This window comes from Streptomyces sp. f51 (assembly GCF_037940415.1).
Lineage (GTDB): Bacteria > Actinomycetota > Actinomycetes > Streptomycetales > Streptomycetaceae > Streptomyces.
Genome location: NZ_CP149798.1, coordinates 458,367 through 684,460, shown reverse-complemented (window position 1 = coordinate 684,460; position 226,094 = coordinate 458,367). Strand labels below are relative to the sequence as shown.

Annotated in this window: 203 protein-coding genes and 2 pseudogenes (2 of these 205 cut by a window edge); 97 read left to right on the top strand and 108 right to left on the bottom strand. The window is 72.0% G+C overall.

Annotated features, from left to right (window positions below; all coding sequences use genetic code 11):
- Both xylA and WJM95_RS03030 read left to right on the top strand, forming a co-directional pair.
- Nucleotides 1–166, top strand: partial view of a xylose isomerase gene (gene xylA / locus WJM95_RS03035; protein WP_339127891.1) — the end only. 1,001 nt of this gene lie to the left of the window's left edge; the window shows 166 of its 1,167 coding nt (coding positions 1,002–1,167); the start codon falls outside the window, past its left edge; the stop codon is at nt 164–166.
- Between the two features lie 566 nt (nt 167–732).
- On the top strand, nt 733–1,335 hold the full coding sequence (locus tag WJM95_RS03030; RefSeq protein ID WP_339127890.1) for a hypothetical protein: 603 nt from the start codon (nt 733–735) through the stop codon (nt 1,333–1,335).
- Between the two features lie 67 nt (nt 1,336–1,402).
- Here WJM95_RS03030 and WJM95_RS03025 read toward each other — a convergent pair whose 3' ends face one another.
- Nucleotides 1,403–2,746 carry an esterase-like activity of phytase family protein gene (locus tag WJM95_RS03025; RefSeq protein WP_339127889.1) on the bottom strand — a complete coding sequence of 448 codons (1,344 nt, stop codon included), beginning with the start codon at nt 2,744–2,746 and terminating at the stop codon, nt 1,403–1,405.
- A gap of 268 nt (nt 2,747–3,014) precedes the next feature.
- Between WJM95_RS03025 and WJM95_RS03020 the strand changes: the two genes are divergently transcribed.
- Entirely contained in the window at nt 3,015–3,197 is a 183-nt protein-coding gene (locus WJM95_RS03020; protein ID WP_037616771.1) for a hypothetical protein, read from the top strand.
- A 165-nt stretch (nt 3,198–3,362) separates the two neighbouring features.
- On the opposite strand, the gene WJM95_RS03015 is transcribed toward WJM95_RS03020, so the two are convergent.
- The 3 genes from WJM95_RS03015 to WJM95_RS03005 form a co-directional block, all read right to left on the bottom strand.
- Nucleotides 3,363–4,238 (bottom strand): hypothetical protein, encoded by an 876-nt coding sequence (locus tag WJM95_RS03015; RefSeq protein ID WP_339127888.1) that lies wholly within the window; start codon nt 4,236–4,238, stop codon nt 3,363–3,365.
- A 133-nt stretch (nt 4,239–4,371) separates the two neighbouring features.
- Nucleotides 4,372–4,680, bottom strand: a complete 309-nt coding sequence (locus WJM95_RS03010) for a hypothetical protein (RefSeq protein ID WP_339135330.1) — start codon at nt 4,678–4,680, stop codon at nt 4,372–4,374.
- A 119-nt stretch (nt 4,681–4,799) separates the two neighbouring features.
- Nucleotides 4,800–5,333, bottom strand: a complete 534-nt coding sequence (locus WJM95_RS03005; RefSeq protein WP_339127887.1) for a PadR family transcriptional regulator — start codon at nt 5,331–5,333, stop codon at nt 4,800–4,802.
- Between the two features lie 111 nt (nt 5,334–5,444).
- Between WJM95_RS03005 and WJM95_RS03000 the strand changes: the two genes are divergently transcribed.
- Nucleotides 5,445–6,203, top strand: coding sequence for an alpha/beta hydrolase (locus WJM95_RS03000; RefSeq protein ID WP_339127886.1), 759 nt, complete (start codon nt 5,445–5,447; stop codon nt 6,201–6,203).
- Between the two features lie 27 nt (nt 6,204–6,230).
- On the opposite strand, the gene WJM95_RS02995 is transcribed toward WJM95_RS03000, so the two are convergent.
- The gene (locus tag WJM95_RS02995; RefSeq protein WP_339127885.1) at nt 6,231–6,830 is read right to left on the bottom strand and encodes a methyltransferase domain-containing protein; all 600 of its coding nucleotides are present in this window, start codon (nt 6,828–6,830) and stop codon (nt 6,231–6,233) included.
- Between the two features lie 152 nt (nt 6,831–6,982).
- Between WJM95_RS02995 and WJM95_RS02990 the strand changes: the two genes are divergently transcribed.
- The 7 genes from WJM95_RS02990 to WJM95_RS02960 all read left to right on the top strand — a co-directional run bounded on the left by WJM95_RS02990 (nt 6,983) and on the right by WJM95_RS02960 (nt 13,927).
- Complete coding sequence (locus WJM95_RS02990) at nt 6,983–7,756, top strand: MHYT domain-containing protein (RefSeq protein WP_339127884.1); 774 nt, start codon at nt 6,983–6,985, stop codon at nt 7,754–7,756.
- Nucleotides 7,757–7,818: 62 nt separating this feature from the next.
- Nucleotides 7,819–10,437, top strand: coding sequence for a nitrate- and nitrite sensing domain-containing protein (locus WJM95_RS02985; protein ID WP_339127883.1), 2,619 nt, complete (start codon nt 7,819–7,821; stop codon nt 10,435–10,437).
- Nucleotides 10,434–10,871, top strand: coding sequence for a roadblock/LC7 domain-containing protein (locus WJM95_RS02980; protein WP_339127882.1), 438 nt, complete (start codon nt 10,434–10,436; stop codon nt 10,869–10,871). The genes WJM95_RS02985 and WJM95_RS02980 overlap by 4 nt, the downstream gene beginning before the upstream one ends.
- Nucleotides 10,868–11,305: a DUF742 domain-containing protein gene (locus WJM95_RS02975; RefSeq protein ID WP_339127881.1), complete on the top strand. Its 438-nt coding sequence runs from the start codon at nt 10,868–10,870 to the stop codon at nt 11,303–11,305. The genes WJM95_RS02980 and WJM95_RS02975 overlap by 4 nt, the downstream gene beginning before the upstream one ends.
- A 209-nt stretch (nt 11,306–11,514) precedes the next feature.
- On the top strand, nt 11,515–12,120 hold the full coding sequence (locus tag WJM95_RS02970) for an ATP/GTP-binding protein (RefSeq protein ID WP_339127880.1): 606 nt from the start codon (nt 11,515–11,517) through the stop codon (nt 12,118–12,120).
- Nucleotides 12,121–12,288: 168 nt separating this feature from the next.
- The gene (locus WJM95_RS02965) at nt 12,289–12,702 is read left to right on the top strand and encodes a roadblock/LC7 domain-containing protein (RefSeq protein WP_339127879.1); all 414 of its coding nucleotides are present in this window, start codon (nt 12,289–12,291) and stop codon (nt 12,700–12,702) included.
- Between the two features lie 127 nt (nt 12,703–12,829).
- Nucleotides 12,830–13,927, top strand: a complete 1,098-nt coding sequence (locus WJM95_RS02960; RefSeq protein WP_339127878.1) for a DUF6397 family protein — start codon at nt 12,830–12,832, stop codon at nt 13,925–13,927.
- Here the strand turns inward: WJM95_RS02960 and WJM95_RS02955 are convergent.
- Nucleotides 13,864–14,730, bottom strand: coding sequence for an acyl-CoA thioesterase II (locus WJM95_RS02955; RefSeq protein ID WP_339127877.1), 867 nt, complete (start codon nt 14,728–14,730; stop codon nt 13,864–13,866). The genes WJM95_RS02960 and WJM95_RS02955 overlap by 64 nt on opposite strands.
- A 19-nt stretch (nt 14,731–14,749) precedes the next feature.
- Nucleotides 14,750–17,263, bottom strand: coding sequence for a DUF3516 domain-containing protein (locus tag WJM95_RS02950; RefSeq protein WP_339127876.1), 2,514 nt, complete (start codon nt 17,261–17,263; stop codon nt 14,750–14,752).
- A 145-nt stretch (nt 17,264–17,408) separates the two neighbouring features.
- Here WJM95_RS02950 and WJM95_RS02945 point away from each other — a divergent pair, with 145 nt between their 5' ends.
- Nucleotides 17,409–18,203, top strand: coding sequence for a metal-dependent hydrolase (locus tag WJM95_RS02945; RefSeq protein WP_037616798.1), 795 nt, complete (start codon nt 17,409–17,411; stop codon nt 18,201–18,203).
- A 71-nt stretch (nt 18,204–18,274) separates the two neighbouring features.
- Here the strand turns inward: WJM95_RS02945 and WJM95_RS02940 are convergent, their stop codons facing one another.
- The 4 genes from WJM95_RS02940 to WJM95_RS02925 all read right to left on the bottom strand — a co-directional run bounded on the left by WJM95_RS02940 (nt 18,275) and on the right by WJM95_RS02925 (nt 23,127).
- A complete protein-coding gene (locus WJM95_RS02940) occupies nt 18,275–18,550 on the bottom strand; it encodes a type B 50S ribosomal protein L31 (RefSeq protein WP_339127875.1) in 276 nt (91 codons plus the stop codon).
- 36 nt (nt 18,551–18,586) lie between these two features.
- Nucleotides 18,587–19,057 (bottom strand): DUF5709 domain-containing protein, encoded by a 471-nt coding sequence (locus tag WJM95_RS02935; protein ID WP_339127874.1) that lies wholly within the window; start codon nt 19,055–19,057, stop codon nt 18,587–18,589.
- A gap of 315 nt (nt 19,058–19,372) precedes the next feature.
- Entirely contained in the window at nt 19,373–21,265 is a 1,893-nt protein-coding gene (locus tag WJM95_RS02930; RefSeq protein WP_339127873.1) for an ABC transporter ATP-binding protein, read from the bottom strand.
- The gene (locus tag WJM95_RS02925) at nt 21,262–23,127 is read right to left on the bottom strand and encodes an ABC transporter ATP-binding protein (protein ID WP_339127872.1); all 1,866 of its coding nucleotides are present in this window, start codon (nt 23,125–23,127) and stop codon (nt 21,262–21,264) included. The genes WJM95_RS02930 and WJM95_RS02925 overlap by 4 nt, the downstream gene beginning before the upstream one ends.
- Before the next feature lie 216 nt (nt 23,128–23,343).
- On the opposite strand from WJM95_RS02925, the gene WJM95_RS02920 reads away from it, so the two are divergent.
- A complete protein-coding gene (locus WJM95_RS02920) occupies nt 23,344–24,090 on the top strand; it encodes a L,D-transpeptidase family protein (RefSeq protein ID WP_339127871.1) in 747 nt (248 codons plus the stop codon).
- Here the strand turns inward: WJM95_RS02920 and WJM95_RS02915 are convergent.
- Nucleotides 24,087–27,023 (bottom strand): FAD-binding and (Fe-S)-binding domain-containing protein, encoded by a 2,937-nt coding sequence (locus WJM95_RS02915; protein WP_339127870.1) that lies wholly within the window; start codon nt 27,021–27,023, stop codon nt 24,087–24,089. The two genes, WJM95_RS02920 and WJM95_RS02915, sit on opposite strands and share 4 nt — an antisense overlap.
- A 135-nt stretch (nt 27,024–27,158) precedes the next feature.
- Nucleotides 27,159–27,614, bottom strand: a complete 456-nt coding sequence (locus WJM95_RS02910) for a MarR family transcriptional regulator (protein ID WP_339127869.1) — start codon at nt 27,612–27,614, stop codon at nt 27,159–27,161.
- 157 nt (nt 27,615–27,771) lie between these two features.
- On the opposite strand from WJM95_RS02910, the gene WJM95_RS02905 reads away from it, so the two are divergent.
- Nucleotides 27,772–29,571, top strand: coding sequence for an ABC transporter ATP-binding protein (locus tag WJM95_RS02905; protein ID WP_339127868.1), 1,800 nt, complete (start codon nt 27,772–27,774; stop codon nt 29,569–29,571).
- A gap of 44 nt (nt 29,572–29,615) precedes the next feature.
- Nucleotides 29,616–30,422, top strand: a pseudogene (mltG, locus tag WJM95_RS02900) (endolytic transglycosylase MltG); the annotation flags it as partial.
- Nucleotides 30,423–30,686: 264 nt separating this feature from the next.
- Here mltG and WJM95_RS02895 read toward each other — a convergent pair.
- On the bottom strand, nt 30,687–31,775 hold the full coding sequence (locus WJM95_RS02895; RefSeq protein WP_339127867.1) for an NAD(P)-binding domain-containing protein: 1,089 nt from the start codon (nt 31,773–31,775) through the stop codon (nt 30,687–30,689).
- A 149-nt stretch (nt 31,776–31,924) separates the two neighbouring features.
- On the opposite strand from WJM95_RS02895, the gene WJM95_RS02890 reads away from it, so the two are divergent.
- Nucleotides 31,925–32,347, top strand: coding sequence for a secondary thiamine-phosphate synthase enzyme YjbQ (locus tag WJM95_RS02890; protein ID WP_339127866.1), 423 nt, complete (start codon nt 31,925–31,927; stop codon nt 32,345–32,347).
- Between the two features lie 250 nt (nt 32,348–32,597).
- Here WJM95_RS02890 and WJM95_RS02885 read toward each other — a convergent pair whose 3' ends face one another.
- The 3 genes from WJM95_RS02885 to WJM95_RS02875 all read right to left on the bottom strand — a co-directional run bounded on the left by WJM95_RS02885 (nt 32,598) and on the right by WJM95_RS02875 (nt 36,995).
- A complete protein-coding gene (locus WJM95_RS02885) occupies nt 32,598–34,169 on the bottom strand; it encodes a multicopper oxidase family protein (RefSeq protein WP_339127865.1) in 1,572 nt (523 codons plus the stop codon).
- 318 nt (nt 34,170–34,487) lie between these two features.
- Nucleotides 34,488–36,125, bottom strand: coding sequence for an ATP-binding SpoIIE family protein phosphatase (locus WJM95_RS02880; protein WP_339135328.1), 1,638 nt, complete (start codon nt 36,123–36,125; stop codon nt 34,488–34,490).
- A gap of 189 nt (nt 36,126–36,314) precedes the next feature.
- Complete coding sequence (locus WJM95_RS02875) at nt 36,315–36,995, bottom strand: class I SAM-dependent methyltransferase (protein WP_339127864.1); 681 nt, start codon at nt 36,993–36,995, stop codon at nt 36,315–36,317.
- 621 nt (nt 36,996–37,616) lie between these two features.
- Between WJM95_RS02875 and WJM95_RS02870 the strand changes: the two genes are divergently transcribed.
- Nucleotides 37,617–38,681 carry an NAD(+)/NADH kinase gene (locus WJM95_RS02870; protein ID WP_339127863.1) on the top strand — a complete coding sequence of 355 codons (1,065 nt, stop codon included), beginning with the start codon at nt 37,617–37,619 and terminating at the stop codon, nt 38,679–38,681.
- Nucleotides 38,682–38,782: 101 nt separating this feature from the next.
- On the opposite strand, the gene WJM95_RS02865 is transcribed toward WJM95_RS02870, so the two are convergent.
- The 3 genes from WJM95_RS02865 to WJM95_RS02855 all read right to left on the bottom strand — a co-directional run bounded on the left by WJM95_RS02865 (nt 38,783) and on the right by WJM95_RS02855 (nt 40,912).
- The gene (locus WJM95_RS02865; protein WP_339135326.1) at nt 38,783–39,361 is read right to left on the bottom strand and encodes a TetR/AcrR family transcriptional regulator; all 579 of its coding nucleotides are present in this window, start codon (nt 39,359–39,361) and stop codon (nt 38,783–38,785) included.
- Nucleotides 39,362–39,670: 309 nt separating this feature from the next.
- Nucleotides 39,671–40,366, bottom strand: a complete 696-nt coding sequence (locus tag WJM95_RS02860; protein ID WP_339127862.1) for an HAD family phosphatase — start codon at nt 40,364–40,366, stop codon at nt 39,671–39,673.
- Nucleotides 40,367–40,435: 69 nt separating this feature from the next.
- Complete coding sequence (locus WJM95_RS02855; protein ID WP_339127861.1) at nt 40,436–40,912, bottom strand: Lrp/AsnC family transcriptional regulator; 477 nt, start codon at nt 40,910–40,912, stop codon at nt 40,436–40,438.
- Nucleotides 40,913–41,152: 240 nt separating this feature from the next.
- Here WJM95_RS02855 and WJM95_RS02850 point away from each other — a divergent pair, with 240 nt between their 5' ends.
- Together WJM95_RS02850 and WJM95_RS02845 are read left to right on the top strand one after the other, a co-directional pair.
- Entirely contained in the window at nt 41,153–42,652 is a 1,500-nt protein-coding gene (locus WJM95_RS02850; RefSeq protein WP_339127860.1) for an FUSC family protein, read from the top strand.
- A 314-nt stretch (nt 42,653–42,966) separates the two neighbouring features.
- Nucleotides 42,967–44,013: a lactonase family protein gene (locus tag WJM95_RS02845; protein ID WP_339127859.1), complete on the top strand. Its 1,047-nt coding sequence runs from the start codon at nt 42,967–42,969 to the stop codon at nt 44,011–44,013.
- A gap of 132 nt (nt 44,014–44,145) precedes the next feature.
- Here the strand turns inward: WJM95_RS02845 and WJM95_RS02840 are convergent, their stop codons facing one another.
- The 4 genes from WJM95_RS02840 to WJM95_RS02825 form a co-directional block, all read right to left on the bottom strand.
- Nucleotides 44,146–45,066, bottom strand: coding sequence for a hypothetical protein (locus tag WJM95_RS02840; protein WP_339127858.1), 921 nt, complete (start codon nt 45,064–45,066; stop codon nt 44,146–44,148).
- A 145-nt stretch (nt 45,067–45,211) separates the two neighbouring features.
- The gene (locus WJM95_RS02835; RefSeq protein WP_339127857.1) at nt 45,212–46,243 is read right to left on the bottom strand and encodes a BadF/BadG/BcrA/BcrD ATPase family protein; all 1,032 of its coding nucleotides are present in this window, start codon (nt 46,241–46,243) and stop codon (nt 45,212–45,214) included.
- A 47-nt stretch (nt 46,244–46,290) separates the two neighbouring features.
- Nucleotides 46,291–46,968, bottom strand: coding sequence for a uracil-DNA glycosylase (locus tag WJM95_RS02830; protein WP_339127856.1), 678 nt, complete (start codon nt 46,966–46,968; stop codon nt 46,291–46,293).
- Nucleotides 46,969–47,201: 233 nt separating this feature from the next.
- The gene (locus tag WJM95_RS02825) at nt 47,202–48,287 is read right to left on the bottom strand and encodes an exo-alpha-sialidase (protein WP_339127855.1); all 1,086 of its coding nucleotides are present in this window, start codon (nt 48,285–48,287) and stop codon (nt 47,202–47,204) included.
- Between the two features lie 285 nt (nt 48,288–48,572).
- Between WJM95_RS02825 and WJM95_RS02820 the strand changes: the two genes are divergently transcribed.
- On the top strand, nt 48,573–49,151 hold the full coding sequence (locus WJM95_RS02820) for a hypothetical protein (protein WP_339127854.1): 579 nt from the start codon (nt 48,573–48,575) through the stop codon (nt 49,149–49,151).
- Between the two features lie 252 nt (nt 49,152–49,403).
- On the opposite strand, the gene WJM95_RS02815 is transcribed toward WJM95_RS02820, so the two are convergent.
- The 3 genes from WJM95_RS02815 to WJM95_RS02805 all read right to left on the bottom strand — a co-directional run bounded on the left by WJM95_RS02815 (nt 49,404) and on the right by WJM95_RS02805 (nt 54,164).
- On the bottom strand, nt 49,404–51,485 hold the full coding sequence (locus WJM95_RS02815; RefSeq protein ID WP_339127853.1) for a HEAT repeat domain-containing protein: 2,082 nt from the start codon (nt 51,483–51,485) through the stop codon (nt 49,404–49,406).
- A gap of 261 nt (nt 51,486–51,746) precedes the next feature.
- Entirely contained in the window at nt 51,747–53,615 is a 1,869-nt protein-coding gene (locus WJM95_RS02810) for a phosphatidylglycerol lysyltransferase domain-containing protein (RefSeq protein WP_339127852.1), read from the bottom strand.
- Nucleotides 53,616–53,813: 198 nt separating this feature from the next.
- Nucleotides 53,814–54,164 carry a hypothetical protein gene (locus tag WJM95_RS02805; protein WP_339127851.1) on the bottom strand — a complete coding sequence of 117 codons (351 nt, stop codon included), beginning with the start codon at nt 54,162–54,164 and terminating at the stop codon, nt 53,814–53,816.
- A gap of 205 nt (nt 54,165–54,369) precedes the next feature.
- On the opposite strand from WJM95_RS02805, the gene WJM95_RS02800 reads away from it, so the two are divergent.
- Entirely contained in the window at nt 54,370–55,206 is an 837-nt protein-coding gene (locus WJM95_RS02800; protein ID WP_339127850.1) for a hypothetical protein, read from the top strand.
- Between the two features lie 132 nt (nt 55,207–55,338).
- The gene (locus tag WJM95_RS02795; protein WP_339127849.1) at nt 55,339–56,034 is read left to right on the top strand and encodes a sigma-70 family RNA polymerase sigma factor; all 696 of its coding nucleotides are present in this window, start codon (nt 55,339–55,341) and stop codon (nt 56,032–56,034) included.
- 97 nt (nt 56,035–56,131) lie between these two features.
- Here the strand turns inward: WJM95_RS02795 and WJM95_RS02790 are convergent, their stop codons facing one another.
- Complete coding sequence (locus WJM95_RS02790; RefSeq protein ID WP_339127848.1) at nt 56,132–57,211, bottom strand: NADH:flavin oxidoreductase/NADH oxidase; 1,080 nt, start codon at nt 57,209–57,211, stop codon at nt 56,132–56,134.
- Nucleotides 57,212–57,384: 173 nt separating this feature from the next.
- Here WJM95_RS02790 and WJM95_RS02785 point away from each other — a divergent pair, with 173 nt between their 5' ends.
- On the top strand, nt 57,385–57,741 hold the full coding sequence (locus WJM95_RS02785) for a helix-turn-helix domain-containing protein (protein WP_339127847.1): 357 nt from the start codon (nt 57,385–57,387) through the stop codon (nt 57,739–57,741).
- 202 nt (nt 57,742–57,943) lie between these two features.
- On the opposite strand, the gene WJM95_RS02780 is transcribed toward WJM95_RS02785, so the two are convergent.
- The gene (locus tag WJM95_RS02780) at nt 57,944–59,293 is read right to left on the bottom strand and encodes an FAD-dependent oxidoreductase (RefSeq protein ID WP_339127846.1); all 1,350 of its coding nucleotides are present in this window, start codon (nt 59,291–59,293) and stop codon (nt 57,944–57,946) included.
- Nucleotides 59,294–59,522: 229 nt separating this feature from the next.
- Here WJM95_RS02780 and WJM95_RS02775 point away from each other — a divergent pair, with 229 nt between their 5' ends.
- Nucleotides 59,523–59,993 (top strand): DUF6214 family protein, encoded by a 471-nt coding sequence (locus WJM95_RS02775; RefSeq protein WP_339135324.1) that lies wholly within the window; start codon nt 59,523–59,525, stop codon nt 59,991–59,993.
- 54 nt (nt 59,994–60,047) lie between these two features.
- On the opposite strand, the gene WJM95_RS02770 is transcribed toward WJM95_RS02775, so the two are convergent.
- The 5 genes from WJM95_RS02770 to WJM95_RS02750 all read right to left on the bottom strand — a co-directional run bounded on the left by WJM95_RS02770 (nt 60,048) and on the right by WJM95_RS02750 (nt 63,877).
- Nucleotides 60,048–60,725 carry a helix-turn-helix domain-containing protein gene (locus tag WJM95_RS02770; RefSeq protein WP_339127845.1) on the bottom strand — a complete coding sequence of 226 codons (678 nt, stop codon included), beginning with the start codon at nt 60,723–60,725 and terminating at the stop codon, nt 60,048–60,050.
- A 177-nt stretch (nt 60,726–60,902) separates the two neighbouring features.
- Complete coding sequence (locus WJM95_RS02765) at nt 60,903–61,130, bottom strand: hypothetical protein (RefSeq protein ID WP_339127844.1); 228 nt, start codon at nt 61,128–61,130, stop codon at nt 60,903–60,905.
- Between the two features lie 187 nt (nt 61,131–61,317).
- Nucleotides 61,318–62,022, bottom strand: a complete 705-nt coding sequence (locus tag WJM95_RS02760; RefSeq protein ID WP_339127843.1) for an HAD-IA family hydrolase — start codon at nt 62,020–62,022, stop codon at nt 61,318–61,320.
- 113 nt (nt 62,023–62,135) lie between these two features.
- Nucleotides 62,136–63,071, bottom strand: coding sequence for a M56 family metallopeptidase (locus tag WJM95_RS02755; protein WP_339127842.1), 936 nt, complete (start codon nt 63,069–63,071; stop codon nt 62,136–62,138).
- A 191-nt stretch (nt 63,072–63,262) separates the two neighbouring features.
- The gene (locus WJM95_RS02750) at nt 63,263–63,877 is read right to left on the bottom strand and encodes a DUF5134 domain-containing protein (RefSeq protein ID WP_339127841.1); all 615 of its coding nucleotides are present in this window, start codon (nt 63,875–63,877) and stop codon (nt 63,263–63,265) included.
- Between the two features lie 233 nt (nt 63,878–64,110).
- Between WJM95_RS02750 and WJM95_RS02745 the strand changes: the two genes are divergently transcribed.
- Both WJM95_RS02745 and WJM95_RS02740 read left to right on the top strand, forming a co-directional pair.
- On the top strand, nt 64,111–65,754 hold the full coding sequence (locus WJM95_RS02745) for an FUSC family protein (RefSeq protein WP_339127840.1): 1,644 nt from the start codon (nt 64,111–64,113) through the stop codon (nt 65,752–65,754).
- Between the two features lie 302 nt (nt 65,755–66,056).
- Nucleotides 66,057–66,560: a MarR family transcriptional regulator gene (locus tag WJM95_RS02740; protein WP_339127839.1), complete on the top strand. Its 504-nt coding sequence runs from the start codon at nt 66,057–66,059 to the stop codon at nt 66,558–66,560.
- 31 nt (nt 66,561–66,591) lie between these two features.
- Here the strand turns inward: WJM95_RS02740 and WJM95_RS02735 are convergent, their stop codons facing one another.
- Both WJM95_RS02735 and WJM95_RS02730 read right to left on the bottom strand, forming a co-directional pair.
- On the bottom strand, nt 66,592–67,356 hold the full coding sequence (locus WJM95_RS02735; protein WP_339127838.1) for a VOC family protein: 765 nt from the start codon (nt 67,354–67,356) through the stop codon (nt 66,592–66,594).
- A 394-nt stretch (nt 67,357–67,750) separates the two neighbouring features.
- On the bottom strand, nt 67,751–68,137 hold the full coding sequence (locus tag WJM95_RS02730) for a VOC family protein (RefSeq protein WP_339127837.1): 387 nt from the start codon (nt 68,135–68,137) through the stop codon (nt 67,751–67,753).
- Nucleotides 68,138–68,332: 195 nt separating this feature from the next.
- On the opposite strand from WJM95_RS02730, the gene WJM95_RS02725 reads away from it, so the two are divergent.
- Nucleotides 68,333–68,884 (top strand): GNAT family N-acetyltransferase, encoded by a 552-nt coding sequence (locus WJM95_RS02725; protein ID WP_339127836.1) that lies wholly within the window; start codon nt 68,333–68,335, stop codon nt 68,882–68,884.
- A gap of 37 nt (nt 68,885–68,921) precedes the next feature.
- Here WJM95_RS02725 and WJM95_RS02720 read toward each other — a convergent pair whose 3' ends face one another.
- Entirely contained in the window at nt 68,922–69,605 is a 684-nt protein-coding gene (locus tag WJM95_RS02720) for a glycerophosphodiester phosphodiesterase family protein (RefSeq protein WP_339127835.1), read from the bottom strand.
- Nucleotides 69,606–70,128: 523 nt separating this feature from the next.
- Between WJM95_RS02720 and WJM95_RS02715 the strand changes: the two genes are divergently transcribed.
- The 4 genes from WJM95_RS02715 (at nt 70,129) to WJM95_RS02700 (ending at nt 74,041) form a co-directional block, all read left to right on the top strand.
- A complete protein-coding gene (locus WJM95_RS02715; RefSeq protein WP_339127834.1) occupies nt 70,129–71,526 on the top strand; it encodes a DUF6421 family protein in 1,398 nt (465 codons plus the stop codon).
- Between the two features lie 41 nt (nt 71,527–71,567).
- A complete protein-coding gene (locus WJM95_RS02710) occupies nt 71,568–72,323 on the top strand; it encodes an SDR family NAD(P)-dependent oxidoreductase (RefSeq protein ID WP_339127833.1) in 756 nt (251 codons plus the stop codon).
- Nucleotides 72,320–73,393: a low specificity L-threonine aldolase gene (locus WJM95_RS02705; protein WP_339127832.1), complete on the top strand. Its 1,074-nt coding sequence runs from the start codon at nt 72,320–72,322 to the stop codon at nt 73,391–73,393. The genes WJM95_RS02710 and WJM95_RS02705 overlap by 4 nt, the downstream gene beginning before the upstream one ends.
- A 75-nt stretch (nt 73,394–73,468) precedes the next feature.
- A complete protein-coding gene (locus tag WJM95_RS02700; RefSeq protein WP_339127831.1) occupies nt 73,469–74,041 on the top strand; it encodes a transglutaminase domain-containing protein in 573 nt (190 codons plus the stop codon).
- 40 nt (nt 74,042–74,081) lie between these two features.
- Here the strand turns inward: WJM95_RS02700 and WJM95_RS02695 are convergent, their stop codons facing one another.
- Nucleotides 74,082–74,810 (bottom strand): lysophospholipid acyltransferase family protein, encoded by a 729-nt coding sequence (locus WJM95_RS02695; RefSeq protein ID WP_339127830.1) that lies wholly within the window; start codon nt 74,808–74,810, stop codon nt 74,082–74,084.
- 186 nt (nt 74,811–74,996) lie between these two features.
- The gene (locus WJM95_RS02690) at nt 74,997–75,413 is read right to left on the bottom strand and encodes a DUF4395 domain-containing protein (protein ID WP_339127829.1); all 417 of its coding nucleotides are present in this window, start codon (nt 75,411–75,413) and stop codon (nt 74,997–74,999) included.
- Nucleotides 75,414–75,488: 75 nt separating this feature from the next.
- On the opposite strand from WJM95_RS02690, the gene WJM95_RS02685 reads away from it, so the two are divergent.
- The 4 genes from WJM95_RS02685 (at nt 75,489) to WJM95_RS02670 (ending at nt 78,733) form a co-directional block, all read left to right on the top strand.
- Nucleotides 75,489–75,902, top strand: a complete 414-nt coding sequence (locus WJM95_RS02685; protein WP_339135322.1) for a thioredoxin family protein — start codon at nt 75,489–75,491, stop codon at nt 75,900–75,902.
- Between the two features lie 242 nt (nt 75,903–76,144).
- Complete coding sequence (locus tag WJM95_RS02680) at nt 76,145–76,654, top strand: flavin reductase family protein (RefSeq protein WP_339127828.1); 510 nt, start codon at nt 76,145–76,147, stop codon at nt 76,652–76,654.
- 231 nt (nt 76,655–76,885) lie between these two features.
- Entirely contained in the window at nt 76,886–77,671 is a 786-nt protein-coding gene (locus WJM95_RS02675) for an electron transfer flavoprotein subunit beta/FixA family protein (RefSeq protein WP_339127827.1), read from the top strand.
- Between the two features lie 99 nt (nt 77,672–77,770).
- Nucleotides 77,771–78,733, top strand: coding sequence for an electron transfer flavoprotein subunit alpha/FixB family protein (locus WJM95_RS02670; RefSeq protein WP_339127826.1), 963 nt, complete (start codon nt 77,771–77,773; stop codon nt 78,731–78,733).
- Between the two features lie 56 nt (nt 78,734–78,789).
- Here the strand turns inward: WJM95_RS02670 and WJM95_RS02665 are convergent, their stop codons facing one another.
- Entirely contained in the window at nt 78,790–79,689 is a 900-nt protein-coding gene (locus tag WJM95_RS02665; RefSeq protein WP_339127825.1) for an endonuclease/exonuclease/phosphatase family protein, read from the bottom strand.
- A gap of 217 nt (nt 79,690–79,906) precedes the next feature.
- On the opposite strand from WJM95_RS02665, the gene WJM95_RS02660 reads away from it, so the two are divergent.
- Nucleotides 79,907–81,211: an aldolase/citrate lyase family protein gene (locus tag WJM95_RS02660; protein WP_339127824.1), complete on the top strand. Its 1,305-nt coding sequence runs from the start codon at nt 79,907–79,909 to the stop codon at nt 81,209–81,211.
- Nucleotides 81,212–81,265: 54 nt separating this feature from the next.
- Here WJM95_RS02660 and WJM95_RS02655 read toward each other — a convergent pair whose 3' ends face one another.
- The gene (locus WJM95_RS02655) at nt 81,266–82,330 is read right to left on the bottom strand and encodes a LacI family DNA-binding transcriptional regulator (protein ID WP_339127823.1); all 1,065 of its coding nucleotides are present in this window, start codon (nt 82,328–82,330) and stop codon (nt 81,266–81,268) included.
- A gap of 248 nt (nt 82,331–82,578) precedes the next feature.
- Between WJM95_RS02655 and WJM95_RS02650 the strand changes: the two genes are divergently transcribed.
- The 3 genes from WJM95_RS02650 (at nt 82,579) to WJM95_RS02640 (ending at nt 85,318) form a co-directional block, all read left to right on the top strand.
- Complete coding sequence (locus WJM95_RS02650; protein WP_339127822.1) at nt 82,579–83,532, top strand: ROK family protein; 954 nt, start codon at nt 82,579–82,581, stop codon at nt 83,530–83,532.
- Between the two features lie 394 nt (nt 83,533–83,926).
- Nucleotides 83,927–84,124, top strand: coding sequence for a hypothetical protein (locus WJM95_RS02645; RefSeq protein ID WP_339127821.1), 198 nt, complete (start codon nt 83,927–83,929; stop codon nt 84,122–84,124).
- A gap of 153 nt (nt 84,125–84,277) precedes the next feature.
- Nucleotides 84,278–85,318, top strand: coding sequence for an NUDIX domain-containing protein (locus WJM95_RS02640; RefSeq protein ID WP_339135320.1), 1,041 nt, complete (start codon nt 84,278–84,280; stop codon nt 85,316–85,318).
- A 304-nt stretch (nt 85,319–85,622) separates the two neighbouring features.
- Here WJM95_RS02640 and WJM95_RS02635 read toward each other — a convergent pair whose 3' ends face one another.
- A complete protein-coding gene (locus WJM95_RS02635) occupies nt 85,623–86,978 on the bottom strand; it encodes a dipeptidase (protein WP_339127820.1) in 1,356 nt (451 codons plus the stop codon).
- A gap of 176 nt (nt 86,979–87,154) precedes the next feature.
- On the opposite strand from WJM95_RS02635, the gene WJM95_RS02630 reads away from it, so the two are divergent.
- The gene (locus tag WJM95_RS02630) at nt 87,155–88,411 is read left to right on the top strand and encodes a geranylgeranyl reductase family protein (RefSeq protein WP_339127819.1); all 1,257 of its coding nucleotides are present in this window, start codon (nt 87,155–87,157) and stop codon (nt 88,409–88,411) included.
- Between the two features lie 37 nt (nt 88,412–88,448).
- Here the strand turns inward: WJM95_RS02630 and WJM95_RS02625 are convergent, their stop codons facing one another.
- Both WJM95_RS02625 and WJM95_RS02620 read right to left on the bottom strand, forming a co-directional pair.
- Nucleotides 88,449–88,898 (bottom strand): nitroreductase family deazaflavin-dependent oxidoreductase, encoded by a 450-nt coding sequence (locus WJM95_RS02625; protein WP_339127818.1) that lies wholly within the window; start codon nt 88,896–88,898, stop codon nt 88,449–88,451.
- Between the two features lie 2 nt (nt 88,899–88,900).
- The gene (locus WJM95_RS02620) at nt 88,901–89,113 is read right to left on the bottom strand and encodes a hypothetical protein (RefSeq protein WP_339127817.1); all 213 of its coding nucleotides are present in this window, start codon (nt 89,111–89,113) and stop codon (nt 88,901–88,903) included.
- A 280-nt stretch (nt 89,114–89,393) separates the two neighbouring features.
- Here WJM95_RS02620 and WJM95_RS02615 point away from each other — a divergent pair, with 280 nt between their 5' ends.
- From WJM95_RS02615 to WJM95_RS02605, 3 genes are all read left to right on the top strand, one after another.
- Nucleotides 89,394–90,110, top strand: coding sequence for a TetR/AcrR family transcriptional regulator (locus WJM95_RS02615; protein ID WP_339127816.1), 717 nt, complete (start codon nt 89,394–89,396; stop codon nt 90,108–90,110).
- 214 nt (nt 90,111–90,324) lie between these two features.
- Nucleotides 90,325–91,563 (top strand): sensor histidine kinase, encoded by a 1,239-nt coding sequence (locus WJM95_RS02610; protein ID WP_339127815.1) that lies wholly within the window; start codon nt 90,325–90,327, stop codon nt 91,561–91,563.
- A complete protein-coding gene (locus WJM95_RS02605) occupies nt 91,560–92,225 on the top strand; it encodes a response regulator transcription factor (RefSeq protein ID WP_339127814.1) in 666 nt (221 codons plus the stop codon). Before WJM95_RS02610 ends, WJM95_RS02605 begins: the two co-directional genes overlap by 4 nt.
- Here WJM95_RS02605 and WJM95_RS02600 read toward each other — a convergent pair.
- Entirely contained in the window at nt 92,186–92,521 is a 336-nt protein-coding gene (locus WJM95_RS02600; RefSeq protein ID WP_339127813.1) for a DUF6332 family protein, read from the bottom strand. The two genes, WJM95_RS02605 and WJM95_RS02600, sit on opposite strands and share 40 nt — an antisense overlap.
- A 79-nt stretch (nt 92,522–92,600) precedes the next feature.
- Here WJM95_RS02600 and WJM95_RS02595 point away from each other — a divergent pair, with 79 nt between their 5' ends.
- The gene (locus WJM95_RS02595) at nt 92,601–93,014 is read left to right on the top strand and encodes a MarR family transcriptional regulator (protein ID WP_339127812.1); all 414 of its coding nucleotides are present in this window, start codon (nt 92,601–92,603) and stop codon (nt 93,012–93,014) included.
- 175 nt (nt 93,015–93,189) lie between these two features.
- Here WJM95_RS02595 and WJM95_RS02590 read toward each other — a convergent pair whose 3' ends face one another.
- From WJM95_RS02590 to WJM95_RS02575, 4 genes are all read right to left on the bottom strand, one after another.
- Nucleotides 93,190–93,954: a maleylpyruvate isomerase family mycothiol-dependent enzyme gene (locus WJM95_RS02590; RefSeq protein WP_339127811.1), complete on the bottom strand. Its 765-nt coding sequence runs from the start codon at nt 93,952–93,954 to the stop codon at nt 93,190–93,192.
- A 25-nt stretch (nt 93,955–93,979) separates the two neighbouring features.
- The gene (locus tag WJM95_RS02585) at nt 93,980–95,146 is read right to left on the bottom strand and encodes an MFS transporter (protein ID WP_339135318.1); all 1,167 of its coding nucleotides are present in this window, start codon (nt 95,144–95,146) and stop codon (nt 93,980–93,982) included.
- A gap of 286 nt (nt 95,147–95,432) precedes the next feature.
- Nucleotides 95,433–96,878, bottom strand: a complete 1,446-nt coding sequence (locus tag WJM95_RS02580; RefSeq protein WP_339127810.1) for a glyceraldehyde-3-phosphate dehydrogenase — start codon at nt 96,876–96,878, stop codon at nt 95,433–95,435.
- Nucleotides 96,879–97,222: 344 nt separating this feature from the next.
- On the bottom strand, nt 97,223–98,002 hold the full coding sequence (locus WJM95_RS02575) for a DeoR/GlpR family DNA-binding transcription regulator (RefSeq protein ID WP_339127809.1): 780 nt from the start codon (nt 98,000–98,002) through the stop codon (nt 97,223–97,225).
- Between the two features lie 122 nt (nt 98,003–98,124).
- On the opposite strand from WJM95_RS02575, the gene WJM95_RS02570 reads away from it, so the two are divergent.
- The 3 genes from WJM95_RS02570 (at nt 98,125) to WJM95_RS02560 (ending at nt 101,749) form a co-directional block, all read left to right on the top strand.
- Nucleotides 98,125–99,006, top strand: coding sequence for a sugar isomerase (locus tag WJM95_RS02570; protein ID WP_339127808.1), 882 nt, complete (start codon nt 98,125–98,127; stop codon nt 99,004–99,006).
- A gap of 252 nt (nt 99,007–99,258) precedes the next feature.
- Nucleotides 99,259–100,095, top strand: a complete 837-nt coding sequence (locus WJM95_RS02565) for a class II fructose-bisphosphate aldolase (protein WP_339135316.1) — start codon at nt 99,259–99,261, stop codon at nt 100,093–100,095.
- 421 nt (nt 100,096–100,516) lie between these two features.
- Complete coding sequence (locus tag WJM95_RS02560; RefSeq protein ID WP_339127807.1) at nt 100,517–101,749, top strand: MAB_1171c family putative transporter; 1,233 nt, start codon at nt 100,517–100,519, stop codon at nt 101,747–101,749.
- A gap of 31 nt (nt 101,750–101,780) precedes the next feature.
- On the opposite strand, the gene WJM95_RS02555 is transcribed toward WJM95_RS02560, so the two are convergent.
- Nucleotides 101,781–103,178: a pyridine nucleotide-disulfide oxidoreductase gene (locus WJM95_RS02555; protein ID WP_339127806.1), complete on the bottom strand. Its 1,398-nt coding sequence runs from the start codon at nt 103,176–103,178 to the stop codon at nt 101,781–101,783.
- A 139-nt stretch (nt 103,179–103,317) separates the two neighbouring features.
- Nucleotides 103,318–104,472 carry a methyltransferase gene (locus WJM95_RS02550; RefSeq protein ID WP_339127805.1) on the bottom strand — a complete coding sequence of 385 codons (1,155 nt, stop codon included), beginning with the start codon at nt 104,470–104,472 and terminating at the stop codon, nt 103,318–103,320.
- Nucleotides 104,473–104,530: 58 nt separating this feature from the next.
- Between WJM95_RS02550 and WJM95_RS02545 the strand changes: the two genes are divergently transcribed.
- Together WJM95_RS02545 and WJM95_RS02540 are read left to right on the top strand one after the other, a co-directional pair.
- On the top strand, nt 104,531–105,208 hold the full coding sequence (locus tag WJM95_RS02545) for an alpha-ketoglutarate-dependent dioxygenase AlkB (protein WP_339135314.1): 678 nt from the start codon (nt 104,531–104,533) through the stop codon (nt 105,206–105,208).
- An 81-nt stretch (nt 105,209–105,289) separates the two neighbouring features.
- Entirely contained in the window at nt 105,290–106,528 is a 1,239-nt protein-coding gene (locus WJM95_RS02540) for an ROK family protein (protein WP_339127804.1), read from the top strand.
- A gap of 19 nt (nt 106,529–106,547) precedes the next feature.
- Here the strand turns inward: WJM95_RS02540 and WJM95_RS02535 are convergent, their stop codons facing one another.
- Both WJM95_RS02535 and WJM95_RS02530 read right to left on the bottom strand, forming a co-directional pair.
- On the bottom strand, nt 106,548–107,468 hold the full coding sequence (locus WJM95_RS02535; RefSeq protein ID WP_339127803.1) for a phosphotriesterase: 921 nt from the start codon (nt 107,466–107,468) through the stop codon (nt 106,548–106,550).
- Nucleotides 107,465–108,052: a TetR/AcrR family transcriptional regulator gene (locus WJM95_RS02530; protein WP_339127802.1), complete on the bottom strand. Its 588-nt coding sequence runs from the start codon at nt 108,050–108,052 to the stop codon at nt 107,465–107,467. The genes WJM95_RS02535 and WJM95_RS02530 overlap by 4 nt, the downstream gene beginning before the upstream one ends.
- 283 nt (nt 108,053–108,335) lie before the next feature.
- Here WJM95_RS02530 and WJM95_RS02525 point away from each other — a divergent pair, with 283 nt between their 5' ends.
- Nucleotides 108,336–108,641, top strand: a complete 306-nt coding sequence (locus WJM95_RS02525; RefSeq protein WP_339127801.1) for an SHOCT domain-containing protein — start codon at nt 108,336–108,338, stop codon at nt 108,639–108,641.
- A 120-nt stretch (nt 108,642–108,761) separates the two neighbouring features.
- Here WJM95_RS02525 and WJM95_RS02520 read toward each other — a convergent pair whose 3' ends face one another.
- Together WJM95_RS02520 and WJM95_RS02515 are read right to left on the bottom strand one after the other, a co-directional pair.
- Nucleotides 108,762–109,277: an ATP-binding protein gene (locus WJM95_RS02520; RefSeq protein ID WP_339127800.1), complete on the bottom strand. Its 516-nt coding sequence runs from the start codon at nt 109,275–109,277 to the stop codon at nt 108,762–108,764.
- A gap of 214 nt (nt 109,278–109,491) precedes the next feature.
- Entirely contained in the window at nt 109,492–109,815 is a 324-nt protein-coding gene (locus WJM95_RS02515) for a hypothetical protein (RefSeq protein WP_339127799.1), read from the bottom strand.
- A gap of 340 nt (nt 109,816–110,155) precedes the next feature.
- Here WJM95_RS02515 and WJM95_RS02510 point away from each other — a divergent pair, with 340 nt between their 5' ends.
- Nucleotides 110,156–111,280 (top strand): PLP-dependent cysteine synthase family protein, encoded by a 1,125-nt coding sequence (locus WJM95_RS02510; protein WP_339127798.1) that lies wholly within the window; start codon nt 110,156–110,158, stop codon nt 111,278–111,280.
- A gap of 203 nt (nt 111,281–111,483) precedes the next feature.
- Here WJM95_RS02510 and WJM95_RS02505 read toward each other — a convergent pair whose 3' ends face one another.
- Both WJM95_RS02505 and WJM95_RS02500 read right to left on the bottom strand, forming a co-directional pair.
- Entirely contained in the window at nt 111,484–111,963 is a 480-nt protein-coding gene (locus tag WJM95_RS02505; RefSeq protein WP_339127797.1) for an SRPBCC family protein, read from the bottom strand.
- Nucleotides 111,964–112,077: 114 nt separating this feature from the next.
- Nucleotides 112,078–112,908 (bottom strand): DeoR/GlpR family DNA-binding transcription regulator, encoded by an 831-nt coding sequence (locus WJM95_RS02500; RefSeq protein ID WP_339127796.1) that lies wholly within the window; start codon nt 112,906–112,908, stop codon nt 112,078–112,080.
- Nucleotides 112,909–113,313: 405 nt separating this feature from the next.
- On the opposite strand from WJM95_RS02500, the gene WJM95_RS02495 reads away from it, so the two are divergent.
- A complete protein-coding gene (locus tag WJM95_RS02495) occupies nt 113,314–115,584 on the top strand; it encodes a hypothetical protein (protein WP_339135312.1) in 2,271 nt (756 codons plus the stop codon).
- Here WJM95_RS02495 and WJM95_RS02490 read toward each other — a convergent pair.
- The 4 genes from WJM95_RS02490 to WJM95_RS02475 form a co-directional block, all read right to left on the bottom strand.
- Entirely contained in the window at nt 115,554–117,983 is a 2,430-nt protein-coding gene (locus WJM95_RS02490; RefSeq protein ID WP_339127795.1) for a right-handed parallel beta-helix repeat-containing protein, read from the bottom strand. The genes WJM95_RS02495 and WJM95_RS02490 overlap by 31 nt on opposite strands.
- 172 nt (nt 117,984–118,155) lie before the next feature.
- Nucleotides 118,156–118,761 carry a hypothetical protein gene (locus tag WJM95_RS02485; protein ID WP_339127794.1) on the bottom strand — a complete coding sequence of 202 codons (606 nt, stop codon included), beginning with the start codon at nt 118,759–118,761 and terminating at the stop codon, nt 118,156–118,158.
- A 187-nt stretch (nt 118,762–118,948) separates the two neighbouring features.
- Nucleotides 118,949–119,773: an MOSC N-terminal beta barrel domain-containing protein gene (locus tag WJM95_RS02480; protein WP_339127793.1), complete on the bottom strand. Its 825-nt coding sequence runs from the start codon at nt 119,771–119,773 to the stop codon at nt 118,949–118,951.
- 45 nt (nt 119,774–119,818) lie between these two features.
- Nucleotides 119,819–120,244: a DUF6643 family protein gene (locus WJM95_RS02475; protein ID WP_339127792.1), complete on the bottom strand. Its 426-nt coding sequence runs from the start codon at nt 120,242–120,244 to the stop codon at nt 119,819–119,821.
- A 292-nt stretch (nt 120,245–120,536) separates the two neighbouring features.
- Between WJM95_RS02475 and WJM95_RS02470 the strand changes: the two genes are divergently transcribed.
- Nucleotides 120,537–121,901, top strand: coding sequence for a TerD family protein (locus tag WJM95_RS02470; RefSeq protein ID WP_339127791.1), 1,365 nt, complete (start codon nt 120,537–120,539; stop codon nt 121,899–121,901).
- Between the two features lie 43 nt (nt 121,902–121,944).
- Here WJM95_RS02470 and WJM95_RS02465 read toward each other — a convergent pair whose 3' ends face one another.
- Nucleotides 121,945–123,120 (bottom strand): glycosyltransferase, encoded by a 1,176-nt coding sequence (locus WJM95_RS02465; protein ID WP_339127790.1) that lies wholly within the window; start codon nt 123,118–123,120, stop codon nt 121,945–121,947.
- A 58-nt stretch (nt 123,121–123,178) separates the two neighbouring features.
- On the opposite strand from WJM95_RS02465, the gene WJM95_RS02460 reads away from it, so the two are divergent.
- From WJM95_RS02460 to WJM95_RS02435, 6 genes are all read left to right on the top strand, one after another.
- Nucleotides 123,179–123,964 carry an aspartate/glutamate racemase family protein gene (locus WJM95_RS02460; protein WP_339127789.1) on the top strand — a complete coding sequence of 262 codons (786 nt, stop codon included), beginning with the start codon at nt 123,179–123,181 and terminating at the stop codon, nt 123,962–123,964.
- 92 nt (nt 123,965–124,056) lie between these two features.
- On the top strand, nt 124,057–124,602 hold the full coding sequence (locus WJM95_RS02455) for a hypothetical protein (RefSeq protein WP_339127788.1): 546 nt from the start codon (nt 124,057–124,059) through the stop codon (nt 124,600–124,602).
- A gap of 147 nt (nt 124,603–124,749) precedes the next feature.
- Nucleotides 124,750–126,363, top strand: a complete 1,614-nt coding sequence (gene lnt, locus WJM95_RS02450; protein ID WP_339127787.1) for an apolipoprotein N-acyltransferase — start codon at nt 124,750–124,752, stop codon at nt 126,361–126,363.
- Nucleotides 126,364–126,681: 318 nt separating this feature from the next.
- Nucleotides 126,682–127,155, top strand: coding sequence for an NUDIX domain-containing protein (locus WJM95_RS02445; protein ID WP_339127786.1), 474 nt, complete (start codon nt 126,682–126,684; stop codon nt 127,153–127,155).
- A 60-nt stretch (nt 127,156–127,215) separates the two neighbouring features.
- Nucleotides 127,216–128,016, top strand: coding sequence for a 3-hydroxybutyrate dehydrogenase (locus WJM95_RS02440; RefSeq protein ID WP_339127785.1), 801 nt, complete (start codon nt 127,216–127,218; stop codon nt 128,014–128,016).
- Between the two features lie 96 nt (nt 128,017–128,112).
- Nucleotides 128,113–130,038: a GAF domain-containing protein gene (locus WJM95_RS02435; protein ID WP_339127784.1), complete on the top strand. Its 1,926-nt coding sequence runs from the start codon at nt 128,113–128,115 to the stop codon at nt 130,036–130,038.
- Nucleotides 130,039–130,087: 49 nt separating this feature from the next.
- Here the strand turns inward: WJM95_RS02435 and WJM95_RS02430 are convergent, their stop codons facing one another.
- Together WJM95_RS02430 and WJM95_RS02425 are read right to left on the bottom strand one after the other, a co-directional pair.
- Nucleotides 130,088–131,482 carry an MFS transporter gene (locus tag WJM95_RS02430; protein ID WP_339127783.1) on the bottom strand — a complete coding sequence of 465 codons (1,395 nt, stop codon included), beginning with the start codon at nt 131,480–131,482 and terminating at the stop codon, nt 130,088–130,090.
- Nucleotides 131,483–131,690: 208 nt separating this feature from the next.
- Nucleotides 131,691–132,458 (bottom strand): helix-turn-helix transcriptional regulator, encoded by a 768-nt coding sequence (locus WJM95_RS02425; protein ID WP_339127782.1) that lies wholly within the window; start codon nt 132,456–132,458, stop codon nt 131,691–131,693.
- Nucleotides 132,459–132,579: 121 nt separating this feature from the next.
- Between WJM95_RS02425 and WJM95_RS02420 the strand changes: the two genes are divergently transcribed.
- Nucleotides 132,580–133,734: an MFS transporter gene (locus WJM95_RS02420; protein WP_339127781.1), complete on the top strand. Its 1,155-nt coding sequence runs from the start codon at nt 132,580–132,582 to the stop codon at nt 133,732–133,734.
- 97 nt (nt 133,735–133,831) lie between these two features.
- Here WJM95_RS02420 and WJM95_RS02415 read toward each other — a convergent pair whose 3' ends face one another.
- Nucleotides 133,832–135,967: a glycoside hydrolase family 6 protein gene (locus WJM95_RS02415; RefSeq protein ID WP_339127780.1), complete on the bottom strand. Its 2,136-nt coding sequence runs from the start codon at nt 135,965–135,967 to the stop codon at nt 133,832–133,834.
- Between the two features lie 845 nt (nt 135,968–136,812).
- Here WJM95_RS02415 and WJM95_RS02410 point away from each other — a divergent pair.
- The 3 genes from WJM95_RS02410 to WJM95_RS02400 all read left to right on the top strand — a co-directional run bounded on the left by WJM95_RS02410 (nt 136,813) and on the right by WJM95_RS02400 (nt 142,618).
- Nucleotides 136,813–138,639: a cellulase family glycosylhydrolase gene (locus WJM95_RS02410; protein WP_339127779.1), complete on the top strand. Its 1,827-nt coding sequence runs from the start codon at nt 136,813–136,815 to the stop codon at nt 138,637–138,639.
- Between the two features lie 232 nt (nt 138,640–138,871).
- The gene (locus WJM95_RS02405) at nt 138,872–141,751 is read left to right on the top strand and encodes a BTAD domain-containing putative transcriptional regulator (protein WP_339127778.1); all 2,880 of its coding nucleotides are present in this window, start codon (nt 138,872–138,874) and stop codon (nt 141,749–141,751) included.
- 159 nt (nt 141,752–141,910) lie between these two features.
- On the top strand, nt 141,911–142,618 hold the full coding sequence (locus tag WJM95_RS02400; protein ID WP_339127777.1) for a DUF4232 domain-containing protein: 708 nt from the start codon (nt 141,911–141,913) through the stop codon (nt 142,616–142,618).
- A gap of 62 nt (nt 142,619–142,680) precedes the next feature.
- Here WJM95_RS02400 and WJM95_RS02395 read toward each other — a convergent pair whose 3' ends face one another.
- The 14 genes from WJM95_RS02395 to WJM95_RS02330 all read right to left on the bottom strand — a co-directional run bounded on the left by WJM95_RS02395 (nt 142,681) and on the right by WJM95_RS02330 (nt 161,431).
- Nucleotides 142,681–144,378 carry a ricin-type beta-trefoil lectin domain protein gene (locus WJM95_RS02395; protein WP_339127776.1) on the bottom strand — a complete coding sequence of 566 codons (1,698 nt, stop codon included), beginning with the start codon at nt 144,376–144,378 and terminating at the stop codon, nt 142,681–142,683.
- Nucleotides 144,379–144,880: 502 nt separating this feature from the next.
- On the bottom strand, nt 144,881–146,701 hold the full coding sequence (locus WJM95_RS02390) for an adenylyl cyclase (protein ID WP_339127775.1): 1,821 nt from the start codon (nt 146,699–146,701) through the stop codon (nt 144,881–144,883).
- An 824-nt stretch (nt 146,702–147,525) separates the two neighbouring features.
- The gene (locus tag WJM95_RS02385; protein ID WP_339127774.1) at nt 147,526–148,455 is read right to left on the bottom strand and encodes an LD-carboxypeptidase; all 930 of its coding nucleotides are present in this window, start codon (nt 148,453–148,455) and stop codon (nt 147,526–147,528) included.
- 46 nt (nt 148,456–148,501) lie between these two features.
- Nucleotides 148,502–149,662 (bottom strand): M20/M25/M40 family metallo-hydrolase, encoded by a 1,161-nt coding sequence (locus WJM95_RS02380; protein ID WP_339127773.1) that lies wholly within the window; start codon nt 149,660–149,662, stop codon nt 148,502–148,504.
- Nucleotides 149,655–150,494, bottom strand: coding sequence for a M55 family metallopeptidase (locus tag WJM95_RS02375; protein ID WP_339127772.1), 840 nt, complete (start codon nt 150,492–150,494; stop codon nt 149,655–149,657). Before WJM95_RS02375 ends, WJM95_RS02380 begins: the two co-directional genes overlap by 8 nt.
- Nucleotides 150,491–151,645, bottom strand: coding sequence for an o-succinylbenzoate synthase (gene menC, locus WJM95_RS02370; protein WP_339127771.1), 1,155 nt, complete (start codon nt 151,643–151,645; stop codon nt 150,491–150,493). The genes WJM95_RS02375 and menC overlap by 4 nt, the downstream gene beginning before the upstream one ends.
- A gap of 30 nt (nt 151,646–151,675) precedes the next feature.
- On the bottom strand, nt 151,676–152,551 hold the full coding sequence (locus WJM95_RS02365) for a hypothetical protein (protein WP_339127770.1): 876 nt from the start codon (nt 152,549–152,551) through the stop codon (nt 151,676–151,678).
- On the bottom strand, nt 152,527–153,558 hold the full coding sequence (locus tag WJM95_RS02360) for an ABC transporter ATP-binding protein (protein WP_339127769.1): 1,032 nt from the start codon (nt 153,556–153,558) through the stop codon (nt 152,527–152,529). Before WJM95_RS02360 ends, WJM95_RS02365 begins: the two co-directional genes overlap by 25 nt.
- Nucleotides 153,555–154,736, bottom strand: coding sequence for an oligopeptide/dipeptide ABC transporter ATP-binding protein (locus WJM95_RS02355; RefSeq protein WP_339127768.1), 1,182 nt, complete (start codon nt 154,734–154,736; stop codon nt 153,555–153,557). The genes WJM95_RS02360 and WJM95_RS02355 overlap by 4 nt, the downstream gene beginning before the upstream one ends.
- 5 nt (nt 154,737–154,741) lie before the next feature.
- Complete coding sequence (locus WJM95_RS02350; protein WP_339127767.1) at nt 154,742–155,704, bottom strand: ABC transporter permease; 963 nt, start codon at nt 155,702–155,704, stop codon at nt 154,742–154,744.
- Nucleotides 155,701–156,756: an ABC transporter permease gene (locus WJM95_RS02345; RefSeq protein WP_339127766.1), complete on the bottom strand. Its 1,056-nt coding sequence runs from the start codon at nt 156,754–156,756 to the stop codon at nt 155,701–155,703. The genes WJM95_RS02350 and WJM95_RS02345 overlap by 4 nt, the downstream gene beginning before the upstream one ends.
- 3 nt (nt 156,757–156,759) lie before the next feature.
- Nucleotides 156,760–158,604: an ABC transporter substrate-binding protein gene (locus WJM95_RS02340; RefSeq protein WP_339127765.1), complete on the bottom strand. Its 1,845-nt coding sequence runs from the start codon at nt 158,602–158,604 to the stop codon at nt 156,760–156,762.
- Nucleotides 158,605–158,882: 278 nt separating this feature from the next.
- Nucleotides 158,883–160,292, bottom strand: a complete 1,410-nt coding sequence (locus tag WJM95_RS02335) for a M20/M25/M40 family metallo-hydrolase (RefSeq protein WP_339127764.1) — start codon at nt 160,290–160,292, stop codon at nt 158,883–158,885.
- Between the two features lie 122 nt (nt 160,293–160,414).
- Nucleotides 160,415–161,431, bottom strand: coding sequence for an SIS domain-containing protein (locus WJM95_RS02330; protein WP_339127763.1), 1,017 nt, complete (start codon nt 161,429–161,431; stop codon nt 160,415–160,417).
- Between the two features lie 128 nt (nt 161,432–161,559).
- On the opposite strand from WJM95_RS02330, the gene WJM95_RS02325 reads away from it, so the two are divergent.
- The 3 genes from WJM95_RS02325 to WJM95_RS02315 all read left to right on the top strand — a co-directional run bounded on the left by WJM95_RS02325 (nt 161,560) and on the right by WJM95_RS02315 (nt 166,347).
- Complete coding sequence (locus tag WJM95_RS02325) at nt 161,560–162,483, top strand: helix-turn-helix domain-containing protein (protein ID WP_339127762.1); 924 nt, start codon at nt 161,560–161,562, stop codon at nt 162,481–162,483.
- Nucleotides 162,484–162,487: 4 nt separating this feature from the next.
- The gene (gene lysA / locus WJM95_RS02320) at nt 162,488–163,873 is read left to right on the top strand and encodes a diaminopimelate decarboxylase (protein WP_339127761.1); all 1,386 of its coding nucleotides are present in this window, start codon (nt 162,488–162,490) and stop codon (nt 163,871–163,873) included.
- Between the two features lie 410 nt (nt 163,874–164,283).
- Nucleotides 164,284–166,347, top strand: a complete 2,064-nt coding sequence (locus WJM95_RS02315) for a prolyl oligopeptidase family serine peptidase (protein ID WP_339127760.1) — start codon at nt 164,284–164,286, stop codon at nt 166,345–166,347.
- 97 nt (nt 166,348–166,444) lie between these two features.
- On the opposite strand, the gene WJM95_RS02310 is transcribed toward WJM95_RS02315, so the two are convergent.
- A complete protein-coding gene (locus WJM95_RS02310; RefSeq protein ID WP_339127759.1) occupies nt 166,445–167,566 on the bottom strand; it encodes a PP2C family protein-serine/threonine phosphatase in 1,122 nt (373 codons plus the stop codon).
- A gap of 161 nt (nt 167,567–167,727) precedes the next feature.
- Here WJM95_RS02310 and WJM95_RS02305 point away from each other — a divergent pair, with 161 nt between their 5' ends.
- The 4 genes from WJM95_RS02305 (at nt 167,728) to WJM95_RS02290 (ending at nt 172,414) form a co-directional block, all read left to right on the top strand.
- On the top strand, nt 167,728–167,973 hold the full coding sequence (locus tag WJM95_RS02305; RefSeq protein WP_339127758.1) for a hypothetical protein: 246 nt from the start codon (nt 167,728–167,730) through the stop codon (nt 167,971–167,973).
- Nucleotides 167,974–167,987: 14 nt separating this feature from the next.
- Nucleotides 167,988–169,058 (top strand): hypothetical protein, encoded by a 1,071-nt coding sequence (locus WJM95_RS02300; protein WP_339127757.1) that lies wholly within the window; start codon nt 167,988–167,990, stop codon nt 169,056–169,058.
- Between the two features lie 294 nt (nt 169,059–169,352).
- On the top strand, nt 169,353–171,425 hold the full coding sequence (locus WJM95_RS02295; protein WP_339127756.1) for a hypothetical protein: 2,073 nt from the start codon (nt 169,353–169,355) through the stop codon (nt 171,423–171,425).
- Between the two features lie 206 nt (nt 171,426–171,631).
- Nucleotides 171,632–172,414: an endo alpha-1,4 polygalactosaminidase gene (locus WJM95_RS02290; RefSeq protein WP_339127755.1), complete on the top strand. Its 783-nt coding sequence runs from the start codon at nt 171,632–171,634 to the stop codon at nt 172,412–172,414.
- 82 nt (nt 172,415–172,496) lie between these two features.
- Here WJM95_RS02290 and WJM95_RS02285 read toward each other — a convergent pair whose 3' ends face one another.
- The 3 genes from WJM95_RS02285 to WJM95_RS02275 form a co-directional block, all read right to left on the bottom strand.
- Nucleotides 172,497–172,838 (bottom strand): thioredoxin domain-containing protein, encoded by a 342-nt coding sequence (locus tag WJM95_RS02285; protein WP_339127754.1) that lies wholly within the window; start codon nt 172,836–172,838, stop codon nt 172,497–172,499.
- 112 nt (nt 172,839–172,950) lie between these two features.
- Nucleotides 172,951–173,802 carry an aldo/keto reductase gene (locus tag WJM95_RS02280; protein WP_339127753.1) on the bottom strand — a complete coding sequence of 284 codons (852 nt, stop codon included), beginning with the start codon at nt 173,800–173,802 and terminating at the stop codon, nt 172,951–172,953.
- A 40-nt stretch (nt 173,803–173,842) separates the two neighbouring features.
- Nucleotides 173,843–174,820: an aldo/keto reductase gene (locus tag WJM95_RS02275; protein ID WP_339127752.1), complete on the bottom strand. Its 978-nt coding sequence runs from the start codon at nt 174,818–174,820 to the stop codon at nt 173,843–173,845.
- A 210-nt stretch (nt 174,821–175,030) separates the two neighbouring features.
- Here WJM95_RS02275 and WJM95_RS02270 point away from each other — a divergent pair, with 210 nt between their 5' ends.
- A complete protein-coding gene (locus tag WJM95_RS02270; RefSeq protein WP_339127751.1) occupies nt 175,031–175,939 on the top strand; it encodes a helix-turn-helix transcriptional regulator in 909 nt (302 codons plus the stop codon).
- Between the two features lie 71 nt (nt 175,940–176,010).
- Here the strand turns inward: WJM95_RS02270 and WJM95_RS02265 are convergent, their stop codons facing one another.
- Nucleotides 176,011–176,379, bottom strand: coding sequence for a VOC family protein (locus WJM95_RS02265; protein ID WP_339127750.1), 369 nt, complete (start codon nt 176,377–176,379; stop codon nt 176,011–176,013).
- A gap of 100 nt (nt 176,380–176,479) precedes the next feature.
- Complete coding sequence (locus WJM95_RS02260) at nt 176,480–176,902, bottom strand: tautomerase family protein (protein WP_339127749.1); 423 nt, start codon at nt 176,900–176,902, stop codon at nt 176,480–176,482.
- A gap of 119 nt (nt 176,903–177,021) precedes the next feature.
- Here WJM95_RS02260 and WJM95_RS02255 point away from each other — a divergent pair, with 119 nt between their 5' ends.
- Nucleotides 177,022–177,930, top strand: coding sequence for a LysR family transcriptional regulator (locus WJM95_RS02255; protein ID WP_339127748.1), 909 nt, complete (start codon nt 177,022–177,024; stop codon nt 177,928–177,930).
- Nucleotides 177,931–177,971: 41 nt separating this feature from the next.
- Here WJM95_RS02255 and WJM95_RS02250 read toward each other — a convergent pair whose 3' ends face one another.
- Both WJM95_RS02250 and WJM95_RS02245 read right to left on the bottom strand, forming a co-directional pair.
- Nucleotides 177,972–179,084 carry an aminotransferase class V-fold PLP-dependent enzyme gene (locus WJM95_RS02250; protein ID WP_339127747.1) on the bottom strand — a complete coding sequence of 371 codons (1,113 nt, stop codon included), beginning with the start codon at nt 179,082–179,084 and terminating at the stop codon, nt 177,972–177,974.
- 301 nt (nt 179,085–179,385) lie between these two features.
- Complete coding sequence (locus tag WJM95_RS02245) at nt 179,386–181,098, bottom strand: MFS transporter (protein ID WP_339127746.1); 1,713 nt, start codon at nt 181,096–181,098, stop codon at nt 179,386–179,388.
- Nucleotides 181,099–181,283: 185 nt separating this feature from the next.
- Here WJM95_RS02245 and WJM95_RS02240 point away from each other — a divergent pair, with 185 nt between their 5' ends.
- Entirely contained in the window at nt 181,284–182,054 is a 771-nt protein-coding gene (locus WJM95_RS02240) for a TetR/AcrR family transcriptional regulator (RefSeq protein WP_339127745.1), read from the top strand.
- Between the two features lie 51 nt (nt 182,055–182,105).
- On the opposite strand, the gene WJM95_RS02235 is transcribed toward WJM95_RS02240, so the two are convergent.
- The gene (locus WJM95_RS02235; RefSeq protein ID WP_339127744.1) at nt 182,106–182,924 is read right to left on the bottom strand and encodes a TIGR03943 family protein; all 819 of its coding nucleotides are present in this window, start codon (nt 182,922–182,924) and stop codon (nt 182,106–182,108) included.
- Complete coding sequence (locus WJM95_RS02230) at nt 182,921–183,940, bottom strand: permease (RefSeq protein WP_339127743.1); 1,020 nt, start codon at nt 183,938–183,940, stop codon at nt 182,921–182,923. Before WJM95_RS02230 ends, WJM95_RS02235 begins: the two co-directional genes overlap by 4 nt.
- Before the next feature lie 293 nt (nt 183,941–184,233).
- Here WJM95_RS02230 and WJM95_RS02225 point away from each other — a divergent pair, with 293 nt between their 5' ends.
- From WJM95_RS02225 to WJM95_RS02215, 3 genes are all read left to right on the top strand, one after another.
- Nucleotides 184,234–187,203, top strand: coding sequence for a carbohydrate binding domain-containing protein (locus WJM95_RS02225; RefSeq protein ID WP_339127742.1), 2,970 nt, complete (start codon nt 184,234–184,236; stop codon nt 187,201–187,203).
- A 209-nt stretch (nt 187,204–187,412) separates the two neighbouring features.
- Complete coding sequence (locus WJM95_RS02220; protein WP_339127741.1) at nt 187,413–187,826, top strand: SseB family protein; 414 nt, start codon at nt 187,413–187,415, stop codon at nt 187,824–187,826.
- A 152-nt stretch (nt 187,827–187,978) separates the two neighbouring features.
- On the top strand, nt 187,979–188,857 hold the full coding sequence (locus WJM95_RS02215; RefSeq protein WP_339127740.1) for an MBL fold metallo-hydrolase: 879 nt from the start codon (nt 187,979–187,981) through the stop codon (nt 188,855–188,857).
- Nucleotides 188,858–188,885: 28 nt separating this feature from the next.
- Here WJM95_RS02215 and WJM95_RS02210 read toward each other — a convergent pair whose 3' ends face one another.
- From WJM95_RS02210 to WJM95_RS02185, 6 genes are all read right to left on the bottom strand, one after another.
- Nucleotides 188,886–189,278 carry a MarR family transcriptional regulator gene (locus tag WJM95_RS02210; protein ID WP_339127739.1) on the bottom strand — a complete coding sequence of 131 codons (393 nt, stop codon included), beginning with the start codon at nt 189,276–189,278 and terminating at the stop codon, nt 188,886–188,888.
- A gap of 106 nt (nt 189,279–189,384) precedes the next feature.
- The gene (locus tag WJM95_RS02205) at nt 189,385–189,735 is read right to left on the bottom strand and encodes a VOC family protein (protein ID WP_339127738.1); all 351 of its coding nucleotides are present in this window, start codon (nt 189,733–189,735) and stop codon (nt 189,385–189,387) included.
- Nucleotides 189,736–189,887: 152 nt separating this feature from the next.
- Nucleotides 189,888–190,919: a LacI family DNA-binding transcriptional regulator gene (locus WJM95_RS02200; RefSeq protein WP_339127737.1), complete on the bottom strand. Its 1,032-nt coding sequence runs from the start codon at nt 190,917–190,919 to the stop codon at nt 189,888–189,890.
- Nucleotides 190,916–191,821, bottom strand: a complete 906-nt coding sequence (locus WJM95_RS02195; RefSeq protein ID WP_339127736.1) for a carbohydrate ABC transporter permease — start codon at nt 191,819–191,821, stop codon at nt 190,916–190,918. The genes WJM95_RS02200 and WJM95_RS02195 overlap by 4 nt, the downstream gene beginning before the upstream one ends.
- Nucleotides 191,818–192,741, bottom strand: a complete 924-nt coding sequence (locus WJM95_RS02190; RefSeq protein WP_339127735.1) for a sugar ABC transporter permease — start codon at nt 192,739–192,741, stop codon at nt 191,818–191,820. The genes WJM95_RS02195 and WJM95_RS02190 overlap by 4 nt, the downstream gene beginning before the upstream one ends.
- Nucleotides 192,738–194,060, bottom strand: a complete 1,323-nt coding sequence (locus WJM95_RS02185; protein WP_339127734.1) for an extracellular solute-binding protein — start codon at nt 194,058–194,060, stop codon at nt 192,738–192,740. Before WJM95_RS02185 ends, WJM95_RS02190 begins: the two co-directional genes overlap by 4 nt.
- A gap of 311 nt (nt 194,061–194,371) precedes the next feature.
- Between WJM95_RS02185 and WJM95_RS02180 the strand changes: the two genes are divergently transcribed.
- From WJM95_RS02180 to WJM95_RS02130, 11 genes are all read left to right on the top strand, one after another.
- On the top strand, nt 194,372–196,393 hold the full coding sequence (locus WJM95_RS02180; RefSeq protein WP_339127733.1) for a beta-galactosidase: 2,022 nt from the start codon (nt 194,372–194,374) through the stop codon (nt 196,391–196,393).
- Nucleotides 196,394–196,803: 410 nt separating this feature from the next.
- A complete protein-coding gene (locus WJM95_RS02175) occupies nt 196,804–198,363 on the top strand; it encodes an arabinogalactan endo-1,4-beta-galactosidase (protein ID WP_339135310.1) in 1,560 nt (519 codons plus the stop codon).
- Nucleotides 198,364–198,508: 145 nt separating this feature from the next.
- Nucleotides 198,509–198,796: a helix-turn-helix domain-containing protein gene (locus tag WJM95_RS02170; protein WP_339127732.1), complete on the top strand. Its 288-nt coding sequence runs from the start codon at nt 198,509–198,511 to the stop codon at nt 198,794–198,796.
- 4 nt (nt 198,797–198,800) lie between these two features.
- Nucleotides 198,801–199,781, top strand: a complete 981-nt coding sequence (locus tag WJM95_RS02165) for an SMP-30/gluconolactonase/LRE family protein (RefSeq protein ID WP_339127731.1) — start codon at nt 198,801–198,803, stop codon at nt 199,779–199,781.
- Nucleotides 199,782–199,980: 199 nt separating this feature from the next.
- Nucleotides 199,981–200,457, top strand: a complete 477-nt coding sequence (gene crcB, locus WJM95_RS02160) for a fluoride efflux transporter CrcB (protein WP_339127730.1) — start codon at nt 199,981–199,983, stop codon at nt 200,455–200,457.
- Entirely contained in the window at nt 200,454–200,846 is a 393-nt protein-coding gene (locus tag WJM95_RS02155; protein ID WP_339127729.1) for a DUF190 domain-containing protein, read from the top strand. Before crcB (WJM95_RS02160) ends, WJM95_RS02155 begins: the two co-directional genes overlap by 4 nt.
- Complete coding sequence (gene crcB / locus WJM95_RS02150) at nt 200,843–201,217, top strand: fluoride efflux transporter CrcB (protein ID WP_339127728.1); 375 nt, start codon at nt 200,843–200,845, stop codon at nt 201,215–201,217. Before WJM95_RS02155 ends, crcB (WJM95_RS02150) begins: the two co-directional genes overlap by 4 nt.
- An 83-nt stretch (nt 201,218–201,300) precedes the next feature.
- Nucleotides 201,301–202,137: an undecaprenyl-diphosphate phosphatase gene (locus tag WJM95_RS02145; RefSeq protein WP_339127727.1), complete on the top strand. Its 837-nt coding sequence runs from the start codon at nt 201,301–201,303 to the stop codon at nt 202,135–202,137.
- Nucleotides 202,138–202,258: 121 nt separating this feature from the next.
- The gene (locus WJM95_RS02140) at nt 202,259–203,209 is read left to right on the top strand and encodes a glutaminase (protein ID WP_339127726.1); all 951 of its coding nucleotides are present in this window, start codon (nt 202,259–202,261) and stop codon (nt 203,207–203,209) included.
- A 101-nt stretch (nt 203,210–203,310) separates the two neighbouring features.
- Nucleotides 203,311–204,717: a polyprenol phosphomannose-dependent alpha 1,6 mannosyltransferase MptB gene (mptB, locus tag WJM95_RS02135; protein ID WP_339127725.1), complete on the top strand. Its 1,407-nt coding sequence runs from the start codon at nt 203,311–203,313 to the stop codon at nt 204,715–204,717.
- 304 nt (nt 204,718–205,021) lie between these two features.
- The gene (locus WJM95_RS02130; RefSeq protein WP_339135308.1) at nt 205,022–206,512 is read left to right on the top strand and encodes a glycosyltransferase 87 family protein; all 1,491 of its coding nucleotides are present in this window, start codon (nt 205,022–205,024) and stop codon (nt 206,510–206,512) included.
- A gap of 14 nt (nt 206,513–206,526) precedes the next feature.
- Here the strand turns inward: WJM95_RS02130 and WJM95_RS02125 are convergent.
- The 3 genes and pseudogenes from WJM95_RS02125 to WJM95_RS02115 all read right to left on the bottom strand — a co-directional run.
- Nucleotides 206,527–207,429 (bottom strand): annotated as a pseudogene (locus tag WJM95_RS02125) (serine hydrolase); the annotation flags it as partial.
- Between the two features lie 89 nt (nt 207,430–207,518).
- Nucleotides 207,519–208,655 carry a transcription termination factor Rho gene (gene rho, locus WJM95_RS02120; RefSeq protein WP_339127724.1) on the bottom strand — a complete coding sequence of 379 codons (1,137 nt, stop codon included), beginning with the start codon at nt 208,653–208,655 and terminating at the stop codon, nt 207,519–207,521.
- Nucleotides 208,656–208,950: 295 nt separating this feature from the next.
- Nucleotides 208,951–209,760 carry a carbon-nitrogen family hydrolase gene (locus WJM95_RS02115; RefSeq protein ID WP_339127723.1) on the bottom strand — a complete coding sequence of 270 codons (810 nt, stop codon included), beginning with the start codon at nt 209,758–209,760 and terminating at the stop codon, nt 208,951–208,953.
- Between the two features lie 213 nt (nt 209,761–209,973).
- Between WJM95_RS02115 and WJM95_RS02110 the strand changes: the two genes are divergently transcribed.
- The 5 genes from WJM95_RS02110 to WJM95_RS02090 all read left to right on the top strand — a co-directional run bounded on the left by WJM95_RS02110 (nt 209,974) and on the right by WJM95_RS02090 (nt 213,957).
- The gene (locus WJM95_RS02110) at nt 209,974–211,227 is read left to right on the top strand and encodes a cytochrome P450 (RefSeq protein WP_339127722.1); all 1,254 of its coding nucleotides are present in this window, start codon (nt 209,974–209,976) and stop codon (nt 211,225–211,227) included.
- 115 nt (nt 211,228–211,342) lie between these two features.
- Nucleotides 211,343–212,089, top strand: a complete 747-nt coding sequence (locus WJM95_RS02105) for an SgcJ/EcaC family oxidoreductase (RefSeq protein WP_339127721.1) — start codon at nt 211,343–211,345, stop codon at nt 212,087–212,089.
- Nucleotides 212,086–212,427 (top strand): YciI family protein, encoded by a 342-nt coding sequence (locus WJM95_RS02100; RefSeq protein WP_339127720.1) that lies wholly within the window; start codon nt 212,086–212,088, stop codon nt 212,425–212,427. Before WJM95_RS02105 ends, WJM95_RS02100 begins: the two co-directional genes overlap by 4 nt.
- Nucleotides 212,418–213,701, top strand: coding sequence for an RNA polymerase sigma factor (locus WJM95_RS02095; protein WP_339135306.1), 1,284 nt, complete (start codon nt 212,418–212,420; stop codon nt 213,699–213,701). Before WJM95_RS02100 ends, WJM95_RS02095 begins: the two co-directional genes overlap by 10 nt.
- 91 nt (nt 213,702–213,792) lie before the next feature.
- The gene (locus WJM95_RS02090; RefSeq protein WP_339127719.1) at nt 213,793–213,957 is read left to right on the top strand and encodes a hypothetical protein; all 165 of its coding nucleotides are present in this window, start codon (nt 213,793–213,795) and stop codon (nt 213,955–213,957) included.
- Here WJM95_RS02090 and WJM95_RS02085 read toward each other — a convergent pair.
- A complete protein-coding gene (locus WJM95_RS02085) occupies nt 213,940–215,559 on the bottom strand; it encodes an alpha-amylase family glycosyl hydrolase (RefSeq protein ID WP_339127718.1) in 1,620 nt (539 codons plus the stop codon). The two genes, WJM95_RS02090 and WJM95_RS02085, sit on opposite strands and share 18 nt — an antisense overlap.
- A 121-nt stretch (nt 215,560–215,680) precedes the next feature.
- On the opposite strand from WJM95_RS02085, the gene WJM95_RS02080 reads away from it, so the two are divergent.
- On the top strand, nt 215,681–216,445 hold the full coding sequence (locus WJM95_RS02080) for a class I SAM-dependent methyltransferase (RefSeq protein WP_339127717.1): 765 nt from the start codon (nt 215,681–215,683) through the stop codon (nt 216,443–216,445).
- A 15-nt stretch (nt 216,446–216,460) separates the two neighbouring features.
- Here WJM95_RS02080 and WJM95_RS02075 read toward each other — a convergent pair whose 3' ends face one another.
- The gene (locus WJM95_RS02075) at nt 216,461–217,186 is read right to left on the bottom strand and encodes a GntR family transcriptional regulator (RefSeq protein ID WP_339127716.1); all 726 of its coding nucleotides are present in this window, start codon (nt 217,184–217,186) and stop codon (nt 216,461–216,463) included.
- A 434-nt stretch (nt 217,187–217,620) separates the two neighbouring features.
- Here WJM95_RS02075 and WJM95_RS02070 point away from each other — a divergent pair, with 434 nt between their 5' ends.
- Nucleotides 217,621–218,322: a hypothetical protein gene (locus WJM95_RS02070; protein ID WP_339127715.1), complete on the top strand. Its 702-nt coding sequence runs from the start codon at nt 217,621–217,623 to the stop codon at nt 218,320–218,322.
- A gap of 205 nt (nt 218,323–218,527) precedes the next feature.
- Here WJM95_RS02070 and WJM95_RS02065 read toward each other — a convergent pair whose 3' ends face one another.
- The 4 genes from WJM95_RS02065 to WJM95_RS02050 all read right to left on the bottom strand — a co-directional run bounded on the left by WJM95_RS02065 (nt 218,528) and on the right by WJM95_RS02050 (nt 221,300).
- Nucleotides 218,528–218,866 carry a beta/gamma crystallin domain-containing protein gene (locus tag WJM95_RS02065; protein WP_339135304.1) on the bottom strand — a complete coding sequence of 113 codons (339 nt, stop codon included), beginning with the start codon at nt 218,864–218,866 and terminating at the stop codon, nt 218,528–218,530.
- A 384-nt stretch (nt 218,867–219,250) separates the two neighbouring features.
- The gene (locus WJM95_RS02060) at nt 219,251–219,652 is read right to left on the bottom strand and encodes a nuclear transport factor 2 family protein (protein ID WP_339127714.1); all 402 of its coding nucleotides are present in this window, start codon (nt 219,650–219,652) and stop codon (nt 219,251–219,253) included.
- 8 nt (nt 219,653–219,660) lie between these two features.
- Entirely contained in the window at nt 219,661–220,626 is a 966-nt protein-coding gene (locus WJM95_RS02055; protein ID WP_339127713.1) for an acetylxylan esterase, read from the bottom strand.
- A 170-nt stretch (nt 220,627–220,796) separates the two neighbouring features.
- Nucleotides 220,797–221,300: a hypothetical protein gene (locus WJM95_RS02050; RefSeq protein ID WP_339127712.1), complete on the bottom strand. Its 504-nt coding sequence runs from the start codon at nt 221,298–221,300 to the stop codon at nt 220,797–220,799.
- A 430-nt stretch (nt 221,301–221,730) separates the two neighbouring features.
- Between WJM95_RS02050 and WJM95_RS02045 the strand changes: the two genes are divergently transcribed.
- On the top strand, nt 221,731–222,456 hold the full coding sequence (locus WJM95_RS02045; protein ID WP_339127711.1) for a DUF6348 family protein: 726 nt from the start codon (nt 221,731–221,733) through the stop codon (nt 222,454–222,456).
- A 40-nt stretch (nt 222,457–222,496) separates the two neighbouring features.
- Here WJM95_RS02045 and WJM95_RS02040 read toward each other — a convergent pair whose 3' ends face one another.
- Complete coding sequence (locus tag WJM95_RS02040) at nt 222,497–222,763, bottom strand: hypothetical protein (RefSeq protein WP_339127710.1); 267 nt, start codon at nt 222,761–222,763, stop codon at nt 222,497–222,499.
- A 94-nt stretch (nt 222,764–222,857) separates the two neighbouring features.
- On the opposite strand from WJM95_RS02040, the gene WJM95_RS02035 reads away from it, so the two are divergent.
- Nucleotides 222,858–223,088, top strand: a complete 231-nt coding sequence (locus WJM95_RS02035; protein ID WP_339127709.1) for a hypothetical protein — start codon at nt 222,858–222,860, stop codon at nt 223,086–223,088.
- A gap of 147 nt (nt 223,089–223,235) precedes the next feature.
- On the opposite strand, the gene WJM95_RS02030 is transcribed toward WJM95_RS02035, so the two are convergent.
- Nucleotides 223,236–223,997 (bottom strand): ferredoxin reductase, encoded by a 762-nt coding sequence (locus WJM95_RS02030; RefSeq protein WP_339127708.1) that lies wholly within the window; start codon nt 223,995–223,997, stop codon nt 223,236–223,238.
- Nucleotides 223,990–224,595, bottom strand: a complete 606-nt coding sequence (locus WJM95_RS02025) for a sulfite oxidase-like oxidoreductase (protein WP_339127707.1) — start codon at nt 224,593–224,595, stop codon at nt 223,990–223,992. Before WJM95_RS02025 ends, WJM95_RS02030 begins: the two co-directional genes overlap by 8 nt.
- 423 nt (nt 224,596–225,018) lie before the next feature.
- Here WJM95_RS02025 and WJM95_RS02020 point away from each other — a divergent pair, with 423 nt between their 5' ends.
- A complete protein-coding gene (locus WJM95_RS02020; protein WP_339127706.1) occupies nt 225,019–225,756 on the top strand; it encodes a GNAT family N-acetyltransferase in 738 nt (245 codons plus the stop codon).
- 82 nt (nt 225,757–225,838) lie between these two features.
- On the opposite strand, the gene WJM95_RS02015 is transcribed toward WJM95_RS02020, so the two are convergent.
- On the bottom strand, nt 225,839–226,094 hold the 3' portion of the coding sequence (locus WJM95_RS02015) for a MarR family winged helix-turn-helix transcriptional regulator (protein WP_339135302.1). The gene runs 221 nt beyond the window's last position; the window shows 256 of its 477 coding nt (coding positions 222–477); the start codon falls outside the window, past its right edge; it ends in the stop codon at nt 225,839–225,841.

Below are 226,094 nucleotides of genomic sequence, written 5' to 3'. Positions count from 1 at the left end.
CCTGCACGAGCTGTCGCAGCCCACGGCCGAGGACGGCCTCTCGGCACTGCTCGCGGACCGTACCGCCTTCGAGGACTTCGACGTCGAGGCCGCGGCCGTGCGTGGCATGGCCTTCGAGCAGCTGGACCAGCTCGCCATGGACCACCTCCTGGGCGTGCGCGGCTGACCGTGTCGCCACCTGGGAACGGACCCGCTCCCCGGCGGGTCCGACCCACGGTCCACGGTGGCTGATCCTCGTGCGGAATTGCCCGGAATCATGCGATCCATGGCATGAGTCCGTATCAACTTCCGTACAGGGGTCGCGCGATGGACGGATTCGAGGCGACTCTTGGCGGTATGGCCATGCCGCCGGAACCGCCTCGAACCCCAGGTCCGCAGGGAGACCAGCGCAGTCCTGGGGGTGATGTGCACAGCCCGGGCCCGGACGGCTACGGCCCTCCGTCGTCCGGGGGCTACGGTCCGCCTTCGTCCAGGGGTTACGGTCCCCCGTCATCGGGGGGCTATGGTCCTCCGCCTTCAGGCGGCTACGGTCCTCCGCCGGACGGTTACGGGGCCAATTCAGGAAGCGACGGCCCCTCCTACGGGGGCTACGGTCCGCCGTCGCAGGGGAGCGGGTGGCCGTCCGGAAGCAGCGGTGGTGGATGGCAGCCTCCCCCGCCGCCTCCTGGCCCCCCGCCGGGACCGCCGGACGGACCCGGCGGTCGCCAAGGGGGCCGCCGCACCTTGCTTCTTGTGATCGCTCTGATCGTCGGCATCGCCGTCGTCGTCGCCGTGGTCGTGGCCACCACGGGTGGCGGCGGCAAGAACAAGAAATCCCCCGCCGGGAGCACCGGACCGTCGCCGAGTCCCTCGTTGAGTCTCCCGTCCGAGCTGCCGTCGCTCCCCTCGGGCCTGCCCACCGTCGTGCCGTCCCTGCCGTCGAGCCTGCCCTCCGGACTGGTGCCCAGCGACCTTCGATCCCTCTTCCCGTCCCTCGCAAACGACGACGTGCCCTACTACATGCTCAGCAAGGGCGATTGTTTCGACACGGACGACACCCAGCCCGGGCAGGCCGTCAAACGCGAGTGCAGCCAGCCGCACGACGCCGAGGTCGTGAAGGTCTCCGAACTCAACGGCACCTACACGACGGACGCGGCCCTCAAGAAGGCGGCGTCAGCCCTCTGCGAGGCCTCCCTGGAACGAAAGGCCGCCCAGCAGTCCGCCGGGACGGTGCGCGCCACACTCGTGCAGTACCCGGACACCGGGACCTACGGGACCGGCATCGACAAGGTCGCGTGCAGCCTGGCCGCAGGCTCCGGCAAAGGTACGCAGAAGCTCACCGGACCGCTGAAATGAACGGCACGCGTGCGTGGCCGCTGTCCATCGTCCACGCACGCGTGCCGCGCCGAAAGGGCCGACGGGATCAGATACCGCGCGGCAGCCGCACGTAGGTGACCGTCGTCTTGACACCGCTGTCCACGAGCCGCCCCTGCGCGTCGAAGGCGCCCGCTCCGTCGGTCATCCCGAAGTCGTTGTCGTTGATGACGGCGAGAGTGTCGTGGTCCACGCGCGCGACGCCCTCGATCTTGCCGGGGACGCCCGCGACGGTGCCCAGATCGACCACGAGACGCTTCGCCGGCACCGGAACGCCGGCCGAAGCCGGGTCGTCCAGCTGCTCAAGCGAGGGCGATGTCGTGTCGTCGTCCCACGGACCGCCGAGGATGTTCGCGTCCCGGGTGAGCCGCACCGACTGGAGCCGGGCAGCCTTGTCGGTGCGTTCCTCGACGAGCAGCCGGTCACCGCCGACGGCCACCACTGAGGAGATCTTCAGCTCGGACGTGTCGTCCTCGCTGGGGTCGACCACGCCGACCGGGTCGAAGCGGTACGCGTACTCGGCGGTCACGGCGTGCTTCCTGGGGGAGAAGCGCAGCAGCCGCGTGTTGCGCGACGCGTCCCCGGCGACCGCGTCCGGGAGCGAGAGAGGGCTCTGAAGCGCCATCACCAGATCGCCGTCGGGAAGCTGGGCGAGCCCTTCGAGACCGCGGTTGGTCTTGCGGTGGAGCAGAACCGCCGGCAGCGCCTCGATGACCGGGTAGTCCGCGCCGGTCAGGTTGAGTCCCTTGGGAACGTAACGCGCGAGGACCTTCCCGCGCGCGGAGACATGGACCAGGGACGGGCTGTACTCGTCGACGAGCCAGAAGGAGCCGTCCTTCGCCCGCACGATGCCCTCGGTGTCCAGGCCGTTCGCGTTGTACTGGAGAGGGCTCTGGGCGTCGTAGGAGTACGGTGCCTCGTCGCGCCCCGCCTGGTTGGACAGCCCGGTGACCGCCTTCCCGGAGGAGGTCGTGATCGGGATGGCGCCGACGACCTTCACGGAGTCACCGCGCACCCGGATCTTCACGATCGCCGGGTCGAAGCCCGGAACCGGGAACGTCCGACGCTTCTTGCCGTCCACCTTGATCTGGCCGTTCGGGCCCCGGTCGGTGACCGTCCAGAACTCGCCCTTGCGCCCGGCCGGGTAGATGTCGCTGCCGATGCCGCCGAGATCGACTCCTCGGTCGTTGTCGACCGTGCCGGGCAGCAGCGCGTTGCTGAACGTGCCGAGCGGGATGTCCCCGAGCGTCGCGGTGTGCGTCACCCGCGGCTGCGCCGGGCCGGACGTCGCGTCCGCGGTGCCGGCCATCACGAAGGCGGCCACTACGGCGAGCGGCACGCCCAGGGCGACGGACCGGTGGATGTGCTGCTTGCCGGCGACATGCGGGGACATCAGGCCTCCTGAGTCACAAGTACGTTGACAGCGGCCAGAGTTGGCCCTGGCGTCGAACGGCTCACGACGTGAGGGTGAACGCCGCGCGTCGACCACTCGTCGGGCTTCCTCCGCCGGGACGGCTGTGCCTGGCGAGGCGCCCGGGGTGGGCTCAGGGTTGACTAGGGGGCGCGCCTCAGGGACGTATCAGGGTCGGGGTCCGGAACCGTGGGACGCGGGGACCCGTTCTCAGGACAGAGAGCGGCAGCAGCCGCGGAGGAGGCGACACATGTCGAAGAACGCGAAGATCGCCGCAGGAGGTGTGGCGGTCGGCCTGATTCTGTTGATCTGGCTGCCCTGGTGGGCCGCCTTCCTGATCGTGCTGGGAGTTCCGGCGGCCGCGTATCTGGCGCTGGACCCCTCGCAGCGGCGCAGGCTGCGCCGTGTCAGCCGCAAGGAGCTCGGCCGCTGAGGAGTCATCGCCCGACGGTGATCCTTCCGTCGGGCGATTCCTCGGCTCACCATGGGTGGTCATCTCCGGCTCAGGGTGACCGCTCGGGTCCGGGAGGGCCGGCCTGACCGGCACGCGACACCGGTCGAGGACCGCGTCACCCGGGATTCCGTGTGGCGCGGTCGTTCAGCTGGGGCGGACCGCCATCTTGTCCAAGGCCTCCAGCAGGCCGGGCAGCTCCGGCCCGCGGCCCACGGGCAGGACCTCTCCGGGCTCGTCGTCGAGCAGCACGAACGCGATGTCGTCGGTCCTGGCGACGAGGGACCAGCCGGGGCCGTCGGCGCGCAGCGTGCGCGCGTCGCCCGTGGCGAAGGACGAGCGGACGCGCCCCAGCGGGGGCGGTGTGTCCACGTACGACCGGGCCTCGTCGAGAACACGGCGGATGCCGGCACGGTTCACGGCCTTGCCGTCCGTCCCGTCCTCGCCCGCCTTCTCCTCCCCGCTCGGAGGGTCCTGAGCGTCGTCGGAGGCGCCCTCGGCACCCTCCGCGGGCGCGAACCCGCCGTCGTCGATCTGCTCGCGCCACGTCGCCCACTGGAGCGCGATCTCGTCCGCACCGAGGCGTCGCTGGGCCGGTCCCCACGAGGCGGTGTCCGGCGGGCTGAGCGGAGGCCGCTCGGTGAGCTCGGTCGACGGATCGTGCGGAGCCGGCACCCCGGGGGCCGACACGGCGACCTCGAGGGGCCAGCCGGGCAGCGCGGCGACGACCGTCCGCTCGTCCGGTGACAGTTCGTGCTCCATCCCGCAGTCCCAGGACGCGATGGCGACGGCGACCAGGGAGACGTCGTCGATGACGACGGTCCAGCGCGCGCCCTCCCCGTCCTGGCCGAGCACCAGCCCGTACCCCTCCGCGAGAGGTGCGAGGTCGAGCGTCGCGCAGGCCTCCGGGTAGTCGTCACCGAGCACACTGGGGAACTTCGCCGGCGTCAACAACACCGCCGTCAGTACGTACAGCGCGTCGTCGTCCCCGGTGGCGACGGCGTCTTCGTCCGTCCCGGCCATTTCCAGCCTCCCGATCGCTCCATCTGTCGGCGCACCCTAAGCGACGGGAAGGCGCTTGTCACGGGCCCGAAACCTGTGCGGAGCTGCAAGTATCCGGCTGGACAGGGGCGAAACGCCCTCGTCGGCCCCCCGGTCAGGCCGCGGGCAGTCCGAGCAGGCTGCGGGCGACCGCCTGCGGCGACTCGTCGCGTTCCCTGGCGAGAGCGACAACTGCCCGGCAGGCAAGCTCGTTCACCCCGAAGGACAGCGCCTCAGGCGACACCCAGGTGGCCGCCTCGTCGATCCGGTCCTCGTCGTCCTCCGCGCACGCGGCCACGTATACCGCGGCCGCTTCGAACAGGTTGTATGTGCGTTTTCTCTCGTCCCGGGCCGTCCGCTGCGGGGATCCCTCGGGCGCTTCGGTCGTGGTCCTGCGCCCGATCGTGCGGAGCCTGCCGAACATGCCGCTCATCCGGTCACCATCCCCTGTTCGATCGCCGATCGTGCCGTTGCTGCTACTCAACGTAGAGATGGAGTCGCGGCGACAGAAGAGGGGCGGCACGGTGAAGCGGAGCCTCCGTATCAGTGGCCGGCCGCGTCGAGTGCTGTGAGCGTGGTCCGCAGCCAGGCCAGTTCGGCCTGGCTGGTGGCCCGCGCGATGGTGAGGATGCCGGCCCGGAAGGGGTCGTCCAGCTCCTCTGCCCGCAGCGGCCGGTCACCGTCGTAGAAGAAGCTCGCGGGCTCCTCCAGGAAGGCCAGCCTTCGGCGCAGCACGACGGCCTGTGCCGCGGGGTCCTCGAGACGCTTGAGGAAGGCCAGCACCGTGAACCAGCGGTTCTCGTCCGTGATGTCCCGCCGCGACGGTTCCGCGAGCCTGTGGCGCAGTTCTCGCGCACCCTCCTCGGTGAGTGTCAGGACGTGGCGCGGGGCGGCCACGGAGCCGGGCTGCGTGGCCCGTTCCAGCAGTCGCGCGTTCTCCAGGCGCTTGATGGCGGGATACAGCGTGCTCTCCGCCACCGGCTTCACGTGTCCTGTCAGCGCGGTGATGCGCTTGCGCAGCTCATAGCCGTGCAGCGGGGCGTCGTACAGGAATCCGAGGATGGCCAGCTCCAGCATGCCCCTAGTCTCTCGCATCGACGCTGTACATCGGTTCATTGATACATCGGAACCGATGTATCCTCTTTGAGTCGAGAAACAGCGGACGAGCAGCAAGAGGGGGACGGCGACGTGCGGCAGACGGACTTCGACGCCAGGGGAAGCAAGATCCGCTGGACGGAGGCGACGGGCGGTGGACCCGCGCGCGTGTACGTGCACGGCCTGGGGTCGGCCTCGACGGTCTACAACGCCCATATCGCCGCGCGGCCCGAACTCGCGGGCCGGCGCACCCTGTTCGTCGACCTGCCCGGCCACGGCATCAGCGACCGGCCCGCCGACTTCGGCTACACCCTTGAGGACCACGCCACGGCCCTGGCGGCCGCCCTGGACGCGGCCCAGGTCACCGGGGCCGAGCTCGTCGCGCACAGCATGGGCGGCTCCGTCGCCATCGTGCTCGCCCATCGCCGCCCCGAACTCGTCTCGCGGCTCGTCCTCGTGGAGGCGAACCTCGACCCGCACCCTTCCCTCACCGCGGGCAGCAGCGGCATCGCCGCCTACGAGGAGGAGGACTATGCCGAGAACGGGGGACACGCGCGCGTGCTCGCAAAGGTCGGCCATCCCTGGGCCGCGACCATGCGCCTCGCCGATCCGCGTGCCCTGCACCGCTCGGCGACGGGACTCGTCCACGGCACCACCCCGACGATGCGGCACATGCTCGTCGGGCTGACGGTGGAGCGCGTCTACCTTCAGGGTGAGCTCAGCGGCGAACTGCCGGGCGTGGAAGGCCTGGAAGCGGCAGGAGTGCGTGTCGTGACCGTGCCGGGCGCCGGACACAACATCATGTTCGACAACCCCGCCGCGTTCGCACAGGCGGTGACCGGCACGGACTGACGGCCGGTCACCGGGTCCGCCGGGCGATCAGCCCCGACGGGCGGCCAGCGCGAGGAAACGGGCGTCCTCGTCCACGTACGAGGTCATGTCCCAGCCCGAACCGGCCAGCAGGGGGCCCAGGTTGTGCTCGGCGCGCAGGTCGTCCGGAGTGATGTGCCGACCCTGGCGGGCCGCGAGCGCCGCCCGCCCGATCGGGTGGAAGAGAGCCAGCGTGCCGCCGGGCCGTACCACCCGGGCCAACTCCCGCAGGTTCGCGGCCGGGTTCGGAAGATGCGCGACGAGCCCGGCCGCGAACACCGCGTCCAGTGACTCCGTGCGCAGCGGCAGCGCCGTGACATCGGCCAGCAGCAGCCGGCCATCACCGTCCCGTCCGGCCCGGACCGCCGCCACCAGCATCGCCGGGGTCAGATCGGCTCCGACGACCACCCCGTCGGCGCCCACGGCCGCCCGCAGCGGGGGCAGGGCGCGTCCGGTTCCGCAACCCGCGTCGAGCACGCGATCGCCCGCGCGCAACCGCATCCGCGCCACCGCCGCCGCGTACGCGGGGCCGTCGTCGGGGAAGCGGCTGTCCCAGTCAGCGGCGCGAGCCCCGAAGAACTCCTGGACGTGTGTGTGGTCGTCGCTCATGTGCCGCATGATCTCTCACCGACACGAAGGATGACGCGGTGCACACGTTCGAGCCCGACGCGATCGCACGGGTGCACCTCTTCGTCACTTTGCAACAGCTTTCGAAACGCGCCCCAGTTGTGCGCCCCAGCGCGCATTAGCGTCCCGGGGTCATGGGACATCTGGACCACGCCGCTTTCGGCTGGCTGACCCCCGTACTGTCGTACGCGATGGCCTGCACGGGTTCCGCGCTGGGGCTGCGCTGCACGGTCCGCGGACTCGACGCCTCCGGACGGTCGCGCCGCAACTGGCTGCTCACGGCGGCCTCGGCCATGGGCACGGGCATCTGGACGATGCACTTCGTGGCGATGCTCGGCTTCGGTGTCACCGGCACCGAGATCCGCTACGACGTGCCTCTGACGATCTTCAGCCTGCTCGTCGCCATGACCGTCGTCGGCGCGGGCCTCTTCGCCATCGGCTACGGCCGCGACCGGCGCCGCTCACTGGCCCTCGGCGGACTCACCGCCGGATTCGGCATCGCGAGCATGCACTACCTCGGCATGGCGGCGCTGCGGCTGCACGGCCAGGTGCGCTACGACCCGGCACTCGTCGCCCTCTCCGTCGTGATCGGCGTGATCGCGGCGACAGCCGCACTGTGGGCCGCGCTGTCCATCAGATCCGCGGTGACGGTCGCCGTCGCCTCCCTCGTCATGGGCGGCGCGGTGAGCAGCATGCACTACACCGGAATGATGGCCGTGAGCGTACGCGTCACCCCCTCGGGCGACGCGCTGTCCGGCGCCACGGCGATGCAGTTCATCTTCCCGCTCGCCGTCGGACTCGGGTCCTACCTCTTCCTGACCGCCGCGTTCGTCGCGCTGTCCCCGATGTCCGGCCGAACCGAAGCGTCCGTGCCCGCCCGGCGCCCGGCCGACGGCGTCGTCCGCTGACACCGGTCCCGGAGCCGCGCGGCCCCGGCGGCACGCCCCGAACCTCTCCGACCGAGGAGACCATGCGTACACCCCGCAGGACCACCACAGGCGGCCCGCAGCCGCCGCCCCCGCGTCGCGGCCGTCGGGCGCACGCGGGCCCGCCGGCCGACGAGGGCGCGGACATCGGGGACCTCCTCGCCGGACCCCCGCCCGAAGCGTCCACGCGCGCGGGACGATGGCGGATCCGGCCCCGCACCGTCCGGGCCAAGATCGTGAGCCTGCTGATGGTGCCCATCGTCTCCCTGCTCGCGCTGTGGGCCTACGCCACCGTGAGCACCGCGCAGGACGTCGCGCGGCTGCGGCAGTCGCAACGCGTGGACTCCACGGTCCGCGCCCCCGTCGACGCCGCGGTTGCCGCGCTCCAGGCCGAACGCACGGAAGCCGTCCGCTACGCGACCGACCCCGCCACGGTGTCGCCGAGCGACCTCAAGGACCTCTCACGGCTCACCGACAACGCCGTGGCCAAGCTCCGCCTCGGAGACCACAACACCGTCGCCGACGGCGCCGACCTGCCCTCCGGAGTCGCCGAACGCCTCGCCGCGTTCGTCGCGGACGCGGGGCGACTGAGGACACTGCGCGACGGGGTGCTGGAGCGCCGTACCGGATGGGAAGTGGCGTACGGCGAGTACACCAGGACCATTTCGACGGCCTTCGGCGTCGACGGAGCGCTCACCGGCATCTCCGGCGCGGCGATGGGCTCCGACGCGCGTGTGCTGCTGGAGCTCTCCCGGGCCGGTGAGGCACTCGCCCAGGAGGACGCCGTGCTCGGGGGCGCCCGGCTCGCCGGGACGCTCGACGGCGAACGGCTGCGGCTCTTCACGGGAGCCGTGGACACCCGCCGCACCCTGACGGACGCCTCGACCCCGGACCTCAGCGGGCTCCAGCTGAATGCCTGGAACGACCTCGCGGAAGGGAGCGCGTACGGCGACGTGCGCTCCATCGAGGACAGGGTCACGGCCTCGCGCCCCGGAGCCAAGGCACTCGACGCCGCTCCGGAGGCCGTCTGGAGCATCGCCCACGAGCGGGTGAGCGACGGCATGCGGACGGCCGAGGCCGACGCGAGCCGTGGCACGGCGGACGCGGCCGATCCGCTCGGACACGCCCTGCTCACCCCGGCGGGCGCCGCGGTCCACTTCGGCCTCGCCGCCGTCATCGCCTCCCTGATCATCTCCGTACGCATCGGACGCGACCTCGTCGTCGAACTCGTGGCACTGCGCGACGGCGCCCTGGACATCGCCCGCCGGAAACTCCCCGAGGCCATGCGCAGACTGCGCGCCGGCGAGGCGGTCGACGTGGACGAGGAGGCCCCGCCCGCACGGCCCTCGGAGGACGAGACCGGACAGGTCGCCCAGGCACTGAACACCGTCCACAGGGCCGCCCTGCGCGCCGCGGTCGAGCGCGCCGAGCTGGCAGGCGGCATCTCCGGAGTCTTCGTCAACCTCGCCCGCCGCAGCCAGGTACTCGTGCACCGCCAGCTGAATCTCCTGGATGCCATGGAGCGCCGGTCCGAGGACCCGGACGAGCTGAGCGACCTGTTCCGGCTCGACCACCTCACCACGCGGATGCGACGCCACGCGGAGAGCCTCATCATCCTCTCCGGAGCCGCGCCGGGACGGGCGTGGCGAAGGCCCGTCTCGCTCATGAACGTGGTCAGGGCGGCGGTCTCCGAAGTCGAGGACTACGCGCGCGTGGAGGTACGGCAACTCCCCGAGGCGGCAGTCGTCGGCGGAGCGATCGCCGACCTCACTCACCTGCTGGCGGAAGTCGTCGAGAACGCCGCCCAGTTCTCGCCCCCGCACACCCGTGTGCGCGTCACCGGAGAACCGGTCGCGAACGGGTACGCGATCGAGGTCGAGGACCGGGGGCTCGGCATGGGGAAGGAGCGGATCGCCGAGGCCAACCTGCGCATCGAGCGCTCCGAGGCGCTCGACCTGTACGACAGCGACCGGCTCGGCCTCTTCGTGGTCAGCAGGCTCTCGGCTCGGCACGGCATCAAGGTGCGCCTCCGGACCTCGCCCTACGGAGGCACCACCGCGGTCGTGCTGCTGCCCACGGCACTGCTGCACGAAGGCCCGGTGGAACGTTCCCTCCCCGAGGCCGACACGGAGGGGCCGCTGGAAAGGGGGTACGCGCGCGTACCGGTCCCGCCGGGAAACGACGCCGTACGGGCTGTCGACGAACGGCCCGCACTGGTCACGCCGCTGCCGAGGGCTTCCGAGGATCGTGCGAACGGATCACGGCGGACACCACCCCCGGCGTCCGGATCACGGATGACACCACACCTGGCCAGCGGATCACGGGAGACACCACGCTCGGCGAGCGGTACGACGGAGACCGCGTCCCAGGGCACCGCGCCACTGCGGCTGCACCGCCCGGAGGAGGACTCCGAGAGCTCCGGCGGGCTTCCGCGTCGGGTCCGCCAGACGAATCTCGTCCCCCAACTGCGCGGACAGCGTGCCGAGGAGCCGGTGGAACCCCCGGGTTCCCCGGTGGACGCCGAGCGCACGCCCGAAGTCGTGCGGGCGCGCATGGCCGCGTACCGGTCCGGCTGGGTACGTGGCGGCGGCCGGCCACCCGGCATCGACGCCACCTCTGGCCGCGAAGCGGGCAGCGACAGCAGCGAAGGAGACCTTTCATGATCCAGGACTCGGGCAAGGCCGGTGCCCAACGGGCCGGCGAACTCGACTGGCTGCTGGACGACATGGTGGTGCGGGTGACCGAAGTACGGCACGCCGTGGTCCTGTCGAACGACGGACTGGCGGTGGGCGCGTCCACCGGGCTGCGACGGGAGGACGCCGAACACCTCGCGGCCGTCGCCTCCGGATTCCACAGCCTGGCCAAGGGCGCGGGCCGCCACTTCGGCGCGGGCGGAGTGCGCCAGACCATGGTGGAGATGGACGATGGCTTCCTGTTCGTCGCCGCCGCGGGGGACGGCTCGTGCCTCGCCGTCCTGACGGCCGTCACCGCCGACATCGGCCTCGTGGCCTACGAGATGGCGCGCCTGGTCAAGCGGGTCGGTGAGCATCTCCACGCCCCGCCCAGGGGCGCCGCACAGCCGCCCGCGGCGGGATGACCGGGGACACGCCTGTGCGGACGACCGAGGACACGCCGGACATCCCGTCATGGCCGGACAGCCAGTGGTACGACCAGGAGGCGGGACCGCTCGTCCGCCCCTACGCCGTGACGGGCGGCCGGACCCAGGCCGGTCCGGCCGGGACACGTCTGGATCTGATCGCCCTGGTCGCGCTGGGCGGGGCAGCGGCGAGAGCGGACGAGGACACCTCGCTCGGTCCTGAGCACCGGAACCTGATCGAGCTGTGCCGGACGGAGACGCTGTCGGTCGCCGAACTGGCGGCGGGCACCGGCCTTCCCGTGGGGGTGGTCAGGGTGCTCCTGGGTGACCTCGTGGAACGCGGCTGTGTCACCGTCAGCCGGCCCGTGCCGCCCGCGGAACTGCCCGACGAGCGCATCCTCCGTGAGGTGATCGAGGGCCTGAGGGCGCTCTAGATGATCCACAACGGTCGGCATCGCGGCTGTTGCCGCTCACTTCCGGGCGCGGAACGGGTGCGTTCCGGTCGCAACAGGAATTATGCGGTCCAACTCCGCTCGGCAGAGCCATGGTTGTCATGATGCTGGCTTCGCAGGCCCGTACCGACGTCCGCCCGTAACGACGCACTGATGCCGGCCGTCGCCGGCACTCCCGAGAGAAGTGATCCATGGTCTCCGAGAACTCCGACGCCACGGGTGGCGACCCGGACGCCCTAGCGCTGAAGATACTGGTCGCCGGCGGGTTCGGCGTCGGGAAAACCACCCTGGTGGGCGCTGTCAGCGAGATCCGGCCGCTGCGCACCGAGGAACTGCTGAGCGAGGCCGGCCGGCCGGTCGACGACACCGACGGCGTGGGCCAGAAGACCACCACGACAGTGGCCATGGACTTCGGGCGCATCACCATCCGGTCCGGCCTCTCGCTCTACCTCTTCGGAACACCCGGCCAGGACCGCTTCTGGTTCCTGTGGGACGAGTTGTCGACAGGCGCTCTGGGTGCTGTCGTTCTCGCCGACACCCGACGCCTCGAGGACTGCTTCCCGGCGGTGGACTACTTCGAGAACCGCCGCATTCCCTTCGTGGTCGCCGTCAACTGCTTCCCGGACGCTCGGACATACGGTGCCCAGGACGTCTCGCACGCCCTCGACCTCGACCAGGGGACACCGGTCGTCCTCTGCGACGCACGCGAACGCGACTCGGGGAAGGAGGTGCTGATCCGGCTCGTCGAGTACGCGGGGAGAGTGCACACCGCCCGGCTGCTGGAATCGGTCGGCTGAGACCGGGCGCTCGCCGCGTCGTCCGTGCCCGGCACGACGGTTCGTACCTGCTCGTCGGCCATCTTCTCTGCCATGCCATCCGTGCGCCTTGCCCGGACGGCGGCAGTGGGGAAGGCTTGCTGGTCGAATCCTCCGGCCAGGGGGAGCGGCACACGGGGAGACCGGATCATGGATCAGAACACGGGACTCGGCTGGTTGCTCGACGACCTCACCGAGCGCGTCGAGCACGTTCGGCACGCGCTGGTGCTGTCCAACGACGGGCTGGTGACGGGCGCGAGCACAGGACTTCGACGCGAGGACGCGGAACACCTCGCCGCGGTGTCGTCGGGACTGCACAGCCTGGCCAAGGGCTCCGGCCGTCATTTCGGCGCCGGGCAGGTACGGCAGACGATGGTCGAGTTCGACGAGGCGGTGCTCTTCGTCACCACGGCCGGATCGGGGAGCTGTCTGTCCGTCCTCAGCGGAGCCGAGGCGGACATCGGGCAGGTCGCGTACGAGATGACGTTGCTGGTGAACCGCGTCGGAGAGCACCTTCGCGTGGACGCGCGACAGCCGGAAGGCAAGCCCGCTTCGGAGTTCTGACCTGCCGATACGTCGCTGCGGCCGAGGTTTTCCACAGGCTCGCCACGATGTCGGACAAGCCGGATACGGTTTTTCCCGAGGCGAGCGCAGACCGGCGCGAGCCTCCCACACCACAGGGGAGACCGTCATGTCCGGGACCACCATCACGCAGTCCGCCACCGTCTCGCTCAGCCGGGCCGCACGGGAACTGGAGCTCCGGCGAGGCGAGTTCGACCTCGCGCTGCACCTCGGCTGTGTCCGCTCGGTGCCCGACGAGGGAGGCGGGGGACGCCGGGTCACCCGTGCGGAGATCGACCGGGTGCGAGCCGAGACCGGCTTTCCGGACGTGCTCCGTGAGCGGGTGAAGGCCGTCGGCACCACGGAGGGCGCCGCTCTCCTGGGTGTCACGAACACCCGGTTCACACGTCTCGCACGCCTGGGACTGGTGGTGCCCGTCAAGGTCTATCTGAACCGCTACCGGGCGGTCGTCTGGCTCTACCTCGCCGAGGAACTGCGGCAGTTCGCCGCCGATCAGCAGAACGCGCCCTTGATGAGCGGCCGGACACCCGAAGCTCTCCGGGACCAGCTGGACGACGGCCTCGACCTCCGTCCCCGCAACTGGCGCGGCCGGCACATGGGGTTCCTGCTGAGGCAGACCGAGGATCCCTGGGCCCGCGCCGCGGTGGTGGCGTCCCTGCTCGACCCCGTCCAAGTGGCCGAGATCGTCACGGACCCCCATGAGCGCGCCCATCTCAACCGTCTTCGGCCCGCGCCCGTCTCACAGGCCGCGCCCGACTCGCCCGGAGCCCACATCGTCCAACGCATCACCACGGCGGACGACCCGGACGAGATCAGCTGGCTGAGGGCGGACCTGGGGCAGAGCGTTCTGGAGGCCAGGGAAGACCGCCCGGCTCCGCGCCCGGCAGCGGACGCCGCACGGGTCCCCGCACAGGTCCCCGCGCCGGACGCCGCACAGGTCCCCGCGCCGGCCTTCGCGCCTGTGCCGTCGGCCGGTCCGCCGACGGGCGCTCCATCGTCAACAGACCGGACCTCACCGCCCCGTGCCGCGCACACCATGCAAGGACGCCCGGCCGCCGCGGACTTCCCGATCACGCGGCGGGAGGCCGCGAGGTCACGAAGGCTGCTCACCTGGCTGCGTGGAAGGGGCCCGGACGACGCCACCTACAGCGCGCGGAACAGTCCTTCCTGCACGACCGAGACCAGCAGCCGCCCTTCGAGGTCGTAGATGCGGCCGCGGGCCAGCCCGCGCCCACCCGTCGCGATCGGCGACTCCTGGTCGTACAGGAACCACTCGTCCGCACGGAACGGCCGGTGGAACCACATGGCGTGGTCCAGCGACGCCATGTCGAAGCCGCGGGGTCCCCAGAGCGGCTCCACCGGGATGCGGACGGCGTCCAGGAGGGTCATGTCACTCGCGTAGGTGAGAGCGCAGGTGTGCACGAGCGGATCGTCGCCCAGCGGTCCGACGGCGCGCATCCACACAGCGCTGCGCGGCTCGGCGCCCTTGGTCTCCTCGGGCGTCCAGCGCAGCCGGTCCACATAGCGGATGTCGAACGGCTGGCGTCGCGCCATGCGCTCCAGCGTTTCCGGCAGAGCTCCCAGATGCTCCTTGATCTCCTGCGTCACCGTCGGCAGGGACTCGGGGTCCGGCACCTCGCGGGCCGGCGGCAGCTGGTGCTCGAAACTCCCTTCCTCGGGCTTGTGAAAGGAGGCGGTCAGATTGAAGATCGTGCGGCCCTGCTGCACGGCGGTGACCCGGCGCGTGGTGAACGACCGCCCGTCCCGCACCCGTTCGACCTGGTACACGATCGGCACCCCCGGCCGGCCAGGACGCAGGAAGTACGCGTGCAACGAGTGCACGGGCCGGTCGCCCTCCGTGGTGCGGCCGGCGGCGACCAGCGCCTGGCCCGCCACCTGGCCGCCGAAGACCCGCTGGAGCGACTCCTGCGGGCTGCGCCCGCGGAAGATGTTGACCTCGATCTGCTCCAGGTCGAGCAGGTCGACGAGCCTTTCGGCCGGGTTCGTCATCGGTGGGATTCTCCTGTGCTCACAGCTGTCCGACGTCGGTGACCTTGACGATGGCACGGCCCTCGGCGTCCGAGGCCGTGAGGTCGACCTCCGCGCTGATGCCCCAGTCGTGATCGCCGTTGGGGTCCGCGAAGGTCTGGCGGACGCGCCACAGACCGTTCTGCGGCTCCTCCACGATCGAGAGCAGCTTGGGACCACGGGCGTCGGGGCCGGTGCCGAGGTCCTCGTACTCGTCCCAGTACTTGTCCATCGCCTCGCCCCACGCGTCGGCGTCCCAGCCGGACTCGCCGTCCATCTCGCCGAGTTCGTCGACGTTGTCCAGCGCGGCCAGCTCGACCCTGCGGAACATCGCGTTGCGCACCAGGACCCGGAAGGCGCGTGCGTTCGAGGTGACGGGCTTGACCTGGTCGGCCTTCTCCTGGGCCTCCTCGGCCGTCATCACCTCGGGGTTGGCGAGCTGCTCCCACTCGTCGAGAAGGCTGGAGTCGACCTGTCGCACCATCTCGCCGAGCCAGGCGATCAGGTCCTCCAGATCCTCGGACTTGAGGTCGTCCGGGACGGTGTGCTCCAGCGCCTTGTAGGCGCTGGCCAGGTAGCGCAGGACGATGCCCTCGGTGCGGGCGAGCTCGTAGAAGGAGACGAACTCCGTGAAGGACATCGCCCGTTCGTACATGTCACGGATGACGGACTTCGGCGACAGCGGGTGGTCGCCGACCCACGGGTGGCTCTTGCGGTAGGTGTTGTACGCGTGGAAGAGCAGCTCCTCCAGCGGCTTGGGGTACGACACGTCCTGGAGGCGCTCCATGCGCTCCTCGTACTCGATGCCGTCGGACTTCATCGCGGCCACGGCCTCACCACGGGCCTTGTTCTGCTGGGCCGCGAGGATCTGCCGGGGTTCGTCCAGCGTGGACTCCACGACGGACACCATGTCCAGGGCGTACGACGGGGACTCCGGGTCCAGCAGGTCGAAGGCGGCGAGCGCGAACGTCGACAGGGGCTGGTTGAGCGCGAAGTCCTGCTGGAGGTCGACCGTCAGCCGTACGATGCGGCCGGTCGCGTCGGGCTCGTCGAGCTTCTCCACGATGCCGCCGTCGAGGAGCGAGCGGTAGATCGCGATGGCCCGGCGGATGTGCCGCAGCTGCTGCTTGCGCGGCTCGTGGTTGTCCTCCAGCAGATGCCTCATCGCGTCGAAGGCGTTGCCGGGCCGCGCGATCACCGAGAGCAGCATCGTGTGCGTCACGCGGAAGCGCGAGGTCAGCGGCTCGGGATCGGAGCCGATCAGCTTCTCGAAGGTGCTGTCCGTCCAGCCGACGAAGCCCTCGGGAGCCTTCTTGCGGACCACCTTGCGGCGCTTCTTGGGGTCGTCGCCCGCCTTGGCGAGCGACTTCTCGTTCTCGATGACGTGCTCGGGGGCCTGGGCGACGACGTAGCCCGCCGTGTCGAACCCCGCGCGCCCGGCCCGGCCGGCGATCTGGTGGAACTCGCGGGCGCGCAGCGTCCGCACCCGGGTCCCGTCGTACTTCGTCAGCGCGGTGAACAGCACCGTGCGGATGGGGACGTTGACGCCGACACCGAGGGTGTCGGTGCCGCAGATGACCTTCAGGAGACCGGCCTGGGCCAGTTTCTCCACGAGCCGCCGGTACTTGGGCAGCATGCCGGCGTGGTGCACCCCGATCCCATGGCGTACGTAACGGGACAGGTTGCGGCCGAACTTGGTGGTGAACCGGAAGTTGCCGATGAGCTCGGCGATCTGGTCCTTCTCCTCGCGCGTGCACATGTTGATGCTCATCAGCGCCTGCGCCCGCTCCACGGCCTGCGCCTGGGTGAAGTGCACGATGTAGACCGGGGCCTGCTTGGTGGCGAGCAGTTCGGTGAGCGTCTCCGTGAGCGGGGTGAGCACGTATTCGTAGGAGAGCGGGACCGGCCGGGTCGCCGAACGGACCACGGCCGTGGGGCGGCCGGTGCGGCGCGTGAGGTCCTTCTCGAACATGGAGACGTCACCGAGCGTCGCCGACATCAGGATGAACTGCGCCTGCGGAAGTTCCAGGATCGGGATCTGCCAGGCCCAGCCGCGGTCGCCCTCGGCGTAGAAGTGGAACTCGTCCATGACGACCTGGCCGACATCGGCGTGCTTGCCGTCCCGCAGCGCGATCGACGCCAGGACCTCGGCGGTGCAGCAGATCACCGGAGCGTCGGCGTTCACGGAGGCGTCGCCGGTGAGCATGCCCACGTTCTCGGTGCCGAACATCTTGCACAGCTCGAAGAACTTCTCCGAGACGAGCGCCTTGATCGGCGCGGTGTAGAAGGTGACCTCGTCCCGGGCGAGCGCGGCGAAGTGCGCGGCCGCGGCGATCATGCTCTTGCCCGAGCCGGTGGGCGTCGAGACGATCACGTTCGCTCCCGAGACCACCTCGATCAGCGCCTCCTCCTGATGGGGGTAGAGCGTGATGCCGCGCTCCCCGGCCCACGACTCGAAGGCTTCGTAGAGGGCGTCGGGGTCTGTGGTCTGCGGCAGCTGATCGATGAGGGTCACGCCCCCATCTTGCCTGTCGATACACGCGATGGGGGAATCGGATGTTCGGGGAAAGATCACGACCGCTACGCTGTGGCGCCGGTGACGCGTCGGCGTGCACGGGCAACTGGACAGCGTTACAAGAGAAATGGGGCGGGGAACGGCCATGATGGGACCAGCACACTCACTGTCGGGGGCCACGGCCTGGCTGGGCGTCGGAGCGGCTGCCGCCGCGACCGGCCACGCCATGCCCTGGCCGGTCCTGCTCGTCGGCGCCCTGATCTGCGCGGGCGCCGCTCTCGCCCCGGATCTGGACCACCACGCCGCCACCATCTCGAACGCCTTCGGCCCGGTGTCGCGAAGGCTGTGCGAGATCGTCGACAAGCTCTCCTACGCCGCCTACAAGAGCACCAGGAAGCCGGGCGACCCCCGGCGCAACGGCGGACACCGCACGCTGACGCACACCTGGGTGTGGGCGGTGGCGGTCGGATCGGGCACGGCGGTCCTGGCGATCACCTGCGGTCGCTGGGCGGTCCTCGGCATCCTCTTCGTGCACATGGTGCTCGCCATCGAGGGCCTGCTGTGGCGAGCCGCCCGCGGTTCGAGCAGCAACGTCCTGGTCTGGCTGCTCGCCGCGACGACCTCCTGGATCCTCGCGCAGACCCTGGACAAGCCGGGCAACGGCTCGGACTGGCTGTTCACCGCGCCGGGCCAGGAGTACCTCTGGCTCGGTCTGCCGGTCATCCTCGGCGCCCTGGTGCACGACATCGGGGACGCGCTCACGGTGTCGGGCTGCCCGATCCTGTGGCCCATCCCGATCGGCCGCAAGCGCTGGTACCCGATAGGTCCGCCCAAGGTGATGCGCTTCCGCGCGGGCAGCTGGGTCGAGCTCAAGGTGCTGACGCCGGTGTTCATGCTGCTGGGCGCCGTGGGCTGCGCGGCCGCGCTGAACTTCATCTGAGTCCGGCGGCTCCCAGGGGCCCGGCTCGGGCGGCGGGGCGCTCGGCGCTCGATGGGGAGCGGCTGTCGCGCTCAGCCGTTCCCACTCGTGCCGGGACCCTGGTCCCCGCCTCCGAACCGTCGTTCGAACTGGGCGATGCGGCCCTCGGAGTCCACCGTGCGGGCCTTGCCGGTGTAGAAGGGGTGGCTCTCCGAGGAGATCTCGACGTCCACGACGGGGTAGGTCTCGCCGTCGTCCCAGTCGATGGTCCGGTCGCTGGTCGCGGTGGAACGCGTCAGGAAGGCGTAGCCGGCGGCTCGGTCGCGGAACACCACGGGGCGGTAGTCGGGCTGCTTGTCCTGCTGCATGGCAACTCCTTGGGGCAGGCGCGGGACGTGTGCCGGTCAACCGGACACGGCGTCCTCGTCGACGATGTGCATCGCGGCTTCCTCCGCCGAGGCCGCGGCGCCGTCGATGCCGATGTCCGTGGCGATGAGCCCGCTCTCCTCGTCCTCGTGCGCGCCTTCGTTCGGTGCCACCAGACGGCCGGAGCGAAGCGCGCCCACCTCGTTGTCGAGCGGCTCTCCGTCGGTGCCCTCGCAGTCACCGATGCCGTCTCCGTCGGATCCGGCGATGTCGGGCAGCTCGTCGGCGAGGCGCTGGTCGAGGGTCTCGCCCGCCCGGCGTTCCGAGGCGGTCACTCCGCGGTGCTCCACCGCCCACGGCCGCTCGGGCGGGGACCAGCCGCGGTCCAGGGGGTCGCTCACGCCGTCCGTGACCAGTGTGTCCTCGGCGTCGAGCAGCCCCGCGTCGTCCTGTACCTCGGATCCGTCGGGCTGGTAGACGTCGTCTCCCCATCCGTCGGCGCTGTCCACAGGTACCTCCAGGGGGTGCGGACGGGACCGCAGCCGCCGTGTTCGACGGCGGGCGCGCGGGCCCGAGGACACAGGCGTCGCTTCCCGCGAACCGGTTGGTTCCCGGGAGTCCCCCGAGCGGGTGCCCACAACCAGCCTTCCACCCCCCTTCGGCACCGCGCAACGCCACAGGGGCCGACCAGCAGCGCAGCAAGGACCGATGTGCCGCCCGCCCGGCCCCTGGCGGGCCGGGTGGCAGGACACATCACGGGTGCGCCGGCCCGCCGGGCACCCGGTTCGGACACGGTGGCCGGTTCCCCTGGCCGGTCGGCCCGCTCACCCGTGCCAGGACCTCCAGAGCGCCGCGTACGCCCCGTCAGCGGCGACCAGTTGATCGTGGCTGCCGAGTTCGCTGATGCGGCCGTTCTCGACGACGGCGATGACGTCCGCGTCATGGGCGGTGTGGAGACGGTGCGCGATCGCGATGACGGTGCGGCCGTCCAGGACGCGGGCCAGCGAGCGTTCCAGATGGCGGGCCGCCCGTGGGTCCAGGAGGGAGGTCGCCTCGTCCAGGACCAGAGTGTGCGGATCGGCGAGGACCAGCCGGGCCAGTGCGATCTGCTGGGCCTGGGCCGGAGTCAGCGCGAACCCGCCCGAGCCGACCTCGGTGTCCAGGGCGTCGTCCAGTGCCCGTACCCATCCGGCCGCGTCGACCGCGCCCAGAGCGGCCCACAGGCGGGCGTCGACGGAGGCCGGGGCGGAGACGCCTTCGCCCACCTTCGGCGCCGGACCTGGGGCCGAAGCCTGTTCCGGCTGCTGCTCCTCGTGCTGCCCCTGCTCCTCGTCCTGGTGCTGCCGGGAGCGGGGAACGGCCAGCAGCAGGTTGTCGCGCAGGGAGCCCACGAACACGTGGTGCTCCTGGTTGACGAGGGCCACATGCGCCCGGACCTCCTCCGCGGGCATGCGGGACAGCTCGGCGCCGCCGAGGGTGATCCGGCCCTCCCGGGGGGCGTAGATTCCGGCGAGCAGCCTGCCCAGCGTGGACTTGCCCGCGCCGGACGGGCCCACCAGAGCGAGCCGGGTGCCGGGCGGAACCGCCAGGGAGACCTCCCGCAGCACGTCCACGCCCTCCCGGTAGCCGAAGTGCACCCGGTCGGCGTGGACGTCACGCCCCTCCGGGGCCACGGCGGGATCGCCCGCGTCCGGCTCGATGTCCCGGACGCCGACCAGGCGCGCCAGCGAGACCTGAGCCACCTGGAGCTCGTCGTACCAGCGCAGGATCAGCCCGACCGGGTCCACGAGCATCTGGGCGATCAGCGCGCCCGTCGTCAGCTGGCCCACCCCGATCCAGCCCTGGAGGGCGAGCCACCCGCCGATCATCAGGACCGAGCAGAGCACGGTCACATGCGTGATGTTGACGACCGGGAAGAGCACCGACCGCAGCCAGAGTGTGTAGCGCTCCCAAGCCGTCCACTCCCGGACCCGGCGGTCCGACAGCTCGATGCGGCTCGTGCCCAGACGGTGCGCCTCGACGGTGCGCCCGGCGTCGACCGTCTCGGCGAGAACGGCGGCGACGGCGGCGTAGCCGGCCGCCTCCGAGCGGTAGGCGGCGGGCGCCCGCTTGAAGTACCAGCGGCAGCCCATCACCAGCACCGGAACGGCGACCAGGACGGCGGGAGCGAGAACCGGGGCGGTCACGGCGAGACCGCCGAGCAGGAGCGCGGCCCACACCACACCGATGGCCAGTTGGGGCACGGCCTCGCGCATCGCGTTCCCGAGCCGGTCGATGTCGGTGGTGATGCGGGACAGCAGGTCGCCCGTCCCGGCCCGTTCGAGGACGCCGGGCGGCAGACCGACCGACCGCACGAGAAAGTCCTCGCGCAGATCCGCCAGCATCCGCTCGCCGAGCATCGCACCGCGCAGCCGCACCTGGCGGACGAACGCGGCCTGGACGAGGAGCGCGACGGCGAAGAGGGCGGCGGTGACCCCCAGATGGAGGTCGCGCGCGTGGTCCGAGACCCGTTCGACCACCGAGCCCAGCAGATAGGGCCCGGCCATCGAGGCCACGACGGCCACGGTGTTGACGGCCACCAGGAGCAGGAAGGCCCTGCGGTGCCGTCGGAACAGCTCGGTGACGTAGGCGCGTACGGTCGCGGGCGCGCCGACCGGCAGGGTGTTCGCCGTCGTCGGGGCGGCCGGGTCGTACGCCGGTGGCGCCACGCCGATCATGCCTTCTCCTCGATCTCTTCCAGTACGCCGTCAAGGACGGCCTCGTCGTCCGCGGTCACCTCGCCGAGAGGAGCCCGGCCCGTGAGTTCTCCGGCGGCCCCCTCCTCGGTCTCCCGGGTCACCACGGCCCGGTACCGCGGCTCGCTCTGCACCAGCTCGCGGTGCAGACCCACCGCGGCGACCTCGCCCTCATGGACCAGGACGACCCGGTCCGCGTGGTCCAGGAGCAGCGGGGACGAGGTGAAGACCACGGTCGTGCGCCCGGCGCGCAGGGAGCGCACCCCATCGGCGATCCGGGCCTCGGTGTGCGAGTCGACGGCGGACGTGGGCTCGTCCAGGACGAGTACCTCCGGGTCCGTGATCAGGGACCGGGCCAGCGCGAGACGCTGGCGCTGGCCACCGGACAGGGAGCGCCCGCGCTCGGTGACGCGCGCTTCCATCGCATCCTCCGCGCCGAGCGAGCCCTGGGCGAGAGCTTCCAGCACGTCGCCGCACTGCGCGGCGGACAGGGCCGCCTCGGCGCTCACGAGACCTGACGCGGGCACGTCGAGCAGTTCGCTCAGGGAGCCGGACAGCAGCACCGGGTCCTTGTCCTGGACGAGGACGGCGGTGCGGGCGCACTCCAGAGGCAGCTCGTCCAGCGGCACGCCCCCGAGGACCACCGACGCGGTCTTCGGCGCGCCGTCGGGCCTCTCCTCGGTCGGTTCGGAGGCATGGCCGCCGAGCCGTTCGGCCAGCAGGCCCGCCGCGTCCGGATCACCGCAGACCACGGCGGTGAACCTGCCCGAGGGAGCGAGCAGACCGGTCACCGGGTCGTACAGATCGCCGCTCGGCACCTGCCCGGCGAGTGAACCGCCGCTGTCCATGGCCCGTTCGAGGGACAGCACCCGTGCCGCTCGCCTGGCCGACGGGCGAGAGAAGGAGTAGGCCATGGCGATTTCCTCGAAATGGCGCAAGGGGTAGGTGAGCAGCATGACCGCGCTGTACACGGTGACGAGTTCGCCGACCTCGATCCGGCCGTCCCGGGCCAGCTGCACGCCCCGCCAGACGACGGCGATCATCAGCAGACCGGGCAGAAGCACCTGGATCGCCGAGATCAGCGCCCACATGCGCGCGCTGCGTACGGCGGCCCGGCGGACCTCCTGCGAGGCGCGGCGGTAGCGGTCGAGGAAGAGTTCCTCGCCGCCGATTCCGCGCAGCACCCGCAGGCCCGCCACGGTGTCGGAGGCCAGCTCGGTGGCCCGGCCCGCCTTCTCCCGCTGGAAGTCGGCGCGCCGGGTGGCACGGGGCAGCAGCGGCAGTACGGCCACCGCCAGCACCGGTACGCCCACGGCGACGATCACCCCCAGGGCCGGCTGGTAGACGGTCAGCGCCACACACACCACCACGACCGTCACCGCGGCCGCCGTGAAGCGGGACACGGCCTCCACGAACCAGCCGATCTTCTCGACGTCGCCGGTGGAGACCGCGACCACCTCGCCCGCCGCGACGCGCCGGGTGAGCGCGGAGCCGAGCAGCGCGGTTCTGCGGGCCAGCAGCTGCTGGACGCGCGCCGCCGCGGTGATCCAGTTGGTGACGGCGGTGCGGTGCAGCATGAGTTCGCCCAGGGCGATGCACGCGCCGCACGCGGCCATCAGCGCTCCGGTAAGAGCCAGCCGGGTGCCGGAGCGGTCGACGACGGACTGGACGGCGAGGCCGACGCAGAACGGCAGCGCGGACACGGCCAGGAAGTGCAGCAGCCCCCAGGCCAACGCCTTGAACTGTCCGCCGAGCTGATTCCGTCCCAACCACCACAGGAATCGGGGACCTGAGCGTGCGTCGGGCACACCCGGATCGGGATACGGAAGGTCTTGGATCTGCATGACGTCCCAGTGGCTCGTGTCAGGCGATGGAGAGTGCGACGGAATCCGGCAGCCGTGGCCGGGGGCCGGCAGCAAACCGTGAAAGGTTCGCGTCGCGGCGTGGTCGAAAGCAAACGGTTTTCCGCTCCGGCGGAAGGAACCGGCCCGGGGTGACGGCGACGGGCCGGGACGGGTGGGGCGGGCGATTCGCCCGATACCTGGTGCAGGATGGGCGGCATGCGAAAGAACGGTGCGATGCGTACGGGGCTCGCGGCCATGGTCTGCGGGGCGATCGCGGTCACCCTCTCGGCCTGTGGCGCGGAGGGCGGAGGCGGCGGCGAGATGAAGGGCCATGCGGGGGCTCCCGGAGGGATCGCCCGAAAGAGTGCGCCCGCCATGGACCCGACGCGCATCCCGGACGTGGGCGACCGGCTCCAGCGGCGGATCCCCTCCGACTCCCGCCAGGTCCTGGCGGTGTACGGCGAGGGCAAGGACTCCGCGGACTCCACGGCCGTGCTGTACACGAAGTCCGGTGCGCACTGGGAGAAGACACGCAGCTGGGCCGCGCACAACGGGAAGAAGGGCTGGACCGGGGACCACCACGAGGACGACAAACGCAGTCCCGTCGGTGTGTACACACTGAGCGACGCCGGTGGCGTGCTCGACGATCCGGGCGCCCGGCTGCCGTACACCCAGTCGGAGACGTTCCAGGCCCCGCACTACTGGGCGAAGTCGCACTGGCACGACTTCGACTACGTCATCGCCATCGACTACAACCGCCTCAAGGGCAATCCGCCGGACGATCCGACCCGGCCCTGGGGCGACGACAAGGGCGGCGGCATCTGGCTGCACCTGGACCACGGCAGCGGCACGTCCGCGTGCGTGAGCCTGCCCAAGTCGGCCATGGAGTACCTCCTGCGCACCCTCGACCCGGAGCAGCACCCCGTGGTGGTGATGGGGGACAAGGCCGACCTGAAGGCCTAGGTCGTGTCCGGCGTGGTTGGGCGGGTGGCGTGTTCCAGTGCCAGGAGGGCGGAGCGGTAGTCGCGGCCCGTCGTGTGATCCATGCCCACCTCGCACATCCGGTTGGCCGAGAGGTGGGCGTCGAACGCGCGCGAGGTCACGAACGCCGCCTCCTCGCGGGTGGCCGACTCGGTGAGTTCCCTGTGGAGCATGCCGCGGTCGCCCGCGAAGGCACAGCACTCAGCGTCGTCGGGAACGACCACCTCGTCCGCACATGCCTCGGCGACCGCGCGCAGCTGTGCCTCGTCTCCCAAGTGCCGCATGGAGCAGGTGGGATGGAGGACGGCGGAGCCGAGGGTGCGGTGCACCGTGAGGTGGGGGAGCAGTTCCTCGGCGGCCCACACCAGCGAGTCGACGACCCGCAGTTCGGCGTGCAACTCCCGGTTTTCGGCGGTCAGATACGGCACGACCTCGCGCGCGATCCCGAGGGTGCACGACGAGGCGTCCACGACCAGGGGCAGTCTGCCGCCGGCGGTCCAGCCCCAGGCCGCCTCGACGATGCGGTTGGCCATCACCGCGTTGCCCGCGTCGTACCCCTTGGAGTGCCAGATCGTCGCGCAGCACGTGCCCCGTACGTCGTCCGGAATCCACACCGGCCGTCCCGCGCGCTCGGAGACCGCGACGACGGCGCGCGCGAGCGACACGTCTCCCGGACTGCCGAAGACGCGGTTGACGCACGCCGGGTAGTAGACGGCGACCGCGCCCACGCGCGCGGTGCGGGGCATGGCGGAGGGCGCGGGCCCGGGCATCCGCGGCAGCCATTCGGGCACGAGATCGGGGCGTACGACCTTGCGGGCCGCCCTCGTCATGGCGTTCACCCGCCGGTCGCCGATCCGGTCCGCGGCGGCGACGGCCAGTCGCAGGGAGACTTCGAGCGCCCGGAAGTGCCGCGCGGCGAACGCGGCCGCCCTCTCCTCGCGCGGCGCGTGCCGAGCGTGCCGGAACGTCTTCATCAGAGCCCCCGTGTCGATGCCGACAGGGCAGGCCAGCTTGCAGGTCGAGTCGCCCGCGCAGGTGTCCACGGCGTCGTATCCGTAGGCGTCCAGGAGCCCGTTCCGGACCGGTGAACCGTCGGGCTGGCGTGTCATCTCGCGGCGCAGCACGATCCGTTGGCGTGGTGTGGTCGTCAGGTCCTGGCTCGGACAGGTCGGTTCGCAGAAACCGCACTCGATGCAGGGGTCGGCGATCGCCTCGATCCGCGGGATCGTCTTGAGGCCCCGGACGTGCGCACGCGGATCACGGTCGAGCACGACGCGGGGCGCGAGCACGCCGGCCGGGTCGATCAGCCGTTTCGTACGCCACATCAACTCCGTGGCCCTGGGCCCCCATTCGAGCTCCAGGAAGGGCGCGATGTTGCGCCCGGTGGCGTGTTCGGCCTTCAGGGAGCCGTCGAAGCGTTCGACGGTGAGCCGGCAGAACGCGTCCATGAAGGAGGCGTACCGTTCCACGTCGGCGGGCTCGGAGGCGTCGAAGGCCAGCAGGAAGTGCAGATTGCCGTGGGCGGCGTGCCCGGCGACGGCGGCGTCGAAGCCGTGCCGGCCCTGGAGGTCCAGCAGCGCCTCACATGCCTCGGCGAGCCGCCCGGGCGGTACCGCGAAGTCCTCCGTGATGAGGGTCGTGCCGGAAGGCCGCGCGCCGCCGACCGCCGTGACGAACGCCTTGGGGGCGTTCCAGTATCCGGCGACGGTCCGCCGGTCCCGGGTGAGCGAGTTCGTCACCGAGGGCACCGGCGCCACCAGCGGAAGGCCGTCCAGCACCGCGCGGGCCCGCTCCTCGTACGCCTCCTGCGCGGCCTCGTCGGGGGCGCGGAACTCCACGAGCAGCGCGGCCGTCGGGCCGGGCAGGTCGGCCCAGTCCCCGGGCACGCCCTCGACGGCCACCGAGGCGCGCAGGGTGTTGCCGTCCATCAGCTCGACGGCCGAGGCGCCCGCGGCGGTGAGCGGCGGCACGGCGGCGGCCGCAGCCGGCAACGACGCGAAGAAGAGCAGCGCGGCGGAGACCCGGCGGTCCAGCGGCAGGGTGTCGAACACGACCTCCGAGATGAACCCGAAGGTGCCCTGCGAGCCGACCATCAGACCGCGCAGGATCTCGACGGGCGTCGATCCGTCCAGGAAGGCGTCCAGGCGATAGCCGTTGGTGTTCTTGATCGCGTACTTGGCCCGGATGCGGTCGACCAGCCCGGCGTCCGCCTCGATCTCCGCCTTGAGCGCCAGGAGACCGGCGCACAGGGCCGGTTCCGCTCGCTCCAGCCGCTCGTCGGCGTCCGGTTCGGCCGTGTCCACGACCGTGCCGGACGGCAGGACGAACGTGAGCGAGGCCAGGGTGACGTACGCGTTGCGGGTGGTGCCGGCCGTCATGCCCGAGGCGTTGTTCGCGACCACGCCTCCGACCGTGCAGGCGATCGCGCTGGCCGGATCGGGGCCGAGCACGCGCCCGTGCCGCACGAGCGCGGCGTTGACCCGGGCGACGGTCGTGCCGGGAGCGATCCGGACCCGCGCTCCGCCGTCCAGGACCTCGACGCCTGTCCAGTGCCGGCGGACGTCGACGAGGATGTCCTCGCCCTGCGCCTGGCCGTTGAGCGAGGTGCCGGCCGCCCGGAAGACCACGTCGCGGTTACGGCCGTGGGCGTACGAGAGCACGGCCGAGACGTCGTCGATGTCCTCCGGGACCACCACCACCCGCGGCACGAAGCGGTAGGGGCTGGCGTCGGAGGCGTAACGCACGAGGTCGGAGATCCCGGTCAGCACGTTGTCGGCGCCGAGCAGGGCGGTCAGCTCGCCGCGCAGCGGCTCGGGAGTCCCCCCGGCCCGGTCCTCGGGGACCCGGTCGGCCGCCGGTCCCCCGGGCTGCGCGTCGGGGCGCAGACGGTCGGGGTCGGGCTCCAGCAGAGGCATCGGACCACTCCTCACACGCTCGCCGAGCAACGCGGCCCTGACCGGCCGCGCGGACGTCCGTGCGGCCGCCGAGACCGACGGCGCCTTCGGTCCGGTCGGACCGGCTTCAGGAGAGGTGTACCGCCGCGAGTCCGCTCAGCAGCGGTGTTCCACCCTCGGCATGCCGTCGACCAAGGTGTCCAGCAGCCCGCCGAGCACCTCGCGTTGCTCGTCCGTCAATGGAGCCAGGATCTCGTCAGCGGCGCTCCGGCGCACGGCGCGCAGCTCCCGGAGCGCCGTGCGTCCGTCGTCCGTGACCTCGATCCGGATCACACGGCGGTTGGTGGGATCCGGCACCCGGCGCACCTTGCCGCTCGCCTCCAGGCCGTCGACCAGCGTGGTCACCGCACGCGGCACGACTTCGAGACGCTCCGCGAGATCGGCCATACGAGGGGGTGAGGCGTAGTGCGCGAGGGTGCGCAGCAGCCGGGACTGAGCGGGGGTGATGCCCAGCTCGCGCTGCTCCAGATGGCGCTTCTGGATGCGGTGCACGCGGCGTGTCAGACGCAGCAGCTGCTCGGCGAGCAGGCCGTCGGCATCGGGGGTGGTCATGCGGGAACAATATCAGGATGCCGTTCATTGTGAGTATAGGTAACAATGAACCGGGATCCGTCAGCCGTCGGATCCTCATTGATGCCCCCGCCGTCGATGCCCCTTCGTCGGCGGTGCCGTCATCGATGTCCTGTCATCCCAGTTTCCTAGGAGTCCATTGCGTCCCGAACAGCCCACCTGGAACCCGCCACCCGCCGACAAGGACCAACCACGGCAGGTGCGGCGCATTCTCCGCCTCTTCCGGCCCTACCGCGGCCGTCTCGCGATCGTCGGCCTGCTGGTGGGCGCCGCGTCCCTCGTGGGCGTGGCCACCCCCTTCCTGCTGAAGGCGATCCTGGACACCGCGATCCCGCAGGGGCGCACGGGCCTGCTGACCCTGCTCGCGCTCGGCATGATCGCGAGCGCCGTCCTGAGCGGTGTCTTCGGCGTCCTCCAGACCCTGATCTCCACCACCGTCGGCCAGCGCGTGATGCACGATCTGCGCACCGCCGTCTACGGCCGTCTCCAGCGCATGTCGCTCGCGTTCTTCACCAGGACGCGCACGGGCGAGGTCCAGTCCCGCATCGCCAACGACATCGGCGGGATGCAGGCGACCGTCACCTCGACCGCCACCTCGCTGGTCTCCAACCTCACCAGTGTCGTCGCCACGATCGTCGCGATGGTGGCCCTCGACTGGCGCCTGACCGTCGTCTCCCTGCTCCTGCTGCCGGTCTTCGTGTGGATCAGCCGCCGCGTCGGCAACGAACGCAAGAGGATCACCACCCAGCGCCAGAAGCAGATGGCGGCGATGGCCGCCACCGTCACCGAGTCGCTCTCCGTGAGCGGCATCCTGCTCGGGCGCACGATGGGCCGGGCCGACTCGCTGACGAAGTCCTTCGCCGAGGAGTCCGAGGGCCTGGTCGACCTCGAGGTGAGGTCGAACATGGCCGGACGCTGGCGCATGTCGGTCATCGGCATCGTCATGGCCGGCATGCCCGCCGTCATCTACTGGGCCGCGGGCGTGGCCCTCCAACTGGGCGGCCCCTCCATATCGATCGGCACGCTCGTCGCGTTCGTCTCGCTCCAGCAGGGCCTGTTCCGGCCGACGGTCAGCCTGCTGTCCACCGGTGTGCAGATCCAGACCTCACTCGCGCTGTTCCAGCGCATCTTCGAGTATCTCGACCTGCCCATCGACATCACCGAGCCCGAGAACCCCGTCCACCTGGACCAGGTCAAGGGCGAGATCCGCTTCGAGGACGTCGAGTTCCGCTACGACGACAAGGGTGCCCCGATCCTCGAAGGCATCGACATCACGGTCCCGGCCGGCGGCAGCCTCGCCGTCGTCGGTCCCACCGGCTCGGGCAAGTCGACGCTCAGTTATCTGGTGCCCCGGCTGTACGACGTCACCGGCGGCCGGGTGACCCTCGACGGGGTCGACGTCCGGGACCTCGACTTCGACACCATCGCGCGCGCGGTCGGCGTGGTCTCCCAGGAGACGTACCTCTTCCACGCCTCGGTCGCCGACAACCTTCGCTTCGCCAAGCCCGACGCCACCGACGAGGAACTGCACGCGGCGGCGCGGGCGGCCCAGATCCACGACCACATAGCCTCGCTGCCCGACGGGTACGACACGGTCGTCGGCGAACGCGGGCACCGGTTCTCCGGCGGTGAGAAGCAGCGCCTCGCCATCGCCCGCACCATCCTGCGCGACCCGCCCGTGCTCATCCTCGACGAGGCGACCAGCGCCCTGGACACCCGGACCGAGCACGCCGTCCAGGAGGCCATCGACGCCCTGTCGGCCAACCGCACCACGCTCACCATCGCGCACCGGCTGTCCACGATCCGAGGCGCCGATCAGATCGTCGTCCTCGACTCGGGCCGTGCCGTCGAGCGCGGCACGCACGAGGAGTTGCTGGCGGGGGAGGGACGCTATGCCGCACTCGTCCACCGGGACGCCCAACTGGAGCCGACAAGATGACGATATGCCGGGTTTGCGGGCAATAGCGCGTTACCGTGCCCGTTATGCAGACGAACACTCCGCCACGGAGCACGATCCGACTGACGCGCCGGGGCCGAGTCGCCCTCATCGCGACCGGCGCCGTCGTGGCGGCCACCGCCGTGGCGGTGCCGCTGCTGAGCGCGGGGGACGACGACGGGCGCCCGACCTCGCTCGTCGTCCCGGAGGGCTGGCGTTCCGGACAGGTCTACGCGGCCGTCGACAAGGCCCTCAGAATTCCCTCGGGCACCACCAGGAAGTCCCTGGCGAAAGCCCACCTCAAGCTCCCGAACGACGCCGGGGGCAACCCCGAGGGCTATCTCTTCCCGGCGACGTATCCGATCGGCGCGAAGGCGACTCCGGAGTCCTTGCTCAGGTTCATGGTCGACACCGCCGAGAAGAAGTTCAACGGGGCTCCGATCGCGGCGGGCGCGCAGCGCAACGCGATGAACGTCTATCAGGCGGTCACCGTGGCGAGCATCGTGCAGGCGGAGGCCGCGACCGAGGCGGACATGGGCAAGGTGGCCCGGGTCATTTACAACCGTCTGGAGCGCGGTATGCCGCTCCAGATGGACTCGACCCTCAACTACGCGCTGAACCGCTCGACGCTGAACACCAGCGAGGCGGACACCAGGCTCGACAACCCCTACAACTCCTATCGGCGCATGGGCCTGCCGCCCACCCCGATCGCCAACCCCGGCGAGGCGGCGATGCGTGTCGCCGTCAACCCGCCCGCGGGTGACTGGCTGTACTTCGTCACGGTCAAGCGGGGCGACACCCGCTTCACGGCCAGCTACGCGGAACACCAGCGCAACGTGGCCGAGTTCAACAGGCTCCACCACAAGGACGCGTCCCCCGCGGCTTCGACCACGGTCGCTCCGACGGCCTCTTCGACGCCTTCCCGGGCGGCCACTCCCGCGGTTCCCCGGCGGGCCACTCCCGCGGTCCCATCCGCGGCTCCCAGCACGGCCGCGCCCAGCACGGCCGCTCCCGTCGCGTCGCCCACGGCCCCGCCCGTGGCCTCGGCCGCCGTCACACCCGAAGCGACGGAAGCGACTCCCACGACCATCCCGACGAGCTGAACGGCGCGCGGGGCGTCACACGGCGACCCGTTCGTTCGCCAGCAACCGCCTGATGTCCCGTACGGCCGCCCGGCCGGCCCTGTTGGCGCCGATCGTGCTCGCCGAGGGCCCGTAGCCGACCAGATGGATCCGCGGATCCGCGACCACGCGCGTCCCCTCGACGCGGATGCCTCCGCCCCGCTCGCGCAGCCGCAGCGGCGCCAGATGGTCGATCGCGGCCCGGAAGCCGGTCGCCCACAGGATCACGTCCGCGTCCACGCGCGTCCCGTCCGCCCACTCCACGCCGTCCGGGGTGACACGGTCGAACATCGGCCGCCGGTCCAGCACCCCGTCGGCCAGCGCCCGCCGGATCGCGTCGTTCAGCGGCAGCCCGGTCACCGAGACGACACTCCGCGGCGGCAGCCCCTGCCGGACCCGCTCCTCGACGAGGGCGACGGCGGCCCGCCCGAACTCCTCGGTGAAGGGCCCCTCGCGGAAGACCGGGGGACGCCGGGTGACCCAGGTGGTCCCGGCGGCGTGGGCGGAGATCTCCATCAGATGCTGGGTGCCGGAGGCGCCGCCGCCCACGACGATCACACGCCGCCCGGCGAACCACTCGGGCCCCGGGTACTGCGCCGTGTGCAACTGCCGCCCGCGGAACGTCTCCTGGCCCGGATAGCGGGGCCAGAAGGGGCGGTCCCAGGTGCCCGTCGCGTTGATCAGCGCCCGCGTCGACCAGCTGCCGGAGCCGGTCTCCACGAGCAGCCGCCCGCCGGTCCCCTCCCGGACCGCCCGGACGTCGACGGGCCTGCGCACCCGCAGGCCGAACGTCCGCTCGTACGTCTCGAAGTACTCGGCGACGACCTCGGAGGACGGGCGGTCCGGGTCGGCGCCCTTGAGGTCCATCCCGGGCAGGGAGTGCATCCCGTGGACCTTGCCGTACGTCAGTGAGGGCCAGCGGAACTGCCAGGCTCCGCCCGGACGCGGCGCGTGGTCCAGCACCACGAAGTCCCGCTCGGGCTCGAAACCCGTGCGCCGCAGGTGGTAGGCGGCCGCCAGTCCGGCCTGCCCGGCTCCCACGACGACCACATCGACCTCGCGCACACTCACCCCGGTGTCGTTCACGCCTCTGTGAACCGGACGGGGTCCCCGGATCTTCCCGTCGGGCCGTCCACTGTGAGCCACCCGACGCACCCGCGCGCGGGCGACCCGCCGCTCGGCGCCGGGGGCCGTCGCCACAGGCCGGGAACCGGCGCATGGGAGAGGATTGGGGCATGTCCGATGCCTTCACCACGCGGGTCCTGAACATCTCCTCCGGTTCCTCGGAGACCGTCGTCGACCTCACGCGCGACTGCGAGGCCTTCCTCCGCGAGGTCGCGGCGGGCCGCGACGGCCTCCTGAACGTCTTCGTGCCCCACGCCACCGCCGGGATCGCCATCATCGAGACCGGCGCCGGCAGCGACGACGACCTGCTGACCGCGCTGCACTCGCTGCTTCCCGCGGACGACCGCTGGCAGCACCGTCACGGCAGCCCCGGGCACGGCCGCGACCACGTCCTGCCGGCCATCGTCCCGCCGCACGCGACCCTGCCGGTGGTGGACGGGAGCCTGGAGCTCGGTACCTGGCAGTCGGTGTGCCTCGTGGACACGAACCGGGACAACCCGAACCGCCAGGTCCGCCTGAGTTTCCTCGGCTGACCCGCCGCGCCACGGCCGCGTCCCCCGCCGCATGACCCGCCGCGCCACGGCCCCGTAGCTCCGCCGCATGACCCGCCGCGCCACGGGCCCGTAGCTCCGCCGCATGACCCGCCGCGCCACGGGCCCGTAGCTCCGCCGCATGACCCGCCGCGCCACGGGCCCCGTCCCGCCGCGGGACCCGCGGGCCTCGCGACCCGCCCGGACCCCGGGTCCCGATTCCGACCGGGTCAGGCTCCGTATTCCGGCCGGGTCAGGCTCCGTAGGCGACCAGCGCCATCATCCCGGCCTCGCTGTGGTAAGCGTTGTGGCAATGCAGCATCCACTGCCCGGGGTTGTCGGCGTCGAAGACGACGGACACCTTCGAGCGGGGCAGCACGATGGTCGTGTCCTTGCGCGGACCGGAGTCGCCGAGCTGGTACGTGTGGCCGTGCAGATGCATCGGGTGCCACATGTTCGTGGCGTTGAGGAAGTCGAACTGGACCCGCTGGCCCTCCTGGACGAGCAGCGGGTTCGAGGTCGGGTCGGCCATGTCGAACCGCCTGCCGTTGATGGCCCAGTCGTACTGGCCCATGCTGCCCGTCAGCTTGACGCGGACGACCTGATCGGGATCCTTCGCCTCCAGTCGTACGGCGTCGCTCGCGCGCAGCTGGTCGGCGCTCACCGTCCGCCCGTCCAGTTCACCCGGCCGCACCGCCGGATCCGGCAGGGCTCCCGACCCGGTCCGCACGAGGGCCATGCCGGAGACGTCCTTGCCCTCGGCGAGCGCCACGAGCGGGAAGACGCCGTCGTCGAGGGTGACCAGTACGTCGTACCGCTCGCCCATGGCGACCAGGACGGCGTCGACCTCCTCGTGCTCGACCGGGAAGCCGTCCGTGTGGGTGATGGTCAGTTTGTGGCCGCCGAGGACCACGCGGTACGCGGTGTCGGCCCCCGCGTTGATGATCCTCAGGCGGACACGCTTTCCGGGCTTGCCCGAGTACACGTCCGGATCGGTCGCCACCCGCCCGTTGACCAGGTGGTACGGGTAGTTCACGTCCCCGGCCTCACGGCCCAGCAAAGGGCTGGCGGCGCCGCTCATCCGGAACCGGGACGACGCCCGGTCACCGGAGGAGGCGGACGGGGACGCGGGTGCCGACGCCCGCCGCGAGGACGCCGGTCCCGTGCTCTTCATGTCCATGCTGGACATGTGGTGGGTGAGTTCGGCGAGGACGTCGTCGGGCGTGCCGGTCACGCCGTCGAGCCAGTCGTCGAGGACGACGACCCACTCGTCGTCGTACGACAGCGGCTCCTTGGGGTCCTCGATGATCAGCGGTGTGTACATGCCGCGGTCGACCTGGATGCCCACGTGCGGGTGGAAGAAGTACGTGCCGGGTTTGTCGGCGACGAAGCGGTACGTGAACTGGGAACCGGCCCGTACCGGGCTCTGGGTGACCGGCGGTACGCCGTCCATGTCGCTGCGCAGCGAGATGCCGTGCCAGTGGATGGAGGTCGTGGTCGAGCCGGGCAGCTGGTTGGACAGTTCGGCGGCGAGCGTGTCGCCGGCGGAGATGCGGACCTCCTTGCCGGGGATCTGCCCGTTGAAGGCCCAGGACTTGGCGCGGACTCCGCCCCCCAGGTCGAGGGTGGCCGGCGCAGCGGTCACGTTGAGGCTCCGGACCCTTCCCGTGGAACTGCGCTTCCGCTCCACCCGGTTGACCTGGGAACCGTTGGGGCTGAGGAGCGCGGGAGGGGCGGGGGTGTCCTTGCCGCAGGCGGCGAGCAGTCCTGCGGTACCTGCCGCTCCCAGTCCGGCGAGGACGGTGCGACGGTTGATGCTGTTCACGAAGAGTCCTCTTCTCGATGCGCGACACGCGGTTCGGGACGGTCCACACACGGCGGGACGGCGTCAGAGGACGCGGAAAGCCGTGGGGACGCTGCCTATGTGCGCTGCGGAAAGAGGTGTGGCGGACGCGGGGCACGGCGCGACGGGCAGACCGTGGGCCCGGCGGGCGGCGCCCTCGAACCGGGCCCGGGGCAACTCTCGTACCGTCATCAGGGCGTCCGCACTTCCTGCGAGCTAGGACCGCCACCATACCCTTCACGGGTATACGAGCCCCGGAGGCGTCGATCGGGAATCAGTCGAATGCGGACCCCGCGGCCCCTACTTCGGCGGGATCTTCTGCTCGAACCACACGACCTTGCCGCTGCTCACGCGTGTCGCGCCCCAGCGCAGGGCGAGTTGATTGACCAGACACAGACCGCGACCGCTCTCGTCCCCGGGGCCGGGCTGCCGCATCCTCGGGACCTGGGGGGAGTCGTCGGTCACCTCGCAGCGGAGCACGTCGGTGCGCAGCAGCCGCAGCGAGAGGGGCCGCGAGGCGAACCGCACGGCGTTCGTCACGATCTCGCTGACCATGAGTTCGGTCGGGTCGATCAGGGAGTCGAGACCCCAGCGGCGCAGGGCCCTGCGGGTCAGCCTGCGCGCCTGGCCCGCGGTCATCGGGTGCGGGGCCAGGAACCAGTAGCCGACGCTGTCCGGCGGGAATCCCTCGAACCGGGCGGTGAGCAGGGCGATGTCGTCGTCCCGGGCCCCCGGGCCGAGGATGCCGAGGACGTCGTCGCACAGCACCTCCAGCGAGGTGAGTCCACGGGCGGTGCCTTCGAGGCGTGTCCGCAGGGCTTCGACGCCGCTCCCGATGTCCGTTTCGCGGGACTCGACGAGCCCGTCGGTGTACAGCACCAGGGTCGCCCCGGTGGGCGCGGCCATCTCCACCGACTCGAAGACGACACCGCCGACGCCGATCGGGGCTCCGGGCGGGACCCCCAGCACCTCGGCCCGCCCGTCCTCGTACAGCAGGACGGCGGGCGGGTGCCCCGCGTTCGCCATCAGCAGGCGGTGCGCGATCGGGTCGTAGATCGCGTAGAGACAGGTCGCGATGTGGTCGCTGCCCAGCCGCTGGGCCTGCTCGTCGAGATGGTGCAGGACCTCGTTGGGCGGCAGGTCGAGACCGGCGAGGGTCTGCACGATGGTGCGCAGCTGGCCCATGATCGCGGCCGAGGTCATCGAGTGGCCCATGACGTCGCCGACGATCAGTGCCACGCGGTTGCCGGGGAGGGGGATCGCGTCGTACCAGTCGCCGCCTACCTGCGCGGTCTTCGAGGCGGGCAGATAGCGGCTGGCCAGCCGCACGCCGGTGGGTTCGGGCAGCGACGACGGCAGCATCGTGTGCTGGAGGGTGTCCGCCACGGCGGCCTCGTGGCCGTACATCACCGCCTTCTGGACCCCGAGGGCGGTGTGCGTGGCGAGCTGGGACGCGACGAGCAGGTCGTCGCCGGCGAAGGCGGGCCGGTCCGTGCTCCGGAGCAGCAGGACCGTGCCCATGACGTGATGGCTGCCGTGCAGCGGCGCGATGATCAGGCGATGGCCCGGCGGCGTGCCCGGTGCGCCGGTCCCGGCCGCGAGCAGTTCGGCGACGGCCGGCGCGTTGCCCGGCGCGTCACCGAACGCCGGACGCCCGTCCCGCAGCAGCTCCGCGAGCCGCCCGCCGCCCGCGGGCTCCACACGCTCGGCGACCTCGGGGAGCGGGAGCGGCGGCGGGGCCGCGCCGGCGTTCGGGACGGCGTCTGCGAGTTCCGGTGCCGGCAACGCCCGTTCGGAGCTGTGGAGCCGGAGCACGAGGGGCGCGGCCGACCGCTCCGCGCCGACCGGCAGCGGATCGTCCAGGTGGATGAAGACCGCGTCCGCGAACGCCGGCACGGCCGCCCGGCGCAGTTCCCGGAGTGTCCCGTCCAGATCCATTCCGCGGGCGATCCGCCGCGTCGCCACATCGAGATAGCGGAGGCGGTCGGTCTGCGGCACACGCCCGTCCGCCACGACGGCAGACGGGAGAAGGCCCTGTGGCGGGGCGCTGCCCTCGTGGGTGGGGTGCTCGGTCACGCGTTCTGTCCCGTCGGTGGGTGCGCGGTCCGCGGCTCGGACTCCGCCTCCTCAGTCACACCGCCGGCAGCACAGGAACACCTGCTCCTCGGGCGGTACGTCGCTCACCGCCGGGGCGTAGGTGTACGAGGTCTCCTTGACGATCTCGAAACCGGTCTCCTCGATGACCTTGTGCAGGTCCTCCCGCAGATATCCGGAGACCCGGATGGTGTTCCCGAGGAACGGGATCGCGAAGTCGTCCACGTCGGCCTCGACCATCGAGAGGACGAACAGGCCGCCGGGCGCGAGCAGATGACGGATGGTCCGCAGGGCGAAGGGGATCTCCGCGCGCGGCAGCATCAGCAGCGAGAAGAAGGCGGCGACGGCGTCGAAGCGGCCGAGGTCGCGCGGACCGCCCGGGCGCAGGTCGGCGAGGTCCAGTTGATGGAAGGTCGCGTCGGGCACGTAGGCGCTCGCGAGCTCCACCATGCGGGCGGAGAGGTCGACCCCCACGACCTCGAACCCGGCGTCCGCCATCTGGCGTGCGGTCGGCACCCCCGTGCCGCAGCCGAGATCCAGGACCCGCGCTCCCGGGCTCAGCGACCCGATCAGCCAGTCGCCCGCGGTGACCTGGCCCTCCTTGTGCGGAAAGGCCTCGTCGTAGCGGTCGCCGATGGCGTCGAAGGCTTCGGCCTGGCCTTTGCGGTCGAGCAGGACGCTCTCGTAATCGGCCCCGTGATTGCTGTTGATCACGAAAGGAACCTTTCATGGGGGTGGTCGAACCAGTCCGCAATGCGGATGAAAGCGGACGTGACGGGATCTCCGAGCCGTGTCGGTCGCTCAGGAGACGTCAATTCGAGACGATAGTCGTTCAGTGTTCGGCAGGATGCCCAAGTGTCCGAAATTGTTCGGCCGACGGAACGGCTCCCGTCCGGACTGCCCGGCTGCTGACGCCGCCCGAACTCGGCTTGAGCGGAAGCGAGTTGCCCTGCCCCGGTGGTGCCGACACGGCTGGAATCCGTCCGGCGTGTCGGGGGTGGCGGAAGCGGGGCGTGGAGGCAACTCGGTTCCGGCGTGGGGCGGATGGTGAACTGCGCTTGTTTGCAACGGAGTTGAGGCCGTGGTGTGACCCCGCGCCCCTCGGATCCCGGAGCCGGTTTCCAGGGCGGTGTCCGCGCGGTGACGCGCCGCGGTCCGGTGGCTCCTCCGGACCTGAGGTGGCGAGGGCGGCCCGCCTCCAGCCCCTCTCCAGCCCGTCTTCGGCCCGTCCTCGGCCCTCTCCAGTCCGTCCCCGGTGCGTCCCCTCCGTACCGAGATGTCGTATTCATGGAAGGATCGAGTCGTGTCCCGGGCCTTTTACGGGTGGAGGTTGCCGTGTCCGTGCACCGCGTCGGTCTGGTCGTCCACCAGGGAAGGACGGCGGCCAACGATGTCGCGCGCGCCGTGCACCGATGGTGCGAGGAGCGAGGCATCCGGTGCACCGACATCGACGTCTGGGCCAAGGACCAGCGGCGTCGCGGCGGACGCGCGGAGGCCGAGGCGGCGGGCAATCCGGACCTCGTCGTCACGCTCGGCGGGGACGGCACCTTCCTGCGCGGCGCCCGGATCGCGGTCAAGAGCGGTGCGACCGTGCTGGGTGTGGACCTCGGCAAGGTCGGGTTCCTGACCGAGGTGCCGGCCGCGGACGTCACCCGCGCGCTTCAGGAGGTCCACGAGGGGAAGGCCACCGTCGAGGAACGCATGACGCTGACCATGCGCGCCTCCCGTGCGCTGGAGGTCCCCGGGGACATCGAGACGGTGCTCTGCTACGGGCGCGGGCCCGCCCTTCCTCCGCCGCAGGTCAGCGTCGGGACGACGGACGGCGACGGCTGGGGCGTGGCACTGGACGTCATGGCCCTGAACGATGTCGTCCTGGAGAAGCTGGCCCGGGACCACCAGGTCGGCGTCGGCGTCTACTTCGCCGGACGCCGGCTGGCCTCCTACTCGGCGGACGCCTTCGCCGTCGCCACCCCCACCGGATCGACCGCCTACAGCTTCGCCGCCGGCGGCCCCGTGCTCTCACCGCACATGGACGCCGTCGTCTTCACCCCGATCGCCCCGCACATGACCTTCAACCGCAGCGTCGTCGCCGCGCCGGACGAGCCCGTCGCCCTGCGGGTGCTGCCGCACTCGGGCCAGGCAGCCGTCAGCATCGACGGCCAGCTGCGCGGGGTCATCGGTCCCGGCGACTGGATCGGTGTCTTCCGGGCTCCGCGCCGGGTGCGTCTCATCCGGCTGCGCCCCACCGACTTCTACGGCCGGCTGCGCGACCGCTTCCGCCTCACGGACGCTCCGGCCACGGCGTCCGACGCCGAAGCCGCCCCGTTCTTCCGTCCCGACAATCCCGTACCCCCGGACCTCACCGGACTGCGCCTGCCGCCCCCTTCGGCGGCCCGCTGAGAGCGGGAACCCCGCGGACTCAGGAGTACGGCCGCGGCTGGTCCGCCGCCGACCCCGGCCGCCGTCCGGGCCGGTCCTGCCGCTGCGGCGAAGGACGCGGCTCAGTCCTCCCGCGACGGCGTGGCCGGTCCAGGCGCGCCCACGCGCAGACCGTCCGTCACCAGGTCCAGCAGGCGGCGGGCGTCCGTCGGCCAGTCCCCGTGCGGGTCGAGGTGCCAGAGCCCGGCCACGGCGAGCAGGAAGTCGTCGGGGGTCACCCCGGGGCGAATCGTGCCCGCCTGCTCGTTGGTCCTCAGCAGGAGCGCGACGGCCGCGCGCACGGGCCCGTGGTCGAGCCTGGCCCGGACGCCCCGGGAGCCGCCGTCGGCCGTGCGCAGCGCCGCGGTCAGGCCCGCCTCGGCCATCGCGAACCGGGTGAGACGGTCCGTCCACTCCCGCAGTGCCCGGTGCGGCGGGCGGGTGGCGAGCAGGTGCGCCGCCGCGTCGGTCACCTGCCGCACCTCGTGGCGGTGGATCTCCACGATGAGGGCCTCGCGATGGTGGAAGTTGCGGTAAAAGGTCCCCTGGCCGACCCCCGCCTTCCTCGCTATCGCGCTCAGCGGCGTGTCGGCGGAGCGGGTGAGCTCCGCGAGCGCCACGGCCAGGATGCGCTCGCGATTGCGTCGCGCGTCCGAGCGCAGCGGCCCGTCCGGACGTGCCGGCGCTCCCGAGCCCGCGGATGCGTCCTTGTCGGGGTGCACGCGTACTCCTTCCGGAACGAAGGCGGGACTCCTCCCGGCGGCGCGGCCGGACCGCCCGCGGCGACCGGACTCTCCGGGCCGGGCGACCTCGTACAGCGGTCCGCTCGGGCCCCAGCGGTTCGGGCGACAGCTCCGTGACGGCCGAACCGTTCCGCGCGGTGCCCGGAACCGCTCGCCGACGGGCATTCTGGCGTACCGGGCGGAGTTCCGGCCGTGGTCTTCGGAAATGACCCGCGGGCGCGTGCCCGCTCAGGAACGCGGGGCCTCGTTCGCCAGCCAGGCGTACGCCGCCCGCGCGCTGAACCCGGCCTGACCGCCGCGTACGAGCAGATCGGCCCGCGCGAAGGCGGGATCGTCGGCCTGATCGGGGAGGTAGGGAAGGGCGACGCAGCGCATGCCGGCCGCGTGCGCGGCGACGGCGCCCGGCGCGGCGTCCTCCAGGACCACGCAGTCCGCCGGGGCCGCCCCCAGTCGGCGTGCCGCTTCGAGGAACACGTCGGGGGCGGGCTTGCCGTGCGCCACCTCGTCGGCGGACACGACGGTCGTGAGCCGGGAGGCCAGGCCGGTCCCGGACAGGATGACCTCGATGGCCTCGCGCGAGGAACCGGAGGCCACCGCCATCGGAACGCCGGCCGCGGCCAGCAGGTGCACGAACGCCCGCATCTCCGGGTAGACCGGCGTGGAGGCGCGGGCCAGTTCCAGGTAGCGGCGGTTCACCTCGGCGAGCAGGGTCTCCAGCGGGGCCGTCAGTCCGTAGCGCTCCTTCCAGAGCGCGACCGTCTCCTGGGTGCTGATGCCGACGTACGTCTCGTGGTCGGCCCAGGTGAAGTCGCCGACGCCCTGGGCGGCGAGGGCCCGGCGCCCGGCTTCGAAGTAGTTCGGTTCGCTGTCCACGAGCGTTCCGTCGAGATCGAAGATGACCGCAGTGCCATCGAGGCTGCTCATACGGTCAAGGATGCCCAGGAATGATCCATCCGCGGGGTGCGTGGAGCGAGGCGGCCCCTCGCGTCGCGCTCAGCGCCGCGCCGCCCGCCCGATCGACTCGACCAGCGGCAGCAGCCGGTGCGGGACGCGTTCGCGCAGTGCCACCTCGGTCCGGGTGCGGACCACGCCCGGCAGGCTGATCAGAGCCTGGATCACGTCCTCCAGGTGCGCGTTGTCGCGCGCCGCGACCCGGGTGATCAGATCGCCGCCGCCGGTGATCGAGAACGCCTCGATGATCTCCGGTACGGCGGCGAGCGCGTCGCCCACATCGTCCAGATGGCCCTGGGTGACCTCGATGTGCACGAAGGCGAGCACGGGATGGCCGAGGGCGGCGGGGGACAGGGACGGGGCCGTCCCGGTGATCACTCCGTCCCGCTCCAGCCGGTCGAGCCTGGCCTGGAGCGTGCCGCGGGCGACACCGAGGACACGGGCGTACTCGCGGACGCTGGTGCGCGGCTGCTCCAGCAGCAGCCGCAGGATGCGCGTGTCGAGCTCGTCCACGGGCATGGTCCGTTGGCCTCCTTGTGGCTGACGACGATCGCCTTCGACTGTACCAATGGCTCAGTCGAAACCGTACGAGTTGAGCCAGTTCGGAGCTGCCGCGTACCTTGTCCGTATCGATGGCGCTGCGCAGCGCCGGACGGCAAGGACGCCGTACCGGACCCGCGGCGCCTTTCGCATGTGCGCTGCGCATGCCGAATTCCGTGTTGAACGCGAAGTGGGGGCGGGCTGCCGACGGTGAAGAAGATGTTCATGGCGCCGGATCCGGGACTGTTCCGGTTGCGGGTCTCTCTCCGGGCCGTCGTCGGCATCGGCCTGGCGGTCACGGTGTGCCGGCTGGCCGGACTCTCGCTCCCCGCCTCGATCGCCGGCGGGCTCGCAGCGCTCCTCGCGCTCTTCACCGTCGGCGACCCGACCGTGCGCGGCCAGGCCGGTACCACCGCGCTGCTGCCCGTGGTGGGTTTCCCGGTCCTCGCGGCGGCGACCACCCTGCACGGGGCGCCGCTGCTGCGGGATGCGACCTGGCTCGCCGTCGTCTTCGCCGGGGTGTACGCCCGCCGCTTCGGCCCGCGCGGGCACGCGCTCGGCATCTTCGCGTTCATGATGTTCTTCACCACCCAGTTCCTGCACGCCGTGCCCGCCCAGCTCCCGCAGCTCTACACCGCCGTCGCCCTGTCGCTGGCGGCGTCCTCGGCCGTGCGGTTCGGCGCGTGGTGCATCGAGCGGCGCAGCCCCCTGCCCGCCGCGCCGCTGCCGCTGGAGGGGCGCGGACTGGCGCGCCCCGCCACCCGCCAGGCCTTCCAGGCGGCCGCGGCCTGCGGCTTCGCCCTCGCCGCGGGCCAGCTGATCTCGCACGACCGCTGGTACTGGGCCGTCGGCACCGCGTGGTGGATCTTCGTCAACACGGCCTCGCGCGGTGAGACGCTGGTCCGGGGGTTCCGCCGGGTGGTCGGCACGCTCGTCGGGATCATGGCCGGGCTGCTCGTCGCCGTACCGCTGCACGGCGCACCGGCGCCGACCGCCGTCCTGGTCGCTGTGAGCGTCTTCGGGATCTTCTACACGGCCGCGCCCTCGTACAGCTGGATGATGTTCTTCGTCACCGTCATGGCGGGCCTGCTCTACGGGCTGCTCGGCGTCCTGCACCCGGGGCTGCTGGTCCTCCGGCTCGCCGAGACCGGTGTCGGCGCGCTCGGTGCCGCGCTCGCGGTCGCGCTCGTCCTGCCGATCACCACGCACACGGTCACCGACCGCTGGATCGAGCGCGCCCTGCACGCCGTGCACGGATGCACCTCGGCGGCGGCCCGGCGGCTCGCGGGCGACGCCCAGGCGGACCCCGCCCCGCTCGCGGCGGAGCTGGAAGGGCTGCTCGGGCGGGTACGGATGGCTCTCGCACCCCTGGTGCATCCGCTCAACCCGATGCGGCAGCGCAAGGAGCGGGCCCGCGCGATCCTGGCGCTGCTGGACGACTGCGCCCGCGAGGTACGGGGTCTCGCCGCCGTCGCGGCCGACCCGGACGCCTCGCACGACGTCCGTCTCGCGGCGGCCTGCCGGCGCGTCGAGTCGGCGATGGAGTCGCTGGTCGGGGCCGTGCCGGGCGGCGCTCCCGCGGCCCACCAGGGCGTCCCCCGGCACCACCCCGGCGCCGAGCAGGCCCTCGCGCATCTGCACGGCCTCGAGCGGGCGCTCGTCGACATGGCGACACCGCTGCGCGGACCGGTGCGCGACTCCCGGCTCGTCGGCGTCTGACGCCCCCGCGAAACACCGTCCGCGCCCGGCGCGGACGGTCCCCGGCCCCCTGGGTGCGTGGTCCCGCACCCAGGGGGCCGTTCTCGTGCGGTGACCGGATACCGGTCAGGAAGATCCACTACGGGGTGTGGGTGCCCGCTGGGCGGCCTCGGAGCCGCCGCCGCCACCCCGGTTCCGGCGCCCTCTCGCGCGGCCCGTGGCGGCCGGCGTACGGCCTCCACCGAACCGGCGCGGGGCACCTCGCTTTGGTCTAGACCGCAGGCCCGTGACTGCTACCGTCGCCCCGACGAAGCGGCATCGAGAGGGGACCGAAAGTGGCGCAGGGCGACGGGCGGCGACAGCGGGCGTTCATCGGCTCGTTCACGGCGGCGGGAGGCCTAGGCGTCCTGACGGCGGACGTGGATCCGGACAGCGGCGCACTGACCGTGCTGAGCGTGGTCGCCGACGTGCCCGACCCCTCGTATCTGGCCCTCGGGCCCGGGCGTGACGTCCTGTACGCGGTCAGCGAGACCGACGAGGGCGCGGTGGCCGCCTTCCGCGTGCACGGCGACAAGCCGGAACTGACCGGTCCGCCGACTCCGACCGGTGGCGGCGGCCCCACGCACCTCAGCGTCCTCGGCGGACACGTCCTGACGGCCGACTACGGCTCGGGCAGTGTGAGCGCGGTCCCCGTCCGTCCCGACGGCAGCCTGGCGCCCGCCGCATCGAGCGTGCTCCGCCACACCGGTTCCGGTCCGAACACGCAGCGGCAGCGGGGCCCGCACGCCCACCAGGTGCAGCCCGACCCCGGCGGCCGCTGGGCCGTCAGCGTCGACCTCGGCACGGACTCCGTCCGGGTGTGCGCCCTCGACGGCGGAACACTCACCCTGCGCCGCGAGACCGCCCTGCGCCCCGGCTCCGGGCCGCGCCATCTCGCCTTCCACCCGCGGGGCGGGCACGCCTACGTCCTCAACGAACTCGCCCCGACCGTCACCGTCTGCCGCTGGGACGGCGAGGAGGGCTCGCTCCGGCCCGTCGGCGAGACGCCGGTCCTGTCCGGCGTCCCGGACGGTGACCCGTACCCGTCGGGCATAGCCGTCTCGCCCGACGGCCGCTTCGTGTGGACCGCCACCCGGGGCCGGGACACCGTCTCCGTGCTCGGCGTCGACGCGTCGGGCGAGGTGCTCACGCTCGTCGCCGAGGTGCCCTGCGGCGGCGTCTGGCCGCGTGCGCTGGCCCTCGATGCCTCGGGGCGCTTCCTGTACGCGGCCAACGAGCGCTCCGGCGACGTGACCTGGTTCGACGTCGATCCCGGCACCGGCGTTCCGCGCCGCGCGGGCTCGATCGAGGCGCCCGCCGCGTCCTGCGTGGTCCTCGGCTGATCCGGCCGGCCCGGCATGCCCCCAGAGGGTGCGCCGGGTGGGCCACGCGCCCATGGGAAAGGGCCCCTCCTGGCTCAGGAGCGGGCCCTTTCGGTGTGCGGGTGGTACGGGTGGTGCGGGTGTGACGGCCGACTAGAAGGCCGGCGCTCCCTGGCTCTGCGGCGGCGCGATACCCAGCGCCGACGTGTACTGGGAGAGCGCGAGCTTGCCGATCGCCGGGTACGGGCCGAGGGCCTCGGCGGCGCTGCACCCGGCCTCCTTGGCGGCCGCGTCGAGCAGACCCGCGTCGAGCTCGGGACCGATCAGATACGGCGCGAGCGCGAGCTGCTGCGAACCGGAGCCGCGCAGCTGCTCGGCGATGGCCGCGATGGAACCCTCCTCGTCGAGGGCCGCCGCCATGACCGGCACGGCGAGACGCGCGGCGAGCAGCATGCCGGTGATCCCGGCCGCCTGCACCGCGTCCTCGCCGCCGACGGTGGCGAGCACGATGCCGTCCGCGGCGGTCGCCACGGTGAACAGCCGGGCGCGGTCGGCGCGGGCCAGACCGGCCTCGGAGAGGCGTACGTGCAGCGCCTCGGCGAGCAGCGGGTGCGGACCGAGGACGTCGGTCAGCTCGGCCGCGACACGGCTTTCCATGACCGCCTGGCGGATCCGGCGCAGCAGGGCGTTGTCCGGGCCGGCGAGCAGCGGGACAACGATGCCGACCGGGCCGTCGGGCTCGGAGACGTCGGAACCGGCGGCGCGGGCCTGCTCGAAACGCGCGGTGCGCTCCTCGGCGGCGTGGCTCAGCACGGACTGCAAGGTGGGGAACTCGTCGTCCCCGTCCAGGTAACCGATGCGGGCATCGAGGCCGGGGAGCTCGGAGCGGGCGATGCTCACGACCTCCTCGGCGAGGCTGCGCGTGGCGGCGCTGGGGGTGCCCGGCACCGCGAGGACGAGCGCGGGCGCGCCCTCAGGAGCCGCCAGGGGTTCCGGACGGCGGTGCCGCCCGGCTTGGCGGGGTCGCGGCATTCGTACTGGCAGGCCGGACGCGGGCCCAGTGGGGGAGCTCATGGCGCCGCATGTTACTGGTTTCCAGGGTTCCCCTGTTCGGGGAGGGTGCAGGTGAGCGGTATCCGTCCGCTTTTGTCTGATGAGTTACGCACGGATCAGAAGCGATCAGTAATCGCCGAGTTGTCGGCCCTGCGCCGAATTCGGGTCATACGCCGCCCGGTACGGCTTTTTCGGTCACGACGGACAGCATCCGCTCGTCCGGGGGCAGCGCGAGCCGGCCGTCGGCCAGACCCGCCGCGATCCGGAGCGCGCCGTCGAGCGGGTCGCCCGCGGCCGGCACCCGCCGGGCGTGCGGCAGCCGCTCGGCCAACTCCTCTTCCAGGGGCCCGAGGAGCGCGGCGCCCAGGTTGAACACACCGCCGGTGAGGGCGAGATGGGGTTCGTCCCCGGCCGGGCACACCGCGGCGGCCGACTCGGCCATCTGGCGTGCGGCGGCCCGCAGGATGTCCTCGGCCACGCGATCGCTCCCGGCCAGTGCGGCGACCTCGGGCGCGAAGGAGGCGAGGACGGCGGCCCGGTCGGTGCGCGGGTACAGCAGACCGGGCAGCTCCGGCATCGGCCCGAACACCTCCCGCGCGCGGGCCAGCAGTCCGGCCGAACCGCCCGGGCGGCCGTCGAAGGCGCGCAGGGCCGCTTCCAGGCCGGCGCGGCCGATCCAGGCTCCGCCGCCGCAGTCGCCGAGGAGATGGCCCCAGCCGTCGGCCCTGCGCCACGACGTGAGGTCGGTGCCCGTCGCGATCATGCCGGTGCCCGCGGCGATCACGGCCCCCGCGCGAGGGCCGAGGGCGCCCGTGTACGCGGTCACCGCGTCGGCCGCCAGGGCGAGCCGGCGCACTCCCAGCTCACGTTCCAGCGCGCCCGGCAGTTCGTCCCGTAGTTCGTCGCCGAGCGTCGCGAGGCCGGCCGCGCCGACGGCGACGGCCGCGATCCGTTCGGTGCCCGCCTCGGCCATCAACCGGCGTGCCATCGGCAGCAGTTGATCGAGCAGATGGCGGGCGGAGATCCCGCGCGGACCGGTGCGGACCGGCTCCCGCGAGGTCAGCGGGGCGCCGAGCGGGACCGGGGCGGGCGACGGCGCGCCCGCACGGACTGCGGGAGCGCCCGGCCCCTTCGGTACCGGGTGCGCGGCGAGAGCCACGCGCAGTCCCGAGCCTCCGGAGTCCACGGCCAGCACCACGGCAGGGCTTCGCCCGTCCCGTGGACCGCCGCGCACTCCGCCGGAGGTCACGGCAGGCGCCAGTCCACCGGCTCGGCTCCCTGCTGGGCCAGCAGGTCGTTGGCGCGGCTGAAGGGACGTGAGCCGAAGAAGCCGCGGTCGGCCGACATGGGCGAGGGGTGCGCGGACTCCACCGAGGGGAGACTGCCGAGCAGGGGGCGCAGATTGCGCGCGTCGCGGCCCCACAGGATGGACACGAGCGGCCGGCCGCGCGCGGCCAGGGCGCGTATCGCCTGTTCGGTCACTTCCTCCCAGCCCTTGCCGCGGTGTGCCGCGGGGCTGCGGGGCGCCGTCGTCAGCGCCTTGTTGAGCAGCAGCACGCCCTGCTCCGTCCAGGGCGTGAGGTCACCGTTGGACGGCTGGGGCGCGCCGAGGTCGTTCCTCAGCTCGGTGAAGATGTTGATCAGGCTGGGCGGCAGGGGGCGTACCTCGGGGGCCACCGAGAAGGACAGGCCCACCGCGTGTCCCGGGGTCGGGTACGGGTCCTGCCCGACGATGAGGACGCGTACCTCGTCGAAGGGCTGCTGGAACGCCCGCAGGACATGCGCCCCGGCAGGTAGGTACGTGCGTCCCGCGGCGATCTCCGCGCGCAGGAAGTCGCCCATCTGGGCGATCCGTCCGGCCACGGGTTCGAGGGCTTTCGCCCAGCCCGGTTCGACGATCTCGTGCAACGGTCTTGGTGCCACGGGCGTCACCCTACTGCCGTGCACATGGCCGAGATCAAACTGGTGGCCGTCCCACGACCGGGGATGACCGTTTCGTTGCCGAATGGGACGTGTCCGGGCACAAGACGCCTGCCGGCGCGGGCCGTTGAGGTCCAGGGGAGCGGACGCCACGACCGTGGCGGGAGCGCGTCCGCATGCCGGCGGGCCGTCGCTCCCGCCGGTCGAACCCGGCCCGCCCGCGTGGCTGGCCGCGGTCAGGCCGTCACCGCCGCGCGGACGCACAGCACGTCCGGCAGATGCGAGGCGAGTTGCCGCCAGCTGTCGCCGTCGTCCGCCGACGCGTACACCTCGCCGTTGCGGTTGCCGAAGTACACGCCCGCCGGGTCCGAGCCGTCCGTGCACAGCGCGTCGCGCAGCACCGTGCCGTAGTGGTCCTCGGAGGGCAGTCCCGCCGTCAGCGGTTCCCAGGTCGTGCCCGCGTCCTCCGTACGGAAGACCCGGCAGCGGCGGTCGGCCGGGACCCGGTCCGCGTCGGCGTTGATCGGGAAGACATAGGCCGTGTCGCCGCGGTGCGGGTGCGCGGCCACCGTGAATCCGAACGTGGACGGCAGGTCCGCGCCGATGTCGGTCCACTGCCCGGCCCCGTCGTCGCTGCGGTACACGCCCCAGTGGTTCTGTAGATAGAGCCGGTCCGGGTCGACGGCGTCGCGCGCGACCTTGTGCACGCACTGGCCGAACTCCGGGTTCGGATCCGGCAGGAACACCGCGGAGACACCGGAGTTGGCCGGCTCCCAGCTCGCGCCGCCGTCGGCGGTACGGAAGACCCCGGCCGTGGACACGGCGACCGTCACGGCCGCCGGGTCGCGCTCGTCGGTCAGGATGGTGTGCAGCCCCTCACCACCTCCGCCGGGGACCCACCGGGAGCGGGTGGGGTGTTCCCACAGGGGGCGTACGAGTTCGAAGGACTCGCCCCGGTCCTCCGAGCGGTACAGGGCGGCCGGTTCCGTTCCCGCGTACACCACGTCCGGTTCGGCGGCCGCCGGGTGGAGCTGCCACACCCGCTCCAGCGAGGCCCCCGTCTCCTTGGGGAACCTGACGGCCGGCCGGGTTGGTTCGGTCCACGTACGGCCCAGGTCGTCGGAGTGGAACACGGACGGGCCCCAGTGCGCGCTGTCCCCGCCGACCAGCAGCCGCGGCCGCTCGCCCCGGGAGTCGATCGCGACCGAGTACACGGCCTGCGCGTTGAAGTACGGGCTCTCGTCGAACTCCCAGGTGCCGCCGCGTCGTCGCCCGATGAAGAGGCCTTTGCGGGTGCCTACCGTGAGCAGTACGTCGGCCATGACCGGCCACCTCCGCGACGTCGTTGTCTGCGCTACGGGCCAGTCTGCACCCCGGCACCGACAGTCACCCTTCGGCCCGGCGTCCGCGCAGGTCGGACGGGTCGTGTCGGCGGACGGAGGATGCTCGCGGAGCCGTCCGCGTGACCCCCGCCGGAAAGGGGCGGCGGCCCTCTGGTTCCGCGGGCCGGGCGAGCCGTGGGGGACGAGGCGTGAGCAGCACGCGGAGCGCGCGCGTAAGGAAAGGAGATGTGGCGTGTCCGTGCGGTCGTGAGGAGGATGCCCTCGATGGCGGCATTCCGTGGTCCGAAGGTCTGGCTGTGGCGGTGGCGGCGCAACCCGCTGCGGCGGCGGAGCGATGTCCTGGAGGCATGGATCATGCTCGCGGCCTGGGCGTTCGCGCTGCTGGGCGGCGCGGTCGCGGGCCTGGTGACGGTTCGCGCCGTGGAGGACACGCTCGCGCGCGAGCGTGCGGAGTCGCGTACCGTCCCCGCCCGGCTGGTCGCGGACGCGCCGAACGCGGGGGCCGACGAGCCCGGCGGCCACGTCGTGTGGACGAAGGTCCGCTGGACGGGGCCGGACGGCACCGCTCGCTCCGGCCAGGTGCGGGTCTCGGCCGGCACCTCGGCGGACACGCCGGTCCTGGTGTGGACGGATGCCAAGGGCCGGCTCGTCACCCGGCCGCCGACCGTCGCCGTGGCCCGGCTGCGGGCCTGTCTGATCGGTGTGTTCGCGTCCGGGGGCGTGGCGGCGGGCCCCTTCGCCGTCGGCCGTCTGCTCCGGGGCCGGCTGGAACGGCGGCGCGTGGACCGCTGGGACGAGGAGTGGGAGCGGGTCGGCCCCCTGTGGGGCCGGATGACCAGCTGACCGGACGAGACCCCACGGCACCGCCTGGCGCCACTCGGGCCGGGTCGCCCGTCGACGGTGCCGCATGCGGTCCGTCCCCGCGAAACGGCGTCACGGCCCCCGGAACCCGGTCTTCGCGGACCCCGGCCTCCGGTCCCTGGCCTCCGGACCCCGGCCTCCGGACCCCGGCCTCCGGACCCCGGACCCCGGCCTCCGGACCCCGGACCCCGGCCTCCGGACCCCGGCCTTCATGGCCTCCGGCCTTCGGGTTCGTCAGGCCGCCTCCAGGGCCGTCCGGCAGTCCCTCAGCAGCAACTCGTCGTCGAGTACGTCGTGGCTGCCGTGGCCGCCGGAACGGGCCCGGTGGCGTCTGGGCGAGGCCAGTTCCGTACGGACCAGGTCGTGGACGGGTGTGCCCGCGCCGCCCATCCGGACGAGGCACGCGGTGATGGTGCGCCGCGTGTACGCGTTCCGCCGCCAGGCCTCACGGAACACCGGCAGGACGGGTCCGGGGTCTCCGCCGACGTCCCACAGGGCGCACGCGGCGGCCGTCCGCTCCCCTACCTCGGCCGAGCCCGCCATCCGGCGCAGTCCGGGCAGCGCGGGCGCGGCAGCGGCCCCGATGCGGCCCAGGGTTTCGGCGGCCGTCCGGCGACCGCCCGCGTCACGCTCCGGGCCCAGCGCCCGGAGCAGCGCCGGAAGGACCTCCTCCGCGTCCCCTTCCACGGCTCGCAGCGCGTCGGCCGCCGCCACGGCGTTCTCGCCCGTCAGCAGGCCCCGCAACGTCGGTACGGCCGCACGCGCCCCCGGCCCGAAGGCGCCGAGCGTTTGGGCCACCACCTTCACCAGGGCGTCCCGGAGCCGCAGTTCGGGCGGTATGCCCTGCAACAGGCGGAGGACTTCCGGCACGGCTTCGGTGTACCGGAGCGTGCCGAGGGCGGACAGCAACGGGGCTGCGCGGTCGTAGGTGTCATGCGCGTCGAGCGGGACCTCGGCCAGCCGTTTCCGCAGCAGCGGGGCGAGGGGCTCCGCGGCAGGTCCCAGGTAGCCGATCGCGTACCCGGTCTCGTTCGGCACGGCCGGATGGCGCAGCACCTCGGCGAGGGCCGGTACCGCCCGCGCGTCCCCGCACCGGGCCAGGGCCTTCAAGGGGCGGTCCAGCATCGCCGCACCGGACCCCCGGGACGCGGAGCCCGACTCCACGAGGGCGGCCAGGCGTTCGGCCGCCGGAGCCGCCAGGGTGAACAGGAACTCCAGCACGGACACCGCGGCGGAGCGCAACCGCTCCTCGTCCGAGCCGAGTTGCTCACCGATCAGCGCGACCGGCTCCTCGTACGCGCCCCGCCACTCACGGAACAGTCCCGCCGACATCCACACGGCGTTGCACCGGTCCGCCGTGTTCCGGCTGCTCAACTGGCCCTTCAGCAGGGCGATCCGGTCTCCCGTACGGGCGCCGAGCGCCTGGTGGAGCGTACGGAGCAGCCGCGCTCCCTCCTCGTCCGCGGGCCGCATCCGGCGCAGACTGCCGAGGAGGGTGTCGGAGGACGTCCGGACGGGCTCGCCGGGCGGCCGTATCCGCTGTGACCTGGTGTGGAGCAGGCCGACGACCGTGGGCACGAGGTCCTGGGGGAGGCGGTCGGCGGCGCACGAGGCGAGCTGTCCGAGCGCCGCGAGCCGCAGTCCTGGGTCGTGCGCCGGGCCGGACAGCGACACCAGACGGTCCACCGCGGGGGCCGCGGAAGTCCCGTGCAGCCGCACGAGGAGTCCGAGGGCCTCGACCAGCGCCAGCCGTACGGCGTCGTCCGGTTCGTCCCGCAGCCGGTCGCTCAACAGGGCAAGGACGCGCGGCGGTTCACGGTGGAAGCGGACGAGTGCCGACGGCGCGGCGCGACGCACCTCCGGGTCCCCGTCCGTGACGAGTTCCAGGAAGAGCCCGGCACCGGCCCGGACCGCCGCACGCGCCATCCCGTGCTTGTCCACCCCGGACTCCCCGGACTCCCCAGGGTCATCTGGGCTCTGGGGACCCTGGGAGTCCTCGCCGTCCCCGGTGTCGTCCGCGTACGCGATGTCGTCCCCGGCCTCCGATCCGCCGATGCTGGCGAGCAGTTCGACGATTCCGCCCCGGTCGGGCAGACCCGTCCGCCCGGCGAGCGTGAACAGGAAGGGGATGGACGCGAGCGTCGAGTCGTACACGTCGCCCTGGTGGTGCACCGCTCCGTACATCCCGTCGAGCGCGGTCTCCCGCTCCTGGGGGAATGGCGAGGCGAGCCCCCGCAGCAGCTCCGGCACGTCCGCGGCACTTCCGTAGGCATGCTCCATCGAGGCCCAGTCGACCTCGTCGATCCCCCTGAACACGGTGTCCTCCCCATGCGTACGGCCATTGATCGTGAGTGTGCACCACGGCACTGACAGTGACGCCCGTGAACCGTCCCGTCGATGGCGTGGGTCCGGCCAACTCCGCGATGAACGGCCGTTTTCCGACGGTCGGCCGGGTCGAGGTCGCCGACGGGACGGTCTGACCGGGGGAGTGGTCCGACGGAGACGGAACAGCCGGGCACCCCGCGTGGGGTGCCCGGCTGTGTTCCGGCGGGAGTGGGCCGCGGCCCGTGACGCGGACTAGTCGCCCGCCGCGGAGGACGCGGGACTTTCGGACGGGGCCGGCGACGGGGTCACGGGCGCCGCCTGGGGCCGGCGGTCCGGCTGCGCCGGGCGGCGCGAGGCGAACCGGGGCAGGGCCGGCGGGGCGAGGAAGCCCTCCGCGCGGGCCGCCGCGATGCCGATGCGGGGAAGGTCGGCGCTCTTCTCGAAGAGGAGATAGCGAGGCTCCCAGACCGGCCGGTACTTGGCGTTGGCCCGGTACAGCGATTCGAGCTGCCACCAGCGCGAGAGGAACGTCAGTACCGAACACCACAGCCGCAGCACAGGTCCCGCGCCCAGCCGGGTGCCGCGCTCGAAGACGGACCGGAACATCGCGAAGTTCAGGGAGACCCGCTCGACGCCGAACTCCTCGGCGTTCAGCAGCAGCTCGATCACCATGAACTCCATGAGCCCGTTGTCGGAGTTGCGGTCGCGGCGCATCAGGTCCAGCGAAAGGCCCCGCTCACCCCACGGCACGAAGCTCAGGACGGCCCGGGGTTCGCCTTCGCTGTCATGGCACTCCAGCATCACGCAGCGTCCGTCGGCGGGGTCTCCCAGCCGGCCCAGCGCCATGGAGAAGCCGCGTTCGGTCTCACCGTCGCGCCACTGGTCCGCCTTGTCGGTCAGGGCGGCCATCTCGGCCTCGGGGATGTCCTCGTGCCGCCGTACGCGGACCGTGTAACCGGCGCGCCTGACGCGTTTGTGCGCCTGCCGGACGCCCCGCATGGCGCGCCCCTCCAGGGTGAAGTCGGACCGGTCCACTATGGCTTCGTCACCGAGTTCCAGAGCGTCCAGGCCGTGCCGGGCGTAGACGGTCCCGGCCTCCTCGCTCGCGCCCATCACCGCGGGTGTCCACGCGTGCCGCCGTGCCTCCCGCAGCCATGCTTCGATCGCGCCGGGCCAGGCCTCCGGGTCACCGATGGGGTCGCCGGAGGCGAGGGTCACGCCACCGCGGACGCCGTACGCGATCGCCGCCTTGCCGCTCGGCGACCAGATGACCGACTTGTCGCGCCGCAGGGCGAAGTAGCCGAGCGAGTCGCGTTCCCCGTGCCGTGCCAGCAGCGCGCGCAGCCGGGTCTCGTCCTCCTCGCCGAGGAGTTCGAGACCGCGCGGCGAGCGGAAGCAGGCGTAGAGCACCAGCAGGAAGGTGGCGGCCATCAGGATGTTGACCAGGATGTCGACCCAGCGGGGCGCCACGACGGTGTCGAACCGGTCGGCGAGCGGGCCGACACTGATACCGCGCAGCAGCGTGTACGCGATCCGGTCGCTCAGCGGCGTCCCGGACACGCGGTTGGTGGCGCTGACGAGCAGGGTGCCGAGGGTGGCGCTGACCAGCAGACCACCCGCTCCGACCGCGAGCGCGAGCCGGGGGTTCGAGCGGTCCCCGACGGCGTGGAACTCCTTGCGCCCCAGCAGGAGGGCGACGACGAAGAGGGCCGTGAGCAGGGCCGATACCCAGTTGAAGACGTGCCGTTGGTAGCGGTCCTGGGTCAACGCCACACCGTAGAGCGCGAGGAGCGGTCCGGCGAGCAGCAGGTTGAAGATCCAGGCGGCTCGTTTGCGGCGTCGCATCACGAGTGCGAGGAACAGGGCGAGCGCCGCCGAGACCAGCCCGGCGGTGGCCAGATACGGGGTGAAGAACTCACCTCCGTTGTGCTCGTGCACCTCCTCGCGGAACGGCAGCGAGATCACCGCGACGATGTTGAGGAGGGCGAGCAGCCGCAGATACCAGACCGTGAACGCGGCGGCTCGTGGCCGGATTCCGTCGCCCGCTCGTCCGGACCGGGCCCCGCGGCGCGAGCTCGCGTTCCGCTGTTCCGGGATGAGCGCTGACTGTTGTACGGACACCGTGGAGCATCACCTTGAGGAGAGGCCGGGATAACCGGTGGGGGACAGAGGCCGGAACACTACATCTTGTAAGGAAGAGTGGGGTTATGGCCAGACAGGGGTGGCGTGAAGAGGTAAGGAGGTGTTGAGAATACGGACCGACGGCCCGGAGTACACCTGTCGTGCGGGTACGGCGTTCGTCCCGCCTCGGCAGCCGCCTCAGCGGCGCTGCGAAGTCCCCCGGTCACGGGCCGGGTTCCCGAAATGTCCGCCCGCGCGCGGGTTTCCGCCGTCGCCGAGCGGGCGGTCGCGGGTGGTCGCCCACCACAGGAGGTCGCCGAGCGCCGCGCCCGCCAGGACCAGGGCCGTGATCACGCCGGCCATGGTCAGTCCGTCGCCGAGGTGCGGGCGTCCGTGCAGGGCGTGCAGGTCGAACCCGCACAGGTGGTACACCCCCAGCGCGGCGATCCCGAGGCTCGGCAAGAGCAGTGCCAGCACGGACGCCGGACCGCGCGCCGCGCTTCCGGTGGCACGTTCCTTCACGGGCTCCCCCTGATGTACGACGCTCACCGCCGGGACCCTACAGTACGTAGGGTGGCCGTGTCCTGGCTGTGCTTCCACGGTGCTCCGGCGCGTACCCCGGTCCGTCCCCGCCATGCGGGCCGTGACGTCCGGGCCGCGTGATCCGGATCACGGGCGCGTCACCCGTCCGGTGCCCGCCCGTTTCCGTACCCCTCCACGAGGTCCGGACCCCGGATGCGAGGATGAGGGCCGTATGACTGCCGGGTGGTGCGCGCGGATGCTGCGGGCCGTGATGTTCGCGGCCGTCTGTGTGGTGCTCGCCGCCCTGGGGCACGTGATGATGTCCGGCTCTCCGGTGGCCTGGTGGGCGCTGGCCGGGGCGGGAGCGGCTACGGCCGGGGCCGGCTGGTGCCTGGCCGGACGTGAACGCGGGCTTCCCCTCGTGGTGTCCGTCGTGGTGCTCGCCCAGGGCGTGCTCCACACCGCTTTCTCGGCCGCGATGTCCCTGACGCTCCCGGCGGGGGCGGGGTCGGTACGCCCGGGCATGGACGCCATGGACGGCATGGGCGGCATGGGCGGCATGGTGATGGGCGCCATGGGGTCGGCGGCCATGGGCTCAAGGGATGTCACGGGTATGGCATCCCTGGGCTCAGGGGCCATGGATATGGGGTCCATGGGCTCCGGAACCATAGGCATGGGGGCCGCGGGTGCTGGGTCCATAGGCGTAGGGTCCATGGGCGCCGGGTCCGTGGACATGCACTCCATGGATTCCGGGACCATGGCACATCTGTTCTCCGGGGGAGCCGGGACGGGCTCGCTCCCGGCGCTCGGCATGCTCGCCGCCCACCTGCTCGCGGCGCTGCTCTGCGGCCTCTGGCTCGCGTACGGCGAGCGCGCCGTGTTCCGCGTCCTGCGGGCCCTGGCCGCCCGGCTGGCCGCGCCCCTTCGGCTGCTGCTCGCCCTCCCGGTGCCGCCGTACCGGCCCGTCCTCCGGACGCGCCGACGCTCCTCGGACCGCGCCCCGCGCCTTCTCCTTCTCGTACACGCGATCACTTCCCGGGGTCCGCCCATGGGGACCGCTGTCGCCTGAGACAGCCGGTTCCCCGAAGCCGCTCCCTGAGCGCTTCGGGCCTCGGTCGTACCTCCGTACGGCCGCACCCCCCTCACCGGACCCATGGCCACGAGCCGGTCCGGATCACGGATGACCCGAGAAGGACACCTGGTGATCACTCCTGCCCTGTCCGCCCCGCCCGCGCCCCGCCACGGCCACGAGGGGCGGAACGAAGACGGCCGAGCGGTGTCGGCCGACGAGTCGGCGACCGCCTGGGCGCTGGCCGCCCGCGCCGGTGACCCGGCCGCCGTCGAACGCTTCGTCCGCGCGCTGCACCGCGATGTCGTGCGCTACGTGGCCCACGTGTCCGCCGATCCGCAGGCCGCCGAGGACCTCGCCCAGGACACGTTCCTGCGGGCGCTCGGAAGTCTGCACCGGTTCGAGGGACGCTCCTCGGCGCGCACCTGGCTGCTGTCCATCGCGCGCCGCGCGGTGATCGACAGCCTGCGGTACGCCGCCGTCCGGCCGCGTTCGACCGGCACCGCCGACTGGCAGACCGCGGTGGAACGCGCCCAGCCGCTCGGCCTGCCCGGCTTCGACGACGGTGTCGCCCTGCTCGAACTCCTGGACGTCCTCCCGGGCGAACGGCGCGAGGCGTTCGTCCTCACCCAGCTGATGGGCCTGCCCTATGCGGAGGCCGCCCTGGTCAGCGGCTGCCCGGTCGGCACGGTCCGCTCCCGCGTGGCGCGCGCCCGCGCGACCCTGCTCACGCTGCTCGCCGAAGCGGAGGCGGGGATCGAGAGGACATCCAAGCCGGAGGGGACGGCCGGGGTGCGGGCCGAGAGGGGCGTGCCGAGCGCCGTCTGACCGCGCGGCTCGGGGGTCCGGCGTCGGCGCGGAGGACGGAGAAGCACGTCAACCACGCGACGCCGGGCCCCACTTGGCGCCCTCCGTCGTCCGGCGCCTAGACCGACCGGTGGTACTGCTCGGGCACATGCGCCTCGGCTCCGAGTTCGCGTGCCGCGAGCCGGGCGAAGGACGGGTTGCGCAGCAACTCCCTTCCCAGCAGCACCGCGTCGGCCTCCCCGTTGGCGACGATCTTCTCGGCCTGCTCCACCTCGGTGATCAGGCCGACGGCCGCGACGGCCATCGGGGTCTCCTTCTTCACCCGTGCGGCGAAGGGGACTTGATAGCCGGGCTCGACGGGAATCCGGACGCCGGGAGCGTTCCCGCCCGTGGAGACGTCGAGCAGGTCCACACCGTGCTCATGCAGCTCGGCGGCGAAGCGGACGGTGTCGTCGGCGCTCCAGCCCGCGTTCTCCAGCCAGTCGGTGGCCGAGATGCGGAAGAACAGCGGCTTCTCCTGCGGCCAGACCTCCCGTACGGCGTCGACGACTTCGAGGGCGAAGCGGGTGCGGTTCTCGTACGAGCCGCCGTACGCGTCGGTGCGGTGGTTGGAGTGGGGCGACAGGAACTCGTTGACGAGATAGCCGTGGGCGCCGTGGATCTCGACGATCTCGAAGCCGGCGTCCAGGGCGCGGCGGGCCGCGTCCGCGAACTGGCCCACGATCTCCTGGATCCCGGCGACCGTCAGCTCGTCGGGAACCGGGTGGTTGCCGTCGAACGCCAGCGCGCTCGGAGCGAGCGCACGCCAGCCGTGGGCCTCGGGGCCGACGGGGGCGCCGCCCTTCCACGGGCGCTCGGTCGAGGCCTTGCGCCCGGCGTGGCCGAGCTGCACGGCGGGCACCGTGCCCTGCGCGGTCAGGAAGCGCGTGATCCGGCGGAAGGCCTCGACCTGGGTGTCGTTCCAGATGCCCAGGTCGTACGGGGAGATCCGGCCCTCCGGCGAGACGGCGGTCGCCTCGACGATCACCAGGCCCGTCCCGCCGGTGGCGCGGGCCGCGTAGTGGGCGAAGTGCCAGTCGTTCGGGGCGCCCGCCGACGGGCCGTCGGGCGCGGCCGAGTACTGGCACATCGGGGGCATCCACACCCGGTTGGGGATGGTGACTTCACGCAGGACGCAGGCATCGAAGAGAGCGCTCACTGCCGACTCCGTTCGTCGCGGGACCGAGGGACGCCTCGTACGATAAACCTCGTAGTACGGCGAGTGTCAAACTACGACGACTCTCGTACAATGACGACGTCGATGCGTCGGGTGAAGCCGCCGGACGCCGCCGAAAGGGACGGGACGAGGTCCCCGGACGAAGTGGAGCCGCCGTGACGACCGCCGCCACCGCTGCCAGTGGCCGTGACCTGCCGCATCCCGAGCGGGAGGAGATCCGCCTGGAGTCGGTGCTGCACGCGCTGTCCGATCCCATGCGGCTGCGGATCGTCCGCGAACTCGCCGCCGAGGGCCGTGAACTCTCCTGCTCGGACTTCGTGCTGCCGGTCACCAAGTCCACGACGACACACCACTTCCGGGTGCTCCGTGAGAGCGGGGTCGTCCGCCAGGTCTACCGCGGCACGGCGAAGCTGAACGGCCTGCGCGCGGACGACCTCGACGTGCTCTTCCCCGGGCTCCTCGGCCGCATCCTGGAGGCCGCCGCCCGCCAGGCCGACCGCCTCCTGCCGTGACGAGGCACGAGAGTCGCCCCTGACATTCCGCCGGGTCCCCGACCGCCTCCTGCCGTGACGAGGCACGAGAGCCGCTCCTGACATTCCGCCGGGTCCCCGACTGCCTCCTGCCGGCCGTGGCGAGGCACGACACCGGCCGCTGAGGCCCCCGCCGGTCCCCGACCGCCCGCGCCGCCGTCAGGCCCCCGCGCCCGCGCCGCCGTCAGGCCCCCGCCGTCCGGGCCGCCGTCCAGAGCGCGTCCCAGTCGGGCAGTTTGACCACCTCGCGGCCCAGTTCGGCTCCCAGTTCCGCCTCGGCCCGTTCGATCGCCAGCCAGCCGGCCCATTCGACCGGCCGGATCCCGTCGGCCCGCAGCGCAGCGAGCGGATCGTCGGCGGCCGCTCGCCGTACGAGGGCCGGGGCGTCCTCCAGCAGGGAGGCCACCGTCTCCTTCGCGCACGGGCGATTGGTCCCGATGACCCCGGTCGGACCCCGCTTGATCCAGCCCGCCACGTACTCGCCCGGCGAGACCGCGCCGTCCCGCAGGACGCGTCCCGCTCGCTGCGGCACCGTGGCCCGCTCGGGGTCGAACGGCAAGCCGTCCAGCGGAACCCCGCGGTAGCCCACCGAACGCAGCACCAACTGCGCCTCGATCTCCTCGAATCGGCCGGTTCCCGTCACCCCGCCCGTCCCGTCAGGCATCGTCCGCTCGAACCGCACGGCGCCCACCCGCCCGCCGTCGGCGAGGAGTTCGACGGGCCGAAGGAAGAAGCGCGGGCGGATGAGACGGGGCCGGCCCTGCTGCGCGGCCGACGCCCAGCCCCTCAGGACCTCGACGTTGCGTCGCTGCGCGGCAGGCAGCCCCGACGGATCGAGGTAGGCGGGATCGAGCGCCAACTCCGCCTCGTCCACGCCGATGTCGGCCTCCGGTAGCCCGCCCAGCTCGCGCAGTTCCTTCGTGGTGAAGCGGGCCTGGGAGGGCCCGCGCCGGCCGACCATGCTGATCACGCCGACCTCGCTCGCGGCCAGCGCGCCGAGCGCGGCCTGCGGTATGTCGGTGGGGCTCAGTTCGGGCTCGGTGCGGGCGAGGATCCGGGTGACGTCGACGGCTACGTTCCCGACGCCGATGACGACCGCCGAGCGCACTCCGGCCACGAACGCGCCGGCCGCGGAGTCGGGGTGCGCGCTGTACCAGGACACGAACTCCGTCGCCGACCAGCTGCCGGGCAGGTCCTCGCCCGGTACGCCGAGGTGCCGGTCGGTGGCGGCGCCGACGCAGTACACGACCGCGTGGTAAAGCTGCCTGAGCCGGGCCACGGACACTCCGCCCGGCCCCACCTCGACGCCGCCGAGGAAGCGCACGCGCTCGTCCTCCAGGACGGTCCGCAGGTTGTTCTGGAGCGACTTGATCTTCTCGTGGTCGGGTGCCACGCCGTAGCGCACCAGGCCGAACGGACAGGGCAGCCGGTCCAGGACATCGACACGGACGTCGGGAGGCCCGCTCCGCTGGACCAGGCCCTGTGCGCTGTAGACCCCGCTGGGCCCCGAACCGACGACGGCGACACGCAGCACCGCGGAACTCCTCACCCGAGGGATCAGGAAGATCGCTGACCAGGACATCACTGACGGGACATGGCTGGTGCTCCCAGCATCGCACCACCGGGTGCTCGGCTGACAGGGTGCGGTGCGTGCCGGTCGCGCGCGTGTCCGTTCGTATGGAATGTGATGATGCGGTTACGTTCCGTATGTGCTAGACGCATCGTTTCTTAATCTGTCCGACCGCTGCCGCACGGACGGCGAGGTGTCCGTGCGGCCCGCCTGGGAGGTGCGGGAGTCCGGGTCGGGCGTCACGGCCTGGTTCGACGTCCGGCTGGCGTTCACGGACGGAGCCCGGGTCGACCTGCTCGCCGTGCTGTCGGAGACGGCCCTGTCGATCGAGGACGTACGGGCCGAGCCGCCCCTCTCGCTCGACGACCTCGCGGTGGTTGCCGAATGGATCGAGGAGCCGCTGTCCGAGGTGTGCGGAAGCCGCCTCGGCACCGCACCCGACCAGGACCCGGAGAGTCAGGCGCGGCGGGCCCGCCCCACCTGGCCGCGCGGTGCCGAGGGCCGTCTGCTGGTGGCTGAGGAGTACCGGGCGGCGCAGAAGGAGGGCCTGGATCCGGTGCTCGCCGTCATGGACGCCACCGGCCACAGCCGTCGCAAGTCGCTGAGGCTGATCGCAGGGGCGCGCGACGCGGGATTTCTGACACCGCGTCACGCCCGCCGCTGAGGGGGCGGCAGCAGGGTCCCGCCGGAAATCCACCGAACGGCCTTGAGCGGAAGGCTACTTGGCCTGACCGTCCTCGGGTTCGGGGTCGGTCGCGAAGAAGCGGGACAGATCCGTCTCGCGGGGGCCGGCCGGCGCCTCGGGGTCCGGCGGCACTCCCATCTCCCAGTCCAGCCGGTAGCGCTTGAAGAGTTCGGCCCGCAGCACCGGAACCCGCATGGGCACGCCCGGCACCAGCGCCGAGAAGACCGCGCCCATCAACAGGGCGCGCAGCATCGGGTAGTCGGCCGCGATCTGCTGTGATCCGTACCGTGCGACGGTGTCCCCCAGCAGCTCGGAGAGCCGCACCTGTTCGGGACACTGGACGAATCCCTCGGCCTGGAGCAGTCCGGCCATGTGCTGCCGCATCAGCACCGGCTGGTCCTGGGTGAGGCCCAGGATCGCGTCGATGGCCCGGGCCATCCGTTCCCGGCCGTCCTCGCTGCGCGGCTCGCGATCGAGCGCCTCCTCCAGGGTGCGGTGCATCAGCCGGTGCACCGCGGACTGGAGGAGCTGGCGTTTGCCGGGGAAGTAGTACGAGACGAGCCCACGGGCCGATCCCGCGCGATCCGCGATGTCCCCGAGCGTCGTGGCCTCGTAACCACGCTCGCTGACCAGCTCGACCGCGGCTTGCAGCAAACGTTCCCGGGAACGTCTCCGCAACTCTTCATTGACCGAGGCGCTTCTCGGGGACATGCTGTAACTCCTGCGTTGACTGGCTGCCAGCCAACTATACTCAACGCATCCGGATCCAGGCCCTCCGCGGGCCGGTTCCGGGCTGCCCCCGACCTGGGGCGACGCGGGGGATCGCCTCAGGTCGGACGCGCGGCGGTGGGCGCCGGGGGAGCGCCGGCCGCGCGGCGGCTTCCACGCTCATCGACCGTCGTGGCGCACCTCGCACATCTCGCCCTGATGCGGCCGCCGTTGTGCGGCGAGGTAGGCGCGTCGCCAGTTGGTGACCATGTACCAGCCGACCGACAGACTCAGCAGCACGTTGCCGACGAGCGTTTCCCTGTCGTCGCTGCGCGCGGTGTTGTGGAGGGCGGTGGCGGTGACGTACGTGAGCAGGGCGGCGAGGAGGATCCAGAGCGCTGTCTTCATGGGGGGACCTCGGAAGTGGGTGACGGGGGCGCCAACGTAGCCACGGACCCCGCATTGCGAGGCGTTTGGCTTTTGTTGGCCAAAACTTGACCGTGGAGGCCCGGCCGGGATCGGAAGTCGCCCCTTCCGTAACGGAATTCCGTGCGGCGGGCGATCCCGGGGAGTCGAACGGCCGTTTCCGGTTACGTCAGTCCGTGTCCACCAGGCCGAGCACCGGCCGCAGCCCGTCCGGGCGCTCGGCCACCGGCAGATGGTCGACGAAATGGACCGCGCAGCCGAGCGCCGCCGCCCCGCCGTCCGCCCTGCGGTCGTCGCCGACCATCAGGGTGTCCCGCGGGGCGATGCCGAGTCCGGCGCAGGCGGTCGCGAAGAGCCGCGGATCCGGTTTCTGGACGCCGTGCTCGTAGGACAGGACGTACGTTCCGACGTACGGGTCGAGCCCGTGTTCGCGGAAGACGGGCCGCAGGTCCCAGCCGATGTTGCTGACCACCCCGACGGCGAGCCCCCGCTCGCGCAGCTTGGCGAGCACCTCGGCCGCGTCGGGATAGGGCGTCCAGGCGGCGGGCCGCATGTGGCGGTCGTAGAGCGCCTCGTACAGCGCGGGATCGGGCAGCGGCACCTGCCGGGAGACACCGGTGAACGCGGCCCGGTGCTGCTCGGCACTGTGGTCGCGGGCCTCCCACGCGGCGAGGAGGTGATCGGGCACCGGCCCCGCCGGCAGGGCTCCGCCCGCGAGCGCGCCCGCCTCGTCCAGGGCCCGCGCCTTCTGCGCCAACTCCGGCTCCGGGAGCGTGTGACCGCTCTCCGTGAGCACCGCGCGCAGCCATGACTCCGTGTCCTCGACGCGGAAGAGGGTCCCGGAGAAGTCGAACAGCACACCCTTGAAGGTCATACGAGAGATCTTTCGCGGCGGGTTCCGCGGCGGTCAAGATGCCCTCGTCCGATGAACCCCTACGAGAGTCCCGGTCGGGTGCGAACCGGTCGCCGGCCCCGCGCCACCGGGGCCTAGCCCAGTGCGCGCAGGCCCGGTGCGAACGCCACCAGGACCGGCACGACCGGCACCAGCGCAGCCGCCGCCGTCAGTTGGAGCCGGCGGGCCGTGGTGAGCCTGTCCCGGGGAGTCAGGAGACGGTCCACCCGCTGCGGGACATACCCGCCCGGGGCCGACCCGGGTCCGAACACGCCCCGGTCCTCGTTGAGTTCGACCAGCGCGAGAGCGACCGTGAGCCGGCCGAAGCGACGCGAGGCGACGTCGTCCGCGGCGAGTTCGACCAGCCGGTGCATCTCGTCACGGAAGGCGGCGAACACGGGCACCTGCGGAAACCCGCCGGCCAGCGCGCCCGAACAGTGCAGCAGCCAGTCGTGCCGTGCCCTCGCGTGGCCCTGTTCGTGGGCGAGTACGGCGTCCAGCTGCCGTTCTTCGAGGCGGCTCAACGCGGCTGTGGTGATGACCAGTCGGGGAGAGGTGCCGGGCAGCCACCAGGCGTCGGGGCGCTCTCCCTCCAGGACGACGAGACGGCCGGATCCCTGCTCCTCGCCCGGCAACAACGGTGCGCGCAACCGGAGTTCGGAGCGGCTCTGCCGACGGCGCAGCCGCGCCCTGACGATCTCGCGCGCCAGCATCGCCGCGGTCCAGGCGCCGCCGCACGCGAGCACCACGGCCGTGGCCGCGGCCCAGCGGCCGCCCGCGCCGGGAACGTAGGCGTCGACGACCGGCGCCGGTGCGCCGTCGAAGACATGGCCGCGCACGGCCACCCACGCGGCGGACGCGCTCAGGGTCATTGACAGCACACAGCACAGCAGGACGGCCGCCACCACGCATTGCCACACCCACAGGGCGACCACGGGTTCCCGGTCCGGCCAGTCGGCCCGTGCGAGCAGGCGGGGAGCGAGCACGGAGGCAAGGGCGCCGAGCAGCAACAGTGCCGCGGGGACCATCATGGCCGAAGCCTATGAGCGGGGCCCGCCGCTGGATACGCCCGGCGACCCCAAGTGACGTACGCCACGGGTTCGTGCCACGCCCGGACTCCCTTCAGGAGCAACCGACTTCGGAGCGTGACACCGGGGTCCGTGCCCCGGGCGCGGCCACGGCTCCCGGGGCGGTGGCCCCGGACGGCGGAGCGTGAACGGCGTCAGAGCGTGACCAGCATCGCGAGCATGGCGATCCCCATGGACAGGCGGCAGGCCTGGGAGAGTTCGGGGCGGTCGCCCCAGCCGACGGTGCGGGCGGCCGGACCCGAAGCGACGGCCGGACCCGAAGCGACAGCCGGACCCGAAGCGACAGCCGGACTCGGGGCCACGGCCACGGGCAGCAGACGGGCGCCCGAACGGAGCACGTAGCCGGTGAAGTACAGCAGGAGCGTTCCGGTGAGCACGGGGACACCAGCGCCGCCGTGGACGTGATGGGCGTGGGTGGCCGCAGGGGCGGCCGTCATCACCGCCGCCATGTAGACCATCGCGACCGTGCCCATCAGGTGGTGCAGATGATGCCGACCGCTGCGGGCCGTCAGCAGCGCGCGCAGCGCGGCGACGCCGAAGACGGCCGTGCAGGCGAGCCAGGCCCAGTGCGGAGGGGCCACCACGGCCGCCGGCACGGCCATCGCGGCCATGCCGAACCCCATGAGCGCCTCGCCCCCCGCCGTACGGCGCTGTTCCTCGACCGGACTGCGCATCCGCAGCAGGCAGTAGGCCCCGGTCGCCGCGCACAGCGCGACGAGCAGCCAGCCGGCTGGAGCCGGTCCGTGCACCGCGTACCTCCCCGCTCGACGATGTCGGACACACGACGCGGGGCACGCGATGCCGGGCGGAAGGGTGCCGGGCAGCGGTGCCGGACATCGCACAGTCGGTCAGGACATGCCCCGGGTGACCGGGGCGCATACGAGCGCAGGGTTGCAAACGGGGGAGCGTGCGGGAGTGCACCGCAGGTCGGAGCCGACACGTGGAACTAATTTACAGGTAAAACACCTGCTAAGGTTTTGGTATGAGCAGCGCGAACCCTCCCGGCCCCTCGTCCGCACGCCGGTTTCCACTGGCCGACGCGCTCCGGCTCGGCAGGCCCTCCGACATCTGGTTCAAACCCGCCCTCAGCGTCGTCGTCGCGGTCGCCCCGCCGAACCTGACCCTGCTGGCGCTCGGCCGGCTGGACCTGGCGATGTACACCATGGCCGGGTCGCTCTGCGCGCTCTACGCCCACAGCCGTCCCTACGCCGCACGGGCCCGGGTCCTGGCCCGGGTCGTGGCCGGGATGCTGGGCGGACTCGCCGTCGCGCTGGTCACGGCGTCGCTCACCACGAACGCCGCCGTCCTGGTCACCGTCGGCGCCCTGCTGGCCGCCGCCCAGAAGACCCTGTGCGACGCCACGCGCGTCGGCCCGCCGGGACACGTGGTCCTCGCCTTCGTCTCCTCGGCGTCCCTGTTCGTGCCGCAGAGCCTTGGCCAGGTGCCGGGCCACCTCGCGCTGGGAGCCGCCGCCGGAGCCTGGGCCTGGGCCGTCGGCATGGCCCCCGGGCTCGTACGTCCGCACGGTCCGGAGCGGCGCGCCACCGCCCACGCGCTGAACGCCGCCGCGGTCTCCGCCGCCGCCCCGGACGACCCCCGCGCCCGCGCCGCAGCGGCCGCCGCCGTGCACACCGCCTGGACGTCGCTCCTGTCCACGGGAGCCCGTTCCGCTCCCCGGCGCGCTCTCGAACGGCTCGTCGTACGGGCCGAGGTCGCGCTCGCCGCACCCACCGGCACCGACCCCGAGCGGCTGCGCGGCTGGGCCCGCGATCTGTCCGGCACGGGTCCGGTCCCGAGCCCGGACGGCCTCGGCGCCGCCGCGGACGAACTCCTCGGCGTCGACGCCGCGCTCGCCCACGGGGAACCGCCCCTGCTCCGTCGCCTCCGCCCGCTCGCCCCCATCGCCCTGCGCACCGCGCTCGGCTGCGCCCTCGCCGGGTACGTCTCGCTCGCGCTCGGCGTCGGCCGCCCCTACTGGGCCCTGGTCACCGCCGCCTCCCTCTACCAGGCCAACGTCACCCTGACGTGGAGCCGGGGCGTCCAGCGGGTCACCGGCAATCTCCTCGGCGTGGCGGCCTTCGCCCTCCTCGTACCGCTCGCCCACGCCGGACCGGCGGCCCTCGTCCTGTGCTGCCTCGCCCTGAACTTCGGCGCCGAGGCGCTGATCGGCCGCAACTACTGGCTCGGCAGCGTCTGCGTGACCCCCATGGCCCTGCTGATCACCGAGTTCGCGCACGTCCAGCGGCCCGGGGAGCTGATGACCGACCGGGTCCTGGACACCCTGGTGGGCGCGCTGGTCGGCTTCGCCGCGGCCGTCGCCGTGACCAACCGGCGGGCCGGGGACCGTATCGAGGACGCGCTCGCCTCGCTCGGACGGGCCCAGGAGCGCGCCGCCGGACTCCTCGCCGAGGAGGGGCCCCCGCCCGGCGAGCTGGAGTCGGCCCGCCGCGGTCTGTCCGCCGCCGTCGTGCATCTGCGCTCCACGGCGGACACCGCGGCCGGCGAATGGTGGCGGCGCGCCCTGCCGGAGGAGCGGGTGATGCGGGCCGAGCAGGCCGGACATCGTACGCTCGCGGCGACGGTACGACGCCAGGGACTGCACTGCTGGGAGGACGCACGCGCATGACGACAGCGGACGGGCGGAGAACGGCGGCCGACGACCCGACACCGGCCGACGCCACGACAGCGGCCGGTGATCCGTCCCTGGCTGGTGATCCGACTCCGGCCGGCGACGCGACCCAACCCGGCGACGCGACCCAGCCCGGTGATCCGTCCCGTGCCGGTGATGCGACCCAGCCCGGTGATCCGTCCCTGCCAGGCGATCCGTCCGGCGCCGGTGATGCGACCCCTGCCGGAGATCCGTCCTCGGCCGGCGATCCGGCGCCGGACGGTGGGACGCACGCCGGGCGCGTGCCCCGGGATGCCGTGGTGGCCGACACCGTGGCGGCCGTCGTGCGCCAGTGGGAGGCCGTGCGGCCCGATCTCGACACCGGGCCCATGGAGGTCATCGGCCGGGTCAACCGCTGCGCCGCGCTCCTTCAGCAGGCCGAGGACGCGCCGCTGCGCCGGGCCGGGCTCACCCGCCCCGAGTTCGACGTGCTCGGGACGCTACGCCGCACGGGCCACGAGCTGACGCCGAGCGACATCGCCCGCGAGACCTTCTCCTCGGGCGCCGCCGTCACCAAACGGCTCAAGCAGCTGACGGAACGAGGCATGGTCGAGCGGCGTGGGGACACCCGTGACCGCCGCGTCGCGCACGTCCGGCTGACCGACGCCGGACGCGAACTGGTCGACTCCGTCCTCCCCGACCAACTCGCCTACGAGACAGGGGTCCTGTCCGGCATCGACCGCGAACGCCAGCGTGAACTGGCCGGACTCCTGGGCGAGTTGCTCGGTCAGCTGGAAGGCAGACTGAGGCTGCCGCGGGCCTGAGGCCGGCCGAACAGCGGGCCGTCCGCCCGGGTCAGTGCTGATCGACCTCCGCGTAGATCCCGAAGGCCGCCCCCTGCCGGTCCCGGGCGACGGCGAGCCGCCGCCCGTTCGGTTGCGAGACGGGCTCCATCAGCAGGTGGCCGTCCGCCATGAGGACGGCGTTCGCGGTCTCGTCCACGTCCTCGACGGCGAAGTAGGGCAGCCAGTGCGAGGGGACTTCGTGCGCGAAGTTCTCGTCCATCGTGATCATGCCGCCGAAGTCGGCGCCGTCGATGCCCCATTGCGGGTAGTGCGCCGAGGGCGTCACCGTCCAGCCGAACACCGTCGTGTAGAACTCGGTCACCCGGTCCGGGGCCCTGGTCAGGAGCTCCACCCAGCCGAGCGCGCCCGGCGCGTTGAACAGTCCCGCCCCGGGGAACGCCCGCGCCTGCCACATCTGGAAGGCGGCGCCGCCCGGGTCGAAGGCGACGGCGAATCGGCCCACGTCGAGCACTTCCATCGGGGCGAGGACGATGGTCCCTCCCGCGGCCTGCACGGCCGCCGCGGTCGCGTCCACGTCGGTGACGGCGAACGACACGTTCCAGGCGACAGGCTGCGACTCCTGATATACGGGGGAGATCCCCGCGACGGCCGCGTCCCCCAGGTGCGCGACGGTGTAGCCGCCCGCCTCCTGACGCGGGTCCGTCTCCGGGCGCCAGCCGAACAGATCGGCGTAGAAGCCCTTGGCACCCTCCAGGTCGTCGGTCCCGAGCTCCGTCCAGCAGGGTCCGCCGGTCACCGGCCTGTCGAGCTTCATGGCGCTCCTTCCGCAGCGATCCCCCTGAGCACGCTAAGCCTGCGGAGGATCACCGGCCATCCGGACGCCGACTCGGACGTCGGCCGCGAGCGCCGAAACACGCAAGCCGACCAGGACCGCGGACGCCGAGCGCGGACTCCGACCACGGACCGCGACCACGGGCCGCCGCCACAAATCGCGGCCACGGGCCGTGACCACAACCGTGACCACGGGCCGCCGCCACAATTCGCGGCCACGGCCCGTGACCACAAACCATGACCACGGTCCATGACCACGGGCCGCGACCACAGACGACAGACGCCGGACACCGTCTCCGCGCCGGCTGCGGACACCGCCGCCGGAAGCGTTCCGCGCGGGGCCGCGGACGGGACGACTCGCCCGCCCGCCCGGGCCGTCAGGGCCGGTACCGCAGGGGATGGTCCGCGGGGATCTCGACCACGACGATCTCGGTCCCGTCCGGGTCCGCGATCCACATCTCGATCAGCCCCCACGGCTCCCGCACCGGCTCGCGCACCGCCTCGACACCGGCGGCCACCAGTTCCTCGTGGGCCGCCGCGATGTCCGCGACCTGGAGCCACAGCTTCAGGGCGGGGGAGGGCGGGACCTCGGACCGTCCGGCGACCTCAAGGAATCCGCCGCCGAGGAAGTAGACGGTCCCGCGCTCGGGCCCCGTACCGAACTCGCGGTAGACGGCCAGGCCGAGCTGTTCACCGTAGAAGACGCGCGAGCGCTCCGGGTCGGTCGGACGCAGCAGGATCCGGCCGCTCAGTACATGCACCATGCACCGGGACCCTAGCGCGACCGGCGGGCCCGGGCGCGGCTAGGACACGGGGCGTACGGCGTACGGAGGCGTCCGCCGCGCGAGCCCGGGCGGGCCCGGGGCGTCCCGGCATGCGATGGCGGCCGACCGGCGGGTCCCGTGAGGGCGTTACGCTCGGGCGTGCCCCGCCGCGCCACTGATCGGAGAAACGCTCCCATGGAAACCGCCGCCGCCACCGGACTGACCTTCCGCGACGCCGTCGACACCGACGTGGACGCCCTGGTCGCGCTGATCGAGTCGGCGTACCGAGGGGAGTCCAGCCGGGCCGGCTGGACCACGGAGGCGGACATCCTCCAGGGCCGGCGGACCGACGCCGAGGGGGTCCGCGCGGTCGTGGAGGCGCCCGACAGCCGGCTGCTCGCCGTCGAGCGGGACGGCGTCCTCGTCGCCTGCTGCCAGCTGGAGCACCGCGGCGACCACGCCTACTTCGGCATGTTCGCGGTCAGTCCCGCGCTCCAGGGCGGCGGGCTCGGCAAGGTGATCATCGCCGAGGCGGAACGGACCGCGCGCGAGACGTGGGGCGTCACGGAGATGCACATGACGGTGATCTCCGTACGCGAGGACCTCATCGCCTGGTACGAGCGGCGCGGCTACCGCCGTACGGGACGGATGACGCCGTTCCCGTACGGCGATGAGCGCTTCGGCATCCCGCAGCGCGACGACCTGCGCTTCGAGCTGCTGGTCAAGCCGCTCGGCCGGGACCTCTAGGACAGCCTCCGGGCGCATCCGGCGTCCGCCCCGCCGGTCACGCCGTGAAGCGGCCCGTGCGCTTGATCTCCGGATAGTCGGTCGTGGCGCCGTCCAGCTCCAGCGCGCGCACCAGCCGGAGCTGGTCCTGGGTGTTGACCACCCAGCCGATGATCTTCAGGTCTGCCTTGCGGGCCTGCTCCACGACCTCCAGGCTCAGCCTGCGGATGTTCAGGCACACGGTCGCGGCGCCGGCCTCGACGGCGCGGTCCACCACGTCGGTGCCGTAGCGGCTGGCGATCAGCGCGGTCCGCACCCCCGGCACCAGCCGCGCGATCTCGGCGACCGCCTCGTCGTGGAACGAGGACACCTCGACCCGCCCGACCAGGTCCTTGCGGTGCATCACCTCGGCCAGCGCCCTGGCCGCCGCGACATCCTTGATCTCGGCCTGCAACGGCGTCCTGACCGCCTCCAGGACCTCCTCGAAGACGGGCACCCGCTCGCCGCGCCCCGCGTCCAGGGTGCGCAGCTCCGCGAGCGTCTTGTCGGCGATCTGCCCGGTGCCGTCGGTCGTGCGGTCGACGTCGGCGTCGTGCATCACGACGAGGGCGCCGTCCTTGCTGAGATGCAGATCGAGTTCGATGAGGTCGAGGCCCGCGTTCTGGGCGGCGATGAAGGAACGAAGGGTGTTCTCCGGTTCGACACCCATCACTCCGCGGTGACCGATGGTGAGGAAGTTCAAGATTCGACTCGCTTCCGTCGACGGCAGCTCGGCTCGCGCGTGGTTCCGAGGGGGTGCCCACGCGGCAGGCCGCAGCCTAATGGCCTGGCTGTGCTGTGTACCCGTTCCTACGCCGTGCAATGGGAGTGTCGGATTCACACGGCGCGGCGCGAGTGCGGGACCCGCGCGCGGGCCCGGCTGCGCGCACCCGCGAAGAGGCCCATCATCTCCAGTGTGACGTGGGCCACGCGTACATGACCCCGGCGGAGGGAAGCCGCAGTGCGGGGCCGGAAAGATCCATGACGCCGGTGCCTCCGGCGGATTCCGTGGAATCCAGGGGATCCCCGGCCTTCCGGGGTGGGGCGCGGACGCCCGTGCCGTTCGGTGCGCTGTGGTGCATGTCATCGCATGGACGGTGTCTGACAGGAAAAAGAGCGGTGGAGGTGGGGGGTGCGCAGGATAATCTCCCGGGTTCCCTCTTGCGTAACGGAACCTTGGATACATACGGTGTCCATACGCGAGGTTTTCCTGTGGAGGATGGGACATGACGGAAGTTCTTGAGAAGGTGGGTTCGGAGGAGCGGGTTCCTCCCGTGGCCAGGGTGGTGGATCACCCGGCGTGGCCTGTCCTCAAGGCTGCCGTGGAGGAGATCCGTCCCTGGCAGTCCAAGGACGGCTCCATCGACCTCGCGGCGGACGGCGCCCCCGCCGCCGCCGACGTCGAAGCGGTCGTGCGCCGTGCGGCCGAGGCGATAGACGCGCTCTCGCCGCTGGTGCCCCACGACGCCGCGTACCACGAGGCGCTCGTGAAGGACCTGCACCGCTGGGCCGACGGCGGCTTCGAGGTGCCCGACTTCCTCGACTCGCTGCTGGCCTTCCAGCCCGCCGCGAACCGTGAGGACGGCCTCCAGCACCTGGTGCTCTTCCCGATGTACACCCAGAACGGCAACCTGGACCGCAACTTCGAGGCGGTCGTGCTGCGCATGGTGTGGCCCGAGTGGCTGGCCGAGCTGGAGCGCACCCGCTACGACAACCCGCTGTTCTGCGGCATCACCTTCGAGGACTTCACCGCCGGGTACGACACCAACTCGGCCGTGCTCTTCCCGGAGACCATCGCCGTGCGCGAGGCGCCGGAACGATTCTCCTGGGGTGGCATCTTCTGCGACCGCGAGGCCGCCCGCTTCCGCGCCGTCACCGGAGCCGCCGTGGACACCCTGGGCCTCGAACTGCCCGAGGACATCGCCGCCATGGTCCACGACCAGGAGCGCTGCGAGAAGGCCTTCGTGCTCTGGGACATGGTCCACGACCGCACCCACAGCCACGGCGACCTGCCGTTCGACCCCTTCATGATCAAGCAGCGCCAGCCGTTCTGGATGTACGGCCTCGAGGAACTGCGCTGCGACCTCACCGCCTTCAAGGAGGCCGTGAAGCTGGAGGCCGAGGGCAACGAGCACGGCCGCGACGTCCAGTACGCCGTCCTCTTCGACCGGATGTTCCGCTTCCCCCTCACCGGCGACCGCGTCCGCAACTACGACGGTCTCGGCGGCCAGCTGCTCTTCGCCTACCTGCACAAGCACGACGTCGTCCGCTGGACCGACAACAAGCTGCACATCGACTGGCAGCGCGCCCCGCAGGTCACCAACCAGCTGTGCTCCGAGATCGAGGAGCTCTACCGGGCCGGCATCGACCGCCCCAAGCTGGTCCACTGGTTCAAGGCCTACGAGCTGGTCTCCACCTACCTCGCCCCGCACCCGGGCTCCCGCTGGGCCAAGGGTCCCGACGCCCTCGACCTGTCGCAGCCGCCGCGCAAGCTCGTGGACGACGTGCTTCCGGACGAGTTTCCCCTGAGCATGTTCTATGAGGCGCTCTCCAAGAAGCTGAAGAACGTGATCGCCTCCACCAAGGGCATCACCGCGGCCGGCTCCGAGCGGGTCGCCGCGTGACCGACCGCGCTAGCGAGAACATTGCTCAGGAGGCGAAGACCATGGGGAACGGGGCTCTCAGCGGTGCGGTGATCGCGGTGGCGGGCGCGGGCGGACCCGCCGGCCGTGCGGCGCTGCTCAGGCTCGCCGAGGCGGGCGCGACCGTGATCGGCGCGGACAACGACGCCGAGCGCCTGGCGGAAGCCGTGGACGCGGCCCGCTACGCGCACGGCGGTTCCACCGTCGTCGGCGACACCGTCGACCTGCTCGACCTCCAGTCCACCCGGGACTGGGCCGCGCGCATCCAGAAGGACTTCGGCCGGGTGGACGGGCTCGTCCACCTCGTCGGCGGCTGGCGCGGCAGCGAGACCTTCACCAAGACGGTTCTGGACGACTGGGACCTGCTCGAACTCCTGCTGATCCGTACGGTGCAGCACACCACGCTCGCCTTCCACGAGGCGCTCCAGGCCAGCGAGCGCGGCCGGTACGTCCTGATCAGCGCCGCGGGCGCGAGCAACCCGACGGCCGGCAACGCCGCCTACTCCGCGGCCAAGGCCGCCGCCGAGGCGTGGACCCTGGCCATGGCGGACTTCTTCCGCAAGGCCGGGATCGCCGAGGGCGCCGACGGCGCGACCTCCGCCGCTGCCATCCTGGTGGTGAAGGCGTTGGTGCACGACGCGATGCGCGCCGAGCGGCCGAACGCGAAGTTCGCGGGCTTCACGGACGTCACGGAACTCGCCGAGTCCATCGTCGGCGTCTGGGACAAGCCCGCCGCCGAAGTGAACGGAAAGCGCCTGTGGCTGACCGAGAAGCCGTGAACCCTCCGAAGACCGACGCCCGGCGTCATCACGACCCGGCCGTCCGCGGTTTCGCCAGTGACAACTACGCGGGGGCCCACCCCGAGGTGCTCGCCGCCCTGGCCCTGGCCAACGGCGGGCACCAGGTCGCGTACGGCGAGGACGACTACACGGACAACCTCCAGGGGATCATCCGCAGTCACTTCGGCGCCGGCGCGGAGGCCTTCCCGGTCTTCAACGGCACCGGAGCGAACGTGGTCGCGCTCCAGGCGGTCACCGACCGCTGGGGCGCGGTGATCTGCGCGGAGAGCGCGCACATCAACGTCGACGAGGGCGGCGCCCCTGAGCGCATGGGCGGCCTCAAGCTGCTCACGGTGCCCACGCCCGACGGCAAGCTCACGCCCGAGCTGATCGACCGGCAGGCGTACGGCTGGGACGACGAGCACCGGGCGATGCCGCAGGTCGTCTCGATCACCCAGAGCACCGAACTGGGCACGCTCTACACGCCCGCCGAGATCCGCGCGATCTGCGACCACGCCCACGCGCACGGCATGAAGGTGCACCTGGACGGGTCCCGGATATCCAACGCGGCCGCCTCCCTGGACGTCCCGATGCGGACGTTCACCAACGCGGTCGGCGTCGACATCCTGTCGCTGGGCGGCACGAAGAACGGCGCCCTGTTCGGCGAGGCCGTCGTCGTCCTCAACCAGGACGCCGTCAGCCACATGAAGCATCTGCGCAAGCTGTCGATGCAGCTCGCCTCCAAGATGCGGTTCGTCTCCGTACAGCTGGAGGCGCTGCTGGCCAAGGACCTGTGGCTGCGCAACGCCCGGCACGCCAACGAGATGGCCCAGCGTCTGGCCGAGGGCGTGCGTGCCGTGCACGGAGTGGAGATCCTCCACCCGGTCCAGGCCAACGCGGTCTTCGCGCGGCTCCCGCACGAGGTCACCCTGCGGCTCCAGAAGCGCTACCGCTTCTACTTCTGGGACGAGGCCGCGGGCGACGTCCGCTGGATGTGCGCCTTCGACACCACCGAGGACGACGTCGACGGGTTCGTCGCCGCGCTCAAGGAAGAGATGGCGCAGCACTAGCACGCACTGCATAGATATGCGACCGCTCGAAAAGTCATTGACTCTCGGGCGGTCGCATTTCTATGCTCTACGGGCATGGAGCTGATCCAGGAGACAAGCGACCTGTCCGCCTATCTGGCCGCCGACGACGTGGTGGACCACCACCATCCCCGCGTCCGCGAGACGGCGGCACGGCTCGCCAGGGAATCCGTCGACTCGTATGCCTATGCACGGGCGGCGTTCGAGTTCGTGCGGGACACCATCCCGCACTCGGCCGACTCCGGCGATCCCCGGGTCACCTGGCGCGCCTCGGACGTACTGGAGCAGCGCACCGGCATCTGCCACGCCAAGGCCCACGCGCTGGCCGCGCTCCTGCGGGCCGAGGACATCCCCACCGCGTTCTGCTACCAGAAGTTCGAGGTGCTGCACGGTCTCGTCGCCGTACGCCTCGGCGGCGCCTGGCACCGGCAGGACCCCCGGGGCAACAAGCCGGGAGTGGACGCCCGCTTCTCGCTCGACGGGGAACGGCTGGCCTTCACGCCCGACCCGGGCCTCGGCGAACGGGACTATGCCGGGCTGTACGCCGAACCCCACCCGGGTGTCGTCGGCGCCATGAAGGCCGCCCCCGGGCGCGCGTCGCTGCTGCGGACGCTTCCCCTCGCGCTGTGACGGCGAGGGGAAGCGGCGCGAACGGTGGAAGGGGAAAGGATCAGCGGGCCTCGGCCGCGCGCACCTCTTCCGGGGTCGGCGCGGTGCCGCCGAGGTGGGCGGGCATCCACCAGGTGTCGTCCGGGCCCTTGGGGCGTACGGGATAGGCGCGCTGCGCCGATTCGAGCAGCTCCTGGACCCGCTCGCGCAGCCGCCGGCTGATGGCGCCCGCGTACTGGTCCTTCGGGGCCTCCACCGGCTCGCCGACGCGGATCGTGATGGGGGTGTGGCTGCGCTTGAAGTTGCGCGGGTGCCCCTTGGTCCACAGCCGCTGGGTGCCCCACAGCGCCATCGGGATGAGCGGGACGCCGGCCTCCTGGGCCATGCGCGCGGCACCGGACTTGAAGCTCTTCAGGGTGAAGGACTGCGAGATGGTCGCCTCGGGGAAGACGCCGACGATCTCACCGGCACGCAGCGACTCCAGCGCGTGCTGGTAGGCCGTCTCGCCCTGGGCGCGGTCCACCGGGATGTGCTTCATGCCCCGCATCAGCGGACCGGAGATCTTGTGCCGGAAGACCGATTCCTTCGCCATGAAGCGCACCAGGCGCTTCTGCGGCAGCGCGGCCAGACCGTCGAAGATGAAGTCCAGATAGCTGATGTGGTTGCTGACCAGCACGGCGCCGCCCGAGCGCGGAATGTTCTCCGATCCCTGCAAGTCGATCTTGAGGTCCCACGCCTTGAAGAGCGTTTGGGCGAGTCCGACGACGGGACGGTAGACAAGCTCTGCCATGGACGGGGTGGACCCTTCTCTCTGCCTGGGAAGGGGTCTCCCGGCGGGAAAGTTACGCTGCCGTAGGTTTACGGCAATGCGCAGATCGTGCCCGAAGAACGGACGGGTGGCCAGCCCTGGTGCCGTGGAACGGCGAGATCCTCGTCACGTCGTCCCCTTGATCCACCTCGGAGTTTTAATCCACCTTTACTTCGCGCGTACCGTTGCGCGTCGCACCATCAGGTACATCTCACACCCGAGGCAGTACCCGAACGCCGCATTGAGAAACGCCGCCGCGAGCGCGCACGCGGTCGACGCCGAACCCAGCCAGTGCGGGCCCGCGGTCCAGCCGACCAGGCCCACCAGCGCGAAGGCGAGCCCGACGGCCTGAGCGAACCGCGGGGGCTCCGGCGCCTCGAACTCCGTCGGCGGCCCGAGCCGGGGCCGCACGGCCTTCCTGAAGACCCAGCCGTACGGCGAGCGCGCCACGCCGCTCGCGGCGCCCAGGGCGAACGCCAGCGTCTGCCACGCCAGCAGCCAGACGCTTCCGGTGATGAGCGTGACCGCCAGGACGACGGCCGTCACCGCCGCACCGAACCGCGGGCCTCTTGTGTCGATGTCCATGGTTCAAGCATTACGTATGCCGAGCGCCCCGAGGCCCCGGGAATCTTTGCGGTCTCATGAATGCTTGTGCAGGTGATGAACGGTCTTGTGTTGTGCGTGGCGGTGCTCGCGGTGGCGAGTGTCTACGGAGTGCTGCACCGGTGGCGGAGCGGGAGGGTACGGGTGAGGGCGCGCGACGGCGAGAAGCGGCTCGGCGCGGTGGAACTGGGGGAGGCACTGGGGGAACGGGCCACTCTCGTGCAGTTCTCCAGCGCCTTCTGCGCCCCCTGCCGGGCCACCCGGCGGGTGCTGGGCGAGGTGGCGGGCATGGTCCCCGGTGTGTCGCACGTGGAGATCGACGCCGAGGACCAGCTGGACCTCGTACGCGACCTCGGCATCCTGAAGACGCCCACCGTGCTCGTGCTCGACGCCGACGGCCGGATCGTGCGACGGGCGACGGGACAGCCGCGCAAGGCGGACGTCATCGCGGCGCTCGGCGAGGCCGTCTGACCGGTGGCGATCATGGTGAGGCATCTCCCACATGCCCGTACGCCCTTGACTGCGCCCGTCGCCTCTCGTCAGCCTGACCGTATGTCACCGCACAGCCTTCTCCCCGAGCTCGCCGACACGGACCCGCCCCGCACCGCGGGCGCGCGCGGTCCGGGCTGTTGACCGGCCGAGGACCGTCTCACGCCCCCGGTTCCGCCCGCGCGGCCGGAACCCCCCGCCGGCTCTCGCAGAAGGACAGCTCCATGACGGCCACATCCGGCCTCGGCACCCCACGGCCCGCCTCACCCGATCTGCTGCGTTCCGTGTTCAGGCGGCACGCGGCCGGTGTGGCGGTGATCACCGCGGCCGGCGACCGCGGTCCCGTCGGCTTCACGGCCACCTCGCTCACCTCGGTCTCCGCAGAGCCCCCGGTCGTCTCGTTCGGCATCGGCACCGGTGGCTCCAGCTGGCCCGCGATATCCGAGGCCGGCCATGTCGGCGTCCACGTGCTCGGCGAGCACCAGCGGGAGCTGGCCGCGACCTTCGCCCGCAGCGGCGCCGACCGGTTCGGCGCGCCCACCCGTTGGCGTAAGGGCCCCGAGGAAGTTCCCGTGCTCGACGACGTCCTCGCCTGGCTGGTGTGCCGTGTCGTGGCGCGCGTGCCCGCGGGCGACCACCGCATCGTCCTGGCGGAGGTCGTCCAGGGTGATCACTCGGGCCCGGGCGGCCCCCTCCTGTACCACCAGGGCCGGTTCAACGCCCTGCGCGACTGAACCCGCGGGCCGGGGGCAACAGGATTGCTACTCACCGGTTCTACTCACCGGTTACGCAGCGTTGCGAAGGTCACAGTCCAAAGCGCTTGCTTAGTGTGCGTCGACTGGGTGTACTGGTGAGTAATATTTCGTTCGGAGCGCGGGCCGCCCCGACCGGGATCGGCCGCTTCAGGCGCCTATGCTGCCTGAAAGAAGGCAGCCCAGAAATGACGATGCAGTAGGAGAGCCGGCGTGAGCTTGAGGATCGTTGTCACTGTGAAGTACGTGCCCGACGCCACTGGCGACCGGCACTTCGCCGATGACCTGACCGTCGACCGTGACGACGTGGACGGCCTGCTGTCCGAGCTCGACGAGTACGCCGTCGAGCAGGCGCTTCAGATCGCCGAGGACGCGGACGACGCCGAGATCACCGTGCTGACCGTCGGTCCCGAGGACGCCAAGGACGCGCTGCGCAAGGCGCTGTCCATGGGTGCCGACAAGGCCATCCACGTCGAGGACGACGACCTGCACGGCACCGACGCCATCGGCACCTCGCTGGTGCTGGCCAAGGCGATCGAGAAGGCCGGCTTCGACCTGGTCGTCTCCGGCATGGCCTCCACCGACGGCACCGCGGGCATCGTCCCGGCGCTGCTGGCCGAGCGCCTCGGTGTCCCGCAGGTCACCCTGCTCTCCGAGGTCTCCGTCGAGGACGGCGTGGTCAAGGGCCGCCGCGACGGCGACAGCGCCTCCGAGCAGCTCGAGGCCTCCCTCCCCGCGGTCGTGTCGGTGACCGACCAGTCGGGCGAGGCGCGTTACCCCTCCTTCAAGGGCATCATGGTGGCCAAGAAGAAGCCGGTGCAGTCCTGGGACCTGTCCGACCTCGACATCGAGGCGGACGAGGTCGGTCTCGGGGGTTCCTGGACCAAGGTCGACTCCGCCACCGAGCGTCCGGCGCGCACCGCCGGAACGATCGTCAAGGACGAGGGCGAGGGCGGCAAGCAGCTCGCTGAGTTCCTCGCGGGCCAGAAGTTCATCTAGTCGCCGAGGGTCCGGGGCGCGCCCCCGGACCGTCTCCGCGGCCAAGGCCCACCCCGCTTACCGCCCCTCAGACTTCGCAATCCGCAGGAGAGCATTCCCATGGCTGAAGTTCTCGTCTACGTCGACCACGTGGACGGTGCCGTCCGCAAGCCCACCCTCGAACTGCTGACGCTGGCCCGCCGCATCGGCGAGCCCGTCGCCGTCGCCCTCGGCTCCGGTGCCGAGAACACCGCCGCCGCGCTCGCCGAGCACGGCGCGGTGAAGGTCCTCACGCACGACGCCGCCGAGTACGCCGACTACCTGGTCGTGCCGAAGGTCGACGCGCTCCAGGCCGCGTACGAGGCCGTCTCCCCGGCCGCCGTGCTCGTCCCGTCCTCCGCCGAGGGCAAGGAGATCGCGGCCCGCCTCGCGGTCCGCATCGGCTCGGGCATCATCACCGACGCCACCGACCTGGAGGCCGGTGACGAGGGTCCGGTGGCCACGCAGTCCGCGTTCGCCGCCTCCTTCACCACCAAGTCCCGTGTCGCCAAGGGCACCCCGGTCATCACGGTCAAGCCGAACTCGGCCGCCGTGGAGGCCGCCCCGGCCGCCGGCGCCGTCGAGGCCCTCGCGGTCGCCTTCTCCGACAAGGCCACCGGCACCAAGGTCACCGCCCGCACCCCGCGCGAGTCGACCGGCCGCCCCGAGCTGACCGAGGCCGCGATCGTGGTCTCCGGCGGCCGTGGCGTCAACGGCGCCGAGAACTTCTCGATCATCGAGAACCTCGCCGACTCGCTCGGTGCCGCCGTGGGCGCCTCGCGTGCCGCGGTCGACGCCGGCTGGTACCCGCACACCAACCAGGTCGGCCAGACCGGCAAGTCGGTCTCGCCGCAGCTCTACATCGCCTCCGGCATCTCCGGCGCCATCCAGCACCGCGCCGGCATGCAGACCTCGAAGACGATCGTGGCGATCAACAAGGACGCCGAGGCGCCCATCTTCGACCTGGTCGACTACGGCGTGGTCGGCGACCTCTTCGACGTCGTCCCGCAGCTCACCGAGGAGATCAAGACCCGCAAGGGCTGATCCCCCCAGTGCCCTACGAGGCCCCCGCGACCGGAACAGGTCGCGGGGGCCTTCGTTTATCCCAGGGTCAGCGACGCCTGCACGGGCAGATGGTCGCTCGGGAACTGGCCGTGCAGCGAGAAGGTGTCGATCGAGGCCCGGTGCACCTCGACACCGGGCCCGGCGAGGATCCAGTCGATGCGCTCGCCGCCCGGTGTCAGCGGGGCGTAGCCGTGGAAGGTCGCGTAGAGCGGGCTCCGCGAGGCGGCCGTGTCCCAGGTGTCGGCGAGTCCCGCGCCCAGCAGGATGTCGTAGACCTCGTTCCGGTGCGCCGGCGCGTTGAAGTCGCCGGTCACCAGGCACGGCAGCGACGGATCGAACGCGGCGATCCGCTCGGCGACGAGCGAGGCGGCCCGGGTCCGCGCGTACTGGCTCGCGTGGTCCAGATGGGTGTTCAGGACGTGGAACCGCCGCCCGCCGTCCGCCAGATCACGGAAGCGCACCCAGGTGGCGATCCGGGGGAGCGCGGCGCCCCAGGTGTTCGAGCCGATCACCCGGGGGGTGTCCGAGAGCCAGAACGTGTCGTGCGCGAGCGGGGCCAGCCGCCGGGTGTCGTAGAAGATCGCGGCGGACTCGTCGCGGCTGCCGCCCTCCCTTCCCGTGCCGATCCACGCGTAGTGCGGGGCGAGGTCGGCCTCGATGTCGAGGAGCTGCTGGTACAGGCCCTCCTGGGTGCCGATGACCTGCGGCGACGCCCGGCGCAGGAGCTCCCGCATCACCGGACGGCGCTCCGCCCAGCTGTTGGGTTCGGCCGTGCTCGCGAAACGCAGGTTGTACGTCATGACGCCGAGGCGGGGGCGAGGGCGCGTGCGGCGCGTGGCGGAGGCCTGCGCCGTGGTGAGCAGGGGCAGGGCGACGGCGGCGGCGACCGCGTTTCTGAGCCCTCTGCGACGGGTCGGTCTGCTGGAATCGGACACTGCTGCTCCTTGGGCCGCGGGTCGGGACGGGGCGCGCAACACCGGAGGGGAAGGAGGAACCCGGAAAGTCTGCCCGAACGGACCGGGACGGGCGTGAACGCGGCGGGGCCGTGGAGTGTCCCGCGGTCCACGAGGGTGTTGACCCGCGGGAAGCCCGCCGGATAACTTCGTTCAACGGATTGTTGATTCCGTACTGCGGAAAACGGGAGGGTGTCGCATGGGCCAGGGTCAGCAGGAGAAGGTGGCGACGAGCCTTCCGGGCGCCGTCACCGAAGCGGTCGGCGCCTTCCTCGCCCCCGTCGACGCCGAACTGGAGCGCCTCTACCCAGGAGACCCCGGCACCCGCCAGCCCGTCCACACCGTGTACGTCCCCGCGGACGTGTTCGCCGCCGGAACCGTCCGTTCCTGGGGCGACCGCGCCCTCGCCGCTCTCGACGAACACGCCCCCGACGCCGCCTCCTTCGCCGCCGTCCTCGGCCTGGCCGACGAACTCGCCGGGCCCGTGTACGACCGCGTACGGGCCAAGCTGGAGCGCGAACCCGTCGAGGACCTGCGCGTCGACTTCGAGGACGGCTACGGCCCGCGCCCCGACGCCGAGGAGGACGCGGCGGCGGCCCGCGCGGCCCGGCTGGTCGCCGAGGCGTACGAGAACGGCACCGCGGCCCCGTACATGGGCATCCGCATGAAATGCATGGAGGTGCCGGTCCGCGACCGGGGCATCCGCACCCTCGACATCTTCCTGACGGGTCTGATGGAGGCGGGCGGCCTGCCGGACGGCCTCGTCCTGACCCTGCCCAAGGTCACGTACGCCGAGCAGGTCACCGCGATGGTCCGCCTCCTGGAGGAGTTCGAGAAGGCCCGCGGCCTCGAACCCGGCCGCATCGGCTTCGAGATCCAGATCGAGACCAGCCAGGCGATCCTCGCCGCCGACGGCACGGCCACCGTCGCCCGGATGATCCAGGCGGCCGAGGGCCGCGCCACCGGACTGCATTACGGCACCTTCGACTACAGCGCCTGCCTCGGCGTCTCCGCCGCCCACCAGTCGAGCGACCACCCGGCCGCCGACCACGCCAAGGCGATCATGCAGGTCGCGGCCGCGGGCACCGGGGTACGCCTCTCCGACGGCTCCACCAACGTCCTGCCCGTCGGCCCCACCGAGAAGGTCCACGACGCCTGGCGCCTGCACTACGGCCTCACCCGCCGCGCCCTGGCCCGCGCCTACTACCAGGGCTGGGACATGCACCCCGCCCACATCCCGACCCGCTACGCGGCCGTCTTCGCCTTCTACCGCGAGGGCTACGAACAGGCGGCGGCCCGCCTCTCCCGCTACGCCGGCCACGCCCCCGGCGACGTCCTCGACGAACCCGCCACGGCCAAGGCCCTCAGCGGCTACCTCCTGCGCGGCCTGGACTGCGGCGCCCTGGACACCGCGGAGGTCTCCCGGGCGTCGGGCCTGACCCGCCACGAACTGGAGACGTTCGCGAGGCCGCGACGGGGGGATCTGACGGTTTCCGGGCAGTAGGGGCGCCGCGCCAGGACCGCGTCCCGCGCCACCGGAAGCCGGTGCGGCCGTGGTTCAGCCCGCCGGCGGCAGTTCCCCGGAGCCCCGGGTGATCAGGCGGGTCGGGAGTTCGATGCGTTCCGGGGCGATGAGGTTGCCGTCGAGCTGGCTGAAGAGGCGTTCGGCGGCGGTGCGGCCGAGCGCGGCGGCGTCCTGGGCCACGACGGTGACCCCGGGCTCCAGCAGGTCGGCGAGCTCGAAGTCGTCGAAGCCGACCAGGGCGACGGGCCGGCCGCACTCGGAGATGACGCGGACGACGGTCACGGTGACACGGTTGTTGCCCGCGAAGACCGCGGTGACGGGCGAGGGACCGGACAGCATGGCCTCGGCCGCCTTGCGCACCCGCTGCGGATCGGTGACACCGAGGGACATCCAGTCGTCCTCGACCGGTATCCCCGCGTCCTCCATGGCGGCCCGGTAGCCGCGCAGCCGCTCGGCCGCCGTGTGGATCCGGGGCATGTCACCGATGAACCCGATCCTGCGGTGACCGTGGGCGATCAGATGGGCCACGCCGTCCCGGGCGCCGCCGAAGCTGTCCGACAGGACGACGTCGGCGTCGATCCGGCCGGCCGGACGGTCCACGAAGACCGTGGCGACGCCCGCCTTCATCTCCGGCTCCAGATAGCGGTGGTCGTCGCCGGCCGGGATCACGACCAGCCCGTCCACGCGACGCGCGCACAGCGCGAGGACCAGCTCCTGTTCGCGGTCCGGGTCCTCGGCGCTGGAACCGTTGATCAGGAGCGCCCCGTGCGCCCGCGCCACCTCTTCGACCGCGCGGCTCAGCGGCCCGTAGAACGGGTCCGCGAGATCCTCAAGGACCAGCCCGATGCTCGCGGTGCGGCCCTTGCGCAGCACCCGGGCACTGTCGTTGCGGCGGAAGCCCAGCGCCTCGATGGCCTCCTGGACGCGCCGTTCGGTGTCGGGGGTGACCCCGGGCTCGCTGTTGACCACACGGGAGACCGTCTTGAGACCGACTCCCGCACGCGCCGCGACGTCCTTCATGGTGGGACGGTTTCCGTAGCGGTTCTCGGATCGGCGGGCGGTCTCGGCCACGATGCGCTGTCCTGTCCTGTCGTCCACGGGATGCGTAGGTCCATGGGGTTGTATGAGGATGTGGCGTCGAGCATAGAGCCTGGACAACGTTGTCAGATGCGGGAGACACTGTCCACCGCAATCTCCGGCCTGCGCCTTCCCCAGGGCGCACGGTCCCGGTGGTCCGTCGGCGTACCCCGCCCGGCGTACGACAGGGCCCGGTCCCGCCTTTCCCGGCCGGAAACCCCGGACCCGCGGCGAGCCCGTCACGACACCCCTTGGGAGACCTGACTCTGATGCACACCGACCTCGTGGCCGCGCTCGACATCGGCGGTACCAAGATCGCCGGAGCGCTGGTGGACGGCCACGGCCGGATTCTCCTGCGCGCGCAGCGTCCCACGCCCGCCCAGGAGGACGGCGGCACCGTGATGCGCGCCGTCGAGGACGTCATCGGTGAGCTGGTCGTCTCCCCGCTGTGGAGCAGGGCCGGGGCCCTGGGCATCGGCAGCGCCGGCCCGGTGGACGCCTCCGCGGGCACGGTGAGTCCGGTGAACGTCCCCGGCTGGCGGGGCTATCCGCTGGTCGAGCGGGTCTCCGAGGCGGCGGGCGGGCTTCCCGTCGAGCTGATCGGCGACGGCGTGGCCATCACCGCCGCCGAACACTGGCAGGGCGCCGCCCGTGGCCACGACAACGCGCTGTGCATGGTGGTGTCCACCGGTGTGGGCGGCGGGCTGGTCCTGAACGGGCAGCTGCACGCGGGCCCCACCGGAAACGCGGGCCACATCGGACACATCAGCGTCGATCTGGACGGCGACCTGTGCCCCTGCGGCTCCCGGGGCTGCGTCGAGCGCATCGCCAGCGGCCCGAACATCGCCCGCCGCGCGGTGGAGGCGGGCTGGCGCCCCGGCCCCGACGGCGACACCTCGGCCGCGGCGGTCGCCGAAGCCGCCCGCGCCGGCGACCCGGTCGCCGTGGCCTCCTTCGAGCGCGCCGCGCAGGCCCTCGCGGCGGGCATCGCGGCGACCGCGACCCTGGTCGAGATCGACATCGCCGTGATCGGCGGGGGAGTGGCCAAGGCGGGGGACGTCCTCTTCGCGCCGCTGCGCCGGGCGCTGGCCGGCTACGCCACGCTCTCCTTCGTCCAGCGGCTGACCGTGACGCCCGCCCAGATGGGCACCGACGCCGGCCTGGTCGGCGCGGCCGCGGCGGCGCTCGCGCGGCGGTCGCAGGCGGCTGGGGCTCGGGTCTGAACGGGGCTTAACGGGTTGGAATGGGCCTCGTTGCGGGCTGGGGGCGGGGGGTCCGCGGTCGGAGGTCTGACGCCTGGTGTCGGGTGCCTGACGCCTGACGCCTGACGCCTGGTGTCTGACGCCTGACGTGTGACGCCTGGTGTCGGATGTCGAAGGTCGGAGGCCTCGGGCCGGTCACTTGCGTCGGCCGCTTGACGGCGCAGGCGGGCACCCGGCACCCCGTCGGACGGAGCAGCGGACGGGATGGTGCTGCCGGACGGAGACGCCAGGCGGAGCGTCGGACGGGGGCATCGGACCGGGACATCCGACGGCGCGCCGACACCGTACGGCGATATCGGGATGAACGTGTCCGGTCCACCCGTGACCCCGTCCGTGCTTCGTAGTTGAACCGGGCATGAAGAAGCGCAGCATGCTAGCCCTCGCCTCCCTCGCCACCGGGTTCGTCGTCGCGGCGATCACCCCGTCCCACGCCCTGAGCGGGGACACGCTGAACGACCTGAACGTCAACGACACGCTCAGCACGGTCGATCACACCGTCGGCACCGACAACCTGGCGGTCGACGATGGCGCTCTCGGCGGCCAGAACAGCTGAAGGACCACCGCGCCGCGCCGGTGTCCCCGCCGAGGGGCACCGGCGCAGCCATGTCCGGACCCTCATGGCCGCCGTGACCGTGCCCTCATCAGCGGCTGGTTTCCGTGGCAGGGTGGAGCGGGCAAGCCTCAGGGGGCCAACAGAAGAGGGGGAATCGTGATCCTCTGGATCAACGGTGCGTTCGGTGCGGGGAAGACCACCACCGCACGGGAACTGATCGAGCTGATCCCGAACAGCACGCTCTTCGACCCCGAGATCATCGGGGGCACACTCACGCAACTGCTGCCGGCCAAGCACCTCGCCGAGGCCGGCGACTTCCAGGATCTGCGTATCTGGCGCCGGCTCGTGGTCGACACGGCGGCCGCCATGCTCGCCGAGCTCGGCGGCGTCCTCGTCGTCCCCATGACCCTGTTGCGGCAGGAGTACCGCGACGAGATCTTCGGCGGGCTCGCCGCGCGCCGGATTCCCGTACGCCATGTGCTTCTCGCCCCGGCGGAAACGATCCTGCGGGAGCGAATAGCCAGACGGGAGGTGCCTCCGGACCTGCCCGACGGCGAGATGCGGGTGCGCCAGTGGTCCTACGACCACATCGAGCCCTACCGCGCCGCGCTCCCCTGGCTGGCCTCCGACGCCCATCCCGTGGACACCAGCGCGCTCACACCGTACGAAGCCGCCCTGCGCGTCGCCGAGGCCGTACGCACGGGGGAGGCACCCGTGTGCGACATCGTGCAGACTCCCGAACCCACCGCCGAGACCGTCGCCGCCGGAGTGCTCCTCTTCGACGAGCACGACCGCGTCCTGCTCGTCGACCCGACGTACAAGGCGGGTTGGGAGTTCCCCGGCGGGGTCGTCGAGGCCGGCGAGGCCCCCGCCCGCGCCGGGATGCGTGAGGTCACCGAGGAGACCGGCATCACCCTCGACGAGGTGCCCGCGCTGCTCGTCGTGGACTGGGAGTCACCCGAACCGCCCGCATACGGCGGACTGAGGCTCCTCTTCGACGGCGGACGCCTCGACGAACAGGCCGTCCGGGGGCTCCTGCTCCCCGGGCCGGAACTGCGCGGCTGGCGCTTCGTCACCGAGCAGGAGGCGGCCGACCTGTTGCCGCCCGTGCGCTACGAACGGCTCCGCTGGGCCCTGCGGGCGCGCGAGCGCGGCGCGGCGCTGTACCTGGAGGCCGGAGTGCCGCTCGGCTGACACGGCCCGCTGCGCGCACTCTGTTCGGCTGCCCCGTACGGACCCGCGTCCAGCGTCGGCTGCCCGGAACGGACCCGCGTCGGGGACCCGCGTCGGCTGCCCGTACGGTCCCTGTAGGTCGGCCTGTACGGCCCCCGTGGCCCGGTGACGGCGGGATCCCCGCCCCGTGAACGACTGGCCGTGGAATCACCGGCCATGGAACGACCGGCCATGGAACGACCGGCCAGGTCCACGGAACGACCGGACATGACATGGCAAGGGCCCTCGCCTGGCAGGCGAGGGCCCTTGTGGCGTCAGGGGGCGATCAGCTCGCCGCGTAGTTCCGCAGGAACAGCGCCTCCGCGACCGACAGCCGCTCCAGCTCTTCCGGCGAGACGCTCTCGTTCACCGCGTGGATCTGCGCCTCGGGCTCGCTCAGCCCGATGAGCAGGATCTCCGTCTCCGGGTACAGCGAGGCCAGCGTGTTGCACAGCGGGATCGAGCCGCCCATGCCCGCCGACTGCATCTCCTGACCCGGGTAGGCGACCGCCATGGCCTCGGCCATCGACGCGTACGCCGGGCTCGAGGTGTCGGCGCGGAACGCCTGGCCCTGCCCGATGCGCTCGGTGCTCACCCGCGCCCCCCAGGGCGTGTGCGCCTCGATGTGCGCCTCCAGCAGCTTCGTCGCCTCGACCGCGTCGACGCCCGGCGGCACCCGCAGGCTGATCAGAGCACGGGCGCCCGCCTGCACCGACGGCGTCGCGCCGACGACCGGCGGACAGTCGATCCCCAGCACCGTGACGGCCGGACGCGCCCAGACCCGGTCCGCGACCGTGCCGGAGCCGATGAGCTCCACCCCGTCGAGCACCTTGGCGTCCTCGCGGAACGCCTGCTCCTCGTACTGGAGACCGTCCCACGCGGCCTCGCCCGACAGGCCGTCCACGGTCGTCGAACCGTCCTTGGCCCGCAGCGAGTCCAGCACGCGGATCAGCGCGGCCAGGGCGTCGGGCGCGGCACCCCCGAACTGTCCCGAGTGCAGGTTCCCTTCGAGGGTGTCCACCTGCACCCGTACGAGGGTCATGCCGCGCAGGGTCGCGGTGACCGTCGGCAGCCCCGCGCGGAAGTTGCCCGCGTCGCCGATGACGATGGTGTCGGCGGTCAGCAGCTCGGGGTGCGCCTCGGCGTACCGCTCGAGTCCGCCCGTGCCCTGCTCCTCCGAACCCTCGACGATGACCTTGACGTGCACCGGGACGCCGCCGTTCGCCTTCAGGGCGCGCAGGGCCAGCAGGTGCATCACGACGCCGCCCTTGCAGTCGGCGCTGCCGCGTCCGTACCAACGGCCGTCGCGCTCCACCAACTCGAACGGCGGAGTCGTCCAGGCCGTTTCGTCCAGCGGCGGCTGCACGTCGTAGTGGGCGTACAGCAGGACCGTCTTCGCGCCCTCGGGGCCCGGCAGGTAGCCGTACACCGACTGCGTGCCGTCCGGGGTGTCGAGCAGTGCCACGTCCTGGAAGCCCTCGGAGCGCAGCGCGTCCGCGATCCAGTTCGCCGCGCCCTCGCTCTCGCTCCTCGGATACTGGTCGAAGTCCGCCACCGACTTGAAGGCCACCAGCTCGGCGAGCTCCGCCTTCGCCCGGGGCATGAGCGAGGCGACGGTCTCTGCGACCGGATTCGACGACATGGGCACGCTCCTTGTAGGTGCGACGTTGTACTTCTGTGTACAGATGATCGAGTGATGCGGACTGGTGTACAGGACGCATCCGTTGCAGATCCTCCCACAGCGGCCTGCGGTGACGCCCGCCGTAGGATGCGGGGGACAGGTGCGGCAGACGGCTGGACTGGGAGCAGTAGACCAACGTGAGCAGCGAGAACTCTTCGGCGGACGACGAGCGGCGTGCGGCGGACGACGAACAGCAGGTGTGGGACGTCGTGGTCGTCGGCGCGGGGCCGGCGGGCGCATCGGCCGCGTACGCGGCAGCGGTCGCGGGACGCAGCGTCCTGCTGCTGGAGAAAGCCGAGCTGCCCCGCTACAAGACATGCGGCGGCGGCATCATCGGCCCCTCCCGCGACGCGCTGCCCCCGGGCTTCGAACTGCCGTTCAGGGACCGGGTGAACGCGGTCACCTTCTCGATGGACGGCAGGTTCGCCCGCACGCGCCGGTCCCGGCACATGCTGTTCGGGCTGATCAACCGCCCGGAGTTCGACCAGCAGCTCGTCGAGTTCGCGCAGAAGGCGGGCGCGGAACTGCGGACGGGCGCCACGGTCTCGCGCGTCGAGCAGCACGGTTCCGCCGTACCGGACCGGCGCACCGTCGCCGTGGTCCTCCAGGGCGGCGAGACCGTCCTGGCGCGGGCCGTGGTCGGCGCCGACGGCAGCGCCAGCCGGATAGGAGCGCACGTCGGCGTGAAGCTGGACCAGGTCGATCTCGGTCTTGAGGCCGAGATCCCGGTCCCGGAGACGGTCGCCGACGACTGGCGCGGCCGTGTCCTCATCGACTGGGGCCCCATGCCCGGCAGTTACGGATGGGTCTTCCCCAAGGGAGACACGCTCACCGTCGGCGTGATCTCCGCGCGCGGAGAAGGTGCCGCCACCAAGCGGTACTTGGAGGACTTCATCGCCCGGCTGGGTCTCGCCGGCTTCGAACCGTCCATCTCCTCGGGCCACTTGACGCGCTGCCGCGCCGACGACTCGCCGCTCTCGCGCGGCCGGGTCCTCGTCTGCGGCGACGCGGCGGGGCTGCTCGAACCGTGGACCCGTGAGGGCATCTCCTTCGCGCTGCGCTCCGGACGGCTCGCGGGCGAGTGGGCGGTACGGATCGCCGAGGCGCATGACGCGGTGGACGCGCGGCGGCAGGCACTGAACTACGCCTTCGCGATCAAGGCCGGCCTCGGAGTCGAGATGAGCGTCGGCAAGCGGCTGCTCGCGGCCTTCGAACGGCGCCCCGGCCTGTTCCACGCCGGCCTCACCGGCCTGCGCCCGGTCTGGAAGGCCTTCACCGGGATCACCCGCGGTTCCACCACGCTCGGGGAGATCATCCGGAACCATCCCGCGGTCGGGCGTGCCCTGACCGCCCTCGACCGCCGGCCGCAGGCGGCGGAGGAGTCGGAGGCCTGAGGCGCGGGACGGCCGGCCCCGGAGGGCGTTGCCGGCGTCAGCTCCCGACCGTGATCCGGAACACCGGGTGGTCGGGGGCGATGCGCCGCAGTTCCTCGTCGGACGAGTCGGGGCCGACGCCGCCGAAGAACACGCCGACCTCGGCCTTCCACCGCTTGAGGTAGGCGCGCAGCAGCGGCACCTTGTCGTCGTCGGCCACCTCCACGGCCGTGAACGTGTCGACCTTCTTGCCGAGGCGCAGCTCGCCCCCGCCGGCCGCCCGCATGTTGTGCGTCCACTGGACATGGCCGCGGGGCGCGACCAGATACTGCTCGCCGTCCACGGTGAGCAGGTTGACCGGCGTCGTCCGCCACTCACCGCTCTTGCGGCCGCGGACGGCCAGGACCCGTGAGCCCCAGACACTGAGCCCCCGCCTGGTGATCCAGGCGACGACGCGGTTGAAGACGTTGACGGTGAACCAGCCGGGCTTCTGGACGTGAGTGGACACGGTTACCTCTCGGGGTGCGTGAGATGCGCGGGATGTCTGGAGCGTGGGGGATGCTTGGTGCCGGTGGTGCCGGTGGTGCCGGTGGTGCCGGTGGTGCCGGTGGTGCCGGTGGTGCCGGTGGTGCCGGTGGTGCCGGTGGTGCCGGTGGTGCACGGTGCGTGAGGTGTGCGGGTCGTGAGGCTGGCCGCGAGAGCGGCGATCCGTTTCGTGAGCACTGCTCTCGCTTGAGAAGAGTCTGCACCGGATCGGTGATCCAAAGCAAGAGCGGTGCTCTCGTTTTTGTGCGCCGCTCTCATTGTGGTGGCCAACCGTCGGCGCCGGCCGCCCTCCCGGACGCCGGCCACTCTCCCGGGCTCGCAGGATGGCCGATGGCCGGTGACCGCTGATCACCGGTCGCCCGCCAGAGCGCCGATCTAGTTCCAGATCGCCGATCCATTTCCGGATCACCGCTCTCGTTTGTGTGCACTGCTCTGAAAGCGTGGGACACTGCACCGTATGACTACCGCGCGAGGGGCACGTGCCCGAGCCAGGATCGAGGTCACGGCGGCCATCAAGGACGAGGCGCGCAGACAGCTCGCCGCGGAAGGCGCGGCCAAGCTGTCGCTGCGGGCCGTGGCTCGCGAGCTGGGGATGGTCTCCTCCGCCCTCTACCGGTACTTCCCCAGCCGGGACGACCTGCTGACCGCGCTCATCATCGACGCCTACGACTCCCTCGGCGAGGCGGCCGAGTCCGCCGCGCACGCCGGGGTGGCCGCCGCCGGCCCCCGGGAACGCTGGATCACCGTGTGCGCGGCGGCACGGCGCTGGGCGCTGGACCGTCCGCACGAGTACGCGCTCATCTACGGTTCCCCGGTTCCCGGGTACGTCGCGCCGCAGGAGACCGTTCCGTCCGCCTCCCGGGTCGCGCTGCTCCTGATCGGGATCGTCCGGGACGCCTACCGCGGCAAGGGTGTGGCCCGTACGCCGCTGCCCGGCGGACTCGAGCCCGAGGCGCGGCGGATGGCCGCCGATCTCGCCCCCGATCTGCCGCCCGAGGTCGTGGTGGTGCTGGTGGCCTCGTGGGCGCAGCTCCACGGGCTGATCGGGTTCGAGCTGTTCGGCCAGTTCAACCGGGTGGTGGAGGACCGTGAGCCGTTCTTCCTGCATGCCGCGGAACGGCTCGCGCACGACGTGGGGCTGGTGTATCCCGCACCGGGCGCGAGCGCCCCCTGACCCCTCCTCCGGACCCCCGCCGGAACTCCCCCGGACCGGCCTCCCGGACCGGTCTCCCGGATCCGCCCCAGGGCCGTCCCCCGCATAGGTCCGCGCTGACCGGTGCCGACGACGTCGGCGGTGTCGTACTAGGTGTCGTACTCCGTGGGGAGTACGGGTGATCACCTCGCCCGGCGGACGCCTCCGCCGTCGGCGGCCGTCTAGCGTGACGGTCATGGAAGAGCAGCGCACGCCCGCGGCGCCGACGTGGGGCGGTCCGTCGCGGTGGCGGCAGGGGCCGCCCGGGTGGGACCGCTGGAACGAAGAAGGGCACGGCGCACGCTGGCCGTGGCGTTCCACGCTGCTCCTGACCGTTTTCGTGTTCGTCGGCTCCGGCTTCGCGGCCCATGCCCAGCACGGCGACCGGATGGCTCTGGACCCGCTCTCCCGGGCGCTTCTGCTGGTGGGCTCCGGCCTGCTGCTCTGGCGGCAGCGCCACCCCGTGCTCGTCGTGTTCGGCACGGCCGCGGTGGCGTTGGCCTATGTGGCGGCGGGCTATCCGTACGGACCGGTCTTCCTCCCCGTGGCGGTGGCCTGCTTCAGCGCCGTGCTCGCCGGGCACCGCAGGGCGGCCTGGACGGCGGTCGGACTGCTGTGGGCTGGGCATCTCCTGGTCGCCCACTGGCTGTACCGCCGGCTGCCCCCGGCCGGCGACCACCCGCCTTCCTGGACGCAGGAGATCGCCATCGCCACCTGGGTGGTGGCGGTCGTGGCCCTGTCGGAGCTGGTGCGCGCCCGTCGTGAGCAGTGGAGCCGGGAAAGGGCCGAGCGCGCGCAGGCGGCCCGGCGGCGCGCCGACGAGGAACGGCTGAGGATCGCCCGCGAACTGCACGACGTACTGGCGCACAGCATTTCCGTGATCAACGTCCAGGCGGGCGTCGGCCTCGCGCTGCTCGACTCCGACCCCGAACAGGCGCGTACGGCGCTCACCACCATCAAGGCGGCCAGCAAGGAGGCGCTCGGCGAGGTCCGCCAGGTCCTCGACACCCTGAGGGCTCCGGGGGAGGCGCCCCGCGCGCCCGCTCCCGGGCTCGACCGGCTCCCCGAACTGGTCGAGCAGGCCGCGAGCGCGGGGCTCACGGTCGAGATCGAGGGCGAGGCCCCGCCGTCGGCTCCCGGCACGGACCTGGCCGCGTTCCGCATCGTCCAGGAGGCGCTCACCAATGTCGTACGGCATTCGGGCTCGCGCCGGGCACGGGTGCGGTTCGCGTACGACCACGGCGTCCTGCGGCTGCGGATCGACGACGACGGTCCCGCCACCGGCGCCGAGGCGGGCGGAAGCGGCAACGGGCTCGCGGGGATGCGCGAGCGGGCGGCCGCGCTCGGTGGCACGATCGAGGCCGGTCCGTGCGACGACGGGGGGTTCCGGGTGCTCGCCGTACTGCCGTGGAAGGCCAAGGAGGACAACCGGTGATCCGCGTACTGCTCGCCGACGACCAGTCATTGGTGAGGGCGGGTTTCAAGGCGCTGCTCGACGCGCAGCCGGACATCGAGGTGGCCGGGGAGGCCGCCGACGGCGAGGGCGCGGTGGCCTCGGTCCGTGAACTGCGTCCGGACGTCGTCCTGATGGACATCCGGATGCCGGTGCTGGACGGGCTCGCCGCCACGCGCCGTATCACCGGCGACGCGGAACTCGGGGCCGTGAAGGTGGTCATGCTGACCACGTTCGAGCTCGACGAGTACGTCTTCGAGGCCATCCGCTCCGGTGCTTCGGGCTTCCTCGTCAAGGACACCGAGCCCGAGGAACTGCTGCGCGCGGTACGGGCGGTGGTCGCGGGTGACGCCCTCCTGTCGCCCGGGGTGACGCGTCGGCTGATCTCCGAGTTCGCGGCCCGTTCCAAGGTGCCCGAGTCGGCCGCTTCGCTCAGCGAACTCACCGAGAGGGAAAGGGAGGTGATGGCGCTCGTCGGCATCGGGCTCTCGAACGACGAGATCGCCCGCCGTCTGGTCGTCAGCCCGCTCACGGCGAAGACCCATGTGAGCCGCACGATGGTGAAACTCGGTGCCCGCGACCGAGCCCAACTGGTCGTTCTCGCCTACGAGTCGGGCCTGGTGCGGCCGGGCTGGCTGGGCTGAGGCACGGAGGGCTCCTGGCGGAAGCGGTAGAGCACGGTGGCGACGCGCAGCGCGAAGAGGACGGTGGCCAAGGCGCCTCCCGCGGTGACGAGCCCGTGGACCACGGCGGCGGACAAGTCGAGGACGAGAGCGGGTCCCGTGACGACCCCGAAGGCGACCGCCGCGACGAACGCCGCACTCGCCAGGGCGTATCCGATCTCGACGGTGACGGCGTCCCGCCGTGCCTGAGTGCCGCGCGCGTGCGTCACTTCGGTGCCTCCGCGGTAACGGCCGATGATTTCCCCGTTGTCGTTCATGGTCCGAGTCAACAGCCGTGCTCCCGGCGGGGCAAGAACCCCGCGGCGAGGGCGCGCGGTTCATTGCTACGGTGCGGGCATGGCGGCGGAGCATGCCGAGCGAGGGCTCGTGGACCGGTGGCGCGACATCCTGACGGTGCATGCCCGCACCCTCTGCGAGCTCGACCGCGCGTTGCATCCCCATGGCCTGGGAGCCAGTGACTTCGAGGTCCTGGACCTGCTGGCGTCCGGCACCGCGGCGGACGGCGGCCCCAGCTTCCGCGTCCAGGAGATCTCCGAGCGGGTCCACCTCAGTCAGAGCGCCCTGTCCCGGCTGATCGGACGCCTGGAGAAGGACGGTCTCGTGACGCGGGGCATGTGCGCCGAGGACCGGCGGGGTGTCCGAGTCCGCGTCACCCCGGAAGGGCGTGAACTGCACGGCGAGGTACTGCCGTTGCAGCGCGCGGTCCTGGCCCGGATGCTGACGGACGGCCCGAGGGCGTCCGGAGGCTGACCGGGCCCTCCGGTCGGGCCGTCTGGGGCCCTCCGGTCTCGGGCCCTCCGGTCTCGGGCCCTCCGGTCTCGGGCCCTCCGGTCTCGGGCCCTCCGGTCTCGGGCCCTCCGGTCTGGGGCCCTCCGGTCGGGCGGCGGCGGGCCGTCCCGGAGTCCCCGTGACCGCGTCGAGCCCCTCAGCTCCAGCTGATCGCGGACTTCTCCCGCCACAGCGCGGCCAGCGAGGCGTCGCCCGACACGTCGGGGAACGGCGCCCGGTTCCACAGGGCCAGATACAGGCGCTCGGCCGATCCCGTCACCTCGCAGTCCACGGGCTCGGGTTCGCTCGTGTCCCCGTGGACGTGCCCACCGCGACCGCTCGACGGGGGCGCGGACGACAGCCGTACGGTCCACACCGCGTCCGGGCGGTCCGTGGCGCGCACCCGCAGCACCCGGGGTTCCTCGGTACGGACCCGGCTCCTGTCGCGTCCGTGGAATCCGAGCAGCAACTCGTCGATCCCGTCGGCCGCGAAGTCCGGCGGGACGGGGGTCGGTTCACCGCCGAGCGCCGACTCGGCGTCGACCCGGTGCACGGTGGTCTCGTGCGCCTGCCTGCGTGCCCAAAAGGCGAGGGGCGAGGGTGCGGGCAGAAAGCTCCAGCACTCGACGTCCGGGGAGGCGTCGGCCAGGGTGTCCACGAGCCGCCGGTGTCCGTCGCGGAACCAGCTCAGCAGTTCGTCGTGGTCCAGGTCCGGCAGACCGCCGTCGGGGTGGTACGTCGTGTGCCCCTCGGCGACGAACGCCGTGGCCCAGCGGTGGACCATGCCCGTATGCCGAACCAGATCCCTCACCTGCCAGCCGGGGCAGGTCGCGACGTCGGCGTCCACGCCCGCCTTCTCCGCGGCCGAGGCCAGCGAACGGCCCTCTCTGTCCAGCGTTTCCACGAATTCCCGAATCTCCATGCCGCCGAGTGTGCCTGATGGCCTGTCACCCCACGGCGGCGCGTCGCGTCGTGAAACCGATCAGGGCGGCCGCGGCGGCCAGTACGGCCACGCTGGTGAGTGCGGTCGGCAGGGAGTACCAGTCGGCCATGAACCCGATCGCGGGCGGTCCGAGGAGCAGGCCGCCGTACCCGAGGGTGGAGGCGACGGCGACCCCGCTCGCTCCGGCGAGCGCGCCGGCGCGCTCGATCGCCACGGGGAAGATGTTGGCGAGGCCGAGCCCGGTGACGGCGAATCCGAGGAGCGCCGCCCAGGCCGAGGGCGCGAGCGCGCCGAGCAGCATGCCGAGCGAGGCGGTCGTGCCGCCCAGGACCAGCGTGCGGGTCCGGCCCAGCCGTTCGAGCAGGGTCGTCCCGCTCAGGCGGCCGATCGTCATGGCGAGGGCGAAACAGGAGTAGCCGGCGGCCGCCAGGCCCGGGCGCGCGGACAGGTCCTGCTCCAGATGCAGCGCGCCCCAGTCCGCGAGCGCGCCCTCGCCGTAGGCGGTGCAGAGCGCGATCAGCCCGAAGACCACCACCAGGCCACGGGTGCGGGTGCCCACGAGCGGCTTCCCCGCGGGTCCTTCGCTCCGGGAGCGGTCCGGCGACGGGGGGACCTCCTCGCGGAGCAGGGCGCGTCCGGCGAGAGCGGCGACGAGCAGGCCGAAGACGGCGAGCGCGAACAGATGGCGTGCCGGTGACAGGGATCCGGCGACCAGTCCGCCGAGTCCCGCTCCGAGCATCCCGCCGAGGCTGTACGCCGCGTGGAAACTGGGCATGACCGGGCGGCGCAGCGCGGCCACGAGATCGACGGCGGCACTGTTCATGGCGACGTTGGCACCGCCGTACGCCGCGCCGAACAGCAGCAGGACCAGTCCGAGGACGGGCACCGAGTGGGCGTGCGGGGGCAGGACGACGCTCAGGGACATCAGTACGGCGCAGGCCACGGTCACCGGGTGACTGCCGAAGCGGCGGCAGAGCCGTCCCGTCAGCATCATGGTGATCACGGCTCCGGCGGAGACGCCGAGAAGGGCGAGGCCGAGGGCGGAGGAGGAGGCGCCGGTCTGGTGCTTGATGGCGGGGATGCGCACGACCCAGCCGGCGAAGACGAAGCCGTCGAGGGCGAAGAAGGTGGTGAGGACGATACGGAGTCGGGTCAGGGAGCGGTCCGTCACGACGTTGTGCGGAGCCGTTTTGTTTATCAGTGGCACAAACTCACGTTAGACGGCTCCCACGATCGGGGCAAGGGAGGCGGCGGGCCCGGATCCGAGCGGTACGGCGGTACGAACGCGCTGGTGGGAGCAGGTGGAGCGCACACGGACAAGGGGCGACCGGCGTCCCCGTGCTGCGGGATCCCCTGTCGCCCCCGGCCGCTCACCGCCCGCCGTCCCGGCTGCCCGGGCGGCGAACGGTGTGCGGATTCGGCCGCGTGCGGCCGTGGCCGCGGCTGTGGTGGCCGGCTCAGACCGCCGGTGCCGGGAAGGTGGGGTACTCCACCCCGGAGACGTGCTGGACGACCCGGATGACCTGGCAGGAGTAGCCGAACTCGTTGTCGTACCAGAGGTAGAGGATCGCGTTGTCGTCCTCGACCTTGGTGGCGCCGGCGTCGACGATCGAGGCGTGGCGCGAGCCGATGAAGTCGCTGGACACCGCGTCGGGGGCGCTGATGAAGTCGATCTGGCGCTTCAGCGGCGAGGTCAGCGAGACGTTGCGGAGGTAGTCGAGGACTTCCTCGCGGGTGGTCGCGCGGCCCAGGCGCAGGCTGAGGATCGCGATCGAGACGTCCGGCACCGGGACGCGGATCGAGCTGCCCGTGATGGGGGCCTTCAGGTCGGGCAGCGCCTTGGCGACCGCGGAGGCGGCACCCGTCTCCGTGATGACCATGTTGAGCGGTGCGGAGCGGCCACGGCGGTCGGAGCTGTGGTAATTGTCCAGCAGGTTCTGGTCGTTGGTGAACGAGTGGACGGTCTCCACGTGGCCGCGCAGAACGCCGTACTCCTCCGCCATCGCCTTGAGCGGCGGGACGATCGCGTTGGTGGTGCAGGAGGCGCAGGACAGGATCTGCTCGTCCGGCTTGATCGTGTCGTGGTTGACGCCGTGCACGATGTTGGGGACGTCGCCCTTGCCCGGCGCCGTGAGGACGACCTTGTCGATCCCGGGGCGCAGGTGCTTCGAGAGGCCCTCGCGGTCACGCCACTTGCCGGTGTTGTCGACCAGGATGGCGTCCTTGATCCCGTACGCCGTGTAGTCGATCTCGGACGGGTCGTTGGCGTAGATGACCTTGATCTCGTTGCCGTTGGCGATGATCGTGCTGTTCGCCTCGTCGACCGTGATCGTGCCCTGGAACTGGCCGTGGATGGAGTCGCGGCGCAGCAGCGAGGCGCGCTTGACGATGTCCTGGTCGCCGCCCTGGCGCACGACGATGGCACGCAGGCGCAGGCCGTTGCCGGAGCCGGTCTTCTCGATGAGCAGCCGGGCGATCAGGCGGCCGATGCGGCCGAAGCCGTAGAGGACGACGTCACGCCCCTCGCGGCGCTCGATCTTGTTCTCGCCGGTGGCACCGGAAACCGCACCGGCCGTGAACTCCGCCACGGACAGGCCGCGGTCGTCGGCCTGGTACGTCGCGGCGAGCATGCCGATGTCGATCTGGGACGGGCCGAGGTCGAGCGTGGTGAGCGCCTGGAGGAACGGCAGTGTGTCCGTGACCGAGAGCTCCTCGCCCGCGATCTGCCGGGCGAAGCGGTGGGTCTTGAGGATGCTCACCACCGACTTGTTCACGAGGGAGCGGCTGTGCAGGAGGACGGTGACGTCCTGTTCCCGGTGCAGCCTCCCGATGATGGGGATCATCGACTCCGCGATCTCTTCGCGGGTCTTCCAGTTGGTGAACGCGTCGTCGTTGACAGTCACAGAATCCATCTTTCGAGCTAGGTGGCGCTCATATGGTAACCGGACCCTGATTCCGGTCGTTCATGCGGTGTCCATTTGCGGGCTGCGCGGGGGCTCGCCGCGCCGGCGGGCGGGTCTCGGGGGCGCGCGGGTACGGGTGCGCGCGGCGCGCGAGGGTCGGTGTGCGGGCGTGCGCGGGTGGGGCGGACCGGCGTGCGCGGGCGCGGGCGGCGCAGATGGGCGGGGGTGTGGCTGTCGCACACGGCGGGACTCGGTGAGGGCGCGGGAGCCGCGTGTGGGGGAGAGCAGGCGTGCGGGAGCCGCGTGTGGGGGGAGCGCAGGCGTGCGGGTGCCGGTGTGCTGGGTCACACGGCGATGACCGCGACCCCCGCCTCCTCGAACCGCTGGATCGTCTCGGGTGCCGCCGCCGTGTCCGTGACGAGGGTGTCCACCGAGTCGGCCGCGCAGATCCGGGCGAACGCGCGCTGTCCCAGTTTGCTGGAGTCGGCGGCGACGATCACGCGCTCGGCCCGCTCGCACAGGAGGCGGTTGATCGCCGCCTCCGCCTCGTCGTGGGCGGCCGCGCCGTGCGTGGCGTCGAACGCGACCACGCCGAGCACCGCCACGTCCAGGGTGATCTGCTTGAGCACGCCGTCGGCCAGCGGCCCGATCAGCTCGTACGACTGCGGCCGGGCGACCCCGCCGGTCACCACGATCTTGAACTGGGGGCGTACGGCGAGCTCGTTCGCGATGTTGAGGGCGTTCGTGACCACGGTCAGGGCGGGGGAGCCCGAGGCCAGATCCGGGCGCACGGCGAGCGCGCGGGCCACCTCGGTCGTCGTGGTGCCCCCGGTGAGGCCCACCGCCTCCCCGGGCCCGATGAGCCCGGCCACCGCTCTCGCGACGCGCTCCTTCTCCGAGGCGCGCCGGGCGGTCTTGTAGCGCAGGGGGAGTTCGTACGAGACGCCGTGGACGACCGCCCCGCCCCGGGTCCGTACGAGCATCTGCTGCTCGGCGAGCTGGTCGAAGTCGCGCCGGATCGTCGCCGCCGAGACCTCCAGCCGCGCCGCGGCCTCCTCGACGTCCAGCCGCCCGTGCTCCAGGAGCAGTTCGAGCAGCGCCTTCCACCGGGCGTCCCGCGACATCAGCGCCCTCCATTCCTCGTTCCTTCGCGACTTTAACGCACCCCGCCTGCGCTCGAATGCTTGATTGTGCTCGAAAGCTCGCTATATCTTGCAGAAACGAGCATCCGTGGGAGGGGTACGGCATGACGTACGTCGAGGAAGAGCTGAGCAGCCAGCCCGAGTGCTGGATCCGTGCCGCGGACGAGGCGGCGGCCCACGGAGCCGCGCTGCCCGCGGCGGGGGAACGCGTCGCGATCGTGGGGTGCGGCACCTCGTTCTTCATGGCGCAGGCCGCGGCGGTACTGCGCGAACAGTCCGGGCAGGGCGAGACCGACGCCTTCGCCGCCTCGGAGTTCCCCTGGGGCCGCTCCTACGATCGCGTGGTCGCCCTCACGCGCTCCGGGACGACCAGCGAAGTCCTCGCACTGCTCGGACGGCTGCGCGGACGCACCCGTACGACCGCCGTCACCGCCGATCCGGACACGCCCGTGATGAAGTCCGCCGACGAGGTCGTCGTGCTCGACTTCGCCGACGAACGCTCCGTCGTGCAGACCCGTTTCGCGACCACCGCGCTCACCCTGCTCCGCGCCCACCTCGGCCTGCACGACGACAGCGTGGTCGCCGACGCGCGCACCGCGCTGGACACCCCGCTGCCCGAAGGGCTCGTGGGCTGCTCGCAGTTCACGTTCCTCGGCCGCGGCTGGACCGTCGGGCTCGCCAACGAGGCCGGCCTCAAGATGCGGGAGGCGTCCCTCGCCTGGACCGAGGCCTACCCGGCGATGGAGTACCGCCACGGCCCCATCAGCGTCACGACCACCGGCACCGCCACCTGGATGCTCGGCGAGGCACCCGAGGGGTTGGCCGAACAGGTCCGGGGGACCGGCGGGCTGTGGGTGGACGGCGGCCTCGACCCGCTCGCCGAACTCGTCCGCGCCCAGCGCCTCGCCGTCGCCGTCGCCGCGGCGCGCGGCCTGGACCCCGACCGGCCCCGCCATCTCACTCGCTCGGTGATCCTCGGCCAGTGAAGCGGCCGGGTCGCCCGAGTCGCCGGGTCGCCCGAGTCGCGGAGTCGCCTGAGCCGCTGAGTCGCCTGAGCCGCTCCGTCGGCCCCTTTCTCCACGGAGCAGGACTCGATTCCCAACGCAGCAGGAGGAGTTGTGCCCCTCGCAGCAACCGGCGAGCTGGTCGCCGTGACCACCGAGAGCCGCGCCGCCCAGGCGCGGACCGGCGAGGCCCGGACCATCGAAAGCCGAGCCGCCGAGTCCCGGAGCGCTGAGATCGGGGCCGCCGAGTCCCGGACCGTCGACCCTCCGGTCGCCGTTGCCGCCTTCAACGTCATCACCCTGGAGCACATCGAGGCCGTCATAGCGGGAGCGGAGTCGGCCGGCGCGCCCGTCGTGCTCCAAGTCAGCGAGAACGCGGTCAAGTTCCGTCACGGCCGGCTGCTTCCGCTGGCCCGCGCCGCGACGGCCGCCGCCGAACGGGCCTCGGTTCCCGTCGCGTTGCACCTCGACCATGTGCGGAGCGACGACCTGCTGCGCCAGGCGCCCGGTGCCGGTTTCAGCTCCGTCATGTACGACGCGTCGCACCTGCCCTATGCGGAGAACCTCGCCGCGACCCGCGCCGCAGCGGACTGGGCGCATGCCCAAGGTCTGTGGATCGAGGCCGAGTTGGGTGAGATCGGCGGCAAGAACGGGGAGCCCCCGCGGGACGCGCACGCGCCCGGCGCCCGGACCGACCCCGGCGAGGCCCGTGCCTTCGTGGCCGACTCCGGTGTGGACGCGCTCGCCGTGGCGATCGGCAGCTCGCACGCGATGACGACCCGGACCGCGGTCCTCGACCACGAGCTGCTCAAGCGTCTTTCCGCCGCGCTCGGGGTACCCCTCGTGCTGCACGGCTCCTCCGGGGTGCCCGACGAAGAACTGCGGGCCGCCGTCCAGGGCGGTATCGCCAAGGTCAACGTCGGCACCGCGCTGAACATCGCGATGACGGGCGCCATCCGGGAGTTCCTCACCGCCAGCCCCGACGCCGTGGACTCGCGGAAGTACCTGAGCGTGGGGCGGGAGGCGATGGCCCGGACGGTGGCCAGGCTCATCGGCGTCCTGCGGGGGTGACCGCTGCCCGGGTCATCGGCCGCCTCCGGCGCCCACATGCCGCCACAGCCGGACATCTGACCCAAAGCGGCGCGCGGTGGACGCCGGGCCGGCCGGAAGCAACTTTCCACACATGTGCTTTTGCCCCGACGGCAGTTCGAGCGGGCGGGAAGGTGGCTAGGGTGAACAACCATGAGGAGGCCGAAACGGCACGGCACGTTCGCGGGTGAGCCTTCGCCCCGGAGGCCGCTCGGGCACGCGTCTGTATGCCCCATGAACGCGGGGAGCAGGGGTTTGCGGTGTTTTCGGGGCAGGTCCGGCGCTGGGCCGGCCGCAGAACGGAGAAGGCCTTGAGCGGTCAACTTCTGGCTGATATCCGTATGCCGGCGCGCACCGGCGGCGCGCACCGAGGACTCGGCCCCCGCACACCGCTGGGCCTGATGTGAACGGACTGATCTACTACCTGGCCGCGGCCGTCCTCTGGGCGGGGTTCGCCGCGCAACTGCCCGACCTGCGCCGCCACTGGAGAGATCCGCTCAAGCGGTCGTTCTGCGCCGTCATCCTGCTGTCGGGCCTCTGCTTCGTGCTCGGCGCTCCCCCCACCGTCGCGCTGGTCAACAGCTCCACCGGCATCCCGAACGTGGCGGCGCCGCTCACCTACGGCGCGGTGACCGCGTTCGGCGCGGCCTCCCTCATCCTCATCGTGCACTGGCGCGGCAGCGACCCGGTCCAGGTCCGACGCACGTCCCGGGCCTGGCTGTTCAGCTACATCGGAGTGATCGCCGCCGAGGGCGTGCTGTTCTCGCTGGGGAATGCGCCGGTCGAGCGCCGGGCCGACTTCGACACCTATTACGCCTCGACGCCGTTCATCCGCGAGATGATCGTGCTGTATCTGATGGCGCACATGGTGGCCGCGGTGACGACGACCCTGTTGTGCTGGAGCTGGATCGGGAAGGTGCGCGGCTGGACCCGGGGCTCGCTGGCCCTGCTGGTGCTGGGCTGGCTGTTCACCAGCGCCTACAGCGTCGTCAAGTCCGTCGCGCTGACCGCTCATTGGCTCGGACACCACTGGGACGGGCTCAGCACCAGCGTCGCACCGCTGGTGGCGGTCGGATCCTGTCTGGCCTCGGCCGGGTACATCCTTCCCCTCGTCGGCCGACGCATCGACTCGACCGTCACGTTCGTACGCCTGCGTCCGCTGTTCCGTCTGCTGGCGGAGCCGACCAGCCGTCGGCGCCGCGTCACGGAACTGTCGTGGCGGATGATCGGCGACGTCGAACTGCGGCTCACCACACGGGAGACCGCCATCCGTGACGGCCTCAAGCGGCTCGCCGGGCAGCTCGACGACCAGGTGCGGCAGAGTGCGTACCGCGACGCGCTGGCCGCCGGTTCCTCCGCCGCCGAGGCCGAGGCGATCGGCATGGCCGCGATGGTCGCCGTCGCCGCTCTCGCCGAGGCTCCGGCCTCCGTGCCGGAGACCGGCACCATCGGCATCTCGGTCGGTGACGTCGACGTGGTGGTCTCGGTCAGTGGGCGTGTGCGCCGGCAGGCCGCCGGTTCGCGATCGCTGGACACCGGCCAGCCGTCCCTGCTGAGCCTGTCGAAGGCGGTGCGCACACCGATCGTCGACGCCGCGGTCCAGTCGCGGAGGACCGCGGTACGACAGCTGTCGTGACCGCGCCCGCCCCCCGGCTCCGAGCCCGCCTTCAGACGGCGAGCGGGCCAGTGGAATCCACGAAGGCGCTCTCCTCGGAGGTCAGCGGAGGCCCGGCCAGGGGCTCCATGACAGGTCCCTTGAGCGTGGCGAGCAGCAGCTTGGGGTGGACGAGACGGCTCGCGTCGTCCTGAAGCGTGATCACCTTGCACATGGCCGCGGACACCTCGTACGACGTGGTCGCCACGCGCCCCATCCGGCCCATGTAGCCGCTGAGCAGCCGGTCCACGAGCGTCGGAGCCCGGCCGACCACCTCGGGGAACCACTGGTCCTGCGACGTGCTCATCGTGTAGGCGGCCGTGACGGACTTGGCGGCGGCCCGCTGGACGTCGCGGGAGAAGCCCGGGGCGGTGACATCGGTCTGCCGCAGCTGCCGGCTCAGCGCCTGGGCGCCGAGGGCCGCGACGGACATGCCCTGGCCGTAGACGGGGTTGTAGGTGGCGACGGCGTCACCGAGCACCACCAGGCCCTCGGGCATGGCCGCCTTGTCGAACTCGCGGCGCCTGTTGCGGGTGCTGCGGCTCAGGAACACCTCGCTGAGGGGCTCGGCCCCGGAGATGAGCTGTCCGACGAGCGGATGGCGCAGGTTGAGGGCGAAGTCGGTGAACGCCGCGGGGTTGTCGCCGGGTTCGCCGCCGCGGGTGCCCGCCAGGCTGACCAGCCACCGCCCGCCCTCGATCGGCACCAGGGTGGCGGAACGGCCCGGCCGGGCGGCGGTCGGGTCCGCCTCGACCTGTGTGAGCGGGAAGCCCTCCGCGCCGCGCGGAACCCGGAACAGCCGGCTGGCGTAGACGAGACCCGAGTCGACCTCGTCCGTCGGCACCTCCGTCACGCCGAGTCCTTCGAGCCAGTGCTCGACACGTGATCCGCGTCCGCTCGCGTCGACCACGAGATCGGCCCGCAGGTCCTCCTCCAGTCCTTCGGCGAGGACGCGGACGCCGGTGACGCGCTGGGCGGTTCCCAGCAGGGACAGGGCCTCGCCCCGGCGGACGACGACGGGAGTGGTGCTCAGGACGGCGTCGCGCAGCGTCCAGTCGAGCAGGTCGCGGCTGCAACACGTGAGCATCAGTTCGTCGGTCACGGTCGGCCAGCGCCGGTACCAGCCCTGCGGTCCGAACCCCAGCATGTCGGTCAGCGGCTGCTCGTGAGCTCCCGCGGCGAGCAGCCGTCCGTGCACGTCCGCCACCGGGAGCAGTTCCCGGATGGCCTCGCGGCCGCTGGGCAGCAGGATGTGCGCGTGCCGTGCCTGGGGGATCCGCTTGCGCGCGGACGGTCCGTCGGGCAGCTCGTCGCGCTCCAGGACGATGACCTCGTCCATGGAGCGGAACAGGGCCGCGGCGGCGAGCATGCCGGCCACGCTCCCGCCGATGACGACAGCGCGGCGCGACATGATTCCCCCAGTTGTCATTGGTGATCGGCATCACTCTACGGTCGTACGCGCAGGTGTCCAGGGGTGATCAAAAAGTGAGGGAATTCTGTCCTGGATGAGGAGTGTGCCCGTCCTCCGGCGAGCCGGCCCGGTGGTGGGACTACCGCCCCGCGTCCTTCTTCACGGCCCGCAGGATCACGAACTTGGCGTCTCCCGCGACCAGTTCGCTGTTGCCGAAGAGCCGCCGCAGCTTGAGGTGGTAGCCGAGGTGCCGATTGCCGATCACCCACAGTTCCCCGCCCGGCCGCAGCGCGCGCCGGGCGTCCGAGAACATGCGCCACGCGGTCGTGTCCGTCGTGGCCTGGTGGGAGTGGAACGGGGGATTGTTCAGGACGAGGTCGACACTCCCGGACGGGACTCCCTCCAGTCCGTCGGCGACACGGAACTCGGCGCTCCCGCCGGCGTTCTCCCGGTAGGTCGCCTCCGCCGAGGCCACCGCCTGGAACGACTCGTCGGCGAACAGCACCTCGGCCTCGGGATTGGCCAGCGCGACGGCCGTACCGAGCACGCCGTTTCCGCAGCCCAGGTCCACCACCCGCTCGGCGCCCCGGCTGCGCGGCAGGTGCGACAGGAAGAAACGGGTGCCGATGTCGAGGCGGTCGGCGCAGAACACGCCCGCGTGGTTGACGACGGTGCGGCCGGAGACCGGGCCGACGTCGTCGGGCAGCTGATAGCTGTAGGGCCAGGGGTTGGTCTTCCGTGCGATCCCCTGGAGCGGGGTGCAGAAGATCAGCCGGGCCTTCTTCTCGGCCAGCGAGGTGCGGGTCGGACCGAGGATCCGCTCGAAGAGGTGCAGCGTCGAGGTGTGGATCTCCTTGACCATCCCCGTGCCGACGACGAGGGTCCCCTCGTGCACGCCGGGCGCCAGCCGGTACAGCTGGTCCTCCAGCAGGGCGAGGCTCTTGGGCACCCGCACGAGCAGCACGTCGATCCGCTCGGGCGGCGGGTCCTGGGTCGTCAGCAGCCGCACCCCGGACTCCTCGGCACCGGCCCGCGCCAGGTTCGCGCGCGTGGCCTCCCGCGTCAGAAGAGAGTCGGTGATCTGCGTCGGCCGCCGCTCGGACAGGGCTGTGGTCAGGGCGCCCCACCGGTCACCGACGATCACGACCGAGCCCGTCAGCGCGGTGCCGCTCTCCGCGAGGTGCCGCAGCAGATAGGTGTCCGCGGCGTCCCAGGCGCGCAGCCGTTCGCGGGGGTCCTCGGGGAAGCGGGCGAGTTCGTACTCGCCCCAGGGTGTCGTCATCCGGTCGTTCATCGTGGGTCAAGGCTAAGCGACCGGGCCACCCGGGATGCGCGAGGATGAGGGCATGTCGATGGACGCGGAGCTGTTCCCGCGCGGCAGGGCGGTGATCGCGCCCGGTGCCGTGCACCTCCCGGACCGGCTGGACGCGGCAGCTCAGCGGCGGCTCCTGGAGGCCTGCCGCGGCTGGGCCCGGCCGCCCGCGGGTCTGCGCACGGTCCGCACTCCCGGCGGCGGCACGATGACCGCGCGCCAGGTGTGTCTCGGCTGGCACTGGTACCCGTACGGCTACGCGCGGACGGTGGTCGACGGCGACGGGTCGCCGGTGAAACCCTTCCCCGAGCCGCTCGGCAGGCTGGCCCGTGAAGCGGTCACGGACGCGCTCGGCGCCGACGCCCTCGGTACGGATCCGGCCGCCGTCTACGACATCGCCCTGATCAACTTCTACGACGCCGAGACCCGTATGGGCATGCACCGGGACAGCGACGAATCGTGCGGAGCCCCGGTCGTGTCGCTGAGCCTGGGCGACACCTGCGTCTTCCGGTTCGGGAACACGGAGTCCCGCGCACGGCCGTACACCGACGTCGAGCTGCGCAGCGGCGACCTCTTCGTGTTCGGCGGCCCGTCACGGCTCGCGTACCACGGAGTGCCGAAGGTGTACGCGGGCACGGCGCCCCCGGAGTTGGGACTGACCGGGCGGCTGAACCTCACACTCCGCGCCAGTGGCTTCCCGCCGGAGCCCGCGGGGTAGCCGGGGCCGGCCTCACGGCCAGGCGCAGCCCGCCGCGACCGGACGGGCCGCGCGGGAGCGGATCATGGGAGACTCGCCTTCATGAACGGCAAGGCGGGCCCCCGGACGGCGGGGGATGGCAGCACGCGGACACGGCTCGACCGAGGGCGCGGAGCACTCGGACCGGCGCTGGAACTTGTGCACACCGGGCGCGCCCCGACACGTGCCGTGCTCACCGCCGAACTGGGCGTCACCCGGGCGACCGCGGGCGCGGTGGCCGCGGAACTCGAAGCCCTCGGACTGATCCGGGTCGACGCGCGGCCCGGTGCCGCCGCCGGTTCGCAGGGGCGGCCCTCCCACCGGCTGGAGCTCGCCGAAGACGGGCCCGTCGCGCTGGCCGCGCAGGTGCACGCCGACGGGTTCCGCGCCGCGCTGGTCGGTCTCGGCGGCCGGATCGTCGCGACCGCTCCCGGCTGCGAGACGGTCGACGCCGATCCGGCGAAGGTGCTCGGCTCGGTCGTCGACGCGGGCGCCGCACTGCTCCGCGAGACCGGGCGCCGCTGTGTGGGCGCGGGTCTCGCCGTACCCTCGGCCGTCGCCGAGCCCGAGGGCCTCGCGCTCAACCCGCTGCATCTGGCCTGGCCCGCGGGCTCGCCGGTCCGTGAGATCTTCGCCGAGCGGGTGCGCGCGGCCGGGATCGAGGGGCCGGCGTTCGCCGCCAACGACGTCAACCTCGCCGCCCTCGCCGAGCACCGGCACGGAGCGGGCCGCGGCGCCCGCGACCTGCTGTGCGTGGCGACCGGGCACCGGGGAGTCGGTGGCGCCCTGGTGCTCGACGGGCGTCTGCACACCGGCAGTTCGGGGCTCGCGCTGGAAGTCGGCCATCTCACCGTCAACCCCGAGGGCCGTCCCTGCCACTGCGGAAGCCGTGGCTGCCTCGACGTCGAGGCCGACCCGCTGGCCTTCCTGACCGCGGCCGGCCGGACCCCGGGCCCCGAGGTGTCGCTGCTCCAGCAGTCCAACGAACTGATCCGCGACGAGAGCTCCGATCCGGCCGTCCGCACGGCCATCGAGGCGCTGATCGACCGGCTGGGCCTCGGCCTGGCGGGGCTCGTCAACATCCTCAACCCGGACCGGATCATCCTCGGCGGACTGCACCGCGCCCTGCTGGACGCCGACCCGGACCGGCTGCGCGCCGTCGTCGCCGACCGCAGTCTGTGGGGACGCAGCGGCGGGGTGCCGATCCTCGCCTGCACGCTGGACCACAACAGCCTGGTCGGGGCGGCCGAGTTGGCCTGGCAGCCGGTGCTGGACGACCCCCTGAAGGCGCTGCCCGTCTGACGTTCCGCCCGTCCGGCTCTCAGGACCGCCAGGCGACGGCGAAGGCGCGGCCGGCGTTCTCGGTGAGGATCCGGTCCACCAGCTCCTTGCCCAGGGCGAGTTCGAGCCGCGGCCTGACGCGGCGCAGCAGATACGGCATTCCGGGGCCGCCGTCGACCGAGCGGGCCGTGGCGGTCGTCGTGTCGCCGCCGAGCAGCAGCCGGTCGCCGAAACCGGCGTCCGCGAGGGCTCGTACGGCATCCGGCATGCGCCAGTCGGTGGCGTGGTTGGCGCGGGAGGGGCCGTCGAAGGCGAGGTAGGCGCCCGACGCGGCGGCCTCGCGCTGCACCACGAGGTCGGGGGAACGGTTGAGGTGTCCCAGGATCACCCGGTGCGCCGGTACACCCAACTCCCCGCACAGCAGGTCGAGTACGTCCAGAGCGCCGGTGCCCAGCTCCAGGTGCACGGCGATCGGCGCACCCGTGGCATGGTGGGCCTCGGCCGCTGCGGCCATCGTCCAGCGGGCGTGCGCGTCCAGGGCGTGGAAGCCGCCCGCGACCTTGATCAGGCCGGCCCGGACTCCCGTCGTCCCGATGCCCGTCGTGAGCTCGGCGACGAAGACCCCGGCCAGCCTTCCGCGTATCTCGCCGAGCGACTGCTCGGTGTAGTGGGCCGCTTGGTGCAGTCCGGTCGCCGCCACGACATGGACCCCGGCGTCGCGGGAGACCGGCGGCAGATCCGCCGCCCGTCTGCCGAGACCGTACGGAGTCCACTGGACCACGGCACCACCGCCCTGTGCCCGGAACGCGGCCAGTTCGGCCCCGGCGGCGGACCTGTCCCACAGCTCCTGGCCCGCGAGCCGGGGACTGGCGAAGAAGAGGTGGTCGTGCGCGTCGCACACGCCGAGGTCCTCGGGGCGTACGTCGCCGAGAACCGTACGGACCAGGGCAGCCGGGCTCATCCCTGACCGCCCCGGGCCGGCCGGTCACCCGCCGGGGCGAGCAGGGCGAGCAGCCCCCGGACGGCCGTGTCGAACGCGGCAGGCGAACCGGAGGCCCGCGCCAGGACGTAGCCGCCCTGGACGGTCGCGAGGATCGTCGAGGCGATCTCCTCACCGTCGAGACCGGGAGCGAAGTCCCCCTGCTCCCTGCCCTCTTCGACGACCGAGGCCAGCCGCCCGCGCAGCCAGGTCAGGAACTCGTCGACCGGTGCGCGCAGTTCGGCGCTCGCGATCACGTCCGCGTCCATGGTGAGCCGTCCGATGGGGCAGCCGCGCAGGGTGTCGCGCTCCCGGCGCAGATAGGCCTCGACGCGTTCGTACGGCGATCCGGGCGAGCCGAGGACGTCCTCTGCGGTCGTGCGCATCTCCTCGGCGGTGCGGCGGATCGCGGCGAGGGCGAGGTCGGGCTTGCCCCGGAAGTGGTGGTACATGCTGCCCTGCCCGGCGCCGGCGCGCTCCAGGATCGCCTTCGGGCTGGTGCCCACGTATCCGCGCTCCCACAGCAGCTCGCGGGTGGACTCGATCAATCGGTCGGGCGTGCTCATGAACCCACTGTACATACCAGTAGGTACAGAATCCGGCCGTTCAGCAGCCGGGGTGTGCCGCCTGGGGAAACGAGGGCTCCCGCCTGGGAATCGAGGGCCGCCGCCCGGGGAAGCAGCCCCGGGTGTCCGGCGTACTCCACGGGAGGTACGCGCACGGCCGCTGGCCGTACGACGACGCGGACCCCGTGCCGGGGCGACTCTCGAAGCATCACCAAGAGGCCCGCACGAACGCGTGGCCGAGACGCCGCGCGGACGCGTGGTTCGACCGAGGAGATGACCCGAGATGCAGACCCTGGCGAACTGGGACGGCGGGCCCGGCCCGTGGATCCTGTTCTTTCCGCTGATCTGGGCGGCCGTCGTGATCGGCGTCGTGACCGTGCTGCGGCGCACCGCGTGGCGGGGGCGCCGTGGTCCCTGGCGGGCGACGGGAGGCTTCGGCCCGGGCGGTTCGCTGCCGGCCGGTGACTCGCCGATCGCCGTCCTCGGCAGGCGTTTCGCCTCCGGGGAGATCGACGAGGACGAGTACTGGCGCCGGCTGTCCGTCCTCGACGAGCAGTTCGGACGTATGGGCAAGGGCGGCCCGGTGTGACGGGCGCGAGCGCCGGCCCGGGGCGGCGAAGGGCCGCCGGACGTGCTGGAACGGGTGAGCGCCCCGGTGCCGTACGGCCTCCATGAGCGAGCGGCGTACGGGAGGGCGGTCACCGCCCGGTCAGCCGGCAACGGCCGACCGGGCGGGAGCGTGTTCGGGCCTGAGGACGTCGACGGTCTGCCGGAGCGTGACCTCGCTCGCGACCTCGTACGGCGGGCGCAGCGAGGCCGCCACCACGGGGGTGGACGCCGGAAGCGTGAACCACACGGCCTTGCCGGACTCGCCCTCGGGCCGCACACCCCAGCTCTCGCTCACGGCCGCGACCATCGCGAGGCCGCGTCCGCAGGTGGAGCCGGGGCCGGCCTCGCGTATCACGGGAAGCCGGGGGTCGTGGTCGTGCACCGAGACGGTGAGCCGGTCGAGCAGCAGCTCGATCTCGACGGTGCAGACCTTGTCCGGCTGGGCGTGCCGGTGGACGTTGGACAGCAGCTCGGTCACCCCGAGTGCGGCCCGGTCTATCAAGGGGTCAAGATGCCAGTAGCGCAACTGCGCAGAGACGATTCTGCGGACCTGGCCGATCCGCGACGGCAGGGCTTGGAGCTCCACCGTGCAATGCCTGCTTGGCTGGCTGATCACGGCTGCGACTCCCCGAATTGAGGTCCGGAAGAAGGCGGAGATCGGATCCAGCAGAGTGGCTGAGTGCAACGGCCGCCTGCTGTGATGACCGGCGGGCTGGTTCGCAGCGTTATCGCCGGTAAACCCAGAGTGATGTGACATCAGAGTGACCCAGGGGGCACGGTCCCGCAACTCGCGGTGCTTCAGGATGTGCGGCGGGTGTGGTCGGTGCGCCTCAGCCGTTGCGTCCGGCCGCCTTGCGGACCGCCTCGATGAAGCGGCGTGCCGACGGTGGCCCCGGCCGGCCGGGCGCGGGATCGTGCTCGCCGAGCGTGAGTGAGTACCGCGTGCCGTTGACGTCCGCCAACGCCCGGTCCTCGTGGGCGAACCAGGGTTTCGAGGCGCGCACCGCCTGCACCGGCGCGCTGTCGATCTCGCTGCCGTAGCTGGTGAGCAGTTCCAGCCTGCCGTCGCTGATCCGGACCTGACCGGCCCGGGTCAGCGAACGCAGCCTCTTCCCGATCCGCACGCCCGTGGCAGTGAACTCCGGCTCCGCCATGATGCTCCGCCCCCTTGTGCGCTCCGGCTGTGTTCCGTCGTGACCCAGTGTGCATCCGCGTCGGGGGCGACCGCCCCGCGCGGTGCAGTCTGCCCGCAGGTGGCGCCGAGCACCAGTACGTATGGCGAGGTGGTGGCGGTGACGGGAGCAAAGGCCGGGATGCGCCCCCCTGGACGTGGACCGGCCGCTCCCCGGAACCGGATCCCGCTCGTCCCCCCAGGGGCGCCTTTGGGCGCCCCAAAGGTGTATTTATGCAGGTGAGAAGCCTGCGGAAGGTGCTTATGATCGTGAGGTCAGATCAGTCGACGCGGTGTCGGCGCCACGCGTTAGGAGCCTCCCCGTGAGCACTACCCAGCCGATCCCGACCGGTGAGACCCTCGATGTCGACCGCAGTGACGCGCGGTACCGGAGCTGGCTCAAAGAGGCCGTCCGCAAGGTCCAGGCGGACGCGAACCGCTCGGCCGACACCCATCTGCTGCGCTTCCCGCTCCCCGAGGAGTGGGGGGTCGATCTGTACCTGAAGGACGAGTCGACCCACCCGACGGGCAGCCTCAAGCACCGGCTGGCCCGCTCGCTCTTCCTGTACGGCCTCTGCAACGGCTGGATCCGGCCCGGCCGCCCGGTGATCGAGGCGTCGAGCGGCTCGACTGCCGTGTCCGAGGCCTATTTCGCCGGGCTCGTCGGCGTGCCGTTCATCGCCGTCATGCCCCGCACCACGAGCGCCGAGAAATGCCGGCTGATCGAATTCCACGGCGGGCAGTGCCACTTCGTGGACGACTCGCGCAAGATCTACGAGGAGTCCGTCGCTCTGGCGGCCGAGACCGGCGGCCACTACATGGATCAATTCACATACGCGGAAAGGGCGACGGACTGGCGCGGGAACAACAACATCGCCGAGTCCATTTTCCGGCAGCTGGCCCTGGAGCGATTCCCCGAACCCGCGTGGATCGTCGCCACGGCCGGTACGGGCGGTACGTCGGCGACGCTCGCCCGGTACGTCCACTACATGCAGGCGGACACCCGCATTTGTGTCGCCGATCCGGACAACTCCTGTTTCTTCGAGGGGTGGATCACCGGGGACCCGGACGTCACCTGTGACCGCGGCTCGCGCATCGAGGGCATCGGCCGGCCGCGTGTCGAGCCCAGCTTCGTGCCCGGCGCCATCGACCGCATGATGAAGGTGCCGGACGCGGCGAGCGTCGCCGCCGTACGGGCCCTGGAGCGGGCGATGGGCCGCAAGGCGGGCGGGTCGACCGGCACGGGCCTGTGGAGCGCGCTGAAGATCGTCGCCGAGATGGTGGCCGAGGGGCGCAGGGGAAGCGTGGTGACGCTGCTGTGCGACCCCGGGGAGCGCTATCTCGACAAGTACTACTCGGACGCCTGGCTGGCCGAACAGGGCCTGGACATCGCGCCGTACACGACGGCCATCGACTCCGTGCTGGAGACGGGGGTTTGGCCGGCCTGACCCGGAGGCCGTGTGCCGGGCGTTCCGGGTGGGCGGCGGTCGGGCCGGGTCTTTCGGGTGGACGGGCCGGGGCCTTAGGGCGTACGGGGACACGGGCCGGGTCCCCCGGGTGTACGGGCCTTCGGGTGCCAGTCGTGTCCGGCGGCGTACCGGGCTCCGGCGCCGCCCCTTCAACCCCCGCAAGCGGAAGCCCTGTTGATCGCTCAGGCGGAAGCCGGGGCGAGCCGTTGGTCCAAGGCCGTCACCGCGCCCCGGAAGGCGCGGCCCAGACCGCTCCGCCCCAGGGTGAGTGCCGCGCGGAACACGGCGGTTCCGTCGGCGGCGAAGGTCCACCGCACGCACGTCCCGCTGCCCGCCGGTGTCAGGCGCCATTCCTCGACCAGGGCGTGCAGGCCCGGTGCGTTCGAGGTGTCCGCCCGGTACGTGTACACCTCGGGAGCCTGGCTGACCAGGATGGTCTCCTCGAAGCGCGTCCCGCCGCGCAGCCGCACCTCACGCCCGCCGCCGTCGGCGGAGGGCCGGGCGAGGGTCACCGCCGAGAACCACTCGCTCCAGCCGGGCACGTCCTCGGCGAGCGCCGAGAAGACGGCCTGGGGAGGCGCGGAGACCTCCCGTGCGAAAACCAGCCGCAGCGGAGCGGTCTCGACGAAGTCGGCCCCCACAGGCCGCAGTCGACGTGCCATGAGTGAACCCCCCTCACCGGTCGGCCGCGAGCGGCGGCCGGGCGCACCCGCGCCACGACCACGCCGACGGCGCGACGGGCGTGCACGGGCAGCGTCACCCTAGCTGGCGGACCGTCAGATGTCTGTATCGTCCTCGGGCTCACCGGCCACGACCAGGCGCCGCAGATGCTCCGAGATCTCGGCGCGGGCCTCGGCCGGCATCCCGCCGTCGGTCACCAGTGTGTCGACCTGGTCCAGCGCCGCGAACGAACTGAGGCCCACCGTGCCCCACTTGGTGTGGTCCGCGATCACGATCACGCGTCGCGCCGACTGCACGAGGCGCCGGTTGGTCTCCGCCTCCGCGAGGTTCGGCGTCGACAGCCCCGCCTCGGCCGATATGCCGTGCACCCCCAGGAAGAGGACGTCGAAGTGCAGGGCCGCGATCGCCTGGTCGGCCACCGGTCCCACGAGCGAGTCGGACGGCGTGCGCACCCCGCCCGTCAGGACGACGGTCGCCGCACCCTGACGCTGGCCGGACGTGCGCTGTGCCGAGTGGAACACATCAGCCACACGTACCGAGTTGGTGACCACGGTCAGGTCGGGGACGTCCACCAGATGATGGGCCAGCGCGTACGTCGTCGTACCGCCGGACAGGGCGATCGCCGAACCCGGCGCGACCAACTCGGCCGCGGCCCGCGCGATGTCCTCCTTCGCGGTCAGCTCCAGACCCGACTTGGCCTCGAAACCCGGTTCGTGCGTGCTCGCCTCGACCACCGGCACCGCGCCGCCGTGCACCTTCTCCACGACACCCTGACGGGCCAGCGCGTCGAGGTCGCGGCGGACCGTCATGTCGGAGACACCGAGTCTTCGCGTCAGCTCGTTCACGCGGACGCCGCCCCGGCGGCGCACCTCGTCGAGGATCAGAGCGCGGCGCTGCTCCGCGAGGAGGTTCTGATTCTCACTCACGACCGCTCCGGTCCTTTCGTCGCTGCCTGCCCGACACTCCGCCCGAACCCACTCCCACGTGGACATTCTCCTTGCCCGAGGTCTGGAGGACGACCCATCCTCGCACGGGACACCCTCGGTCGCGCCACTGCCCGTACGCCCGCTGTGCCCCTCCCGTGCAACCGGATTCACACGTATCGGGGAGATTTCGCGCCCAGGGGTGCGCACGAGCACCGCTACGCGAGAGCCTTGTGCCTGCACATGACACCTGAGAGACGCGTGGCACGGGGGAAGTGCGGAACAGTGGAACGTGCACGGGAACACACCGTCGACGGGGAGCACGGCAGCCCCGCAGCAAGACCCGAACCAGCCGGTACCGCCCTCGAACTCCTGGTCCACGGGGTCGGGGGCACCACGCCGGAGGAGATGCTGAACGATCCGCGGACGGTCCGGATCACCGGCGACGCGACCGCGGCCGTCTTCCGGCGCGCGGACGACGCCGACGCCGAGGAGCGCCCGGGGGACCGCGGCGGCGGACCGGTGCGCGAGGCCTACGTGTGGTGCAACCTCACCTCCGGGAACGGCTCCCGCGCCCTGTGGCTCCTCTTACTGCCCTTCATGGTGGTCAACCTCGCGCACTGGATGCGTCCGGCCTCGCACGGTCACGCACGGACGGTGCGCCTGTACGGACTGCTCGTCCGGCTCGCCGGGCTCACCCTCACCGTGCTGCTGGTCGCCGCCGCGTGCGAGGTCGCCCTCGACCTGACCGCCTGGCAGTGCGCGGGCACCCGCCTGTGTGTACGCAACCACTCATGGCTCGGTTTCCTCTCCCCGGACCGGCCCGACGCCGGCTGGTGGAGCCCGCCGGGCCGCCGCCTCGCCCTGGCCTCACTGGTGCCCGCCGCGCTCACCACGCTGCTGTGGTACCTCTCGCACCGCACCTGGAGCGCGTACGAGTCGCAGCAGCCGATCGCCCGCGCGGCCGAGCACGACGACGAGACCGAGGGCACAGGACTCGGCCGCCCTGGTTTCTGGTACGGGCGCCGTCTGGTGGCCCGGCTGCGCGCCGCGCACACCGCGGCGGGATTCCTGACCGTCGCCGTCGCCGTGGGATTCCCGGCCGCCCGCCACGACCGTGCCCCCGGCGGACCGGTCGTGCTGGAGATCCTGGGCGATCTCCTGACCGCGACGCTCCTGGCGGGCGGAGCCGTCGTGCTGTGGGTGGTCTGCCGCCGCGGCCGCAGCGAGAACAGGATCGACCACGGACGCGACCGGACGCTGGTGCGCAGGCTGCCGCTCGGTTCGGTCGCCCTGCTCGCCCTCACCACGGTGTACGCCGGCTGGTCGCGGCCCCACTGGAACGCGGCCGGGCGCCTGCCGGGCGACACCGTGTTCGGCGGACTCACCCTCGTCCAGGGCCTGCTCGTGATCGCCCTGTGCGGGGTCGCCCGCGCCCTGTACCGCACGACCCCCGAACCGGTGGATCCGCGCCGGACGGCGGACGGCCCCCTCGGCCGGCGCACCGCGATGCGCGGCTTCGCGGGGCCCGCCGTCGCCATGCTGGCCTGCGCGCTCGGCGGCGTGATGTCCGGGGGAGTGTCCCAGCGGGTCGCCGACTGGCTCGACGGCACCCGTCACTCGATCCCCGGCCCGCCCGTCCTGCTGACCTGGCAGGCCTCCGTGATCCCGCCGCTGCTCGTCGTCCTGCTCGCCCTCACCGGCTGGCTCGCCCGGCGCACCTGGCGGCTGCGCCGCCGCGAGATGACCGCCGTCGAACGCGAGTACCCGGGCGAGGTCAGGGACTCCGCCCGCACCCGGCGGATCGCGAGCACCCGCGCCATGGCCGCGCTCACCGACCGGGCGCCCCTCATGATCGGCGTCCTCTCCTCCGCGACCCTGCTGCTCGGGCCCTGCGCCCTGGCCGGCGCCCTCGCCACCGGTGACGCCCCGAGCGAGGCGGCGCGCGGGTCGAGCGGCTTCGTCCACGGCGCCGCCGAGACCGCGCAGGCACTGGGCTCCTGGCTGATCGGCCTCGGCTTCATCCTGTTCGTCACCTGGGGAAGGCGCGCCTACAAGGACGCGGCCGCCCGCCGCACCATCGGCATCCTGTGGGACGTGGGCACCTTCTGGCCACGCGCCGCCCACCCCTTCGCACCGCCCTGCTACGCCGAGCGCGCGGTGCCGGACCTCACCTGGCGCATGGCCACCTGGACCCGGGCCACCGGCGGACGGCTCGTGCTCTCCGGACACTCCCAGGGCAGTGTGCTCGCCGCCGCCGCGGCCTGGCAGCTCGAACCCGCCGTCCGCGGACGGGTCGCGCTGCTCACCTACGGCTCACCGCTGGAGCGGCTGTACGGACGCTGGTTCCCGGCTCATTTCGGGCCCGCCGCGCTGGCCTCGCTCCACCGCGACGTGGCCTGCTGGCGCAATCTGTACCGGCGTACCGACCCGATCGGCGGCCCCGTCCGGCTGCCGGGCGACTGCGGTCCCGAGGTCGATCACCGGCCCTTGAAGGACCCGCTCGCCTACGGGCGCACCGAGCGGCAGCCGCTGCCCGCCCCGGTTCTGGGCCACTCCGACTATCAGGCGGACCCGGTCTTCGCCGAGGAGCGCCGGCGCCTGCTGGAGCGGCTGCTGCCCGAGCTGCCGGGCCAGCGGCCGAGCGCTCAGGAGAGCTCCGGCAAGTCGTCCGGGTAGAGGAGGGTCAGGTCGTCCGTGTCCGGCTCGTCCAGCTTCGCGACCCGGCCCGCGTGCCGCTCGACCATCGCCTCGAAGGTCTGCCGTGCCGTGCGGCCGTTGCCGAACGCGGGCCCTCTCGGGATCGCGGTGAAGTACTTCAGGACGGCCTCGGGCGCGCCCGGGCCCAGCCGGTACTCGTGCTCCTCGGCCTGCTGCTCCACGATCCGCAGCAACTCGGTGGGGATGTAGTCGTTGAAGGTGATGGTCCGTGAGAAGCGCGACGCCACCCCGGGGTTGACCGAGAGGAACCGCTCCATCTCGGCGGTGTACCCCGCGACGATCACGACCACCGCCTCCCGGTGGTCCTCCATCAGCTTCACCAGCGTGTCGATGGCCTCGCGCCCGAAGTCGCGGCCCGAGTCCTCCGGCGACAGCGCGTACGCCTCGTCGATGAACAGCACGCCGCCGCGCGCCCGGTCGAACGCCTCCTGCGTACGGATCGCGGTCGAGCCGATGTGCTCACCGACCAGGTCCACCCGGGACACCTCGACGAGATGCCCCTTCTCCAGCACGCCCAGCGAGGCGAGGATCTCGCCGTACAGCCGGGCCACGGTCGTCTTGCCGGTGCCGGGGGAGCCGGTGAAGACGAGATGGCGCCGGGCCGACGCGGCCTTGAGGCCCGCCTCCTGACGGCGCCGGCCCACCTCGATCATGTCGGTGAGGGCACGCACCTCGCGCTTGACGTTGTCCAGGCCCACCAGTGTGTCGAGTTCACCGAGGACGATCCGTGATCCGCGGACCGGCTGCTCGGGCTCGGGGACGGTGACGACCGGTTCCCGCGTGGTGCTGCGCTGACCCGGGATCGTCCCCAGCAGACTCACGGAGGAGGCCGAGGTCTCGACGGCCGTCTCGTGCGTCGGCGTGCGCAGCGAGCCGCTCTCGTCGCTCGCGCAGTCCTCGACCACGGGACCCGAGCCGGATGCCGAGCCGGCGTCCGCGAACTCGTAGCCACCGCGCGCGCATCGCTCCGTACGGCACTTGCGCAGGGTCGCCCGGCAGCCGTCGATCACATGGAAGCCGTAGCCCCCGCTGTCCGACACCCGGCAGTTCAGGAAGCTGCCCCGGCCGTCCGCCGACACATAGAACCCCGCCTCCGCCGGTGAGGAGACCGTGCAGCGCTCGAAGGTCGGATCGGCGCCCTTGGTGACGATCACGCCGGTCTGTGTGCCGCCGATGATGCAGCCGGACAGATTGCCGCCGCTGCCGTGGTCGCGGAACCAGGCTCCCGTGGCCGCGTCCCGGATGCGGCAGTCGTCGAGCTGGGCGGTCGCGCCGTCGCTCACCGACACCCCGGTGTTGCGCACCTGGGAGATGTCGCAGTCCACGACGTCCGCGCGGGAACCCCGGTCCAGGACGAACAGCGCGTCCGGCACGTCGTGCACCCGGCACGAGTCGAGCACGGCGGTCGCGCCGTCGCTCACCCACACCGCTGGGTAGTCGCCCGTGCTGTCGAAGATCTCGCACTGGTTGGCGTCCACGCGGGTGCCCGGGTCCCAGACGGACAGGCCGTTGCGCCCGAACTGCCGCACGCTCGTGCGGGTCAGGGTCAGCACCGAGCGCGAGCGCAGGTCGACCGCGTTCTCCGGGATGTCGTGGATACGGCAGTCGGCGAGCGTGAGCACCGCGTCCGTGTCGAGCGTGACGCCGTCCGCGGTGGTGCGGTGCACGGCGCAGTCGGTGAGGTGGCCGGTTGCCCGGGCGGTGATCTGCACCCCGGAGCCCTTGACCTCGTACACCTCGCAACCCACCGCCTCCAGCGAGGAGTTGTCGCCGGTCACCGACAGCCCCGGACCGGAGGTGTGGTGCACCCGGCAGCGCTCGAGCCGCGGACGCGCGCCCCCGCGGACCACGACCCCCGACTGACCGGCCGCCAGGACCTCGCACTCCTCGAACACCCCGCCCCCGCCGTCCAGTACGGCGATGCCGACGCCCCCCGGGTTGTCGACGGTGCAACGGCGCACGGTCGGTCGGGCGCTCCCGCGGACCTCGATCCCGGCCGCGGAGCGCGTGACGATCCGCACGTCGAGGAGTTCGGGCGTGCCCTCCTCGACGAGCAGCGCCGGCGAGGCCGAGTCCTGGCCCTCCAGATGCAGGTCCTGGATCACGGCGGCCGCGCGTATGGTCAGCGCCACGCCGTCGATCGGCGCGATGCGCACGGAGCCGGGGGAGCCCTCGGGACCGCGCAGCGTCACCGCGCGCTCCACCACCAGGTTCTCCCGGTAGGTGCCGGGGGCGACGGTCAGCACATCGCCCTCGGCGGCGGCCTCCAGGGCGGCGGCCAGCGATGCGTACTCACCCGTGCGGCGCCGCCACCGCGAGGTTCCGGTGTGTGTCACCTGGACCGTGCCCTGTGCCATGGCGCTGTTGTGCCCCCACCTCGTCGTACGCGGGTCCTGCGAGGCCGTGCTGATGCCCCGTCGCTCGGGACTCCGGGCCTGCCGGACAGCCTCTCACGACGGTGCCGAACAGTTCGGCCGGTCCACCGTAGCGTGCGCGGGCACGCGCGGTTGACCGGAGCGGAAAGGCCGGTCAGCTGCCGGTGTCCGCCTTGCCCCAGTCGGGCCCCGCCTTCGCCCAGGCCCGGTCCCATCGGGCGTGACGCCGGCGGATCATGTGCCAGAGGACCAGCCGCCTCCCGCCTTCCAGGAGTCCTGCCGTCAGGACCGCGGCACCGAAGCCGGCCAGAGCGGCGTGCGCGGTCGCGGTGGCACTGTCCAGGGGGCGGCCCATTATTCGGCCGCGCCCGTCGGTCCAGATCGAGAACCGGTCTCCAGGGACCGGCGCCTTGAGGTCGGCGATCGCGGTGCCGCGCCGCCGGGTGCCGTCCGGCGCCGTCCAGTCGGCCGTGACACGGCTGTGCTTGTCCCGTCCCGACGGGGTCTCGGGGTCGGACGCCAGCGGGCCCCGGGACAGCTTCCTGACGACGACGGCGACCACTTGGTGCCGGTCCCTGCGCTGGTCCCGCACGGCCTTCTGAAGAGTCCCCTGCACGGAGACCCCCGCGGCCGCTCCGGCGAGGGGTGCCGCGAACAGGACGAGCAGGAGCGCGGCCAGGGCCAGCCAGGCCTCCACGAGATCCGTCGTACGGCGCAGCGGATTGCGCCGCCAGCGCCAGAGTCCGATGATCGCGCGCACCGTCCCCCACCCCCTTCCGCCTCCGTCATTACCAGCAGCGGAGCCGTTCACGCGCCGGGCCGGGGAAGAGAGGCCGACGTCACCCTCCCCCAAAGCCTTTTATGAACATCTCACACACACTCAACGATCCCGCCGGGCCTCAGGGTTCCCGGCGAACCGGTCTCCGGTGGAATGTCGCCGAGGCGGGTCAGGCGAGGACCGTGACCGGGTCGCCGACCCGCAGCGTGCCGCGGTTCTCGGGCACCAGGTTCTGTCCGAACATCAGCTTTCCGCCGATGCGCCGGTGCCGGGCGAGTGTCCGCAGGGGTTCCTTGCCGCGCCGCGCGGTGTCCTGGTCGGTCGTGGTGACGACGCAGCGGCCGCACATCCCGGTGACACGGAAGGTGACCTCGCCGATCGCGATGCGCGACCACGCGTCCTCGGCCCAGGCGTCGGTGCCGGAGACGACGACGTTCGGCCGGAAACGGCCCATCGGCAAAGGGCCTTCATCGGCCAGGTCGCCGCGCGCGATCAGGGAGTTGAGCGCGTCCAGCGATCCGAGCGCGGTGAGGAGCAGCGGGAAGCCGTCGGCGAAGCTGACGGTCTCGCCGGGCAGCGCGAACTCGGGGTCGACGGGCCTGCGGGCGGCCGGGTCGTCCATGTGGGCCAGGCGCACCTCGGCGCCCACGTAGGCACTCGCCCAGGCGTGCGCGGCCGGGTCGGCGAGGACGGCCTCCACTTTCTCACCGAAGATCTCCACCGTTGTCGTACCGGTGGGTTCGGGCACGGGAACCGTCACGGGCTCGCGGCCGTCGGCGGCAAGACGGAGGCCGCCGCCGGAGAGTGTCTCGGCGGCGGCCAGCGCCAGACGCGGCTGCTCGCGTTGCGTGACGACCTTTCCCGCTTCGTCGATCAGGACCCAGCGTCGGTCTCCGGCCAGCCCCCAGGGCTCCACCTCGGCCTCCTGGAGCGAAGAGCTCCGGAACGCCTTGACCGGATGGACGTGGATCGAGTGCAGTACCGCGTTCCCCATGATCGCCATGGTGCCAGGGAGCACCGACAATCCGGTTCGTGGGTGTCAGTACCCGCGGTACTGCTGACCGTTGTACGGGTCCTGGTACGGAGCGGGTGCGGGCCGGGGAGCGGCGGGGCGCATGGCCTCGAAGCCCGTGCCGGCCGCCATCGGGCGGGGCTGCTGAGGCTGCGGGCTTGGATAGCCCCGGGGCGCGCCCATCTGCTGCGGGATGTACGGCGCCTGAGCCTGCTGAAGCGGCGAGGGCTGCTGGGCCTGCTGGTAGCCGTACGAAGAGGGACCGGCCGGCAGCGCGGGGAGCGCGGACGGCAGGGCCGGGAGGTTGTTGCTCATGCCCGGGTCGTAGGCGGAGGGGACCCGGATCGGGGCGATCTGAGGGGTACCCCGCTCGGCGACGAGGGAGTCGTAGATCGGGGTGTCCTGGAAGGCGGAGTAGTAACCGCCGCCATAGGTGGAGCGGGGGGAGGTCATGGCACATAAGTTAAGCCCACGATGTGCTGGTTGGGGAGACCGATAAGAGGGTTGTTTTTCCGTGTCTGCGGTGACGCGGGATCCCCAATGCGAGCGAACTTGGCAAAAAAGGACGTCAGAGATGGTTGAGATCGTGTAAAGGCCGAGTCTTGGACGGGTTACCGGCGGTTGACCAGGATCTTCCTGTGCGAGTCATGGGAGCCGGCGGACCTGGGGATTAGGTTTGGCGAGAACGGAGCCGGCGGTCCGTTCGGGACTCGCACCGGTGCGGAGACACGCGATGGGGGCGTACATGTCAATGCGTAAGGGATCCAATGTTCCTGTCCCGACGAGCGCGCTCAAGGTGGAATTGGGGTGGCGTTCAGGACACGGGGTGCCCGACGTCGACGCGTCCGCCCTTCTGCTCGTGGCCGGAAAAGTCCGTTCGGACGGCGACTTCGTCTTCTACAACCAGCCGGCGCACTCCTCGGGCGCCGTGCGCCACGAGGGCAAGCGGAACGACGGCGGTCAGGTGACCGACGCGCTGTTCGTCGATCTGACGCGCGTGGAGTCCGTCGTCGAGACCGTGGTCCTGGCCGCCTCCGCGGACGGCGGTTCCTTCGGGCGCGTGCCCGGCCTCCACATCCGGGTGCTCGACGCACACGGCGGCACGGAGATCGCCCGCTTCGAGAGCACCGACGCGACCGTGGAGACCGCCTTCGTCCTCGGCGAGTTCTACCGTCGCCAGGGGGCCTGGAAGTTCCGCGCCGTCGGACAGGGCTACAGCAGCGGCCTCGAAGGACTGGCCACCGACTACGGCATCACGGTGGACGAGCCTCAGCACGCGGCGCCTCCCGCCGCCGCGCCACAGGGACCCGCCACCCTCGTCCAGGGGCCGCCGCCTCCCGTGGCGCCCCCGGTCACCGTGCCGCCGCCGGTCGCCCCTCCCGTCACCACGCAGCCGCCCTGGGCTCCGCAGCCCACCACGGCCTCCTGGCCACCGGCGGCCCAGCAGCCACCCGCGGCCCCTCCGGCGCCCGTCCGGCTCTCCAAGGTGACGCTCACCAAGGAGGCGCCCTCCGTCTCCCTCGCCAAACAGGGCGGCACCGGTGGTGCCATGCGGGTCAACCTCAACTGGGAGGTGCGCAAGCAGTTCTCGGGGTGGGGCAGCAAACGAGGCAGGGCCGTCGCCATGCACGCGGACCTTGACCTCGACCTGTGCGCCCTGTACGAGCTGTCCGACGGCCGCAAGGGAGTCGTCCAGGCGCTCGGCAACGCCTTCGGGGCCCTGCACCAGCCGCCGTACATACATCTCGACGGAGACGACCGCACGGGAGCCGTGGCCTCCGGTGAGAACCTCACCATCAACCTCGACCACAAGCAGAGCTTCCGGCGCATCCTCATCTTCGTGACCATCTACGAAGGGGCCCGTTCCTTCGCCGACCTGCATGCCACGGTCACGCTCCAGCCGCTGAACGGCGCGCCCATCGACTTCTCGCTCGACGAGTGCACCGTGCCCTCCACGGTCTGCGCGCTGGCCCTCATCACCGGCACCGGCGCCGACCTGGTCGTCCAGCGCGAGGCCCGGTACCTCGTCCCCGCGCGCGGGGTGAGCCCGCAGCGGACCGTCGACCACGCCTACGGCTGGGGCATGAACTGGACACCCGGCAGGAAGTGACGGTCGCCTGCGACGGGCACCGCCTGCCGTGCCCGTCACGGAACTAGTTGTCGTCGAGGGCGGCGTCGGGGCGCGCGTAGGTGCGGCCCTTCCAGGCCGCGCCGCGCCCCCTGTAGTGCTGCACCGCGGAGTCGACCGTCATGAGGAGATAGAGGAAGGCGGTGAACGGCAGGAGGGGGGCCGGCGCCAAGGACTGTCCGTAGTAGCGGAGCATCGGTCCATAGGTCGCCGTCATCACCAGCCAGGCGAGACCCCCGGCCGCCGCCGCCCACGCGTTCCCCGCCGCGAGCCCCGCCACCAGGGCGACCGGCGGCACCAGATACACCACGGCGAGCCCGGCCACCGTCCCGGCGAGCAGCAGAGGGCTGTGCCGCAGCTGTGCGTACGCGCTGCGCGAGACCATCCGCCACAGGTCGTGCAGCCGCGGATAGGGGCGCACGCTGTCCACCCGCTCGGCCAGGCCCAGCCAGATGCGGCCGCCGCCGCGCTTCACGGCACGCGCGAGCGCCACGTCGTCGATGACGGCATGACGGATCGCGTCCGGGATCCGCGCCCGCTCGGCGGCGTCCGCGCGCAGCAGGACACATCCCCCCGCCGCGGCCGCCGTCCGGGAGCCCTTCACCGCGATCCGGTGGAAGGGGTAGAGCTGCGCGAAGAAGTAGACGAAGGCGGGCACGACGAGCCGTTCCCACAGGCTCTCCACCCGCAGCCGTGCCATCTGCGAGACGAGATCGAAGCCACCGGTGCGGGCCGCCGCCACCAGGAGCCGCAGGCTGTCCGGCGCGTGCGCGATGTCGGCGTCGGTGAGCAGCAGATACTCGGGCTCCCGCGCGCGGGCCAGTGCGATGCCATGACGTACGGCCCAGAGCTTGCCCGTCCAGCCCGCAGGCGGTTCGCCCGGTGAGCCGACGGTGAGCGGCAGTCCGCCGTTCCGGCGCGCCAGCTCACGGGCGAGCTCTCCCGTGCCGTCCGAACTGCCGTCGTCGACGAGGAAGATCTCTGCCCGCCCCGGATAGTCCTGCGCCAGGAGGGACGGAAGGCTCTCGGGCAGGACGCCGGCCTCGTCCCGGGCCGGCACCACGACGCAGACGGAGGGCCAGTCCGACGGCTCACGGCACGGAGGCAGCCTCACGTCCGTACGCCAGAAGAAGCCCTGGCCGAGCAGCAGCCACAGCCAGGCGGCCAGTGATCCGAGGGCGATCCACACGAGGGCGCTCACCCGCCGCAGTCTGCCCCACCGCGGTGGCCCGTAAAGTCGGATCGTCTATGGTGACCGGGTGAAGATCGCGCTCATGGACTCCGGAATCGGACTGCTCGCTGCTGCCGCCGCGGTGCGTCGACTGCGGCCCGACGCCGATCTCGTCCTCTCCTCCGACCCCGGCAGCATGCCCTGGGGACCCCGCACCCCGGAAGACGTCACCGCGCGCGCCCTCGCGGTCGCCGAGGCCGCCGCACTGCACCGGCCCGACGCCCTGATCGTTGCCTGCAACACCGCCTCCGTCCGCGCCCTGCCCGCGCTGCGCGCCCGCCTCGAACCGCAGGTGCCCGTCATCGGTACCGTCCCGGCCATCAAGCCCGCCGCGGCGGGTGGCGGACCCGTGGCGATCTGGGCGACGCCCGCCACCACGGGCAGCCCGTACCAGCGAGGACTGATCGAGGAGTTCGCCGGCGGAGTGGCCGTCACCGAGGTCGCCTGCCCCGGACTCGCAGACGCCGTCGAGCACGCCGACCAGGCGGCCATCGACGCCGCGATCGAGGCGGCCGCCGCGCACACCCCCGAGGACGTGACGGCCGTCGTCCTGGGCTGCACCCACTACGAACTCGTCGCCGAACGCATCCGCGCCGCGGTGCAGCGCCCCGGCCACCCGCCGCTCGTCCTGCACGGGTCCGCCGGAGCCGTCGCCGCCCAGGCGCTGCGCCGGATCGGCGAGACCGCGGACCCCTCGGCCCCCGCCACCTCTACCGTCACGGTGCTCCAGAGCGGACGCGAGGGTGCCCTGCCCACCACGGCACTCACCTACGAGGAAGGCCGCGTGCTCTCGGCGGTCAGCCCCGCACGCTGAGTCGCGGACGCCCTCGAACGTCTTCGTCCACCCGGCGCAGTGACGTTCCGCGACCCGGTGCCCGCGCAGCGGAACCTGAGTAGTCTCAAGACATGAGGGACCACCCCCACGGCGACACCTCCCCGCACCCGGAGATCTGGACCGGGCGTGCGAGGAACCGTGTCCAGTGGCTGCCCGCCCTGGGCGGCCTGGCCTGTCTGGCGCTCGGCATCGAGCTGGCCGTCACCTCCGGCTGGACGTCGGGGGCGGCCCCCCTGGTCATGTCCGTCGTCGGCTGCATCGCCGCCGGACTGCTGATCCTCTTCGGGACGCTCGCGTTCGTCCACGTCGCCGTGAAGGTGGACGAGGACTGCCTGGAGGTGCGCTGCGGCCACATCGGCGTGCCGCGCCGGCGCATCCCGCTGTCCACGGTCGTCGGCGCCGACTTCGCGCCCCAGGTCACCCCGAGACAGTGGGGCGGCTGGGGATATCGCTGGCGCCCCGAGCAGGGGACGGCCGTCATCGTCCGGCGGGGCGAGGGCATGGTCCTGCGCCTGGGCGACGGTCATACGTTCACGATCACCGTGGACAACGCCGAAGCCGCGGTCAGGGTCATCCGCGGCCGTCTGAGCCCGGACAAGACCGGCCTGGCACGCTGACGGCGGCCCCGCGGGTGACTACTGGTGCACCTGTGCAGGAACGTTGCGGCAGATCCGTCTGATGCGACCCGCCGAACGCCGTTCCGCCCATCGGGACCGAGAAGGCCGCGCTGTCCGCGCCCAGGTCAGGCGCCGTACACTCCCCGAGTGACCGCCACAGCAACCACCGTAGACGAGCCGGAACGGCTCGAACCCCAGGACGTGCCCGCTCCGCGCGGGTCCCGCCTGGTGCGCCGCCTCGTTCCGGCCGCCGCCGCGGCACTCTCCGGAGTGCTGCTGTACGTCAGCTTCCCGCCACGGACCCTGTGGTGGCTCGCCCTCCCGGCCTTCGCGGTCTTCGCCTGGACCCTGCGCGGTCGCTCCTGGAAGGCCGGCCTCGGCCTCGGCTATCTCTTCGGCCTCGGATTCCTGCTGCCGCTGCTGGTCTGGACGGGCGTCGAGGTCGGCTCAGGCCCCTGGCTCGCCCTCGTCGCGGTCGAGGCGATCTACATAGCGCTGGTCGGCGCGGGCATCACCTTCGTCTCCCGGCTGCCGGGGTGGCCGCTGTGGGCGGCGGCCCTCTGGATCGCCGGCGAGGCGGCACGCGCGCGTGCGCCCTTCGGTGGCTTCCCCTGGGGGAAGATCGCGTTCGGGCAGGCCGACGGTGTGTTCCTGCCGCTCGCCGCCGTCGGCGGCACCCCGGTCCTCGGCTTCGCCGTCGTGCTCTGCGGCTTCGGCCTCTACGAGATCGTCCGTCTCGCCGTCGAACGGCGCGGCACCGGCGTCCTGCGCCGGGGCGCCGCCGTCGTGGCGCTGTCCGGCATCGTCGTCCCGGTCGTCGGCGCGCTCGCCGCGCGGACGCTGGTCAGCGACAAGGCGGAGGACGGCACGGCGACGGTCGCGCTCATCCAGGGCAACGTCCCGCGCGCGGGACTCGACTTCAACGCGCAGCGGCGCGCCGTCCTCGACCACCACGTGGCCGAGACCGAGCGGCTGGCCGCCGAGGTCAGGGCGGGCAAGAAGCCCAAGCCCGACCTGGTGCTCTGGCCGGAGAACTCCTCCGACATCGACCCGTTCGCCAACCCGGACGCCCGCTACGTCATCGACGGGGCGGCCAAGGCGATCGGCGCCCCCATCTCCGTCGGCGCGGTCGTCGGGCGGGGCGGCAAGATCTACAACGAGCAGATCCTGTGGGACCCGGTGAAGGGCCCTGTGAGCACGTACGACAAGCGCCAGGTCCAGCCGTTCGGCGAGTACCTCCCGCTGCGTCCGCTGCTCGGAGCCATCAACAAGAACTGGACCACCATGGTCCGCCAGGACTTCAGCCGCGGCACGAAGCCCGGCGTGTTCAAGATGAACGGCACCGGCGTCGGGCTCGTCACCTGCTACGAGGCGGCCTTCGACTGGGCCGTGCGCAGCACCGTCACCGACGGCGCGCAGATCATCTCGGTCCCCAGCAACAACGCGACCTTCGACCGCAGCGAGATGACCTACCAGCAGCTCGCGATGTCCCGCATCCGCGCCGTCGAGCACAGCCGCACCGTCACGGTGCCCGTGACCAGCGGTGTGAGCGCCGTGATCATGCCCGACGGCAGGATCACCCAGAAGACCGGGATGTTCGTCGCCGACTCACTCGTCCAGAAGGTGCCGCTGCGCTCCTCCCAGACCCCGGCCACGAAGCTCGGCATCCTCCCGGAGATGGTCCTCGTGCTGATCGCGGCGGGCGGCCTCGGCTGGGCGGCGACCACGGCGGTCCGATCGCGGCGCAACAGCGGCGCGTAGGACGGGCGGCTGTCTTTTCGACGAGGGCCCGGGGCCGGGCGACCGCTTCTGCGGCGCGGCGGCCCCGGGCCCTCGTCCGGTGCGGTGCTCGGGTCCGGCCGCTCAGGGCCCCTGTCCGGAGCCCGGGTCCGGACGCTCGGACCCGGGGCGCTTTGGCCGGTGCTGGAGTCCGGGCCCTTGCCCGCTGTTCGGGTCCCGGGCCGCTGTGGCCGTTCCGGGTGCCGCGGGCCCGGCTTCCGCAGGCGTTCCGGGTGTACCGGGCGCGGCCCCCTTGGCCGGTGCGCCGAGCAGCCAAGTCGCGCGGATAGGGTCTTGGCCATGGCTACTCCCGACTTCATTCGCACGATCCGGGCCTTCGCGGGCCACCAGCTCCTCTGGCTCCCCGGGGTCAGCGCCGTGGTCTTCGACGACGAGGGCAGGATTCTGCTCGGCCAGCGTTCCGACAGCCACAAGTGGGCGCTCATCTCCGGCATCCCCGAGCCGGGGGAGCAGCCCGCGGCCTGCGCGGTGCGCGAGGTGTACGAGGAGACGGCCGTGCGCATCGAGGTCGAGCGCGTCGTGATGATCCAGGCCGGCGGGCAGGTGACGTTCGCCAACGGCGATGTCTGCCAGTTCATGGACACCACGCTCAGGTGCCGTGCCGTCGGCGGCGAGGCCCGCGTCAACGACGACGAATCGCTCCAGGTCGGCTGGTTCGCCGTGGACGCCCTGCCGAAGCTCGACGACTACGCGCTCGTGCGGATCAAGCAGGCGCTCCTCGACGAACCCACATGGTTCGAGCCCACGACCTGACACTGAAGAGTGTGTGCTGACCACATCGGTCGGGGCCCGGGCGCTGCCTAGTGTCGAGGCATGACCGCGCCCACCGCCCTCCCGGGCCCCCACGCCTCCACGCTCGACCTCGGCGGCCGCACCGCCCTCGTCACCGGCGCCGCGAGCGGCATCGGCCGCGCCTGCGCGCTGCGGCTCGCCGCCGCCGGAGCGAAGGTCAGAGCGGTCGACCGGGACGCCCGAGGCCTGGAAACCCTGGCCGAAGGGGCGCGCGGTCTGGCCGGGACGGTCGAGCCGCACGTGCTCGACCTCACCGACCTCGACGCGGCCGAACAGGCCGCGGCCGGCACCGATGTCCTCGTGAACAACGCGGGGCTGCAAATGGTCCGCCCCATCGAGGAGTTCCCGCCCGACGTCTTCCACACGGTGCTCACCGTGATGCTGGAAGCACCGTTCCGCCTCATCCGCGGCGCCCTGCCTCACATGTACGGCCAGGGCTGGGGCCGCATCGTCAACGTCTCCTCCGTCCACGGGCTGCGCGCCTCCGCGTTCAAATCGGCCTACGTCGCCGCCAAGCACGGCCTCGAAGGACTCTCGAAGACCGCGGCCCTCGAAGGCGCGCCCCACGGGGTCACCTCGAACTGTGTGAACCCCGCCTATGTGCGCACCCCACTCGTCGAGAAACAGCTGGCCGACCAGGCGCGGACGCACGGGATTCCGCGGGAGCGCGTGCTGACCGAGATCCTGCTGCGCGACAGCGCGGTCAAGCGGCTCATCGAGCCGGAGGAGGTCGCGGATGCGGTGGCCTATCTCTGCGGCCCGCAGGCGGCCTTCATGACCGGAACCTCGCTGGCGCTGGACGGGGGCTGGACCGCGCACTGAGCGGGTGCCGCCCCGCCGGCACCGGGCCGATCCGGGCCGGTGCCGAGTTGTCCACAGGGCAGGGGCCGCCGCCCGCGGATGCGCGATCCTGTTGCCATGCCCCGCGATCACATGCCATCAGCCGAGCGCTCCGCCGACAGCGCGGAAGCGCCGTTCCTGGAACTCCTCGCCCGAGGAGCGAGTGCCGACGCCTATGAGCGGCCGGTGCTGCTCGCCCGCGCCGAGGGACTGCCCGACGGGCACGTCACCGCGCTCGAACAGGCCAAGCTGCTCGCTCTGGACGTGCGCGCGGAGATAGAGGGACGGCGCCGTCGCGAGGCCGAGCTCTCCGCGCTGTTCGAGACGGCGCACGACCTCGCGGGCCTGCGCGACCTGGACGCGGTGCTGCGCGCGATCGTGCAACGGGCCCGGTCGCTGCTGGGCACGGACATCGCCTACCTCAGCCTGAACGACGCGGCCAGGGGCGACACCTATATGCGTGTCACCGAGGGCTCGGTCGCCGCGCGCTTCCAGCAGCTTCGGCTCGGCATGGGCGAGGGCCTGGGCGGACTCGTCGCACAGACCGCCCGCCCCTATGTCACCGACGACTACTTCAAGGACGAACGCTTCCGGCACACCCTGACCATCGACGCCGGCGTTCAGGACGAGGGGCTCGTCGCGATTCTCGGTGTGCCCCTGATGATCGGGCCCCAGGTCATCGGCGTGCTCTTCGCCGCGGACCGCAGAGCACGGGTCTTCGAGCGCGAGCAGATCGCGCTGCTCGGCTCGTTCGCGGCCCTCGCCGCGGCGGCCATCGACTCGGCGAACGCGCTGACGGACACGCGCTCCGCCCTGGACCGCCTCGGCCGGGCCAACGAGATCATCCGCGACCGCAGCGCGGTGATCGAGCGCGCCTCCGACGTCCACGACCGGCTGGCCGAACTGGTTCTGCGTGGTGGGGGAGTGCAGGACGTCGCCGCCGCGGTCTCCGAAGTCCTTGACGGAACCGTCGAGTTCACGGAACCCGGCGGCACACCGCCCACGGCCGTCGAAGCCGCCCGCTCCGCCGGGCACGCCGTCCGCCACGGCGAGGACTGGGTCGTCGCGGTGGCGGCGGGAGGCGAGCTGCTCGGCGCCCTGGTGCTGCGCGGACATCCGGGCCTCGACCCCGTGGACCAGCGGACGCTGGAACGCGCCGCCATGGTCACCTCACTGCTCCTGCTGGCCAGACGCTCCGCCTCCGAGGCCGAACAACGGGTACGCGGCGAGTTGTTGGACGACCTGCTCGATGCCCGGGACCGCGATCCGGGTCTGCTGCGGGAACGGGCGGCGCGGCTGCACGCCGACCTCGACGGCCCCCACGTGGTGCTCGCGGCCCGCTTCGACGCGGTGCCCGACGACGCCGGCCGCCAGGCCGGGGCGCGCAGACGCCTGTGGTCCGCGGCCTCCCACCTCGCCGCCACCCGCCATGGACTGGCCGCGACCCGCGACGGCGGCACCGTCCTGCTGCTCCCGCTCGGGCCCGGCGACACGGCGACGGGCCTGGCCCGCCGCACGGCCAACGAGCTGGGCACGGCCGTCCAGGAGGCGGTGACCGTGGGCGCGTCCGCACCCGTCGACCGCCTCGCGGTCCATCCCGAGGCAGTGGCCGCGGCCTACACGGAGGGCCGGCGCTGCCTGGAAACGCTGCGCCTGCTCGGCCGCGCCGGGGACGGCGCGGCAGCCGAGGACTTCGGCTTCCTCGGACTGCTGCTGGCCGGGGACCGGGACATCTCCGGATTCGTCGGCCGGACGATCGGAGGAGTCGTCGCCTATGACGAGCGGCGTGGCACGGACCTGCTGCGCACCCTCGACGCGTACTTCGCCAGCGGGATGAGTCCGGCCCGTACGAAGGACGCCCTGCATGTGCATGTGAACACCGTGGCCCAGCGGCTGGAGCGGGTGGGGCGCCTGCTCGGGGACGACTGGCAGAGCCCGGCTCGCATATTGGAGATCCAACTCGCCCTGAGACTGCACGGGTTGTCGTCGGAGGGACCGCGCTGATCCCCGCACACGGCATCGCGTACGGGGATCGGGCGGAGGTTGCGTGCGGTCAGACCGTGCGGGCGTCGGCCGAGGCGACCGGAGCCGGCTGATCGCCGGTCACGGCCTCGACGGCGGACAGGTCGCGGTCGCGGGTCTCCTTGGCGAAGCCCACGGCGATCAGGGTCAGCAGAACCGCGCCGATCACATAGAGGGAGATGGGGGTGGAGCTGCCGTAGGAGTCGAGCAGGGCCGTCGCGATGAGCGGTGCCGGGGCGCCCGCCGCGACGGAGGCGAACTGGGCCCCGATGGAGGCGCCCGAGTACCGCATCCGGGTCGCGAACATCTCGGAGAAGAAGGCGGCCTGGGGCGCGTACATGGCGCCGTGCAGGATCAGCCCGACGGTGACGGCGAGGACGAGGTTGGCGAAGCCTCCGGTGTCGATCAGGGAGAAGAACGGGAACATCCAGAGGCCGACACCGGTGGCCCCGAGGAGATAGACGGGGCGGCGCCCGATGCGGTCGGACAGAGCGCCCCAGGCCGGGATGACGGCGAAGTGCACGGCGGAGGCGATGAGAACGGCGTTGAGCGCGGTCTGCCGGGAGACACCGGCGGACGTGGTGGCGTACACGAGGATGAAGGCGGTGATGACGTAGTAGCTGATGTTCTCGGCCATGCGGGCGCCCATCGCGACGAGCACGTCACGCCAGTGGTGGCGCAGGACGGAGACCAGCGGGAGCTTCTCGGGCTCGTCCGCCCCTGTGGTCCCGGCCGCCTTGCGGGCCTCGGCCTGTGCCAACGCCTGCTTGAACACCGGTGATTCGTCGACAGACAGACGAATCCACAGACCGACGACGACCAGCACGCCGGACAGGAGGAACGGAATGCGCCAGCCCCAGGACACGAAGGTGTCGTCCGACTGCGTGGCGGTGAGCAGTGACAGGACGCCGGTCGCCAGAAGCTGGCCCGCCGGGGCACCCGTCTGCGGCCACGAGGCCCAGAACCCCCGCCGCTCGGCGTCGCCGTGCTCGGACACCAGCAGGACGGCACCGCCCCATTCACCGCCCAGCGCGAAGCCCTGCACCAGACGCAGCGCGGTGAGCAGGACGGGGGCGGCCGCGCCGACGGTCGCGTGCGTGGGCAGCAGACCGATCGCGAACGTCGCCCCACCCATCAGCAGCAGACTCAGCACCAGCAGCCGCTTGCGGCCGAGCCGGTCGCCGTAGTGCCCGAACACGAGCGCGCCCAGCGGCCGGGCGGCGAACCCGACGGCGTAGGTCAGGAAGGACAGCAGCGTGCCGACGAGCGGGTCGGAGTCGGGGAAGAACAGCTTGTTGAACACCAGGGCGGCGGCCGAGCCGTAGAGGAAGAAGTCGTACCACTCGATGGTGGTGCCGATGAGACTGGCGGCGACGATGCGCTTCAGGTTGGAAGGTGTCGGGGGAGCGGATGCTGCGGAGGCCATGTGCGCCACTTCCTCGTGTGCGGTGGGGACGGGTACGTGTCGGCACACCGTAGGAACGCACAGGTCGGAGGCGTATGTGGCGGGGCACCATAGTTCAGGGCTCGACTGTGCGTGTGGCCACCATGCCGCCTTGCCCGCAGGCTGCTCGGTCGCTCGGTCGCTCGGTCGCTCGGTCGCTCGGTCGCTCGGCCACGAGGCGGCCTGGCCGTCACTCCTCCCGCGAAGTGCCCGCGCCTGAACGGTAGGTGCCGGGGGTCATGCCTGCCGCCTGAGCGAAGGTTTGGACGAAGGCGCTGGTCGTCGCCCATCCGCAGGCGTGAGCGGTGTCGGTGACGGTGGCGCCCTCGGCGAGCATGACCATCGCCGTGAAGATCCGGATGCGGGTGCGCCACTGAGGGAAGGTCAGACCGAATTCGTCGCGGTAGAGGCGGGACAGGGTTCGCTCGCTGGTGTGCACGCGGTCGGCGAGCTGGGCGAGGGTGCAGGGCTCGTGCAGGTCTTCCTCGACGAGGCGGCAGGCGTCGGCCAGTCGTGGGTCGTTGGCGGCGGGCAGGGCGACGGGCTCGGCCGTCGCACGGCGCAGTCGGTCGCGCAGCACCGTTTCGATGTGCCGGGCCTCGGTCCGCGGGAGGGAGGTGCCGGTGAGCGCGATGAGCAGTTCGCGCACCAGGGCGTCGACGGCGATGACCGTGGGGCGCTCGGTGTCCAGCAGGGGCGTCCTGCCTCGGGCGGGGAAGCCGATGGTGTGGAAGCGACTCCGGCCGTAGAAGCGGTGTTCGTGCCAGGTGTTCGCCGGAACCCACAGGGCGCGGTCGCCGGCGGCGATCCAGGAGCCGTGTTCCGTCGTGATCGCGAGTACGCCGGAGCTGACGTAGATCAGTTGGTGGTCGTCGTGGCGGTGCCGGTCGATGGTCTCGCCGCCACCGAGGAGCCGGGTGCTGGTCGGCGCGGTGGGCTGGTGGCGGATCTGCGACATGGAAAGGCAGAATACGGGAAGCGCGCCGAGGGCGCCGTTGTCCATCGTGAGTGATGTGACAACGATCCAGGAATCAAGTACCGCGCACGGGACGGGCGGTCCGCGCGGGCACTGGCGTCGGATGCGGATCTGGGCCGGGGCCCATGCCGTCGACGACTTCTACCAGGGCCTCGTACCCGCCGCGGTCCCCTACTTCGTGCTGCAACGCGACTTCAGCTATGTGCAGGCCTCGGGGCTGGCACTCGCCGCGACGCTCGGCAGCGCGTTGCCGCAGGTGCCGATCGGACTGCTCGCCGACCGGTTCATGCTGCGCTGGATGTCGCCGCTGGGGGTCGGTCTGGCGGGCATCGGGGCAGGCATGTCCGGGCTGACGGCCTCCTACCCGCTGGTCTTCGCCCTCCTGCTGACGGCGGGGGTCGGAATCGCGATGTTCCATCCGCCCGCGGGGCGCGACGCGCGCCGTGCGGCCGGAGGCAGCGCCACCGCGATGAGCTACTTCGCCGCGGGCGGCAGCGTGGGGTTCTTCGTCGCACCGGCACTCGTCACACCCGCCCTGGACAACTTCGGGATGGGCGCGACCGCGCTGTTCATCCCGCCCGCCGTCCTCATGGGCTTCGTCCTGCTGCGCCATCACCGCCGCACGTCCACCGCACCGGTGACGAAGGCGCGGCGCCAGGGTCGGGACCGGCCGCGCCGGTTCGCGGCACTGACCGCCGTGGAGATCGTGCGGTCCACCATCTCGACCGGACTGAACACCTTCATCTCGCTGTACTGGATCCGGCACCTGGAGGCGAGCAGCGGCCTCGGGGGTCTGGCGCTGACGCTGGAACTCGGTGGTGGTGTGGCCGGCACACTGCTCGGAGGGCGGCTGGCCGATCGCATCGGCATGGTGCGCACCGTGCAGATCGGCAACGCGGCCATGCTGCCCGCTCTGTGGCTCATGCTGATCTGCGACGACGCCTACGCGGCACTGCCCCTCGCGCTGCTGGTCGGCCTCGTCTCGAACATCCCGTTCGCGGTCCTCGTCAAGCTCGGCCAGGACTACCTGCCCAGCCGGCCCGGCACCGCCGCCGGCGTCACGCTCGGCCTCGCGCTGAGCGCGGGCGGACTGTTCATGCCGCTGCTGGGCATGGTCGCAACCCACCACGGACCCCGCGGCGCGCTCGCGGTACTCGCCATCCTGCCGGTCCTCGCGATGCTGTTCTCCGCCTTCCTGCGTGAACCGGCCGAGGACGGGCCCGTGCCCGCCGCGGACCCGTCCCTCATCGCCGGCTGATGTTCCGATGACCCGGGCGGATGCGCTGCGGTCTCCTGTACGGACGGCCGGAGGGCCGGAGCGTCGCCGCCCCGGCCCCCGGTTCGTTCCGTCCGCTCTACGGCTCGGTGCCCCAGACGAGGGCGCCCGACACGTACACGGTCACCTTCGTCGCGTCGGCGTAGGCGGTGTTGGCGCCGCGGCTGTAGTCGTCCGACTCGTTGAAGTTCGACCAGTCCGCTTTGGCCATGCGCAGCTGTAGTTCACCGCTGTCCGCTCCGGCCGCCAGGGAACCCGAGGTGAAGCCCACCTCCAGGTAGTGGTCCGCGCCCGTGCGGCTCGGCGAGACGGCGCTCACCGAGGTCTTCACCGTGGAGCAGCCGAGCTGCGCCCAGTCGCAGAAGGTCTGGTAGCCGGCGGAGGTGGACTCCCCGGTGAACCAGTAGCGGACGGTGACCTTGGACAGGTCGACCGCGCCGGTACCTCCGTTGACCAGCTTGAGACCGGGCTTGACCTGGTTGTCGCCGGTGGAGGAGTCGTTGTTCTTGTACTGCGCCTTGAGACCCGTCGAGCCGCCTCCGCCGCTCGACGCCTTGGTGGTGGCGGACACCTCCGTGGACGAGGCCGAGACGTTGCCGGCCGCGTCCTTGGCCTTGACGGTGTACTTGTAGGTGGTGGAGGCGGAGAGCCCGCTGTCGGTGTAGGACGTGGTGGTGGCGCTGCCGACCTTGGTGCCGTCGCGGTAGACGTCGTATCCCGTGACCGCGGTGTCGTCCGTGGACGCGCTCCAGCTCAGGGAGACGCTGCTGCTCGTCGTGGTGCCGACCGTGAGACCGCCGGGGACGGTGGGAGCCTGCGTGTCACCACCGCCGCCACCACCGGATCCGCTCAGCGGCGGGTTGGCGTTGGCGAGCAGTTGACGGAACTGGGCGGAGAACCAGTGCCCGGCGAGCGGGGAGTTGGGCAGTGCGCCGGTGAGGTTGTTCCCGTTGCGGGCGTTACCGGTGTACGTGGGGTCGCACATCTGGTCGAAGCCCTTGCCCTCGTCGTTGGCGACGGCCTGGCTGGCCCCGTCGGACTCGCCCGGAGGCTTGGCCCACACGTAGGCGTCGATTCCGGTGTCGGGTGCGGTCGTCGGGCGCTCGCCGATACCCGCCCCGCTCTGGTTGCACCAGTTTCCGGCGTGGATGCGCCGGTCGATGCGGCCGCCGTCCACGTAGGCGTCGACGCTGGTCGTCGGGCCGGGACCGGTCGGCCGGGCCGAACCGCCCCAGCCGTTGCGCGAGGTGTCGATGAGCATGCCGATGCCGGAGTCGAAGCCCTGCGCGACGAGCGCGGTGCGCAGGCCCTGCGCGTACGAGCTCTCGTCGTCGTACTGGTTCCAGTCGATCCACTTCGACTGGCGCACCGTCTGGCCGTTCACCGTGTCCGTCACCTTCACGTACGGCTCTTTGGTGGCGGAGTAGTTCGCGGTGTTCACGATGAAGCCGGTCACGTCGCTCACGGTGGCGCCGTTGGTGGTGGCCGCCTTCTTGAACTCCTGGGCCGCCGGCGTGAGGTTGCTGTCCCAGCCGAGCCAGCCGTGGTGGCCGGCGTCGATGTAGTTGTAGGTGTTGGGCAGGGCGCCGAGCTTGTGGAGCGCGTACCCCACGCCCTTCTCGTAGTTGCCGTTCGCCTTCATGGTGGCGCACTGGGTGGTCGAGCCCGCGGTGCCGCCCGCGTTGGTCACGAGGTTCGGCAGGGAGTCCGGCTCGATGAGGTTGACGATCCGCAGGCTCGCGTAGGCCGGGTCGGCGAGGATCGTCGCGATCGGGTCGATGTAGCTGCTCTGGTAGGTGGCCAGGTCGTCGGGACCGAGTTCGCCGTTGGAGGCGAGGGCGGCGCAGTCCCGGCCCGGCAGGTCGTAGATGACCAGCTGGACGAGGTTGGCGCCCTGTGCCTTGGCCGCGTCGAGGTGCGCCTTCAGACCACGGGCGTCTGCGGTGCCCTGGATCGCGGCCATCCGGTCCAGCCAGACGAAGGTGGGCTGGTTGGAGATGGCCGAACCGCCCGGCTCGGCGGCGGCCTTGGCCGACCAGTCGGGATTCACGTAGGCCTTCGCGCCGGCGTAGGGATTGTCCAGTTTGGCGGCCGCGGTCGCGGTGGTCGGAAGGGCTGTGACGGACAGGGCTCCGAGGAGGGCACCGACGGCCAGAGCGGCGGTCCGCTTCGATCCGCTTCGGCGCACGGTGGAGTCGGGTCTACGGGAAGGCATCGGCCATCTCCTGGGGAGAGCAGGCGGGTACGGTCGGGTGCGGGTTCGCCGACGGCCCCCTGTGTGCCGCGGCTCGGGCACACCGGAGGGAACTCCGCCGGTCGGGCGTTGCGTTCGGGCATGACGAAGGTGCGATCGCGAGCACTGCGCAAGCTGGAGCTGGAAAACCACCGGACATGAGCGCGCCGCTGCGCCGTCCCGACGCGGACCGGCGTTCTCGCCGCCGCGTGGGGACGATGCCCGGCACCGATGTGACGGCGGGGACATGGGGGTGATGGTGGGAGCGCTCCCAAGGTGCGGCGTTCGCACTGTGGATGTCAACACCCGTGCGGAAGATGCATTTCTGACGCATCATCATCGAATTGTTTCGGGGCGTGGTGGGGCGTGGAGTGGCGCGGTGCGGCCTGACGTGGCTCGCTCGCGGACCGGCGGTCCCGCGCGCCAGGTCGCCGCGGGCGTGGCACTGCGGGAGGCCGCGGTCTCGGTGGCCGTCGGGGCGCTGAGGTCGCCGGTGGTCGTGGCGGCAGTGGCGGCGGCGGGCCCGGTGGGCAATCCGGAAGGCGGCGGCGCGGCTTCTGTGGCCGGAGTGTCGCGGATGTGGCCTGAACGGAGTGCGCCCGTGGCCGACGGGTCAGGCGAGCGACACGATCGCCGCGCGAAGTATTGACGCGAACACGCTTAGTGGCTTCCATGTGCGCAGCCCGGCTTCGACGAGCCGGCCGTCGGGAGCGGGACACTCCTGCCGGTCCGCGGGAGCCGCCATGCCGGGCGCCCCTTCCGCCTGCCCTATCGGAGACGCGCGCCCAAGAATGGGAGCGCTCCCACCCCGAGAGGACCCCCACACCATGCGTCACCCACCCTCATTCCGCGTCAGGCGCGCCCTGGTCGCGCTCCTCACCGCGACCCTCGCGGCCCTCGTCCCGTTCCTGGTGACGGTGCCCGCGCGGGCGGCCGTCGCCCCCTCGTCCCCGTCCTCCGCGGCAGCCGCGTCCGGTGCCGGGTACTGGCACACCGAGGGCCGCCGGATCCTCGACGCGCAGAACCAGCCGGTGCGCATGGCAGGCATCAACTGGTTCGGGTTCGAGACGTCCAACTACGTGGCACACGGCCTCTGGTCCCGCGACTACCGTTCGATGGTCGACCAGATGAAGACCCTCGGCTACAACACCATCCGCCTGCCCTACAGCGACGACATCTTCAAGGGCACCCAGCCCAACGGCATCACGTACGCCAACGGCATGAACGCCGACCTGCAAGGTCTCAGCTCGCTCCAGGTGATGGACAAGATCGTCGACTACGCGGGCTCGGTCGGCCTCAAGGTCGTGCTCGACCGTCATCGGCCCGACTCCTCGGCCCAGTCCGCCCTCTGGTACACCTCCGCCGTCCCCGAGACGACCTGGATCGCCGACCTCAAGGCGCTGGCGGCGCGCTACCAGGGCGACACCGCCGTGGTCGGGATCGATCTGCACAACGAGCCGCACGACCCCGCCTGCTGGGGATGCGGCGACACGAGGACGGACTGGCGGCTCGCGGCGGAACGGGCCGGCAACGCGGTCCTGTCCGTCAACCCCAGCCTGCTGATCTTCGTCGAGGGCGTCCAGTCGGTGAACGGTCAGAGCACCTGGTGGGGCGGCAATCTCGCCGGGGTCGCGACCGCGCCGGTGCAACTGAACGTCGCCAACCGCCTCGTCTACTCGGCCCACGACTACGCCACCAGCGTCGCGCAGCAACCGTGGTTCAGCGACCCGTCGTTCCCGGCGAACATGCCGGCCGTCTGGGACAAGTACTGGGGCTACATCTTCAAGCAGAACATTGCCCCCGTCTGGCTCGGCGAGTTCGGCACCACCTTGCAGTCGACGGTCGACCAGAAGTGGCTCGCCGCGCTCGTCGACTACCTCCGGCCCACGAGCACTTACGGGGCCGACAGCTTCAACTGGACGTTCTGGTCGTGGAATCCGAACTCCGGCGACACGGGAGGGATCCTCAAGGACGACTGGCAGACCGTGGACACCGTGAAGGACGGCTATCTGGCATCCATCAAGGCGCCGGGCTTCACCGGAGGCGGCGGCGGAGGCGGCGGAGACACGACCGCCCCCTCGACACCGACCGGCCTGGCCGTGACCGCCACCACGGCGTCGAGTGTGTCCCTGTCGTGGAGCGCCTCCACCGACGACACCGGGGTGAGCGGCTACGACGTCTACCGCGGAACCGCCAAGGTCGGCTCGGCCACCGGTACCTCCTTCACCGACACCGGTCTGAGCGCGGCCACCCGCTACGACTACACCGTGCGGGCCCGCGACGCGGCCGGGAACACCTCCGCGGCGTCCGCCGCGGTCACCGCGACGACCGCCGGAACCGGGGGCGGCGCCAGCGGATGCACCGCCACGTACAAGGTGAGCAGCGACTGGGGCAGCGGATTCAACGCCGACGTCACGGTCACCAACACGGGCTCCACGACCACCAAGTCGTGGCAGGTCACGTGGGCGTGGCAGGGCGGCCAGACCATCTCCGGGATGTGGAACGCCTCCTACACCCAGACGGGCAAGGCGGTGACCGCGAACAACGCCGACCACAACGGCGCCATCGCGGCCGGCGCCTCGACCGGCTTCGGGTTCAGCGCGGCACCGGGCGGTGCCGGAACGCCGGTGCTGACCTGCCGGGCCGGAACCTGAGGAGGAGGAAGACGTAGCAGCGCTCGTCGTGGCGAAAGGCGAGCGCCCGGAATCCCTTCCAGGTGATCGACCGTTCGACGGTGCCGCGCTTCTTGCGGCGGGACTCCCCCCGCAAGAAGCCGGTCCCGTGGCCGGAGAGCGCCGTACCTCGTCAGCGCCTCTCCGTACCCCCGATATCCTGGGGCCACGTTTCCGTCTTGGATTCCCCCCCACCTGAAAGGGACCTCACCCTGTGGAGTTCCGGCTGCTCGGCATGGTGTCCGTCGACACCCTCGTGGGGCCGCTGTCCCTGGGCCCGGCCAAACGCCGCAGCCTCCTCGCAGCGTTGCTGCTCTCGGTCAACACTCCTGTGTCCGTCGCTCGTCTGACCGACTGTCTATGGGACGACGCACCACCCTTGTACGCCCGTAGCGTCATTCAGGGACACGTCTCGCAGATACGTGCCCTGCTGACCGCCGGGGACGCCGCCGACTACGGGGTCGAACTGGTCACACTGGGCGACGCGTACGCGCTGCGGTCGCCCGAAACCCTGCTGGATTCGTACCGGTTCGAGGAACTCCTCGCACTGGCCAAGGAGCAGCAGGACGCGCGCGACGCGATGTCGATGCTGAAGGACGCACTCTCCCTGTGGCAGGGCCCCGCCCTCGCGGGCACGTTCCCCGGCCCGGCGCTCCAGGCGGCCGCCCACTCGCTGGAGGAGGCGCGCGTGGGAGCCGTCGGGCAACTGGCGCGTGCGCACACCATGTTGGGGGAGCACGACCAGGCCGCGGCCGTCCTGCGCACGGTGGCCGTGGTCCACCCCATGCGCGAGCCGTTGGCGGCGGCCCTGATGACCGCGCTGTACCGGGCCGGACGTCAGTCCGAGGCGCTGGGCTGGTTCGACCGCACCAGACGGCTGCTCGTCGACGAACTCGGGGTCGACCCCGGGAGCGAACTCGCCCAGGTGCACGCCCTGATCCTGCGGGGCGACCCCCTGCCGCACGGCGGGCCGGACGTGTCGGCGGACTCGGCCGACACCCCGTACCAAGACACCGGGGACCGGCTGGAGACGTACGCGCCACCATCGGCCGGCTCGTCCACCGACCGGGCTTCCGGAGGCCGTTCGCTCCCGGCGTCCGAACTCCGAGCCGGTGGTGGCGTGTCGGCGTCCACGCGCTCCGGACCCGTCGCCCTGCCCCCGCTGGTCGACCTGTCGTACCCCAGGGATCTGCTGCCGCGGGCGCCCCGGGGCTTCCACGGGCGGGAGGCCGAACTGGCCGAACTGACCCGGATCGCCGCCGCCGAGGCACCCATCTGCCTGGTCACCGGGCTGCCCGGGGTGGGCAAGACCGCGCTCGCCGTGCAGTGGGCCCACCGCAACGCCGCCCTGTTCCCGGACGGGCTGCTCTTCGCCGACCTGCGCGGATTCAGCGACACCGGCGAAGCCGAACTGACGGAAGTCCTCAGGGAGTTCCTGCCCGCTCTCGGTGTGCCCCCACGCCGGGTGCCCGAATCGGCCTCGGCCGCCGCCGCGCTCTTCCGTTCCCTCACCCATCGGCGACGGCTGCTCGTCGTACTCGACAACGTCCGTGACTCCGCCACCGTCCGGGCCCTTCTGCCGGGCGGCGCCGACTGCGTCACCCTGGTCACCAGCAGGCACCGGCTGGACGGTCTCGTCGCCTCCGAGGCGGCCGTCGCCGTCCCCCTGGACAGCCTCGAACCCCGGGACGGGACCGAGCTGTTGGTCGGCGTCCTCGGCATGGACAGAGTGCTGGCCGAACCGGTGGCGGCGCGCAGACTCACCGAACTGTGCGGCGGACTGCCGCTCGCCCTCCGTGTCACGGCCGCCCGGCTGGCCGGACGACCGCAACGGACGCTCGCTGAACTGGCCGACGAACTCGCCGACGAGCAGAGCAGGCTGGCCTACCTCGACGTGGACGACACCAGCGTCTCCGCCGCCCTGCGCCTGACCGTGCAGCAACTGCCGCCCGACGCACTGCATCAGTTCGCCCGCCTCGGCCATCATCCCGGGGCGCACTTCGATCCCTTCACCGCCGCGGCGCTCGCCGGTACGGCTCCACGCGTCGCCGCCGCCGCGCTGGAACGCCTCGCCGGGGCCCACCTGGTGACCGAGACGGCGGCGGGGCGGTGGGAACTCCACGACCTCGTACGTCTCTACGCCCGCACCCTTGATCCCGGATCCGCGCGGGAAGCCCTCACCGGCGTCCTCGACCACTACATCGCGACCGCGCTCGCCGCCGCCGACACCGCGCAGCCCGGGGGCGAACCCTGCTTCACGCTCCCGGAGGGCTTCCGCCGTCCCGCCGCCGTGCGGGACTTCACCGACCGGGCGGCCGCCATGCACTGGCTGGCCACCGAACGCGACGACCTGACCCTGGCCGTCGGTGCGGCCCGTGCCGCCGGTCTCGACGACCGTGCCTGGCGCATCATCCTGCTCCAGTGGCCCCAAGTGGTCTGGAGGGTGAGGGACAACTGGGTGCCGTTGCTGGACACCGCGCTGGAATGCGCGCGCGCCGAGGGGGACCCGTACGCCCAATCGCGTGTGCTCACCCTGCTCGGCTGGGTGCTGAGCGAGGAAGGCAGGCCGGCCGAGGCCCTCGCCCTGCTGGAACTCTCGCCGCCCCTCGCCCGGAAGGCGGGTGACCGGCTCGGTGAGGCGACCGCGCTGATCAATCTCGCCGTCGTCGAAGCGGACGAGGGTGACACCGAGGCCGCGCTGGACAACTGCGCCCGGGCCATCGTGCTGGCCCGGGGGGAGTCCGACGCGCACACCGAGATGCTCGCGCTCCAGCACCTCGCGCGGATCCAACTCGCAGCGGGCCGGCCCCAGGAGGCGTTGCGATCGGCCCGTACGGCCCTCGATCTCGGTCCCGAGCACGAGGAGGCGGCGCGCCGCGCGCTGCTGCTGACCGTCATCGGCGAGGCGCAACTGGCCCTCGGCGCGGACAGCGAGGGGATCCTGCTGCTGGACCGGGCCGCCGAGGAGGCCGAACGCGCCGGGTACGACGAGGGCGCCGTACGCGCCCTGGCCACCCTGCTGCGGGTACGCCCGGGGGAGGGCTACCGCGCGCGGTACGAGGAAGCGGTGCGCCGGATCTCCGACGACGGCTGACATCCGTGTGCGCACGGTCACACCGCGCACGTCAGCGGTACGCCAGCGCGACATCAGCGTCACGTGAGCGCCGGGCCCAAGACTGATGCATGTCAGCAGTTCAGGGACGGCACGCCGTATGACCCGGCGTTCGCCGCACGCACTCTCGGGGGAACCTTCGTGAGCACCATCCGTCACCGCACCACGCTGTTCGCCGCCACGACCACGACCATGCTCGCCCTGGCCCTCACCGCCTGCGGGCCCGACGGCTCCGGCGTGAAGTCCTCCGGCCAGGAGACCGCGAACTCCGGCGGGGCCGCCTCCTCGACGGCCTCGACGTCGGGCGCGGGCGGTGCCAAGAACGCCGGCACCGGCAGCGGCGCGGCCGACACGACCTCGACCGTTTCCGGATCGGGTTCGGGTTCGAAGGCGGCATCGGGATCGGGTGGCGGATCGGCCTCCGGCGGTACGCCGGTCTGCGCGACCAAGGACCTCGCCATCACCGCGGCCCACCAGGACGGCCCGCCCTACACGCACATCGTCCTGACGGCCAAGAACACCTCGGGTCACAGCTGCCGGGTGAACGGCTTCCCCGAGATCCAGTTCCTGGAGGGGCACCGCGAGAACGTGCCCGCCGTGGCCAAGAGCAAGCCGGCCGCTCCCGTCGTCCTGTCCGCCGGGGCGCCCGCCTACGCTCTCGTGAAGGTGTCGGACGGCGGCAAGGACGAGAACACCGAGCCGGTGATCGCCTTCTCCGTGGGCGTCCAGGGCAGCAGTGCCGTGGCGACCGTCAGGGCTCCCGGAGCGGACGGCATCGCCGTCGACTCCGCGAAGTGGGCCACCGGCTACTGGACTCCCGAACTCCGCAACGGCGCCGACGACTTCTAGACCCCTCCCCGGACGGGGTGACCGAGGGGACCCATGGCCCAGGGCCGTGGGTCCCCTCCCTTTCACGCCAGGGCGAACTTCTGGGCGCCCGAGCTGTTGCAGTCCCAGATCTGGAGGCGTGTGCCGTTCGCGGTGGCACCCGAAGGCGAGTCGACGCACCGGCCCGTGGTCGGGTTGGACAGCGAGCCGTCGGCGTTGGCGACCCAGTTCTGGTAGCCGCCGCCGTTGCAGGTGGCCAGCTGGAGCTGTGTGCCGTTCGCGTTCACACCGCCCGCGATGTCCAGGCACTTGCCCAGGGTGCGCAGGGTCTGGCCGCTCCACGTCCACTTCTGGTCCAGCGAGGTGGCCTGCTGGCAGTCCCACAGCTGGACCGCGGTGCCGTCACCACCGGTGTCGTCACCCGCGACGTCCACGCACTTGCCGCCCGGCCCGTAGATCGGCGTCCCGATGGCGAAGTTCTGGGCGCCCGAGCTGTTGCAGTCCCAGATCTGAAGGCGTGTGCCGTTCGCGGTGGCACCCGACGGCGAGTCGATGCACCGGCCGCTCGTCGGGTTCCGCAGAGAGCCGTCGGCCTGCCGCACCCATGCCTGGTAGCCGCCGTTGTTGCACGTGGCGAGCTGCAACTTCGTCCCCGCGGCGCTGTTGCCGCCGGCGATGTCCAGGCACTTGCCGAGGGTCTGGAGGGTCTGGCCGTTCCAGGTCCAGTGCTGGTCCTTGGCCGTCGACTGGCAGTCCCACAGCTGGACCGCGGTGCCGTCGCCACCGGTGTCGTCACCCGCGACGTCGACGCACTTGCCGCCCGGGCCGGTGATCGTCTGGCCGCTCGTCGTACCGCCGCCGCCACCACCGCCGCCGGAGCCGGGGCCCTTGTTGTAGACGGCCACCGAGTCGACGACCAGCTTGCCGCCGGAGACCGTGGAGGCGTTCGGGCCCCCGCCGAAGGCGTCGGGGAAGCCGCCGCCCATCGCCAGGTCGTAGATGATGAAGAACGGGTGGTCGACCGCGTTGGACCAGGTCGTCGCGTCCACCTGGTTGGCGTTGACGGTGAAGAAGTTGTTGCCGTCCAGGTAGAACCTGATCTGCTCCGGTGACACGGAGCGGTCGATCTCCGCCGCGTAGTCGTGGAAGCCGGTCTGGCAGCCGGAGCAGGCGCGTTCGCCCGAGCCGATGCCGGTCGACTCGTTGCACGGTCCGCCCGGGTTCACACCGCAGTGCAGGGTGCTGAAGTCGGAGCTGCGGCCGTTGATGTCCTCCATGATGTCGATCTCGCCGGACTTCGGCCAGGTCACACCGTCGCGCAGCGGCGCGCCGAGCATCCAGAACGCAGGCCAGTAGCCCGCGCCGTTGGCGGTGGTGACGTTGGGCTGCTGGAGGACCGACTCGATCCGTACGACTCCGCCGGCGGCGGCGTCGAAGCCCGCCGACTGGGTCTCCACCCGCCCGGAGGTCCAGCCCGCCCGCGGGTCGGAACCGGAGTGCAGCGCCTGGAGCACCAGATGACCCTGACCGTCGTAGTAGACGTTCGAGGTGCTGCTGGTCATGGTCTCGATCTCACCGGTGCCGAAGTTGCTGCCCGGCCCGGTGTCGTACTTCCACAGGCCCTGGTCGATGCCGGTGCCGGACGCGCCGTTGAAGTCGTCGCTCCAGGTGAGCGTGAAGCCCGACGGTGTGGGGGGAACTGCCGCGTGGGCGCTGAGGGTCGTCGTGACGGTGGCCGCCACCGTCATCAGGACCACGGGAATCAGTGAGAGCGCTCTCATCCGCCCGCGCGGTGCCCTTGCGAAGGGTAATTGCATAGGTCTGGCCTCCGAAGAAGAGACAAGGGCGCGTGGCTCGCCCCGCCGCCTCCGTCGGTCTCCGTCAACGGTGGGTGGGGCCCGCGCCTTGGGGGGATCTCGATGACGACGAGGGGCGAAGACGTCACCGGGGTTGCCGGGGCCGGGCGGGCCCCGGCGTGCGGCCGGGCTCTCGTCCCCGGCCGGCGGCTACCTCATCAACGCAGGTGACGGCTGGGGGTGTTGAGCCCTGTGCAGTTCTGTGCGGGGCAGAGGCTATTGGACCAGACTAATGCGGTCAAGGCTTCAACCGACCCTGGCGCGGAAGGGTCGCCGGCGGCGGCTCGGCATGGGGCGGACAGGGCGTTTCGGGGCGCGCGGGACGCACGTGGGTGGCGCGGCGGCCGGAACCGCGACCGCGCCACCCACGTCGATTCGTCGCGCGCCCGCTCCTCGACGGGGCCTGTCGTCGTCGTGTGCTCCGGCGTCAGGCGCCGGCGGCGCCGTTCGCGTACGACTTCATGAAGTACGTGGCGAAGCCGTTCTGGACCGGATCGCCGGCCTTGTCGATGGCGTGCAGGATGCCGCCGCCACCGGCCCCGTTGAGGCAGACCGTCATCAGGTCGGTGAAGACGACGCCGGGGGTGTCGGGGACCTCGTACGCGCAGTCGGTGTAGATGTCCGCGTTCAGGTTGAAGAAGCAGTAACTGCCGAGGCCCCAGGCGCGGTGGTCCCGCACGTGGTCGCCGACCTTGTAGGCGGCGTACCCGAGGGTGGAACCGTGCCGCCACGCCGTCTGTGTGGGCACGTCGTAGGGGTGCTCGTTCTGGAAGAAGTACGTGCGGCCGTGCTCGCCCTGCCAGAGCACCTCGTACTTCTGGTAGTGCTCGACGAACAGTCCGTACGCGGTGACGCGGTCGCCGTTGACCACGATGCCGCTGTCGGCCGGGTTGACCGTCCAGCCCACGGTGCCGTCGAGTCCGTGGTCGGCGCGCCAGAGCCACAGATGGTCGAGGATCACGTCGTCGCTGTCGATCTGGACGCTGATGCCGGCGCCGCCGGGAATCGCGCCGCCGATCCGGGCCACGATGTCGAACAGTACGGTCGGGTCGCTCTCGTGCCGGCGCCGACCGCGACCGCACCCGTCACCGACCCGCAGCAGGACCGGGGTGTGGTGGGAGGCCGCCTCGAAGAGCAGGCCGGCGAGGGTGACGCCGGGGACGTCGGCGACCTCGATCACGGTGTTGCCGTGCGTGGAGCGCAGGGTGGTCAGGCCGAGGCCGAGGACCACGGTGCCGGGCCGGTTCACGCGCAGCGGTGCGGAGATGTCGTAGATGCCGGGCGTGAACAGGAGGTGCTTGCCGGACGAGAGGGCCCGGTTGATCGTGGCGGCCGAGTCGCCCGGCGTGGCCACATGGAACCGCGCGAGCGGGACGGTGTGTCCCTTGGCCGGGCCGGCGGCCCAGGTGGTGCCGGTGCTGTTGGTGCGCAGGGCGGGCACGAACACCTGGTAGGAGCCGTGGCGGTCCACGGTGAGGAACGGCTTCTCGCGGATCACGGGAGTGCGGTCGACGGTGGTGTATGGCGGGGCGGGGAAGGACTGTGTGGGAGCGCCCTGGGTGCCGACGAAGACCATGTTCCAGTTGGAGCCGTTCCAGCTGCCGAAGGTGTCGTTGCGCGAGAGCCACTGCTGCTGGGAACCGGACTCGACGTACCCGTCGACCACGCTGTCGGCGAGGAAGCCGCCGCTGGACCACCGGTTTCCGGGCGGGCTCGGCCACAGGGTGATGTTGCCCTTGATGTGGACGCGGCGCATCGGCGCGGCCTGGGCGACGGCCCAGCGCTCCAGTCCGTCCGGCGGCACGATGGTCAGGTTCTCCGCGGCGCGCCAGAAGTTCTGGGTGCCGTTGCCCTCGAACCACTGCGCGTCGACGGTGACATGGCCGTTGATCACCACGTCGGAGGGGCTCGCGCCCAGGCCCAGGACGTGGGTGTAGAAGCCGACGTTGATGTCGACGGTGTAGGTGCCCGGCAGGAAGGCCAGCGCGAACCGTTCGTCGCCGAACTGGTTGGACTCCTGGATCGCGAACACGGCGTCGACCTTGGCCTGAATCGACGCGTTGCTCATGGACGGATCGAAGACGATGACGTTCGGGCCGAGCGTGGAGCGCGCACCGCCCGGTCCGCCGCCGGACCCGTGCGAACCGGCGGCGGTCGACGCGAACGCCCGTTCCGAGCAGACGCCGCTGATCAGCGGCACCGATGCAGCGGCCGCCCCGCGCAGCACACTACGACGAGAGGGAATCATGGACACGGCTCTCCCTGCATAGGGTGAATGGGAAGGACCGTCAACTGGTCCCCGTTCTCTGAGAGCGCTCTCAGCCACGAAGTGAATCACCGTCACCGGGGAGCGTCAATGCGCTTGCACCAAAGGGGATTTGACGGATCGTCCGGTGTCGGGCGTGACCGTGAGGAGCGTGTGAGGGCGCTCTTGGCCCGGTGTTCGGGGGCGAGCGGCAGTCGCGCGGGAGGGTCGCGGGTGTGAAGCGGAGCCCTGGGGCGCCGGCGTCGGGTGGTCGCCGTGTGGCCGATGGATGGGCTCGTGGAAGGCGGGAGCGGCGCTCGTGAGCATCGTCCCGGCGAGCGTGGGCGGGCGATGACCTGGGGGGACGAGGCGAGGCTGTCGCCACGGGCGGTCGGTGGCGGTCGGTTCCGTCACCTCGGTGCTCGGCCGGGGGAGCGCGCGGCGTCGGCGCGGCGGGGCGAGGCGCATGCCGTACGCGGTCGCGAAGCGTAGGTGTGCGCGTTTCGCCGGAGGTGGTGTCAGTGGTCGCGAAGCGTGTGTGCGCGTGTCGCGCCGGGGGTGGTGTCAGTGGTCGCGCAGCGTGTGTGCGCGTCTCGCGCCGGAGGTGGTGTCAGTGGTCGCGCGGCGTATGTGCTCGCGTGTTGCGCGGGGGTGGTGTCCGTGGTCGCGGAGCGTGTGCGTGCGTGTCTCGCCAAGGGCGGTATCAGTGGTCGTATCGGCCTCGTCGGGGCGCAACCTCACGGCTGGCGACCGGCGGTCGTCCGGAGGGGCGGGTCGCGAACCTCGTCGTCCGCGTCCCGCCCCGTCCGTTCCACCCGCGTGGCCGGTCAGGCCAGTACGGGATCCAGGAACGTGAGGACGCCCGCGTCCGCGTCGAGCCTGGCGCGGGTGCCGATGGGGAACGTCTGCTGCGGCACGCCGTGGCCGATGTCCGCGCCGACGAGCACGGGGATCCCGAGGTCGCCGAGGCGGTCGAGCAGGAGTTCCTCGACGCGCTCGCGCGTGCCGCAGTCGGTGAAGGTGCCGCAGACGATTCCGGCCGCGCCGTCGAAGTATCCGGCGCGGCGCAGCTGGGTGAGGAACCGGTCGAGCCGGAAGGTCTCCTCGTCCACGTCCTCCAGCAGGACGATGCCGCCACGCGCGGGCAGCGAGGTGCCGGTGCCCAGGGAGCAGGCGAGCAGGGTGACCGTGCCGCCCAGGGTGACGCCCTCCGCGGTGCCGCCGACCAGTGGGCGGGAGCCGGGGAAGCGCAGTTCCTTGACGGACGCCGGGTCGGTGAGCAGTGCGGCGAGCCCGTCGAAGTCGGCGCGGCCGGGGTGGAAGCCGCGGATGGCGGGCATCGGTCCGAACAGCCCCGTCCAGCCCAGTTTCACGGCCACCGCCTCCAGCAGCGCCGTGACGTCGGAGAACCCGATGACGGTGCGCGGGGTGGGCGTGCCGATGGAGTCCCAGTCGACCAGTTCCAGGGTGCGCTGGGCGCCGTAGCCGCCGTTGGCGCAGAAGACGGCGGTGAACGCCGGGTCGGTGAGGGCCGCGGTCAGGTCGCGGGCGCGCAGCGCGTCGTCCCCGGCGAGGTATTCGCCGGTCGCCCGCGCGGAGGCGAACACCTCGGGCTGGAGGCCGAGCCCGCGCAGCGATTCCAGGCCGATCTCCAGGTTCCCCTGGTCGGTCGGTCCGCTGGCGGCGATGACGGCGACACGGTCGCCGGGCTTGGGTGCGGCGGGGCGGACGAGCCCCTCGGAGGGCAGGGTGGGCATCGAGATCCTTGGGGGAGTGAGGGTGGGCGCTGGGCCGAGGCAGGGGTCAGTGGGTTTCCAGGAACGCGGCGATGAGCGCCGCCCGTTCCAGCAGGGAGGACAGGGAGGCGTGTTCGTCCTCGCCGTGGGCGCCGGCGCCGGCGGGTCCGAGGCCGTCGACCGTCGGGATGCCGAGCGCGCCGGTCAGGTTGGTGTCGCCCGCGCCGCCGGAGGAGCCGAGCGGCAGGTCGAGACCCAAGGCGGCGGCGAGCGTGGTCAGTTCGGCCGCCAGGGGGTTGGCCGGGTCCATCGCCCAGGCCGGGCGGTGGGACAGCGTCTCGGCGGACAAGGCGGCCCGCCGCCGCACCGGAGTCGGCTCCAACAGGGCGGTCAGCAGGGCCCGTTCGGTCTCGGCGGTGGCATAGCGCAGGCCGATCTCCGCCTCGGCGTGGTCGGCGACCACATTGGCGCGGGTGCCGCCGGTGATCGTGCCGACGTTCAGCGCGGCGTCGGGGAGGGCGGCGGCCGTCGCCCTCAACCCCGCCAGCTGGTCCACTAGTTCGTCGATGGCGGAGACGCCGAGCGCGGCGTCGAGGCCGGCGTGGGCGCTGACCCCGCGCACGCTCAGCCGCACCCGGGCCACCCCACGCCGGCCGATCTTCAACGCGCCGCCGGGCAGCGGTGGTTCGAGGCCGAGCACCGCGTGGGCGCCCTCGGCGTGCCGGGCCACGAGGCGGCTGCCGTCGGGGCTGCCGATCTCCTCGTCGTTGACCACCACGAGCCGTACCGGTCGCCTCGGCGATGCACCCGTACGGGCCAGCAGGTCCATGGCCAGTTCGACGGCGACCAGGGAGCCCTTCATGTCGAAGACCCCGGGGCCGGTGACCGTGTCGCCGTCCCCGGCGAGCGTGAAGGGGCGCCGGGCGAGCGTCCCGGCCGGGAACACGGTGTCGCCGTGGGCCACGAGCAGCGTATGTCCGTCGCGGGAGCCGCCGTCCGGGGTCCCGCGCCCGTTCCAGTACGCCACCAGGTGGTCGCCGCCCGGTCCCGGCGGGTGCTCGATCCGGTCCGCCGTGGCGGCGAGGCCCGTGGCGAGTTCCTTGCCGAACACGGCCGCACGGTCCGCGTCGCCTGACGGGGTCTCCAACGAGACCAGGCGTTCCCAGCGTTCCAGCACCGGGGCGCCGAACGTGCGGGCCAGGGCGAGGAGTTCGGCGGGCTCAGCCATAGCAGTTCTCCACGGCGGAGGTGACCACCCGGGTCAGCGCGCGGAAGCAGCGGATCGCCTCGTACATCGTCGGCAGCGTGAAGCGCACGGTCAGCGGGTCGGTCTGGACGACCCCGGGGATGTAACTGGCGGCGGGCGCCAGGTGGGCGGCGTCGAAGGACACCTCGTAGGTGTAACCCTCGTCGGGCGGGGCGATCGGGCCGGTGGGGGCGGGCAGCGCGGTGAGGCCCTCGCGGGCGGCCTCGGTGATCCGGGCGGCGCTCACCTCGGGCGGCAGACAGATCGCGGAGTAGCGGTCCACGCAGGTCTTGACCACGGCGTGGGCGGCGTGCGGCGCCCAGCCGCGGGCGTCCTCGCAGCACAGGTCGTCGCCGGTGACCAGCACCACGGGCACGCCGTACTCGTCGGCGAGCAGCGCGTTCATCCGGCCCTCGGAGGCCGGCTCGCCGTTGATCCGTACCGCGGTGATGGTGTTGGGCAGGTAGGTGTGGGCGAGCACGCCCGGCTCACCGGCGCCGGTGTGGTAGCCGACGAAGGCGACCGCGTCGGGGGAGCGGTCGACGCCCTCCATCATGCCGAGCGGCTTGTGCGTGCCGATCAGCAGCGTGGCCCGCTTGTCGAGCTGGTCCAGGAGCAGGTTGCGCTGGTCGGCGTGGGCCTCGTTGACGAGGATCTCGGTGGCGCCCGCCGCGGCGAAACCGGCGATCGCGGCGTTGACGTCGGCGGTGAGGAACCGCCGGTTGTACTCCCAGCGGGCGTGGCCCGGCTCGCAGTCGTCGGGGAAGGTGACGCCGGTGACGCCCTCCATGTCGGCGGAGATCAGGACCTTCATGCTGCCTTCCCCTCAGGGGTGGTGAGACGGGCGCGGGGACGGATGGTCCAGGTGCGCATGGTGTGCAGGCCGAGTCGGCCGAGGTCCACGTCGAGGCCGATGCCGGGCCGGGAGCGGGGCACGGCGACCATGCCGTCCACGGCGCGGATCGGCGGCGTGACGATGTCCCGCCGGTAGTACTTGTCGGAGCCCGAGACGTCCGAGGGCAGGGTGAAGCCGGGCAGCCCGGCGAGCGCCAGGTTCGCGGCCCGCCCGATGCCGAACTCGTGCATCCCGCCGCACCACACCGGCACCCCGGCGTCCAGGCACAGGTCGTGCACCGTCCTCGACGGGCCGAGCCCGCCGAGCCGGGACACCTTGATGTTGACGACGTCGGCCGCGCCCAGGTGCAGCGCGGTGCGCAGCACGTCCGGGGTGGTGATCGCCTCGTCCAGGCACACCGGGGTGTCCAGACGGGCGGCGAGCCGGGCGTGGGAGAGCAGGTCGGTGGCGGCGTACGGCTGCTCGATCATCAGCAGGCCGCGGCCGTCCAACTCCGCCAGCACGGACTCCTGTTCGGGACGGTAGGCGGTGTTGGCGTCCACCTGGAGGGGCACGCCGGGGAAGGCGTCCTGGACGGCGCGGACCGGTTCGAGGTCCCAGCCGGGGCGGATCTTCAGCTTGACGCGGCGGTAGCCGTCGGCGACGTGCCGGGAGACCTGAGCGAGCAGCGCGTCGATCGTCGGCTCGATGCCGAGGCTGACCCCGGCGGGCACCGCGTCGGCGCCGGCGCCGAGCACGTCGGCCAGGGGCTCGCCGCGCCGCTGCCCGTACAGGTCCCAGCAGGCCATGTCGAGGCCGGCGCGGGCGAAGTGGTTGCCGCTCACCTTGGCGGTGAGCCGGGCCGCGTCGTCTGGGTGGTCCCAGGGGCGGCCGAGCAGCATCGGGGCGAGGTGCTCGCCCAGCACCTGCCAGCAGCTCCAGGTGGACTCGTCGCAGTAGTACGGATCGGTCGGCGAGGCGCACTCGCCCCAGCCGACGCTGCCGTCCTCGGCGGTCGCGCGGACGACGATGTGCTCCAGATACGACTTGCGGTGCGAACTGGTCTCGAAGGAGTGGACGAGATCGAGCCGGACCAGCGCAAGCTCGATCTCGGCGAGGGTGACGGTCATGTGGGGTCGTCCTACCGTGCGGGGCCCCGGTCAGGGGCGAGGGGCCGTGCCGGGTGCGGCGGCACGGGGGGTGAAGCGGTACGCGGCGAGGCCGCCCGGCAGCCGTACGCAGGACAGGGCCGTGCGGTCGGCGAGCAGCCGGGCGAACGTGGGGGTGAGGCGGCCGCGCAGCCGGGCGGCGTGCTCCGGGCCGGCCTCGGCGCGCAGCCGGTGCCAGTCGTCGGGCAGGACCACGATCCGGTCGTCGCCTTCCTCGTACACCTGGCCGACGCTCCAGCCGCCCTGCGGCGGAGCGGGAGCGGGCACGGCGGCCCGGGCCGGGGTGTCGAGGTGCCAGGAGACGATGAAGCGGTCGGTGGACTCGCCGGTGGCGGTGCCGAAGCCCGATGCGCCGTACATCGCGGGCTTGAACGCGTCCACCACCGCGCCGAGCACGTCCAGGTTGAAGTGGGCGTTGCGGGTCTGCATCGGGTCGTACGCCCAGCGGATCAGCGTCGTCCCCTCGGCGAGGCAGCGGTCGCGCTGGCCGAGCTTGAGCAGCCGCCCGATGCCGAGGCCCTGGCGCTCGTGCGCCACGACGGCCAGCTGCGAGTACTGGTACAGGCGCGGGCCCTTTCCGTCGGCGCCCCGCTCGCGGGCGAGGAAGCTGTAGGTGAATCCCACCAGCGCCTCGCCCAGATAGGCGCCGACGACCAGACCGCTGTTGTCCTGGAGGGCGGTCAGCAGACGCGGGTTGAGGCTGCCGTCGCCGTGGCGCAGGCCCATGACCCGCTCGTACAGCGCGATGCAGTCGGCCATCTCCAGCGGTCCGTCCACGTCACGTACGACCAGCGGCGGTGCCGGCCGGGCACCGGCCGCGCACCTCGGTGTCGCCGTCGCGTTCACGAGGCGCTCGCGAGGTGGCATGCGGCCCGACCACCCTCCGGCGCCTGCGCCGGGAGGACCGGCAGGGTCCGCCGGTCGCAGCCCGCCTCCGCGCGGCCCGCCGTGTCGAGACCGGCCCACACCGGGCAGCGCGGGTGGAACCGGCAGCCCCCGGGCACGTCCGTCGGGTCCGGCGGCTCGCCCTGGAGCAGCTGCGGCCGCCGCTCACCGCGCCCGCCTTCCGCGGACACCACCGACAGCAGCGCCTTGGTGTACGGGTGCTTCGGCGCGAGCAGGACCTCCTCCACGGTGCCCACCTCGACGATCCGGCCCAGGTACATCACCGCCACCCGGTCGGCGATGTTCCAGGCCAGGCCCAGGTCGTGACTGACCACCAGGGAGGACAGGCCGAGGTCGCGGCGCAGGTCGAGGACGAGCTTGAGGATCTCGCCGCGTACGGAGGCGTCCAGCGAGGCCACCGGTTCGTCGGCCACGATCACCGACGGCTCGAGGGCCAGAGCGCCCGCGATCACCACGCGCTGCTGCTGCCCGCCGGACATCTCGTGCGGGAAGCGCGACAGGAACTGCTCGGGAGGGCGCAGCCCGGCCTTGGACAGGGCGGAGTGCACGCGCTGTTCGAGGCCGTCCTTCATCCGGTGCAGCCGGGGGCCCTCGGCGACCGCGTCGAACACGTTCTGCCGCGGGTTCAGGGCGCCGCCGGGGTCCTGGAGGACGAACTGGACCTGGCGGCGGTGCGCCTTCAGCGCGCCGCTCGTGTAGCGCAGCGGCACGCCGTCGCACAGAACCTCGCCCGACGTGGGCTTGACCAGCCCCGTCAGGGCGCGCGCCAGGGTGGACTTGCCGCAGCCGGACTCGCCGATCAGGGCGAGGATCTCGCCGCGGCCCAGTTCGAGGTCGACGCCGTCCACCGCGCGGGCGGGGCCGCGGCCCGCCCGGGGCGGATAGGTGATGTGCAGGTCGCGGACCTCGAGCGCGGGCGCGGTGGCAGCGTCGGGTCCGGTGACCGTGCCCGTGGTGGTGACGGTCATGAGCGGGCTCCTTCCGCGGAGGGTTCGGGCACGTCTGCCGAGGGTTCGGACACGTCGGAGGTGGGCTCCGCCGGCTCCGGGGAGAGTGCGGATACGTCGGAGGTGGGCTCCGCCGGCTCCGGGGAGAGTGCGGATACGTCGGAGGTGGGCTCCGCCACGTCAGGGGAGGCTTCGGGCGCGTCCGCGGAGACGTCGGGGAAGCCGGGCAGCACCCGCAGGCACGCCGACAGCCGCTCGGGAGCGGCCGGCACAAGGCGTACGGGCGTGCTCTCGCAGACCTCGTGGACGTCCGGGCAGCGCGCCGCGAACGGGCAGCCGGTGCCGAGGGCGGCCGGATCGGGCGGGTCGCCCGGCAGACCGGCCGGCGCCCTGCGGGAGGCCGGGTCGCCGATGGTGGGGAAGGCGCGGGACAGCGCCCGGGTGTAGGGGTGCCGGGGGTCGTCCAGGAGCTGCCGGGACGGGCCGGACTCGACCAGTTCACCGGCGTACATCACGGCCAGCCGGTCGCACATCTGGCCGAGGACGGACAGATCGTGGCTGATCATGATGACGCCGATGCCCTCGTCGCGCACGAGATCCGACAGCAGGTCCAGGATCTGGGCCTGCACCATCACGTCCAGGGCCGTCGTCGGCTCGTCCGCGATGATCAGGTTCGGGCGGCAGGCCAGCGCCATCGCGATCATGACGCGCTGGCGCTGGCCGCCGGAGAACTCGTGCGGATAGCTGCGCATCCGGCGCGCCGGTACGCCCACCGACTCCAGCAGCTCGCCCGCGCGGGCGCGGGCCTGCCTCTCGGTGATCCGGCCGCCGTCCTCGCCGGCCCTGCGGCCGTGCAGCAGGATCGGCTCGACGAGCTGGTCGCCGATGGTGTGCACCGGGTTGAGCGCGGTCATCGCACCCTGGAAGACCACGGAGGCCTCCGCCCAGCGCACCGCGCGCATCCGGCTCCACTTGGCGGTGAGCAGGTCCTCGCCCTGGTAGAGCACCTGGCCGGTGACCTCGGCGGCGGCGGGCAGCAGCCGCAGCAGGCTCATCGCCAGCGTGGACTTGCCCGAGCCGGACTCGCCGGCCAGCCCGAGCGTCTGCCCGGCGTCCAGGGTGAGGTCCACCCCGCGCACGGCGGGCACCGTGCGCCCGCCGCTGCGATACGTGACCTTGAGGTCCTTGACCTCCAGCATCGCGTTCAACGTGTCTTCACCGACCTCGGGTTGAGAAGGGTCTCCACGGCGCGGCCGGTCAGGGTGAAGCCGAGGACGACGATCAGGATGGCGATGCCCGGCGGGTACAGATACCACCAGGCGCCGGAGGTGACGGCGCCGCCGCTGAGCGCCGAGTTGAGCATCGCGCCCCAGGAGATGCCCGTCGGGTCGCCCAGACCGAGGAAGGTCAGGGTCGCCTCGGACAGGATCGCCGAGGCCACCGTCAGCGTGGAGGAGACGAGGATCAGCGGGGTGACGTTCGGCAGGACGTGCCGCAGCATCACCTGCGGTCCGCCCGCGCCCAGCGCCCTGGCCCGCTCGATGAAGGGCTTGGCCTCCACCGCGAGGGTCTGCGCCCGCACCAGACGGGCCGTGGACGACCAACTGGTGACCGCGATGGCGATGGTGATGGACGCGGTGCCCTGCCCGATCACCGCCGACAGCGAGATGGCCAGCGGCAGGCTGGGCAGGGCGATGAACCAGTCGGTGAGGTGCATCAGCGCCTTGCCGATCCAGCCGCCGTAGTGCCCGGCGACCAGGCCGACCGCGCTGCCCAGCACCACGGTCAGCACCGTCGCCATCAGACCGATGGACAGCGAGGAGCGCGCTCCCCAGATGACCAGCAGGAGGATGGAGCGTCCCTCCTGGTCCGTGCCGAGCGGGTAGCCGCCGGTCGGGGAGTGCAGGGAGGGCCCGTCGACCTTGATGACGTCGAGGTCGTTGTCCGAGATGAACAGCGGCGCGCAGACGGCCAGGAGGCCGAACACGACCAGGATGCCGAGGCCGGCCACGCCGGATCGGATGCGGACGAAGGAGCGGACGAAGCCGGCGAATCCGTCGCGGCGCCGGGCCGCTGCCGCCGGGACGGCCGGTGCGAGCGGCGGCGCGGGGTCGGCCCCCGCCCGCGGCGGGGAGACGGCCTCGGTGAGGGGTTCGTGGTGGGTCACTGGGCACGCACCCGGGGGTCGAGGAAGCGGTAGATCACGTCGGCGAGGAGGTTCATGAGGATCACCGACGCGCTGAAGACGATGAACGTGCCCTGGAGCAACGGCAGATCGGGCACCTTCAGGGCCTGGTAGCTGAGCTGGCCGAGGCCCGGCCAGGAGTACACGGTCTCCACGGTGATGGCACCGCCGAGCACGGTGCCCAGGTGCATGAAGATCATGGTGACCGAGGGCAGCAGGGCGTTGGGCACCGCGTGCCTGCGCCGTACGTCGTCGTCACGCAGGCCCTTGGCCCGCGCCGTGAGCAGATACGGGCTGCCCAGCTCGTCGATGATCGACGAGCGCATGACGGCGACGTACTGGGCGAAGATCACCAGGACCATGGTCAGACAGGGCAGGACCAGGTGCTTGGCCACGTCCAGCACGTGGTCGAGGCCACCCGTGATCGCCGGGTCGCTCATCCCGCCCGCGGGCAGGAAGCCGGGGATCGGGCCGATACCGACGCTGAAGGTGATCAGCAGGATCATGCCCAGCCAGAAGGTCGGCACCGACCACAGTGTCAGGGAGGCGCCGGTGGCGATGCGGTCCAGCCAACTCCCGTGCTTCCAGCCGGATCTGATGCCCAGCCAGAGACCGAGCACCACCGAGATGGCGGTGGCCGTGCCCATCAGCAGCAGGGTCGGCCACAACCGGTCGCCGATGAGGGAGCTGACCGGCTGCTGGAACTCCCAGGAGTTCCCCAGGTGGCCGCTCAGGGTGTCGGTGACGAAGTGGAAGAAGCGTTCGGGCACCGACTGGTCCAGGCCGAGCTGCTTGCGCAGCTGTGCCATCTGCGCGTCGCTGGTGGGGCGGCCGCGGGTGATGGACTGCACCGGGTCGGCCGGCATCAGGCTGAACAGCACGAACCCGATGACGAGGGTGGCCAGGAAGCTGACGGCCGCGGCCACCAGCTTCGTGGCGAGGTAGCGGGCGAATCCGGAGCCGGGCCGGCGCCCGCCGCGCGAGGCGGCGGGCTCGGCCGTGACGGCGCCGATGGCGTCGATGGTGTCGGCCACGGTCTACTCGCGGTCGTCGGAGGAGGAGCGGCGGCGTGCCAGGAACACGCCGCCCGCGGCGAGGACGACCACCGCGGCGGCCGAAGCGCCGATCAGCGTCCCGGAGTTGCCGCCCGAGGACGAGGACGCGGACTTGGCGGGGGTCGCGTTCAGGTACTGGTGGAAGGAGTCCTGCGCGGGGTAGGCGCCGGCGGAGTTCGCCGTGCCGTCCACGATGCCGCTCACGCGGTCGGTGCGGTACGCGGCCAGGCCACTGGCGTTGTAGATCATGATGTTCTCGTTGGCCTTGTACAGGATGGCCTGCATCTGCCGCAGCAGATCCGCCCGCTCCTTGTCGTCGAAGGCGCTCTGCTGACGCAGGAACAGGTTGTCGTAGTCCTTGTCGCAGAAGAACGAGTCCGTGCTGCCGCCCTCGCCCTTGCTGTCGGGCAGCGCCGAGCAGGTCTGGATGCCCAGCAGATACGTCGGGTCGGGGCCGGTGGACCAGGAGTCCATCAGGATGTCCCAGTCGCCCTTGGCCAGGTCGGCGTTGAGCTTGGCCGAACTCATCGACTGGATGTCGACCTTGACGCCGATCTCCTTGAACCAGCCCGCGAGGTACGTGGACACCTTGGCGTCACCGTCGTCGTCGGAGTGGATGCCCAGGCGGAACTCCAGCTTGCGCTTCGACTTCGGGTCGACCCGGACACCGTCCGAGCCCTTCTTGTAACCCGCCTCGTCCAGAACGGCGTTGGCCTTGGCCGGGTCGTAGCCGAACTTCTCGGCGTCGGAGGGCTGCCAGGCGTACTGCGGCAGGGACTGCGGCAGATAGCTGCCACCGACCTCCGCCAGGCCGTTGCGGACCTTCTTCACGATGGTCGCCCGGTCGATGGCGCGGGCCAGCGCCTCACGGACCTTGATGTCGCCGAGCGCCGGGTGACCGGTGCCGATCTTCTTGCCGTCGCGGGTGCGGGCGCCGCCGTTGACCTCGATGCCGCTCCAGCGGTTGCCGACCTGCTCGTACGCCTTGACGCCGGACTGGCCCTTGAGGGCCTGGTACTGGATGGGGTTGAGACCGCTGACGTAGTCCAGCTGCCCCGAGCGCAGGGCCGCCACGGCGGCGTCCGTGTTCTTGAAGGACTGCTCGATCATGTGGCCGTACTTGGGCGCGCCGAGCAGGAAGTCCTTGTTCGCGTCGAACTTGGCGTACTGCTCGGGCTTGTAGTCCGTCAGTGTCCAGGGGCCGTAACCGACGATCGGGAAGCTGTCGTTCTTGTAGCTCTTGAGGTCCTTCACGTGGGATTCCCAGATGTGCTTCGGCACGATCGGGATGCCCGAGACCGGGATGCTGACCGACAGCATCGTGGCCTGCGGCTTCTTGGTCTTCACGACCAGGGTGGTGTCGTCCGGCGCGGTGACCGAGGCGAAGTTGCTCACCAGGGAGCCGTTGGCGGTGGCCGCCGTGGAGTTGCTCATGATCAGGTTGAACGTCCAGGCGGCGTCCTCGGCCGTGATCGGCTTGCCGTCGCTCCACTTCAGACCCTTGTGGATCTTGAAGGTCCAGGTGAGCTTGTCGCTGGACGTCGTCCAGGAGTCCGCCAGGTACGGCTTGACGGTGCCGTCCTGCTGCACCGTGTCCAGCGCCGGGTAGATGCCGGCGAACACGTCCAGGCTGCCCGCGAAGTAGGCCAGGAACGGGTTCAGGGAGTCGATGCCGATGCCGGTGATCGGCATGCGGAGCGTGTTGCCGGCGTCGGCGGCCACGGCGGTCGGCGCGAAGGCGAGGCCCGCTCCGGTACCGAGCAGCAGGGACGTGGCCAGCGCGGCGGCCTTGCGGCCGATTCTGTGCACAGGGGCGGACGTGGTCATCGTGGGCTTCTCCTGAGGTGCCGGCGGCGCGGGGCCGCGAGGGGGCGGGGATGGGGCGAGGCCGCCGCGCCGCGGGCCCGGGGGCGGGCCGTACGGCGCGATGGTGAATGCATGTTGCACCTATTGGTCTATGCATTGGTGTGTGCATTGGTTCGTGCATTGGTGCGTGCATGCATATGGACATGCGTGCGGTTCTACGGTGGGGCTCTGGTGGGCGGAGGGGCCGGTGCGCGGAACCGTGGCCGGTTCGCGCGCGGTTCAGCGGCGGTGCGGGGCCCTCATCGCCCGGTGTTCCGGGGCCCGGCTCCGCCGGTGCGCTCCGCGTTCCGGGGCCTGGCGCCGCCGGTGCGCAGGAAGTCCTCCAGCACCCGTACGCCGAACTCCAGGCTGCTGACGAGGACTTGCTCGTCGACGCCGTGCACGTACCGCCACGCGTCGAAGCCGGGCGGGGTCAGGCCGGGGCCGAACCCGTAGCACTGGATGCCCAGTCGGGCGAACGCCTTGGCGTCGGTGCCGCCCGACATGATGAACGGCAGCACCAGTGCCTCGGGATCGGCGCGGCGCAGCGCCGCCGCCATCTCCTCGAACTCGGCCGAGGTGTGGTCGGCGAAGACCGGCGCCGCGAAGCTGTGGAAGGACCGCGAGACCTTCTCGCCGAGCAGGGCGTCCACCGTCGCGAAGAAGTCCTCCTCCGCGCCCGGCAGGATCCGGCCGTCCACCCCGGCCGTCGCCTCGCTCGGAATGACGTTGTGCTTGTAACCCGCCTTCATCATGGTCGGGTTGAGCGTGTTGGCGACGGTGGCCTCGACGAGCTTGGCCGCCTCGCCCAGCTGCGCGAGGGACGCGGGGTCCGCCGGGTCGACCGTGACGCCCAGGCGCTCGGAGAGTCCGTCGAGCAGCGCGGCCACCGCCGGCACGATCCGCACCGGCCAGCGGTGAGCGGACAGCGCGGAGAGGGTGGCCGCCAGGGTGGCGACGGCGTTGTCCGTGCCGGGCCGGGAGCCGTGGCCCGCCGCGCCGCGTGCCGTCAGGTCCATCCAGGCGCTGCCGCGCTCGCCGACGGCGATCGGGTAGAGCCGGGAGGCGTCCGGCAGATGGACCGAGTAGCCGCCGGACTCGCCGATGGCGGTGGTGACGCCCTCGAAGAGGTCCGCGTGCCGGTCGACGAGGAAGCCCGCCCCCAGCTCGCCGGTGTCCTCCTCGTCCGCGACGAACGCCATCACGATGTCGCGCGCCGGCCTCACCCCGCGGCGCGCCCAGGACCGGGCGGCCGCCAGCATCATCGCGTCCATGTCCTTCATGTCCAGCGCCCCGCGACCGAGGATCACGCCGTCGCGTATCTCCCCGCAGAACGGGTCGAAGCTCCAGTCGGCGGGCTCGGCCGGAACCACGTCGAGATGGCCGTGGACCAGCAGCGCCGGGGCTTCGCGGTCCTCTCCGGGGATGCGGACCACGGTGCTGGCCCGGCCCGGCGCCGATTCCAGCACGACCGGCTCGTAGCCGGACTCGGCGAGCAGCGCGGCGGTCCATTCGGCCGCCTCCCGCTCACCGCGGGAGTCGCCTCCGCCGTAATTGCTGGTGTCGAAACGGATCAACCGGGCGCACATCTCGGTGACTTCGGAGATCAGCGCGGAGTCCTCGGCGGGGGAGAGCGCGCCGCCGTCCTGGTAGAGGGAGGGGTCGTTCATGAAGAGGTACCACTTGCTTTCCCGGCGGCAGGACGCGAGGACGGGGCCTCTGCCGTCGATGGCTCAGCGAGACGGACTCGCGGAAACGGGGAACAGGCGGGACGGAGAAGAGAGGGGAGCGGTCACCACGCGGGCGGATGCTCGTCCCCGGGTGCGGCGGGTAAGCCGGACGGGTCCGTTGTGCGGGGCCCGGGAAGCCCGGCGGCGGGCTCCGGGAGATCCGGCGCGCCCTCCGCCCCGCCGGCCGCGGCGGACCGCGCCTGGCCCAGGCCGTAGCTGCCCAGGGAGCGGAAGAGCTCCGCCCGGCGCCGGTTGCGCCGGGCCGCCCCCTTGGCCCCGGCGGCGGCCAGCGCCGCCAGCACATGGGCCGCCGCCGCCACCGCGGTCGGCGAGTGGTGCGGCGACTCGCTGCGGGTGTCCACCGCAAGGACGTGCGTGGCGAAGGAACAGACCGGACTGGTGTAGCTGTCGGTCAACGCGATGACCGAGGCGCCCAGTGCGTGGAACTCCCGGGCCACGTCCACGGTCAGCCGGCTGTAGTTGCGGAAGCTGAACACGACCAGGACGTCGTCCGGGTGGGCGTCGGCGATCGCGTTGACCGCCGCGCCCGTTGCCGGCTGCACCAGGAACACGTCCCGCATGCTGCTGGTGAGGTCGCTGGTCAGCAGCGACGCGTACCCGGCCGACTTCAGGTCGCCGAGCACCCACCGCCGCCGCGCCCGCAACAGGGCCGCGGCCGCCAGCTCCAGGGCGCCGTTGGCCTGGAGATCGGCCAGCGTGCGACGGAGGTTGCCCTCCTCCGCGGTGATCATCCGGCGCAGCGCCGACCGCTCCCGCGGCTCGGACTCCGGATCGCGGCTGGTGAACCGCAGATCCGGCTCGGCCAGGCGCAGGCCGCTTTCCCGGGCCGCGAGGAGACGCAGGTCGTCGGTGGAGGCGACCCCCGCCGCCGCGAGCAGCCCGTCGAGGTCCGCGGCGCTCGCGTCGGCCGCCCGCAGCAGTTGGCCGGGGCGGCGCTCCAGAGAGGCCGGGTAGTCCTCCGCCAGCACCTCGAACAGGCGCTGCGCGGTGGGGCCGCACAGTTCGGCCGCGGCACGCAGCAGTTCGAGGGTCGGCGTAGGCGCCAGAGGACCGGTCATTGCTCACCCCTCCCACTCAGGGCAGCCCACACCCGGGAATCCGGGTGGTGAACTGCACCTCTGCTGACAGTTAAACGGCGGCGTCAGATTGCTTGATCTAAGCGATGCGTGAGTCTTACTGTCGCCGCATGACCTCGTCAAGAGCCACCGGCGCGGAAAACTCTTCGGCCGATCCCCCCGCCTCGCGGCAGAACTCACGTCCCGCCGCGGACGGTTCCGCACGGCCCGACGACGAATCGGGCAACGGGGCGGGGACGACCGGCCCCACGGAAACGGGTGCGGTCGCGCAGCCCGAGAACGCGGACACCGGCCGGGGCGCACGGCCCGGCAGCGCGGACTCGGGTCCGGGCGGGCCACCCGACCGCGCAGGCACGGATCGAGCCGCGGAGCCCGACAACGCCGGCAAGGATCGAGCCGCGCAGTCCGACAACGCCGGCACGGGGCGAGCGGCGCCGCCCGTCCCCGCGGGCACCGGTGGGGGCGCACCGCCTGAACGGGTCGACACCGGCGACGTACTCGCCGCCTCCGTCGCCCGTGTCCGCCGTGCCGCCGGGCTCACCCTGAGCGCGGTGGCGACCCGGGCCGGCGTCTCACCGGCCTACGTCTCGCAGATGGAGTCCGGCGCCGCCAACCCCACGGTCCGCACCCTCTGCCAGATCGCCGACGCCCTCGGCTCCACCCCCGCCGAACTCCTCGGCGGCACAGGACAGGTCACCGCCGCGGCCGCCCCCGCGTTCCCGCCGCGTTTCGCCCCGGCACCGCTGCTCGCGCAGGCCGACGGACACCACGGCATCTGGGACCTCACGGCCCCCGGCGCGAGCCGGATCGGAGCCCGGCTGCTCCACGCCGACCTCGGCGACCACGACCACCCGACAGCGCACTCCGGCGAGGAGTTCGCGCTCGTCCTCGCCGGCTCCTGCCGGGTCTCGGTCGGCGGCGTCGTACGGCTGCTGCGCCGCGCCGACAGCTGCCACTTCGCCGCCACCGACGAACACCACTTCACCGACCCCAGCGACGACCTGCTGATGCTGGTCGTCCTCACCGAGGAGTGAGCCCGTGACCACCGCCGCATCCCTGTCCGCCCCCGCAGGGACCCAACTGCCCGACGGACTGGCCCCGGCGGCCTCCCCGGAAACCGCGCCCGAGGTGTGGCCCCTGACCGCCAGGACGGTCGAGGGCCGGCTGCACGTGGGCGGCGTCGCCCTGGACGACCTGGCCGAGGCCGTGGGTACCGCGCTGTACGTGGTGGACGAGGCCGACTTCCGCCATCGCGCCAGGAGTTGGAGCGCATCCGGCGCGGATCGGGTCCACTACGCCTCCAAGGCGTTCCTGTGCGCCGAGATGGTCCGCTGGGTCGACTCCGAGGGACTGCACCTGGACGTGTGCAGCGGAGGTGAGCTCCGGATGGCCGCCGACACCGGCTTCGACCCCGCCCGGATCGTCTTCCACGGCAACAACAAGTCCGTCGCGGAACTGGAGGCCGCCGTCGCGCACGGCGTCGGCGTCGTGGTCGTCGACTGCCTGGAGGAGATCGACCGGCTCGCCACCGCCGCCGCGGCGGCCGGCCGTGTCCAGGACGTGTACGTCCGTATCGCCCCCGGTGTGGCGGCCGAGACCCACGACTACATGGCCACCGGCGGCGACGACGTCAAGTTCGGCTTCCCGGTCCGGGGCGGCCACGCCGAACGCGCCGTCCTCGCCGTCGCCGACCGCCCCGCCCTGCGGCTGGCCGGTGTGCACTCCCACATAGGCTCACAGATCACCGCGACCGAGGGGCTGACCCTCGCCGCCGAACGGGTCGGCGCCTTCGTCGCCGCGCTCGCCGAACGGCACGGCATCACCGTCGACGAGATCGACCTCGGCGGCGGCGCCGGAATCCCCTACCTGCCTGGCCAACCGCGCCTGGAACCGGCCGAGTTCACCGCCGCGCTGCGCGCCGGACTGGCCCGGGCGCTGCCCGGGTCGCCGGTCCGCCTCGCCGTCGAACCCGGCCGCTCGATGATCGGCACCGCCGGAGTGACGCTCTACCGCGTGGGTGCGGTCAAGGACGGGCTGCGCCGCCGCTTCGTCTCCGTCGACGGCGGCATGAGCGACGCCCTGCGGCCCTCCCTCTACCTGGCCCGCTACACCGCGTGGACCGCGAACCGGACCGCCGGGGGCGAACCCGTGCACGCCGCCGTCGTCGGCCGGCACTGCGAGAGCGGGGACGTCGTCGTGCCCGACATCGCCCTGCCGAACGACATCGCCGCCGGGGACCTCCTCGCGGTCCCCGCCACCGGCGCCTACCACCACGCCATGGCCAGCAACTACAACGCGCAGCCCCGGCCCGCGGTCGTCGCCGTGCGCGACGGCCGGGCTCGCCTCATGGTCCGCCGGGAGACCCCGGAGGACCTGCGCCGCCGCGACGCCCATGGCGAGCCGGTGCAGTTGACCGCCGGGTGACCCCGGCGGGGCTCCCGTGTCCCGGGGCCCGCCGCCTTTCCTCCGGATCCGGGCACGCCTGTCGCTCACGTGGAGCGCGTACGGCTTCTGCGGGCACCGCCGGGGTCGGCACACCGACCCCGGCCCCGGGGCGGGTCGACACACCGGCCCGGCCTCAGGGCCTTCCCCGCAGGACCCCAGGGACCTCCCTCAGGGCCGGCCTCAGGGAGCTTCCCCCAGGGACCTTGCTCAGGGAGCTTCCCCAGGGGCCGGTGACCGGATCCACGGTCTCCGCCCACGGCAGTCCGGCGCCCCGCACCGACGGCCTCCGCCCCGGCAACCGAAGCCCGCACGCACCACCTCCCCCAAGCAGCCAGAAGCCCGCGCCCGCCCCGCCGCCCAACTTCCCTTCCCGTACTCGGAGTCACCCCATGTCCACCGAGCCCCACCTGCCCTACGGCACCTGGCCGTCCCCGATCACCGCCGAAGCGGTCGCCGACGCCTCCGGATCCACCTCCTGGCCCTCCGGGGCCGGCGAGGAGAACTGGTGGTGCGCCTCCGACCCGGCCACCGCGACCGTACGGCTGCTGCGCAACGCCCCCGGCCACGAGGACCCCGTCCAGGTGCTCGCCCCCGGCGTCTCCGTACGCAACCGCTCCCTCGGCTACGGCGGCAAGCCCTACTGGGTGCGCGCCGCCGACTCGCCCACAGGCAACCACCTGCTGGTCTTCACCGACCACCGCGACCAGCGGTTGTACGGCGCCGAGGTACCCCGTCTCGGGGTCGCCGAGGACGACGCGTTCCCGGTGCCCGTGCCGCTCACCCCGGCCGACCCGCCCGACCGGGAGACCTGCTGGGCCGACCCGGTGACCGGACCGGACGGGACCGAGGTGTGGTGCGTACGGGAGACCACCCGCGCCGCCACGGGAGAGCACGACGCCGACCCGGCACCCCGCACCGTTCGCGAGATCGTCGCCGTACCGCTGTCCGGTGCCGCCGCCGACGACCCCGGCGCGCTGCGCGTGGTGGCCCGCTCGCACCACTTCCTCTGCGGGCACCGGCTCTCCCCGGACGGCGGGAGGCTCACCTGGATCGGCTGGGACCACCCCCATATGCCGTGGGACAGCTCGGAGTTGATGGTCGCCGAGCTGCACGACGGCGTCGCCGGCGAGCCGGTCCGGCTGCTCGGCGGCAGCCACGAAGGTGCCGAGGTCTCCGTCTCCCAGGCCGCGTGGGCGGGTCCCGACACGCTCTACGCCATGGCGGACCCGGACGGCTGGTGGAACCTGCACCGCGTCGACCTGGCCACCGGCCGGCCGACACCCACGGCGATCACCAACGTCCTTCCCCTCCAGGAGGATTGCGCCGGCCCGGTCTGGCGCGTCGGCGCGAGCTGGTTCGCGGTGACGCCGTACGGGGTGGTGCTGCCGCACGGCAACGGCCCGCAGCGGCTGTCCCGTTGGTCGCCCGAGGACGGCGCACTGACCGAACTCGCCCACGGCTGGAGCAGCTTCGCGGGCGACCTCTGGTCGGACGGCGAACGGATCCTGGTCCGCGCCGCCGACCCGGCCCTCGGCTCCGCCCTGCTGTCGGTGCCCCTGGCCCCCGGCTCCGGCCCGGCCCGCCGTGCCAGGCCCAAGTCCGAGGACCCGCTGGCCCCTTGGCAGCCCCGGCCCGAGCGCCGCACCGTCCACGACGCGCAGGGCCGCCCCGTCCACTTCGTGCTGCACCGGCCCACTCACCCCACCGCCACCGCGGCCGAGGGCGAACTGCCGCCCCTGCTGGTGCAGGTCCACGGCGGCCCGACGAGTTCCACCGGGGTCACCGCCGACCTGGAGTACTCCTTCTTCACCAGCCGCGGCTTCACCGTCGCCGACGTCGACTACGGCGGCTCCACCGGCTACGGCAGGGCGTACCGCGACCGGCTGCGCGGCCAGTGGGGAACGGTGGACGTCGACGACTGTGTCACCGTCGCCCGCGCCCTGGCCGTCGAGGGCCTGGCGGATCCCGCCCGTACGGCCGTGCGGGGCGGCTCGGCCGGCGGCTGGACCACCCTGGCCTGTCTGGCCCACACCGATGTCTTCTGCGCGGGCACGGTCCTCTACCCGATCAGCGACCCGGCACGATGGCGGGCCGGGCAGACCCACGACTTCGAGTCCCGCTACGTCGACACCCTCGTCGGCGTCCTCCCTCGGGACCAGGCCCTGTTCGACAAGATCTCACCCGCCGCGAACGCCGACCGCATCACCGTGCCGCTGGTGATGCTCCAGGGCGCGGACGATTTCATCTGCCGCCCGGACCAGGCCACCTGCATCGTGGACAGCCTGGCGGAACAAGGTGTGTGGCACCGCTTCCTGCTCTTCGAGGGCGAGGGACACGGCTTCCGCCGCGCCGACAGCGTCCGCCGCTCCCTGCTGGCCGAAGTCGCCCTCTACCGCGAGGTCCTCGGCGCCCACATCGCCCCCGACGTCCTCCTGGACGCCGACGCCCTGTGAAGCCGGAGCTCCGGCCTGCGGTGGCACCGGCGGCTCGCGGGCGGCGGGGAGCCCCCGATGTCGGGGCAAAGGCCTCTGTCGCCGCGGACGGCCGGGATCAGACCGCCAGGCGGCGGATCGCGACGACGGCCGCGTCGTCGCCGAGGTGGCCGTCCACGTGGAGCAGCAGGTCGTCCTGGAGGCGGCGCAGGAGTTCGTCGGGGTCGTCCTTCGTCCATCGCGGCGCCCGTTCGGCGAAGGGGTAGAAGAGCCCCTCGCCGTCGCGGGCCTCGATGACGCCGTCCGTGTAGAGCAGCAGGAGGTCGCCGACCTCGAACGGGAAGGTCTGGACGTCGTAGGCGGCGACGCCGAAGGCCCCGCCGAAGCCGATCGGGAGGTGGCTCGCGTCGGCCGTGAGAGGGGTGAGTTCATTCCCGCGCAGGAGGAGCGGGGGCGGGTGGCCGCAGGTGATGAGGTGGACGACCGGTTCGTGGTCGGGGATGTCGAGCAGGATGGCGGTGGCGAAGTCCTCGTTGGTGTCCTGTTCCGTCGGCGATCGCCACTGGCTGGTGTCCCAGCGGAACGCGGCGTCCAGGTGGACGGCGAGACGCGGAAGGGTGGCCTGCCGATGGGCGGCCGCGCGGAAGGCGCCGAGGAGCAGGGCGGAGTTGCTGATCGCGGCCAGGCCGTTGCCGCGCACGTCACCGATGAGGAGCCGGGTGCTGTGGTGGATGGTCCGGGCGGCCGCGTACAGGTCTCCGCCCAGGTCGGCCTCCTCCTCGGCGGGAATGTACAGGCCGGCGATCCGCAGCGGGCCCGCCCGCGTGGGCAACGGCCGCAACAGCACGCTCTGCGCCGCCGCGGCCACCGACCGCACCCGGAGCAACTGCCGCTCGCTCCGGTCCCGCACCACGCAGATGGTGACGCAGACGACGGAGACGATGATCAGGGCGGCGATCTGGGCCATGACGTTGGCGGTGGCCAGGACTCCTCTGAGCGCGCCGATCAGCACCTGGGCCGCCACCGCGAGCGCTCCCATCAGCGCGGTGACGCGCGCACCGGCGAACGCCACCGTGAGCGCGGGCGCCGCCACGAGGAGCGGGCCCAGGTGGATGTGCGGCGGGGACAGGACATCCACCACACAGACCGTGACGATCAGCACCAACGGGATCACCAGCAGTGCGGGCGCGTGACCCGGCCGCCAGGAACGCCGCAAGTCCAGCTGTGCTCGAAGGGCCATGTCCCAAGCCTTCCGCTTACTTCCCCCGGCCGAGCAGGGGCGGTCGCCGGAGCGGGCGGGTCGTTCCCGACATCCTGGGCCACAAATAAGGCATTCCGGAACTTTACTCGAACTCTCCGTACGGGACCGACGGCGCGGACCAGCTCTCGCTGATCATTTTCGTGGCCGGGATCTGCGCCAGGGTGATCGGCACCGACGGTTCGCGGCAGGCGTTCCTGTGGTTCGTGGCGGGGCGGGCGTGCTGCGCGTACGTCACCGCGGCCTTCGCCGAGCCGCGCCCGACGTGCGCGGTCCTGGCGCTCGCGCTCGCGTGGCGCCTGGGCGCCTCGGCCTTCATGCGGCTGAACACCTTCGTATGGGCGTTCGCCGCGACCTGTCCGAGCGTCGTGTACGGCACTCTGCGCTGAGGCAGACTGCCCGGGTGAAGTCGATCCTGCGTGCCGCCGGTGAACTGCTGGATGTCGAGCTGTCCGGCCCGGTCGACCTGGGAGGCAGCTCGCGCAGCACCGTACTGCGGTGTGCGACGGCGGGTGGCGGCAGTGTGATCGTCAAGGCGTTCACCAACGAGCCGGAGTCCCTGCGCGCCTTCACGGCCGAGGCCGCCGGGCTCTCCCTCGGGATCGCCGGGCCCAAGGTTCTGGGCGTGGATCCCGAGGTTCCCCTGCTGGTCATGGCCGACCTCGGGACGGCCCCCACTCTGGCGGACGTCCTGCTCGGGAACGATCCGGTGGTCGCGGAAAGCGCGTTGCTGGCCTGGGCCCGCGGGCTCGGGAGGCTGGCCGCCGCCTCCGTGCACCGCCGTGCCGATCTCACGCGGCTGTGGTCCCGGTACGACAAGGGCCTGTTGTCCTGGGGGGACGAGCCGTGGATCGCGCAGAGGGCCACCGATCTGCTCGCGCTGCTCGACGGGGCCGGGATCGCGGTCCCGCCGGGTTTGGGCGAGGAGTTGGCCGGGATCGGTACGGCAGGTGGGGACGAGTACCCGGCCTTCACCCCGGGTGACACCTGTCCCGACAACAACTTGCTCACCCCTGAGGGGCTGAGGCTCATCGACTTCGAAGCGGCCTGCTACCAGTCGGTGTTCCTGACGGCCGCGTACTGCCGGATGCCCTTCTCCAGCTGCTGGTGCGTCTTCACGCTGCCGGCCGGAATGGCCGCGGAGATCGAGCAGGCGTATCGCGCGGAGGTCGTCGGTGTGTACCCGGCCCTCGCCGAGGACGAGGTGTGGCAGGCCGGAATGCGGCAGGCCACAGCCGTATGGACGGTGGACGCGACGGTGAGGCTGCTGCCCCGCAGCGTGGAGGACGCGCCGCTGCACCGGACCCGACGTCCCGTCCCGACGCGGCGTCAAGTCCTGCGGCACCGCTGGGAGATGGCCGGCACGCTGGAGGAGTTCCCCGCGTTCGCGCGGACGATGAGGGCGCTGCTGCGTGAGGTCGCCGGAGGCTGGGAGGTTGCTCCGCTGCCGGGGTATCCGGCCTTCGCGGACTGAGGGCCGAGCCGGCCGTCCGTCTCGGGCCGGACCGTCGAGGCCAGGGTCCTGGCCCGGCACCCGCCCGGGCCGATGTCGAGCCGAACCCGGGCGGATGTCGAGCCGAACCCGGGCGGATGTCGAGCCGGTCCCGGGCCGATGGTGAGCCGGTCCCGGCCGTTCCGAGCCGGGCGCAGGCCGGTGGCATGCGGCCGACGGGGGTGATATACGCTCCACCTCCCGATCATCAGATCGTCTGGCGAAATCCCCGCTGACCTGCGCAGTTACCGGGGTTCACACAAAGGACCGCACGACATGGCACGACCCGTACGCTCCATCGCCGCGCTTGCCGGTTCCGTCGGTCTGGCGGCTCTCGGCGTGGTCCTCCCCGGTTCCGCGGACGCCGCGGACGCGACCCCCGCTGTCACCATCGACGGCGTCACGTCCGACTACGACGCCCCGGGCGCCGAGAACCCCGGCGGTATCGTGACGGGGACCGCCGACGTGACATTCACCGTGCACGCCGCCGACTCGGGCCCCGAGCCCTACGCCGCCGTGGTGAGCGTCTCCGGATACGGCGCGGGAACCGGTGAGGTCAGCCGGCGGATCGACCTCGCCCCCGGTGACTGCCTGCCGTCGTGCACCCTGCACGCCGCTCTCGACACCGCGGCGACCAAGCCGTTCGCGGGCGCCGGATCGATCGCCACGCCTCTCGTCCAGGACGGCGCCAACGACATCCGCGTCGAGGTCCTGACGGCCCGTCCTTCGACCACCGCGGCCACCGCCGACATCACCGTGGACAACCACCGGCCCACGGTCACGCTGCCCGATCTGCCCGGCGACGACGCGTGGACCGACAGCAAGCCGGTGGGTCTCAGCGCGGACCGTGAACTGAAGGTGCGGGCCGTCGCCCGGGACGGTGGCGGCGGTGTCTCCCGCGTGGAGTTCTTCTCCGACCACCCGGCCTGGCCCGCGCCCACCCAGCTGACCGAGGAGGGCGACGGCACCTGGACGGGCGCTGTCGACACCAGCAAGATCTACTCGACGCTGTGGATGTCCCAGTACGTGGTCGCCTTCGACGAGGAGGGCCGCGCCGGCGTGCCCGTGCGGGCGGACGTCCTCGTCGACCACGGATTCACCGTCACACCGGTGGTCGACCCGGTGACCCACAGCCTGCCGTCCGTGGTCACCCTGAATTACAAGTACCCCGGCAGCCTCGCGCAGCCGTTCCCCCGCAACCTCAACTACGCCTACCCGGTCTCCACCCGCGTCCTGCTGGACGACAAGCTCCTCGCCACGTCCCGGGTCGCCGACTTCACCTACGAGGGCTACCCGGACCGCCTCTACGCGAGCCTCGGCGACAACACCGTGCCGTACGGCAAGCACACGCTCACCTTCGACGTCACCGACAACCGGGGTGCCCACGGCACGGTGCGGACCTCGGTCGACGTCGTCTCCGGAGTCGACGCGAGCTGGGTCTCCGGCTTCGGCGAGTTCCCGGTCGCCGGCAAGACCTGGAAGGTCGAGGCGACGACCACGGCCGACGACGGAGTCAGCCGCGCGCAGACCTGGACGATGACCGTCGACGGGAAGACGATCAGCAGCGGTTCCTACCCCGCGCCGCCCTCCGGGACCTGGAAGGCGGACACGCCCGGCCTGCACGAGTTCGCCCTGACCACGGTCTCGCAGTTCGGGGACACCTCCGTCACCACACAGCCGTTGCGCGTCCTCGCGGCGACGACCACCAAACTCGGCGGCCCCGCCCTCACCACCTACGGTGCCAAGCAGGCCCTGACCGCCACCGTGACCCAGACCGGTGGCAAGCCCGCGGCCGGGGCGGCGGTCTCCCTCCAGTTCCGGCCCCAGGGCAGCACGACGTGGAGCACGGTCGCGAAGGCCGCCACGGACGGCAAGGGCACCGCCCACTTCACCACCACGGCCAAGCGCAGCGGCACCTGGGCCGCGGTCACCGCCGCGAAGAACCTGACCTGGACGACCTCGACGAGCGCGACGGTGACGGGCAAGGTCAGGGCGACGCTCACCGTCAAGAGCCCGACGACCGCCGTCCACCACGGCAAGACCGTCAGCTACCGCGTGACCAGCACGCCGTACGTCGCCCGGAACCAAGATCTACCTTCAGGTGAGGGAGATCGACGGCACCTGGAGCACCGGCCCGGCCACCAAGCTCAACGCCGACGGTACGGCTGTCTTCACCCAGAAGTTCTCCCGCGTGGGCACCGGCACGCTGCGCTTCTACCGTCCCGCGGGCACCACCCTGACGAGTTCGTACTCGACGGCCTGGACCGTCCACGTCAGCTGAGCCGGTGTCGGTGCGGTGCCCGCAGGTGCGGACACCGCACCGACGCGAAACGGACCCCCCACCGTTGACATCTTCACGGGCACTCGCTTTACTCCCGGACAACACCGGAGCCGTGCTCCGGGTTCAGAGGCACGCCCAGCCGGTATGCAGGCCCCGCGCCACGAGCCCGGCCCAAGTCGCCAGGACGTTCTGACGCGTCCGAGGCGGGGACGTGCCCTCTTCCCCCTGGGAGCTCATTCACATGGGCCAATTCAGTACTCCCTCCCATACGTTGATGGGCGCCGTCGTGGGCGCGGCGGCGCTGGTCGGTGCTCTGGTCGCCCCGACGGCCACCGCGCGGGCCGCATCGGTGCCCCTGCCGCCCGCCCACGCCGGCTTCGACTATCAGATCGGCGGTGCCTACACCCCGCCGGCCGGGGTGAAGGTCGTCACCCGGGACAACGCCGCCTCCCCGGCGGCCGGCCTGTACAACATCTGCTACGTCAACGCCTTCCAGGCGCAGCCGGGCGCCGAGAACGAGTGGGACGCCGACCTGCTGCTGCGGGACGCGTCCGGCAAGGTCGTCTACGACACGGACTGGGGCGAGGCCTTCCTCGACGTCGGCACCGACGCCAAGCGTCAGCGGATCGCCGCCAAGATCGGGACCCTGATCGACAGTTGCAGGACCAAGGGCTTCCAGGCGATCGAGCCCGACAACTACGACAGCTACACCCGTTCGGGGAATCGGCTGACGGCCGCCAACGCGCAGGCGTTCATCAAGCTGCTGTCCGCCCGCGCCCACGCGGACGGTCTCGCCATCGCCCAGAAGAACACTCCCGAGCTGGCGGGCAACCACACCGCCAACGGTCTGGACTTCGCCGTGGCCGAGGAGTGCGGCCAGTACGACGAGTGCGGCGACTACACCAGCGCCTTCGGGAACAACGTGATCGTGATCGAGTACACCAACTCCGGCAGGACCAAGGCCTGCAACGGATGGGGTGGCACGCTGAGCATCGTGCAGCGCGACGTGGACGTCAGACCGGCGGGAAGCAGCGGTTACGTGCGCAAGACCTGCTAGACCGCGATCCGGACCGAGTCGGCTGCCGGCCCGCGGCGACGGGACACCGCCGCGGGCCGGCAGGCCTTCCTCGTACGCCCGGTCAGAGGTGGCCGTCCAGGAACGTCCGTACCTCGGCCGTGGACATGGGTCCCGTGCCCTGTGCCACCGCCTCTCCCGCCTTCAGCAGGACGTAGGACGGGGCTCCGGTGATCCTGTAGCGCGTGGTCGCGGCCGGACAGCGTGTGATGTCGGCACGGACGGCCGTCAGACGGCCGGTGTACTCGTCGGCGATGTCACCCACGACGAGGTCCATCGCCCGGCAGGGCTCGATCGCCTTGGGCCATGTCCCGGTGAAGTAGGCGAGGACCGGGACGTCGCTCATCCCGAGGATGAACTCGAACTCCGCGTCCTCCCGCGGCTGGTGAACCCGCTTCGACCCCATGGAAGCTCCTGACCTCGCGTTCCGTCATGTCACCCCCATCTTCCCCCGGCGGATCACCGGACCGGTTCGGCTCCTTCACCGGTCGGCCCTTCGCGAGGGATCCGGGGTCGGGTCAGGCGTCCAGGCGGCGTCCCGCCAGCCAGGTGACGATCTCGGGATCGTGGTGGTCGAAGAACAAGGAGCCGCCCGTGTCGAGCGTCGCGATCCGGGTCATCTGCTCGTCCGTGAGCCGGAAGTCGAAGACGTCGATGTTCTCGGCCATGCGCTCGGCGCGTACGGACTTGGGGATCGCGACGACGCCGCGTTGGGTGAGCCAGCGCAGCACGACCTGGGCGACCGACCTGCCGTACTCCTTGCCGATCTCGGTCAGCAGAGGGTTGGCGAACAGGTCGTTCCTGCCCTCGGCGAAGCCGCCCCAGGACTGGATCTGCACGCCGTGCTCCCGCATGAGGTCCTGGTAGCCGGCACGCTGGAAGAAGGGGTGGGTCTCGATCTGGTTGACCTGCGGGGTGATCTCGTTGTTGACGATCAGGTCGATCAGCCGGTCGGGAGAGAAGTTGGCGACGCCGATCGCCTTCGCCGCGCCCTCGCGATTGAGGGCTTCCATGGCCCGCCACTGGCCGTATACGTCGCCGAAGGGCTGGTGCATCAGATACAGGTCGAGGTGGTCCAGGCCCAGCCTGGTCAGGGACTTCTCGAACGCGCGCCTCGCGTTGTCCTCGGCGGGGGCGTCCTGGACCCACAGCTTGGTGGTGACGAACAGGTCCGCGCGGGCGACGCCGCTGGACCTGATGGCCCGGCCTACGGCTTCCTCGTTGCCGTACGCGGCGGCGGTGTCGAGCAGGCGGTAGCCGGCGGCCAGCGCCTCGGAGACGGCACGTTCGGTGTCCTCGGCGGGGATCTGGTAGACGCCGAAGCCGAGGAGCGGCATCTCGACGCCGTTGTTGAGGGTGACGGTCTGCATGAGCGTGATGTCCTTCGCGGTGCGGGTCGGGGGGAGGGGATCAGCGTTCGAGCATCCGCGCCTGGGCCGCGTTGTGGGTGTCACCGGCGGCGGGCGGCATGGCGCTGAGCGTGTCGAGCTGCTCGGCGGTCAGCGTGACGGCGTCGGCGGCCGTGTTCTCCTCGACCCGGCCGACACGCTTGGTGCCGGGAATCGGGGCGATGTCGTCGCCCTGGGCGAGCAGCCAGGCCAGCGCGACCTGCGCGGGAGTGGCGCCGACCTCGCCGGCCAGGGCCTTGACCTCGTCGGCGAGCGCGAGATTGCGCCGGAAGTTCTCGCCGGTGAAGCGGGGGTTGCCGCGGCGGAAGTCGTCCTCGTCGAACGCGTCGGTGGAGCGGACCGTGCCGGTCAGGAAGCCGCGTCCGAGCGGGGAGAACGGCACGAGGCCGATGTTCAGCTCGCGCAGCACGGGCAGAATCCGCTCCTCGATACCCCGCGTCCACAGCGAGTACTCGGACTGGACCGCCGTGACCGGCTGGACGGCGTGGGCGCGGCGGATCGTGTCGGGGCCCGCCTCGGAGAGCCCGAAGGCCCGGACCTTGCCCTCGGTGATCAGCTCGCCGACGGCCCCTGCGGTCTCCTCGATCGGTGTGTTCGGGTCGACCCGGTGCTGGTAGTACAGGTCGATGTGGTCGGTGCCCAGCCGCTTGAGGGAGCCCTCCACGGCCGTACGGATGTTGGCCGGGCCGGAGTCCAGGTTCCAGGCGCCCTCGCCCGCGTGGGAGACCAGACCGAACTTGGTGGCCAGCACCACCTGCTCCCGGTGTCCCTTCAGCGCCCGGCCCAGCAGCTCCTCGTTGACGTAGGGGCCGTAGATCTCGGCGGTGTCGATCAGCGTGACGCCCAGCTCCAGGGCCCGGTGCAGGGTCCTGATCGACTCCGCGTCGTCGCTGCCCGCACCGGTGTAGCCGTGGGACATGCCCATGGCGCCCAGGCCGATCCGGGAGACTTCCAGGTCACGCAGCTTGATGTACCGCATCTCGCCCTCTTCCGATCCAAGGTGGTAACCGCCCTCCCACCGTCGCCCGGCCCGACAGGTCGTGTCGGCCGGACATCGGCGGGCGGGCGGCGTCTTCCTGATTCACCTTGGCCCGGATCGGTCCGATGTGGCAGGGCGGGCTCTTCAGGGGTCATGACAGGGCCCCCCTCCCGCCCGCGCGACGGGTGCCCGGCGGGTGAGACTGGGGTCATGGCAACCGAGAGCGCGCACGGCGAGGGCGCCGAGCTGGGCCGCTACCTGCGCGCCCGCCGCAACCAGACCAGCCCCGAACACGTCGGCCTCACCGTCGGCGCCGGGATCCGCCGCACCCCCGGTCTGCGCCGCGAGGAACTGGCCACCCTCGCCGGCATCAGCATCGACTACTACGTACGCCTGGAGCGCGGCAAGGAGACCCGCCCCAGCCCCGCCGTCCTCGACTCCCTCGCCCGTGCCCTGCGCATGGACGACCAGGAACACCAGCACCTGCGCGAACTCGCCGCCCGCGCGGCCCGCTACGCACCCGAACCGCCCCCGGCGCCGAGCCGCACCGTGCGCCCCCATCTGAAGCTGCTGCTGGAGTCACTGCGCCCCAACCCCGCCTACGTGATCAGCCGCAGCATGGACGTGCTGGCCTGGAACCCCGGCGGCCTCGCCCTGTACGCGGGCCTGGAGGACTGGCCGCTCAAGCACCGCAACCTCGCCCGCTACCTCTTCCTCCACCCGGCGGCACGTGACCTGTTCCCGGACTGGGACCGCCAGATCACCGGCTGCGTCGCCCGGCTGCGCGCCGTCGCCGGCACCGCCCCCGACGCCCCCGACCTCACCCACCTCGTCGGTGAACTGCTCCTGAAGAGCCCGGACTTCGCGGGCCTGTGGGAACGCTACGAGGTCACCGGCCGCAAGCCCACACAGAAGATCTTCCAGCACCCGCAGGTCGGAACGGTCACCCTCACCTCGCAGTCCCTGCATGTCGAGGGCACCCCGGGCCAGCGAATCGGCGTCTACACCGCCGAACCCGGGAGCCCCGACCACGACGCCCTGCTCCTCCTCGACATGAGCGCACCCCGGCCCGCCGAACGCCCGGCGGCCGCTCCCGAGGCACGCGACCGGCGGTCGTAGGGGTCGGCTCCCGACCGGGGTGACCCCTTCCGACGCCGTCGGCGCCACCCGGCCGGGAGACGCCGTCGGCGTCACCCGGCCGGGATCGGCTGGGTCAGGTTCACCGGGTTGCCGTCGGGGTCCTGGACATGGGCGACGCGCTGCCCCCACGGCATGTCGTTCGGGCCGCCGGTGACCGAGCCGCCGAGCGCGGTCACCCGGCCGAGCGCCTCGTCGACGTCGTCGACGGCGATGCTGAGCAGCATCCGCGGCGCCGCCGCGGTCCCCGCTTCCTCCTTGGCCACGAGCCCGAGGTCGGTGTCGCCGATGCGCAGACCGACGTAGAAGACGGGGCCCTCCTCCGGGACCCGGAAGATCTCTTCTGCGCCGAACAGTTTCGTGTAGAAGCCGAGCAGAACGTCGTGGTGGGCGGTCAGGATCACCGGCTGGATGGTGGACATGGCACTCCTGTCGAGAACGGTCGTGTCGGTGGGTAGACCGTCCGAGGCCGCTGAACTCATCGCTGGAGCCACCCCGCCGGGGGAAGGCCGAGCACGTCACTCAGAGTGAATCGCGTCCGACGTCGGTCATGCGGGCGTCGTAACCGGTGTCGGGGTCGACCACGCGGCCGGCGGCCCACCAGTTCTCGCGGGCCGTCTCGAACACCACGATCATGACGTCCTCCTCGGGGACGCCCGCGAACCGTCGGAGGTTGTCGACGATGGCACGGAACAGCTCGTTCTTCCGCTCGGCGCTCCGTTCGTTGAACGCCAGCTGGATGAACATGGCCCGCTCGCCTCGCGGCAGGCCGAACACGACCGGCTGTATGACGAAGTTGTCGGGCGTCACCTCGTGGAAGACGTGGAACTGATCGTCCTCGGGGATCTTCAGGACGTCGACCATGGCCTTGTGCAGGGCGGTCGAGACGTCACGCCGGTACTCGGGAGTGGTGCCCCGGCGGAGGTGGACGGTGATCAGCGGCATGATGCCCCCTGCTGCTCCGGTGACTTCGGGGAGGGTTCCTCGCTCATGCCGGCAACGCTAGGAGCGCCCGTGGCCATGCGGCCAACGAATGTCACGCATGGTGGATATGCTCGCTGCTCATGGACGTCACGGTGGTCGGCCTCCGGGTGCTCCGCGAGGTGGCCGAGCGGGGCACTTTCACGGCGGCGGCCCAGGAGTTGGGCTACACGCAGTCGGCGGTCTCCCGGCAGGTGGCCGGCCTGGAACAGGCCGCCGGCGTCCGCCTGTTCGACCGCTTTCCGGGCGGTGTGCGCCTGACCGCCGAGGGCCGGGCCCTGCTCCGCCACGCCGTGACCGCGCTCGACGCGCTGGACGCGGCCGATCGCGAACTGCGCGGCGCGCGCGACGACTCGGGCCGGGTGCGGCTCGGCCACATCCCCGCCGCGGGACCGGTGCTGGTGGCCCACGCGCTGGCGACCCTGCGCCGGGAGCGCCCCCGCCTCCAGTTCTCCACCAGGGAGGGAACCACGCCGTCCCTGGTGAGGGCCCTGCGCGCCGGTGCCCTCGACCTGGCCCTGCTGGCCTCGCGGCCACCGCACCGCTCTCCCGACACCGACGATCCGCCCCTCCATACCGAACCGCTGCTGGAGGACCGTCTGGTCGTGGCGGTGCCGGCCGACGGCCGCTTCGCCGGCCGGGGCGAGGCCGCGGCCGGGGAACTCGCCGACGAGACGTGGATCGCCGCCCCGTCCGGCAGGGGCGAGCCGTTGCTCGGCGTCTGGCCGGGGCTGCCCGGGCGGCTCCGGGTCCACCACGCCGGCCGCGACTGGCTGACGAAACTGCACCTGGTCGCGGCCGGGGCCGGTGTCACGACGGTCCCCGCCACGCTGAGGTCCGTGCTCCCACCCGGCGTCCGGCTCGTCACGGTGGCCGACCTGCCCGAAGAGCGGCGCCGCGTCAGCCTCGTACGGCTTCCCGGCCCCACCGCCCCACCGGTCGACGCCGTGCTGCACGCACTCCGCCGCCGAGCCGCCGAACTCGCCGACTGAGAGGTACCTCCCCGGTGTCCCGTGTCCTGGGCCGAAGGGCTTCAGTTCCCCAGCGACGACAGGGCCGCCGCGACCCGCTCCGAAGCCTCGGGCGGGGTCGAGGCGTGCGGGGAGAAGCGGAGGGAGTCCGCGCGGACCGTCGGGGTCACTCCCTCGGCGTGCAGGGCCTTCGCGACCACGGCCGGGTCGTGGTCCGGCAGTGTGAAGGACAGGATGCCGGCGCGGCGTGCCGGGTCGGCGGGGGAGAGGACACGGCCGCCGTGTTCCTCGACCGTCACGGTGAGTTCGGCGATCCGCTCGGCGACGGCGGCCTCGATCGCCGCGACCGTGTGCCGTTCGACCAGATCCAGCGCGGACGCGAACGCGGCGGCCGTGACCGGGCTGAGATGGGTGATCGACCATCGTCGCGCGTCCGCGGCGGGCGGGTGTTCGGCTCCGTCGAAGAGACCGACGTTCTCGACTCCCGTCCAGCCGGTGAGGACCGGCTCCAGCGACTCCAGCGCCCGGTCCGACAGCGCCGCGAAACCGGTCGCCCAGCCGGCCCGCAGCCATTTCTGGCCGCCCGCCACCACCACGTCGGCCGCGTCCCAGTCCATCGTGGCCACGCCGAACGCCTGGATCGCGTCCACGATCAGCAGCCGGTCGGGTCCGATCGCCTCGCGCAGGGCCGCCAGATCGGTACGGAATCCGGTGCGGAAGTCCACGGCGCTGACGGACACCGCGACGACGTCGTCCGTCAGAGCGGCACGGACCAGATCCGGGGTGACCCCGCCACCGGGCACCGGATCCAGCCAGCGGGGCGTGGCCCGGCCCAGCTCGGCGGTCCGGCGCCACGGGTAGTGGTTCGCCGGGAAGTCCGTGCGCGGGGTGAGGACCACGCCCGTCCGGATTCCGAGGGCCGCGTGGAACAGACCGGTGGAGGCGTTGGGGAGCAGCACGGTGTGCTCGCTGTCGGTGCCCGCGAGCCGCGCGGCCGTGTCCCGTGCGAGCGATTCCGCGCGCATCAGGCCGTCCACGGTGGTGTGATCGGCGCGCCCGGACTCCTCCATGGCACGCGCGGTGGCGGCCACGGCGTCCCGCGACGGGGGACCGAACCGCGCGAAGTCGAGGTACCCGGCGGGGGTGTCGAAATGGGCTGCGTACGACGTCAGCACGGGGCTCGTCCTTCCGGGGCGGTGCGGGGGTACGGGGGGTGGTGACAGGGCGAATCGGGGCGGGCGGCGGTGACGGCGGGGCCGCCGGGTGAGCGGTACCGCGGGGCGACGCACCGGGTGACCGGGGTTCCGCGTTGCGTCGTCCCGGGCGCGCCGCACCCGCCTGCACGGTACGCGTCGCGCCCCGCCACGACCTGCCCGGGGTGTCGGCCCGCACGCGGAAAGGGGACGGCCGGGCACCCTCCGAGAAGGTGCCCGGCCGTCCCTCCCGCCGGTGCCGGCGCGGCCCGAACCGAAGCCGTCAGTGCCCGGCGGACTCCTCCGGACGCGCCTGGCGCGGCAGCAGGAACGCGAGCAGGAACGTCAGGGCCAGCATGCCGTCGACGATCCAGAGCAGCGTCTGCATGACGGAGCCGAAACCGCTCCGGAAGGCCGACATCGCGGTGGCCTGGAGCGCGGCCGGGACCCGGGCGCCGGCCTCCGGCGAGGTCACGGCGGAGCGGGTCTCCTTCTCCAGGCGGGCGCAGGACGCCGGGGTCGCCTCGGGATCCTTGGCGGTGGCGCGGTCGGCGGTGCAGGTGCGCAGGCCCGCCACGATGCGGTCCTGGGCGTCGGGTGCGACGTGCGCCGCGGTCAGCTGCGCCCGCAGGTGGTCCGAGCGGTGGTCGACGGCGGTGCCGATCCCGCCGCCCAGCAGACCGAAGAACGCGGTTCCGAGGATGGCCACGCCGAAGGCGCCGCCGAGCTGCTGCACCGCGGTCATCGTGCCGGACGCCGAACCCGTCTCGTGCTGCTCCACGCTGGCGAGCACGATGTCGAAGAACGGGGCCATGAGCAGGCCCATACCGATACCCGTGACGAGCAGCGACGGCAGGAGCTGCCAGGGGCCGACACCGGACCCCACCTGGTCCAGGGTCAGCCACACGCCGAAGACACCGACGGCCATGACCAGCGCGCCCGCCTGGAGCACGGTCCGGCCGAACCTGACCACACCCTGGGCGATGCCGAAGCCGACGATCATGCCGCCCGACCACGGCACCATCACCAGGCCCGCCTTGAGCGGCGAGTAGCCGAGGCCGATCTGGGTGTACAGGTTGAAGACGAGCATGAAGCCCTGCATGGTCGAGAAGAAGACCAGGCCGAGGACCATGCCGCCGCTGAAGCCGCGCTTGCGGAAGAGGCTGGGGACGACCAGCGGGTCCTGGCCGGCCTTGCTGCGGCGCGACTCGTAGAGCGCGAAGGCGACGAAGACGACGACGGAGGCGCCCATCATCAGGAACGTCCACACGGGCCAGTCGTACTCACGGCCCTGGACGAGCGGGAAGATGATGAGCAGCGCGCCCAGGGAGACCAGGATCATGCCGGGGATGTCGAGGCGCGGCTTGGCGTCCGAGCGGCCCCTGGGGAGGTAGCGCACGGCGCCGAGGATCGCCGCCGCGCCCAGCGGCAGGTTGATGAGGAAGATCATGCGCCAGCCGGTGCCGAAGTAGTCGGCGTCCACCAGCCAGCCCGCCAGGATCGGCCCGCACACCGCGGACAGACCCATGACCGGGCCGAACATGCCGAAGGCCTTCTGGGACTCCTTCGGCGGGAACATCTCCTTGATCATGCCGAGGCCCTGCGGCAGCATCACCGCGCCGAACAGGCCCTGCACCACCCGCGCGCCGATCAGCATGCCGGGCGACACGGACACGGCGCACAGCAGCGAGCCGAGGGTGAAGCCGGCCGCCCCGATCAGGAACATCGTGCGGCGCCCGTGGATGTCGCCGAGCCGTCCTCCGGTGACGAGCCCGACGGCCATCGAGAGGGTGTAGGCGGCGGCGAGCCACTGGAGCGTGGAGGCGCCGCCGCCGAGGTCGGCCCGCATGGACGGACCGGCGATGTTCGTGACGACGGCGTCGAGGAGGTCCATCACCTCGGCCGCGAGGATCACGAACAGCGCAGCCCAGCGCCACCGGTACGGCGCTGGTGAGTCGATGGGCGTCTCGGCGGACGCGACACCGGTGGTGGACATCGGAAACTCCTAGGAGGCACGAGAAGAGAACGCCGTTCACCCTAACAGAACAGCGCTCACCGAGAGAACGGCGTTCATTAAGATATAGCGCAACCTCGCGACGCAGACAAGATATATCGCGTTGAGGCGAGGTGAACGCCGATCTCCAGGAGAGAACACTGCTCTCCGGCGCCTAGACTGTGGTCATGAGCGACGCGGCCGCCGGCACTCCCGCATCACCCCCGCCGTCCCCCTGGGAGCGCGAGCGTCCCGTCCGCGCTCGCGTCGCCCCGGCACGTGAGCCGCTGTCGCGCGAGCGCATCGTCGAGGCGGCCTTCGTCGTGCTGGACCGGTCAGGGCTCGACAAGCTGTCGATGCGTCAGGTGGCGGCCGAACTGGACGTCGCGGTCTCCGCCCTCTACGCCTACGTCCGCTCCAAGGACGACCTTCTGGAGCTGATGTACACCCGGCTCTTCGCCAGTTTCACGCTGCCCGAACCCGACCCTGAGCGCTGGCGGGAGCAGGTGCGGGAGTACGCCCGCTCCTGGCGCCGGCGGCTGCTGTCCCATCGCGACATGGCCAGGATCTCCATGGCGCACGTCCCCTTCACCGCCGAACTGCTGCCGTACGTCGAGGCGTTGCTCGCCATCTTCCGTACGGCGGGACTGCCCGACCGTATTGCGGCGGAGGCCGGTGACCTCATCTCGACCTACATCGACGGGTTCGTCCTGGAGGAGGGCATGTGGCAGGACCGGGCCGCCCAGCAGTCGGGCGGCGGCTCCCTGGCCCGCCCCGACTGGCGCGAGATGGCCGACGAGATGCAGAACTACTTCGCGTCCCTGCCCGAGGAGGACTTCCCGCATCTGCGGGCCCTGTCCGGATCGATGGTGACGGAGTCCTCCGACGAGCGGTTCGACATCGGTCTGGAGATCATCCTGCGCGGCCTCGCGAGCTATCTCCCGGACCGCGGGGCCTGAGCCCGGGGCGGGCCGCCGCGGACCCGCCCCGCACGCCCCGCCCCTCGCGCCTCAGTTGTTCCAGCTCTCGTCGTACGGATCGTGCGGCGTCGGGACGGGCTTCGCCGTCGCGACCCGGAGGTACGGGATGACGCCGCCGTTGACCGGGTCCTTCGTGCGCTTGGCGGTGTAGCGCCCGGTGACCTCGAGCCAGGTGTCGGGGCGCAGTACCGGCGGGATCCGCCCGGACAGGCCGATCTTCACCGGCTGGGCGTCCGCGGCACAGCAGTTGAGGGCCATGCGGACGAGATACGGAGCGCCGGCGCGGTCGAGCGCGACGAAGCCGATGACCTTGACCTGCCGGCCACCGATCGAACGGCCGTGGTCGTACGCCGCCCTGCTCGCGTAGTCGACCAGGCCGAGGCTGACCGGATCGCCGGAGGGCAGCTTGGCGTAGCCGAAGGGTGCCTGGAGCGCCGTACCGGTGCGCATCGCGCTGTACGAGCCGAGGGCGGGCGGGGCGACGAGGATGAGCGCGAGCAGCGGGAGGACGAGCAGCCACGAGATCCGCGGCTCACGGTGCCCGTGCCCGTGCCCGTGGCCGTCCGTGTCCTTGTCCGGGGCCGCGCCCTCGCGCCCCTCGGCCCCCGCGGGTTCGCCTTCGTGACCGGCCGCGTGAGCGTCGGCGTCGGTGACCGCGGCCGCCTTCCGGTGGTCGCGTATCTCGTACCAGACCGTGGCGAGAGCCGTGAGGATGAGGACGACGCCCGCGGCGAGCAGCAGGGGGCGCAACCCGGCCTTGACGTACCGCAGATAGAGGTCCGTGACGCTCGCGTGCAGCACCGCCGCGCCGACGAGGAAGAGCACGGCCGCCTGGGCCTGCCGGTTCACAGGAGCACCGTCCCGATCAGTACGGACACGAGGATCGCGAGCACGAAGGTGGTGGGCGCGAAGCGGGCCGCGAAGCCGCGGCCGAACGTGCCGACCTGCATGGCGAAGAGCTTCAGGTCGATCATCGGGCCGACGACGAGGAACGCCAGCCGTGCGGTGAGGGAGAACTGGGTCAGCGAGGCGACCACGAACGCGTCGGCCTCGGAGCAGATCGACAGCAGGACGGCGAGGATCGCGAGGGCAAGGACGGACACCACCGGGTTCCCGGCCGCGGCGTGCAGCCAGCTCGCCGGGACGACGGCCTTGAGCGTGGCGGCCGCCATCGCGCCGAGCACGAGGAACCCGCCCGCGTGCATCACGTCGTGCCGGACGGAGGACCAGAACGCGGCCCCCTTGCCGAGCCCTTCGTGCTCGGGGCGGGCCGGCGGGCGCAGCCAGTCGGTGCGGCCCAGCCGCTGCCACAGCCAGCCCATCGCGCAGGCCACGAGGAGGCTGGCGACGAATCGGGCGAGCACCATCTCCGGGTTGCGGGGGAAGGCGACGGCGGTGGCCGTGAGCACGATCGGGTTGATCGCCGGTGCGGACAGCAGGAACGCGAGGGCGGCGGCCGGGGTGACGCCCCGGCGCACCAGCGCCCCGGCGACCGGTACGGAGGCGCACTCGCAGCCGGGCAGGATCGCTCCGGCCATCCCGGCGACCGGCACCGCGAGCGAGGGCCGCTTGGGCAGCGCGCGGGCGAAGAACGTCGGCGGGACGAACACGGCGATGACCGCGGACAGCAGGACGCCGAGGACGAGGAAGGGCAGGGCCTGGACCACCACCGCGACGAACACGGTCATCCAGCTCTGCATCACCGGTGCGGACAGGGCTCCGCGGATCGGCCCCTGTGAGGCGATGACCAGCAGCAGGAGCATGGTCAGGGCGAGCGGGGAGTCGAAGTTCCAGCCCTGCCGGCCCCGGCGGTCGTCCTCGTCCCGCCGTCGGACCGGCGGCGGGGCTTCCTTGGTGATGGTCACGCTCTGGGTACCTCCGGTCGGGGAAGGGCGTGGCTGCGGATGCCCTTCCGCCTTGCATACGCGGGTTCGGCCACAGCTTCTCACCGGGTGTGGGAGGGATTGCCCGCACCGGGGCCTTTCTTGACCTCCACCGGACCCGCGGCGTCCTGCGGCCGGCGACGGCGGCCGTTGTCACATCTCTTCACATCGATGTCATGAACCTGTAGCTTCCCGGGCTGCAAGTGCTTTCTGGAATTTGCTGGTTCTTCTTGCAAGGCAACTCCCCCCCTCCGCACCCGCATCGGAGCCGCCCCATGAACCGCAGACGTCGACGCCCGCCGCTGAGAGCGCTGTTGGCGCTCCTGGCGGTGACCGGACTGTTCGGACTGGCCCCGCCCCACGGGCAGTCGGTCCCCATGGAGGGCACGGCCGCCACCTCCACCACGGCGACCGTCTTCTACTACACGAAGACCAAGAACTGGCCGGTCACCTATCTGCACTACGCCCCTGACGGCGGCTCCTGGACCACCGCGCCCGGCGTCCGGATGGAGGCGGCCTGCGCGGACTGGGTGAAGGAGACGGTCGACCTCGGCTCGGCCACCGGGCTCCAGGCCACCTTCAACAACGGAAGCGGCACCTGGGACAACAACGGCGGCAGCAACTACGCGCTGGGCACCGGCACCATCACCGTCAAGGACGGGGTGATCGCCCACAGCGACCCGTGCGCCGGCACCGGTACCGGCAGCGGTACCCAGGCGACCGTGTACTACTCGACCGCCACCTCCGGCTGGACCACGGCCAACATCCACTACGCGCCCACGGGCGGCTCCTGGACCACGGTCCCCGGCGTCGGCATGGAGGCCGCCTGCACGGGATGGTGGAAGAAGACCCTCGACATCGGCACCGCGACCTCGCTCAAGGCGGCCTTCAACAACGGCAACGGCGTCTGGGACAACAACAACAGCGCCGACTACGCCATCCCGTCCGGCACCACGACCGTGAAGGGCCGGACCGTCACCGCCGACGCCAAGGACCCCTGCGCGGCCCAGGCCCCCGACACCCAGGCGCCCACCACACCCGCCGGAGTGAAGGCGACCGCCACGAACACCTCGGTGGTGGTGAGCTGGGATCCCGCCACCGACGACACGGCGGTGACGAAGTATCAGCTCACGCGCACGGGCGGTACGAAGGGGACCGTCGTCACCGATGTCGGCTCGACGGTGTACTCCGACACGGGACTTGAGGAGAAGACCGGCTACACCTACACGGTCAAGGCCGTCGACGCGGCCGGGAACACCTCGCCCGCCTCGGCCGCGGCCACGGTCACGACGGGGGAGAAGGTCCCCGCACCGGCCGCCGGGACACCGCTCGGCACCGATCCGCGCAAGGACCCCATCTACTTCGTCCTCACGGCCCGCTTCTACGACGGGGACAGCTCCAACAACCGGGGCGGCAGCCAGGACGTCAAGTCGGGCAACGCGGCCAACAACGACCCCATGTTCCGGGGCGACTTCAAGGGGCTCGTCGACAAGCTCGACTACATCAAGGCGCTCGGGTTCTCGGCCGTCTGGATCACCCCGGTCGTCCTCAACCGCTCCGACTACGACTACCACGGCTATCACGGCTACGACTTCTACAAGGTCGACCCGCGCCTGGAGTCGGCCGGTGCCTCCTACCAGGACCTGATCAACGCGGCCCACGCCAAGGGCATGAAGATCTACCAGGACGTCGTCTACAACCACAGCTCCCGCTGGGGCGCCAAGGGCCTGTTCACCCCGACCGTGTACGGCGTGCGCGACTCCCAGTGGAGCTGGTACTACGACGAGAAGAACGACGGATTCGAGTACGACGGCCTGACCGTCGAGCCCAAGTCCGGGAAGTCCTACTACAACGGCGACCTGTGGTCGACCGCCGAACCCTCCGGGAACACCTGCCTCAACTGGGGCAAGCCCACGGGCGGCAAGAGCGCCGAGGGCTACACCCTCTACAACTGCCAGTGGCCCAGCCCCACTTCGGGCATGTTCCCCAAGGCGTACTACCACCAGTGCTGGATCGGCAACTGGGAGGGCGAGGACTCGCGTTCGTGCTGGCTGCACGAGGACCTGGCCGACTTCAACACCGAGAACGCCACCGTCCAGAACTACCTGATCGGCGCGTACGACAAGTACATCGACATGGGCGTCGACGGATTCCGCCTCGACACGGCCGTCCACATCCCGCGCGTCACCTGGAACCGCCGCTTCCTGCCCGCCATCTACGACCGGGTCACCCAGCGCTTCGGCACGGACGCCGCGAAGAACTTCTTCGTCTTCGGCGAGGTCGGCGCCTTCGTCAACGACAAGTGGAACCGCGGCTCGGTGAACCACTCCGCGCAGTTCTACACCTGGAAGGAGCGCAAGGACTACAGCGCCGACGACGAGACGGCCGCCATCGAGCAGTACACCTACGAGGAACAGCTCGGCACCGGCAACCAGCCCACCTCGACCAACGCGTTCCTGAGCGGCAACAGCTATCACACCCCGGACCGCAGCCAGTTCTCCGGCATGAACATCATCGACATGCGCATGCACATGAACTTCGGCGACGCGCAGAACGCCTACAGCAACGGCAAGGACTCCGACGACTCCGTCAACGACGCCACGTACGACGTCGTCTACGTCGACAGCCACGACTACGGCCCGAACAAGTCGAGCACCCGCTACAGCGGCGGCACCGACGCCTGGGCCGAGAACATGTCCCTGATGTGGACCTTCCGCGGCATCCCCACCCTCTACTACGGATCGGAGATCGAGTTCCAGGCGGGCAAACAGATCGACTGCGGGCCGACCTGCCCGCTGGCGACCACCGGGCGCGCGTACTACGGCGACCATCTCGCCGGCAGCGTCACGGCCTCCGAGTTCGGCACGGCCGACTCCGCGAGCGGTGAGGTCGCGACCACCCTCGCGCAGCCCCTGGTCAAGCACCTCCAGCGGCTCAACCGGATCCGCCGGGCGATCCCGGCCCTCCAGGCGGGCCAGTACTCGACGGACGGCATCAGCGGCTCGATGGCCTTCAAGCGCCGCTACACCAGCGGATCGACCGACAGCTTCGCCCTCGTCACGGTGACGGGCGACGCGACGTTCACCGGCATCCCGAACGGGACCTACACGGACGCCGTCACCGGCGACGTGAAGACCGTCTCGGGCGGCACCCTGTCCGTGGCCGCGCCCGGGAAGGGAAATCTGCGGGTCTACGTGCTGAACGGCCCCGGCAAGATCGGGACGGACGGGCCCTACCTGAAGTGACCGGCGGCCGTCGGACCGGTACCCAGGCCGAGGTCACCGCGGTCCCGCCCGGGCGCCCCACGCCCGGGCGGGACCGTCGGAGCGCCGCCGCGGCCCGCGCGGAGCCGGGATGAATGGCGTGCCGAGCGTTGGGTACGCGACCCGTCGACACACCCGGGAGCCGGACCGGCCCGGGTGGCCGCCCGACGACCACGACCAGGGGATCTGCCATGGACACGCCCTTGAACAACAACCACCCGACCGCACCGGCCGCGACGCCCGCCCAGGAGGCCCTGGACACCCTCGCCGTGAACACCGAGGACAGCGCCGCCCTGGACACCCTCGCCGGCAGCGACGTCCTGGTCCCCGTGCCGGACGACGCCTCGGACACGGAGATCGGCGACCCCCATGCCGTGGCGCTGCCCGTCCTGGACGATCCGGAGGGCGGCCAGGTGGTCCCGGTGTTCACCTCGGAACAGGAGCTCGCCGAACTCCTCCCCTCCGTCTCCCGCTACCGCCTCGTACCGCTGTCCGCGCTGGCCTCCCAGTGGCCCTCGGGCGATCTGGACCTCATCATCGACGCCGCCTCCCCGCACGGCCTGACGCTCACCTCCGAGGGCGTACGCACCCTGCTGGTCCGGTAGCGGGACCGCCGGACGCGCGACGCGGGCCCCCGGGAAGCCCCGGGACCGGCCCGCGGGCGAAGGATGTCCGGATCCGCTCCTCGCCACCGAGTGGCGCGGCCCGTCCGGAAGGGAAGATCCCTGGAAAGCCGCCGCGGAGGAGTGGGGTTCCCTTGAGAGTCGTCCTGCTGGGTACGGCCGCCGGGGGCGGGTTCCCGCGGTGGAACTGCGCCTGCGCGCAGTGCTCCGCCGCCCGTGAGGGGAAACTGCCCGCACGGACCCAGGAGTGCGCCGCCGTCAGCGGCAACTCCCGCGACTGGTGGCTCCTGAACGCCTCGCCCGACCTGCGTACGCAGCTGAACGCCACCCCCGCGCTCGCCCCGGCGCCCGGTGGCACTCCCGTACGCGGTGTCCTGCTGACGGACGCCGCAGCCCATCACACGACAGGACTGGCCGGGCTCTGCGGTGCCCCGGGGCCCAAGGTCTACGCCTCGCCCCCCGTCCTCGCCGCGCTCTCCCCGCAGCGCCCCCTGCTCGAACGCCGTGCCCCGTGGACGTGGGCGGACAGTTTCACCGACGGCGGATTCGTCCTGGCCGGAGGACTGGTCGTCAGCGCCCACGCCCTCGGCTCCCGGGCCCCGGGACACCTCCCGGGAACCGCGGACGACCGCTGGGTGAGCGCGTACCGGATCGAGGACCTGGCCAGCGGGGGCGTGCTCGTCTACGCGCCCCGCCTGGGCGCGTGGACTCCCGCCCTGGACGAGCTCCTCACCGGGGCGACCTGCGTGCTGCTCGACGGGACCCTGTACGCGGCAGGCGGGACGGACAGCGCCCTTCCGGCACCCCGCCGACGGGCCGTGGCCCCCTGGCATCTGCCGGTCTCCGGCGCGGACGGCAGCCTGGCCGCACTGGCCCGGCACCCCGGCCGACGGGTCGTCTACACCCACTTCGACAGCGCGAACCCGCTGCTCGACCCGTCCACGGACGCCTGGGCTTCGGTGACCGCGGCCGGAGCCGAGATCCCGGCGGACGGAGCGGAGTTGGTGGTGTAGCCGAGGGCGGCGCGGGGACCCGCGGCGGTCAGCCGTCGAGCATGCGGGCGAGCACGGAGCGCTGGAGCGGGAGCACCTCGGCGTGCAGTTCGCGGCCCTTCGCCGTCAGCGCCACCCACACTCCACGGCGGTCCTCCTGGCAGACCGTGCGCTCCACCAGGCCCTCCTTCTCCAGCCGGCCGATGAGCCGGGACAACGCGCTCTGGCTCAGATGCACCCGGCCGGCGATGTTCTGCACCCGGCAGTGCTCACCGGGCTCGGTGACGGTCTCCGCGACGAGGATGTCGAGGACCTCGAAGTCGCTGGCTCCCAGGCCGTGCGGATGCAGCACGCGGTCGATCTCGCACATGGTGCGCGCGTGCACCGAGAGGATGTCCCGCCACTGGTCCTCCAGCCGGGAACCGGGCGTCGTCGTTGCCATAACTGAACGGTAACAGAGATCCGGCCACTGGTTGAGTGTGCAATTAGTGCGTCTGCATCCAGTGGCCGGTGCCGCCTCCGCGTGTGTGCGGCCGGGGCCCTCCGGGTCAGGGGGTGGGGTCCTGGATGAGCCCGTACTGGTTGCCCTCCGCGTCCTTCACGGACGCCACCTGCCTGCCGTTGCCCACGTCCTGGAGCTCCTGGAGCACCTCGGCTCCCTCGCCGAGCAGGCCCGCCAGGGTCGCCTTGATGTCGTCGACGTGCCAGAAGGGGACCGGCCCGGTCAGCCCCTTGGCGTGCCCGTTCGGGTCGAGGCCGATGTCCTGGCCCGCGGCCTTGAAACCGACGTAGTACGGCTCGTCCACATAGGGCTCCACCCCGAGCAGCAGGGTGAACAGGGCCTTCGCCTTCGCGATGTCCTTGACGGGGTAGATGATGGTCTTGACTCCGGCGGTCATCTCGACTCCTGTGCGGTGCGTGGGGCCGTGTCGGCCTGGCTGTCGTGCCGCCGGAACTCCGACGGCCCCTTCACGCTAAGCCGGAGGCGCCGGGTCCGGCTTCTCGAATCCTGACCGGTGCCGCCAGGCCCCGGCGTGCTCCGCCGCGGTGCTCAGGTCGACTCGCGGCGCACCAGTTCCGTCGGCAGGATGACCGCCGACGGGTCCTCGCCGCCGATCTGGGCCAGGAGGACCCGGACCATCTCGGAGCTGATGCGGTCCCAGGGCTGGCGGATGGTGGTGAGCGCCGGGGTGGCGGCCGTGGCGGCGGGGGAGTCGTCGAAGCCGCCGACCGAGACGTCCTCGGGGACCCGGCGGCCCGCCTTGCGCAGCGCCGCCAGCACGCCCTGGGCCATCAGGTCCGAGGCCACGAACACCGCGTCCATGTCGGGGGCCCGGGCGAGGAGCTGCTCTGCGCCCGCCTCGCCGCTGGCGCGGCTGTAGTCGCCGGAGGCGACGAGACGGTCGTCGGCCTCGACGCCGGCCTCGGCGAGCACCTCGCGGTACCCCGCCAGACGCTCGACGCCGCCGGGGGTGTCCAGCGGGCCGGTGACCATGCCGATCCGGCGCCGCCCGAGGGAGAGCAGATGGGTGACCATGTCCCGGGCGCCGTCCCGGTCGTCCGCGGCCACGTAGCTCACCTTGGAGCCGAGGCCGATGGGCTTGCCGCACGCGACGAGCGGAACGCCCGCCTCGCGCAGCTCCTCGGCGACCGGATCGCCGGAGTGGCTGGAGACCAGCAGCACCCCGTCGACATGGCCGGCCGTGATGTACCGCGTGATGCGCCGCCGCTCGTCCTGGGTCCCGGCGAGCATCAGCAGGAGCGGGACGTCGTGCGCGGCGAGTGCCTGGGTGCAGCCGCGCAGCAGGACGTTGAAGTTCGGGTCCTCGAAGAACCGCTCCTGCGGCTCGGTCAGCAGGAAGCCGACCGAGTCGGACCGTCCGGTGATCAGCGAACGGGCGTGCCGGTTCACGACGTAGCCCGTCCTGCGGATGGCGGCGTCGACCGCCTCCTGCGCCGAGGGGCTCACGTAGTGCCCGCCGTTGAGGACGCGTGAGACGGTGCCCCGCGAGACACCCGCCTCACGCGCGACATCGTGGATCGTCGGCGGCTTGCGCCGGCCCCCCGGGTTGCTCATGGTCATGACTTTACGGCTCCGGACAGCAGGTCGAGGCTCCAGAAGCGCTGGATGACCAGGAACAGCGCGATCAGCGGGACGATCGCGAGCAGGGCGCCGGTGATGACCAGGGTGTACAGGGCCGGGGTGTTGGAGCCCTGTTCGAGGAGCGTGAAGAGGCCGAGGGTGATCGGGAACTTCTCGTCGTCGCTGAGCATGATGTAGGGGAGAAGGAAGTTGTTCCAGACGGCGACGAACTGGAACAGGAACACCGTCACCAGGCCGGGCACCATCATGGGCAGCGCGACGCGGGTGAAGATCCGCCACTCCCCGGCGCCGTCCATCCGGCCGGCCTCGACGACGTCGGTGGGGACCGCCGCGGCCGCGTAGATCCGGGCGAGGTAGACGCCGTACGGGGACAGCACGAGCGGGAGCAGCACGGAGGCGTACGAATCCGTGAGGTCCGCCTTGGCCAGGAGGAGGTACTGCGGGATCGCGAGGATCACCGGCGGCATCAGCACGCCGGCCATGAGCACGCTGAAGATGCTCTCGCGGCCCCGGAAGCGGTAGACGGCGAGGGCGTAGCCGCTGACCGCCGAGACGGCCGTCGACAGCAGGGCGCCCAGGCCCGCGTAGAGCGCGGAGTTGCCCATCCACTTCCAGTAGATGCCGTCGCGGTAGGCGGCGAGGTCCTTCACGTTCTGCGTGAATCCGGTGCCCGGCAGGAACGTGAACGTGGAGAACAGTTCACGGCCCGACTTGGTGGCCGCGATCACCACCCAGGCGACGGGCAGCAGGCAATAGAGCGCGCCGAGCAGCAGCGTGAGGGTCGGCACCAGGGCGATGCGGCCGCGCGGCGGCGGTACCTGGGCGGTGCCGGGGGTGGTGCCCGCGGCCGGGGCGGCCTTGCGCAGGGCAAGGGAACTCATCGTGCTTCCTCCTGCTTGGTACGGGAGTTCGCGGCGCGCAGGAAGCCGAAGGACAGGACCAGGGTGGCCAGGGCGATGATCACTGCCTCGGCGGCGGCCGCGTAGATGTCCCCGGTGTTGAACGCGTCCCGGTAGACCTTCATCAGCGGACTCCAGGTCGTGGAGACGGAGTTGGTGAGGGGCTTGAGGGTGGTCGGTTCGCTGAACACCTGGAGCGTGGCGATGATCGAGAAGAAGAAGGTGAGCACCAGGGAGGGCGCCACCATCGGGATCTTGATGCGCAGGGCCGTCTGGAGCGGGGTGGCTCCGTCGAGCTTCGCCGCTTCGAGCACCTCGGCCGGGATGGCCTGGAGCGAGGTGTAGATGACGATCATGTTGAAGCCCGTGCCGCCCCAGACCGCGATGTTCGACAGCGCGAGGTACAGCGGGCCGCCCTCCAGCAGGTCGGGCTGCGGCAGACCGAACTTCTGGAGGACGAAGTAGAAGGGGCTGACGTCCGGGAGGTACAGGAAGCCCCAGAGCAGGGCGGCCACGACGCCCGGGATGGCGTACGGCAGGAAGATCGCGAGCCGGGTGAAGGGGGCCAGGCGCACCTTCTCCGCGTCGAGCATCAGCGCGAAGAGCAGCGCGAGGCCGAGCATCACCGGCACCACGATCGCGCCGTATCCGGCCACGCGCAGCGCCCCGTGGACCAGTTCGCTGTCGGTGAGCGCGTCGGTGTAGTTCCTCAGGCCCGCCCAGACCTCGGTCCTGGCACCGGCGCCCAGGCCCAGGCCCTTGACCTGGACCTTGTGCAGGCTCAGCCAGACCGCGTAGGCGATGGGCAGCGCGAAGAAGAGGACGAAGAGGATCGTCGCGGGGAGGAGGAAACCGTACGGGGCCCCCTTGACCCCGTACGGCCTCCGGCGTGCGGTGGTCACTGAGCGACCCCGAAGCCCTGCTTCTTGAGGTCGGCGACGGTGGTGTCCTGCATGGTCCTCAGGGCCGCACCGAAGTCCGACTTGTTCTTGGCGGCGGCGCCGAAGGCGTCGTTGAAGGACGTGTAGGCCACGTTCACGTTCGGGCCCCAGGCGGAGGGGGCGGTGGTCTTGGCGATCTGAGAGGCCTTGGTGTAGAAGTCCGGCTGGTTGGAGAAGAAGGCCGGCGGCTGGGCGAAGGCGTCACCGCTCTGGGCGCTGGTGGACGCAGGGTAGATGCCGCTCTCCTTCGCCATCGCGGCCACCGCCCGCGGGTCGGTGTTCAGCCAGGTGGCGAACTGCGCGGCGGCCGCCTTGTGGGCGGAGTCGGTGGTGACGGCCGTCGAGGAGCCACCCCAGCTGCCGGTCACGTTCTCGCCCGCGGACCACTGCGGCAGCGGGGCCATCGCCCACTTGCCCTTGGTCTGCGGGGCCGCCGTGCTCAGGGTGCCGGGCGCCCACACCGCGCTCACCCAGGCGATCTCCTTGCCGGTGTTCAGCGCCTTGTTCCAGGCCGGCTGGTACATCGGCTCGTTGTTGATCGCGCCCTCCTTGACGAGGCCGCCCCAGAATCCGGCGACCTTCCGGGTGGCCGCGTCGTCGATACCGACCGTCCACTTGTCGCCCGACGCGGTCCACCACTTGGCGCCCGCCTGCTGCGCCAGACCGGCGAAGAGCCCGGAGTCGTTGGCGGAGAAGGTGGTCAGGGCCTTGTCCGGCGCCTTCTTCTTCAGCGCGCGGGCGGTCTCGGCGAACTGCTCCCAGGTGGTGGGAACGGTGAGCCCGTACTTCTTGAACAGGTCCGCGCGGTAGTAGAACATCATCGGGCCGATGTCCTGCGGGATCGCGTAGACCGCGTCCGTCCCCAGCGTCGTCTGCTGCCAGACGGCGTCGGCGAACTTGGACTTCGCCTCCTTGGACTCCGCCGCTATGTCGGCGAGCGCGTCATTGCTGACCAGCGTCGGAAGGGCCTGGTACTCGGCCTGGACCAGATCCGGTGCCTTCTTCGCCTTGTGCGCGGTGAGGATCTTGGTGATGAGCGAGTCGCCCGAGGCCTGCTTCTTCACCTCGACGGTGATCCGCTGCTTCTTGCCCGGCCCCGTGTTCCAGAGGTCGACCACCTTGTCCATGCCCGGCGCCCAGGTCCAGAACGTCAGTGTCGCGGGTCCGGACTCGGATGCGCTCTTGCCGTCGTCGGACGAGCCGCAGGCGGCGAGCGAGGTGGCGCCGAGGACGACGGCGATGGTGCTGGCCACGAGGCGGCTGTGCTTCGTGATGGGCATGGAACGTTCTCCCCTGACCTGGGCCCCCGCCTGCTGCGGGGGCCTGCCCTGTGCTGGTGTGGTTCGCGTTCGGGGGCGCGCCGGCCGATGCCGGAACCGCGGTTCGTGCGCCGGGCCTCCGGGCGCTTGACACGCCCGCCCGCCGACACCTGAGCACCCCTTCGGCTCACGTGTGGTGCGTCTGTGAGCGTTCACAGTAGAGAAACATCCCGGACACTTGTCAATGGTTGTTGCTGTGCGGTTATGTTGGGCTCACGCCGCTGGCGTTGTGTGTGCACGTTCCCAAATGATCGATTACATGGGAGAGATCCATGCCGGAGACCAACCCCAAGGGCCTCACCGGGCTCGCCTTCGGTGGGGACTACAACCCCGAGCAGTGGCCGGAGAGCGTCTGGCCCGAGGACGTCCGGCTGATGCGCGAGGCGGGCGTCACGATGGTGAGCGTCGGGATCTTCTCCTGGGCCCTCCTCGAACCGGCCCGGGGCAGCTACGAGTTCGGCCGGCTCGACCGCGTCCTCGACCTGCTGCACGAGAACGGCATACGCGCCGACCTGGGCACCCCGACCGTCGCCCCGCCCGCCTGGTTCTACCGCGAACACCCCGAAGCGCTGCCCGTGGCCGCCGACGGCACGCGCTACGCCTTCGGCTCACGCGGCGCCATCTGCCACAGCAACACCCACTACCGCGCCGCCGCGGCCGCCATCACGACCCGGCTCGCCACCCGGTACGCCGGCCATCCCGCGCTCGCGCTGTGGCACGTCCACAACGAGTACGGCGTCCCGGTCTCCGCCTGCTACTGCGACTCCTGCGCTGCCCACTTCCGCCGCTGGCTGGCCGGTACGTACGGGACGGTCGACGAGCTCAACGAGGCCTGGGGGACGGCGTTCTGGGGCCAGCGCTACTCCGCCTTCGACCAGGTCGACCCGCCGCGCGTGACCCCCACCGTCGGCAATCCGGCGCAGGCGCTGGACTACAAGCGGTTCGCCGACGCCACCATGCGGGAGAACTTCACGGCCGAGCGGGACATCCTCCACCGCCTCGCGCCCGGCGTCCCCGCCACCACCAACTTCATGACCGCCCTCAGCCAGTGCGACTCGGTCGACTACTGGGCCTGGGGCCGCGAGGTCGACCTCGTCACCAACGACCACTATCTGATGACCGACGGACGCCGCACCCACGTGAACCTCGCGATGGCCGCCGACCTCACCCGCTCCGTCGCGGGCGGCGCGCCCTGGCTGCTCCTCGAACACTCCACCTCGGGCGTCAACTGGCAGCCCCGCAACCCCGCCAAGGCGCCCGGCCAGATGGCCCGCAACTCCCTGTCCCACGTGGCCCGCGGCTCCGAGGGCGCCATGTTCTTCCAGTGGCGGCAGTCCCGCAGCGGTGCGGAGAAGTTCCACTCCTCGATGCTGCCGCACGCGGGCACCGACTCGCGCGTGTGGCGCGAGGTCGTCGAACTCGGCGCGGCCGTCGACTCGTTGAGCCCTCTCAAGGGCACGCGTACGGTCGCCGACGTGGCCGTCCTGTGGGACTGGCACTCCTGGTGGGCGCAGAGCCTCCAGTGGCGCCCGAGCGAGGACCACGACGCCCGCGAGCGCGCCGACGCCTTCTACGAGGCGCTCTACGACCGCCACCTCACCGTCGACTTCGCCCACCCGGAAGCCGACTTGTCGGCCTATCCCCTTGTCGTCGTGCCCGCCCTGTATCTGATGACCGAGGCCGCCGGGAACAACCTCAAGGAGTACGTGGAACGCGGCGGCACGCTCCTCGTCTCCTACTTCTCCGGCATCGTCGACGAGCACGACACCGTCCACGAAGGCCCGCATCCCGGCGCCCTGCGGGACGTACTCGGCCTGACCGTCGAGGAGTTCTCCCCCCTGCTCCAGGGGGAACGCGTCCGGATCACCGGGCCCGAGGGCTCCGAACTGTCCGGAGACGTCTGGACCGAGTTCGTGGTGCCGCGCGGTGCCGAGACCGTCTGGACGTACGCCGACGGGCTCGCCGCCGGGCACCCCGCGGTCACCCGGCACCGGATCGGCGCGGGCTCGGCGTGGTACGTGTCCACGCGCCTCGGGGCCGAGGGGCTGGACGCGCTGATCGGCCGTGCCGCCGACGACGCGCGCGTCGCCCCGCGCACGGACCTGCCCCGCGATGTCGAAGTGGTGCGCCGCACCGGCGAGTCGGGCACCTACGTCTTCGCGGTCAACCACACCACGTCCGACGCCAAGGTGCCGCTGGACGCGCACGGCACCGAACTCCTCACGGGCGAACGCGCCGCCGGCCGGCTGGCGGTTCCGGCGGGGGCGGTACGGGTGGTACGCCTCGACACGTGACAGGCCGTGGGCCGTACGCGTGAGCACCGATGCGGCCCGGTCGGAGCCCCGGGTCGGCTTGAGGGCCGCCTCACCGACCTCGGCACCAAGTGGCCTGTGCCGCACGGGAGATGCCGGCGCGGCAGGCTGAACCACGCTGCGCGGCACGGGATGTGACCGGCGCCCCGGCCGCCGTGCCGGCGGACCCGCGCATCCCGCGCACCTCACGGAGATCCCCCACCGGCGGGGCCGTCCCGCCCCGCCGTTCACTCCGACAGCCGCCAGGGTCACGTCACCCGGCGGTCATCCGACCCCCCTCCGCCCGTGCGAGCCATGAAGCCGCGGGCGGAGGGGCTCGCCCCCGGATCCACCCCGGATCCCCTGGGGGCGGGGCACCTCTCCCCACCACGTCGAAGGGACGACGGACGATGATGTTCCATCCCAGACGCACACTCAGGGCCCTGCTGCTGCCGCTCGCGGCCGGGCTCGCCCTGGCCGCACTCCCCGCGCAGACCGCGCAGGCGGCGAGCACCCTGACCAACGCCGGGTTCGAGGCCGACGGGACCGGCGCCGCCGTGCCCAGCGGCTGGTCGGAGTCCGGCACCACCGGCGCCTCGTACGTCGAGGCCGGCGGCCACGGCGGGAGCTACCGCCTCAGCCACTACTCCGCCTCGGCCTACAAGGTGGAGACCTCCCAGACCCTCACCGGCCTGACCAACGGGAACTACCGGCTCACCGCGTGGGTGCGCTCGGGCGGCGGACAGAACTCCGCCTACCTCGCCCTGAGGAACTGCGGCGGCACCGAGCAGCGCACCGACCTTCCGGTGTCCACCAGCGGCTGGATCCACCTGGTCGTGCCCGTGGCCGTCACGAGCGGCCAGTGCACGATCAGTGTCTCCTCCGACGCCAACGCCGGGAACTGGATCAACGTCGACGACCTGACGTTCGCCTCCGGCACCACAGGACTGTCCGTCAAGGGCTCCGACATCTCCTCCCTCGCCAAGAGCGAGGCCTACGGCGGTGTCTACAGGACCGCCTCGGGCACCGCGGGCGACGCGCTCGCCATCCTCAGGTCCGCGGGGATGAACTACGCGCGCCTCAAGGTCTGGGTCGACCCGGCCGACGGCTACAACAACAAGGCCCGGGTCCTCGCGATGGCCAAGCGCATCAAGGCGCAGGGCATGAAACTCCTGGTCGACTTCCACTACTCCGACACCTGGGCCGACCCCGGCACCCAGACCAAGCCGGCCGCCTGGGCGGGGCATTCGTACAGCCAACTGAAGACGGACGTCTACAACCACACCTACGACGTCCTGAACGCCCTCAAGGCGCAGGGCACCACGGCCGACATGGTGCAGATCGGCAACGAGATCAACGGCGGCATGCTCTGGTCCGAGGGTTCCACGGACAATTTCGCGCAGCTCGCCGGACTGCTGAACTCGGGCTACGACGCGGCCAAGGCGGTCAGCTCCTCCACCGTCGTGGCGCTGCACCTGGCCAAGGGCGGCGATCTCACCGGCACTCGCTGGTGGTTCGACACCGCCCTCGCCAACGGCGTGAAGTTCGACGCCATCGGGCTGTCCTACTACGGCTACTGGCACGGCTCGCTCTACGACTTCCAGACCACCCTCGACGACGCGGCCTCCCGTTACGGGAAACCGGTCTTCGTCGCCGAGACGGCCTACCCCTTCCGCCTGGACAGCGACGACGCGCTCGTCAACCAGATCGACACGACCGCCGAACTGGTCCAGGGCTACCCGGCCACCACCGCCGGGCAGTCCAACTGGCTGCGGGACGTCATGAACATCGTGGAGGCCGTGCCGAACGGCCGCGGTCTCGGTGTCTTCTACTGGGAGGCCACCTGGACGGCCGTGACCGGCAACGGCTGGGACCCGGCCGACCCCTCCTCGGGCAACGGATGGGAGAACCAGGCCCTGTTCGGCTTCGACGACAAGGCGCTTCCGGCCATGTCCCTGTTCAGTCACCGCTGAACGTGAGGGGGCCCGGCCGCCGGTGCGGCCGGGCCCCGTACCCCTTCGCGGCCGTCCGGCTCCGGCCAGGGTCGGTGGAACGCCGTGCGTGCCGCCGCCGGCTGCGGGACAGTGGCGGGAGACCGTCACGACGGAGGGGGACGAGATGCTGAAGGGGTCCTTCAGCGGGCAACGACGGAACATCCTGGAGTGGTTGCGCGAGCCCGCGGCGCACTTCCCGCCGCAGCGCCGCGCCGACCTCGTCCAGGACGGAGTCAGCCCCGAGGCCCTCGCCGTCAAACTCGGTGTCAACCGGGCGGTGGCGCGCACCCACCTCGACCTGCTCGCCGGAGTCGGACTGCTGCGCGCCAAGAAGGTGGGGCGCCGGACCTACTACCGCCGCGACGAGTACCGTATCGCCGAAGTGGGCCACTACTTCGAGAAGGGCTGGTAGGCGCGTGGGAGACGGGTCCGGTACGGCGGAGACGGCACCCCTTTCGCCCCGGCGCACGGTGCCGCTCGGCGGCCGCGGCCCCGAGGACGTCATAGCCGATTCCCGGGGCGGGGTGCTGACCGGTCTCGAGGACGGCCGCATCGTACGCGTCGACGGCCTCGGTGACCCCGACCGCACCGACGTCCGGGTCGTGGCCGAGACGGGCGGCAGGCCACTGGGCCTCGAACTGCTGCCTGACAACGCCTTGTTGGTGTGCGACGCCGAACGCGGGCTGCTGCGGGTCGGGCTGGATGACGGAGTGGTCCGCGTTCTCGCCGACAAGGTGGCCGGTGTGCCGCTGCGCTTCGCCAGCAACGTGGTCGCTCTCTCGGACGGCACGGTGTACTTCACCGTCTCCAGCCGCAGTTACCCCCTGAAGCAGTGGATCGGCGATCTCGTCGAGCACACCGGCTCGGGCTGTCTCCTGCGCCTCGCGCCGGGCGACAAGGAACCCGAAGTCCTCCTGGAAGGGCTCCAGTTCGCCAACGGCCTCGCCGCCTCGGCCGACGAGTCCTTCCTCGTCCTCGCGGAGACCGGCGCCTTCCGGCTCGTCCGCCACTGGCTCACCGGCCCTCGGGCGGGCCGGTCCGAGACCTTCGCCGACGACCTCCCCGGCCAGCCCGACAACCTCTGGCGCGCCCCGGACGGCCCGATCTGGGTGGCCCTCGCCGGTCCCCGGGTCGGCGCCCTGGAACTCCTGCACCGGCGGGGCCCGGCCGTCCGGCGCACCGCGGCCCGTATCGCCGTACGCGCGCCGTTCCGGCCACCGGGCACCACCGGTGTCCTCGCGGTCGACGACGACGGCACCGTCGTGCACCACCTGGAGAGCCGCCGCGCACGGTTCCGCATGGTGACCAGTGCCTGTGAGTCCGACGGCCGGCTGATCCTCGGGAGCATCTGGGAGCGGGGCCTCGCGGTCTGTGATCTTCCCGGCGCCACCGGCTGAGCTGCCGGGGCGTTCGCGTCGGGTACCGGGTGTGCGAGGCCCGCGCCCCCGGCGTTACCCTGTTCACCAGCCGCGATCTTGCAGCGCGGCACGGCGGTGGGGCCCGCCGTACCCGAACCGCGGCACGGATGCCGCCAACGGTCCCTGCTTGCGATGCCGTGTGCCCGCACCGGCCCGGCGAGTAGGAGCACCGAGGATCATGACAGTCCCCCATCCCGAGCGCGTCGGCGAGTCCGGCACTCCCGCGCGCGCGCCCGCGCGAACCCCGTCGCCCTGGCACGGGCAGGGCCCCGTCGTCGCCGCGGTCTCGCTCGGCGGCGTGATCGGCGCCACGGCCCGCTACGGGGCGGGGCTGCTGTGGCCCACACCGGACGGCGCCTTCCCCTGGACCACGTTCACGATCAATGTCGTGGGCTGCGCCACGATCGGCGTGCTCATGGCGGTGATCACCGAGCTGCCGGCCGTGCACCGCCTCGTGCGCCCCTTCCTGGGCACCGGAGTGCTCGGCGGCTTCACGACCTTCTCGACGTACGCCGTCGACATCCGGAATCTGATCGGTGGCGGTCACCCGGGCACCGCGCTCGTCTATCTCGTCGCGACCCTGTCCGCGGCGCTCACGGCGGTCTGGCTCGGGACGGCGGCGGCCCGCCGGGCCCTGGCACGGAGGCAGCGATGACAAGGCTGACGGGCAGTGCCCTGAGGTTGACCGTCCTCATCGGCGAGAACGACACCTGGCACCACAAGCCGCTGTACGCGGAGATCGTGCACCGCGCGCACGCGGCGGGCCTCGCGGGCGCCAGCGTCTTCAAGGGCGTCGAGGGGTTCGGCGCCTCCTCCCTCATCCACACGTCGAGACTTCTCTCACTGAGCGAGGACCTGCCGGTGGCCGTGATCGTCGTGGACACCGAGGAGCGGGTCCGTGCCTTCCTGCCCCAGCTCGACGAACTCGTCACCGGGGGTCTGGTGGTCCTCGACCCCTGTGAGGTCATCCGCTACGCGGCCCGCGGCGACGGCCCCGGCGCGAGCGGCGCCGACCCGTCCGGGGACGGCGGTGCGGGGCGGTGAACTGGCTGCTGGTGATCATCGGCGCGGCACTCGGGGCGCCCCTGCGCTATCTGACCGACCGGGCGGTACAGCTGAAGCACGATACGGTCTTCCCCTGGGGCACCCTCGTCGTGAACGTGACAGGGTGCCTGATCCTCGGTCTGCTGACCGGCGCCGCCTCGGCGGGACAGGTGTCCGGGCACCTGCAACTGCTGATCGGGACCGGTCTGTGCGGGGCGCTCACCACGTACTCGACGTTCTCGTACGAGACCCTGCGGCTGACCGGGACCGGCGCGGCGTTCTACGCTGCGGCCAACGTGATCGTGAGCGTGACGGCGGGCCTCGGCGCGGCGTTCGCCGGGGTCGCGTTTGCACAAGCTTTGTGGACCTAGGTGCCGGGCGATCACGCGTATAGGTAACACTGTCTCCTGCACTGTCTACAGCACTGTCGACCAACTCCTCAGAACTGGATCCCATGAGCGTCATCAACGTCGGTCAGGCCGTCGTCCTCGGAGTCGTGGAGGGGGTGACCGAATTCCTTCCCGTCTCCTCGACCGGTCACCTCAAGATCACCGAGGGGCTGATGAACATCCCCGTCGACGACAACGCCGTCGTCGGTTTCTCCGCGGTCATCCAGGTCGGCGCGATCGCCGCCGTGCTCGTGTACTTCTTCAAGGACATCGTGCGGATCGTCTCCGCCTGGGGGCGTGGGCTGCGCGACAAGAACGAGCGGCACAACCACGACTACAAGTTCGCCTGGTGGGTCATCTACGCGACCATCCCGATCGTGGCCGTGGGCCTCGCGGCCAAGCCGCTCATCGAGGGTCCGCTGGCCTCCCTGTGGGTGGTCGCAGGGTCGCTGATCGCGGGCAGTGCCGTGATGTGGGCCGCCGACCAGATGGGCCGCCACAAGCGCGGTGAGGACGACGTCTCCTTCAAGGACGCGATGCTGGTCGGCAGCTCCCAGATCCTCGCCCTCCTCTTCCCCGGCTTCTCGCGTTCCGGCGCCACCATGTCGACCGGTCTCATCCTCGACCTGGACCGCGTCGCCGCCACCCGCCTCTCCTTCTTCCTCGGCATCCCGGCCCTGACCGGCGCCGGCCTGTACGAGCTGAAGGACGCCCTCGGCACCGGTGTGGGCGCCGCTCCGCTGATCGTCGGCACCGTCGTGTCGTTCGTGGTCGCCTACGCCTCCATCGCCTGGCTGCTGAAGTTCGTCGCCAAGCACTCCTTCAACGCCTTCGTGATCTACCGCATCATCATCGGCGTCCTGCTCTTCGGCCTCCTGGGCACCGGAGTCATCGACAGCTGACACGACGCGGAGCTCGGGCACGCACCGGCTCCCGCTCATGAACGATCCGCTCACAGAGGGCGCGAAGCCGGACTCCGGCTCCGCGCCCTCTGTTGCGCGGTGGGGCCGGACGGGCGGCACAATGGCGATCATGCCCGGGAACTCGCCGTATCCGTCCTCCCTGACCTTCCAGCCGGTCCTGGAGCGCATCGCCACCGAGATCGCGCAGACTCCGGGCCGCGGGCGGCCCGCCGACTACATCCCGGCGCTGGCCGCCTGCGATCCACGCCGTTTCGGGATGGCCGTCGCGGAGCTCGACGGCACGGTGTACGGCGTGGGGGACTGGCGGCAGCCGTTCTCCACGCAGTCCATCACCAAGGTCTTCACACTCGCCCTCGACCTCGCCCGCGAGGGCGACGCGCTGTGGGAACACGTCGGGCGCGAGCCCTCCGGCAACCCCTTCAACTCCCTGGTCCAGCTGGAGTACGAGAACGGCATCCCGCGCAACCCGTTCATCAACGCCGGAGCCCTCGTCGTCACCGACCGGCTCCAGACCCGTACCGGGGACGCGGCCGGCACCCTGTTGGAGTTCCTGCGGGCCGAGAGCGGCAACGAGAACCTCGGCTTCGACCGGGACATCGCCGCCTCCGAGACCGCGAACGGCGACCGCAACGCGGCACTCGCCCACTTCATGGCCTCCTACGGCAACATCGACAACCCGGTGCCCGAGCTGCTCGACCAGTACTTCCTCCAGTGCTCGATCGCCGCGTCCTGCGCCGATCTCGCCCTCGCCACCGGATTCCTGGCCCGGCACGGCATCCGCGCCGACGGCGGCCGGCTGCTCCCGCGGAGTCAGGCCAAGCAGATCAACGCGATCATGCTGACCTGCGGGACCTACGACGCCGCGGGCGACTTCGCGTACCGGGTCGGGCTCCCCGGCAAGAGCGGGGTGGGCGGCGGCATCATCGCCGTGGTGCCGGGCCGGTGCACCCTGTGCGTCTGGAGCCCGGGCCTGGACGAACGGGGCAACTCCGTGGCCGGCGTGGCCGCCCTGGACCGCTTCACGACCCTGACCGGCGTGTCCGTGTTCTGAATTCCCCGGCACCACACGGAGGTCACGCTCCGGACCCCGCGCGGAGAGCGCCGCGTCGCCTTCCGGCCACCCGGCGTTGACACGCTTGCGGAGTGTTGGCCATGGCTTTCCCCGTCGATCTCCGCCGCTGCCAGGCCCTGGGCCTCGCCGGAACCGCCGTCCTCGCGCTGGGCGGCGAGACCGCGGGGGCCCTGCCCGCGCGCGACCTCCTCGCCCCCGGGTCGGGGCGGGCCGTACTGGGCCTGGTCGGGGTCTACTTCGGCGTCGTCCTGCTGATAGCCGCCTGGGCCCTGCTGGGCAGCGTCGTCCGCGGACCCGAACCGCCGACTCCCCGTTCCCTGCTGCTCGTTCTGGCCACCTGGGCCGCGCCGCTGCTGCTCGCGCCGCCCCTCTTCAGCCGGGACGTCTACAGCTACCTCGCCCAGGGCGCCATGGTCGACGCCCACATCGACGTCTACGCGTACGGCCCCGCCCGGCTCGGCGGACCGCTCGCCGACGAGGTGGCTCCCGTGTGGCAGACGACGACCACGCCCTACGGCCCCGTCTTCCTCGCCGTCGCCCGCGGTCTGTCGGCGCTGACCCGCGGGGAGATACCGGCCGGCCTCTTCGGCATGCGCCTGGTCGCCCTGCTCGGTGTCGCCCTGATGGCGGCGGCCCTGCCCCGCCTCGCCCGGCACAGCGGCGCCGATCCGGCCGCCGCGCTGTGGCTGGGGGCGCTCAACCCCCTGGTCCTGCTGCACCTGGTGGCCGGCGCGCACAACGACGCCATCATGCTCGGGCTGCTCGGCGTCGGTCTGGTGGCCGCGCGCGGCCGATGGCCGGTCGCGGGAGTCGTCCTGGTCACCCTCGCGGCCCTCGTCAAGGCGCCCGCGGCGCTCGGCCTGGTGGCGGTGATCGCGCTGCGCGGTCGCGGCCGGGGACGCCGGGGCATCGCGCGGATCACCGTGACCACCCTCGTGGTCGCGGCCGCGACCACGGTCGCCGCGACGGCCGTGGCCGGTACGGGCTATGGCTGGATAGCCGCCCTGAAGACCCCCGTCTCGCCGCACAACTGGTCACCCACCAGCCTCCTCGGGCGGGTCACCGGCGCCCTTCTCGAAAAGCTCGGCAGCGGACTCGCACCGCTCGCGATGCCCGTATGGCACGCCGTCGGGCTCGTGACGACCGTGGCGCTGCTGCTGTTCATATGGCTGCGGCTGCGCCCGCACCCGGTCTACGCGCTGGGCCTGAGCCTGGCGGCGGTGGCGGTGTTCGGCCCGGCCGTGCGGCCGTGGTACGCGCTGTGGGGACTGTTCCTCATCGCGGCGGCGGCGCCCACCGGTTCGGTGCGCGGCCGGGTCGCGGCCGCCAGCGGGGTGCTCGCGCTCGCGGTGCTGCCGAGCGGGTCGCCGGCGGACGCCGGACAGGTGATCCTCGCCGTCTCCGGGGGCCTGCTCGCCCTGGTCGTGCTCTGGCAGGCCCACCAGGCGGCACAGCCGCAGGCACCGGCACTGGAACGGACGGCATGACGGCGGACGCGGAGCACGGGACGCACCCGGGCGGGACGAGGGGCACGGGAAGGCCGGTGGGCGGACCCGGACGACCGGCGCCGCGAGGAGAGCGAGTCGGGCGGCCCACGCGAGGGGCGCCGGATGGAGAGCGAGTCGGGCGGCCGGGGCGAGTGGCGCTGGACGGAGAGCGAGTCGGGCGGTCGGGGCGAGTGGCGCGGCGAAGCCGGGCGGGGCGACGGGGACGGGGACGATGAGCGCGAGAAGCACCACGACAGGGCCGACGGGAGCGAAGGCGCCCACCGGCGGGCGGGGCCCCGGCGGCATGGCGGCACTGTTGGGCACCGACCTCAGGCGACTCCTGCTCGTCCTCGGACTGGCCGTCGTCATCGGCGTGTTCACGGCCACCGTGCCCCTGCTGCGCGACTGGTTCGACCTGCGCGTCTATTACGGGGCGGTCGACAACTGGGTCCACCACGGCGGCAGCATCTACGACTACCGGGTGCCGGGAACCGGGTACGGCTTCACCTACCCGCCGTTCGCGGCGCTCGGCATGCTGCCGCTGGCCCTGGTCGGGCTGCACACGGCGATCGCGCTCGCGCTGGTCCTCAACCTCGCCGCCCTGACCCTGGTCGTCGGCATCCTGGTCGGACCCGAACTGCGCCGCCTCGGCTGGTTCGGCTGCGCTCTGACGGCCTGTCTGCTGGCACTGCTCGAACCGGTCCGCGACACCTTCAGCTTCGGCCAGGTCAACCTGGTGCTGCTCGCCCTCGTACTGAGCGACGCGTGGCTGCTGACGCGCCGAAAGGGCCGCTGGGCGGGCGCCGGGATCGGTCTCGCCGCGGCGATCAAGCTCACCCCCGCGCTGTTCATCGCGCTGCTGCTGCTCGGCCGCCGCTGGCGGGCCGCCGGTGTCGCCACGTCGGTCGCCGTGGCGGCCACCGCGCTGGCGGCCTGGGTGGTGCCGGACGCCTCGCGCTTCTACTGGACCGACGCGCTGTGGGACACGACCCGCATCGGCCGCCTCGACTATGTCTCCAACCAGTCGCTCCAGGGTGTACTGGCACGGCTCGTGGCACCGGAGGAACCGAGCAGGGCGCTGTGGGCGACGCTCGCCCTGCTGGTTCTGTGCGTCTGGGCGTGGCGGACCTCGCGGGCCCTCGCCGACGAGGACTGGACCGCCGCTTTCGCCCTGACCGGGCTGACCGCCTGCCTCGTCAGCCCGATCACCTGGGTGCACCACCTCGTCTGGCTGCTGCCGTCCTTCGCCGTGCTGCTGCGGCGGCGCCGGGCGCGGATCGCGGCGGCCCTGTACGCGGTGCTGTGCAGCAGCGTCGTGTGGCTGTGGTTCGACGACGCGTCGGGCCTCGGCGGCTTCCTCGGCAGCAACACCTATACGTGGATCACGCTCGGGCTGTTGCTGTGGCTCCCGGCCGGTCAGCCGCGCCCGGCCCGGCCCGCCCTGATCCGCAGGGCGAGGGCGACGCAGGCGGCGCCCAGCACGGCGGCACCGGCGATCTCGGCGGCGCCCGACCAGCCGAGCCCCGAGTCCCCGGGCGACGCGGCGGCCACCGGGCCCGGGCTGTTCACCGGCCGGTCGCCCGAGACGGGCCGGGCGGCGCGGCCGGGATGCGCGGCGGGCCCGGGGTGTGAGGCGGATCCGGCGACGGAGGGGCCCGCGGCGGAAGGTCCGGCCGCCGGGACGGAGCGCGTGTCGAGCAGGGTCCCCACGGGATCGACCCGTCCGGACGCGGCGAAGCCCCAGTCGAGCAGCGAGCGCGCCTCCTCGTACACGGTGAGTCCGCCGCCCGCCTGAGGGTTCATCAGCGTCACGACGAGCGTGCGGGTGCCGTGCTTGGCGGCGGCGACCAGGGTGTTGCCCGCGTTCGTGGTGTAGCCGTTCTTGACCCCGATCACACCGGGATACCGCTCCACCCCGTTCGCGCCGGTGAGGAGCCGGTTGGTGTTCTGGATGCCGAACGTGGAGCCGGCCTCGCCGGGGAACATCGCCTCGACGGTGGAGCAGTACCGCGCGAAGTCGGGGTTGCGCAGCCCGGCCCGTCCGAACACCGCCAGGTCGTACGCCGAGGAGACCTGCCCGGGTGTGTCGTAGCCGTCGGGCGAGACGACGTGGGTGTCGTTCGCGCCGAGGGAGCGGGCCTTGGCCTGCATCTGGGCGGCGGTGCTCGTCCAGCCGCCGTTCATCGAGGCGAGCACGTGCACGGCGTCGTTGCCGGAGTTCAGGAAGACGCCGCGCCACAGGTCCGCCACGCGGTAGGTGACCCCCTCGGCCACGCCGACCATGCTGCTGCCGGCGCCGATGCCCTCCAGCTCCCGCTCCCTGACGGTGTGCAGGGTGCTGCCCGGCAGCTTCGGCAGGACGGTGAGGGCGAAGAGGGTCTTGAGGGTGCTCGCGGGCGGGAGTCTGCGATGGGCGTTGTGCGCGGCGAGGACGTCACCGGTGGCGGCGTCGGCGACGACCCAGGACAGGGCGGAGACGTCGGGGACCTCGGGCGCTCCGGGCCGGGGTCGTACCTGGGTGCCCGGCTGGTTCAGCGACGAAGGCGGTGGCGCCGCGGGCCGCGGTGCTCCGGGGAGCGCGTCGGTGAGTGCGGTGGCCGGGCTCTGCGCCGCGGCCAGCAGCCCGGCCGCGCAGACGGCGGAGCAGGTCAGGGCGGCACGCGTGACCGCGGAGCGCGAAGCAGCGGTCCGGAATGAGAATCCGATCGTCATACCGCAAACGTAGGAACGGTCGCGCGACACGCCGGGGTGGCCGGGCCGAGCGGCGCCGTCGAGCACCCGGATGCCGCAGGCGCGGGTCGTCAGGACGGCAGCGTGGGCTGGATCCGGCGCAGGAAGGCGGCGTTGTCGGGGGTGGCGCGCAGCCGCTCCAGGAGCGTCTCCAGGCCGGACTCCGCGTCGCGTGTCAGCAGGGCGCGACGCAGTCCTCGCAGCGCTGCCGACTCGGCCGCCGGCACGAGGAGTTCCTCGCGGCGGGTGCCGGAGGGGGTGATGTCGACCGCGGGGAAGACGCGCCGGGCGGCCAGGGTCCGGTCCAGCCGCAGTTCCATGTTGCCCGTGCCCTTGAGCTCCTCGAAGAAGAAGTCGTCGGCGCGGGAACCGGTGTCCACCAGGGCGGTGGCGAGGATGGTGAGCGAGCCGCCCTCCTCGGCGAGACGCGCCGCGCCGAAGAGCCGCTTGGGCCCCTGGAGGGCGCCGGCGTCGACACCGCCGCTGAGGGTGCGTCCGCCCGCGGCGGCCGCGTTGTTGTGCGCCCGGCACAGCCGGGTGAGCGAGTCGAGCAGGATCACGACGTCCTCGCCCGCCTCGACGAGCCGCTTGGCCCGCTCGACGACGAGCTCGGCGAGCGCGATGTGCTGCCTGGGCGACTGGTCGAAGGTGGAGGCGTAGACCTCGCCGCGTACGGAGCGCCGCATGTCGGTCACCTCCTCGGGGCGTTCGTCGAGCAGCAGCACCATCAGACGGCATTCGGGGTGGTTGCCGGCCACGGCGGCGGCGATCTGCTGGATCAGCACCGTCTTGCCGGTCTTGGGCGGGGCGACGATCAGACCGCGCTGGCCCTTGCCGACCGGCGAGACCAGGTCCACGACGCGTCCGGTCAGCGCGCTCGCCGGGTGCTCCAGCCGGAGCCGGTCACGCGGGTGCAGCGGGGTGAGGTCCTTGAAGTGCGGGCGGCGGCGCGGCTCTTCGGACGTGCGGCCGTTGATCCGCTCGACCTCGGTGAGGATCCGGGGCCCGCCGCGCACACCCTCCACGGTGTCGCCCCTGCGCAGGCCGTGACGGCGGATCAGCGCGGGGGAGACCTGGAGGTCGTCGGGCGAGGGCAGGAGGCTCGCGGAGCGCAGGTGCCCCTTCCCGTTGCCGTCGATGTCGAGGACACCGACGGCCGTCCGGGTCCGGGGCCGCTCCTGTACGGGGTGTTCGAGTGTGGTGGTCATGGGGTGTCCTCTCGGGGACGGGATCGCATGGTCATGCGTGAGGAAGGGGGATGGCCGCGAAGGGAGGGCGCGGGGCGCGCCTCGGTGCGGCGGGAGCATCACCTAGGACGTGACGGGGGGATTCCCCGGGCGTACCGCGGAGGTGGTGCGGAGAAGCTGTTGCGCGAACCGGAATCGACCGCGTGACAGCGGGAGAAGGGAACTTGCACCGGCGCCTGAACAGAGAGGCGTACACGAGTGCTGTTCGCAGAGTACCACCGATCGGCCCGGACCGAGTGTCGTCCGGGTCACACGCTCAGGCGCGGCTCACGGCCTCCGGGGGGGCCTGGACGCCGAGCACGCGGTCGCGCAGGACCGGGAGTTCGGCGCGCGTCAGGGCGACCCGCGCCATGTCGAGGTCCACCGTCAGGATCTCCTCCGCGGTGCCGGCCTCGCCCAGGACGGTTCCCCAGGGGTCGGCGACGACGCTGTGTCCACCCTGCCGCATACCGCCGTGGGTGCCCGTCGCACAGCAGGCCAGGAGGAAGACCTGCTCCTCCAGGGCCCTGGTGCGGGTCAGGAGCCGCCAGTGGGCGAGCCGGGACGCCGGCCACGCCGCGGGCACCACGATCAGCTCCGCGCCCGCGTCGAGCAGTCCCCGGAAGAGCTCGGGGAAGCGCAGGTCGTAGCAGATGGCGAGGCCGACGACACCGAAGTCGGTGGGCACGGTCACGACGGCGTCGCCCCCGCCCATCAGGGTCGCCTCCCCGGTGTCGAAGCCGTACCGGTGGATCTTGCGGTAGAGCCCCCGCAGCTCGCCGGACCGGTCGAAGAGCAGCGCCGTGTTGTACAGCGTCCCGTCCTCGTCCCGCTCGACGACGGATCCGGCGTGCAGCCACACCCCGGCCTCCCGGGCCGCCGCGGACATGGCCCGCGCGGTGGGGCCGTCGATCCCTTCGGCGTCGTGCCCCCAGCGGTCGTACGCCCACGCCCCGGCCGCCCACAGCTCGGGCAGGACCACCAGGTCGTCGCCCGCCCAACCGCGTACCAGCGAGGCCGCACGGCGGCGCCGCTCGTCCGCGGTGTCCGAGGAGTCCACGGACAACTGGATCAGCGAGGCACGCATGGCCGTCACCTCCGGGACCGCGGCGCGCGCGGTCCAAGGAAACCCGTCCCTACGAGCGTAAGGAGGCATCGGCGCTTCCCGCCTCCCGTGGGCCGTCCGAAGGGCTTGACCGAGGTGCTGCGCCCGCTGCCGCGAGCGGGCACAATCGATCTTCGTACGGCGCCCGTCGGTGTCGTACGACCCTCAACTCGCCCCGGCCGCAAGGAGAACACGGTGGACACCTCGCCCGTCACGCCGCACCGCCTGGACCCCGCGGGCGGATGTCCGCACGCCGTCAACGAGCGGCTGCTCGCACGGGGCGCCGTCACCTCGGTGGTGCTGCCCGGCGAGGTGGAGGGCGCGGTGGTGCTGGGGCACGAGGCACTGAAGGAATTCCTCGCGCACCCCGATGTAGCCAAGGGGGCCCGGCACTTCACGGCCCTGAACGAGGGCCGTGTGGCCGAGGGATGGCCGCTCATGACCTTCGCCACCGTGCAGGGCATGACGACCGCCGACGGCGACGACCACCGGCGCCTGCGCTCCCTGGTCAGCAAGGCGTTCACGGTCCGACGGGTCGAGCGACTGCGGCCCAGGATCGAGGACTTGACCTCGACGCTGCTCGACGGACTGAACGCGGCGGCGCGGGAGGGCGGGGGAGTGGCCGACCTGCGCGAACACTTCGCGCTCCCGCTGCCGATGGGCGTCATCGGCGAACTCCTGGGCGTCGACGCGCAGTACCGCGACCGGCTCCACCGTCTGACGAACCAGGTCGTCTCCACCGACATCGGCCCCGAGCAGGCCGTCGCCGCGAACCGCGAACTGATGGCCGTGCTCGGCGCCGTCGCGGCCGCCCGTACGGAGACCCCGGGCGACGACCTCACCAGCGCGCTGATCGCCGCCCACGACGAGGACGGCGACCGGCTCAGCCGGCAGGAACTCATGGGCACCCTGGTGCTCATGATCATCGCCGGGCACGAGACCACCCTGAACCTGATCACCAACGCCGTACGGGCTCTGTGCGCCCACCGGGACCAGCTCGCCTCGGTCCTCGACGGCGAGGCGGACTGGGCGGACGTCGTCGAGGAGACCCTGCGCTGGGACGCCCCCGTCAGCTACTTCCCGTTCCGCTACCCGGTGCGCGACCTCACCGTCGACGGGACCGTCATCCCGCAGGGCACGCCGGTGCTCGCCGGCTACTCGGCCGCCGGCCGCGACCGGGCCGCGCACGGACCGGACGCCGACCGCTTCGACGTCACCCGCCCCCGGCGGCCCGGCGCCGCCCGCCACATCTCCCTCGGACACGGCGCCCACTACTGCCTCGGCGCGCCCCTCGCCCGGATGGAGGCCACCATCGCCCTGGAACGGCTCTTCACCCGCTTCCCCGACCTCGACCTCGCGGTGTCCGAGGCGGAGCTCACCCAGCAGGCCAGCTTCGTCGGCAACAGCGTCCGCACCCTCCCCGTACGCCCCGGGACCGCCCGCCCCTGACCGGGCCGACCGCCCGCCCCGGCGGGCACGCGAAAAAAATATCCGGGGCCTGTCGATTCGCCGGGGCGCCGTTCGTCGGTGCGGTGTAGGAAGCTCATGAGCACCGGGAGGAACCATGAAGTACATGCTGCTGGTCTGTGGCGACGACACCGCCGACGCCTCCGGGATGGCACCCGTCGAACCGTGGGTCGAGGAACTGGGCGCCGAGCGGGGCGTCCGGCTGCACGGCCACCGGCTGCGGCTGCCCGCCGAGGCGGTCACCGTCCGGGTCCGCGACGGCGAGGTGCTGCGCACCGACGGGCCGTTCGCCGAGACGAAGGAGTACGTCGCCGGCTTCGACATCCTCGAATGCGCCTCCATGGAGGAGGCGATCGAGGCCGCCGCGAAGCACCCGGTCGCCACCATCGGCGCGATGGAGGTGCGCGCCTTCTGGGAGGACGAGGACGCCGAAGGGCGGATCCGCCATCTCGACGCCGAGCTCACCGAGGCGCTCCGCGAACGTGACCTCGACCGTGCGATGGCCTGCTACGCCCCCGACGTCGAGGTCTTCCACCCCGTGAGCGGTCTGGAGCAGAGCGGCGCCGACGCCCTGCGCAAGGCGCAGGAACAGTGGTTCTCCGCGCTCGCGGGTCCCGTCGACCGCGAGGTCCTCGACTTCCGGCTGCGCGTCGACGAGAGCATCGCGTTCAGCCACGCCGTGGTCCGTCTGCGCGCCCCGCTCGCCGACGGCACGACGCTGGACTCCACGACCCGCGTCACCACCGGCTACCGCGCGGCCGGCGACCGCTGGCTGATCGCACACCAGCACATGTCGGTGCCCTCGGACGCCGGTCGCCCGCCGGCCGGGGAGCCGCGGTCGTGAAGTACGCCCTGTTCATCTGCACTCCGGCCGGCGGCGAGGAGCTCGCCCCCGAGGACATCGCCGACGACCCCCGGTTCGCCTCGTACGTCAAGGAGGTCCGCGAGCGCGGCGTCGTCACGGGCGGCGCCCGGCTGCGGCCCGCCACCGACGCCACCACCGTGCGGGTCCAGGGCGACGAAGTCCTGCTCACGGACGGGCCGTTCGTGGAATCGAAGGAGTACGTCGCGGGCATCGACATCATCGAGGTCGCCGACCTCGACGAGGCCATCGCGCTCGCGTCCCGGCATCCCGCCGCGCTGGCGGGCGGTTCGGTGGAGGTGCGGCCGGTCTGGGAGTGAACGACGGCGTCGAGGAGGCGGTCGCGGCCGCGTTCCGTGAGGAGTGGGGCCAGGTCGTCGCCACCCTGATCCGCATGACCGGCGACTGGGACCTCGCCGAGGAGTGCGCGCAGGACGCCTTCGCCCAGGCGCTCGACCGGTGGCGGCGCGACGGAGTTCCGCGCCGCCCCGGCGCCTGGCTGACCACGACCGCGCGCCATCGGGCCCTGGACGTGCTGCGCCGCGAGGCGGCCGGTGCGCGCAAACTGCGGGAGGTGGCGGTGTCGGCGCGCGACGAAGGTCTGTACGAACCGTACGACTCGTACCATCCGTACGAAACGGATCCCGGTGACGGCAGCGGCGTCGGCGACGACCGACTGCGCCTGATCTTCACCTGCTGCCACCCGGCGCTGGCCATCGAGGCCCGGGTGGCCCTCACCCTGCGCACCCTGGCGGGGCTCACCACGCCCGAGATCGCGCGCGCCTTCCTCGTCCCCGAGGCGACGATGGCGCAGCGGCTCGTGCGCGCCAAGCGGAAGATCCGCAACGCGGGCATCCCCTACCGCGTACCGCCCGCGCACCTCCTGCCCGAACGCACCACCGGTGTCCTCGGCGTGCTCTATCTGCTCTTCAACGAGGGGTACGCCGCCACGGCGGGCGCCGATCTCACGCGCACGAACCTCTCCGCCGAGGCGATCCGGCTCGCCCGCGTCCTGGCCCGGCTGATGCCCCACGAGCCCGAAGTCCTCGGCCTGCTGGCGCTGTTGCTGCTCCACGACGCCCGGAGCGGCACACGCGTCGACGCCGCGGGCGACCTGGTCACCCTGGAGGACCAGGACCGGGCCGCCTGGGACACCTCCGGGGCGGACGAGGGCGCCGCACTGCTGGAGACCGCGCTGCGCCGCGGACGCCCGGGCCCGTACCAGATCCAGGCCGCCATCGCCGCGTGCCACACCACCGCCGCCACGGCCGGGGAGACCGACTGGGCCGACATCGCCGCCCTCTACGGCGAGCTCCGGCGCTTCGTGCCCTCCGCCGTCGTCCGGCTCAACCAGGCCGTCGCCGTGGGTATGTCCGAAGGCACCGACGCCGGACTCGCCCTGGTCGCCGAACTGGAGGAACAGGGCGAGCTGGACACGTACCACCTGCTGCCGGCCACCCGCGCGGACCTGCTGCGCCGCGCCGGACGCACGGACGAGGCCGCCGAGGCGTACGGACGGGCGCTCGAACTGGTGGAGAACGCGGCCGAACGGCGATTCCTGGAGAAGCGGCTCGCGGAGTGTCGATCGGCGTAGGAGCCCTTCGTCGGTGGGGTGAGACCGCCTCCCGGCCTGCGAGCCGGGAGGCGGCGACACCGCCGTCCGCCGCCCCAGGAGGCTCCCTGCCATGACCGCCAAGGCCCGCACGATCCGCCCGGTGGGATCATTCCGGTCGCTGTTCACCCGGCGCGCACGGCCGGAGCGGGACGCCCCCGCTTCGGCCGTGCCGGCGCGGGAAGCCGTCCCGAACACCCCGGACGTCTGGCTCGCCGCGCTACGTCTGTGGGGCTGAACCGGCCCGTGCGTCGGTGAGTTCGAAGACGCCGTAGCCGAAACCCCGGGCGCTCACCGTGCCACCGTCGATCGTGACGCCGTCCGACTCCAGGGAACGGACCGTGGTGGCCGGGGCGACGGCACACCTCATGGGCTCGCGGCACGGGTTGACCACGACGAGATACCGGCCACCGCGCACGTACACGAACGGGTAGCCGGCGTGCACCACCTCGACCGACGCGTCCGGCCCCAGCTCCGCCGCGCCCGTGCGCAACGCGATCAGACGGCGTACGAGACGCAGGAGCGAGGTGTCGTCTGCCCGTTGGGCGGCGACGGTCGGGCGGTCGGGCGCGGGGTCGAGCGGGAGGTACAGGCGGTCCGCCGGGGCCGAGGAGAAACCGGCGTTGGGGCCGTCGTCCCACTGCATCGGCGTACGGGAGCCGGCGCGGTTGTAGCGCGGGCCGAGCACGCTGCCCTCCTTCTCCGGCAGTCCCGGCACGAAGCGCATGCCGATCTCGTCGCCGTAGTAGATCGCCGGAAGGGTCGGCCAGGTCAGCTGGAAGACGAAGGCGGCGGGCAGCTGATCGGCCGTGCGGGGGCCGCAGTTGAGCCGGGAGAAGTCGTGGTTGGCGGTCGGGAGCGCGATGAAGCCGCTCGGGCCGAGCGCGGTGGTGGCGGCGCGCCAGGCCGCCACGAACGGTTCCGGTGAGCCCCGGCCCTCGGCGTCGAAGAAGCAGTCGAGCGGGTCCCAGGCCTCGTTGACCGTGCCCTCGCCGTTGCTCCACAGCGAGCGCAGGGCGAGCCCGTCGGTGGGGCCGCCGAACTGGAGGAAGAAGTCCGCGTGGAACCCGGCCGGGACGGACACCTCGGGTTCGCCCCACTCCGAGAGCAGCACGGCCTCCGGGTGCGCACCGTCCAGCCAGTGCCTCAACTCGGTCCAGATCGCCGCTGTTTCCCTCTTGCCCGGGTCGTCCTTCACCAGGGAGGCGGCCATGTCCACACGGAAGCCCGCCAGTCCGAGACCCAGCCAGTGGTCCATGACCGTGCGCAGCGCGGCACGGTTGGCACGCGGACCCGGCGCGTCGACCGGCAGACGCCAGGGCTCGTCCTGACGGGCGCTCCCGTAGCCGAAGTTGAGGGCGGGCTGGAACGCGAAGAAGTTCGGCAGGTACGCCCCCGGACGTGTTCCGGGGGAGGGGACGAAGCCGTCCGGGACGTGCCCCTCGGGAGCCCAGATGTACCGGTCGTCGTCCGGATCCTCCACCGCGGCCCGGAACCAGGGGTGTTGGTCGGAGGTGTGGCCCGCGACGAGGTCGAGGAGCACGCGGATGCCCCGGCGGCGGGCCTCCACGACGAGCCGGGCGAGGTCGTCGGAGGAGCCGTAGCGGGGTGCGAGGCGCAGATAGTCGGCGACGTCGTATCCGGCGTCGCCGAACGGGGACACGAAGCACGGGTTGAGCCAGACGGTGTTGACGCCCAGCCACGCGAGGTGGTCCAGACGCTCGGTGATGCCGGCGAAGTCGCCGATGCCGTCGCCGTTCGAGTCGGCGAACGACTGCGGGTAGATCTGGTAGAAGACGGCGTCGGCCAGCCAGGAGGGGGCGGGGCGGAACGAGGTCATGCCCGCGACGATAGATCAGCGCACCACGCGACCGCTGCCCCACAGGCCGCTGTTCGGGCCCCGTTCGACCTGTCCCGGGCGCATCCCCCCGATCGGGGGCCGAGCCCCTAAGCTCGGCGGGATGTTCACCCCGCAAGGTCCCACCCTCCGCGAACTGGCCGTGCAGGCCCTCTCGTCGATCGAACACGGTTACGACCTGCTCGCGCCCAAGTTCGACCACACGCCGTTCCGGACCCCGGACGCCATCCTCGAAGCCGTGGGCAAGGCTCTCGCGCCGATGGGGCCCTTCGACGCGGGGCTCGACCTCTGCTGCGGCACCGGGGCGGGCATGGAGGTCCTGCGGGGCCTGTGCCGCGAGAGCGTCACCGGCGTCGACATCAGCACGGGCATGCTGGCGGTGGGGCGCTCACGACTCGGGGAGCCGGCGTCCCCGGCGGGCGCGGGCGGGGCGCCGACGGTCGCCTTCGTCCGGGCGGACGCCCGCGCCCTGCCCTTCGGGCCGGAGTTCGATCTCGTCGTGAGCTTCGGCGCCTTCGGGCACTTCCTGCCGCGGGAGCTGCCCGGCCTGTTCTCCGGAGTCCACGCCGTGCTGCGCCCCGGCGGACGCTTCGCCTTCCCCGTCACGGCCCCGCCACGGGCCGGCTCGCCCTGGTACTGGGCCCTGCTCGGCTTCGACACGGTGATGCGCGTGCGCAACGCCGTCCGGCGCCCGACCTTCGTCATGTACTACCGCACGTTCCGGCTGGGCGACGTACGGCGGGAGCTGGCGCGGGCCGGATTCCGGACGGAGCTTCATCCGCTGAACGAGTTCGGCCGCCGACGGGACGGCAGCCCGCGGGCACGGATGATCGTGGCCGTACGGGAGGACGCCCCGGCCGTCATCTGACGGCGGGCCCTGCCCTCACCTGGCCGCGGGCAGCGTGAACTCGTAGACGAGGGCGTTCTGCCGGGCGTCCACCGTCAGGTCGGTGATCTCCAGCGGGCGGTCGTACTGGTCGTGGACGCGCCGGGTGACCCGTACCGACTGCGGGAGTCTGGTGATCGCGTCCCGGTGGTGCAGGGTCAGACCCGCCTTGCGCATCCAGTCGTAGGCGCGGGACAACTGTGCCGAGGAGTGGTTGTTCGCACGGTCGCGGTAGCGGGCGAGCTCCTCCACCTCGGTCACGGCGATGGCGGAGAACGATGTCACGGCCGTACGCAGTCCACTGCCGTCGGCCGCGGCGGACTCGTAGCGATGGACCAGCGTCGCCCGCAGCGGGGCGAGTCCGAGCGCCTTCGCGTGTTCGGGCGAGGGCGTCTCCCAGGTGACCGTGGCCCGGCGGCACCCGTCGGGCTCGCCCGTGTGCGCGCCGACGGGGAAGTCGAGGGACGGGACGTGCTCGGCGCCGGTGCCGGACAGCGTCGCGTGACTGCCGCGCCGGTCCGTGGAGACCTGGCCGTCGCGCCGCAGCATGGTGAGCGCCTGCCGCACGGTCTCGCGGCTGACGCCGAACCGGGCGGCCAACTCGCGTTCCCCGGGCAGGCGTTCGCCGGGAGGTATGGATCCGGTGCGCAGCTCGCCGACCAGTTGTGCGGCGATCCGCGCGTAGAGCGGTTCGTGTTCGGACGGATGGGTGGTGCGGGCCATGACCGCGCCTCCTGGTGGTGACAAAACGTAGCCGTGTGAGCTCGGTGTGCCACCACATCTAGCATTGGTCTAAACCACTGGGGAAGGGCGTCCGGCGACTTCGGCCGATTCCGGTTCGCGTTCCCGGTCGGGGCGCACCGCCCTCCGGGCGCCTCGGCCCGAGTGGCGCCGTGCGCCAGATCCCTTGGGCCCACTGTGATGCGCGTCCCGGGCGCCTCGCCGCCGACGTCGGCGAGACGCCGCCCGGGGGCTCCCAGGGCCGCGGGAACCGCCGGAACCGCCGTGTCCGAAAGTGCCCGCCAGTGATCCTTCGGCCGACCCGGCCCCTCTCGCAGGGGGCGTCGCGGCCCGCGCCCCAACAGGCCCACGCCGGGAGGGCGTTGTCAGGGGTCGGCCGTAGGCTCGCGCGTCAGGGTTCGGTGGATGGAGGCGACGTGAGTTTTGACCTTGCGGTGTGGTTCGAGTCCGGGCGCGTCCCGGTCGCCGACGCGACGCGCACGTACGAGCGGCTGTGTGACGGCGACCCGACCGGTGCCGGAGTCGTGGCGAACGAGGCCGTGGCCGCCTTTCGCCGGGAGCTGACCGACCGGTTCCCCGTGCTTTCGGCGACGGATGGCGACGACGCGCGGGCGGAGGCGTCACCCTGGGCCGCCGGCCTCGGCGTCTCCGCCGCGTATGTGATCATGCCGATGTCCTGGAGCCGGGCCGACGGCACGGCACCCGAGGTGGTGGCCCTCGCCGGCCGGCACGGTCTGGTCTGCTTCGACCCGCAGGCCCAGGTGCTGCACCGGCCGCCCGCGCAGCGCGGGGCCGACGGGCTGAGCCTTCGGCCGTGCGTCGGGCTGACGGTGGAGGACGCGGACCCCGAGGTGATCGACCGTGCCGTGCACCGGCTGTCCGCGGAGAACTGGTTCCTGATCCTGGAGCGGCGCAGCGGTCACTTCCTCCAGGTCGGCCACGGCCCCAACGCGGGCCTCACCACGGACGGCTTCGCCGTCGAACACCGGGAAGGCTCGATGGAACACCACTACCGCTGTGTGCTGAGCGGGCGGGACGAGGTGGCCGCGCTGTTCGCCGACTACGCGGCGGGAGCGAGCAACTGGAGCGTCGAGGCGGAGTGGTCCGGCCTTTTCTGACGCGACCGTGTCCTTGCGGGAGCAGGCCGATACAGGCCGCGCGAGAATCGCGCGACCTGTATCGATAATCAGGAGGGAATTCGATTCATCACCGTGTGGAATTCAGGTCACGCGGGAATGAATGCGTGTCCGGGAAGGGTCGCGCGGCGGCATGAAAAGGTCGAGCGTCGGTACGACCGGTTCCGGTGAGTTTCCTGATCGTGCACTAGAGGATTTCGATGTCCTTGACCAGCGGAGGACGGCTCGGGAAAGTGATGTCGGTCCACCGGTTGATGCGCACCGAGTCGCCGTTCGCGTCGTAGTAGATGAGATCGTTGTTGCCCGTCGAAATGCGGTCGACCCACCATGAGCCGAAGTTGGTCCGGCCCTTGTTGGCGTAGCAGTCCACACTGGACCTCCCGTCCAGGTGCGACCAGATCTTCAGGTAGTCGGCCCCGCCACGGCACTCTATGTGGTCGATCGCGAACGCGTTGCCGGTGGGCATGGCCATCGTGACGCCCACGGTGGCGACTGCCGCCACCGTCACGGAGCGGGCCAGCCTCATCGTCCTTGAGATCACAACTTCTCCTTCATTCAACATGTGAACGGGGAGAGCACGACACGGCGGGAAGCATGAAAGGTTTGCCAAAAGGGCGTCTTCCTGCTTTCGTGCGACCCTTCCGTCGCCTTGTCTCTCGGGCTTTCCCCTTGAAGATCCTGCAAGGCGGCTGCATGCGGCAAGGATCTATGGCTCCGTGGACTGGAATGTGCCCCTGAATGTCCAGATCGGGACCGGTTGGAGCGGGGTTGAAGCCCGATTTCGGCCGCCGGTAAGTCCTTTTGGCCAGGCGGAAGAAAAGTGTCTCTGGTCGACGGGAATGCGGATTGCCGACGTCCCTTTTCCTGTCGCCCTCGGAGGTACTTCCCAGGAGAAGAGGCGTATCGGGTACTAGGGCGTCCGCCACGGAAGAGCGGGCACGGACCCTTGGGTGCTGTGCCAGTAGTCCCGGGTCTCCACCGCGAGTCCCGCGGCGTCGAAACGGACGAGGACACAGCCCGCGAGCGTCGTGGGGCGGCCTTCCTCCAGCGCGAGGACGCGGAACTCGGCGACCGCCCGCCCGTCCCGCCCGACCGACGGGTCCGAGAAGCGGACGTCGGTCGTGTGCTCGGACTCGAAGGACCAGCGGAGGTACGCGGCGAGCTCGTCCCTGCCGTGGTGGGGCTCCCGGAACGGCATGGACCGGTGGACGCAGTCGTCCGCGTACAGCTCCAGGATCGCCTCGACGTCGTGGGCCGCCCAGGCCCGCTCCCACACCCGGACGAAGCGCCGGGCCGCGGTGGTCGTGTCCATCGCCGGCCTCAGACGCGCCCGGGCAGCCAGCGCAGCTGCGCCGCCTGCTGGTAAGGGCCGCCGCCCTCATGGTCGTTGAAGTCGTACACCTCGATCTCCTTGTCCCCGTTCCCCCAGGCGTTGAAGGCCGCGAAGACCGTCGACGGCGGGCAGGTCTGGTCCTCGAGTGCCGCCGAGAACAGGGCGGGTGCCCGTCCGCGCGCGGCGAAGTGCACTCCGTCGAAGTAGGAGAGGGTGCGCTGCACCTGTGCCGTGCGGCCACGGTGCGTCTTGAGGTAGTTGCCGATCTCCCGGTAGGGGGCGCGGTCCGTGAGGGTCGTGGCGCGCGGGAAGTCGCACAGGAACGGGACGTCGGGGGCGACCGCCACCAGGTCGGGCACCAGACCGCCGACCGCGATGGTGATACCGCCGCCCTGGCTCCCGCCGAGCGCCGCGACGCGCGCCGCGTCGACCAGGGGGTGCGAGCGGGCCGCCTCCACGGCGCGCACCGCGTCCGTGAACAGCCGCCGGTAGTAGTAGGTTTCGGGGTCCTCGATCCCCCGCGTCATGTACCCGGGGAAGGCGGGCGCGCTGCCCACGGGGTCCGGGGTCTCGCCGCCGCCCCACACGCTGGCCTGACCGCGCGTGTCCATCACGAAGTGCGCGAAGCCGGCCGACGCCCACAGCAGATGCGTGTGCGGGAGCCCGCGTCCGCCGCCGTACCCGATGAACTCGACGACCGTGGGCAGCGGGGAGTCGGCCCACGCCGGCACGGTCAGCCAGCCCTTGATCGGATGTCCGCCGAAGCCGGCGAACGTGACGTCGTGGACCGTGACCGTCTTCAGCGGGATCCCGACCGGCTCGAAGCGGGCGGCGAGGTCGTGTTCCCGGGCTTCCTTGAGTGTCCTGGCCCAGAAGGAGTCGAAGTCCTCGGGCTCGGTGGACGCGCTGCGACAGGAGCGGAGTTCGTCGAGCGGGAGGTCGAACAGGGCCATCAGGGACCACCTTTCGGCACGCGAACGCGGATGATCACACCGTACGTCCGCCCTCGTGGCCCCGCCACGGCCATGCGGGCAGCGACGCGTCCCGGCCGTCGGGAGGCGTTCCGATTCTCAGGCCGTCCGGGGGGTTCCGTTTCTCGGGCCGTGTGGAGGTATCCGGCTTGTCAGGCCGTCCGCCGGGTCCAGTCGGGTTCCGTCCGCGCCCAGTCGCTCGCCCACTGGTCCAGTCGGCGACGCACCAGGCTCCGGCTCACGCAGACATGCGCGACCGAGACGGCGAAGATGGCGCCCGCGCCGGTGAAGACGCCGATGGCCAGGGCCTGTTGCAGGATCATCGCGGAACTCGGCGCGGCAGGCACGATCACCCCTCGCCCGTCGGTCCACACGTCGACGCGTGTACCGCGCCGCAGACCCGCGGGCACATGCACGAGAGCGGTCCGCGCGGTCCCGTCGGACCCCGTCCAGCGAACAGGCGTGGAGAGCGGGCGCATTCCGTGGCCCGAGGCCGAGGGCACCACCCTGGGCGAGTCCTTCACCAGCACGGCACGGACGTGGTGCTCGGTGGCGCGGGTCGCCTCGGCGTGCGCCCGCGCGTGCTCGTACGTCCAGCGCGCGACCCCCGCTCCCACGAGCGGCGCGCCGACCAGCAGCAGCACCCCGACGGCCACGGCCCACCACGCCTCGACGACGTCGGAGCGCCGCCGTAACGGATTCCGACGCCAACGCCAGCCCCGCACCCGGCTTCGCATGCCCCTCCTCACGCCACCCGCCGCGCCGACCCCCGTCCGCGACACCCGGGCGCACACCGAATGCCCCGCCCACGACCGGATACACCGGCGGGCCCGGATCGAAACCCGTGGGCCGTTCACAGGGCGATTGAGGCGGGGCCGATCGTCGCGCGGCGCCCACTGCTCGGCGAATTCCTCGCGTACCGAGAGAACAGAGAGTGAAGGAGGACTGAGCCGCCGCTCCGTCCCGAGTACGTGGACAGGCCCAGGAACCTGGGCAGTTGCGGCCCCGTCCGCCGCGATCGCGCAGACGCGGGCGAACCCGCCGCCACTGCCGGCCGGCGTCCGCCCCGTGGATAGGATCCACCGCATGCCCTGGATACGCCGCCGCGCCCGCGAAGCCCAGCCGTCCGAAGAACGCCTGCCCGACCTGGAGTTCCTCGCCCTCGTGAAGGCGAGCCTGGAGGAGTACGCGCCCGGTGTCACCCAGGGCGCCGAAGTCAAGGGCAATTCGCTGAGCAGCCCGAGTGGATGGGCGGTGGGCGTCGCGCCGCCGTACCACGGGGGCGGCCGCCACTACGACCTCGTGGCCCTGCCCGACGTGAGCCTCCAGCCGGATGTCCCGTGCTTCACGGACTGTGTCGTGGCGATGTCCGGCGATCCCCGCAGGGCGGCCGACCTCTGGGTGCAGACGGCGGGCGCCTGCATGCTCGAACTCCTCGACCCACGTTCACGCTTCGCGGACCACCTGGGACCCGACCACGGGCGCGGAGTCGCAGGCTGGCACTCGATCGTCTCCGGAGCGGTCGCCTTCGGTCTCGACGGCGACGAGAACCGGCGCTTGCAGGCCGCCCTGCTCGACGCGAACGTGCTGCACCGCGTCGCGCACACCTTCACCGCGGACCTGGAATCACCGCACTTCAACGGGGTCAAGGTCTTCTACGGCGGCCGGCCCGGCGCGATGCAGAGCGAGATCCGGGTCAACGGCGAGCGCCACGAAACCGCCTCGGCGGCCATGGCTGCGCTGAACCTCCCCGAACCGAAGGTGTTCACAGCCGTTCGCCACTACGCGCTGCTCTCGCCCCTCGCAACGTAGGCTCCGAGCCCCCTCGGCACGGCCGGGGCACGATCGAGGTCTAGGCTCGACTCAGCAGGGCGACGGCCGCGATGCTTCCGATCAGGCCCGCAAGGGCGAGCACGGCGGCCATCACGCGCAGAGAGCCGAAGCTCTGCGCACGGGCCTGTCGTACGGGATGTCCCTGGAGTCCGGACGCGATCACCGCGCGAAACCGGGCGGACCCCTTCTTCGAGGCCAACGCCGCCCCCATGACCAGCGCGCCCACTCCCCAGATCAACAGGAACACCTGGCCGCCGTGGGAGGCTCGCGCGCTGAGCTGCAACATGACGCGCATCCTTTCGGGATGCTCCGAGCGCGTCAACCGGTGCCGCCTGCGACAATGCCGCGGCAGTGATGTTCGTCGTGAGGGAGGGGGCGGCGTGATTCTTCGTGGGGTGCTCGCACTGATCGCGGGCTGCGCGTTCACCGTGGTGGCTTGCGGATACCGCGGCGTGGACGTCTGGGTGTGGGACTGGGCGGACGTGACGTTCTCGTCGCGCTACAGGACGCGCTGGGGCACACCCTGGACGAGCCTCGGACGCATGAGGCTCCAGTTCGGATTCCTGGGAGCCGGGTTGCTGATGGCGGGGCTGGTGGCGGTCACCCGCTGACGACGCCCTGGCGAGAACTCCGCGCGTCGGCCTGAGCATCAGGCTTGATGCCACCCCGCGCGCGTCTCTTCCTGGCTGGTCGGAGCCCCGCCGCTCACGGCGCCCCGACCCGACACCACACACCAGACCTCAACCGGACGCCAGACCTCAGCCGAACCGTTCGATCCGGATTCGGTCCACCGGCTGGCCCGCTGTCACCAGCAGGCGTGAAGCGTGTTCCGCGAAGGCGTTGGAACCGCAGATGTAGGCCTCCCAGCCACCGGGAGGTGCTTCGGCCATGAGGGGTTCCACATGTGCGGCGGTCATACGGCCCACGGGCACACCGTCCGGGGCCGCGCGCGTGAACACGGTGGTGGTTTCGGCACCGTACTCCCGGGCGTATATCAGCTCCTCGGGACTCCGCGCCGACACCAGAAGCCGCAGCGGGACGTCCAGGGACCGCGCGCGGTGGTGGCGCAGCATCGACATCAGCGGCACGACACCGGAACCGGCGCCGACCAGCAGCGCCGCCCGGTCCCCCGGCCAGGCGAAGAAGCCGCTCAGCGGACCGCGGACCTCGACGGAGTCGCCGGGCCGGGCCACGGTGTGGAACCAGCCGGAGACCTCACCGCCGTCGACATGGTCCAGGGTCAGCTCGATGTGGCCGCTGTCGTCGGGGGAGGACGCGATGGAGTAGTGGCGCTGCGCCACATATCCGTCCCCGGCGGTGAGCCGCAGCATCAGATGCTGGCCGGGCAGATGCCCCGCCCACGCGGGCACGGCGAACCGGAAGGTCGCCGCGTTCGGGGTCTCGCGACGGATCTCGGTGAGCGTGGCCGTCTGCCAGGTGGTGGCCGTCTGCGTGTCCACCGCGATGCGTCCGGGCACCGCGAACCGAGACGGGGGTACGAAGGTCGTGGTCTCAGTCACCGGAGTAACGCTGCTCTTCCCAGGGGTTGCCGCGGGCGTGGTAGCCGTTCCGCTCCCAGAATCCCGGCTCGTCGTGGTCGAGGACGCGGATGCCCGCGATCCACTTGGTGCTCTTCCAGAAGTACAGATGCGGCACGATCAGCCGCGCCGGGCCGCCGTGCTCGGCCGGCAACGGCAGGCCGTCGTAGTCCCACACGATCCAGGCGCGACCACCCGTGAGGTCGGCCAGCGGGAGGTTCGCGCTGTACCCCGTGTGCGCGTACGCGACCGCGTGGGTGGCGCTCGGGTCCGGCCGTACGGCGTCCAGGAAGGTGTCCAGGGACACGCCCCCGAACCGCACCCCGAACTTCGACCAGCTCGTCACACAGTGGATGTCGCCCTCGTACGCCGAGGCGGGCAGCGCGTGCGCCTGCTCCCAGTCCCAGGTCCGCGGCTCGGCGACCAGGCCGTCGATCCGCAGGTTCCAGTCGGCGGGCGTCAGGTCCGGGGTCACCTCGGCGGACAGGACGGGCCAGTCGTCGCCGGCGTCGTACTGGCCCGGCGGCAGTCCTGCGTTGTGGACCCGCGGGCGGCCGGTGAAGCCTCGCGTGACGTTCATACGGGTGGTGCCTCCAGGACCGAGAGAGCCGGCGGTCCGCGGACGGGGCGTGGTCGCCGGGGACGGCGGCCCGCGGATCGAGGGTGACCGGCGCGCGCAGGGATCGGGGTCCCGGGCACGTACCGCTCATTGACCATTCAACGGTACGCGCCCGCGGATCGTGCTCCGTGCCGGTGCCCGCAAGGGTGCCCGTGCCCGTGCGGTGCCGAGCGGCCGCGGCCCCGTGCGGGCCGGCGATCATTGCGTACGCGTGAACTCTCCCGTCGTACGGGAATAGCCGCGCCCCGATCGTCCTTGCCCTTGGAGTCGACTCCGGTGGCCTGTACACGCACAACCGGTGAGCGGTGCCACGCGCACGGCGACACGACGACGAAGCGACACGGCGGCGACACACCGACTCAGCCAAGGAGAGTGAGGGAGCAGATGACCGAGGCGTACGTCTCCACACGGTTCGAGGGCCCGGAGACGCAGGGGACCCCCTCCGGCCGTCACCCTCTCGACAACCCGGCCCTCGGCTCCCTCACCGGGCCCCACGCGCACTTCGCCGAACGCCGGGGGCGCGTGCTGCGCTACCCCCTGGACGTGTCCCCCTGGCTGGCGCTGCCCGACGATCCCGGCGCCGAGGACTGGGCGGACCTGGCCGAACTGGTGGGCCCCGGGGGAGCGGCCCCGCTGGCCGGTTTCGACGGGCGGACCCCGGACGGCTGGGAGGTCGTCTTCAGCCTCGACGGAGTCCAGCTCGTGGACGACGGACTGGCCGCGGCGCCCGACGCCGAGGCGGTACGGCTCGGCCCCGCCGACGTGCCGGACATGCTGGACCTGGTGGAACGCACCCAGCCTGGCCCCTTCGAGCCGCGGACCGTCGAGCTCGGCACGTATCTCGGGATCCGCCGGAACGGCGCCCTGGTCGCGATGGCCGGCGAGCGGCTCCACCCGCCGGGCTGGACCGAGATCAGCGCGGTCTGCACGGACCCGGGCCACCGCGGCGAGGGCCTGGCCACACGGCTGATCCTGGCCGTCGCCCACGGCATCCGTGAACGCGGCGAGACCCCGTTCCTGCACACGGCGGCGAGCAACACGGGCGCCATCCGCCTCTACGAGTCGCTGGGATTCCGCCTGCGCCGCAAGGTCCGCTTCATGGCGGCCAGGGTGCCGGAATAGCCGCCGCCGGGAAGCGCACCGCTGACGTCGGGGGACGCCGGGCGGCCCGCGGTCCGGCGGGCCGTGCCGGTGGGGAGCCGGGTCAGTCTCCCCGCGGCCCGGCCGCCGGCCTCTCCGCGCCGAGGCCCGGCGCCGTCGCGTTGTAGCGCAGCAGGTACGAGGCGAAGCGGGTGAGGTCCTCCTCGGGCCAGCCCGCGAGCCGTTCGCGGAACGCCACCCGGCGGCTGCGGGTCACCTGGGCGAGGATCTCCGCGCCCGCCGGCGTCGGATACAGCACCTGCACGCGGTGGTCCTCGGGGTCCATGCGCCGCCCGATCAGCCCGGCCCGCTCCAGCGCC

What these genes read in the sequence shown, in the direction of transcription:
- WJM95_RS03025 (WP_339127889.1), bottom strand. Translation starts at nt 2,746, where the DNA reads ATGTCCCCGCATGTCGCCGGCAAGCAGCACATCCACCGGTCCGTCGCC.
- WJM95_RS03020 (WP_037616771.1), top strand. Translation starts at nt 3,015, where the DNA reads ATGTCGAAGAACGCGAAGATCGCCGCAGGAGGTGTGGCGGTCGGCCTG.
- WJM95_RS03015 (WP_339127888.1), bottom strand. Translation starts at nt 4,238, where the DNA reads ATGGCCGGGACGGACGAAGACGCCGTCGCCACCGGGGACGACGACGCG.
- WJM95_RS03010 (WP_339135330.1), bottom strand. Translation starts at nt 4,680, where the DNA reads ATGTTCGGCAGGCTCCGCACGATCGGGCGCAGGACCACGACCGAAGCG.
- WJM95_RS03005 (WP_339127887.1), bottom strand. Translation starts at nt 5,333, where the DNA reads ATGCTGGAGCTGGCCATCCTCGGATTCCTGTACGACGCCCCGCTGCAC.
- WJM95_RS02995 (WP_339127885.1), bottom strand. Translation starts at nt 6,830, where the DNA reads ATGAGCGACGACCACACACACGTCCAGGAGTTCTTCGGGGCTCGCGCC.
- WJM95_RS02990 (WP_339127884.1), top strand. Translation starts at nt 6,983, where the DNA reads ATGGGACATCTGGACCACGCCGCTTTCGGCTGGCTGACCCCCGTACTG.
- WJM95_RS02985 (WP_339127883.1), top strand. Translation starts at nt 7,819, where the DNA reads ATGCGTACACCCCGCAGGACCACCACAGGCGGCCCGCAGCCGCCGCCC.
- WJM95_RS02980 (WP_339127882.1), top strand. Translation starts at nt 10,434, where the DNA reads ATGATCCAGGACTCGGGCAAGGCCGGTGCCCAACGGGCCGGCGAACTC.
- WJM95_RS02975 (WP_339127881.1), top strand. Translation starts at nt 10,868, where the DNA reads ATGACCGGGGACACGCCTGTGCGGACGACCGAGGACACGCCGGACATC.
- WJM95_RS02970 (WP_339127880.1), top strand. Translation starts at nt 11,515, where the DNA reads ATGGTCTCCGAGAACTCCGACGCCACGGGTGGCGACCCGGACGCCCTA.
- WJM95_RS02965 (WP_339127879.1), top strand. Translation starts at nt 12,289, where the DNA reads ATGGATCAGAACACGGGACTCGGCTGGTTGCTCGACGACCTCACCGAG.
- WJM95_RS02960 (WP_339127878.1), top strand. Translation starts at nt 12,830, where the DNA reads ATGTCCGGGACCACCATCACGCAGTCCGCCACCGTCTCGCTCAGCCGG.
- WJM95_RS02955 (WP_339127877.1), bottom strand. Translation starts at nt 14,730, where the DNA reads ATGACGAACCCGGCCGAAAGGCTCGTCGACCTGCTCGACCTGGAGCAG.
- WJM95_RS02945 (WP_037616798.1), top strand. Translation starts at nt 17,409, where the DNA reads ATGATGGGACCAGCACACTCACTGTCGGGGGCCACGGCCTGGCTGGGC.
- WJM95_RS02940 (WP_339127875.1), bottom strand. Translation starts at nt 18,550, where the DNA reads ATGCAGCAGGACAAGCAGCCCGACTACCGCCCCGTGGTGTTCCGCGAC.
- WJM95_RS02930 (WP_339127873.1), bottom strand. Translation starts at nt 21,265, where the DNA reads ATGATCGGCGTGGCGCCACCGGCGTACGACCCGGCCGCCCCGACGACG.
- WJM95_RS02925 (WP_339127872.1), bottom strand. Translation starts at nt 23,127, where the DNA reads ATGCAGATCCAAGACCTTCCGTATCCCGATCCGGGTGTGCCCGACGCA.
- WJM95_RS02920 (WP_339127871.1), top strand. Translation starts at nt 23,344, where the DNA reads ATGCGAAAGAACGGTGCGATGCGTACGGGGCTCGCGGCCATGGTCTGC.
- WJM95_RS02915 (WP_339127870.1), bottom strand. Translation starts at nt 27,023, where the DNA reads ATGCCTCTGCTGGAGCCCGACCCCGACCGTCTGCGCCCCGACGCGCAG.
- WJM95_RS02910 (WP_339127869.1), bottom strand. Translation starts at nt 27,614, where the DNA reads ATGACCACCCCCGATGCCGACGGCCTGCTCGCCGAGCAGCTGCTGCGT.
- WJM95_RS02890 (WP_339127866.1), top strand. Translation starts at nt 31,925, where the DNA reads ATGTCCGATGCCTTCACCACGCGGGTCCTGAACATCTCCTCCGGTTCC.
- WJM95_RS02880 (WP_339135328.1), bottom strand. Translation starts at nt 36,125, where the DNA reads ATGGATCTGGACGGGACACTCCGGGAACTGCGCCGGGCGGCCGTGCCG.
- WJM95_RS02860 (WP_339127862.1), bottom strand. Translation starts at nt 40,366, where the DNA reads ATGAGCAGCCTCGATGGCACTGCGGTCATCTTCGATCTCGACGGAACG.
- WJM95_RS02855 (WP_339127861.1), bottom strand. Translation starts at nt 40,912, where the DNA reads ATGCCCGTGGACGAGCTCGACACGCGCATCCTGCGGCTGCTGCTGGAG.
- WJM95_RS02850 (WP_339127860.1), top strand. Translation starts at nt 41,153, where the DNA reads ATGTTCATGGCGCCGGATCCGGGACTGTTCCGGTTGCGGGTCTCTCTC.
- WJM95_RS02840 (WP_339127858.1), bottom strand. Translation starts at nt 45,066, where the DNA reads ATGAGCTCCCCCACTGGGCCCGCGTCCGGCCTGCCAGTACGAATGCCG.
- WJM95_RS02825 (WP_339127855.1), bottom strand. Translation starts at nt 48,287, where the DNA reads ATGGCCGACGTACTGCTCACGGTAGGCACCCGCAAAGGCCTCTTCATC.
- WJM95_RS02820 (WP_339127854.1), top strand. Translation starts at nt 48,573, where the DNA reads ATGGCGGCATTCCGTGGTCCGAAGGTCTGGCTGTGGCGGTGGCGGCGC.
- WJM95_RS02800 (WP_339127850.1), top strand. Translation starts at nt 54,370, where the DNA reads ATGACTGCCGGGTGGTGCGCGCGGATGCTGCGGGCCGTGATGTTCGCG.
- WJM95_RS02770 (WP_339127845.1), bottom strand. Translation starts at nt 60,725, where the DNA reads ATGTCCCCGAGAAGCGCCTCGGTCAATGAAGAGTTGCGGAGACGTTCC.
- WJM95_RS02765 (WP_339127844.1), bottom strand. Translation starts at nt 61,130, where the DNA reads ATGAAGACAGCGCTCTGGATCCTCCTCGCCGCCCTGCTCACGTACGTC.
- WJM95_RS02760 (WP_339127843.1), bottom strand. Translation starts at nt 62,022, where the DNA reads ATGACCTTCAAGGGTGTGCTGTTCGACTTCTCCGGGACCCTCTTCCGC.
- WJM95_RS02755 (WP_339127842.1), bottom strand. Translation starts at nt 63,071, where the DNA reads ATGATGGTCCCCGCGGCACTGTTGCTGCTCGGCGCCCTTGCCTCCGTG.
- WJM95_RS02745 (WP_339127840.1), top strand. Translation starts at nt 64,111, where the DNA reads ATGAGCAGCGCGAACCCTCCCGGCCCCTCGTCCGCACGCCGGTTTCCA.
- WJM95_RS02735 (WP_339127838.1), bottom strand. Translation starts at nt 67,356, where the DNA reads ATGAAGCTCGACAGGCCGGTGACCGGCGGACCCTGCTGGACGGAGCTC.
- WJM95_RS02730 (WP_339127837.1), bottom strand. Translation starts at nt 68,137, where the DNA reads ATGGTGCATGTACTGAGCGGCCGGATCCTGCTGCGTCCGACCGACCCG.
- WJM95_RS02725 (WP_339127836.1), top strand. Translation starts at nt 68,333, where the DNA reads ATGGAAACCGCCGCCGCCACCGGACTGACCTTCCGCGACGCCGTCGAC.
- WJM95_RS02715 (WP_339127834.1), top strand. Translation starts at nt 70,129, where the DNA reads ATGACGGAAGTTCTTGAGAAGGTGGGTTCGGAGGAGCGGGTTCCTCCC.
- WJM95_RS02710 (WP_339127833.1), top strand. Translation starts at nt 71,568, where the DNA reads ATGGGGAACGGGGCTCTCAGCGGTGCGGTGATCGCGGTGGCGGGCGCG.
- WJM95_RS02700 (WP_339127831.1), top strand. Translation starts at nt 73,469, where the DNA reads ATGGAGCTGATCCAGGAGACAAGCGACCTGTCCGCCTATCTGGCCGCC.
- WJM95_RS02695 (WP_339127830.1), bottom strand. Translation starts at nt 74,810, where the DNA reads ATGGCAGAGCTTGTCTACCGTCCCGTCGTCGGACTCGCCCAAACGCTC.
- WJM95_RS02690 (WP_339127829.1), bottom strand. Translation starts at nt 75,413, where the DNA reads ATGGACATCGACACAAGAGGCCCGCGGTTCGGTGCGGCGGTGACGGCC.
- WJM95_RS02685 (WP_339135322.1), top strand. Translation starts at nt 75,489, where the DNA reads ATGAACGGTCTTGTGTTGTGCGTGGCGGTGCTCGCGGTGGCGAGTGTC.
- WJM95_RS02680 (WP_339127828.1), top strand. Translation starts at nt 76,145, where the DNA reads ATGACGGCCACATCCGGCCTCGGCACCCCACGGCCCGCCTCACCCGAT.
- WJM95_RS02670 (WP_339127826.1), top strand. Translation starts at nt 77,771, where the DNA reads ATGGCTGAAGTTCTCGTCTACGTCGACCACGTGGACGGTGCCGTCCGC.
- WJM95_RS02660 (WP_339127824.1), top strand. Translation starts at nt 79,907, where the DNA reads ATGGGCCAGGGTCAGCAGGAGAAGGTGGCGACGAGCCTTCCGGGCGCC.
- WJM95_RS02650 (WP_339127822.1), top strand. Translation starts at nt 82,579, where the DNA reads ATGCACACCGACCTCGTGGCCGCGCTCGACATCGGCGGTACCAAGATC.
- WJM95_RS02645 (WP_339127821.1), top strand. Translation starts at nt 83,927, where the DNA reads ATGAAGAAGCGCAGCATGCTAGCCCTCGCCTCCCTCGCCACCGGGTTC.
- WJM95_RS02635 (WP_339127820.1), bottom strand. Translation starts at nt 86,978, where the DNA reads ATGTCGTCGAATCCGGTCGCAGAGACCGTCGCCTCGCTCATGCCCCGG.
- WJM95_RS02615 (WP_339127816.1), top strand. Translation starts at nt 89,394, where the DNA reads ATGACTACCGCGCGAGGGGCACGTGCCCGAGCCAGGATCGAGGTCACG.
- WJM95_RS02610 (WP_339127815.1), top strand. Translation starts at nt 90,325, where the DNA reads ATGGAAGAGCAGCGCACGCCCGCGGCGCCGACGTGGGGCGGTCCGTCG.
- WJM95_RS02600 (WP_339127813.1), bottom strand. Translation starts at nt 92,521, where the DNA reads ATGAACGACAACGGGGAAATCATCGGCCGTTACCGCGGAGGCACCGAA.
- WJM95_RS02595 (WP_339127812.1), top strand. Translation starts at nt 92,601, where the DNA reads ATGGCGGCGGAGCATGCCGAGCGAGGGCTCGTGGACCGGTGGCGCGAC.
- WJM95_RS02590 (WP_339127811.1), bottom strand. Translation starts at nt 93,954, where the DNA reads ATGGAGATTCGGGAATTCGTGGAAACGCTGGACAGAGAGGGCCGTTCG.
- WJM95_RS02575 (WP_339127809.1), bottom strand. Translation starts at nt 98,002, where the DNA reads ATGTCGCGGGACGCCCGGTGGAAGGCGCTGCTCGAACTGCTCCTGGAG.
- WJM95_RS02570 (WP_339127808.1), top strand. Translation starts at nt 98,125, where the DNA reads ATGACGTACGTCGAGGAAGAGCTGAGCAGCCAGCCCGAGTGCTGGATC.
- WJM95_RS02555 (WP_339127806.1), bottom strand. Translation starts at nt 103,178, where the DNA reads ATGTCGCGCCGCGCTGTCGTCATCGGCGGGAGCGTGGCCGGCATGCTC.
- WJM95_RS02550 (WP_339127805.1), bottom strand. Translation starts at nt 104,472, where the DNA reads ATGAACGACCGGATGACGACACCCTGGGGCGAGTACGAACTCGCCCGC.
- WJM95_RS02545 (WP_339135314.1), top strand. Translation starts at nt 104,531, where the DNA reads ATGGACGCGGAGCTGTTCCCGCGCGGCAGGGCGGTGATCGCGCCCGGT.
- WJM95_RS02540 (WP_339127804.1), top strand. Translation starts at nt 105,290, where the DNA reads ATGAACGGCAAGGCGGGCCCCCGGACGGCGGGGGATGGCAGCACGCGG.
- WJM95_RS02535 (WP_339127803.1), bottom strand. Translation starts at nt 107,468, where the DNA reads ATGAGCCCGGCTGCCCTGGTCCGTACGGTTCTCGGCGACGTACGCCCC.
- WJM95_RS02530 (WP_339127802.1), bottom strand. Translation starts at nt 108,052, where the DNA reads ATGAGCACGCCCGACCGATTGATCGAGTCCACCCGCGAGCTGCTGTGG.
- WJM95_RS02525 (WP_339127801.1), top strand. Translation starts at nt 108,336, where the DNA reads ATGCAGACCCTGGCGAACTGGGACGGCGGGCCCGGCCCGTGGATCCTG.
- WJM95_RS02515 (WP_339127799.1), bottom strand. Translation starts at nt 109,815, where the DNA reads ATGGCGGAGCCGGAGTTCACTGCCACGGGCGTGCGGATCGGGAAGAGG.
- WJM95_RS02505 (WP_339127797.1), bottom strand. Translation starts at nt 111,963, where the DNA reads ATGGCACGTCGACTGCGGCCTGTGGGGGCCGACTTCGTCGAGACCGCT.
- WJM95_RS02495 (WP_339135312.1), top strand. Translation starts at nt 113,314, where the DNA reads ATGCTGAACGATCCGCGGACGGTCCGGATCACCGGCGACGCGACCGCG.
- WJM95_RS02490 (WP_339127795.1), bottom strand. Translation starts at nt 117,983, where the DNA reads ATGGCACAGGGCACGGTCCAGGTGACACACACCGGAACCTCGCGGTGG.
- WJM95_RS02480 (WP_339127793.1), bottom strand. Translation starts at nt 119,773, where the DNA reads ATGGGGAACGCGGTACTGCACTCGATCCACGTCCATCCGGTCAAGGCG.
- WJM95_RS02475 (WP_339127792.1), bottom strand. Translation starts at nt 120,244, where the DNA reads ATGACCTCCCCCCGCTCCACCTATGGCGGCGGTTACTACTCCGCCTTC.
- WJM95_RS02470 (WP_339127791.1), top strand. Translation starts at nt 120,537, where the DNA reads ATGTCAATGCGTAAGGGATCCAATGTTCCTGTCCCGACGAGCGCGCTC.
- WJM95_RS02455 (WP_339127788.1), top strand. Translation starts at nt 124,057, where the DNA reads ATGAGGGACCACCCCCACGGCGACACCTCCCCGCACCCGGAGATCTGG.
- WJM95_RS02445 (WP_339127786.1), top strand. Translation starts at nt 126,682, where the DNA reads ATGGCTACTCCCGACTTCATTCGCACGATCCGGGCCTTCGCGGGCCAC.
- WJM95_RS02440 (WP_339127785.1), top strand. Translation starts at nt 127,216, where the DNA reads ATGACCGCGCCCACCGCCCTCCCGGGCCCCCACGCCTCCACGCTCGAC.
- WJM95_RS02435 (WP_339127784.1), top strand. Translation starts at nt 128,113, where the DNA reads ATGCCCCGCGATCACATGCCATCAGCCGAGCGCTCCGCCGACAGCGCG.
- WJM95_RS02430 (WP_339127783.1), bottom strand. Translation starts at nt 131,482, where the DNA reads ATGGCCTCCGCAGCATCCGCTCCCCCGACACCTTCCAACCTGAAGCGC.
- WJM95_RS02425 (WP_339127782.1), bottom strand. Translation starts at nt 132,458, where the DNA reads ATGTCGCAGATCCGCCACCAGCCCACCGCGCCGACCAGCACCCGGCTC.
- WJM95_RS02420 (WP_339127781.1), top strand. Translation starts at nt 132,580, where the DNA reads ATGCGGATCTGGGCCGGGGCCCATGCCGTCGACGACTTCTACCAGGGC.
- WJM95_RS02415 (WP_339127780.1), bottom strand. Translation starts at nt 135,967, where the DNA reads ATGCCTTCCCGTAGACCCGACTCCACCGTGCGCCGAAGCGGATCGAAG.
- WJM95_RS02410 (WP_339127779.1), top strand. Translation starts at nt 136,813, where the DNA reads ATGCGTCACCCACCCTCATTCCGCGTCAGGCGCGCCCTGGTCGCGCTC.
- WJM95_RS02395 (WP_339127776.1), bottom strand. Translation starts at nt 144,378, where the DNA reads ATGAGAGCGCTCTCACTGATTCCCGTGGTCCTGATGACGGTGGCGGCC.
- WJM95_RS02390 (WP_339127775.1), bottom strand. Translation starts at nt 146,701, where the DNA reads ATGATTCCCTCTCGTCGTAGTGTGCTGCGCGGGGCGGCCGCTGCATCG.
- WJM95_RS02385 (WP_339127774.1), bottom strand. Translation starts at nt 148,455, where the DNA reads ATGCCCACCCTGCCCTCCGAGGGGCTCGTCCGCCCCGCCGCACCCAAG.
- WJM95_RS02380 (WP_339127773.1), bottom strand. Translation starts at nt 149,662, where the DNA reads ATGGCTGAGCCCGCCGAACTCCTCGCCCTGGCCCGCACGTTCGGCGCC.
- WJM95_RS02375 (WP_339127772.1), bottom strand. Translation starts at nt 150,494, where the DNA reads ATGAAGGTCCTGATCTCCGCCGACATGGAGGGCGTCACCGGCGTCACC.
- menC (WP_339127771.1), bottom strand. Translation starts at nt 151,645, where the DNA reads ATGACCGTCACCCTCGCCGAGATCGAGCTTGCGCTGGTCCGGCTCGAT.
- WJM95_RS02365 (WP_339127770.1), bottom strand. Translation starts at nt 152,551, where the DNA reads ATGCCACCTCGCGAGCGCCTCGTGAACGCGACGGCGACACCGAGGTGC.
- WJM95_RS02360 (WP_339127769.1), bottom strand. Translation starts at nt 153,558, where the DNA reads ATGACCGTCACCACCACGGGCACGGTCACCGGACCCGACGCTGCCACC.
- WJM95_RS02355 (WP_339127768.1), bottom strand. Translation starts at nt 154,736, where the DNA reads ATGCTGGAGGTCAAGGACCTCAAGGTCACGTATCGCAGCGGCGGGCGC.
- WJM95_RS02340 (WP_339127765.1), bottom strand. Translation starts at nt 158,604, where the DNA reads ATGACCACGTCCGCCCCTGTGCACAGAATCGGCCGCAAGGCCGCCGCG.
- WJM95_RS02335 (WP_339127764.1), bottom strand. Translation starts at nt 160,292, where the DNA reads ATGAACGACCCCTCCCTCTACCAGGACGGCGGCGCGCTCTCCCCCGCC.
- WJM95_RS02330 (WP_339127763.1), bottom strand. Translation starts at nt 161,431, where the DNA reads ATGACCGGTCCTCTGGCGCCTACGCCGACCCTCGAACTGCTGCGTGCC.
- WJM95_RS02325 (WP_339127762.1), top strand. Translation starts at nt 161,560, where the DNA reads ATGACCTCGTCAAGAGCCACCGGCGCGGAAAACTCTTCGGCCGATCCC.
- WJM95_RS02315 (WP_339127760.1), top strand. Translation starts at nt 164,284, where the DNA reads ATGTCCACCGAGCCCCACCTGCCCTACGGCACCTGGCCGTCCCCGATC.
- WJM95_RS02310 (WP_339127759.1), bottom strand. Translation starts at nt 167,566, where the DNA reads ATGGCCCTTCGAGCACAGCTGGACTTGCGGCGTTCCTGGCGGCCGGGT.
- WJM95_RS02295 (WP_339127756.1), top strand. Translation starts at nt 169,353, where the DNA reads ATGGCACGACCCGTACGCTCCATCGCCGCGCTTGCCGGTTCCGTCGGT.
- WJM95_RS02290 (WP_339127755.1), top strand. Translation starts at nt 171,632, where the DNA reads ATGGGCGCCGTCGTGGGCGCGGCGGCGCTGGTCGGTGCTCTGGTCGCC.
- WJM95_RS02285 (WP_339127754.1), bottom strand. Translation starts at nt 172,838, where the DNA reads ATGGGGTCGAAGCGGGTTCACCAGCCGCGGGAGGACGCGGAGTTCGAG.
- WJM95_RS02280 (WP_339127753.1), bottom strand. Translation starts at nt 173,802, where the DNA reads ATGCAGACCGTCACCCTCAACAACGGCGTCGAGATGCCGCTCCTCGGC.
- WJM95_RS02275 (WP_339127752.1), bottom strand. Translation starts at nt 174,820, where the DNA reads ATGCGGTACATCAAGCTGCGTGACCTGGAAGTCTCCCGGATCGGCCTG.
- WJM95_RS02270 (WP_339127751.1), top strand. Translation starts at nt 175,031, where the DNA reads ATGGCAACCGAGAGCGCGCACGGCGAGGGCGCCGAGCTGGGCCGCTAC.
- WJM95_RS02265 (WP_339127750.1), bottom strand. Translation starts at nt 176,379, where the DNA reads ATGTCCACCATCCAGCCGGTGATCCTGACCGCCCACCACGACGTTCTG.
- WJM95_RS02260 (WP_339127749.1), bottom strand. Translation starts at nt 176,902, where the DNA reads ATGCCGCTGATCACCGTCCACCTCCGCCGGGGCACCACTCCCGAGTAC.
- WJM95_RS02255 (WP_339127748.1), top strand. Translation starts at nt 177,022, where the DNA reads ATGGACGTCACGGTGGTCGGCCTCCGGGTGCTCCGCGAGGTGGCCGAG.
- WJM95_RS02245 (WP_339127746.1), bottom strand. Translation starts at nt 181,098, where the DNA reads ATGTCCACCACCGGTGTCGCGTCCGCCGAGACGCCCATCGACTCACCA.
- WJM95_RS02240 (WP_339127745.1), top strand. Translation starts at nt 181,284, where the DNA reads ATGAGCGACGCGGCCGCCGGCACTCCCGCATCACCCCCGCCGTCCCCC.
- WJM95_RS02225 (WP_339127742.1), top strand. Translation starts at nt 184,234, where the DNA reads ATGAACCGCAGACGTCGACGCCCGCCGCTGAGAGCGCTGTTGGCGCTC.
- WJM95_RS02220 (WP_339127741.1), top strand. Translation starts at nt 187,413, where the DNA reads ATGGACACGCCCTTGAACAACAACCACCCGACCGCACCGGCCGCGACG.
- WJM95_RS02210 (WP_339127739.1), bottom strand. Translation starts at nt 189,278, where the DNA reads ATGGCAACGACGACGCCCGGTTCCCGGCTGGAGGACCAGTGGCGGGAC.
- WJM95_RS02205 (WP_339127738.1), bottom strand. Translation starts at nt 189,735, where the DNA reads ATGACCGCCGGAGTCAAGACCATCATCTACCCCGTCAAGGACATCGCG.
- WJM95_RS02200 (WP_339127737.1), bottom strand. Translation starts at nt 190,919, where the DNA reads ATGACCATGAGCAACCCGGGGGGCCGGCGCAAGCCGCCGACGATCCAC.
- WJM95_RS02195 (WP_339127736.1), bottom strand. Translation starts at nt 191,821, where the DNA reads ATGAGTTCCCTTGCCCTGCGCAAGGCCGCCCCGGCCGCGGGCACCACC.
- WJM95_RS02185 (WP_339127734.1), bottom strand. Translation starts at nt 194,060, where the DNA reads ATGCCCATCACGAAGCACAGCCGCCTCGTGGCCAGCACCATCGCCGTC.
- WJM95_RS02180 (WP_339127733.1), top strand. Translation starts at nt 194,372, where the DNA reads ATGCCGGAGACCAACCCCAAGGGCCTCACCGGGCTCGCCTTCGGTGGG.
- WJM95_RS02175 (WP_339135310.1), top strand. Translation starts at nt 196,804, where the DNA reads ATGTTCCATCCCAGACGCACACTCAGGGCCCTGCTGCTGCCGCTCGCG.
- WJM95_RS02170 (WP_339127732.1), top strand. Translation starts at nt 198,509, where the DNA reads ATGCTGAAGGGGTCCTTCAGCGGGCAACGACGGAACATCCTGGAGTGG.
- crcB (WP_339127730.1), top strand. Translation starts at nt 199,981, where the DNA reads ATGACAGTCCCCCATCCCGAGCGCGTCGGCGAGTCCGGCACTCCCGCG.
- WJM95_RS02155 (WP_339127729.1), top strand. Translation starts at nt 200,454, where the DNA reads ATGACAAGGCTGACGGGCAGTGCCCTGAGGTTGACCGTCCTCATCGGC.
- WJM95_RS02145 (WP_339127727.1), top strand. Translation starts at nt 201,301, where the DNA reads ATGAGCGTCATCAACGTCGGTCAGGCCGTCGTCCTCGGAGTCGTGGAG.
- WJM95_RS02140 (WP_339127726.1), top strand. Translation starts at nt 202,259, where the DNA reads ATGGCGATCATGCCCGGGAACTCGCCGTATCCGTCCTCCCTGACCTTC.
- mptB (WP_339127725.1), top strand. Translation starts at nt 203,311, where the DNA reads ATGGCTTTCCCCGTCGATCTCCGCCGCTGCCAGGCCCTGGGCCTCGCC.
- WJM95_RS02130 (WP_339135308.1), top strand. Translation starts at nt 205,022, where the DNA reads ATGGCGGCACTGTTGGGCACCGACCTCAGGCGACTCCTGCTCGTCCTC.
- rho (WP_339127724.1), bottom strand. Translation starts at nt 208,655, where the DNA reads ATGACCACCACACTCGAACACCCCGTACAGGAGCGGCCCCGGACCCGG.
- WJM95_RS02115 (WP_339127723.1), bottom strand. Translation starts at nt 209,760, where the DNA reads ATGCGTGCCTCGCTGATCCAGTTGTCCGTGGACTCCTCGGACACCGCG.
- WJM95_RS02105 (WP_339127721.1), top strand. Translation starts at nt 211,343, where the DNA reads ATGAAGTACATGCTGCTGGTCTGTGGCGACGACACCGCCGACGCCTCC.
- WJM95_RS02090 (WP_339127719.1), top strand. Translation starts at nt 213,793, where the DNA reads ATGACCGCCAAGGCCCGCACGATCCGCCCGGTGGGATCATTCCGGTCG.
- WJM95_RS02085 (WP_339127718.1), bottom strand. Translation starts at nt 215,559, where the DNA reads ATGACCTCGTTCCGCCCCGCCCCCTCCTGGCTGGCCGACGCCGTCTTC.
- WJM95_RS02080 (WP_339127717.1), top strand. Translation starts at nt 215,681, where the DNA reads ATGTTCACCCCGCAAGGTCCCACCCTCCGCGAACTGGCCGTGCAGGCC.
- WJM95_RS02075 (WP_339127716.1), bottom strand. Translation starts at nt 217,186, where the DNA reads ATGGCCCGCACCACCCATCCGTCCGAACACGAACCGCTCTACGCGCGG.
- WJM95_RS02065 (WP_339135304.1), bottom strand. Translation starts at nt 218,866, where the DNA reads ATGAGGCTGGCCCGCTCCGTGACGGTGGCGGCAGTCGCCACCGTGGGC.
- WJM95_RS02060 (WP_339127714.1), bottom strand. Translation starts at nt 219,652, where the DNA reads ATGGACACGACCACCGCGGCCCGGCGCTTCGTCCGGGTGTGGGAGCGG.
- WJM95_RS02055 (WP_339127713.1), bottom strand. Translation starts at nt 220,626, where the DNA reads ATGGCCCTGTTCGACCTCCCGCTCGACGAACTCCGCTCCTGTCGCAGC.
- WJM95_RS02045 (WP_339127711.1), top strand. Translation starts at nt 221,731, where the DNA reads ATGCCCTGGATACGCCGCCGCGCCCGCGAAGCCCAGCCGTCCGAAGAA.
- WJM95_RS02040 (WP_339127710.1), bottom strand. Translation starts at nt 222,763, where the DNA reads ATGTTGCAGCTCAGCGCGCGAGCCTCCCACGGCGGCCAGGTGTTCCTG.
- WJM95_RS02025 (WP_339127707.1), bottom strand. Translation starts at nt 224,595, where the DNA reads ATGAACGTCACGCGAGGCTTCACCGGCCGCCCGCGGGTCCACAACGCA.
- WJM95_RS02020 (WP_339127706.1), top strand. Translation starts at nt 225,019, where the DNA reads ATGACCGAGGCGTACGTCTCCACACGGTTCGAGGGCCCGGAGACGCAG.